Genomic DNA, 203,148 nt, shown 5'->3' with positions numbered 1-203,148 from the left:
CGCCGGTCCGGTCGGTTGGCCGGGGTCGGCCGAGGTGGTCAATATGCAGCCGCCCGACCACCTGATCAAGCAGGGCATCAACAACCTGCCGACGCTGGGCGACGGCCGCCAGTCGGGAACGTCGGACAGTCCGTCGATCCTGAACGCCTCGCCCGAGAGCGCGGCCGGCGGCAACCTGGCCTTGCTGCGCACGGGCGACGTGATTCGCGTGGACCTGAATCACGGCCGCTGCGATGTGAAGCTGTCGGATGAAGAGCTGGCGGCCCGCAAGCAGGAGACGCCGCCGGCGATTCCCGCCAGCCAGACGCCGTGGCAGGAGATTTATCGGGCCACGGTCGGCCAATTGCACCGTGGCGCCTGCATGGAACTGGCCTTGCCTTACCGTGGCGTGGCGCACGACATGCCGCGTCACAATCACTAAAGCCGGCGACGCAGCGTCGGTCGTCAGTCCAAAAACCGTCGGTCCCGCGCAGGCGGGAACCCAAGCTTGCACGCGTCGTCACGACGCCGGCAGTACTTGGTTCCCCGCCTTCGCGGGGGCGACGGCCCTGACGCCGAAGACCAGGGTCTTATTCCACCACCACCGCGCTGCTTCCTCCACCCGCAGGCCGCACCAGGACCTTGGTCGCAATCCGTTCTGTCATCTCCTGGACGTGCGAGATCACGCCCACCTTGCGCCCCATTGACTGCAGAGCGTCGAGCGCATCCATCGCCACCCCCAGCGTCTCGCTATCGAGGCTGCCGAATCCCTCGTCGATGAACAGCGACTCGACCCGCACCCGGTTCGACGACAGCGAGGCCAGGCCCAGCGCCAGCGCCAGCGACACCAGGAAGGACTCGCCGCCCGACAGCGAATTCACCGAGCGCACCTCGCCGCCCATGTCCTGGTCGCGCACCATCAGCGCCAGCGACGGCATGCCCTGGTAGCTGACCCGCTCCAGGCGGTAGCGCCGCGCGAGCTGCTTCAGGTGCGCGTTGGCATAGCCGAGCAGCACGTCCAGCGTGAACTGCTGGGCATAATTACGGAACTTCTTGCCGTCGCTGGAGCCAATCAGCTCCGACAGCTTGCCCCAGCGCTGCTCAAGGGCCTGCTGGCGCTCGATCTCGGCCAGGCTGGATTCGGCGTGGCGGCGCCGCTCGTCGTCCTGCATCGCGCGCAGGCGCAGCGCGGTCGCGGCTTCGATCGCAGCCTGGCGCTCGACGACCAGCGCGTCGAAGCTGGCTTTCACGGCCTCGACCGGCTGGCCATCCGGCGGGCTTGACGCCACATGCGCCGCGCGCTGGACGCGCCGCTCGTTCAGGATGGCGGTGGCGTTGCCGACCTGGGTCTCGATGGCGTTCAGGGCGCCGCGCTCCTGCGCCAGCCAGGCGGCGCCGACCTGCAGCAGGCGCGCCAGTTCGTCGGTGTTGCCGATTTCGTCCAGCTCATCGTCCAGCCCCCCGGCCTGGCGGCGGTAGTCTTCCAGCCAGTCGGCCAGCGCTGCGCTCGCGCTGGCGCCGGCCTGGTCGAGTTCGAGAATGCGTTCGGACAGCTGGGCCAGCGCGGTGCGGGCCCGGGTCTCGGCCTGGGCCGCCTCGTTGGCGGCCTGCTGGCGCGCCGCTACCTGCTCGCGCGCGCCACTCACGGCAACGCTCAGTTCGCGTTCGACCTCGGCTGCCGCGCGGCCCTGCCACAAGGTCGCGCGCGTTGCGCGTTTCGCGGCCAAGTCGCCGTCGATGCGCTCGAACTCGGCCGCCAGCCGGGCGCCCGTCGCGTCGATCTCGGCGATGCGCGCCTGGGCCGCTCCGGCCTCGACTTCCAGGGTCGCGATCGCGGCGGCGGTGCGGGCCTGGACCTCGGTCTGCTCGCGCCATTGGGCGGCTTGCGTCGCGCACGCCTGGCTCCAGCCGGCAGGGTCGCGACGCCATGCCGCCTGCCAGCCGTCGCCGTGGGCGGCGGCCATGGCGGGATCGAGTTCGGCCAGCAGGGCGTCCAGTTGCGCGCCCGTCGCCTGTTGGCCGGCGTCCAGGGCTTTCAATTCGTTCTGCAAGCGGGCGGCGGCTTCGCGCTCGGTATCCGCATTCTGGCGCAGCCTGGCCAGCACCAACTGGGCACCGTCGACTTCACGCTGGGCCGCGTCGCGCACATTGGCGGCAGCGCGCCATGCCTGTTCGCGCTGCGCCAGCGCATCGAGGGCATCGCGCAAGACGCCGCGTTGCGCGCCGAACCAGTCGCTGCGTTCCTGTTCGCCCGGCGCCTCGGCGGCCAGTGGGTCGGCACCCCAGGCCTCGGCCAGGCCGGCGATGCGCAGATCGATCGCCGTGCGGTCTTGCGAAAGCGCGGCCAACCGCTCCCGGGCGGCGGCGAGGGCGGCGCCCTGGGTCGCCTGCAGCGCGCCGTTCTCGCGCACCCGCAGGCGGCAGCCGTCGACTTCGGCCCGCAGGCCCGTCAACATCGCCTTCGGCGTCGCATCCTGGTGGGCGTATGGATGGTCGAGGGCGCCGCACACGGGGCAGGGATCGTCGTCCACCAGGTTGGCGCGCAGTTGCTCCACATTGGCGGCGCAGGCCAGTTCGGCGGCGCTCAGCGAGCGCTCGGCCTGCGCCATCGCCGCCTCCAGCACCGGCGCGGCGACGCGCGCCTCTTGCAGGGCGCGTTCGGCGCTGGCGGCGCCGGCCGCGGCGCGCTCGGATTCGCGCGCCACGCCGGCCAGCATCTCGCGCGCCGCCGCCAGGTCGAGCCAGGTGCGCTCGGCTGTCGCCAGCCGTTCGCGGCGACCCTCGAGTTGCTGGCGTTCGGCGCCGATCGCCTCGGCGTCGAACTGTTCTAGCGCCGTCATCGCCGTGCGCCGGTTCGCTTCCAGGGCGTCGAGGCGTTCGATGGTCCGGGCCAGCGCGCCCGTCGCCTGGGCCTCTCGCCCAAGCGCCTGGTCGGCCGCCGTGCGGGTCGCGATCAGCGCCGTTGCGCCGGCGGCGAGCGCGGCCTGCGCCTGGTCGGCCTGGCGCAGCAGGCGTTCCCATTGCTGCCAGCCGGTGGCCACGGCTTCGTGCCGGGACTGGGCCGCCAGCCATGTGGCGGCGGCGTCGCGCAGGCCGCGTACGCGCGCCAGCTCGTCGGACTTGGCCTGGTGCTGGACGCGTGCCTCGCGGGCCTGCTGGCGCACCGCTTCCAGCGCGCTTTTGGCCTGGGCATGGCCGGGAGCGAGCGTGTCGAGCGCCGCATCCAGCGCCTTGGCCTGGTCCAGTTGTGGGGTGGCGGCGCGCAGCTGCTCATCCACGGCGTCGAGGCGCGCGATGGCGGCATCGACTTCGCCGCTGCTGGTGCGGCGCAATTCGAGCGCCGCCGCCAGTTCGGCTTCCAGCTTGGCCACCGAGGACTGGGCCTGGCGCCGCTCGGTTTCCAGGCGCTGGACCTCGACCGCCAGCGGGCGGGCCGGTTGCACCGCTTCCAGCGTGGCCAGGCGCTGGCGGCGTTCCTGCGCTTCCAGGCGTTGTGCATTGGCGGCGGCCAGCGCTTCCTCGGCCTGGGTTTCGCTGCGCTGGAGCTTGTCGAGCTCGTGGTGCCAGCGCAGCTGCTGTTCCAGCAAAGCGTGGCGGCTGTCGAGCGCCTCGCGCGCCGCATCGGCTGCGGAGCGCTCGGTGTCGAGTTGAGCGCGTTCCTCGGGCGCGAGCGGCGCCGCGTTCTCGAGCTTCGCCTGCAGCACCTGGGTGCGCTGCTGTTCGAGCTTGTAGCGCTCGAAGGCGCGGCGCGAGATCTCGCTGTAGATCGTGGAGCCGGTCAGTGTTTCGAGCAGCTCGCCGCGTTCGTTTTCGTCGGACCTGAGGAAGGCCGAGAACTCGTTCTGCGCCAGCAGCACCGCGCGCGTGAACTGGTCGAACGAGAGCCCGACGCGCGCGATGATTTCGGCCGCGGCTTCGGTATTGGTGCCTCCCAGCGGGGCCAGTTCGGGCAGGCGGTGCAGGGTGATCCTGACCGGCTGCAGCGTGCCGCCAGGCTTGTTGCGCGAGCGGCGCACGGCCCAGCGCGCGCGGTAGCGGCCATCGTCGCTGCCGACGAAATCGACTTCGGCCCAGCCCTCGGCCGCGCCGCGGCGCAGCAGGGTACGGGGGTCCTGTGCCGTCACGGTATCGTCGCCGACGTCCGGCAAGCGGGTGCCGGAACGCTTCAGCAGGCGCGGCGTGTCGCCGTACAGCGCCAGGCACAGGGCGTCGAGCAGGGTGCTCTTGCCGGCCCCGGTCGGGCCGCTGATGGCGAACAGGCCGCTCGACGCCAGCGGTTCGGATTCGAAGTCGACCTCGAATTCGCCGGCCAGCGAAGCGAGGTTCTTGCCTTTGATATTCAGGATCTTCATCGGGCGGCGCCTTCCACCGCGTGGAACAGTTCGGCGAACGAATCGATCTGTTCGGGCGGCGCCTCGTCGCCATATTTCTGGCGCCACAGGCGGCGGAAGATGTCGTCCGGCTGCAGGTGCGCCAGCTGGTCCAGGCTCAGGGCTTCGGATTCGTCGGCTGCGACGGTTACCTTGCGGGTCGGCTCGATCTTGGCCAGCCGCACCGGTTTGCCGGCCAGGGCCGTTTCGACGCGGTTGCGCAGGCCCGGTTCGGGGCCATCGAGCAGCACCCGCACTTCGAGATAGGGCCAGGCCTGAGGCGGCAGGTCGGCGTCCAGTTCGAGCGCATCCAGCGCCGCCAGCACTTCTTCCAGCGGCGCCGGCGCGGCCGGCACGCGCAGCAGCTGCACCGGGCGCGGCACAAACAGGGGCGTGACGGCGCCCGCCTTGCCGTCGTCGAGCTCGATGCGCAGCACCTGGTGCCGGTAGCCCACTTCGGAGAACGACAGCGGCAGCGGGCTGCCGCAATAGCGCACGTGTTCGAGGCCGCCGACGCGCTGGGCCAGGTGCAGGTGGCCCAGGGCCGCGTAGGCGATGCCGGCGTCGAACATGCTCACCGGCAGGGCTTCGCTGCCGCCGATCACGATGCGGCGCTCGGAGTCTTCGGACGGCTGGCTCTTGGCCATGTGGCAGTGGCCCATGGCGATGATGGCCTGGCCCGCCGCCGCGCGTTCGCGCGCCAGCGCATGGGCCTGGCGGTAGAGCAGGGTGGTGCCGTGCAGGTAGGGGTCGCGCGCGCCGTCGCCGGCCTGCTGGTCGCCTTCGGTGGCGCGCAGGCGCGGCAGGTCGCCCGGACGCAGGAAGGGCACGGCCAGGCACCAGGCCGCGGTATTGCCGTCGCGGTCGTGCAGCGGCACCAGCAGGCGCTCGAGATCGATCTCGCCATCCGCGCGCCGCAGGACGTTGCCGACCACGATCGTGCCATGGGCTTCGAGCAGCGGCGTCGGCGCTTCCAGCCGGCCCGGCGAATCGTGATTGCCGGCGATGACCACCACCTGCAGGTGCGGCGCGCGGGTGCGCGCCTGCTGCAGGAAACGGTACAACTGGCGCTGGGCGCTCGAGGAGGGATTGGCGGTGTCGAAGATGTCGCCCGCGATCAGGAGCACGTCGATGCGCTCCTCGAGCAGCGTGTCGGCCAGCCAGTCGAGGAAGCACTGGTGTTCGTAGGTCCGGTCGTGATTGTGCAGGGTCTGGCCGAGGTGCCAGTCGGAGGTGTGCAGCAGCCGCATGAGAGACTCGAGAAAAGTGAAACGACAGATCGGCGCCTACTATAGCGCAGCCGGCCGCTCATCGGCAGCACAATGCTGTGGCGCTGGCGCGTGGTTGACGCCATGTTGGCGAAACGTACAGAATGGCCGCATGAGCGAACTGACCTTGTCGATCGGCGCCGCGCGCACCCTGCACCTGGCGGCCCAGGGCCTGGCGGCGGCGCGCCGGCGCCGCGCCGGCAAGGCCGACGTGCTGGCCGCGATCCGGCGCATGCGCATGCTGCAGATCGATACCATCAGCGTGGTGGCGCGCAGTCCCTACCTGGTGCTGTGGAGCCGGCTGGGCGACTACGATCCCGCCTGGCTCGACGAACTGCTGGCCGAAGGCCATCTGTTCGAATACTGGGCCCACGAGGCATGCTTCTTGCCGATCGACGATTACGGCCTGTACCGCCACCGCATGCTCGACCCGGAAGCGATGGGCTGGAAGTATTCGGCGCGCTGGATGCGTGAACGGGCCGACGAGGTGGCGCGGCTGGTCGAGCATATCCGCGCCAATGGGCCGGTGCGGGCCGCCGACTTCGCGCGCCAGGACGGCAAGTCGGGCGGCTGGTGGGAATGGAAGCCCGAGAAGCGCTCGCTCGAGATCCTGTTTACTTCGGGCGCCCTGATGATCGCGCGCCGCCACAACTTCCAGCGCGTCTACGACCTGGCCGAGCGCGTGCACCCGGGCTGGGATGACGGCCGCATGCCGGCGCTCGACGCGGTACAGCGCGAATTCGCGCTGCGCACCGTGCACGCGCTGGGACTGGCGCGCGCGGCCTGGATCCCCGACTACCACCGCACGCGCCGGCCGCACGTCGATCCGGCGCGGCTGGCGGACGAGGGCCTGTTGGTGCCGGCCCGGGTCGAAGGCTGGCGCGACCCGGTCTACCTCCACCCCGAGCACCTCGCGCTGGCGCGCCAGGCCGCCGAAGGGACGCTGGCCGCCAGCCTCAGCACCTTGCTGTCGCCGTTCGATCCGGTGGTATGGGACCGGCGCCGCGCGCTCGAGCTGTTCGATTTCGATTACCGGCTCGAATGCTATACGCCGGCCCCCAGGCGCCGCTATGGCTATTTCAGCCTGCCGATCCTGCGCCGCGGCGCCCTGGTCGGCCGCATCGACGCCAAGGCGCACCGCAAGCTGGGCAGGTTCGAGCTGCGCAGCGTGGCGCTGGAACCCGGCGTGCGCCCGGGTGCGAGCCTCGCGCGCGACGTCGCCGGCGCCGTGTCGAGGTGCGCCCGCTGGCATGGCTGCCCGCGCGTCAGCGTGCTGCACAGCGACCCGCCGGCGTTCGCTAGCATGTTAGAGGGACATTTTGTGGAGGAAATTCATCCCGCCTGACACCGCTCGCATCGTGAAAACGGGTTTGATCAATGTCAAACCCGCCCACCTCCTTCTCTCTACACTACGAAGTTCTTGCCGGCCGGCGCCGTCACACCACCAATCGCCGGCCACCCCTTATATAAAGCATCCCCGGCCGCCCAGGCGTGGACCATCCACGGGCGCCAGAGGAGCGACGAGAACATCTAGAGGAGACACCATGCTGACATCAACCTATATGCTGGTCGCCTTGTCCGTCGAGCAGGCACGCGCGCGGATCGAGGTGCAGGCCTTGCTCGAGCGCTGGCGGCCCGGCGCATGGTGGGGCGAGCCGCCCGCCATGCGCCAGTACGAACAGGCGTGCGACGCCCTGCGCCAGGTCAGCGAATCCTGCCACTGGCGCAAGCTCGACAAGTTCATGATGCCGGCGCTGCGCCGCTGCGGCGAGGACGCCGCCAGGCTGGTGTCCGAGCTGGACGGGTTGAGCCGGCAGGCGCTCGATGCGCGCCAGGCAGCCCAGGCGGCGGCCGTCGAGGGCGATCCCGGCTGCCTGGCGGCGCTCGAACGCTGCTGCCAGCTGCTGCTCCAGCGCCTCGACCGCGAAGAGCGCGAGCTGCTGCCGCTGGCGCGCAGCATGATCCCCGGTGAAACCTGGTTCGCCATCGCCAACCAGATGCTCGCGCACGACGCCCACCAGAACGAGAATCGGGGTCCGGGCCCGGGCGTGGCGCGGGGACTGCCGCCAGCAGAGCTTTCCTCAAGGCAAAACCTTGCATTGCCACTCGTAAACTAGCGCGTGCCGGCGGGCCGGACATGCGGATCGATACCGTGGTTCTTTGCTATGATGGGAGTTTTGGAAGTGCGATTTCACCATGTTCGAATTCCTATTCAAGCGGCAGGGCGGGAAATCGGCCGCGTCCGGCGACAAGCCGGCGGCCAAGCCTGCCCCGGCGAAGGCCTCCGCCGCAGCGGCAGGCGGCGCCAAGCCTGGTTCGGGCAAGTCGGGCAACGCGGCGTCCGGCGCAGCGCCTGGGCATGACGCCCGCGCGGCGCTTGCCGACGCCCGCGCACGCCAGGCCGAGCGCCTCAAGCGACTGGGCGCCGACGAAGCGGCCGCCGTCGACTTCATCCTCCAATCCGAATTCTCCGAGCTGCGCCTCGCCGCGGCCGAGCTGGTCCACGGGCGCGAACACCTCGAGCGTGTGCATACGGCGATGCGCAACGTCGACCGCCGTGTCGCCAAGCTGGTGCAGGGCAGGCTGGACGCGATCCGCCACCATGAATCCGAAGTCCGGCGCGGCCAGGAAGCGCTGGCGCTGGCCAGGACGCTGCTGAACGACACGCTGCTGACACCCAACCACGTCGCCGAGCTCGACCGCAAATGGTCGGTCATCCGCGCCCCGGAGCTGGCGCCAGAGTTCGATACCGTGCGCGCCGAACTCGGCCATCGCCTCGCATCGCAGGTGGCCTTGCAACGCGCCATGATCGACCGCCTGGCCGCGCTGCGCCAGCTCGAAGCGAGCGGCCTGGACGCGGCCGCGCTGGCCGCGCGCCTGGCCGCCTTGCAGCATGAGCAAGAAGCCGCCTTGGTCGATCCCGGCCACGCATCGTTGCCGCGCGCGCTGGTGGCGGAGTTCGCGACCGAGCATGCGCGCCTGACGGCCAGCCTGGCGACGATCGAGCAGGACCAGGCGGCGCTGTCGGCGCGCGAGGCGGCCCTGGCCGCCTGGGAAGCGCAGGCGCCGGCCGAACTCGGGCACGAGACGCTGCGCAAGGAATGGCAACGGCTGCCGGCCTTGCCGTCGAACGCCGCGGGCAGCGCCTTGCAGGCGCGCTTCGAGGCACTGCGCGCGACCCTGCCGCAAGAAGCGCCGAAATCCAAGTCGGCCCCGGCCGCGCCGGCCCGGGATGGGGCACAGGCCGGCGCCAGGCCGGCCGCGCGCGGCGCCGACCAGGCCTTCCTCGACAAGTTGGACGCCCTCGAAGGCGCCTTGCAGCAGGGCTCGCTCGGCACTGCCGCCGAGCTCGACAAGGCGCTGAAGGACGCCAAGGACAAGGGCGTGCGGCTCTCCGCGCCGCAGGCCGACCACCTGGCCCATCTGCGCGCCGAACTCAAGCGCCTGTCGGACTGGGCGCGCTGGGGCGGCAACGTCTCGCGCGAAGAACTCATCAAGACGGTGGAGTCGCTGCCGACCCAGGGCCTGGCGATGGCCGAGCTGGCCAAGAAGGTGGGCAGCATGCGCGAGCGCTGGAAAGCCCTGGACAGCCTGTCCGGCCCGGCGCCGCGCAGCCTGTGGGAGCGCTTCGACGCCGCCTGCAGCACGGCCTATGCGCCGGCCGCGGCCCATTTCCGCCAGCTGGCCGACGAACGCCACACCAACGCCGCGCGCGGCCAGGCCCTGGTCGAGGAAGCCCAGGCCGAAGTGGCGCGCCTGCAGTCCAACGAAGCCGACTGGAAGCATGTGTCGGGCACCGTGCAGCGCCTGCGCACTGCCTGGAGCCACCTGGGCGCGGTCGACCGCAAGGAAAAGAAGCGCCTCGACGCGCTGTTCTCGGACGCGCTGACCACCTTGCAGCGGCCGCTCGAACACCAGCGCAAGGTCGAGATCGCGGTGCGCGAACAGCTGATCGAAGAAGTGCATAAGCTCGATCCGCACGAGCGGCACGCGGTCGACCTGCTGCGCGAGCTGCAGGCGCGCTGGCAGGAACACGCGCGCGCGCTGCCGCTCGAGCGCAAGGCCGAGCAGGCGCTGTGGCAGCGCTTCCGCGGCGCCTGCGACGCGCTGTTCGCGGCGCGCAAGGAACACGCGCACGCGGCCGACAGCGAGCGCCGCGCCCACGAGACGGCCAAGGAAGCCGTGTGCGCACGTCTTGAAGCCGCCGCGCCGGACGCCACGCCCGCCAACGTCGGCAAGCTGCTGCGCGAGGCGGCCACCGAATGGCAGGCGATCGGCCCGGTGCCGCGTGCCCATGAGGCGCGCATCGACAAGCGCTATCACGCGGCGATCGCCAGGGTGCAGCACCACGCCGGCGCCGCGCGCCGCGCGCAGGATACCGCGCTGGCAGGGGCCGTGCGCGACAAGCTGCGCCTGGTGCAGGCGCTCGAGACGGCGCTGGCCAATCCGGACGCCCACACACGCGCCGCCGACTGGCGCGCGCGCTGGGACGCGCTGCTGCCGCTGGACGGGGGCTATGAGCCGATCCTGAAGGCGCGTTTCGACGCCGCGCTGGCTGTCCTCGAAGGGGCTGAAGGCGAGCGCGTCGCCTATGTCGGCCAGATGGAAGAGAACCGCGAGCGCTTGCTCAACGAGCTGCTGCGCCTGGAAATCGCGGCCGGCATCGACAGCGGCGCCGAGTTCGCGCGCGAGCGCCTGCGCCTGCAGGTCGAGGTGCTGCAAAGTTCCCTCAAGTCCGGGCAGAAGCCCGGGACGCACACGGCCGAACTGCGCGCGCTGCTGGCGCTGCCGGCCCTGCTCGACGTGCGCACCGAGACCCGCATCGAGCATCTGCTGCTGCGCCAGCCGAAGGAGCAGGCATGAACGAAGCGAGGGTGCAGACCGGGGATTTCGACCTCGGCGCCGAAGTGGCGCGCCTGCGCGCCGGTGACGCGCGCATCGGCGCGGTGGTGTCTTTCGTGGGCACCGTGCGCGACCTGAACGAGGGCGCCAAGGTGGCGGCGATGGAGCTCGAGCACTATCCGGGCATGACCGAGAAATCGCTGCAAGATATCGCGGTCCAGGCGTGCGCGCGCTGGCCCTTGTACGGCACGCTGGTCATCCACCGCGTGGGCCCCTTGCTGCCGCTGGACCAGATCGTGCTGGTGGCCTGCAGCGCCGCGCACCGGGGCGACGCCTTCGCGGCCTGCGAGTTCATCATGGACTACCTCAAGACCGACGCCCCGTTCTGGAAGAAAGAGCAGACGCCCGACGGCGCGCGTTGGGTCGATGCGCGCGTCACCGACGACGACGCGAAGGCGAAGTGGGCGGTCAAGTGACGCCGCTGAGCGTTGCCGCGGTCGGCCTGGGCGCCGCGCTCGGCGCCTGGCTGCGCTGGGGCTTCGGCCTGTGGCTCGGCAGCCTGCACGGCTTCGTGCAGGTCGGGACGCTGGCGGCCAACCTGCTTGGGGGCTTCCTGGTCGGCCTCGCGCTCGGCTTCTTCGCCGACCAGCCGCAGCTGGCGCCCGAGTGGCGCCTGTTCATCATCACCGGCTTTCTCGGCGGCTTGACGACCTTCTCCAGTTTCTCGGGTGAGGCGGTGACCTTGCTGCAGCGCGGAGAAGTCGGCTGGGCGCTGGCACATACGGCGCTGCACCTGGTCGGTTCGCTGCTCCTGTGCGCGGCAGGCTTCGCCACCTGGCGCGCCGTGCGTGGCTGAACCGGAGGCAGCCCGGTCGATCGCGGCCCAGCCGCTGTAAGTAGATGAGCTCGCCTCGCCACGATGCGGTCGTTGCGCATCTTGAAAACGGTCGTGCTGATCCCTATCTTGTTCTCCAACTAAGAACAACCTCTAGGGAGCACCACCATGCGGCAAGATAAATTGACGACCAAGCTCCAGGAAGCACTGGCGGATGCCCAGAGTCTGGCGGTCGGCAACGATAACCAGTACATCGAAACAGTCCACCTGCTCATCGCCCTGCTGAACCAGGACGACGGCAGCGCGCGCTCGCTGCTGCAGCGCGCCGGCGTCAATGTCGGCGGACTGACCAATGCCCTCAAGCTGGCGCTGGAGCGCCAGCCGAAGGTCACCGGCGCGGGAGGCAATGTCCAGGTCGGGCGCGACCTGATGGCGCTGCTCAACCTGTCCGATCGCGAGGCGCAGAAGCGTGGCGACCAGTTCCTCTCGTCCGAGATGGTGCTGCTGGCGCTGACCGAAGACAAGTCCGACGCCGGCCGCCTGGCGCGCGAGAACGGCCTGGCGCGCAAGTCGCTGGAATCGGCCATCTCCGCCGTGCGCGGCGGCGAGTCGGTCAATTCGCCCGAGGCCGAAGGCCAGCGCGAAGCCCTCAAGAAATACACGCTCGACCTGACCGAGCGCGCCCGGGCCGGCAAGCTCGACCCGGTGATCGGCCGTGACGACGAGATCCGGCGCGCGATCCAGGTGCTGCAGCGCCGCAGCAAGAACAATCCGGTGCTGATCGGCGAACCGGGCGTGGGCAAGACCGCCATCGTCGAGGGCCTGGCCCAGCGCATCGTCAATGGTGAAGTCCCGGATTCGCTCAAGGGCAAGCGCGTGCTGTCGCTCGACATGGCGGCGCTGCTGGCGGGCGCGAAATTCCGCGGCGAGTTCGAAGAGCGCCTGAAAAGCGTTTTGAAGGAACTGGCGCAGGACGAGGGCCAGACCATCGTCTTCATCGACGAGATCCACACCATGGTCGGCGCGGGCAAGGCCGAAGGCGCCATGGATGCCGGCAATATGCTCAAGCCGGCGCTGGCGCGCGGCGAGCTGCACTGCGTCGGCGCGACCACGCTCGACGAATACCGCAAGTACGTCGAGAAGGACGCCGCCCTCGAGCGCCGCTTCCAGAAGATCATCGTCGACGAGCCGAGCGTGGAGGCGACCATCGCCATCCTGCGCGGCCTGCAAGAGAAGTACGAGCTGCACCACCAGGTGGACATCACCGACCCGGCCATCATCGCCGCGGCCGAGCTGTCGCACCGGTATATCACCGACCGCTTCCTGCCCGACAAGGCGATCGACCTGATCGACGAGGCGGCGGCCAAGATCAAGATCGAGATCGATTCCAAGCCCGAGGTCATGGACCGTCTCGAGCGCCGCATGATCCAGCTGAAGATCGAGCGCGAAGCGGTGCGCCGCGAAACCGACGAAGCCTCGCAGCGCCGCCTGGAGCTGTTGGGCGAGGAGATCGCGCGCCTGGAGCGCGAGTACAACGACTACGAAGAAGTGCTGAAGGCCGAGAAGGCGGCGGTGCAGGGCACCACCCATATCAAGGAAGAGATCGAGCGCATCCGCTACCAGATGGAAGAAGCGCGGCGCCAGAGCAACTGGCAGCAGGCGTCCGAGCTGCAGTACGGCCGCTTGCCGGAACTCGAAGCCCAGCTGCGCCAGGCCGAGGAAGCCACGGCGCGCGCCGACGCCGAAGGCCAGCAACCCAAGCTGCTGCGCACGCAAGTGGGGGCCGAGGAGATCGCCGAAGTGGTGTCGCGCGCCACCGGCATCCCGGTGGCGCGCATGATGCAGGGCGAGCGCGACAAGCTGCTGCACATCGAGGACGAGCTGCACAAGCGCGTCGTGGGCCAGGACGAGGCGATCGAGGCGGTGTCCGACGCCATCCGCCGTTCGCGCGCCGGCCTGTCGGACCCGAACCGCCCGTACGGTTCCTTCATGTTCCTGGGCCCGACCGGCGTCGGCAAGACCGAGCTGTGCAAGGCGCTGGCGGCCTTCCTGTTCGATACCGAGGACGCCATGATCCGCATCGACATGAGCGAATTCATGGAAAAGCATTCGGTATCCCGCCTGATCGGGGCGCCACCGGGCTATGTCGGCTACGAAGAGGGTGGTCATCTCACCGAGGCCGTGCGCCGCAAGCCGTATAGCGTGATCTTGCTCGATGAGATCGAGAAGGCGCATCCGGACGTGTTCAACGTGCTGCTGCAGGCGCTCGACGATGGCCGCATGACCGATGGCCAGGGCCGAACCGTCGACTTCAAGAACACGGTGATCGTGATGACATCGAACCTGGGCTCGCACCGCATCCAGTCGATGGACACCGACGAGCCGGCGGTGGTCAAGCTGGCCGTGATGGCCGAGGTGCGCGGGCACTTCCGTCCCGAGTTCATCAACCGGATCGACGAGATCGTGGTGTTCCATGCGCTCGACGAGAAGAATATCGGCGCCATCGCCCGCATCCAGCTGCACAACCTGGAAGGGCGCCTGGCCAAGATGGAGATGACGCTCGATATCGACGACGCCTCGCTGCAAAAAATAGCCGAGGCCGGCTACGATCCGGTGTATGGCGCGCGGCCGCTCAAGCGCGCGATCCAGCAGCAGATCGAGAATCCGCTGTCGAAGGCGATCCTGGCGGGTCGCTTCGGACCGAAGGATGTGATTCCGGTACGGGTGCGTGGCGGCGAACTGGTATTCGGCGAGGAGACGGTCGACCTCGCCAAGTAATTACTGTAGGGATCGGCCAGGAGGGCGCGGCGCTTGCCGCGCCCTTTGTCGTTGTGCGCCCTGACCAGGGCTACCTGACAGGAGGACAGGCCCGTTTTTCACGATGCGAAATGATCATCGCGTGATGTGGGATATGCAGCAAAGTATTGGGCGACGCGGTTCTCATCGTAAGAAATTCCATTTCGCATGCCGGAATATACGTGGCAAGTTGTTGAATAATAGAGAGAAAATTTAAGTGATCTGTCTTATATAAGAGTGATTGTGCTGCGCACAAACTGGTCTATCATTGTTTCAACGGATTCGCATTTCTACCCATTGCTTCATCCACTTCCAGGAGAAACATCATGACCAGCCGTGAACAGCAAATCACCGACCTGCAGCAAGACTGGGATACCAACCCACGCTGGAAAGGCGTGGTCCGCAACTACACCGCGGCCGACGTCGTGCGCCTGCGAGGCTCGGTCGCCATCGAGCACACGCTGGCCAGGCGCGGCGCCGACAAGCTGTGGAAGCTGGTGCACGACGAGCCGTACGTGAACGCCCTCGGCGCCCTGACCGGCAACCAGGCCATGCAACAGGTCAAGGCCGGGCTGAAGGCGATCTACCTGTCGGGCTGGCAGGTGGCGGGCGACGCCAATGCCGCCGGCGAGATGTATCCCGACCAGTCGCTGTATCCGGCCAACTCGGTGCCGCTGGTCGTGCGCCGCATCAACAATACCTTCCAGCGCGCCGACCAGATTCAATGGTCCGAGGGCAAGGACGACATCGATTATTTCGCGCCGATCGTGGCCGACGCCGAAGCCGGTTTCGGCGGCGTGCTCAACGCCTACGAGCTGATGAAGTCGATGATCGAGGCGGGCGCGGCCGGCGTCCACTTCGAAGACCAGCTGGCATCGGTCAAGAAATGCGGCCACATGGGCGGCAAGGTGCTGGTGCCGACCCGCGAGGCCATCGAGAAGCTCAACGCCGCGCGGCTGGCCGCCGACGTGATGGGCACGTCGACCCTGGTCATTGCCCGCACCGACGCCGAGGCGGCCGACCTGCTGACCTCGGACGTCGACGCCAACGACAAGGAGTTCTGCACCGGCGAGCGCACGGTCGAAGGCTTCTTCCGCGTCAAGCCGGGCGTCGAACAGGCGATCTCGCGCGGCCTGGCATATGCGCCGTATGCCGACCTCGTGTGGTGCGAGACCGGCAAGCCCGACCTCGAATTCGCACGCCGTTTCGCCGAAGCCATCCACGCCGAATTCCCGGGCAAGATGCTGGCCTATAACTGCTCGCCCTCGTTCAACTGGAAAAAGAACCTGGACGACGCCACCATCGCCAAATTCCAGCAAGAGCTGGGCGCGATGGGCTATAAATTCCAGTTCATCACGCTGGCCGGCTTCCACGCGCTCAATTACGGCATGTTCAATCTGGCCCACGGCTATGCCCGCAGCGGCATGTCGGCCTTCGTCGAACTGCAAGAAGCCGAATTCGCCGCGGCAGAGAAGGGCTTCACCGCCGTCAAGCACCAGCGCGAAGTGGGCACCGGCTACTTCGACGCCGTGACCCAGGCCATCCAGCAGGGCCAGAGCTCGACCACCGCCCTGCACGGATCGACCGAGGACGAACAGTTCTTCGAAGAGAAAAAAGTCGCCTGAATCCGCCAGACCTTCCGCGCCGCTTCCCTGCAAGCCGCAGCCCCACAAGGGCTGCGGCTTTGTTTATGGCATGTCACATTCCCAGCCTTGGCCGGTTGTAGTGGATAATGGCGCCATATTCTGCCGCCGGCCTGTGGCGGCAACGACTCTTTTAGGAATTCCAGCTTATGTTGAGCTACCGCCACGCCTTCCACGCGGGTAACCACGCCGATGTCCTCAAACATTTTGTACAAGTGCAGCTGCACCTGTATATGAACCAGAAGGACGCCGCCTATACCTATATCGACACCCACTCGGGCGCCGGCGTGTATTCGCTCGACAGTTTCCAGTCGACCAAGACTGCCGAATTCGACACGGGCATCGGCCCGCTATGGCAGCTCAGCGATGTTCCAGGGCCACTGAAGGACTACCTCGACCTGGTCAAGGGCATGAACCCGAGCGGCAAGATGCGCTACTACCCCGGTTCGCCCTATGTGGCCGAACAGATGGCGCGCGAGCAGGACCGCCTGCGCCTGTTCGAACTGCATCCCGCCGACTGCAAGATCCTGGCCGACAATTTCCGCAAGCTCGAGGCGCACAAGGCCGAGCAGGGCGAGCGCTCGCGCGGACGCCGCGTGATCATCGAGCATGGCGACGGCTTCGGCAGCCTCAAGGCGCTGCTGCCGCCGCCGTCGCGCCGCGCGCTGGTGCTGATCGACCCGCCGTACGAAATCAAGGACGACTACAAGCGCGTGCGCGATGCGCTTGAAGAAGCCCTGGCGAAGTTCCCGAGCGGCATCTTCGCGATCTGGTATCCGGTGCTGCAGCGCATGGAGTCGCGCCAGTTCGCCGACCGCCTCAAGCGCCTGCCGGCCAAGGAGTGGCTCAATGTCACCCTGACGACCACTACCCCAACCCCGGACGGCACGGGCCTGCACAGCAGCGGCATGTTCATCCTGAACCCGCCATACACGCTCGAGCCGATCCTGCGCGAAGTCATGCCCTATCTGGTGCGCGTGCTGGGCAAGGACGCCGGCGCCCGCTTCACGATCGAGAAGGGCACGCAAGTGACCGGCGCCGCCGCCGGCCGCCTGGTGGGCGACACGCCGCGTGCGCCGGTAGGCAATGCGCGCCGCGCCAGCCCGTTGTCGGGCAAGGGCAGCCTGCGCCTGCCGGGCCAGAGCATGCCGCGTGCCGACGAAGCGCCGGCCCCGGCCCCAGCCCCGGCCGGCAAGCCTGCTCGCGCCGCCGGCCCGCGCAGCGCCGCGCCACGCGATGGCGCAGCGCGCGAGGCCAACCCACGTACCGCGCGCAGCACCGCGCCGCGCGACGCCAGTCCACGCAGCCCGTACAGTGCAACGCCGCGCGATGGCGCGGCGCGTGACGCCAATCCACGCAGCCCGCGCAGTGCAACGCCGCGCGATGGCGCACCCCGCGACGGCGCAGGACGCACCACGCGCAACAGTCCCGCGCGGCCGTCCGCGCCGAGCGCGCCGCGTAACGGTCGCAACCGTCAGGGTGGGCGTGGCAGCTGACCTTTGACGGATGTTCGATTCGATGTCGAAATGCTAAGATTAGCATTTTTGTAGTATAGTCGGCGTGGGCGGATCGCGCGTGCGGTCCGCCGGCGCGGCGCGCTGCCGTGACTGTTTCCAGGAGTATTTTTCGATGCATGCCGATGCAACGGCAGCGGTCTCCGTACCGTCCGATGATTTCTTTCTTGCGCGTCAGCCCATCCTCGGGCGTGACCAGCGTCTGGTGGCGTTCGAGCTGCTGTTTCGTGCCGCCGGCGAGGATGATGACGCCAAGCTGACCGACGGCGCCGCGGCCACCGCCGCCGTCATCTCGCACGCATCCCAGCTGGGCATGGAGCAGGTGGTGGGCGACCAGCTTGCCTTCGTGAACGTCGACGAAGTCGTGCTGATGAGCGACTTCGTGCGTTTCTTGCCGCCCCATAAGGTGATTCTCGAAATCCTCGAGACCGTGAAGCCGACGCCGGAGTTGCTGGCGCGGGTGGCCGAGCTCAAGGAGCTCGGCTTCAAGTTCGCGGTCGACGACGTGGTCGAGCATTCGAGCGAACTCGACAAGCTGGTCAAGCTGGTCGACATCATCAAGGTCGACATCAAGGGTGTCGCGCCGAACGAGCTGGCCAGGCTGGTCGACTCGCTGCGCGGCACCGGCAAGCGCCTGCTGGCCGAGAAAGTCGAGACCAACGACGAGTTCAAGCTGTGCATGGAGCTCGGCTTCGAATACTTCCAGGGCTATTATTTTGCGCGCCCCGTGATCTTGAGCGGACGCAAGATCACGCCCTCGGAGATCACGATCCTGCGCCTGCTGGAACTGGTCAACTCGAATGCCGACAGCCAGGCCATCGAGACCGCCGTCAAGCGCGACGCCCTGATCAGCCTCAACCTGCTGCGCCTGGTAAACAGCCGCGCCGTGCCGGGCCCGCGTATCGAATCGCTGTCGCAGGCGCTGGTCCAGCTCGGGCGGCGCCAGCTGGGACGCTGGTTGCAGATCCTGCTGTACACCGCGGCCGGCGCCCGGGTCGAGCTCACCTCGCCGCTGCTGCAGCTGGCCACCACGCGCGGCAAGCTGCTCGAACTGATGACGCTGCGCGTGCGGCCGGGCGATACCGCCGGCGCCGACCGCGCCTTCACGGTCGGGATCATGTCGCTGGCCGAAGCCCTGTTCTCGGTGCCGATGGCCGACATCCTGGCCCATGTCGACATCGCCCACGATGTACGCGAAGCGCTGCTCGAGCGCGAAGGCGACTTCGGCACCATGCTGCGCATCGCCGAGCTGCTCGAGGCGGCCGAAGGCGGCCGCAAGCTGGCCAGCGCGCTCAAGAAGATCGGCCTGACCGTGTCCGAGGTGCGCGAGATCGAACTGGCGGCCTTCGACTGGGTGCGCGAGCTGACCAACGACGCCCAGCAGCCGTTTCCCGATGCGTGAGCGTGTAGCGCCGCTCCTGGCGCTACAGTCACGGGATGGGTCTTGTCATCCTTGTCCTTGCCGCCGCCGCGGCTGTCGCTTCCGTCCATGATGCTGCCGAGCAGGAACGCGTACGCCAGGCGATGAAGCTCGATCTCCACGCTTGCCCCCGTCCTGCCTATCCGCGCGCCGCGCTTGTCCAGAGGGCCGGCGGCAAATCCACGCTCGATATCCGGATAGACACCGAAGGCCGGGCCGCCGACGCCCGCATCCTTGTTTCCAGCGGCAGGGCCGATCTCGATGCATCGGCGCTGGCCGGCATCCGCGAGTGCGCCTTCCATGCGCTGGCCACGCTGGGCAAGCCCCCTGGCCGATGGTTCGGGACGCAGTTCATCTGGCAGCCCGGCGAGGCGCCGGCGGCGCTCGATCCCGCGCGCGTCGCCAGCACCCGGCGGCTGGCGGAGGATGGCGACCCGGTCGCGCAGAACACGCTCGGCACCTGGTACGAGCAAGGGCGCTTCTTCGAGAAGGACATGGCGCAGGCCGCGGTCTGGTACCGGCGCGCGGCCGAGAATGGCCATGCCCAGGCCCAGAACAATCTGGGGGTGCTGTATTACCGTGGCAGCGGCGTGCCGGGCGACCGCCGCTAGGCGGTCCGCTGGTATGCGCGGGCCGCCGAGCAGGGCCATGGATGGGCTCAGGCCAACCTGGCCTGGGCCTACCAATATGGCACCGCCGGCGAGCGGAACATGGATAAGGCGCTGCATTGGCTGACCCGGTCGGCCGATGGCGGGCTGGCGCCGGCCCAGGTGCGGTTGGGCCTGCTGATGCTGCATCGCGCCGGATCCGGTCCGGAGCGCGCCGCGGCAGCGGCCTGGCTCGCCCGTGCGTCCGCGCTCGACTACCCCAAGGCGCATGACTATCTGGGCCGGACCTACGAACTCGGCCTGGGCAGCGAGCGGGACGATGCCCAGGCGGCCGCTCTTTATCGCAAGGCGCTCGGCCGCAGCGCCGGGCGGGCCGAAACGGCGCTGGGGGCGCTGATCGAGGCTGGGCGCGCCGAGGCGCGCCAGCCCGACGAGGCGCTCGAACTGTACCAGGAGGCCATGCGGGCGCGCGATGCGGCCGCCTTTTATCACTACGGTCACGCGTTGGAGCAACGCGGCAATGCCGAACTGGCGGTCGCGATGTTTCGGCACGGCGAGGGGCAGGGCGACTGCGAGGCGGCGCTGCGGATGTCTCGGATCAGGGGTGCGCAGGCCAGCAGGGCGCCCGACTTCGAGGCCAGGTCCCCGGTGCGGCGTCCGCCCCGGTTCCCGTTGGCCTCATGTCAGAGGCCGCTCGAGTCGGCGCCGATGTTCTGACCTCGCGGCCTACTGCCCCAGGAGCAGGAACACGGTCGGCTTCTTGTGGAAGTCGGGTCCCTTGTCGGCGGCCAGCGCCGCCTTCCATTTGGCCGCGGTCAGGGTGCGCACCGATTCGGTCGGCAGCGACAGGTCGGTCGCCACGCAGACCAGGGTCCCAGGCTGGCAGTTGGCCGCCAACGCTTCCAGCATGGCGCCGTTACGGTAGGGCGTCTCGATCAGCAACTGGGTCTGGCGCTCTGCGCGCGAACGCTTTTCCAGGTCCTGGATGCGCTTGCTGCGCTGGGTCGCATCAGTCGGCAGGTAGCCGTTGAAGGCAAAGCTTTGGCCGTTCAGGCCGCTCGCCATCACGGCCAGCAGCAGCGACGACGGTCCGACCAGCGGACGCACCGCGATGCCGTGCTGGTGCGCCAGGCGCACCAGGTCGGCGCCGGGATCGGCCACCGCCGGCACGCCGGCTTCCGACACCAGGCCGGCGTCGCGGCCCGCCAACAGCGGGGCCAGCAATTGCGCCAGTGCCGCCGGCGGCGTGTTCACGTTCAGTTCCGCGATCTCGATTTCCTGCAGCGGTTTCGCCAGCGGATGATCGATCGCGATCAGTTTCAGGAAGGCGCGGGCGGTCTTGGCGTTCTCCGCCACAAAATAATCGAGCGTGGCGGTCAGCGCCTGCACCTGGGTCGGGAGCAGGGCGTTCAGGGCGCCGGACGCGGCGTTGGTCGGGCCGAGGGTGTTCGGGATCAGGTACAGGGTGCCGGGCATGGTGGAGTCCATCGTGAATCAGGTGCCAAAAAATCGCACGCCGGCGCGGCGCAGCATGCCGCTCAAGGCGATCAGCGGCAGGCCGGTGAGGGCGGTCGGGTCGTTCGACTGGATGCGCTCGAGCAGGGCGATGCCCAGCCCTTCGTTCTTGGCGCTGCCGGCGCAGTCATACGGCTGTTCGATGCGCAGGTAGGCGTCGAGCTCGTGGTCGGGCAAGTCGCGAAAGGCCACCCGCACCTGCACGTTATCGACCTGCGCGGCCAGGCTTGGGTCGGCGACGCGGCCATCCCACAGGCACAGGGCGGTATGGAACACGACTTCACGGCCGCGCATCAGCTGCAGCTGGGCCAGGGCGCGCGCATGGTCGCCCGGCTTGCCGATCTGCAGCCCATCGAGCGTGGCCACCTGGTCGGAGCCGATCACCAGCGCGCCGGGACGCAGCCGCGCCACGGCTTGCGCCTTCGCGCGCGCCAGGCGCAGGGCGGTCGCTTGCGGCGTCTCGCCTTCCAGCGGCGTCTCGTCGATGTCGGGCGCCATCGTCTCGAAGGGCAGCCCGAGTCGCTGCAGCAGTTCGCGTCGATAGGCAGAACTTGAGGCAAGGATAAGGGCGGGAGTCGGGTTCATGGATGCTGTGAGAAGAATGCGACGGTTTTTTGACGCTGGCGCGAAAAGCCTGCTATTATCGCAGGTTTTCCGGGGTAAATTCCAAATGAGCGCTTTTGTCATCGACGCCTTCGAGTTTTGCAAGAACGACGGCCATCGTGAAGGCGCTACGCCCCTGGCCGCGATGCCGCGTCTCGCCGCCGAAAGCAGCGAAAAGAGTGGCGACATCAGCTGGTCGATCCAGGGTGGCAGGACCCGTCAGGGCTATCCGTCGCTGACCCTCGCGGTCGCCGGTCACGTCAAGCTGGTGTGCCAGCGTTGCCTGCAGCCTTTGGATTACGAGATCGATTCGTCGACCATGCTGGTGCTGGGCGAGAACGACGAAGACGCCGACGCGATCGAGGAGATCCTCGACGACGAAAGCATCGACGTGATCGTCGGCAGCCGCACCTGCGACATCCGCGACCTGCTCGAAGATGAAGCCCTGCTGGCCTTGCCGCAGTCGCCACGGCATGACATTTGTCCGGATTCGGGCTTGCTCGATCGCCTGAAAACCGATAAAGTGTCGCCTTTCGCCGCTCTCAAGAACTTGAAGGCGGGTCAGGAAGAAAAGTAATAGCAAGAACAATCAGCAGCACAGGATTCGCAGTACGGTGGCGGCAGCGTAGAAACAATGTCGTCCAAATTCTGCAAACAAACGTGTCAAACGCGTGCAATCGAGTATGGCATTCGCGGTAGTTGTAGCAGCGTTCAACATGTCGGCAGCCCTTCAAGGCTTGCCGCCGAGATACTCGACTTGCATCCTTTTTGCATATCGAATGTGTTAAAATTTTAGAACTTTGTACTAGGAGTTATCATGGCTGTTCAACAGAATAAGAAATCCCCATCGAAGCGCGGCATGCACCGTTCGCACGATTTCCTGACCGCCCCTAACCTGGCAGTCGAGCCGACCACCGGTGAAACCCACCTGCGTCACCACATCTCGCCTAACGGTTTCTACCGTGGTCGCAAGGTCCTGAAGACCAAGAACGACGAGTAATCGACGTTCTGGCTTTTAGCATCATGAAAGCGGCGCAACGTATGTTATCTGCGTGGCGCCGCTTTTTCTTTGGCACCTGCTCAGTAACCGGCTGCATCCCCGGAGCCCGTCTCAATGCTCCCGGCACCGTCATGTTGAACAGCCTGGATCCCGTGCGCGCTTGCGCCACGCCCCGATCCCCTCTGGCCGCCCGTCCTGTGTGAGCCGCGGCATCTCCAACAAATGACAATTAAAATATCCATTGACTGCATGGGCGGCGATCACGGCCCCTCAGTTACCATTCCGGCAGCCATCTCCTTCCTCAAAAAGCAAGCTGACGCCGAGCTCGTGCTCGTGGGCGTCGAAGATGTGCTGCGCGCAGAACTCAAGAAGCACCACGCGGACAACAACCCGCGCCTGACCGTCAGGCATGCCTCCGAAGTCGTCGCGATGGACGATCCGGTCGAAGTGGCCCTGCGTCGCAAGAAAGACTCGTCGATGCGCGTGGCGATCGAGCTCGTGAAGGACGGCAGCGCCCATGCCTGCGTCTCGGCCGGCAATACCGGCGCCCTGATGGCCGTCTCGCGCTACGTGCTCAAGACCATGGCCGGCGTCGACCGCCCGGCGATCTGCTCGATCATGCCGAACCAGAAGGGTGGTCCGACGTATATCCTCGACCTCGGGGCCAACGTCGACTGCGAGCCCGATCACCTGCACCAGTTCGCCATCATGGGTTCGGTGCTGTGCTCGGCGATCGAGGGCATTGCGCGTCCGAGCATCGGCCTGCTCAATGTCGGCACCGAGGAAATCAAGGGCAATGAGGCGGTAAAGGCGACCGGCGTGCTGCTGCGCGCCGATGCCGAGCGCGGCAAGCTGAATTTCTTCGGCAACGTCGAAGGCAATGACATCTTCAAGGGCACGGTCGACGTCGTCGTATGCGATGGTTTCGTCGGCAATGTGATGCTCAAGGCGATCGAAGGCCTGTCGCGCTTCATGAAGACCACCTTCAAGGAAAGCATCATGTCGATGCTCGGCGCGGTGTTCGCGCGCAAGGCGCTCAAGAAGCTCAATCCCGAACGCTACAACGGCGCCGGCCTGCTCGGGCTGAAGGGCCTGGTATTCAAGAGCCATGGCGGCGCCAACGCCTATGCCTTCGAGTGGGCGATCAAGCGCGCCTACGACGCGGCGCACAATAACGTGCAAGAGCACCTGTCGGCCCTGATCGCCGAACTGATGCCGAGCTCCCCGGTAACGGCGCCGGCAGTCGCGGCGCCGCCGGCGCCCGTGCTCGACGGCCAGCGCCAGGTGCAATAACCCAGCAGGATGGTGAAGCAATGACCTTGTATAGCAAAATCACCGGCACCGGCAGCTACCTGCCAGCCAACCGCGTCAGCAACGAACAGCTGGCGGCGCAACTCGCGGAGAAGGGCGTCGAGACCTCGCACGAGTGGATCGTCACCCGCAGCGGCATCGAGGCGCGCCACTACGCCGCGGCCGACGAACTGTCGTCCGACCTGGCCGTGCACGCCGCGCGGCGCGCGCTCGAGATGGCCGGCAAGGCCGCGGCCGACGTCGACCTGGTGATCGTCGCCAGCTCCACGCCCGACTTCCACGGCAGCTTCCCCAGCACGGCGTGTATCGTGCAACAGAAGCTGGGCATGGCCAATGGCAGCGCGGCCTTCGACGTGGCTGCCGTGTGCAGCGGCTTCGTGTATGCGATGTCGACCGCCGACGCCTTCATCCGCGCCGGCAACCACAAGCGCGTGCTGGTGATCGGCTCCGAAGTCTTCTCGCGCATCGTGGACTTCAGCGACCGCACCACCTGCGTGCTGTTCGGCGACGGCGCCGGCGCCGTGCTGCTCGAAGCCTCGAGCGAGCCGGGCATCCTCGGTTCCAGATTGCATGCCGACGGCAGCCACGCCGACATCCTGTCGATCCCCGGCAACCTGGCCAATGGCGCGGTCGCCGGCAGCGGCTTCCTGCACATGGATGGTCCGGCCGTGTTCAAGCTGGCCGTCTCCGTGCTCGAAAAAGTCGCCTACGAGGTGCTCGACCACGCGGGCGTGACGCCCGACCAGATCGACTGGCTGGTGCCGCACCAGGCGAATATCCGCATCATGAACGGCACCGCCAAGAAGCTCGGCCTGCCGCTCGAGAAGATGGTGGTCACCGTCAATGAACACGGCAATACGTCGGCCGCCTCGATTCCGCTGGCACTCGACCAGGCGGTGCGCGATGGCCGCATCAAGCCGGGCCAGAACGTGCTGATGGAAGGCGTGGGCGGCGGCTTTACGTGGGGCGCGGTGCTGGCGCGCATGTAAGCCCGGACTCGCCTCCAATAACAACAACACTACGGATAACAACGATGAGCAAATTCGCATTCCTGTTCACCGGACAAGGTGCCCAGGCAGTGGGCATGCTGAACGGCTATGCCGGCAACCCGGTGGTCGACCAGACCGTGCAAGAAGCGTCGGATGCCCTGGGCTTCGACCTCAAGCGCCTGATCGCCGACGGTCCGAAAGAAGACCTCGATCTCACCACCAACACCCAGCCGGTCATGCTGGCCGCCGCGGTCGCGGTCTACCGCGCCTGGATCGCCGCCGGAGGCCCGGTGCCGAATATCGTCGCGGGCCATAGCCTGGGCGAATATTCGGCCCTGGTCGCGGCCGGCGTGATCCCGTTCGCCGATGCCGTGCCGCTGGTGCGCTTTCGCGCGCAATCGATGCAGGACGCGGTGCCGGTCGGGCAGGGCGGCATGGCCGTCATCCTCGGCCTGCAGGCCGACGACGTGCGTGCTGTCTGCGCCGAAGCAGCGCAGGGCGAGATCGTCGAAGCCGTGAACTTCAACGAACCGACCCAGATCGTGATCGCCGGCCATACCGCCGCCGTCGAACGTGCCTGCGAGATCGCCAAGGCCAAGGGCGCCAAGCGCGCCATGAAGCTGGCGGTGTCGGCGCCGTTCCACTCGTCGCTGCTGAAACCGGCATCGGACCGCCTGCGTACGTATATGGCGGAGCTGAAGTTTTCTGCTCCGCACATCGATGTCATCAACAACGTCGACGTCGCCGTGCTGAACGATCCGGAGCAGATCAAGGATGCGCTGGTGCGCCAGGCGGCCGGCCCGGTACGTTGGGTCGAGACCATGCAGAAGATGGCTGCCGAGGGCGTGACCCAGGTTATTGAATGTGCACCGAGCAAGACGCTGATCGGCATGGCCAAGCGCATCGACGCGAACCTCGTCGGCGAAGCGCTGGTCGACCAGGCCGCCCTCGAGCGCGTCCTGGCATCGTTCAAGCCGGCGTGACGCCGACGAACACACAATAAAGGAACTCCATGAATCTACAGAACCAAGTCGCCCTCGTCACCGGCGCATCGCGCGGCATCGGCAAGGCCATCGCGCTGGAACTGGCGCGCCAGGGCGCCAAGGTCGTCGGCACCGCCACCAGCGAATCGGGCGCCCAGGCGATTTCCGACTACCTGGCCGAATTCGGCGGCAAGGGCGTCGTCCTGAACGTGCTCGACGCCGGCCGCTGCGCCGAAGTCGTGGACGAAGTGCAGAAAGGCTTCGGCAGCCTGTCGATCCTGGTCAACAATGCCGGCATCACCCAGGACAACCTGGCCATGCGCATGAAGGACGACGAGTTCGACAACGTGATCGCCACCAATCTGACCGCCGTCGGCCGCCTGTCGCGACTGGTATTGCGCGGCATGATGAAGGCCAAGGCTGGCCGCATCATCAGCATTACCTCGGTGGTCGGCGCGGCCGGCAACCCGGGGCAGATGAACTACGCCGCCGCCAAGGCCGGCGTGGCCGGCATGACCCGCGCCCTGGCGCGCGAAATCGGCAGCCGCAACATCACCGTCAACTGCGTGGCGCCGGGCTTCATCGATACCGACATGACCCGCGCACTGGGCGAAGGCCAGCACGAGGCCCTGTTGACCCAGATTCCGCTGGGCCGCCTCGGCCAGCCGGAAGACATCGCCCACGCGGTGGCCTTCCTGGCCGGTGCGCAGGCGGCCTACATCACGGGCACCGAACTGCACGTGAACGGCGGCATGTACATGAACTAAATTGAACGCGCCTGTTTTCCGCCTCTTGCCATAATGCGTTACAGGCGCAATCTCGACTTTTAGCAGCACTTTTCGGCGAATTAGCCGCAGTCGCCGAAAATAGTTTTTCGGGTCGCAAACCTGATAAAATGCGCGCACTTTCCGCAACACATACCTTAATGGAGCCAAAACATGTCGGATATCGAACAACGCGTTAAAAAAATCGTCGCTGAGCAACTGGGCGTTGCCGAAGCAGACATCAAAATCGATTCCTCGTTCGTTGACGACCTCGGTGCCGACTCGCTGGACACCGTTGAGCTGGTGATGGCACTGGAAGACGAGTTTGAAATGGAAATCCCTGACGAGCAGGCTGAGAAAATCACCACCGTCAAGCAAGCCATCGACTACGCGACCGCGCACGTCAAGGCCTAAGTAGCAAGCTTTACAGTTTTTGGGAGAATCGCTTGAGTCGTTCACGCAACCGCCGTGTCGTCGTCACCGGCCTGGGCTGCATCTCACCCATCGGCAACACCGTTGCCGAGACGTGGGACGCGGCATTGGCCGGCAAGTCGGGCATTGCCAACATCACCAAGTTTGATGCAGCGCCATTCACGACCCACTTCGCTGGTGAGGTCAAGAACTTCAACGTCGAAGACTACCTGCCGGGCAAGGAAGGCCGCCACATGGATAGCTTTATCCATTTCGGCATGGCAGCCGGCATCCAGGCCCTGCAGGATTCGGGCCTCGAAGTCACCGAAGAGAACGCGGACCGCATCGGCGTGGTGATCGGTTCGGGCATCGGCGGCCTGCCGATGATCGAAGCGACCAAAGAAGAATACGCGAACCGCGGCGCGCGCCGTATCTCGCCGTTCTTCGTGCCGGCCTCGATCATCAACATGATCTCGGGCGATCTCTCGATCAAGTTCGGCCTGCGTGGCCCGAACCTGGCCATCGTCACCGCCTGCACCACCGGCCTGCACAGCATCGGCGCGGCAGCGCGCCTGATCGAGTACGGCGACGCCGACGTGATGATCGCGGGCGGCGCCGAATCGACCGTGTCGCCGCTGGGCCTGGGCGGTTTCGCCTCGGCGCGTGCGCTGTCGACCCGCAATGACGATCCGGCCACCGCCTCGCGTCCATGGGACCGCGACCGCGACGGCTTCGTGCTGGGCGAGGGCGCCGGTGTCATGGTGCTCGAAGAATACGACCACGCTGTCGCGCGCGGCGCCAAGATCTATGCCGAAGTCATCGGCTTCGGCATGAGCGCGGACGCCAACCACATCACCTCGCCGGTCGAGGATGGCAGTGGCGCGGCGCGTTGCATGGTCAATGCGTTCAACAATGCCGGCATCAATGTCGACCAGGTGCAGTACGTGAATGCGCACGGCACCTCGACCCCGCTGGGCGACGTCGCCGAAGTGCGCGGCATCAAGCGCGTGTTCGGCGACCATGCCAAGAGCCTGGTCGTGAACTCGACCAAGTCGATGACCGGCCACCTGCTGGGCGGCGCCGGCGGCCTGGAATCGGTGTTCACCGTGCTGGCGATCCATCACCAGGTGTCGCCACCGACGATCAACATCTTCAACCAGGATCCGGAGTGCGACCTGGACTTCTGCGCCAACACGGCGCGCGAGATGCAGATCGACTACGCGGTGAAGAACTCCTTCGGCTTCGGCGGCACCAACGGTACGCTGATCTTCGCCAAGGTCTGAACCTGATTGCCCCATCCCGGTCCAACGGGATGGGCGCTTCCTGAAAACCTGCCCATCGGGCAGGTTCCCTCCTGTTGTACCCGTCGTTCCCCTCGACGTTCCCCTTAGTCGTACCCGTTGTCGTACCCGTAGCCGTACCGGTTGTTTTACCCATTGATGGGCTTGCTACATGTCGCTTGCGGTGTCCGCCACCATCGCGCCGTCGCGTCGCCTGCACTGGCTGCTTGCCGCCTTCTGCGCATCCCTATGCGCGGCCGCCCTGGCCGTGGGCCTGCTGCTGCCTGAGCGCTTTGCGTTCGGCGGCGCTGTCGCCTGCGCGCCGCTGCTCGCCGCGCTGTCGCTGCTGCAACTGTTTTTCCCTGCCTTGCGCGCCTGGCCGGGCCGTCTCCGGCGGCCGTTTCGCGCCGCTCACCCCGCCCATTCCCCTGCGCTTTTGCTGGCGATTGCAACGGTGCGCCGGATTGATATTTCTGGAGTTGGGCAACTACGCCTGACGGTACAACAGAAGTTGGGGAAGGGTGGGGCGGCAGCTGCGATTTCGGCGCCGGGCTCACCCATGACGCTGCTGTCCGGCGCCACGGTCTGGCCTTGCTGCATCTTGCTGCGCCTGCGTGCCGACGACGGTGCGACGTGGCCGCTGGTGCTGTTGCCCGATGCCGTGACCCCGGGGCAGTACCGTGCGCTGGCGGTGGCCGTGCGTGCCTTGACGAGCAGCTCAGCAACAATTCCGATACAAAACGGTTTGAACTTATTGCAGGGGGCCAACTCTTAAGAGAGGGCCGCCAATGGGGCATGGTCCGTGACGACAGAACGCGAGTGTGATCAGTTGTTGGTGGAGCGCGTCCAGGCCGGCGATCAGAGGGCTTTCGATTTACTCGTCTCCAAGTACCAGCGCCGCCTGCTGCGCCTGGTGTCGCGTCTGGTCCATGATCCGGCCGAAGCCGAAGACGTGGTGCAAGAGACCTTCATCAAGGCATACCGGGCCCTGCGGCATTTTCGCGGAGATTCCGCTTTTTATACATGGCTTTATCGAATAGGAATTAACACCGCCAAGAACTTTTTGGTGACCCAGGGAAGGCGCGCTCCAACCTCGACCGAGACGGATGCCGAACGCGCCGAAGGTTTTGATGATGCGGACAGCTTGCGTGACATTAATACACCAGAATCTATGCTCGCCAGCAAACAAATCGCCCACACAGTCAACGCGGCCATGGAGGCACTGCCGCTCGAATTGCGCACGGCGATCGTCCTGCGCGAGATCGAGGGACTCAGCTATGAAGAGATCTCCGAGGTGATGGCCTGTCCGATAGGTACGGTGCGCAGCCGGATTTTTCGTGCACGCGAAGTCATTGCCGAGAAATTACGTCCTTTACTCGATTTCCCGGTTGACAAACGTCGGTAGGTAGCGGGATCGTACGAGCACATATTGAACACACCGACGTCGACGGATATACCGATGGACACCAACAAGAAACTACGCGAGCAGATCTCGGCGCTGAAAGACGGCGCCCTGCCCGAGCCTGAGCTGGAGCTGGCCCTGGCCGCGCTGCAGGGCAGCGATGGCCGGCAAACCTGGGATCTGTACCACCTGATCGGCGACACCCTGCGCGACACGTCATCGCCTGCGCTGTCGCCCGCCTTTCGCACGCGCCTGATCGAGCGCCTGGCCGGCGAGGCGCCGCCCCTGCGCCGCACAGCCACGGCCGTCGAACCCACCGGCCTGGCGGCCGTGCTCGCCAAGAGCACTTCTTCCTGACCTCGGTCGGCGCCATCCTTATCCCACGCTTAAAATTTCCTCTTCCCGGGTCGCGACGCCGCCTTTACCGACGGCGCGCCGCTGGCACGACGCGACAAAGCGCGTAATTTGGCTTACCATTCAGTCAATCTTAGCCATAAAATAGCGAATCCATGACCAGTAAAACTGCCAGCCTGCTCCTGTCGGCACTGCTCGTGTCCGGTGCCACGGCCTTCATCCCGTCCGTCCACGCCGCCGCCCCCGTCGCGACCCCGAACGTCAGCGGCTTGCCCGACTTCACCGATGTCATCGACAAGGTGGGGCCCGCCGTCGTCAATATCCGCACCACCGAACGCGTGCGCAGCCGCGGCGGCGCGCCGGGCGAGGAAGAAATGCAGGAATTCCTGCGTCGCTTCTTCGGCGGCCAGATCCCGCGCGGTGGTGGCCGCCGTGCGCCGCAACAGGAAGAAGAACGCGAAGTGCAGCGCGGCGTCGGTTCCGGCTTCATCATCTCGGCCGACGGCTTCGTGCTGACCAATGCCCATGTGGTCGAAGGCGCCGACGAAGTCACGGTCACCCTGAGCGATCGCCGCGAATTCAAGGCCAAGGTGCTGGGCGCCGACCGCCGCTCCGATGTCGCCGTGCTCAAGCTCGATGCGACCAACCTGCCTTACCTGCGCACTGGCGACTCGAGCAAGATCCGGGTGGGCGAGTGGGTGCTGGCCATCGGCTCGCCGTTTGGCCTCGAAAACACCGTCACCGCCGGCATCATCTCGGCCAAGTCGCGCGATACCGGGGAATACTTGCCGCTGATCCAGAGCGACGTGGCGGTCAATCCCGGCAACTCGGGCGGACCGCTGATCAATCTGCGCGGCGAAGTCATCGGCATCAACTCGCAGATCGCGACGCTGTCGGGCGCCTATAACGGCATCTCGTTCGCGGTGCCGATCGACGAAGTCATTCGCGTGTCCGACCAGCTCAAATCCACCGGCAAGGTCACCCGTGGCCGCCTGGGCGTGCAGATCAGCGAAGTCACGCGCGACGTCGCCGAATCGCTGGGCCTGGGCAAGGCGCGCGGCGCCGAGGTCTCGATGGTGGAACCTGGCGGCCCAGCCGAGAAGGCCGGCATCAAGGTCGGCGACATCATCCTCGCCTTCAACAAGCAGCCGATCCAGTCCACCACCGACCTGCCGCGCCTGGTAGGCGCCTCCAAGGTCGGCAGCCGCGCCAGCGTGACCGTGTGGCGGCGCGGGGCCCAGGTCGAGGTGCCGGTGACCATCGTCGAGCTGCAAGAAGAGCGCCCGGCCCCGGGCCGCCAGCAGCCGAAGAAGCCGGCGCCGGGCGCAGCGCCTGACGCGCTGGGCCTGCACATGTCGAATATCGCGCCGGCCGACCGCAAGGAGCTGGGCGTCGACCACGGCCTGCTGGTCGAGCAGGCGCAGGGCCCGGCGGCAACCGCCGGCATCCAGCCGGGCGACGTGATCCTGCAGTGGAACAATACGCCGCTCACCAGCGTCGAACAGTTCAAGGCCTTGCTGGCCAAGCACGACAAGACCAAGGCGGTGGCCCTGCTGGTGCAGCGCGAGGATACCTCGCAATACATCACGCTCAAGCCGCGCCAGTGACGGGGCAGGGCGGGGCGCCGCGGCCCGTGCCGACGTTCACCCTGTATTCGCGCAGCTGGTGCCACCTGTGCGAGGACATGCTGGCGGCGCTGCGCGCGCTCGAGCCGCCGGGGCAGCCGTTCGAAGTGGCCGTGCTGGACGTCGACGCCGACCCGGCGCTCGTGGCGCGCTTCGACGAGCTGGTGCCGGTCCTGTATGGCGACCCGGCCCAGCCCGAGCTGTGCCATTACTTCCTGGACGAGGCGGCGGTGCGGGCCTACCTGGCCAGGCACACGTCCTGAGTCCCCTCTGGAAACCGGCCTTTCTGCCTCGAAATCCGGTAAAATGCCGGGTCGGAGCGGTGATGTCTACCCTTCCAAAGAATTCCAAGGCGCTCGCCTGGGGACCGGCACGGCCCCCGACGCAGCGCTTTTTCGTATTGCGCGGCCCCTTCGTCCTGCATCGCAGTGCGCCATATTTCGTCGTAATCGCCGCCTTCCGCGGTCTTTCTGGTTTTGAGCTTGTTAATGAACAACATACGTAACTTCTCCATCATCGCCCACATCGACCATGGCAAATCGACCCTGGCCGACCGCATCATCCAGCTGTGCGGCGGCCTGTCGGACCGCGAAATGGACGCCCAGGTGCTCGATTCGATGGACCTGGAACGCGAGCGTGGCATCACCATCAAGGCCCAGACCGCGGCGCTGTCGTACAAGGCGCGCGACGGCCAGGTCTACAACCTGAACCTGATCGACACCCCGGGCCACGTCGACTTCTCGTACGAAGTCAGCCGTTCGCTGTCGGCCTGCGAGGGCGCGCTGCTGGTGGTCGACGCCTCGCAGGGCGTGGAAGCGCAGACGGTTGCCAACTGCTACACCGCGCTCGACCTGGGCGTCGAAGTGGTGCCGATCCTGAACAAGATCGACTTGCCGCACGCCGATCCGGACAACGCCAAGAAGGAAATCGAGGACGTGATCGGCATCGACGCGTCCGACGCCACCGTGTGCTCGGCCAAGACCGGCCTGGGCGTGGAAGACGTGCTGGAAACCCTGATCGCCAAGGTGCCGCCGCCGAAGGGCGATCCGGACGCACCGCTGCAGGCCCTGATCGTCGACTCCTGGTATGACCCGTACGTCGGCGTCGTGATGCTGGTGCGCGTGGTCAACGGCACCCTGCGTCCGAAGGACAAGATCCGCCTGATGGCCACCGATTCCGTGAACCTGGTCGAGAACATCGGCGTGTTTACTCCGCGCTCGGTGTCGCTGCCGCAGCTGACCGCCGGCCAGGTGGGCTTCATCATCGCCGGCATCAAGGAACTGACCGCCGCCCGCGTGGGCGATACCGTGACCCTGGCCAGCCGCCCGGCGCCAGCGCCGCTGCCGGGCTTCAAGGAAGTGCAGCCGCAGGTGTTCGCCGGCCTGTTCCCGGTCGAGGCCAACCAGTACGACGCGCTGCGCGACTCGCTCGAAAAACTGAAGCTGAACGATGCCGCCCTGATGTACGAACCCGAGGTGTCGCAGGCGCTGGGCTTCGGCTTCCGCTGCGGCTTCCTGGGCCTGCTGCACATGGAAATCGTGCAGGAGCGCCTGGAGCGCGAATTCGACATGGACCTGATCACGACGGCGCCGACCGTGGTGTACGAAGTCGAGATGCGCGACGGCAGCATTGTCCGGGTCGATAATCCATCGAAGATGCCCGAGCCGTCCAAGATCAACGAAGTGCGCGAGCCGATCGTCGACGTCAACCTGTACATGCCGCAGGAATACGTGGGTGCGGTGATGACCCTGTGTAACGGCAAGCGCGGCATCCAGATGGACATGGCCTACCATGGCCGCCAGGTGAAGCTGCACTACGAAATCCCGATGGCCGAGATCGTGCTGGACTTCTTCGACCGCCTCAAGTCGACCTCGCGCGGCTATGCGTCGATGGACTACGAGTTCAAGGAGAACCGCGCGGCCGACGTGGTCAAGGTCGACATGCTGATCAATAGCGAGAAGGTCGATGCGCTGGCAATCATCGTCCACCGCGCCAACGCGCCCTACCGCGGGCGCCAGGTGGCGGCCAAGATGCGCGAACTGATCCCGCGCCAGATGTTCGACGTGGCGATCCAGGCCGCCATCGGCGCGACCATCATTTCGCGTGAAAACGTGAAGGCGCTGCGCAAGAACGTGCTGGCCAAGTGCTATGGCGGCGACATCTCGCGCAAGAAAAAGCTGCTGGAGAAGCAGAAGGCCGGCAAGAAGCGCATGAAGCAGGTCGGCTCGGTGGAAATCCCGCAGGAAGCCTTCCTTGCCATTCTCCAGGTGGAAGATAAATAATGAACCTGCAACCCATCCTGGGCAATTTTGCCCTGATCCTGTTCGTCGCAATGGTATTTACGGGCATCATCTGGTGCCTGGATACGTTCTACCTGGCCAAGCAGCGCCGCCGCGCTGCCGATGCCGCCTTGCGCGAGTACGATACGCGCAACGCCAAGCTGGTGGCGGATGGGATCAAGGTCGACCACAACGGCAACCGCGCGGCGATCGAGGCGGCGCACCTGCGCCAGCCGACCTGGATCGAGTATTCGGGCAGCTTCTTCCCGGTGATCGCGCTGGTGTTCATCCTGCGCTCTTTCTTGTGGGAACCGTTCAAGATTCCGTCGTCGTCGATGGTGCCGACCCTGCTGGTGGGCGACTTCATCCTGGTGAACAAGTACACCTATGGCATCCGCCTGCCGATCATTAACAAGAAGATCATCCAGATCAATGATCCGCAGCGCGGCGATGTCATGGTGTTCAAGTACCCCAAAGATATGAACCAGGATTACATCAAGCGCGTCATTGGCGTGCCGGGTGATAAAATCACGTACGAAGACAAGCGCCTGACGGTCAACGGCAAGCCCGTCGAGTATACGGCCCTGGACGACTACCTGGACGACCAGCATCCGGTCTACCACAAGCAGTACGCCGAGAAACTGCCGAGCCCGGGTGGCTTTACCCAGCACCGCATCCTGAACACGGCCGACAGGCGCAATATCGACCTGGGCAGCGTGGAAAACTTCCCGCTGCGTGAAAACTGCGAATACACCTACGACAAGTTCACCTGCGTGGTGCCTGAGGGGCAGTATTTCATGATGGGCGATAATCGCGACAATAGCGCGGATAGCCGTTACTGGGGGTTCGTGCCTGATCGCAATATCGTCGGCAAGGCCTTTGTGGTCTGGATGAACTTCAGCAATCCAAAACGTGTCGGCGGTATCCAATAACGAGGGGTGCGCATGGTTCGTCAGGAGCTGTACCAGAAAAACGAGGCCGGCATCTCCCTGTCCGGCCTGATCGGGGCGCTGGCCGTGATCGGCGTGGTCGGGATTTTCGCGATGCGCATGGTTCCGGCCTATATCGAGTACAACGCGATCAAGACGGCGATCGCCGTCGTCAAGGACGGTGGCGGCACCATCCGCGAGATGCAGCAGGCCTTCAACCGCCACACCAGCATCAACGACGTGGAAGCGGTGCGCGGCGATGACCTGGTCTTTACCCGCGAGGGCGAAGAGACGCAAATCAGCTTCGCCTACGAAAAACGCCTTCCGCTGATGGGCAATGTCAGCCTGCTGATCGATTTCGCCGGCACGACCGACCCCAGTGGCGTGGTGGCCCAGGCCGACGGCGCCCAGTAACGCTTTATGAGACACACCGTGGCCCCGCCACGCACATGACATCAACAATGAATCTTCAGTTATTGCAAACGCGCTTGGGGTATACGTTCCGGGAAAACGGCCTGCTTCAGCAAGCCCTGACCCACCGTAGCCATAGCAGCCTGCATAACGAGCGCCTGGAATTTCTGGGCGATTCGGTCCTGAACTGCGTCGTGGCCTCGGTGCTGTATGAACGTTTCAGCGCGCTCGACGAGGGCGACCTGTCGCGCCTGCGCGCCAACCTCGTCAAGCAGCAGGCGCTGTTCGAGATCGCCCAGAAGCTCGACCTGTCGCAATTCCTGCGACTCGGCGAAGGCGAACTGAAATCGGGCGGTTTCCGCCGCCCCTCGATCCTGGCCGACACGCTCGAAGCCTTGCTCGGCGCGATCTTCCTCGATGGCGGCTTCGACAGTGCGCGCGGCGTGATCCGCGCCTTTTATATCCCGCTGCTGGACACGGTCGACCCGAGTACCCTGGGCAAGGACGCCAAGACCCTGCTGCAGGAATTCCTGCAGGCCAAGCGCATCCCGCTGCCGACCTATAATGTGGTGGCCACCCATGGCGCCGCCCACAGCCAGGAATTCGAAGTCGAATGCCTGGTGCCGAAGCTCGGCGTGCAGGTCTTTGGCCGCGGCGGCAGCCGCCGCGCGGCGGAGCAGGCCGCCGCCAGCCTGGCGCTGGACGCGGCGCAGAAGGCGCTGACGAAGACGCCCGGCGCGCGCAAGCCGCGCCAGCGCGCGGCGCAATTGAAGCTGGCCGGCATCGGCACCAACCAGGGCGACGCCGCATCCGGCGCCGCCCAAGCAGAACAACCAGGAACAGAAAAAGCATGAACGCCACTCCCGACAATTCCCATTGCGGCAACTTCCGTTGTGGCTATATCGCCATCGTCGGCCGCCCGAACGTCGGCAAGTCGACCCTGATGAACGTCCTGATCGGCGCCAAGGTGTCGATCACTTCGCGCAAGGCCCAGACCACGCGCCACCGCATCACCGGCATCCAGACCCATGACGACGCGCAATATATCTACGTCGACACCCCGGGCTTCCAGACCCGCCATGCGAACGCGCTGAACAAGACGCTCAACAAGACCGTGTCGAACACCCTCACGTCGTCGGACGTGATCCTGTTCCTGGTCGAAGCCGGCACCTTCGGCCCGGCCGACCAGCAAGTGCTGGACATGCTGCCGAAGAATGTCCCGGTGGTGTTGGTCATCAATAAATCGGACCGCGTGAAGGACAAGGCGGTCTTGATGCCGTTCGCGCAGAAGCTGGCCGCGCTGTTCAACTTCACCGCCATCGTGCCGGTCTCGGCCAAGCTGCGCTTCCAGGTCGATGCGCTCGAAGCCGAGATCAAGCGCCACCTGCCCGAGAATCCGCCAGTCTTCGGACCGGACGACATTACCGACCGCAGCGAGAAATTCCTGGCCGCCGAGATCGTGCGCGAGAAAGTGTTCCGCCTGCTGGGCGACGAACTGCCGTACACCAGCACCGTCCTGATCGAGCAGTTCGAGCAGGAAGGCAATCTGCGCCGCATCTTCGCCGCGATCCTGGTCGAGCGCGACACCCACAAATCGATGATCATCGGTAACAAGGGCGCGCGCCTGAAAGAGATCTCCACGCAATCGCGCCTGGACATGGAAAAGCTGTTCGGTGGCCCGATTTACCTGGAAATCTGGGTCAAGGTCAAATCCGGCTGGGCCGACAACGAAGCGGGCCTGCGCGCTTACGGCTACGAGTAAGGGCACGGGACGCAAGCCGCGCGCATGTCCAGCCACGACCAGTTCATCGACGACGCGCCGGAGCAGGGCGCGCCAGCCACCGGCAAGCGTCCCCGCGCGCCGGCGCGTGACAGCCGCATCGTCGGCCAGCCCGGCTTCGTGCTGCACAGCTATCCGTACAAGGAAACCAGCCTCATCATCGACATGTTCACCCGCGACCACGGCCGGGTGGGTGTGGTGGCGAAGGGCGCCAAGCGGCCGTTTTCCAAGCTGCGCGGCGTGCTGCAAACCTTCCAGCCGCTATCGGTGTCGTGGAGCGGCAAGTCCGAGCTGCGCACCCTGATCGATGCCGAGTGGGTGGGCGGCATGCTGCCGCTGGAGCGCACGGCGCTGCTGTGCGGCTTCTACCTGAACGAGTTACTGGTAAAGCTGCTGGCGCGCGACGACCGCCATCCGGCCCTGTTCGACCACTACGTCTCGACCCTGAACCAGCTTGCCCACGGCGAACCTGCGCAAATCGTCTTGCGAAAATTCGAAAGAGCCTTACTTAAGGAAACGGGCGTCGCAGCCGATCTGAGCCGCTGCACGAGCAGCCGCGAGCGGGTCGAGCCGGGCCGCGACTATGTCGTCGATCCGGAGCGCGGCGCGCGCGTGGCCGGTCCGGGTGAGGTCTGGCCCGTTGTTTTGGGCAAGACGCTGCTGGATATGGAGCACGAAGACTATACTGATCCAGCGACCCAGGCGCAGAGCAAGCAATTGATGCGCTTCCTGCTGGCGCACCACCTGGGCGGCCAGCCGCTCAATACGCGCCAGATCTTGATCGACTTGATGCAACTGTAAAAAGAACACTATGAGCTTCCTGCAACCCGCCGGCCAGGTGATCGACCTGGGCGTGAACATCGACCATATCGCCACCGTGCGCAATGCGCGCGGCACGAGCTACCCGGACCCGCTGCGCGCCGCGCTGCTGGCCGAGCAGGCGGGCGCCGACCTGATCACGCTGCACCTGCGCGAAGACCGCCGCCACATCAAGGATGCCGACGTCCTGGCCCTGCGCCCGCTCTTGACGACGCGCATGAACCTCGAAGCGGCCGTCACCCGCGAGATGATCGACTTCGCCTGCCAGGTGAAGCCGCAGGACGTGTGCCTGGTGCCGGAGCGGCGCGAGGAAGTCACGACCGAGGGCGGCCTCGACGTGGTGCGCTACTACAACGAGGTCGAGGCGGCGGTGAAGCAGCTCAAGGATGAGGGTATCCGCGTCTCGCTGTTCATCGACGCCGATGCGCGCCAGATCGAGGCGGCGGCAAGCGTCGGCGCCACCGTGATCGAGCTCCACACGGGGCGCTATGCCGAGGCCGAAGGCAATGAGGTCGCGCACGAGCTCGAGCGCATCCGGCTGGGCGTGCACGAAGGCGCGAAGCGCGGCCTGCGGGTCAACGCCGGCCACGGCCTGCACTACACCAACGTCCAGCCGATCGCGGCGATTCCCGACCTGCACGAGCTGAACATCGGCCACGCGATCGTGGCGCACGCGCTGTTCGCGGGCTGGGAGAACGCGGTGCGCGAGATGAAGGCGATCATGGTCGCGGCGCGCCTGGGCGTTTCCTACGCGCCGAAAGCCGGGGCCTGAGATGATCTACGGCATCGGCACCGACATCGTCCAGATCTCGCGTGTCGAGGCGGCCCTCGCACGCAGCGGACCGCGCTTCGCCGAGAAGATCCTCGGCCCGCAAGAGCTGGAAAAATACCACGCCCGCAGCGCCAAGAACGCGGTGCGCGGCCTGCGCTTCCTGGCCACCCGGTTCTCGGCCAAGGAGGCGTTCTCGAAAGCCATCGGCATGGGGATGCGCATGCCCATGACCTGGCGCTCCGCCCAGATGCTCAATGACCCGAGCGGCAAGCCGGTCATCGTCTGCAGCGGCGCCCTTGGCGACTTCATGCGCGAGCACCGGCTCAGCGCCCAGGTGACGATCAGCGACGAGGCCGACTACGGCGTCGCCTTCGTGATCGTGACCCAGGCGCCGTTGGCAACATCATCACTGGCAGAGTAATGTCCGAAGCAAAACCCGCAGCAAGCGGTACTCCATCCGTCGAACTCACTGCCGAACTGGCGGCGCGGCTGGGCCGGGAGCGCCTGTCGGAAGCGCGCGAGGAAATGCGCGCCGAAGCCAACCGCGATCTCAGCCCGAAGGTGGACGCCGACGTCCGCGCGCAGGTGCTGGCCGTCGTCAACCGCCTGCCGGGCCTGCCCGGCGTGTACCGCTACTTCGATGCGGCCGACAACGTGCTCTATGTCGGCAAGGCGCGCAACCTCAAGAACCGCGTCTCGAGCTACTTCCAGAAGAACCTGTCGAGCCCGCGCATCGCGATGATGGTGTCGCAGATCGCGCGCCTGGAGACGACGGTCGTTTCCAGCGAGGCCGAAGCGCTGATCCTGGAAAACAACCTGATCAAGACGCTCAAGCCGCGCTACAACATCCTGTTTCGCGACGACAAGTCTTACCCTTACATCAAGATCACGGGCGGCGAGGCGCCGCGCATGGCGTATTACCGCGGCGCGCTGGACAAGAAGAACCAGTACTTCGGTCCTTTCCCCAGCGCCTGGGCGGCCAAGGAATCGATCCAGCTGCTGCAGCGCGTGTTCATGCTGCGCACCTGCGAGGACAGCGTCTACGCCAACCGCACGCGGCCCTGCCTGCTGCACCAGATCGGCCGCTGCAGCGCGCCGTGCGTCAACCTGATCGCACCCGACGAGTACCAGCACGACGTCGAGAACGCGGCGCGCTTCCTGCGCGGGCGCCAGAGCGAAGTCATGGCCGACCTCGAGCAAAAGATGCAGGACTACGCGATGGAGCTCAAGTTCGAGCAGGCCGCCTCGGTGCGCAACCAGATCCAGGCACTGTCGAAAGTGCTGCATGCGCAGAGCATGGAGACGACGGGCGACGCCGACGTCGACGTCATCGCCGTGGTGGTGCAGGGCGGACGCGCCTGCGTCAACCTGGCCATGGTGCGGGGCGGACGCCACCTTGGCGACCGCGCCTATTTCCCGAGCCATGTGGGGGAGTCGCTGGGCGAGTGCCCGATCGAGGTGGAGGTGCTGTGCGCCTTCCTGGCCCAGCACTATGCCGGCCAGTTCATCCCGGGCACCCTGATCCTGAACGTCGAATTCGACCAGCCCGAGCTGATCATGGCCTTGCAGGAGCAGTGCGGCCATCGCATCAGCCTGGTGCTGCAGCCGGGCGGCCAGCGCCGCCAGTGGCTCGAGATGGCGTGCAAGGGCGGCGAGATCGCGCTGGCGCGCCTGCTGTCCGAGCAGGGTTCGCAGCAGGCGCGCACGCGCGCGCTGGCCGACACGCTGCAGCTCGACAGCGAAGACCTGGAGGCCTTGCGCATCGAATGCTTCGACATCAGCCATACGGCGGGCGAGGCGACGCAGGCGTCGTGCGTGGTGTTCCACCATCACCAGATGCAGAACGGCGAGTACCGCCGCTTCAATATCAACGGCATCACGCCGGGCGACGATTACGCCGCCATGCGCCAGGTCTTGACGCGGCGCTACGAGAAAGTGGCGGGCGGCGAGGGCGTGATGCCCGACATCGTGCTGGTCGATGGCGGCAAGGGACAGGTCGAGATGGCGCGCCAGGTGTTTACCGAGCTGGGGCTGGATATCTCGATGATCGTCGGCGTGGCCAAGGGCGAAGGGCGGCGCGTGGGCCTGGAAACCCTGATCTTCGCCGACGGCCGGCCGGCCCAGGAGCTGGGCAAGGAATCGGCGGCGCTGATGCTGGTGGCCCTGATCCGCGACGAGGCGCACCGTTTCGCCATCACCGGGATGCGCGCCAAGCGCGCCAAGGCGCGCCAGGCGTCGCGCCTGGAAGAGATCGAAGGCATCGGCGCCAAGCGCCGCCAGCGCCTGCTGGCCCGCTTCGGCGGGCTGCGTGGGGTGATCGACGCCAGTGTGGAAGACTTGATGACGGTCGAGGGGATCTCGAGCGCGCTGGCGGAAGAGATCTACCGGCAGTTGCACTGAGGCTGGTTGGACGCGTGGAAGGGGCGCCCATCCCCGCTGACGTTCGATCTATGGTGGCGCGGACGCTCGCCGTCCCCGCGGTCAGCCTTCATGCGAACCACCCGCGCTGCATCATATTTCCACGCGGTCAACCCGAACCGCCCGCCGACCGTTGAGGCTTCAACGCCATCGCGCCGCATGCAGATGAGTCAACTGGCCCAAACCCCCATACCCATGTAGACTAACGGCCAAGCATTTTCCACGGTAATCAGCTCTCTCATGCCCTTCAATATACCGATTCTCCTGACCTGGTTACGCGTCGCGCTCATTCCCCTTGTCGTCGGATTGTTCTACCTGCCTACTGACTGGATGACGCTCCCGGAGCGCAATCTCGCGGCGACGGCCGTCTTCATCATCGCCGCCATCACCGACTGGTTCGACGGTTTCCTGGCCCGCCGCTGGAACGAAACCTCGGCCTTCGGCGCTTTCCTGGACCCGGTCGCCGACAAGCTGATGGTGGCTGGCGCGCTGCTGGTGCTGGTCCAGCTCGACCGCGTGGACGCCATCGTCGCCGGCATCATCATCGGCCGTGAGATCACCATCTCGGCGTTGCGCGAGTGGATGGCCCAGATCGGCGCCACGCGCTCGGTGGCGGTCAGCTCGCTCGGCAAGGTCAAGACCGCGGCCCAGATGACGGCAATCCCGATGCTGCTGTTCCATGACCGCCTGTTCGGCATCGATATCCACTTCTGGGGCGAGTACCTGTTGTGGGTGGCGGGCGTGCTGACGGTGTGGTCGATGTTCTATTATCTGCGCCGCGCCTGGCCCTTGATCAAAGAGAAAGGCGGGGCGTTTTAATTTGTTTCGTGGCATCCTTGACGTACAGAATAGAATCTCTATAATGCCTGCCTGTTGCGACAACAACGCAACAGAATGAAAGACGAAGCGGGAGTAGCTCAGTTGGTAGAGCGCAACCTTGCCAAGGTTGAGGTCGAGAGTTCGAGACTCTTCTCCCGCTCCAAAGATTGCAAAGCTGTAAAGCGATCTTGGAAAAACGTCAAAGTTCTGTCATAATCGTTGTTCTGTACGCGGGAGTAGCTCAGTTGGTAGAGCGCAACCTTGCCAAGGTTGAGGTCGAGAGTTCGAGACTCTTCTCCCGCTCCAGTCTTCGGACTGGGGCACAGCAAGCGGTAGTACATTGTAAGGCTCCATGCGGGAGTAGCTCAGTTGGTAGAGCGCAACCTTGCCAAGGTTGAGGTCGAGAGTTCGAGACTCTTCTCCCGCTCCAGGTTTTGCAAAAAAGTGGTAACACTCCTAAGCGGGAGTAGCTCAGTTGGTAGAGCGCAACCTTGCCAAGGTTGAGGTCGAGAGTTCGAGACTCTTCTCCCGCTCCAGAATTCAGGAAGATTTCTCTTCCCTTGTTGATGCGGGACATAACCGCTCTCGTCAATAAGCGCACTATATCCTCTGGCGAGGTAGCAAAGCGGTTATGCAGCGGCCTGCAAAGCCGTCTAGGTCGGTTCGACTCCGATCCTCGCCTCCAAATATTAAACGAAACGGGCCTCATTTGAGGCCCGTTTCGTTTCTTAGCATTCGATTTCATCAAATTATATTTGCCATCGGTTGCCCGGCAGTTTCATTCGTCACTAACGGCCTAGCAGGCCGCTGTAGATGATTTGAAGTTAGACATGGTAGTAAGACGCGTGGGCGGTCCTCCACTGGCGGTATCTACTCAACACGCAAATCGTGCTGCCCGCTACTATCGCGTTCTGCGCGCAGATGGGGAAGTTCGATCGGCGCCGAGTGAGGATCATCCGCGAGGCCGTGCGCCAGCTTGAGCTGCCTGAGCATTGGCTGCTTCTTGCTGTGATGCGCCTGCATCCGGCGCAGGATATCGTCCAGCGTCTTCAGCGCATCGAGCACATGCGGCTCCTTATTGAGCATCACACATTCGGCCCGATCGCTCGTCGCCGCGTCGGTGATCTCGGCGCGCGATGGTCGTCCCGTGCGCGCCAGCGTATCGAGCACCTGCGTGGCCCAGATCGCCGGAATATGCGCCGCTTCGCAGATCCACAAGATCTCTTCCTTGAGCTCGGCCAGCCGTTCGAAGCCGCATTCCACCGCCAGGTCGCCTCGCGCGATCATGACGCCGCACGACGGCCAGCGCATGGCCGTCAGCAGCATATCTGGCAGGTTTTCGAAACCGCGCCGGGTTTCGATCTTCAGCACGATCGCCGGCTGCCTGCCGCCCAGGCGCAGGAGTTCCTGCAGCAGCATGGCGACGTCGCGCGCCTCATTGGCGAACGACAGCTCGACGATGTCGGCATGCTCGGCAACGAATTCGAGGTCCTGCATGTCCTTTGCGGTCAGGGCGTCCAGCCTCAGCGCGCTGTCCGGCAGATTGATGCCCTTGTCTGCGCGCAGCTTCTCGCCGCCGGGGCGAGCGTGTGTGATGTCGACATGCACCCGGCTGTGTTCGACGCGCCGCATGACGCCGCCGATTTTTCCATCGTCGAACCAGATTGCCTGACCGGTGAGTACGTCGTCGAATACTTCAGGCAGGGTGCAGCCGATGGTGGCTGGGCTCCTTACCTTTCCGTCGGCCCCGACAATGGCGGGACAGCCCGGCGCGCCATCGCGGGTCAGGATCAGTTGATCCCCCATGTGGAGGCGGATCAGGCCAGCTTTCGCAGGCAACGCGCCGATGCGCGCCGCCTTGCCGGCTCCCTTGCTTCTGCCGGAACGGTGGTGCAGCAGGGTGTCCGACGTCAGGTAGGTGGTCTTGTCGGCTTCGGCCCAGCACCCGTTGTTGTCTGCTTCCACCACCTTCCAACTGCGGCTGGAGTCGCGTGCATCGCTGATGGTGATCTGGTCGCCCCTGTCGATGCGGGACAGCCATGCCGCGGGGACCGTCAGACTGGCGTCGGCAGGACAGGGCGCGGGCCGCCCTTCGGCCGCTAGCCAGACGCGCGCTGGCGCTGTGACGCGGCCATAGGCGTCGCGAGAGGGGCGCACGCGCAGCACGCACGGTCCATCTTCGATCGGCCCCGTGCGCAGTTTGGGGCCGCCGAGGTCCATCGCGATCCGGCATGAGCTACCCAGCGCGCGCTCGGCGCTGTGAAGGTGCGTAATGATGCGCAGCCAGGTGCCGGCATCGTCGTGGGCGCAGTTGATGCGGATACAGTCCGTTCCCTGCGCCAAAGGGTCGGCAATGACGTTCGGGTCGTCCGCCGCAGCGGCCGGCATGGTGGCCATGATTCTGACATCACGTCCATGCGGTGCGGGGCCCAGCATCCGTTCGGTATGTTGCACCAGCCGCAAGCGCCCTGCGGCAAAGCCAATATGCATGGCTGGCTCCGCTGTGGCCGCTGTTTCTCCTGTGGAGCGGCCAGCATCGCAAGCACCGCGTCGAGCGACGCCAGCACGTGTGCTTCGGCACCGCCAAGCGACGACAGGCCGGGGTCGGCGAGTCGCTGCTGCAGCGGACGCGAGTCACGCCGGCGCAGCGCCAGGTAATGCAGTAGATTGCGCGCGTTGTCACGATGCTGAAGATGGGTCTGATCAATCAAGTGCTGCGTGTATGCCGCCTGTGCGACGATTTCCTCGCGCAGTGCGAGCAGATCTCGGTGTAGCGCCTGGCGTTACGCACCGTCTGGTGCGCAGCCTAGGTGCGGTTGCCGCTCTATCATGCGTCCCTCGTAACACCATGTCTTCGTCCAAGAGACCGCGCGCCGCCCATGTCGCCGCACGCCGGCTGTTTATGTAAAGCTTTCGTCCGAGCCTTCAAGTGTCGAAAGCGGCCGGTTGTCCCAACAAGGCATGATTGTCGTCGATGCGAAGTGTGCTGCCCGACAGCACGCGCTGGATGATAATACTGTTGACCGCATTCGATTTCAGGAACTCGATCGCGCTGACCGTCCCGGTCGAATGCTGCATGAGCAGACCTTCCCTGATCACTTGCGCCAGGTGTTCCGTACCGCCGGCGACAGGTCCCTGAGGGACGCGGCGTTCAACATGCTGGATGGACATGATATTTCCTTGATTTACGTAAATGCTGGAGTTGTCAGTTACGGTTGCCGCGGTTGCCACCTCTTGCATGCCTCCGGGAAAGATCGTCACGCTTGCTGTGCGCGCTTACCGAAAGGCTGATACTCACGGTAAACCTAACCGTGTTTTATTTCGGTTTGATGACAATGTCACGTGAACACGGGAACGTTTCGTGCTCCCGTCTGCCATGTACCACCCCAGCGCGTTTGTGGAACGTAGGTACGGTTGAATCGGGCATTGACCAAAAGCATGCACAAGTTTGCAGCGGCTGCGGCAAAAAAAATCCGTCAGCCGTAAGGCAGACGGATAACGTAAGTTTCGGTTGAAACACAAGAGAGACACCCCGCATCCTAGCTGCGCGATATTTCGCCTGCATGACAAGCGCTCCTATCCTCCGGTGTTTTTCTCAGGCCATGAATTGTTCAGTCACCAGCTTGATCTTGTCGTCTTCGGCGCCATTGTCGCTCATCGCCACGTAGAAGCGTTCGCCAGCCGGCGCTACGCGTACCACTACATGGCCGTCGTGTCTGTGCAATTTGCGCGTCAGGCGACCGTTGGCCAGCAGGTTTTCGCGCATCACGGTGGTGGCGAATACTGCACGTGGCCCCGGGTACAGTCGCTCGCTGAACATGCGTTCCAGCTGCAGCATGTCGGGATGCGCGATGTGCCACGACGGGATTACCCAGGCCCGCGGCCTGAGGGCGCGTACGACCTCGGGGTTTAAGCCGTCGAACATGCCGTGGTGGTCCGCCGTGGCCACCGATACCGGCCCCGCCGAGCGCGCCGCCGGGCCCAGCACGTCTTGCCAAAGCAGGGCGCTATTGTGGGTGTAGCTGGTCAGATCGCCGGCCGTGAAATAGCGGAACTGTCCAAGGAAAAAGAAAACGACTACGTCATGCTGTCGGACATTTTCCCGACTGGCTACCATGCGACCGAACTGGCTGGCCTGAAGGCAGGCGAATCCGTCGTCATCTATGGCGCCGGTCCGGTCGGCCTGACGGCAACCATGTCCGCCTTCATCAAGGTAGCGAGCCAGGTATTCGTGCTCGATACCCACAAGGATCACCTTGCGCTGGCCGAGAAAATGGGCGCGATCGGGATCGACGACACCGAAGGCGACGGCGCCAAGCGGATTCTCGACCTGACCAATGGCAAGGGCGCCGATTGCGGCTGCGAATGCGTCGGTTACCAGTGCTGCGATAAGCATGGCGAGGAAGTGCCGAATCTCACGATGAACAACCTGGTCCAAGCGGTCAAGGCGACCGGCGGAATCGGCATGGTCGGCGTGTTCCTACCACAGGATCCGGGCGCGCAGGACGCACTGGCCAAGGAAGGCAAGCCGGCCTTCGACTTCGGGAATTTTTGGTTCAAGGGCCAGAAAATCGGTACCGGCCAGGCCAACGTCAAACACTACAACCGCTGCCTGTCCAAGTTGATCCACGCCGGCAAGGGCAAGCCATCGCAGATCATTTCACACGAACTGGCGCTCAACGAAGCGCCGACAGCCTATCAGCAGTTAAACAAGCGTGCCGACGGCTGGACCAAGGTCGTCCTTAAACCCGGCAAATAAGGCCGTCGCGGGCATTTCAGCGCCACGACGTCACCCCACCACGCCCGGCTTCCGAAGCTGGAACGGTGGTGCAGGTGCATGCCCGGGTCGCACAGGCCACAATCACGCTGGTGGCTGGGGTAGGCAGGCTACACCAGAACCTGGACCGCCCTGGTCTTGACCAAGCGCGGTGTTTGCAGCCCTGCGGCAAGCACCATGCAGATCAGCGCTCCCCCGAGCGGGGTCAAACCCATGGCCAGTACGAGTGGGTCGAACGGCGCGGCGCGGGCCGGATCTGCCGTGTACATGCCCAGCACCGAGCCAATGGCCAGCGTGCCCAGCGCCGACGCCGTTTTCTGGCTGAACGTCAGCAGGCCGAACGCCATGGTCGGCGCTAGCGCCGACGGCGCACCAGTGGCTGCCGCCAGGTTGGCAACGGCGGTCCAGAGCAGCATCGCCAGGCCACTCAGGCCAAAGCCGACCAGGAATCCGGTCCCGGATGCCCATGCAAAGCCATATGTGCCGAGCGTCATGAAGCCAGCCGCGCCGGCGATGGCGACCAGGGCGCACAGCCTGAACGCGTTCATCATCTGCCAGCGCGCCGCGCACCAGTAGGCGAACGGCTGGCTTGCGATGCCGCCGCAGGCAATGGCGACCAGAACTGCGCTGCGCGATACCGTAGTCTGCATCAGGTAGGCCGCGAAATAAGGTTCCAGTTTCATGAAGACGACGTTTGCAGCGCTGATGACGAAGCCCAGGCCAAGCAGCAGGCCGACCCTGCCGTAGCCACGCATCGACGTTACGCCGCGTGCCGCCGGGGCAAGCGCGACAGCCTGCGCGGCGCCGCTGTGCCTGTGCGCTACCCACAGGAATACCAGCGAGCTGGCGACCGCCAGCAGGCCCACAGCCGCCCCGAGGATGGCGAACCATTCGGGCCGGCGTCCGTCGGCCAGCAGCACTGCAGCGGCCGCCGCGATCGTCAAGGCGGCCAGGCCTGAGCAGATGAAGCGCAGCGAGGCCAGGCCGGCGCGCAACTGGTCGCCGCCGGACGCTAGGCCAAGGACGGCGTTCTGGGGTACGTCATAGAAAGCGTACGTCAGCCGAAACGCCAGTCCGATCACCAGCGCCAGGACCACGTGGCGGGCGCCGGAAAGCAGTTCGATGGCCAGGAACAGGCCGAAGGCGAAGCCGGCGCCGCAAGCGCCCAGCAACTGCACGCCGGCTGCGGCGCGCACCGAGCGCGTGCGGGTGCGCAGCACATGACCAACCCATACGTCCATCACCGCGCTGGCCAGCAGCGCCACAGCCAGAACGAAGCCCATGCGCGCCGGGCTCATACCGCACACTTCGGTGAGGTAGAACGCGAACAGCAGTTCGCTGCCGTGCCACATTAGGCTCTTGCCGAAGTGGCCGACGCCGTAGGCGACCCACAGCGGGTCTAGTCCTGGCGGCGCTTGCGCGATGATGGCGCTCCTTGCGGCTGGCACTGGGGGGGCGCGCGCTTCTCTGGAGGGGGCGGAGCAGCACTGCTTTCGCGCAGCACCAGCCGGGTCTCGAACGTGTGTTGAGGCAGCGGGTCGATGGCGCGCTGTTCGATGCGGTCGATCAGGGTATGGACTGCGGTGGCGGCCATTTCCAGCACCGGCGAATGGACGCTGGTCAGCGGCGGAATGCTATAGTCGTCGTACTGCATGTTGTCGAAGCCGACCACGCCGACATCGTGCGGCACTTGGCGGCCGATGTCGTGCAACCCTTTGAGCGCGCCCAGCGCCATCCGGTCGCTGGCGAATATCAGCGCATCCGGCCCGTCCTCGCCGGCGCACAGCTGTTGCGCGATCCGGTGTCCGCTGGCCAGCGACCAGTCGCCGGCGAGCAGCCAGCGCTCATCGACCGTCAGCCCGAGCCTGGCCATGGCGCTGCGGTATCCGTGCAGCCGCTCGCTGACATCCTCGTTTACGTGCCCGTCGCGTTCGCCCGAGATGAAGGCGATGCGGCGCCGTCCGGCGCGGTGCAGGTGCTCGACCACCTCTTCGGTGGCTGCCCCATTGGTCTGCGCCACATAGGGCAGCGCGGGGTCGCGCGTGCCGAACACGATCAGTGGAAAGCCCTCGTGCTGCAGCGCCAGCAGCACCGGATTGGCGGTCTGCTCGACTACTGCGACGATGCCGTCGATACGGCCGGCCAGGAATAGCTGGCGCACCTCGGCCAGTGCGCGCGCATCCTGGCCGCCCTGGTGGCGCTGCAGCAGGGCATAGTCGTTAGCGTCGGCTGCCCGGCTCAGCATCTGCAGCACATTGTTCCAGTAGGTGTCCTGGATCTGGAACGAGCGGTTGTCGTAAGAGGCGCGTTCGCCGAAGAAGATGCAGGCCAGCGTGCGGGTCCGGATCTGGCGCATCGAACGCGCCGCCATGCTGGGGACGAAATCAAGCGCGTTAATCACTTCGCGCACGTGGGCCAGTGTTTTTTCCGCGACCTTCTCTGGGTGGTTCAGCACCAGTGAGACGGTCTGAAAACTGACGCCGGCCAGTTCGGCCACGTCACGGATCGTCACGCGCTTGGTCCTATCGGTCATCGGCTCGGGTCCATCCTGGCATGGCGCTCTCTTGGACTTATGTCGTAAAACCGAGCAGCTTACCCGATGACTGTCCGATCCGGACAGTTTCTGAAAAAAATCATGCTGGTCATGTTCCTGTAAAAATCGGGCGCTACGCTACCCGACTATTGGAACGTTCTAATTCATGTAGATGCTGAAGCGGCAGCACGTCACGAAAACCGAATCCAAAGACATTGATGGAAAAATTAGAACGTTCTAATTCAAACGCAACCGCGGCCTGCTTGCTCTTTGCGCGGTCGAACCGCTATCAACCTGAGGATAAAAATGATGATGAAACCAAGTGCTCGTCGCTACGCCGGACTGTCGGTCATGGCGCTGGCGATCAGCAGCGTGCTCGCCTCGCTTGCAAACGCGGCGCAGGATGTGCAGGTAGTCGACGAGCCGGTCACGGTGAATGTCACCGGCATGCGCTCGACCAACCTGCGTAGCATTGGCGCCAAACAGGACTCTGATCTGGTGCTCGACACGGTTGCCGCCGACCAGGTCGGTAAACTTCCCGACTTCAACGTCGGCGATGCGCTCAAGCGCGTCACCGGCGTCAATGTGCTGCTGTACCAGGGCGAGCCGCGTTACGTCATCTTGCGCGGCCTGAACGGCAACTACAACACGGTGCAGATCGATGGTTTCGCGCTGGCCAGCGGCGACGTTGGCAGTCGCCAGCAGTTGATGGAAATGCTGCCGTCGAACTTCGCTAGCCGCATCGACGTCACCAAGAGTTTCATGCCCGAGTCCGATGGCGGCGCGATCGGCGGCGTGGTCAACTTGCTGACCGCAAGCGGCTTCAGCCTGCCCGACAACACCCTGACCGCCAGCGCAAGGCCGGCCGCAACTTCATGAGTGACGAGCACGGCGGCACCACCCCGACCGGCGAGGCGTCGGGCAAGTGGGCCAAGCGCTTTGGCGCCAATGACGAATTCGCCTTCCTGGCCAGCGCGAGCTACTGGACCCGGCGTATCAACGTGCCGCAGACCGAGAGCGGCGGCAGCATGAACTGGTACAACGCCAACGGCACGCGCAGTGCCACGCCGTATTCGGGCACAGGCTTCGCCGTGCCGACCCAACGTCTCTGGTATAACTACGACGACTTGCGCCAGCGGCGCGGCCTGACCGCGCGCCTGGACTGGCGTCCTTCGGACGACGTCAGCGGGCATGTGAGCGCCTTCTATTTCAAGCAGCGCGAGGATGCCGACCGCCATACGCAAAATGCCTCGGTGAACACCACCTCGACGGTCGCGAACCAGACAGCGAGCGGCGGCACCCTGAGTTCGGTCAACCAGCTGATCCAGCTCGGACGCCTGCGCTGGGAGCGCTCGCTGGGCGGCATCAACGGCGCAATCGACGTCCGGATCGACCGCGACTGGAAGACTGACCTGCGCGCCAGCAGCTCGCGCGCGCGCGTCGACAACCCGCAAATGTTCGACAACTACACCCAGTCGAACATGGCCTTCGGCTACGACTGGAGCGGGGCCGGGGCCCCAGTATTCACACCGGTGAGCCCGGCGAATGCCGCCAACCCCGCACTGTACGGCTTCACGACCCACCAGGAAACCGAGCAGAACTACCGGTCGAAGGTGCACGACCTGCAGTGGAACCTCAAGCGCAATATGGGCGAAGAGGCGCGTGGCGTCGGCCTGGCGTTCGGCCTGCGCGCGGTGCGCACCGACACCGGCTCAGCCTTCACCAGCATCAACCTCAACAACAAGCCGTTCACCCTGGCCGATGTGGCGGCGGGCGGCAGCCTGTGCGGCTTGAACTGCAACGGCAGCATGCTGCTGATCGACCCGACCCGTGTCGACGCCATGCTGCAGCAGCATGTGGCGGCGGGAGCGACCGTGGTGAACACCGCCGCGCAGTACGGCGCCACGTATGGCGTCGAGGAGCGCGTCGGCGCCGGCTACCTGCAGGCCAGGTACAAGCGCGACGACTGGATGATTGCCGGTGGGGTGCGGCTGGAGCATACGCGCGACCGCATGAGCGGATGGAGCCAGGCCAGCAATGCATGGTCGCCAGTGAGTAGCGAACACAGCTATCGCAAATGGCTGCCGTCGCTGCTGGGCGTCTATAACACGGGAGACAGCAGCAAGCTGCGGGTCGGCTTGTCGCAGACCCTGGGCCGACCGCGCTGGGACCAGCTGGCCACCACGGGCGGTATGCTGTCGTCCGGCGTCAATCCGACACTGACGATGGGTAACACCGCGCTCAAGCCGCGCCGCGCCAACAACCTCGACCTGGGACACGACTGGTACCTGGACGGTGGCAAGGGCATAGTGTCGGTGGCGTTGTTCCACAAGGAGATCCGCGACGAGATCTTCACCTGGGGCGAAAACCGCACGATGGACATCAATGGCGCCCCGACCGCGGTGCTGGTGAGCCAGCCGCGCAATGCGGCGGACAAGGTTTCGCTGTCGGGGCTGGAGTTCGGTTTGACCAAGGACCTCGACTTCATCGCGCCGGCACTGAAGGGCTTCGGCGTGAGCGCGAATGCGACTTTCACCAAGGCGCATTATCCGGTGACGCTGCAAAACGGCGCCCAGACTGCATCGCACACCTTGTCGGCAATGCCGCAGCAGCCGCGCCAGATGTGGAACCTGACCCTGTACTACGAGCTGGACCGGGTTCATGCGCGACTGGCGTGGAACCATGTGGGACGCCTGTGGGACGATCGCTATCCCAACTATACGGCAGCGAATTTCTACGCCAACCGTTACCAGCAGCCTACCAACAATGTCGACTTCCAGCTGGGCTATGACCTGTCGAAGAAGCTGACTGTGTCGCTCGACGTGATCAACGCCACCGGACAGGACATGCAATACAAGTACGGCTGGAACCAGGAATACCAGCAGTCGGCATGGAAGCTGGCGCCGTCAGTCATGCTGGGGCTCAACTACAAACTTTAACGCTGGCCCGGTCATTCGCGACGCTAACGAACGGATGACCGATCTGTATTCCTCTTCATTTCTTTTGTTAAACCTTTTCCTGCATAGCTCGATGAATATGATATCCCGACGCAACTTCCTTTCTGCCGGTGCGCTGGCGGCTGCCGTTCCCGGTTTCTCTGCGGCGGCAACGAGCGCCGCGACGCCACGCGAGGTAGGCCGCAAATTCAATGCCAACGGCACGGTCAAGCGCTTCGCCGGCAATACCTTTGTCGGGCACGTTGCCCAGCAAGGGGCCGATTACGAGATGTTCGATGGCCTGCTCGACATCTACCGTGAATTCCCCGCGCATGCGTTTGCATCCAAAATCGCATTGACGCCGCCCAACAGCTATCATGTGACCGTGTTTGGTGGCTTGAATGAGGAAGACAAGGGCAGGGCGCGCTGGCCGCGTGACGTGCCGGCCGATCTGTCGATCGACGCCGTCACGCAACTCTGGTTGCGCCGATTACAGGCGCGACCGCGTCTGGTCAACACGCGCTTCGAGTTTGCTTTCGGCAAACCGTCGCTGATGACCGACGGCGCCCCCCACATACCGCTGCTGCCGGCCAACGATGCCACGGCCCGGCGCCTGGCGGCGCTGCGCGATGCCCTGTCGGAATTCACCGGCATCCGTGATCGTAATCATGATCAGTACAAATATCACCTAACGTACGGATATATCCACCAGCTGCTTTCCGAGCACGAAGCGCAGGCGTTGAAATCGGCAACCGAGCACTGGATCAGGCAGCTGGCAGCGCGGATTGGCACTATCGCGATCCCAGCCGTGCATTTTTGCAGTCTCCGGGATATGTACGCTTTCCGTGAACTGCATGCACTGTGAGTCGTGTCCAGTTCAGAGAAGAGCGAACGGCTCAAGGCTCACGGCCTGGCGGACAGCTTTATCCCAGGCTCCACTTGTTGATGCGGGTCTTGTAGCGATAGCTCGGCACGTAGCGCATCTCGCAGTATTCGATCGGCTGGCGCCGGTCCGACAAGGTGATGCGCTCGCACGCCAGCAACGGACTGCCGGCATCCACGCCCAACAGTTCAACGTCGTACTCGGTAGCGGCGACGGCGCTCAGGCTTTCCAGGCATTCGGACGGATGCAGCGCCAGGTCCTCGACCAGCAGGCGGTACAGCGACCCCTTGGCTTCCAGTTGCTGGCGGCCGATCGTCTGTCCGGCCGGCAGATTCAGCCACGAATCCTGCAGGCCGACCCGGGCGCCGTTCAGCAAGCGCAGACGGCGCAGCCGCAGCAGCGGCGTTCCCGCTTCGATCTGCAGGAGGCTGGCGATGGCCATGTCGGCGGCCACTGGTTCCAGGCCGAGTATGCGTTGGCCGGGCACGCCGCCGCGCTTGAGCGCGTCGTCGGTGAAGCTGTCCAGAAAGCGCGACATCTGGCGCACGCTTTCCGGCGCGGCGAAGGTGCCGCGTCCGTGGTCGCTGTAGAGCACACCTTGCTCCTCGAGCAGGCGGATCGCCTTGCGCACCGTGTCGCGGCTGACGTCGAACGACGCCGCCAGTTCGCGCTCGGCCGGCAAGGGTGCGTTAGCCGCATAGCGCCCTTGCTCGATTTCCTGCTGCAAGGTCGCGGCCAGTTGGCGGTATAGCGGGCCATCGCCCGCGCGTCGCTTGTCGTCTGATGTGTTTGCCATTGTCGTGTCTCCGTCCAGCCCATCATCCTAGCACGGCGTGCTTGCGCCGCCCATATTTCAGCTAAAAAGGTCCGTACCAATTATGACGCTGTAATGACCTTCAGGGGCCGATCGCAATTTTTTATCTCAGATGTTGTATGGAATTCTAGTTGTAATACCCGGTGTGCCAAATAGGCAAATTTTTGTTGAGTAGTGGTACGTACCAGTGTATTCTCTCGCCAAAATAACGATGAGTAGTCCGGAGAGCGGTGCGCGGCCTGACGGCCGATTTGATCATCCAGAACAAGGAAAATATCGTGTACAAGCATCTAGGTTTATCGGCAGCGGTCTCGCTCGCGCTGCTGCAGTGGCATGGCGACGTGGTGGCGCAAGAGGCGAATGCACCGGTGCAGCCACAAGCCCCGTCCACCGTGGTGGAGGTAACCGGCAAGTTGCTGGGCAAGGGAGAGACGCGCGCCAACAGCGTGATCGACGTCGAGACCATCCAGGCGCAGCCGGCCGGCCTCGATCCGCTCAAGCTGCTGACGCGGGTGCCGGGCCTGCAGGTCAGTTCCAGCGATGCGCTCACCGGATCGTTCTCGATGCGCCTGGGCATGCGTGGCCTGAACAAGGAGCAGATCGGCATCTCGGTGGACGGCGTGCCGAATGGCTCGACGCTGTCGAACGGCGGCACCATGCCAACCCGCCTGCTCGACAGCGCCAACCTGGTGCGCATCGACGCCAGCCAGACCGCGGGCGACCTCGGCACGCCGTCGGACCAGGCGCTGGGCGGCTACATCAACTTCCAGACCCGTGACCCGAGCAAGGAAGCCGGCGCCGAAATCGAACTCACCGGCGGCAACTACGGCTACAAGCGCGGCTACGCACGCATCGAGACCGGCAAGTCGGCCTTCGGAACCAGCGCCTATGTCAGCCTGTCGCAATCGAGCGTGAATACCTGGCCGGGCGAGGAGTCCGGCGCCAACCATCGCCGCAATGCCAGCGTCCGCGTGCTGCACGACCTCGGCGCCGGCTCCAGCCTGCGCGCCACGGTCAGCTACAACGACTTCGCTGACAACGACTACGACGCCGTGGCCCTGCGCTCGGTGGTCGGCACCGGCTATAAGGCAGTGTTCGAGATCGATCCGGACAGCGATGGCTTGCTCGACCGCTGGACCGGCAACCCCGCCATCGACCAGAACAACCGCAGCACGCGCGGTATCAACAGCAAGGATATCCTGGCGCACATCGACTGGACCCAGCGCTTCGGCGGTAACGGTAAGCTCGTGCTCAAACCCTACATTCATACCCAGGAAGGCAACGGCTGGTTCTATGTGCCGTACCGCGCGCTGCCCGCCAACGGCAAGGTGTTCGGCGCTGTGGCGCCGGGCGGCCGTCCGACCGCCACGGTCCAGGAATGCTATGCCAACCAGTACCGGCGCGACGCCAATGGCGCCCTGGTCCCGGTCGCAGCGGGCACCTTGCCGGCCGGTGTGACGGCCGCGTCGCTACGCGCGGCCGGCTGCCCTGTGGCAGCCAACTACGCGATGAATTCACTGGATACCTGGGGCGAGCGCGAAGCGACTACCCGCCGCAGCGACAACAGCATCAACCGCCGCGGCGCGCTGGGCGAAGTGTCGTACACCATCGCGGACGGACACCGCCTGCGCGTAGGGGGCTGGTACGAGCATACCCGCCGCAAGAAGATCCGCAACTGGTTCGGCGCCAGCGATCCAACCGTCAGTTCCGCCTATGACGAGAACGACCTGTACTCGATCACGCAAGACCGGCACTACACCCAGAACACGGCAATGGCCTATGTGCAGGACAAGATGACCTTGCTGGACGGACGCCTCGAACTCGACGTCGGCGCCACCTACCAGCGCTTCCGCGCCTCGTACAACTCGGCGGTCGAATTCGCCGGCGAGCGCTCCCTGGAAGTGTCCTCGGGCGTGTTGCCGAAGCTGGCGGCCCTGTACCGGATCAGCGACGAGCTGGAAGTGTTTGCCAGTGGTTCGAAGAACTTCAGCGCAATCCCCGATTCGGTGTTCGAGGGGACGGCGGCGATCGACGCCAGGAAGGGCATCGAACCGGAGACTTCCGTGAACAAGGACATTGGCCTGCGTTGGCAGCGCGACGGTGCGGGCTTCGCCATTACCGCCTACGACATCGATTTCCGCGACCGTATCTCCACCCAGAACGGCAATCCGAACGGCGACATTTTCGAACGTGACGCCACCACCAGCTTCATCAACCAGGGCGGGATCACCTCGCGTGGCGTGGAGCTGAGCGGACGCCTGGCCGGTCCGCGTTACGAGCTGTACGCCAACTATGCCCATAACCGCGCCAAATATGCCGACGACACCCCGTTCGAAGGCATCCGCGCCGGCGACCCGGTACTGGGCGCCGCCAGGAACAGCGCCTTCGTGGAAGCGGTATTCAAGCCAAGCGCGAGCTGGCGCCTGGCGGTCAACGCCAAATACACCGGCGAAGCGGCCGGCACCTATGGCGAGGTGCGCAACACCCTGAACAACGGCGGACCGGCATTCTATCCGCGCGAGTACATGCCGGCCTACACGCTGGTGGGACTGTCGGCGCGCTATCGTCCGCAACTGGGGCTGGCCTGGCTGCGCGACGCCGAGCTGTCGGTCAACGTCGATAACCTGTTCGACAAGCGCTACCTGGGAGGCCTGGGCATGGAGCTGACCACTTCCAACCCCTTGACCTCGGGCCGCTACTTCCTGGGCAGTCCGCGCGCGTTGTTCATGTCCCTGCGCGGGCGCTTCTGAAGGGCGGCCGGAGATGGAACAGGACACGCGTTCGGCCTGGCTGACGGCACTGGCGCAGGGGCTGTTGCGGCTGATGCTGCTGGTCGCATGTCTGTACGGCCTGAACGCGCTGGCGCACCGCCTTGGCCAGCCGGCCGGCGGCGATGCAAGGCTGCGCGCGGTCCTGTTCATCAACGGCACCCTTGGCGACAAGTCGTTCTTCGATGCCGCAGCGCGTGGCCTGCGCCAGGCCGCGCAGACGCTGCCCCTGCATGCGCGCGTGGTGGAAGGCGGGGTCGACCCCACGCGCTGGCAGGCGGCGCTCGCCGACCTGGCCGACAGCGGCGACTATGACGTCATCGTGGCCGGCACCTTCACCATGGCGCCGGCGATCGACGACCTGGCGCGGCGCTATCCTGCGCTGCGCTTCATCGTGTTCGATGCCCAGGTCGATTATGCGCGCTGCGCCTGCCGCAACGTGTACTCGATGCGGTTCCGCCAGAACGAAGGCGCCTACCTGGCCGGCTACCTGGCGGCGCGCCTGGCGCAGGATGGCGCCCCAGGCCTGCCCGAAGCCCTCCCGGGCGGCGGACTGGGCGCCGTGGGCGGCATGCAGCTGCCGGTGATCGAGGATTTCCTGCTTGGCTTCCAGGCCGGCGCCCAGGCTGCCGTGCCGGGCATTGCCATGCAGGTCCAGTATGCGAACGCCTTTTCCGACCCGGCGGCCGGGAAGGAGATCGCGCGCCTGCAGTACGCGCGTGGCGCCAGCCTGGTGTTCCATGCGGCGGGCGCCAGCGGGCAGGGCGTCAACGAAGCAGCCGAGGAGGCGGGGCGCCATGCGATCGGCGTCGACCTGGATCAAGCCGCGCTGTACCGCGAGCGCCATCCGGCACGCGCCGCCGCCATCGTCACCTCGGTCATGAAGCAAGTCGACGTCGGCCTGGTGCGCGCGCTGCGCCTGGCGCTGGAGGGCGGGTTGCCGTACGGGCAGGCCGAATCGCTTGGTCTGCGCGAGGGCGGGGTGCGGCTGGCGCCGCGCTCGTACGTGATGGACCGGCTGGCGCCCGCGCTGGCGGCCGACCTGGCGCGCCAGCAGGCCGCGATCGTCGCCGGGCGCATCAAGGTGCCGAGCGCATTCGATACGAAAGGCGGTCCATGAACGCCCCTCCATTGCGGCTCGAGCTGCGCGGCATCGGCAAGCGCTATCCGAACGGCGTGCTGGCCAACGAAGGCATCGACCTGCGCTTGGGGCGCGGCGAGATCCACGCCCTGATCGGCGAGAACGGCGCCGGCAAGTCGACCTTGATCAAGATGCTCTACGGGCTGGAGCGGCCGAGTGCGGGCACGATCATGCTCGACGGCCGGCCAGCCGGCTTCGCCACGCCGCGCGATGCGATCGAGGCCGGCATCGGCCTGGTGCCTCAGCACGTGCAGCTGGTGCCGTCGTTCTCGGTGGCGCGCAACGTGGTGCTCGGTGCTGAGCCGAACCGCTGGGGATGGTTGCGCGGAAGCGCGACCGAGCGGGCGGTGGCCGATCTGGCGCGGCGCTTTGGACTGGACGTCGATCCCGCCGCACGGGCCGCCACCTTGACGCTGGGCGAGCAGCAGCGGGTCGGCATCCTCAAGGCGCTGTACCGCGGCGCCGATCTGTTGCTGCTGGACGAACCGGGCGCCGTGCTCGGCCCCGACGAGGCGGCTGCGATGTATCGTGCGCTGCGGGCGTTGGCCGGGGAGGGCGTGAGCGTGCTGCTGGTCACGCACAAGATCGCCGATGTGCTGGAGGTGGCGGACCGCTACACCGTGCTGCGCGGCGGCCGTGTCGTGGCCGGTGGGCGTTCCGTCGACGCCAGCGCGGCCGGGCTGGCCGAGCAGATCGTCGGCCGGGTGATGGCGCCGGCGTCGCGCGCATCCAGCAACACCCCGCCACCACAGCGCGGTGAAGTCCTGTTGCGCGCGCGTGATCTGGTGCGCCCGACCGGCGCCGCGGAGTGCCTCGACCACGTCAGCCTCGACGTCGCAGCCGGCGAGATCCTCGGCATCGCGGGCGTGGAGGGCAATGGCCAGGGCTTGCTGGCGCGTGCGCTCGCAGTCTTGCCTCCGCTTCAGGGCGAGGTGGCGATGGTGCCGGAAGACCGGCTGCACGACGGCGTCGCGCCGACCTTGAGCATCGCCGATAACGTCATCGCCTCGGTCTACCGCCGGCCTTCGCTGTCGTGCCACGGGTGGCTGCGGCGCGAACATGTGACGCAACTGGCGCGCGCCATGATCGCCGACTACGGCGTGGCGGCGCAGGGCCCGGCGCAACCGATCGGTGCCCTGTCGGGCGGCAATATGCAGAAACTGGTGCTGGCGCGCGTGTTGGCGGCCGGCCCGCGCGTGCTCATCGCCTGTCAGCCGACCCGCGGCGTCGACATCGGCGCCGCGCACGCGCTGCGCGACCGATTGCTGCACTTGCGCGATGCCGGCGCCGGGATCGTGCTGATCTCGGCCGACCTGGACGAGATCCTGGAACTATCGAGCCGGGTGGCGGTGCTGTACCGCGGCGCAATCGTCGGACACTTCACCGGGCCCCGACTGGAGGCGAAGCTGCTTGGCGCCTACATGGCCGGCGCCCGGCGTCAGCCGAATGCGGCGGCCTGCTTCGACTCGCCATTCGCCGCTACGGTGCAGGAGGTGGCATGACGGCGTTCGGCCAACGGTTACTGCATGTGGTGCTGCCGCCCGGCGCCCGGCGCACCGCGGCAGCCGTCGGCATCGCATTGGCGGCGGCCCTTGCCCTGATTGCCTGCGTGAGCGAGCAGCCGCTTCGCGCCTGGCTGATCCTGCTCACTGGTCCCTTGCCCGAACTGCGCCAGGGCGCGGACGGCGGGTGGCACTGGCACCGGCTGGTGCGGTTCGCCACCGTGCTGGAAGACACAGTCAACCTGACCCTGCTCGGGTTGGCGGTGCTGATACCGTTCCGCGCGCGCCAGTTCGCACTTGGCGCCGATGGCCAGCTATTTCTGGGCGCGCTGGCCGGCGTCGCTCTCGGCCTGGCCTGGCCGGGACCCGACTGGATGGCCTTGCCCCTTGGCGCCTGCGCCGCGATGGCGGCCGGCGGCCTGTGGGGCGGCGCCACCGGTGTATTGAAGTGGCGTTGCGGCGCCAACGAGATGGTGGTCAGCCTGATGCTGAACCTGATCGCCATCGAGTTCTACCGGCTAGCGGTCAGCCGCTGGCTGCGCGACCCCGGGGCCGGTTTCCCGGCCACGCCGTTTCTGCCGGACGGCGCCGCCTTCGATCCCTTGATCGCGCACACCGGCCTGAGCGTGATGCTGCTGGCCGCACCGCTGGCGGTGGCGGCGGTGGTGCTGCTGCTGAGGCGCACCACGCTGGGCTACGAGATCCGGGTGCTGGGCGCCGCGCCGGCCTTTGCGCGCCAGTCCGGCATGCCCGTCGGTCGCGCGATGGTGACCTCGATGGCGCTCGGTGGCGCTTTGGCCGGCATGGCGGGATTCCACGTCAGCCACGCGCTGCTCAAGCGGTTGCCGGTCGACCTGGCGCCGGGCCTGGGATTCGAGGGCTTGCTGGTGGCCCTGCTGGCGCGGCACGAGCCGCGCGCCATCCTGGGCGCCGCCTTCTTCTACGCGTGGCTGCGCGCCGGCGGCCAGGCCATGGAACGTGACGCCGATGTGGCGCGCGAGATCGTGCTAGTGCTGCAGGCGCTGGTAATTGTGCTGGTGATGGCTGAGCGCTGGCCGTGGCTGGCCGGTGTGAAACGCCTGCTGCGCAGGAGGGCCGCATGAGTGCAGACATCAATGATTGGATGGGCGTGGCCGCGATTGCATTGCTGGCGCTGCTACGCGCCGCGACCCCAATCCTGTACGCCGCGCTGGGTGGGCTGTTGTCGGAACTGGGCGGCAAGATCAACGTTGCGCTCGAGGGCCTGATGCTGGTGGCGGCGTTCACCGGAGTGATCGCCACCATCTTCGCGCCGCCCGGGCTCGCTCCGGCGCTGCTGCCCTGGTGGGGCGCCGGCGCCGCCGTGCTCGCGGCGCTGCTGCTGGCCGGGCTGCTGGCGGTTCTGCACCTGGAGTGCCGCGCCGACCTGATCGTGGCCGGTATCGCATTGAACCTGCTCGCAGCCGGGCTGACCGTGTTTCTGCTGGCCGAGCTAGCGGGCGACAAGGGCTCCACCGCAAGCTTCGCCACGCCGGCATTGCCGTCGGTCCGGCTAGGTCCGATTCAGGACTGGGCCCCGCTCGAACTCCTGCTTGGTGGGGAAGACGGGCGCGGTCATCACGTGCTGGTGCTGGGCGCGCCGCTGCTGGCATTGTGCATGTGGCTGTTCCTGGCGCATACCCAGCCTGGCGCCTGGCTGCGCGCGATCGGCGAGAATCCGGACGCCGCGCACGCGGCCGGGATCCCGGTGCGGCGCATGCATTACCTGGCGCTGCTCGGCAGCGGCGTGCTGGCGGGGCTGGGCGGGGTGTATTTGAGCATGGGCGTCCTGACTCTGTTCCAAGCCGACATGACGGCCGGGCGCGGCTTCCTGGCGCTGGCGGCCGTGTTCGTGGGCCGGCGCAGCCTGGGCGGCGTGTGCGGCGCCGCCTTGCTGTTCGGCGCTGCCGGCGTGCTGGCGACGCGTCTTGGGGCATTCGATGTGCCGCCGCAGCTGCTGGTCATGCTGCCGCCCGTCGTCACCATCGCCGCGCTGGCGCTGCCGGGCTGGCGGCGCCGGCGCCAACTGTGAATTTCATGACAAGGAAAGTAACCGTGCAACAGCAACAACTGGAAGACCGGATTTTCGCCTCGCTGGCGCTGGCGGGCATGGGCGACGCGCTCGGCGCGCCGACCGAACAGTGGACCATCGCCGAGATCTTCGCCGCCCACGGCGATCTTGTAACGCGCTTCGTCGCGCCGCCGGCCGATACCTTCGCCGGCGCCAACGGGGGCAAGTGTGCGGAGGTGACCGATGACGCCAGTCAGATGTATTACCTGGCGCGTGCGCTGGTAAATGCCGACGGCGCATTGAGCCGGGACGGGTGGGTTGCCTGCCTGCTCGACTGGGCTGCGCACAGTCCGAAGGCCGGCTTCATGGGGCCGAGCACGGCCGGCATCGTGCTGGCGCTGCGCGATGGCCGCGACACCGGGGCGGTCGGGGTGATCGGCGCCTCGCGCCGCAAGATGACGACTGTCGGCACGACCAACGGCGCCGCCATGCGTGTGGCGCCGGTCGGCCTGCTGCATCCGGGCGACCCGCGCGCCGCCTGCGAGCAGGCGTTGGTGACTTGCCTGCCGTCGCACGATACCGACGTTGCCATTTCGGCCGCTTGCGCGATCGCCGCCGCCGCCGCCGTGGCGGTCGATGGGGCCGCTCTGGAGGAAGTGATCGCGGCGGCGCTGTCCGGCGCGGAGCATGGGGAAGTGCTGGCCGCGCGCCATGCGCGCCTGGTCGCCGGGCCGAACTCATTGGCGCGTATTCGCATGGCGGTGGCCATCGCCACCGATGCGCGCGCACAGCAGGCCAGGGGCAGGGACACCGACCGGCGCTTTCTCGAGCGCCTTGAGCGCGAGGTTGGCAATTCGGTGCTGGCCGCCGAATCGGTGCCGAGCGCGCTGGCGATCCTGGCCTATGCCGGGGCCGATCCGCTGCGCACCATCTCGCTCGCCGCGTCGTGCGGCAACGACACCGATTCGATCGCCACAATGGCCGGGGCAATCGCCGGCGCCATGCATGGACGGCAGGCACTGCCGCAGGATATGCTGGCGCAGTTTTGCACGGTGAACGCCGAGTACGAGCTGGCAACGCTGGCTGCGCAGCTGGCGGCGCGGGCATGGCGCAACCGCCGGCCGGCCTGAAGGAGTATCTAGAGTAGAGGGGAGCAATGATGGTAATCGTGTTCGGATCGGTCAACCTGGACCTGAGCGTGGCGGTAGAGCAGGCGCCGCGCGCGGGCGAGACGACTCTCGGCGGCGCGCTCCTGATGGACGGTGGTGGCAAGGGCGCCAATCAGGCGCACGCCGCGCGGCGCTATGGCGCGGCCGTCGCGCTGGCCGGCGCGGTGGGTGAGGACGCCTTGGGCGATAGCGCATTGGTCAATCTGGAACGCGCCGGCGTGCGCCTGGACGCGCTGCGGCGCGTGCCGGGAATGGCCACCGGAGCCGCTCTTATCACGCTCGACGTCCGGGGCGAGAACCGCATCGTGGTGGCGCCCGGTGCCAACGCGGCCGCGCGCGCCGACGATGTGCATGACGCCGACCTGGCGCAGGCGCGGGTGCTCCTGCTGCAGCTCGAAGTTCCATACGAGCAGTCGCGCCAGCTGGCGCGCCGCGCGCGCGTCCACGGTTGCCGCGTGATACTCAACGCCGCGCCGGTCACTACAGGTTGGCGGCCGGACCTGGCCGATATCGACGTCGTCATCGTCAACCGCATCGAACTGCACCAGCTGGCCGACGCCCTCGAGGTAGGGCCGGGCGCGCCCGCGATGCGCGCACAGGCGCTGGCGCGCGCCAGCGCGTGCGAGGTGCTGCTGACCCTGGGCGCCCATGGCGCCATGCTGGCGGCGCCCGACGGGAGCGTGCGCAGCATGAACGGCCACCTGGTGCCAGTGCGCGACACCACCGGCGCCGGCGACACCTTCGCCGGCGTGTTCGCGGCCGCCTGTGCCGAGGGCCAGGACACGACCGCGGCGCTGCGTGCGGCGAATGCGGCGGCAGCCCTGTGCTGCGGGACACGCGGCGCCCAGGCGGCGCAGCCTGACCGAGCCGCCATCGACGCCTTCCTGCAATCGCGCGATAGCAAGAACAAGGAAATCTCATGAGCATGCACGTCATCATTGACTGCGACCCGGGAATCGACGACGCCCTGGCGCTGCTGTTGGCCGCCGGCCTTCAGCAGATCGAACTGCTGGCCGTGACCACCGTCGCCGGCAATCGGCCGGTGGAGGTCACCGCGGCCAATGCGCGCCGCGTGCTCGACCTGGCCGGCTGCGACGAGGTGCCGGTATACGCTGGCGCGGCGCGCCCGTTCGGGCAGCGCGAGGCGCGCTGCAACCTGGTGCACGGCGCGGACGGATTGGGCGGCGTCGAGTTGCCGCAGGCGGGAACAATCCACGCCGGTCCGGCCTCTGTGCATCTGGCGCGGCTGCTGGCGCAGGCGCCAGCCGGGACGATCGACCTGGTCGCGATCGGACCGCTGACCAACCTGGCGCTGTGCGAGATGCTGGCGCCGGGCATCCTGGCGCGGGCGCGCAGGGTGCTGGTGATGGGCGGCGCGCTGCGGGTGCCGGGCAACGTCACGCCGGCCGCCGAATTCAATTTCTACGCCGATCCGGTAGCGGCGCGCATGGTCTGCGAATCCGGCGCCGAGCTGTTGCTGTTTCCGCTCGACGTGACCAGCCAGGCGGTAATGCACGCCGACTGGATCGGCGCGTTCGGATGCGAGGGCAACGCCTGCGGCAGGGCGGCTGGCGCGATGCTGGCGGCCTACGCGCTGCAGGATTCGCTGCTGCACGACGCCTGCCCGGTCGCCTGGCTGGCGCAGCCGGATTTGTTCCGAACCGAGGAGTGCCATGTGCAGGTCGACTGGCGCGACGGCCCGAGTGCAGGCCATGTCCAGGCCTGGTTTGGTGAGCGCGACGATGCGCCAGGGCCGGTCAATGTGCGGGCGGTGACTGGCGTCGACAACGACGCGCTGCTGGCGCTGGTCGCACAGGCGATCGGGACGCTGGCATGAACCATGACGCTTCTGGCAGGGCACTGGCGCGGACACTAGCGCTGTCGTGGGTTGTGCTGTTGGGAGGATGCACGCACGTGCCGCCGAACGACACCGCGCCCACGCTGCGCCTGGTTGGCACTTACCAACTGGCGCCCGACCTACGTGTCGACGGCACGCTCGTCGGCGGCATCTCGGGCATGGACTACGATGCGGAGCGTGACGAGTGGTGGCTGGCCAGCGACGACCGCGGCCAGCATGCGCCGGCGCGCTTGTACCGCGCGCGCATGACATTCAAGGCCGCCGGCATCGAGCTTATGGCGCTGTCTGCGGCCGTGATCCTGCGCCAGCCTGACGGCGCGCGCTATCCGGCATGGGGCACGTCCGGCGTATCTGCCGACATCGAGGCGCTGCGTATCGACCCGCGCGATGGCGCCATCTGGCTTACGAGCGAAGGCGACCGCAAGGCCAAAGTGCCGTCGTTCGTGCGCCGGGTCGATGCTGATGGCCGCCACCTGGGGGAATTGCCTTACCCGGCTGCACTGCAGATCCGGCCCGACTGCGAATGCGGCGGGCGTAGCAACCTGTGTATGGAAGGCATGGCGTTCACGCCGGATGGCGCGGCGTTGTGGCTGGCTCTGGAGGCCCCGCCGATCCAGGACGGGCCGCCACCGGCGCCGGGGCAGGACGCGCTGACCCGCGTCAGCCTGGTCAAGCGCGATGGCTCCATGATGGCGCAATATGCGTACCCGCTGGACGCCGCGCCGGCGCCAGCGATTGTCGGTGGATTCGTCGACAACGGTGTTTCCGAGATTCTGGCGCTGGGTAGCGAGCGCCTGCTTGTGCTGGAGCGTGCCGGACGCCAGCGTGCAGGCAAGCATTTCGATTTCGACGTGCGGCTGTACGAGGTCGACCTGGCGCACGCGAGCCGGCTCGATCCCGCACTGCCACTCGGGCAGCAACTGGACGCGCTGAGGCCTGCGGCCAAGCGCCTGCTGTTCGACAGCGCGCGTCTGCCGCCGGGATGGAGCGACAACTACGAGGCCATGGCATGGGGACCACTGCTGGAGAGCGGCAACCCGGCGCTGGTGCTGGCTTCCGACAACAACTTCAATGGTGGGCCGACCCGCTTCCTGGTGTTCGACATCGGCTCGCCGAATGCTGGGAACCGCAAGGCCGGGGCAGTACGTGATTGACGCTGGCCGCCCCGTGCTCGACCAGCTGGCTGCCGACCTGTGGCGCCCGTACCGGATGCTGGCCTATGGCGACCCGAACGTCGACCTGCTGTTCGCCGTCGATGCGGCGCCAGCTTCTGGCCACAAGATGCTGGGGCGGCGTCTGGGCCGCTTCGCGGGCGGCACGGTGGCCAATGCTGGCTGCGCCGCCAGCGCCATGGGTTGCCGTACCCAGGCGTTTGGACGGATCGGCGACGATGCCGACGCGCCTTTCCTGATGCGGGCCTATGCGCGCCACGGGGTCGATACGAGCCGCGTGCGCGCGGTACCAGGCGCCGAGTCGGCCTGCGCGATGGTGATGATCGAGGCTGATGGCGAAAAGGCGCTGGTGTACGCGCCGCTGGCTGGCTCGTCGTTCGATACGCCCACCCTGGAGGCGGCGCTGTGGGAGAGCGCCTTATTGTATGCAATGCCATACGACTTTGCGGAATATGCGAAGCTGCATGCGCTGGCGCGCGCCGCCGGAACCCTGCTGGCGATCGACGTCGAAGCCGCGATGGCGCAGCGTAGCGGCGATATCGAACGCTTGTTAAACCTGGCCGATATCGTATTCATGAACGAGGTCACCTACCTGAGCGTTTTCGGCCAGGCGCCGGAGCCCGAGCATATGCGTCGATTGCTGGCGCTCGGGCCGCGCGTGCTGGTGGTGACCCGCGGCGCGGCGGGAGCATTGGCGGTCACCCGCTACGCGACGGCGCAGCAGAGCGCGTTTCCCGCCGCGCCGATCGACTGTACCGGCGCGGGCGATTGCTTCAACGGCGCTTTCGTCGCAGCACTGTTCGAAGGCCGGAGTCTGCGCGCCGCCTTGCGCTTCGCCTGCGCGGCGGCCAGCTTTGCGGTATCCAGGCTCGGGGCCCGTGAAGGCATCCCGTCGCGCGCTCAGGTCGATCTACTGCTGGGCGTGCGCGGTTAGCCGGCCCGCCCCGGAACATGGCCGTTCCCGGCCAGGACCGTGCGCGGAGCTTGGAGCGCGGTGGAAAGCGCCGTACATATCAGCGCACGTTGAGGGAATAAGTCCTATGGCCTGATTCGCCCCGGCTTTCATGGAATCCAGTTAGTGTGCGTCAGGTCCAGATAGTCGGGCCGGACCTCGGTAGGACGTAAGATGCATTCATTTGGAAATCATGTGCAGTCCGTATTGGACGATCACACCGCTGACAGTAGTGCCCGGCTCAGCGTTCATCTAGCTCATCTATTTTGGAGCCCGCCGTGTTTGAGTACCGTCATCATGGCGCTCGCATAGTGAACCACTATTTCCGAGTACGATCCACGAGAACGGTTTGAAAGATAATCTTGCAGAGGGTCAGGACGTCATTTGAGCGATCTCAAGCGTCGAAAAGTGCGGTTCTCAGCTAAGTCGTTGATTTTATTAGTACGAATACGGCCTGCAAAGCCGTCTAGGTCGGTTCGACTCCGATCCTCGCCTCCAAATATTAAACGAACGGGCCTCTTTCGAGGCCCGTTTCGTTTTGTCATTTCCGTTTTTGGGAAATTAAATTTACTGAGGGTCGGGCTGCAGGCGTGCTGTTTGTTAGCGGCTTGGCAGGCCGTTGCAGAAAACGCGGGCGCCGGCTCCGGCGCCCGGAAAAAACTACAGGCGTATCAGATCTGCGAGGCGCCGCCGTCAAGGAACAGCTCGATACCATTGATGTAGCCGGCGTCCTGGCTCGCCACGAACGCCACTGCGCGGGCGATCTCTTCTGGCTGTCCAATCCGGCCCACCATGCTGCGACTGCGCAGGAATGCCAGCGTCTCTTCGACATTGTCGGCAAACATGCCGCGCAGTGACTCGGTGTCCACCGGACCGGGACTCACGATATTGATGCGGACGCCAGAAGGCTTGATCTCCTGGATCCAGCTGCGTACCAGATTACGCAGCGCGGCTTTCGATGCGCCATAGACGCTCAGCCCCGGGCCTGGGTCCATCGATGCGGTGGAGCCGATGATCACCACCGAAGCCCCCTGCGGCATCAGCGGCAGTGCGCCCTGGATGGAGAACGTGACCCCTTTGACGTTGGTATCGAAGATGCGGTCGAAATGCGCCTCGGTCAGCTCGCCGAGCACCGCGAGTTCGCCGGTGCCGGCATTGGCCACCAGGACGTCGATGCGGCCGTGGGCTGCTTCAATGTCGCGGTACATCGTGGCCAGTTCATCGAGATTGCCGGTATCGGCCTTGATGGCGGTTACGCTACCGCCAATGGACGCGACCGCGTCGTCCAGTTGCTGCTGACGGCGACCCGTAATGACGACCGTGGCGCCCTGGGTGACCAGATGCTTCGCGATCACGAAACCGATGCCCGACGACCCGCCGGTAACGACGGCAATCTTGCCCTGAAATGACATGTGTTTTCTCCTGTACGAAAGCGTCGGCGACGCTTTATAGCGATCATTACATAAACTCGCGTGGCGGGCAAATTTTTATAGCGATCACTATATTCGATACATGAGGGCCACTCGGCGGCGTTCAGGCAGGCACGGTTGCGGCCGGATCGCCCATGCTGGCGAACTCGGTATTCAGGGCGCCTCCCGCGATCCTGGCGCAGTTGACCAGTTTCTCTTGCGAGTAGCCAAGGCAGGCATAGGAGGAAATGCCGCGCAGGGTCAGCAGCAGGTAGTCAAGGATGCGCTCGACCTCGGAAGCGGGTGCGTGGGCGGCCACATAGGCGCGCAAGAGACCGGTGCCGTATTCGGCCAGTGTCAAGGCGATGGCGGCAGCTTGTTCGTCGTCGGCGCGCATTGCCTCGGTCACCATGCAGCCGGGGCGCTGCGGATCGGCGGTGCAATGCCTTGCCGAGGCAACAAACAGGCCGGTGAGGACATCGGCGGGCGCGCCTGGTTCAGCGAGCAGTTGCTCGAACGGTAGGGAATTGTGCTGGACATAGTGCAGCAAGGTCCGCTCGAACAGTTCCAGCTTGCTGCCATAGGCGGCGTAAAGACTGGGCGGCACGATCCCCAGTGCCTGCGTCAGGTCGGCCACGCTCACGGCGTCATACCCGCGCGCATGAAATAGCACTTCCGCGATTTCGACACCGCGTTCCCGATCGAACGCCGGTCGGCGCTGACGTACTGCCTTCATTCTCTGTTCTCCTCGTCTCGCTCCATGATACCCGCCGCCCGCCGCCCGCGCAATATTTATAGCGACTGCTATATTTTGTTTGCCAGCCGAGCGCATGCACTATATAGTCATCGATACATAAAATTTCAGGCGAAGGATGCCATATGAGTGCGAGCAGCAAAATACTGAGCCCGGCCGGGCCCCTGCAACGACGCACTGGCTCGCTATGGGTGGTGCTGGCCGCCCAGCTGATGTTGACGATGGATTTCCTGATTGTCATCGTGGCGTTGCCGCGTATGCAGTACGACCTGGGCTTTTCCCCGGCCGCTCTGTCCTGGGTGCCGAACGGGTTCGCGCTGGCGTTCGGCGGTCTGTTGCTGCTGGGCGGCCGGCTGGGCGACATGATCGGCCAGGTGCGCGCCTTTCGCGTCGGCCTGGCCGTGTTCGTTGTGGCCTCGCTGTTCGGCGGCCTCGCGCAAACGCCCTCCATCCTGATTCTGGCCCGGGTGCTCCAGGGCGTTGGTGCGGCGCTCGCGGCGCCGAGCGTGCTGGCGCTGGTCATGCTCATGGCGCGCGACGAAGCCGAACGCGCGCGCGGCATGTCCCTGTTCATTGCCGTATCGTCGGTCGGGGCGTCGGCCGGCCTGATACTCGGCGGCGTGCTGACGGAGTTCCTGTCATGGCGCTGGTCGCTCTTGATCAACGTCCCGGTCGGCATCGTCGTCGTGCTGCTGATCAAACACCTGGTCGCCGAGACGGCCGTCAAGCCGGCGCGGCTCGATATCGGCGGCGCCCTCAGCGCCACCTTTGGCTCGGTCGCCGCGGTGTTCGGCTTCATCCACGCCGCCGAAGCGGGTTGGGCGACCTTACCCACCTTGTCGTCGTTCGTGGCGGCCGGCGTGCTGTTTGCCGTCTTCATCAAGATCGAGAGCCGGCACCCGGAGCCCTTGCTCAAGCTGGATCTGCTGCGTAACCGCCACCGGCTCGCCGGCCTGGCAGTGATGGCCCTGATCGTCGGGATGCATTTTTCGATGCTCTTCATGCTGGCGCAGTATCTGCAGCGCGTGCTTGGCCTTGGCCCGCTGATGGCAGGCCTTGCGTATGTGCCGCTCACGGCCACGGTGTTTGTGATCGCGCACTTCGTGCCGTCCCTGGTGGTGCGCTTCGGCACGCGCGCCCTGCTGGTGGCCGGCAGTCTCGTGGTCGGGGCGAGCCTGGCGCTGTTCGCCACCCTGGACGAAAACAGCCGCTATGCGCACGGCGTGCTGCTGCCGCTGCTGGTTCACGCGGCCGGCATCGCGCTAGTGTTTGCGCCCGGCACGATGGCCATCATGCATGCGGTGCCGGAACAGGATGCCGGCTCGGCCTCGGGCCTTTTGCAGATGGACCAGCAAATCGGCGGAGCGCTGGGCATCGCGATCGTCGCCGCCATCCAGGCCGTCGGCGCGCGGCCGGGGCAGGTCATTGCAGGCATGCCGCAAGCCTATCTGGGTGCTGCCGCCATCGCCGTCCTGGCGGCATGTGTGGCATTGGGGTGCGCAGGCCGCGGCGCTGCCGTCATCCGTGCCGAGCGTGCGCAGTAATGGCGGCCCTGGCGCCGCTGTCGATGAAGGCGGCAATTTCGGCATCGACCGCGCTGGCGCAGATGCTGTTCTGGCGAAAGCACCACGGGCCGCCATCTGCGGTGGGTACGCGCCTGACCGTCGTGCGCACGCCGCGTGCGATCAGGTTCATGCCGTATTGCTCCCCCTCGTCACGCAGGGGATCGTCCTGCGACGAGAGGATCAGGGCGGGCGGCAAGTTCTCGAGCCGGCTCGAATGCAGCGGCGAGGCGTAAGGATGGCAGCGCTCGCCGGGGTACGGCACATAACAGCGGTAGCCGGCGGCGCACAGCTCGGCCGCGCCGGCCAGTCGGCCGCTGAGGGCGTTCTCGCGCATCGAGCGGGTGCTCATTGCGCCGTCGAGCATCGGCATGAGCAGAATCTGGCCGGCCAGTGCAGGTCCCCTGCGATCGAGGCAGATCCGGGCCGACGCCGCCGCCAGATTGGCGCCGGCATCGATGCCGGCCACCATCAGCCGGCCGCCATTCCAGCCCAGCCTGCCCTTGTTCCTGCCTGCCCACTGCAAGACGGCGTAGGCGTCCTCCAGTGCAGCGGGAAACGGCCGTTCGGTCGCCAGGGTGTAGCGGGCCGAAAGGATCGCCTGCTGCGGATTGCGTGCGGCGAGCTGGCGCAGGAAGGCGTCGGCGTCGTCCAGGCTGCCGCCGATGAAACAGCCCCCATGAAAATATACGATCAGGCCAGGCCGGCGCGCACCGGCCCATGCGGCACGATACAGGCGCGCAGCCAGCGGCCCGCGTTCGCCCTGGACCGTGATTGGGCGCACATCAACCTGTGCCGGATCGGCTTTCGCATCCTCAATAACCGCATCTGGCGTCATCCATATCTCCTGTCACCTCAAAAGAATCGTTGCAGCAAGATGACGATCATAGGCAGGATGGCAAGCCGGATAAACCCGTCACGACTGGATGGAATATCCATGAATCTGTACGATGGTAGAACGCAATGAACAAACTGCACGCGATGAGCGTTTTCGTCCACGTGGTGCAGGCCAGCGGCTTCAAGCGCGCGGCCGACATCATGCAGATCCCGAAGGCGACGGTGTCGTCGCTGGTCCAGCAACTGGAGACCGATCTGGCAGTCAAGCTGCTGCACCGCACGACGCGCCATACCAGCGTCACGGCCGAGGGCGCAGCGTATTACGAGCAATGCGTGCGCATCCTGGCCGACGTCAGCGCGGTCGAGGAGTCGCTGTCGTTCAACCGCATGCGCTCGGGCGGGCGCTTGCAGGTCGATATCGCCAGCAGCCTGGCGCAGAGCGTGATCATCCCGGCGTTGCCGGAGTTCCTCGATCGCTACCCCGACATCTCCGTGGAACTGGCGTGCGGGGACCGCGAGGCCGACCTGATCGAGGAGGGCGTCGATTGTGCGATCCGCTTCGGCGAGTTGCCTGACTCCGGCCTGATCGCGCGCCGCATCGGCCTGCTCGGCTTTGTCACCGCGGCCACGCCGGCCTACTTATCGAAGCACGGCCGGCCCGTGCATCCGACCCAGCTTATTCATCACCGCTGCGTGGCGTATTTCTCGTCAAGCAAGGCACGCGCCTTCCCGTGGACCTTCGTTCGTGGCGGCGAACGGGTCGACCTGCCGCCGCCGGGGCCGGTGTCCGTCAATGATGCAGGCTCTTATCTGAGCGCCGGCCTTGCCGGCCTGGGCATTGTGCAGTTGCCGGCCTTCCTGATCAATGCTGCCGGCACCGGCCCCATGGAGCTATTGTTCGAAGACTGGCGCAGCGATCCCCTTCCGGTGCACGCGGTTTATCCGCACAACCCGCATATGACGGCCAAGGTCCGGGTGTTCGTCGACTGGATCGTCGAACTTTTTCGGCTGCATCCCGAGATGCAGACAGGCCGTATCGAGGGGCGGCTGTGGTGATGACGGCGCATTTGTCGCGTCCGATGATAAGAATAACGGGACGGTGGATCAAGATGTGAAAACTGGATTGATCATCCAGAAATCTAGACGATTTTCCGCGTGTTACGTCACTAGAATGGCCTCTCTTTTTTTGTTCGCAATCATCCTCACGGAGAGAGTCCATCGCAATGCATCCCGTTTCTTATCCACCGTACGTCCGTACGGCGGCACTGATCGTGCCGCTCGTCTCCAGCGCACTCCTTGCCGCTTGCTCGCCGTCCGCGTCGGCGCCGGCGCCGGCGCCGGCGCCCGTCGCCGAAGTCGGCGTGTTCAAAGTCACCCAGGAAGCGCTGCAGATGACGGTCGAACTGCCTGGTCGCACCACAGCGTTTCAGGTGGCCCAGGTCCGGCCCCAGGTCAGCGGCCTGATCGAAAAGCGCCTGTTCGTCGAGGGTGCCGACGTCAAGGAAGGCAGCGCCTTGTATCAGATCGATCCCGCCCTGTATCAGGCGAGCGTGAATTCGGCCAGGGCTGCGCTGGACAAGGCCCGGGCAAATCTGATGACCAGCGGCCCGACGCTGGCGCGTTATCAGGAACTGGTCGAGATCGAAGGCGTCAGTCGCCAGGATCTCGAGGTCGCACTTGCCGGCGACGCCCAGGCCAGGGCCGATGTGGCGGCGGCGACGGCGGCCCTGGCCGAGGCCGATATCAAGCTCCGATACACCCACGTCTATGCACCGATCAGCGGCCGCATCAGCCGTTCGATCGTGACGCCCGGCGCGCTGGTGACGGCCAACCAGGCCGAGCCGCTCACCACCGTGCAGCAACTCGATCCGATCTACGTGGACGTGACGCAGTCGAGTGAAGACCTGCTGCGCTTCAGGCGCGACGTGGCCAACGGCGGCTTGAAGCAGTCGGGGCAGGTCAAGGTCAGCCTGCGCCTGGCCGACGGCAGCATGTACGCCGAGGCGGGCACGCTGCAGTTTTCGGAGATGACGGTGGATCCGGGCACTGGCAATGTCACATTGCGCGCGTTGTTCCCGAATCCCCGCCACGACCTGCTGCCGGGGATGTTCGTACGCGCCATCGTCGATGCGGGCGTGGACGAGAGGGCCATCGCCGCACCGCAGCAGGGTGTCACCCGCAACCAGAAGGGCCAGCCCACTGCGTTGATCTTGACCAGGCAGGGCAAGGTGGAACAGCGCACGCTGGTCACCGGCGGCACGCTGGGGGACCGTTGGCTGATCAAGTCCGGCCTGGCCGCCGGTGATTTGCTGATCGTCGAGGGCCTGCAGAAAATCAAGCCGGGCGATTCCGCCAGGGCCGCCCAGCTTGCCAAGAGCGCCCACTAAGGAGCACATTCATGTCCCGTTTCTTTATCGATCGCCCGATCTTCGCTTGGGTGATCGCGATCGTCATCATGCTTGCGGGCGTGCTGGCGATCCTTGGCTTGCCGATCTCGCAGTATCCGAACATCGCGCCGCCATCGATCTCCATCGCCGGCTCCTACCCGGGCGCCTCGGCCAAGACGGTCGAAGACGCTGTCACCCAGATTATCGAACAAAAGATGAAGGGGATCGACGGTTTGCGTTACATGAGCTCGTCGAGCGACTCGACCGGCGGCCTGATTATCACGATGACGTTCCGCGCCGGCACTAACCCCGACATTGCCCAGGTACAGGTGCAGAACAAGCTGCAGCTGGCCACGCCGCTGTTGCCGGCCGCCGTGACGCAACAGGGCCTGGTGGTCACGAAGGCCACCAAGAATTTCATCATCGGCATCGGCTTTGTCTCCGAAGACGATTCGATGAACCAGGCTGACATCGGCGACTACATCACGTCCAGCGTGCTCGATCCGATCAGCCGCGTCGAAGGCGTCGGCGACGTGACCAATTTCGGTTCGCAGTACGCGATGCGGATCTGGCTCGAGCCGGCCAAGCTGCAAAGCTATCAGCTGACACCGGTCGATGTGATCGCAGCGCTGTCGGCGCAAAACGCCGAAGTGTCGGCTGGCGAGCTGGGCGGCGCGCCTTCGGTCGCGGGCCAGCAACTCAATGCCACCGTGTCGGCCCAGAGCCGCCTGCAGACGGCCGAGCAGTTTGGTGCGATCCTCCTGAAAACTGCCGCCGGCGGCGCCTCGGTGTACCTGCGTGACGTGGCGCGCATGGAGCTGGGGCGTGAGAACTATTCGATCGTGGCGCGCCTGAACGGCAAGCCGGCCTCCGGCATGGCGCTCAAGCTGTCCACCGGCGCCAACGCCCTGGCCACCGCCGATGCCGTCAAGGCGCTGATCGCCAGCATGGAGAAGGACTTCCCGAAAGGCCTCAAGGCCATCGTCGCGTTCGACACCACGCCGTTCGTCGAACTGTCGATCCACGAAGTCGTCAAGACCCTGATCGAGGCGGTGGTACTGGTGTTCCTGGTGATGTATCTGTTCCTGCAGAACCTGCGAGCCACCCTCATTCCCACGATGGCGGTGCCGGTGGTGCTGATGGGGACGTTCGCGATCCTGTCGGCGCTGGGCTATTCGATCAACACCCTGACCATGTTCGCCGTGGTGCTGGCCATTGGCCTGTTGGTCGACGACGCCATCGTGGTGGTGGAAAATGTCGAGCGCGTGATGACGCAAGAGGGGCTCTCGCCGCTCGAGGCGACGCGCAAATCGATGGACCAGATCAGCGGTGCGCTGGTGGGCATCGCGATGGTGCTGTCGGCGGTGTTCGTGCCGATGGCCTTCTTCAGCGGCTCGACGGGCGTCATCTACCGCCAGTTCTCGATCACGATCGTCTCGGCGATGGTGTTGTCGGTTCTGGTTGCGATGGTATTTACGCCGGCGCTGTGCGTCACGCTGCTCAAACCGGTCGCCAAGGGACATGCGGCGGCAAGCACCGGCTTTTTCGGCTGGTTCAATCACGGGTTCGATCGCAGCAACGTCAAGTACCAGGGCGTGGTTGCGTCGATGCTCCGTCGCAGCGGCCGTTCATTGATCGTGTATGGGGCGATCCTGTTGGTGATGACAATCGTCTTCCTGCGTCTGCCGGCCTCGTTCCTGCCCGAAGAAGACCAGGGCATCCTGTTCAGCCAGATCCAGTTGCCGGCAGGCGCCACCCAGGAGCGCACGATCAAGGTCGTCGAACAGGTCGAACAGCATTTCTTGCGCAATGAGAAAGATCTGGTTGCCTCGGTGTTCACGGTGGCCGGCTTCAGCTTCAGCGGCAACGGCCAGAACACGGGCCTTGCCTTTGTACGGCTCAAGGACTGGTCGGAGCGCCGGGGCGCCGACAAGCGTGTCGACGCGATCGTCGGCCGCGCAATGGGCGCCTTCGCTCAGATCAAGGATGCGATGGTGTTTGCCTTTGCGCCGCCGGCAGTGCTGGAGCTGGGTAATGCCTCGGGCTTCGATCTGCAGTTACAGGACACCGGTGGCGTGGGGCATGCGGCGCTGATGGCGGCGCGCGACCAGATGCTCGACCTGGCGTCGCGCAGCGAGGTACTGTTCGCGGTGCGGCCCAATGGCCAGGAGGACACGCCGCAATACAAGATCACGGTCGACCAGCAGAAAGCGGTTGCACTCGGGTTGCAGGTAGCCGATGTCAACCAGGTGCTCAGCGCCGCCTGGGGCAGCGCCTACGTCAACGACTTCATCGATCGGGGACGGGTCAAGAAGGTGTACGTGCAGGGCCAGGCCGCTTCGCGCATGGCGCCGGAAGACTTGAGCAAATGGTTCGTGCGCAATGCCGATGGCGGCATGGTGCCGTTTTCGGCCTTCACCACGGGAGAATGGATCTTCGCGTCGCCACGGCTGGAACGGTATAACGGTCTGCCGGCGGGCGAAATTCTGGGCCAGGCCGCGCCCGGCCGCAGCTCCGGCGAGGCGATGGTGGAAATCGAAAAGCTGGCGGCGCGACTTCCGCCGGGGATCGGCTACGAATGGACCGGCTTGTCGGTCGAGGAACGCGATTCCGGTTCGCAAACCGCGCAGTTGTACGCAATCTCGATCCTGGTCGTGTTCCTGTGCCTGGCCGCGCTGTACGAAAGCTGGTCGATTCCATTTTCGGTACTGCTGGTGGTGCCGCTTGGCGTGGTCGGCACCGTGGTGGCCACATTTGCGTTCGGCCTGTCGAACGATGTGTATTTCCAGGTCGGCCTGCTGACCGTGGTTGGCCTCTCCGCCAAGAATGCCATCCTGATCGTGGAATTTGCCAAGGACTTGCAGGAACAGGGTATGGAGCTCAAGGCGGCGACGTTGTACGCAGTCAAGATGCGCTTGCGCCCGATCCTGATGACGTCGATCGCCTTCGGCCTGGGGGTGCTGCCGCTGGCGATCAGCAGCGGCGCCGGTTCCGGCAGCCAGAATGCCATCGGTGTCGGTGTGCTGGGCGGAATGCTGTCGGCCACCTTCCTCGGCATCTTCTTCGTTCCCTTGTTCTTTGTACTGGTGCGCGGCTACTTCAGTCGACGCAAGGCCACCCCCGCACCATTGCCAATGGAGAATCATTAATCATGCATCAATCCTTATTGACCCTGGCCGCGCTAGCGCTGCTGGGTGGTTGCAATCTCGCGCCGCTGTACGAGCGCCCGGTCGCGCCTATAACACCAGCCTGGCCTGCGGGCGAGGCCTACAAGGGCGTGCCGGCAGGCCAGGCAGGGGCGCGGCCGGTCACCTTCATCGAGTGGCGCGACTACTTCGCCGACGCCCGCTTGCGTAGGGTGATCTCGCTGGCTCTTGCGAATAACCGTGACCTGCGCGTCTCGGTGGCGAATATCGAACGTGCGCGTGCCCGATACGCCATCAGCAGCGCACCGTTGCTGCCGACAGTGTCGGCGACAGTGAGCCAGGACGCGCTGCGCACGCCGCGCAGCTTGAGCGCGGTCGGCGAGAGCTACACCAGTCGCCAGTACAACGGCGCTTTGACGCTGGCCGTGTACGAGCTGGATTTTTTCGGCAAGGTGCGCAATGCATCCGAGGCCGCCCTGCAGACTTATCTGAGCACTGAGGAAGCGCGCCGCACACAACAAATCAGCCTGGTTGCCGAAGTCGCCAATGCCTGGGTGAACCTGACGGCCGACCGGCAGCGCCTGAAACTGGCGCAGGAGACGCTGGCCAGCCAGCAAACCACGTATGAGCTGAGCCGGCGCCGCTTCGCCGCTGGCGCCACGTCGGGCGTCGATATGTACGACGCCCAAACCAGTGTGGAGACGGCGCGCAACGACGTAGCCACGTATACCGCGCAAATCGCGCTCGACCAGAACGCGCTGACGCTCCTGGTGGGCGGCCCGGTGCCAGCCAATCTGCTGCCCGAGGGTGAACCGGTGGCGGTGGCTGCAATCCAGGCGCTGCCGACCGGCCTGCCGTCGGACTTGCTGCGCGACCGGCCCGATGTGCAACAGGCCGAGCGCGCGCTGCGCGCGGCCAACGCTAATATTGGCGTGGCGCGCGCTGCCTTCTTTCCCAGCATCGCGCTGACGGCATCGGGCGGCAGCGCCAGCCGTGACCTGTCCGGCCTGTTCAAGGCCGGGTCGGGAGCATGGCACTTCGCGCCCCAGGTCAACCTGCCCATTTTCGATGGAGGCGTCAACCGTGCGAACCTGGACATCGCCAGGGCCGAACGCGCGATCACACTGTCGCAGTACGAAAAAGCGGTCCAGGTAGCGTTTCGCGAAGTGGCCGATGCGCTGGCCATTCGCGGCACCATCGATGCTCGTCTGAGCTCGCAGCAGGCACTGGTCGAGGCGGCAGAAAGGAGCTTCAGGATCAACGACGCGCGCTACCGCAAAGGCGCCGATACCTACTTGAATGCCCTGGTATCGCAGCGCGCGCTGTATGCGGCGCAGCAGGGATTGATTTCGGAGCGCTTGAGCCAGACGAGCAACGCCGTCAGTCTGTACAAGGTGCTGGGCGGGGGCTGGCAACCGGAGAGTGGTCGGCCATAGGGGGATCGGGTGGAGTCCCCGGCCTGAGCCGGGGCGACGCCATGATGCAGGCGTGGTACGGCCGGACTACCAGGGCTGCCTGCCGTGACTGCCGAAGAATCCGGCAGTCGGCCCTTCCTGGTCGATCAGCGCCATACGGATCGCGGTCGCGGCGCCTTCTTCCGTCGTGAGAACGCCAGTGTTGCCGTTCAGGTCGGTCTGCACATTACCCGGCTCGACGGCATTGACCTTGACGCCGAACGGTTCGAGTTCCCTGGCAAAGGACACGGTCGCGGCATTGAGGGCGACCTTCGAGGCCGTGTAGGCCAGCAGGTTGACGCTCGAATAGATCGAGGTCGGGTCGGTGATCAGCGCCAGCGAGCCGACGCCGCTACCCATCATGACCACGCGCGCCTGCCGCGCTGCCTTGAGCAGGGGAGTGAAGGCTTGCGTGACCCGGATCGGGCCGAACAGATTGACTTCAAACGTCGCCTTGGCGTCCTCCATCCGCACTTCGCTCGGCGGCGTGGCCGGGGCGACGATGATGCCCGCGTTGTTGACCAGCACATCGAGTGCGCCGGTGTGATCGCCGACGATCCCGGCCGCGCGTTGCACGCTGGCGTCGTCAGCCACATCGATCTCGAGCAGGCGGACGTCCAGGCCTTCCGCCTGCAGGCAGCGTACCGCTTGTTCGCCCCGCACGCGGTCGCGCGCACCCATCCAGACCGACATGCCGGCCTGTGCCAATCCTCGGGCGATGGCCAGGCCGATACCCTTGTTGGCACCGGTGACCAGTGCCTGCCGCTTGTGGGTCATCGTACGCCTCTCAATTGGCCGCGCCAGCGGCAGGGGCGACATGGTGGCTAACATCGCCGAACAGATGGGGAACGACCTCGCGCGATGCGAACCGCCAGGCGCCGTCGTGCAGTTCGAACGTGTCGACATAGCGGCCGGTGCAGATCGGTTGCAGCGGCAGCCCCGGGGCTTCCTGGTGGACGGTGAAGTAGCTGACGGACCTGGCGCTGGTGCTGCTGTCGATCTCGATCAAGACATTCGATACCGAATGCCAGGTCCGTGGCGTGTTGTCGGCGTGGTACTGGAGGTTCGTGCGCAGGAAGTGCGCAATGCTGTCGCCGCCGCTGACATAGGCGTCGATGACCTTGAGCCGGGTGTGCGCCAGAAGCTCCGCGTTTGCATCGACATTGCCATCGTCGAGGTTGTGCGCATACTGTGCGAGTAGACGACGGATTGCGCTTTCGATGACGAGGCGGTCGATGCCGGTTGGGGTAGTGTGAATGGACATGCATATCCTTGGTTATGATCTATTATAGCGATCGCTATAATTCGATCACTATAGGCGATGACCAGGTGCGATGCAAGCGATATATAGCGTTCGCTATTATCGTGGGCGTGCCGGCGCCCTATGCCCGAGCGACAACGACGGCGCATGTCTCGCCGATCTTCGATGAATCTTGATTTGCCAGGCAGATGCCCGCTGGACGTGCATGGTCCAGTCAAGCGCCCCGGAGTAGCTGCGCGGCTTGCGCCAGGTCCTTGGAGGGAGGGAGGCCGAACAAGCGCGCATATTCCCGGCTGAACTGGGTCGGGCTTTCGTAACCGACGCCGAAGGCGATCGATGTCGCGCTGCCTTGCCCCGAGATCAATTGTGATCGTGCATGTAACAAGCGGATGCGCTTTTGGTATTGCAACGGGCTCAGGGCCGTCACGGCCTTGAAGTGGCGATGAAACGCCGACACGCTCAATGCCGCCATTTCCGCCAGCGTCTCTACTCTCATCGGCTGAGAAAAATTGCGACGTATCCAGTTAATTGCTATGGAAATACGTGAAAGCGCCGTGTCTGGAGAAGCGATGTCCCGCAACATCCAGCCGAGCGGTCCCTGAAGTACGCGGAACAGTATCTCCCTTTCATAAGCCGGAGCGAGCACCGGAATTTCCTCGGGCCGGTCAATCAAGCGCAGCATCCTGACCCAGGCGTCGAGCAGTTCCCGGTTAACCGGCGCGACCGAGAAACCTGAACATGGCTGCATGCCGCCTGTCTGCGGCGGCGCGTCGTGGATAAGGGCAGCGGCGATGGCCGGATCGAGCGTCAGGCTGACGGCGAGGTAGGGCTCGCCCGTCGCTGCAGGATGAACGGACCCGATGGCCGGGAGATCCACGGACATGACGAAGTAGGTTGCCGGGTCATAGTGGAGGGTGCGCTCGCCTACCGTCATCGTTTTTGATCCGGTGAGGATCAAGTTGACCATGGGGGCGTAGACAGCCGCAAGGGCGTGTTCGGGAATTTCTCCCTGAACCATGGCGACACGGGGTATGCCGGTTTCGGTACGGCGATTCTCGGCCCGGGCGGCGAGCACTCTCAGTTCCTGCAATTGCTGTTCCATAGTCCCACACTAACATCGGCCATTCTGGCCTGCAATGGAAAAGCAGAAATAGGCAAGCATCGGGCAGAAAATGACCGGCGCCCGGTAGTCGGCAGTCCTATCATCGACTCACCACAAACACTGGAGAAATTCATGAAGATTGTGATCGTAACGGGAAGCAGCCGCGGCCTCGGGGCCAGCACGGCACTCGAATGCGCCAGGCGCGGGATGGGTGTGATCGTCACCTATAACGGCAGTCCAGAAAAAGCGAGCGAGGTGGCTGAGGCCATTGCCGCGATTGGCGGGAAAGCCGCCGTTCTGCAGCTCGACGTCGGCGACAGCCAATCGTTTCCGGATTTCTGCAAGGCTGTCTCGACGCAGCTCGAGGCTGTCTGGCAAAGGGAAACATTCGACGCTCTGGTCAATAACGCCGGGTATGGGCTGTATGCCCCGATCGCCGATGTCACGGAGGAGCAGTTCGACGGATTGTTCAACGTCCATCTCAAAGGTCCTTTTTTCCTGACGCAGGCACTCCTTCCGCTCATGGAGGCCGGCGGCCACGTGATCAACGTCACCAGCGCGACGAGCCGCGTCGCCACTGCAGGCGTTGCGCCTTACGCCGCCTTCAAGGGCGGCCTGGAGGTTCTCACGCGTTACATGGCCAAGGAATTCGGCGCGCGCGGAATACGGGCGAACTCGGTCGCTCCGGGCGCCATCCGCACGGAGCTTGGCGGCGGCTTGAACAAGGAGTTCGAGGCGCTACTTGCAGATCAGACAGCACTCGGCCGGGTTGGCGAGCCGGAAGAGATTGGCGGTGTCATCGCCGGTTTGCTGTCAGACGAGAACCGCTGGATCAATGCTCAGAACATCGAAGTGGCTGGCGGGTACATTATCTGAACAAGGAGACGACATCATGCTCGACCACGTTTTTCTGTCCGTTAGCGATATCGCTCGCTCGGTCGCCTTCTACGAGAAGGTACTCGCTCCCCTCGGCATCGCGCACGTGATCGACTACGACGGCCGACAGGGCCCGGCCGGCCATCCCGATCTCAAGGGTTTCGGCGCGAATGGCCGCGTGTTCTTCTGGCTCCGCGCCGGCACGGTGGACGGGCGCGCCGCGCACATCGGCTTTGTCGCCGGTGGCAAGGATGCGGTCGATGCAGCCTTCGCGGCGGCAATCGCTGCGGCTGCCACCGAGATCCACCCGCCCGGCCCGCAACTGCACTACGACCCGCGCTATTACGCGGCCCAGGTTCGCGACCCCGACGGCTACAGTCTCGAATTCGTCTACAAGGAATGGCAGCATTGATATGAAAAAACTGATGATTTATGGTGCGACCGGCTACACCGGGCGCATGGCGGCGGAACATGCAGCGGCGGCGGGTACTCCGCTGATCGTGGCAGGACGCAATGAAGCGGCCCTTTCAACGCTCGCTGCAAGTCTCGGCGTGGAACACCGGGTATTCCCCCTGGAAGACATCGCTGCGGTCGATCGATCGTTCAGCGGTGTTGGTGTCCTGCTCAACTGCGCGGGACCGTTTTCGACGACTGCCGATGTTCTCATGAGAGCCAGTATTCGCAATGGCGTGCATTATCTCGACGTCGCGGCAGAACTCGACAGCTATCGCCTGGCGGAAAAGCTGGACGGGCAGGCCAGGGCCGCGGGCGTGATGCTCCTGCCGGGCAGCGGTGGCAGCGTTGCGATGCTCGGTTGTCTTGCCGGCCACGTCGTCGCAAGAATCAACGGCCCCTCCAGCATCAGGGTGGGCATGCACGTTTCGGGCGGCCTGTCGCGCGGCTCGGCCGTCAGCGCGATGGGCAGCGTGACCGCCGAAACCCTTGCACGCGTCGGCGGCGCGCTCGTTGCGCGAAGCGCCGGGGCGGTGACGAAACTCGACTTCGGCAAGGGACCAGTCGACTGCTTCCAGGTAACGCTTCCCGATCTCATCACGATCTGGCGCGCCACAGGAGTTCCTGACATCGAAGCGTTCGTCCACCTGACAGGCTCCGGATTTCCGCAGGGTGACCTGGCGGCGCTTCCGGATGGACCAGGTGAGCTGGAGCGGAAGGCAAACCGCTATCAGGCAGTTGTCGAGGCTAGCGATTCAGACGGAAATATCGTGCGGTCGATCCTCGATACGGTCAACGGCTACACCTTCACGGCCATTGCGGCCGCAGAGGCAGGTCGCCGCGTTCTGATGGGCGAGGATCGCCCTGGATTCCAGACGCCTGCGCTACTGTTCGGCAATGGTTTTGCCGAGACCATTGCGGATACGACCATCATCGACGTTCAAGGGTAGTCATGGACAAGATTGTCGATACATTCATCAAGACCGCCAACGCCTTCGACGTCGAAGGAACGTTGGCACTGTTCGGTTCGAAGGCCGTGATCGAGGACGCTTCGGTCGGGGAAGCCTTTGCAGGGACCGAAGGCGTCCGTCGTTATCTGCAGGAGTTTTTTGTCGGCTATGAAACCATGAGCAAGTTACTCTCGCTTGAACGGATGGGCGATTGCTCGGCCATCGCGCGTATGGATTTCACCGGTAACTTCGGACATGAGATCGGGTCTCTCTGCATCAGGATCGACAGAGCGGGCCTGATCGACCGCATCGAAGCGGATCTCGAATAGTAACCTCAGCGCATGACACCGCAGCCAGGTTAGACGGATGCAGCTTATGCCCACAGGCCTGCCCCTGGCCGTAGTGCCAGGGGTATTGGTCAGCGAAAGTGCGGGCCGCCGTAGAATTTCCTGATTTCCTCGACGATAAGCCCTGCACGTTCTTCGACCAGCCAGTGCCCGGCGCCAGGGGCGTCGATGCCAGTGGCCAGCGGCGCGGCGTCGCGTACGGCGGCCAGCAACACATCGAACAAGGCAGACTGTGTCACGATCCGGACCGGAATCGCCAGTTTGTCCTCCATCGCCTTCCTGTTCGCCAACTCATCGGCTGGCCATGCCCGATACCACTCCATGCCGTTGCGCCAGACGCCGGGGCGCGAGTAGACGCGCGCATACTCATCAAGCTCTTGCAGCGAGATCGCTCCAGGGTTGGGCGTCAAGGCGTCGAAAAAATACTGCAGGAACTGCCTCTCCCTGCCTTCGACCAGAATCTCCGCCAGCGGCTTTTGCTGGAAAAACGAGAAGTGGAAGGAAAGCGGCTTGAGCTTCTCGAAACTCAGTGATTTTCCCACGACGGGAAAATCCATGAAAAACAGTCCTTCGACGGCGTCCCTGTATCTGGCGGCAAACGCAAAGGCCAGGCTCGAGCCAAAGTCATGCGCGACCAGACGCAGCGCACGAACCCGCCCAAGATGCTCCAGCAGGCCACGCAGGTAACGCGCCAGCTCGAATTTTTAGAAACTGTGGATCTCGCCAGTCGTGTCGCCGAGGCCCGGCAAGTCGATCGCGATCACCGTGTGATCGGAGAGAAAGTGCGGCAGGATCGCCTTGAATTCGTACCAGCTTTGCGGGAAGCCGTGGAAGAAGAGCAGGGTACGAGGACCTTGTCCGCCAATGACATAGTGCATCTGCAGGCCGTCCACGGTATGAAAGCCGTGGCTGAACCGTCGATTGAATTCGTCGTCGTCGCGAGTCGCCGCGTCGTAAAGAGTAGATAAGGGGGGCTCGGATCCGGCATGCAGGGGCGCGCCGGGCGCAAGGGGTTGCACGGACTCGGAGACGAGAGAGGGTAAGTGTTTGGAAGCATCGGTCATGTGTCGATTCCTGTCGATATCAAGTCGTGGTATATGCCGGGTCGAGCCGCAGCAACTATTTGTAGCGATCACTAATTTTTTAACGCGATGTTTGTAGTAATCGCTAAAGCGTGTATTATAGCGTTCACTATAAATAACCAAGGAAAAAATATATGGATTTTCACCTTAAGCAGAAAATCGCGGTCGTCACTGGCGGCAGCAGCGGGATCGGATTCGCGATCGCCAAGCAATTGGCCGCCGAAGGCGCCGTCGTCGTCGTTACCGCCAGGCGTCAGGATGCCTTGGACAAGGCGGCGGCTGCGATTGGCGGCTCCGCGGTCGGATTCGCGGCCGACGTAGGACAGGCGGCCAGTCTAAAGGCGCTCTACGCGCAAGTGCGCGAGCGATTCGGTCGCATTGATGTCTTGATTGCGAACGCCGGAGGAGGTGTCCATGCCCCATTGGGACAGATCACCGAAGACCAGATGGATCAGCAGTTTTCCACGAACGTCAAAGGCGTCGTGTTGACGGTTCAAGAGGCGTTGCCACTTCTCGGGGCCGGTTCGAGCGTGGTGATCGTCGGTTCAAGCGCTTCGATGGACCCCGGTCCGACCATGAGCATTTATGGAGGGACAAAAGCGGCTATCCGCAACATGGTACGCAGCTGGGTCGCGGAATTGAAGGGCTCGGGTATTCGTATCAATCTGCTCAGCCCCGGCCCGACGAACACTGAATCGCTACGAACAGCATTTGGCGAGCATGCCGAGGAAGGCCTGGCCTTCCTGCGTGATAAAAGCCCGCTGGGACGGATTGGCGAGCCGGAAGAAATCGCTTCGGCCGTCGCATTCCTGGCCAGCGACGCCGCGAGCTATATCAACGGCGTCGAACTTTTTGCCGACGGTGGCGCGTCGCAAACCTGATTCGTTCTCGCTCAGGCGGCACGGTCGACGGGAGCTCGCGCAGCGGCTCCCGCTTGCCTGTGCAGCGTTATTCGGGTGGATCGGTCCATCAGCACGTACCTGAGCCCCGGCCGCAGCAATACTTTTTTATCCATTTATCTACCAATCGGTTGGTAGGTAATCAATAAGGAAAGACATGCCTCTTTATCCTCGTCTGACTCGTTTGGCCACCGCTGGCGCTCTTGTCCTTCCGCTGTTGTCGATGAGCGGTTGCGGCTCCGGTGATGTCCATGCCGCCGCACCGGTCGCCGACGTGACCGCCATCCTGGTGCACGGCGCCTGGGCGGATGGTTCCAGCTGGTCTCGTATCACGCCGCTGCTGCAAAGCAGGGGGATCAAGGTGATGGCCGTCCAGCTGAACCGCAATAGCTTGCGTGAAGACGCGCTCATCGTGCGGCGCGCCATCGAGGCCCAGACCGGCAAGGTGGTCCTGGTCGGCCACTCCTACGGTGGTTCGGTAATAACCGAGGCGGGCGGCGACGGCAAGGTCGGCGCACTGGTTTACGTCGCCGCGTTTGCGCCGGGCGATGGCGAGTCGATCAGCGACCTGATCAGCCCGTATCCGCCCGGGGCCTGGCAGGCCGGCCTGGTCGCCGACTCTGCCGGATACCTGCGGCTCGACCCCGGCACCTACGCCACCTACTTCGCCAGTGACCTGCCGAAGGCCGAAGCGGCCGTGCTGGCGTCGTCCCAGGGGCCGCTGCTTGGCAGCGTGCTGCAGGACAAGGTAACCAACGCGGCGTGGAAGACCAAGGCTTCGTACTGGGCCCTGAGCAGCAAGGACCAGATGATCCCGGCCGCCCTCCAGCAGGGTGAGGCGGTACGTATCAACGCCAGGGTCACCACGATCGATGGTGGGCATACCGAGCTGCTGTCCCATCCGAAGGAAGTGGCGGCAGTGATCCTGGATGCTGTGGATCGCTTGCAGTAATTGACCTGCGGCGAGTTGAATAGCCCCGGGTAGCGCTGCTTTAGTGATTGCTACAGATTGTCGTATAATCCCAGTTCCGATACGTCATCAGGATTGTCATGGTCAGAAAAAAAGAACTGGTAGAGGAGCTTGACGCTGCCGGTACAGCGAAGAGCAGGCCGTCACGTCGCGCATTCGATCGCGAGGCGGGAGTTGCCATCGCCAAGGAGCTGTTTCACGAGCACGGGTACGATGCCGTGGGTGTGGCCGAACTCACCCGGGCACTCGATATCAATCCACCCAGTCTGTATGCAGCATACGGAAGCAAGGCAGGATTGTTCGAGCGTTGTCTTGCCGTGTACGTCGATGAAGCAAGTTTGCCGAGCGCCGGGATATTGGTGCCTGGTCGGCCCTTGATTGAAGGGGTCAGCGAGCTCATCATGCGCGCAACCGACATCTACAGCAAATCCAAGACCAAACGTGGCTGCATGGTCACCGAAGGCATGCGGGCGGACGATCAGGAAGCCCGGATGTTGGCTAAAACGCATGGGGACGCGGCCGCTGCATTTATTGAGCGCTTCATTTCGCAGCACGACCCGAAGCATGCGAGGGTTTTGGCAGATTATGTTGTGATCACGCTAAGGGGGCTTTCGGCGACGGCGCGGATGGGGCTTTCTCGCCCACGCTTGCGGGCGGCTGCGACACTTGCCGCCAAGTCATTCGAGGCGCTTTTGTTATCAAAGGGGGTAGGTAAACATGAGCTTGATCGACCACATTGAATTCGCAGTTCGAGATGCAGAGGTCTCGCGGCTCTTCTACGAGCGGGCGCTCGCGCCGCTTGGATTTGAGCTGATAATAACCGTTGGACCAGAGCGCACCCGGACGGGGGGCAGCCGCCATGGCCTGGGTACGGACGGTTACCCCTGTCTCTGGTTGCATGACGGCGAATTGCACGGAAAAGGAACTCATGTTGCGTTCGCAGCAGAAGACCGTTCTCTCGTCGATGCCTTTTATCAAGCAGCATTGGCGGCAGGAGGACGCGACAATGGTGGGCCAGGCATCCGCAAGCATTATCATGCGAATTACTATGCTGCGTACGTGCTTGACCCCGATGGTGTTAATGTTGAAGTCGTGTGCCAGAAACCCAGCTGATCGGCGTAGAGGAAGTATGAACGAATAGAATGGCGGCTGAATGGAGCCGCCTTTGTAGAGACGAACAAGTTTGGATACTGTCGTTGCTGCGCCGAATAGATCAAGTAGCGCTCTGGCGTTTTGCATACAATTCTTGACATTGCTTTTAATACGGGTTTGCACAGGGTCAGAACTTCGATTGAGCGACCTCAAGCGGTGAAAAATGCGGTTCTCGGCTAAGTCTTTGATTTTGCTAGTGAGAATACGGCCTGCAAAGCCGTCTAGACGGGTTCGACTCCCGTCCTCGCCTCCAAATATTAAACGAACGGGCCTCATTTGAGGCCCGTTTTGTTTTAATTGTCCATATAAATTCAAAATAAAATTTTGCGGCTGTCGAGCCAAAGCCGATAGTTGTCGTCAGCGGCCTAGCGGGCCGCTGCAGATAGCTCAGCAGAGCATCGTAGCTAGGCTTTAGAGCGTTCAGGTGTACTTGAGTTTGTTCCGCCATGGGTTTACCCGATGAAACTTAAGAAGTACCTCAGTTCTGAATTTCACGGAAACAAGCGAAAACATCGTGTTGCCATACTACACGATTCGATGCCTCCCGCAGTAGCAAAGGGCCGTTGGGTACCAGAAGCCATGGCAATACTACTTGTGCTATGTATCTGGAGAAGTCATACGTTCGCATCAGCGGACAAGTCCAGCACATCCACAACGCCATCCAGCATGACTCACGTAAACCCGCGTCCATGGAAGCCGGGGCGATTCAGATAGGTTTAATGCCCATGCGGTCCCTCAATCGTTTGTGCATCGACCGCATCGTATTGTTTGTGCGTTCCGACGAACTTCACAAAAACGATCCCGTAGGGGTAGTTGATGGATGTAACCAGCCGGTACTTGTTGCAGGCGATGTTAAAGATAACGCGTCCGGTGCGCTCCGCTCGCCGAAGGCGCGCCATGCCGAACAGTTTCAGGTGGTCTAACCTGTCGTGGGGTGGTTCAGCATGGGGTGCTGTCTCATGGCCGCGCGAGCGCCTTGATGGCGCACCCGGACATTAATTGTAAACGGTTTATATCATTTATTTCCGGATCAAGGTGACTGGTGCGATTGTTCGCACCGTGCACGTTCTCAGGCCCGGGCCGGTCGAGCGTGCGCTGCATGCGTTGCGGCTGCAGATCGAGCCGTACTTGCATGGCCCGCACGCTCACCAACTCATTGCGCCGTGTTTGAGGGCCCGCGGGCGCAGCCTCCCTCAAGGAATTCCATGCCGTCGCGCCCGCCGGGGGGGCAACGCCGAGGCAGCTGTGAAACGCTGGCCGGGGACGGCGTCGCTGCTTGCCGCCCGCGACCTCAAGGCGTGCTCCGGTATGCAAGTGGGGGGTCATCCGGCTCATGCAGGAAACGCATAGCAGAGATGCCGAACTTCATGTTGCATGATGGCATGGCAATATGGAATTATCTAGAACATAACTTCTAAAAGCCTGAGTTTGGCGACTAAAGACAGGAGACTGACCCGTGCCCACAATAGCATTCCGCGCGTCCCATGCGGCTGAATGCCGTTCCTGATCGTCCGCTTCACCGTTTCTCGTTTCACCTGCCAGTCGCAGCCGAGACCACGCAGATGGTCTGCGACAACCTGCACGGCAAGCGGCCGGTGGCATTCGGCCACCTTATCCGGTCGGTGCAGGATATGACAAGAATGGAGATAGTATGAAGAAGTCAGTAGCTGGCATGGCCGCACTGCGCATCCACCCTCGCCCTGGCACCAGCCGGACCGCATGCGCCAGCTGCCGGCGGCCGCCCGGAGACCCAGGGCGTGGTGGCCCACATCCTGCCGGTGCGCTCTCATGTCTCGGGCGCCGGAACCGCGCTGGCCCCCGAATCGAATTCCGAGACTGCCTTCGACTCCTGCTACCAGGCCGGTCCAGTCCATCCCTACTTTAGCTAGATCCGGCGCGCAACCACTGACCGTGCCGGCGGCGGAACACTGAACGACAACAGCGAGACCGCGGGCCTGTTCGCCCGGGCGGTCCGGGCGTTCGCGCGGGGCCTTGTGCCCCGGCTTGCCGCCTGTACGCAAGCGCCATGGCCTGCAGCGACCGCGCCACGCGCCATCCGGTCTTCCGGATCTTCGGGCCGGCGCGCCGGTCTGGGCTGGCACAGCGGGGCCGACCTGACGCTTCCGGGCCGTTCGGTACGCATCCTGCGCCCGGTTGCATCCTAGTTCGCAAGGCAGGACCGGGTGTGGAGCGCACCCGGAATATCGTAGTTCCAATTAAGGATCAGACATGTCCAAGCAATCACAATGGTTTTTCATCGTTCACTGGCTCCGGCTTTACTTTGGCGCCAATCTTCTGTTCTCTGGCATCCGCTACGCGGTCACCGGCTTTGTTCCAGACATTCCAGGCATCGGCGGCGAGTGGGTCCAGGCCAACGCCAATATCTACCTGTACCAAATCATCAAGTATCTGGAAATCGTGACCGGCGCGATGCTGTGTTTGAACCGCTATCCATTATTGGCACTCATCCTCCAGTTCCCGGCCTCGATCAATATCTTCTGGCTCAATACGTTCATCGTTGGTACGCCTCGCCAGCTATTCTCGGGACCGCAGGAGCTGTTCATGAACGGCGTACTGCTGCTGGCCTACAGCGGCTGGATGGCCGCGGCGCTCAAGCCGAAGCTCGATCCACTCTGGTTGTGGCGAGGGGACCTGGCCTACCAGCCCGGCATCGGTGGTCGTCTCTGCAGCGGTGTCGATAACAGCAGCGTTAGCACCACGACAAATGGCAGTAGCCAACACCCCGGCCGGAAGGATGAAACGAGCAAGGGTCGATGGATCGCCATCGCGGCGTGCGCAGGCTTGACCGCAGCGGCATATATCGGTTCGACTGGACTGTTCTACGCCGACTTCAGGGAGATCCGCAACCGCGACCTGGTGGGGTATGGCGTGGCGTGGATTGGCATGCTCTACATGATGGTACGCCTCCGCAACGGGCGCGACTGAGCGTCCGGACGTGGACCAGGAACACACCAGCAAGCATATCAAGCCCCGCAATCGGGAGACCGACCAGCACGAGGCCGGGGCATCCGGACGGCGCGGCCACCGGCGTAGGCACAAGGCGGCGTCGGTACGCCCGCGCGGTCTTTCATGCATGAATTCCGACATCACGAATCTGATAACCTGGAGACAGCCACAATGATCAAATCGCGTGCTTACTTGGGCGCGGTGTCGCCCGCCTGCCAGGAATGGGAACGCTTTGGGCCCGATGTACTCGGCCTGCAGATCGCCGCACGCGGCGCCGATGGGTCCATCGCCTTCAGGCTGGACGATGCGGCCCAGCGCCTGGTGATCCGGCCGGGTGAGCGCGACGGCATCGACCATATCGGCTGGAGCGTGCAGGACGAAGCCGCGGCAACGTCCCTGGCCGAGCGTGTGCGCGCCCACGGCGTCGACGTCGAGCGCGCGGGCGGCGAGGAATGCGCAGCCAGGAAGGTCGATGGCTATTACTGGTTTCGCGATCCCTCCAATTTTCGCCACGAGCTGAGCTGGGGCCAGGCGTATACGACGGCGCCGTTCCAGCCAGGCCGTCCGGTGAGCGGTTTTCGCACCGGTGACCAGGGCCTGGGCCACGTGGTGCTGGCTGTGTCCGACCTCGATGAGAGCGACCGTTTCTTCCGGGAGGTGCTCGGTTTTCACCCCTCCGACACGGTGCGTGACGGCCCGATGGAAGCGCGCTTCTACCACGTCAACGGCCGTCACCACTCGCTCGCCGTTGGCCGCTTGCCGAGCCGCCAGTTGGCATTCCTGCACTTGATGATCGAAGTGGGTTCGCTGGCCGACGTCGGCGCCGCGCTCGATCTGTGCGAGCAGCGCGCGATTCCAATTACGACCACGCTCGGCCAGCACAGCAATGATCGAATGGTGTCTTTCTATATGTACACGCCGTCGGGCTTCCGTGTCGAGTACGGCTGGGGCGGGCTCGAGGTCGACCATGACCTGTGGGTGCCGCGCACCTATGACAAGCCGAGTCTCTGGGGCCACCGGCGCCAGCATCACGAGCTGACCGCCCTGATGATGTTCGACTCCCCGCCAGCGTTATGCCGGGCTGCCTCCAATGATCGTTAATATAGGAAATGCCGATGCATCCGGTAGATGAGTCCTTGCCAATCGACGCTTGGTCAACGAGGAAGTGCCGAGCAGAGCGGTCAGCCAGGCATCGGTACACCGCTCACCGCCGAGCAGCAAACGATACGCCAGCTGGCGCTGGATAATCAGCAACTTCGGCAGGATGTCACCATCTCAAAAAGGCCTCGACCTTCACTGGCCGCAAAATGGAAGGCGCTGTGCGCGTTAGTTCGTTTCTTTCCGGCGGCAAAGTTGCGCACTGGGTGATTGCGGTCAGCAATTGCGCTGGCGTACGCAAAGCGCCGTCATCCAGGAAGCGCTGCCAGCCCGGGTAGTTCACCAGGTGGCGACTGGCGACGCCGTTGAAACGCTTCAACCAGTTCTTGAAGCGGGCATGCAACAAATGCAGTGACGCATGCGCTCATTCGGCAGCTGCAAAGGAGGCCATCCCAGTCCAGCAGAGCTGCCGCGTCCCGGGCGTCAGCCGCTCCGGCTTTTACGAGACCCAGCGGCGCCCTGCCAAACCGAGTTTGTGCAAAACGAGCGTTCATCTGCTGGCCGCATTTCAATCCGGGTGCGCCTGATCTCGCGTACCTGAGCGATATCACCTGCGTCCGCGCCTGCGCCGGTTGGCTGTATCTGGCCACCGTGCCGGACCTGTATGCACGCAAAGTGGTGGGCCGGCCGCACCGGCACTGATCGCAAGCCATCACCGATCCGTGAACAACCTGCATGAAAATGGTGCGCGCCGTCCAGAGCGCTGCGTACACCGAGAGGAAGTTTCGGCAGGACCAGGCTTCATGCAACCGTTGGTCGAGGGCGATAAAAGGTAGCACGGGGACGATGCTGGCGCGCAGGTAGAATATTGCCTCTCTACCCACTACCGATTTCACCCATGGCCATGCTCGAGCGATCGCATCTGGAAATCCTGCTGGAAGTGCGGCGCCGCGGTTCCGTCACCGCCGCCGCCGAAAGCCTGCATCTGAGCCAGTCCGCGCTCAGCCACAGCATGCGCAAGCTGGAGCAGCAGGCCGGCACCGATATCTGGATTCGCGAAGGACGCTCGCTGCGGCTGACCCAGGCCGGCGAATACCTGCACACGGTGGCCAGGCGCCTGCTGCCGCAGCTGGAGCTGGCCGAGGCGCAGCTGGCCCATTTCGCCAAGGGCGAGCGCGGCACCTTGCGCATCGGTATGGAATGCCATCCCTGCTACCAGTGGCTGCTGCGGGTCGTCGCTCCCTACCTGGCGGCCTGGCCGCTGGTCGACGTGGATGTGAAGCAGAAATTCCAGTTCGGCGGCATCGAGGCGCTGCTGGGCTACGAGATCGACCTGGTGGTCACGCCCGACCCGGTGCTGCGCCCCGGCCTGCGCTTCGAGCCGGTGTTCGGCTACGAACAGGTGCTGGTGGTGCACGCGGCGCATCCCTGGGCCGGCCAGGTCGAGGTGAGGCCGGAACAGCTGGCCGAGGAAGTCCTGATCACCTATCCGGTGCCGCTCGACCGCCTGGACATCTACCGCTTGTTCCTGAGTCCGGCCAACTGCGCGCCGCGCAGCCACAAGACGATCGAAACCACCGACATCATGCTCCAGATGGTCGCCAGCGGCAGGGGCGTCACCGCGCTGCCGAAATGGCTGGTCACCGACTACGCCCCCCAGCTCGGGCTGCGCACCCTGCGGCTCGGCCCCGCCGGCATCCAGAAACACATTCATCTCGGCGCGCGCGAAGCCGACTGGGACACCGACTACCTGGCCGCCTTCTTCATGCTGGCGCGCCAGACCGGCAGCTAGGCGTCAGCGGCACGGGTCTCGGCCGCCAGTTCTTTCCGGATGATTTCCGCGCCCGCGTTCAGTGCATCGAGCTTGGCGCGCGCCACGCGGCGCGACAATGGCGCCATGCCGCAGTTGGTGCAAGGGCAGAGCTTGTCGGCATCGACGTACCGCAGCGCCTTTCTCAGTGTATCGGCCACTTGTTCCGGCGACTCGATCGTATTGCTTGCCACGTCGATCGCGCCGACCATCACTTTTTTGCCGCGAACAAGTTCGAGCAGTTCCATCGGCACGTGCGAGTTGTGGCATTCCAGCGAGACGATATCGATCGTCGATTGTTGCAGCTTGGGGAAGATCGCTTCGTATTGCCGCCATTCCGATCCCAGTGTCTTTTTCCAATCAGTATTCGCCTTGATGCCGTAGCCATAGCAAATGTGGACGGCGGTCTCGCACTTGAGCCCTTCGATGGCTCGCTCCAGCGTGGCGATGCCCCAGTCGTTCACTTCATCGAAGAACACATTGAATGCAGGCTCGTCGAACTGGATGATGTCGACACCGGCCGCTTCCAGTTCGCGCGCTTCCTGGTTCAGGATGGTCGCGAATTCCCAGGCCAGCTTTTCGCGGCTTTTATAGTGGCTGTCATACAGCGTGTCGATCATGGTCATGGGCCCGGGCAGGGCCCATTTGATCGGTCGCCGGGTTTGCTGGCGCAAGAACCTGGCATCGTCCACGAACACCGGTTTCTGGCGGCTCACGGCGCCGACGACGGTCGGCACACTGGCGTCGTAGCGGTCGCGAATGCGGACGATTTCACGCTTTTCGAAGTCGACACCGCTGAGGTGTTCGATGAAGGTCGTGACGAAATGCTGGCGGGTCTGCTCGCCATCGCTGACGATGTCGATGCCTGCCTGTTGCTGGTCGTCGAGTGCCAGGCGCAGCGCATCCTGTTTGCCCTCGACGAGTTCTTCGTCCTGCAATTTCCAGGGCGACCACAGCGTTTCGGGTTGTGCGAGCCAGGCAGGTTTCGGCAAGCTGCCGGCGGTCGAGGTGGGCAAGAGTTTTTTCATGGTGGATGGCCTTTGCGTTCTGCTTACTAATGGGCGTAATTGGCCGACCACTGCTCGAGGAGTGGCTGATAAGGCTTGATAAAGTGTTCTTCTGCAAACTTGCCCTGCTTGATAGCGAGCTGGCTGCGTTCTTCCCGGTCATACACGATCTGGGTCAGCGAAAAATCCTGGTGCTTCAACTTCGGTCGATAGCACTTTGCCGCTGCGGAGTTGGCGTTGTAGATTTCAGGCCGGTAGATCTTTTGAAACGCTTCCATCGTGCTGACGGTGCCGATCAGTTCGAGGTTCGTGTAATCACGCAGCAGGTCGCCGATAAAATAGAAGGCCAGCGGTGCGACGCTATTGGGCGGCATGAAATAGCGCACCTGCAGGCCCATCTTGCCGAAGTATTGATCGGTCAGGGAGGGTTCGTCCTGGTGGTACTCGACCCCCAGCACGGGGTGCTGATTTTCAGCGCGGTGATAGGTCTTGTTATTAGAGACGCTCAGGCAGATGACGGGCGGCTTGCCAAAATTCCCGCTATACGCCGCCGAACGCAGGAAGGCCTTGAACAATTTCCCGTGCAAATCGCCAAAATTGTCCGGGATGCCGAACTCCGGTCGGTCCTTGTTATGGTCGGGCAGCAGGACGCTGAAGTCGTAGTCGCGCACATAGGACGAGAAATTATTGCCTGCGAGGCCTTCGATGCGCTCGTCGGTCTCCCCGTCGACGATCGTCGTTTTCAGTATTTCAATCAGCGGGAAGGCCTCACCACTGGCGCCGGCACCCATATCGATCTCGACGGACACGATGTCGAGTTCGAGTGCATAGCGGTCGCCATGCGGGTTGTCCCAATGGGCAAGGACGTTGAACCGCGCGTCCATCATGCGCAAGGCCTTGCGCAAATTGTCCTGGCGGTGCGCGCCCCTCGCCAGGTTCGCGAAGTTGGTCGTGACGCGCGTGCTGTCGGACGGGCGATAATGCTCGTCGAACCGCACGGTCTTGATTGCGAATGCAAAATTCTTATTCATCGTAGCCTCGTGTTCCAGGGGCGGAGCGCTGCTCGTCCACACCCAATACCTGGATTATGCCCAAGGCGACAATTGAATAAAAATGATGTTATTTCATAAAACCATGAATTTCGTTCATGATGGGCCGCGGGACGTCTTGCCGCGACCGGCTTAACAACCTCGTGGCGCGCATCAAGGGCATGATCGAGTCGGCCCGCGCGAGCCAGGCCGGTGTCGATCGGGAAGCGCCCCGGCCGGTCGCCTACTGCGGCGGCTGGCCGTTGGAGGCCATCAGGCCGGCATCCACCGGCAGGTTGACGCCGGTGATCAGGCGCGCATCGTCGCTCGCCAGGAATGCCATCGCGGCCGCGACGCCTTCCGCATCCTCGGGCGCGCCGAGCGGCATGCGTTCGCGGAACTTGGCAACCAGTTCGGGATCGCTCACCATGTCCTCGGTCATCCCGGTCTCGGTGAAGCTTGGGTTAACCGCGTTTACCCTTACCCCATCCTTGGCCGCATCCATGGCCATCGCGCGCACCATATTGCTCACCGCGCCCTTCGAGGTGTTGTAGGCGAACAGGTTCCAGTCGCCGCCCAGCCCCGAGACGGACGACGTCATCACGATCGACCCACGCGCTTTCACGAGTTCGGGCATCGCCGCCTTGGCCATGTGGAAGTAGCCGGCCACATTGACCGCCATGACGCGCTCGAAGTCTTCTTCGCTCGTCTGCGTGATGTCTCCTTCGGTCGCGACGCCGGCATTGTTGACCAGGATATGCAGGGCGCCGAAGCGCTCGAGCGCGGCCTCGACGGCGCAGGCCGCGGTGGCCTTGTCGGCGGTATCGCCGACCTGCACGTGCACGCGGTCCGCGGGCAGGGCGGCAGCGGCTTGCCTGAGCTTGACCTCGTCGATGTCGAGCATCACGACCCTGGCCCCTTCGTCCAGGAAGCGGCGTGCGGCGGTCAGGCCGATGCCCGAAGCCGCGCCGGTCACGAGCACGGTCTTGTCCTTGAAACGGTTCATTCTTGCTCCTTTCGAGCAGGCCAGGCGGCGCATGCGCGCAGCGCCGACCCGGGCCCGTCTGGTTCACGAAAACGTCGCCGTGACGATAGCACAGCGGTAGGAGTGCGGATTTTCGGTTCGATCAAGCAACCAGGAGCGGGTGCGGTGAAGGGCGTGGCAGGCGGCGTCAGCGCAAGCCACACCCCAAAGGTTGTCATCGTCAATGCTAACGCGTATGGCCAACGTCTCGGTGCACCTGGCGCCTGCCGCGCCGGTGTCGGCGCAGTTCGATTTCCAGCCGGGTGATTGAAGCGCCACCCCGCAGAACGGGGAAGCGTCGCCGGTGCCGGCCAGTCACTGTCGTGCGGCCGGCCGCACCGGTGTCTGGTGTCAGCGCCGGCGCTCGCGCCGGACCTGGCGCTGCCGGCGCAGGGCGGCAAGGAAGGCATCGTTGATGGCGCCGATCGCGGCGGGCTTGCGCACGAACTGCAGGTCGAGTCCCTGCAGCCGCTGCGGGGCGACCACGTAGCCGCTGGTCAGCACCAGCGGCAAGTCGGGGTAGCGGACGGCCAGCCAGCGTGCCAGTTCGACGCCATCCATGGCGCCGGGCATCATCACGTCGGAGAACACGATGTCGAACCGCGCCAGGTCGACCGCGATGGCGGCATCGGCGCTGGTGACGTGGTGGATGTCGGCGCCGAGTGACTGCAGCAGGACGCCGGTCGCCTCGGCCACGTCGGCATCGTCCTCGACATACAGCACGCGCAAGCCGGCCAGGCCGTCGGCGCGCAGGGCGGAGGGGTCGAGCGCCGGTGCCGGCATCGGTTCGATGCTGCGCGGGAGCAGCAGTCCGATGGTGGTGCCGCGCGAATTGCGCCGGATGAAGGCCAGTCCGTCGCTCTGGATCGCGAAGCCATACACCTGCGACAGTCCGAGGCCGGTGCCTTTTCCCATCGGCTTGGTGGTGAAGAAGGGTTCGAAGGCCTGGCGCGCGGTGTCTTCGCTCATGCCATCGCCCTCATCGGTCACGCACAGGCACACGAAATCGCCGGCCAGGTGGGCGCCTTCCGGCAGCATCGGATCGGGCAAGGTCCAGTTGCGCGCCGAGAGCGCCAGCACGCCCCCGCCGGGCATGGCGTCGCGCGCGTTGCCGGCGACGTTCAACAGGGCCGCGTCGAGCTGGGAAGGATCGGCCAGCACACGCCACAGGTCGGACGCGATCTCGCGCCGCAGCGCAATCCCGGGCCCCAGCGAGCGCAGGATCATCTCGGACGTCGCGTCGAGGTGGGCGCGCATGTCGAGCACGACGCTGGCCAGCGGCTGGCGGCGGGCATAGGCCAGCAACTGCTGGGTCATCGACGATCCATGGCTGGTGGCGCGCCGGATGCCATCGAGCGCGCGTGTCACGCGCGCATCGCCGGCGCCGGCCAGCATGCGCAGCAGCGTTTCGCTGCCGGCCACCACCTGCAGGATGTTGTTGAAATCGTGGGCGATGCCTCCGGTGAGCTTGCCAAGCGATTCGAGGCGGCGCGCTTCGGCCAGCGCCTGCTCGACCCGGCGCCGCTCGAGCACCTCGCGTTCCAGCGATTGCGTGCGCTGCGCCAGCGCCGCTTCGAGTTCCTCGGCCTGGCCGGCCAGTTGCCGCAGCTGGTCGCGCACCGCGAACTGCAGGCGCCGCGTGCGCAGCGCCGACCGCACCGCCATCGACAGCGCCGGGCGGGCGGTCGGACGGATCAGCAGCGTGACATTGCCCAGGTCGTCGAGGCGCCCGAAGCGGCCGCCGTCGATCTCGCGGCTGTCCGGCCCCGCCAGCACCAGGATGGGCAGGTCGGACCACGCCGGCTGCGAGCGCAGCACCGCGCGCAGCTCCTGCAGGGTGCAGCGCGCCAGGCCTTCCTCGGTAATGGCGACGGCAAGCGCGTGCTCGTCCAGCGCGGCGTAGAAGCCGGCGGCGTCGGTGCAAATACGCGCGGCCACGCCTTCGTTCGCGACGATCGTGCGCAGGACCCCGGCGTCGCCCGACAGCGGGGCGAACACCACGACCGCCGGTGTGGCTTCAGACATCAATTGCCGCCACGCCGATATCGTCCCGGTTCTGGACGCGCGCGCCGATCCGGATGCCGTCGTCGGTCAGCTCCAGTTCGCGGATCCCGTGCGCGTGCGGACCCTGGCGCTTCTTGAGTACGCACACCGCCTTGCATACCACGTTGTCGCGCTCGTAATAGCGCAGCGAGATGATGTTGTCGGTGATGATGCTGACGGCGTCCGGCTCCTTGGACGTGTCGAGCCGCTGCGAGTGGGCGCCGACGGTGATCGAGGCCACGCTCATATTGCTCAGGTAAGAGAACAGTTCGTTCATCTGCGGCAGCAGCGATTTCTCGTCGCGGATCACGTCGAGGTAGGAATTGATGCTGTCGATGATCACCAGTTTCACGTGCTGGTCCTCGACCATGCGCCGCACGTTCCAGATGAATTCGCCGGGCGAGATGCGTGACGGATTAACCCGGCGCAAGAAGAAGCGGCGCCCGTCTCCCGTCTGCGCGAACGGCGCGTCGCCGCCGCTGTCGAGATCGCGCACCGGACCGTCGCCCATGTCGGCCACCAGCCGCGAGCGCAGCGTCGATTCGGATTCGTCGAAATTGAAGTAGGCGACCTCATAGCCTGCCTTCACCGCCGCCACCGCATACTGCAGCGCCAGCGTCGTCTTGCCCACGCCCGACGGTCCCAGCACCATCGTCGAGCTGCCGGCGACCAGCGGGCCACCGACCAGCTCGTCGAGAGATGCGACACCGCTCGGGATCTCGTGCCGTTGCGGCGGCCGGTGATGTTCCTGCGCGATCAGGCTGGGGAATACCAGAATCTCGCCGGGCAGGATCTTGTAGTCGTGCCAGCCGCTCTGGAAGTCGCCACCGCGCATCTTGACGACGTGCAGGCGGCGTCGGGCCGCGCCGAAGCTGCGTTCCAGGTATTCCAGCGAAATCACGCCGTGCACGGCGCTTTGCAGCTCGAACTCGCGGCCATCCGAGGTGACGTCGTCGAGCAGCAGCACGGTGGCGCCGACCCGGCCCAGGCGTTCGCGCAGGGCGATGATCTGGCGCCGGTAATGGGCGCTGTCGCGCGCCAGCAGCCGGATCTCGACCATGGAATCGATCACGACGCGCGCCGCTCCGGCCTGTTCGACGCGGTCGGCGATGCGGTTGACCAGGTCCACCAGCTCGCTGTCGATGGGAAGCAGGATACTCTGCGGCGCCGGCTCGGCCGGAACCGGGATCATCTCGACGATCTCCACCCCGTCCAGCGACCAGCCGTGGTTGGCCGCCGTGGCGCGCAGTTCGTCTTGCGCTTCGGACAGGCTCAGATACAGACATCCGTCGCCGGCCCCTTCGATCAGGTAGCGCAGGCCAAGCGTGGTCTTGCCGGTGCCCGGCCGGCCCTCGATCAGGTGAATGCGGTTGCGCAGCAGGCCGCCTTTCAGTACTGCGTCGAGTTCGGGGATTCCTGTGACTACGCGCTGCGGGCAATGGCTCATGTCAATGTCGTTAAGTGGAAAAAATAGCTGGCCCACAGGGCTGACTAGTCGCAAGTGATAAAAATATGATAACTATTTATGTCCAGGCAGCGGCGCGAGATTGAATCCGCGTCAAATTCATCATTGAAGGGCAACGGTGCTCGGCTGCCCGCAACGCGCACGGCGCTCCGCCCGGGCCTGCTCCAAATGGCGAACGAGGCAGTTCAGGCGGCGAGCGCCGCGCCGCGCCGGGCGCGCGTCGCCAGCCAGCACAGGATCGCGCCGCCGCACACCATGGCCGCGCCTTGCCAGAACGCCCACGACAGCGGTGTATGCAGCAGCAGGCTCGATAGCGCGGCCGACAGCACCGGCACGAAATAGGACGCACCGGCCAGGACGGTGACATTGCCATGCAAGATGCCGACATTCCATGCCCCATAGCCGAAGCCCATGGCCGCTGCGCCCAGGACCAGGTACACCGCGGCGGGCACGCTAAACGTCATCTGGCCGCCGCCTTGCAGGACGTATTTGATCCACAGGGTCAGTGCGACCAGGATGAAGAACAGGGTGACGCCGTTCTTGCCATTGGCGATGCGCGCGGTCAGGGCGCAATAGGCGGCCCAGATCAGCGCACCGGCCAGGGCCAGGCCGTAGCTCAGCGGATTGTCGTGCACATTGGCCAGCATGCCGGCCGCGTCGACGCCTTGCTCGCCGCCCAGTACCCGGCCGATGCCGGCGATGGACAGCACGAAGCCGGGCACGATCAGCCAGTTCGCGTGCTGGCGGTTGAACAGGATGGCGGCGACGATGGTGAAGGTCGGCCACAGATAGTTGACCATGCCGACCTCGATGGCTTGCCGGGCGCTGTTCGCATGACCGATCGACAGCGCCAGGCACAGTTCATAGCTCACGAACAGCAGGCTCCCCCAGACGAGATAACGGCGCGGAAAGGTGCGCAGCGGGGTCCATCCGCTCGACACCAGCAAGAAGACCGAGGCCAGGCTGTACATCAGGGCGGCGCCACCGGTTGGGCCGAGGAGCTCGCTGACGTTGCGAATCAGGCCGACAAGGGAACTCCACAGGAGGATGGCCGTCAGGCCGACGAGGGTGGCTTTGTGCGTGTTCTTCATCGTGATGCGTTGCATGCGCTGCGTGCGCCGCGGTGTGCCCGACAGTGCGCCGGCACGGGAGCCGTATCTGGCGTTCGCATGGCAATCCACCATTGTCGCATGGTCGCATGCGGTGCGGGACCGTGCTGCCGGTGAGTCCCTTCACCAGCCGTCATCGAGATTTCAGTCATTCACCGCACGGGCAGGCGCGGCCGCCTCCCGATGTGCCCGGCCAAGCCGTCCACGCGTGCATTCACGGCGCGCGCCTGAGAATGAATTCCGTGATCTCCGCCGGCACGCCCAACCGGATCGGAAACCCATTCCATAATCCGGTGCCGTTACTGACGTACAGCTGCATTGTCTTGATGCGGTAGGCGCCGGACACATACCCGCCATTCGCCCGTTTCACGACCTGGTCCACGCCCCGGATCATGCCGCCGTGGGTATGCCCCGACAGCTGGACGTCGATCCCGATGTCGGCATTGCCGGCCACGCCGATCGGCTGGTGACTGAGCAGGACGACGGGCGCCCCCGCCGGCGCATCGACCAGCGCGCGGCGCGTATCCGGCCCTTCCATGTCGAAGCGCGGCGCTACCCGGTCGGTGACCCCGGCCACCGTGAGCCGGGCGCCCGCATGTTCGATGACGGCGTGGCGATTGGCCAGCACGCGCATCCCGAGCCTCTCGAACACGCCCGTCCAGCGCGCGGCGCCGAAATAGTATTCGTGGTTGCCGAGACTGGCGATTACGCCGTGGCGCGCCGCCAGGTTGGCCAGCGGGCGCACGTCGCGCTCGCGCGCCTGCGGCGAACCGTCGATCAGGTCACCCGTGATCACGACCAGGTCGGGCCGCAAGGCATTGCTGCGTTCGACCACCTGGCGCACCCAGTCCTCGTGCATCAGGCGGCTGATGTGCAGGTCGGTCAGCTGCACCATCCGGAAGCCTTCCAGCCCGGCCGGCAGGTCGCGGATCGCCAGCTCGACCCGGCGCACCTCGGGCACCTGGGTGGCCTGGCCCACGCCGATGGCGGACAACAGCGCCGCGCAGGCGACAACGGCGTAGCGCAGGCGCAGTGTGAAGCGCATGTCGATGGTGCGTCCGCGGCGCAGCGCCCAGGCGGCCAGCAGCCCCAGGTCGGCGAGCAGTTGCAGCAGGAGCGCCAGCAGGAAGCCGCAGTACAGCCAGCCCAGCGCGATGATGAAGATGCGCGCAATCTCGGGCGAGAACATCGTGCCGAACACCCAGCGCTGGATCATGTGGTGCTGGCACACCAGCAGCAGGGCGAGCCCCAGGCCGATGCGCGTGCGGCGATGCAGGGGAAGGGGAACGATCAGGCGCAATACGAGGTAGATATAGGCGACGTAAACATAGGGGAAAAACACAGCGGGAGCACTCTTGTCTCTGGTTAAATTGCCGCGATGATAACGCAACCGGCATGGACGGGATGTACCGAACGACACGGAACGCTGTTTAGTAAACAACGCTAAACTTGGTCTGTTTTACGCGAGACTGTTGAGCGCAACCGGTATCCTTTGTATAAATTCGGTTCGCAGCCAAGCGCTGGTTCGCGCCATGCATGCGCCGTCGCGCGGGCTGCTACCCCATAGGATCTGCTCCCCACATGAAGAAGACGCACACCATCGCCGTTGCCGCCGCGGTGCTGCTGGCCGGCGCCGCCGGCGCCGCCACCCCGGGGTTCTCGACCTCGTTCGACACCGGCCAGCCCATCCCCGGCACGCTGGCCGGCGCGGGCGTGAAGGTCGCGCTGGGGAGCGGTCCTGAACGCCCTTACGCGGCCAAAAAAAACGCCGCCTATACGGGGTCGCAGGCGCTGCGCTACCGCGCCGACGGGGCAGGAGGCCGCCTGCAGTTGTGGGCGGTCGATATCGAGATCGAGGCCGACACGGTCCTGTCGTGGATGGTGTTGCCCGAGATCGTCGACGGCGATATCGACACGTCGACCAATGTCTCGCTCGACCTGGTGCTGGACGACGGCGGCCGCGTGTCCAGCCTGGACCTGCGCGACCACCACGGCGCGCGCCTGGGCGCGGCCGCCCAGGGCCGGTCGCAGACCCTGTACCCGCAGCAGTGGGCGCGCAAGGAAGTGCGGCTGGGCGAGTTGAAGGGACGGCGCATCAAGGCCATCGAGCTGGAACTGCGGCCGGACGCGAGGGACGGCGCCGGCGTCGGCGCCAGCGGCTGGATCGACGACATCGAGGTCGGGCAACAGGCGCGCAGCGCCGTCGCCCGGCTCTCGGACCACGTGCTGACGACGCGCGGCACCCAGGCCAACGGCACCTTTTCGCGCGGTAACAATATCCCGGCCACCGCGATGCCGCATGGCTTCAACTTCTGGACCCCGGCCACCGATGCCGGCACCCTGAACTGGCTATACCGCTGGAGCGAACAGAACGACGCGGACAACCGCCCGCGCCTGCAGGCGCTGTCGCTGAGCCACCAGAGCAGCCCCTGGATGGCCGACCGCCAGACCTTCCAGGTGATGCCTTCCAGCGCGCATGGCCGTCCCGACGCCGACCGCCAGCGCCGCGCGCTGCCTTTCTCGCACGACCGCGAGCTCGCGCGGCCGCACACCTACCGCGTGGATTTCGACAACGGCATCCGCGCCGAATTGGCGCCGACCGAACGCGCCGCCATCTTCCGTTTCCGCTTTCCTGAAAACGGCGACGCCAACCTGCTGTTCGATAACGTCGACGCGCGTGGGGGACTAACCCTGGATGCCGCCACCCAGACGCTGCGCGGCCATACCGATACCCGCAGCAGCCTGTCGAACGGCGCCACCCGCATGTTCGTGTTCGCGCGCTTCGACCAGCGCTGGCAGGATAACGGCATGATCGAGACCGGCCGGCCGACCGGCTATATCAAGTTCGCCGCCAGGCAGGGCGCGGAGCGGGGCGAGGTGCGCATGCGCATCGCCACCTCGCTGATCTCGATCGAGCAGGCGCAGCGCAACCTGGAACTGGAGATCGGCGACGCCGGATTCGACACCGTGCGCGAACGCGCGCAGGCGGCCTGGGATGCGGAGCTGGGCCGCGTCAAGGTCGACGGCGCCAGCCAGGACCAGCTGACCACGGTCTATTCGAACCTGTACCGCCTGTTCCTGTACCCGAACATCGCCCACGAAAACGTCGGCACCGCCGCCAAGCCGGACTGGCGCCACGCCGACCAGAATAGCTGGTCGAAGGAGAACGCCGGCGGCGACGCGCGAAACACCTCGGCGCCGGTCGTTCCCGGCAAGGTCTATGTCAACAACGGTTTCTGGGACACCTTCCGCACCGCCTGGCCGGCCTATGCCCTGTTTTCGCCGACGCGCGCCGGCGAGATGGTCGACGGCTTCCTGCAGCAGTACCGGGACGGCGGCTGGGTGGCGCGCTGGTCGTCGCCGGGCTACGCCGACCTGATGGTCGGCACCAGTTCCGACGTGGCGTTCACCGACGCCTGGCTCAAGGGCGTGCGCTTCGACGCGCACCTGGCGTATGAGGCCGCGCTGAAGAACGCGACCGCCGTGCCGCCGGTCTCGAACGTCGGCCGCAAGGGCCTGGCGCGCTCGATGTACCGCGGCCATGCCGACACCTCGGTCCACGAGGGCATGTCGTGGACGCTCGAAGGCGCACTCAACGATTTCGGCCTGGCGCAACTCGCCACCGCCCTGGCCGGCGCAGAAGGCGATAGCGCGCGCGGCCGGCGCTACCGCGAGGAAGCCGCGTATTTCCGCGCCCGCGCCGCCGACTACGTGCACGTCTACGACCCGGCGACCAGGTTCTTTCGCGGCCGCGACGCGAAGGGCCAGTGGCGCGTGCCGGCCAGTCAGTTCGATCCGCGCGTCTGGGGCGGCGACTATACCGAGGCCAACGCCTGGACTTTCGCCTTCACCGCCCCGCACGACGCCGAAGGGCTGGCGAGCCTGATGGGTGGTCGCGCCGGGCTGGCCGCCCGCCTGGACGAATTCTTCGCGACGCCCGAGACGGCCGAGGCGAAGTTCGCGGGCAGCTACCGCCAGGTGATCCACGAGATGACCGAGGCGCGCGACGTCCGCATGGGCATGTACGCCCACAGCAACCAGCCGGCCCACCACATCCCGTGGCTGTACGTGGCCGCGGGCCAGCCATGGAAGACCCAGCGGATCACGCGCGAGATCATGCGCCGCCTGTACCTGGGCAGCGAAATCGGCCAGGGCTATGCGGGTGACGAGGACAATGGCGAGATGTCGGCCTGGTACAACTTCGCGATGCTGGGACTGTATCCGTTGCGGGTGGGCGCTTTGGAATACGTGATCGGTTCGCCGGCCTTCGCGCGCACCGAGGTGCGTCTCGAGAATGGCCGCACGCTCACCGTGATCGCGCATGGCAACGGCCCGGAAAACGTCTACGTGCAGTCGCTCGAGGTCGACGGCAAGCCATGGAACAAGCCATGGATCCGCCACGCCGACATCGCCGCCGGCGCCACGCTCGCATTCACGATGGGCAGCAAGCCTTCGTCCTGGGGCAGCGCGGCAGCCGAGGCGCCGCCATCGATGACCGCCGCCGGCCAGCGTCCGGCGGGCCTGGTCGACCGCGGCAAGGACGCGACGGTCACTCTGGATGGCAAGCCTGCCGACGACGCGCTGGTCGACGACGACGCGACGACGACGGTGACGGTGGCGGCCAGCGCAGGCATCGGCTTTGGCTTCGCCAGGCCAGTGACGGTCAGCCACTACACGATCACCGGCGGCAAGGCGCCCCTGGGCCGCGTGACCTGGACGCTCGAAGGCCGCAACGGCAAGCACGCCTGGGTCGCGCTCGACACGCGCGAGGACGAGGTATTCAGCTGGGAACGCCAGCTGCGGCCATTCGGCGTCGCCAGGTCGGGCGCCTACCGCGAGTATCGCCTGCGCTTTGCCCAGGGCGCCCCATTCGAGCTGGCCGAGCTGGAGTTGCTGGAGGCCGGCCCGGTCACGACGACGTTTACTAAAAGCCGCTGAACATATGTTCATTGAACCAACGATCCGGAGACCGAACATGGGCATGATGTCGACGCCACGGGGGCTGCCATGCGCCAGGTGACGCTGCGCGATATCGCCGGCGAGACCGGGCTGTCGATCGGTACCGTCTCGCGCGCGCTGAAGAACCAGGGCGGCATGACCGAGGCAACGCGCAGTGTGGTGCGTGAAGCGGCCCTGCGCATGGGTTACGACTTTTCGTTGCTCAAGAAGGGCCGTATCCGCCGTATCGCCTTCCTGCTGCACAGCCAGCACAACACGCTCACCTCCAGCCCCTTCTTCACGCCGGTGCTGCACGGCGCCGAGGAAGCCTGCCGGCGGGTGGGTATCGCCCTGTCGCTGATCGTGGTCGGTCCGGCCGAGCCGGTGCTGGAACAGATCCGCGTGCACCAGCCCGATGCGATCCTGTGCGCCGGTTTCTTCGAGCCCGAGGTCTTGAGCGCGCTGCAGCAGACCGGCAAGCCGATGGTGCTGGTGGACATGCACCGGCGCGGCTTCACCTCGATCAACCCGGACAATATGAGCGGCGGCTACCTGGCCACGCAACACCTGCTGCGCTGCGGCCGCAAGCGCATCGCCATGCTGTCCGGCTCCCTGGCCCACTACAGCATCCAGCAGCGCAGCCGCGGCTTTCGCCAGGCGCTGTTCGACGCCAGGGTGCACGCCGACCCGAGCCTCGAAGTCGTCGTGCCCACCATGGGCGAGGGCGACGAGGGAGTGATCGAGGCCGTGCAGAGCCTCCTGGCCCTGCCGAAGCGGCCGGATGCGCTGTTCTGCTACAACGACAGCACCGCCCTGGTGGCCATGAAATTCTGCCTGGCCGAGGGCATGAAGATTCCCTACGACCTGGCCATCGTCGGCTTCGACGACATCGCGGCGTCCGCCGCCGCCATCCCGCCGCTCTCCACCATCCACGTGGACAAGGAAGCGCTGGGGCGGGCCGGGGTCAATGCATTACTCAACAAGCCGGACGACAATCCATCCCAGATAACCCTGCCAGTCGAGATGATCGTGCGCGAGAGCAGCTACGACGACTAACGCACCCATCCCACCACCCGATGACTTCTTTCCCGAACTTTCGCAGCCCGGACGTGCTGCTGGACCATGCGCGCCACACGATGCGCTTCTACCACCCGCGCGCGATCGACCCCGCCGGCGGCATGTACCACTACTTCAAGGACGACGGTGCGGTCTACGACCCGCATCACCGCCACCTGGTCAGCAGCACGCGCTTCGTGTTCACCTACGCCATGGCCTACCGCCACTTCCGGGACCCGGCCTACCTGGATGGCTTGACGCATGCCGTCAAATTCCTGCGCGAGGCGCACCGCGCACCGCACGGCGACGGGTACGCGTGGATGCTGGACGGCCGCGCAATCGAGGACGGCGCCCAGCATGCGTATGGCGAAGCCTTCGTGCTGCTGGCCTATGCCCACGCCGCGATGGCCGGCCTGGAACAAGCGCGCGCCTGGATCGGCGAAGCCTTCGACCTGATGGAAAAGCGCTTCTGGAGCCCTGTGGACGGCCTGTACGCCGACGAGGCCAGCCAGGACTGGGACACCTTGTCCACCTATCGCGGCCAGAACGCCAATATGCACGCCTGTGAAGCGCTGCTGGCGGCCCACGCCGCGAGCGGCGAGCGCCGCTACCTGGAACGCGCCTGGACGATCGCCTGGAACATCACCCAGCGCCAGGCGTCGCGCTGCGGCGGCCTGGTGTGGGAGCACTACGACACCGACTGGCAGCCCGACTGGACATTCAATATCGACGATCCGGAAAACCTGTTCCGCCCCTGGGGCTACCAGCCGGGCCACTTCACCGAATGGGCCAAGCTGCTGCTGCAACTCGAAGCGCGCGCCAGGGGCGTGCTGGAACAGGACCTCGACTGGCTGCTGCCGACCGCGGAAAGGCTGTTCAAGGTCGCGCTGGAGAAGGGATGGGATCCGGAATACGGTGGCGTGTGCTACTCGCTGGCCCCCGACCTGACCGTGTGCGACGCGCACAAGTATTTCTGGGTGCAGGCCGAGAGCGCCGCGGCGGCGGCCATGCTGGCCGCGCGCACCGGCAGCGCCGAATACTGGGCCTGGTACGACCGCCTGTGGCAATACAGCTGGACCCGTTTCGTCGACCACGACCATGGCGCCTGGTACCGGATCCTGGATCGCGAGAACCGCAAGCTCGGCGACGAGAAGAGCCCGGCCGGCAAGGTCGACTACCACACCATGGGCGCCGTCTACGACATCGTGGCCGTCCTGGGCGGTGGCGAACGTGCTTGACGCCCCGGTCATGCTGTGCGCCGGCGAGGCACTGACCGACATGATCGACCAGGGCGGCGAACAGTGGGTGAGCCGCGTGGGCGGTTCGACCTGGAACGTGGCGTGCGCGCTGGCGGCGCTGGGCGAAGCGGCGGCCTTCGCCGGCGCCATCGGCCCGGACCGCTTCGGCGACGCCCTGTGGCGCGCGAGCGAGGCGGCCGGCCTGGACACGCGCCTGCTGCAGCGGGTCGACCGGTCACCGCTGCTGGCCGTGGTGGAGCAGGGCGAGCCGCCGCGCTACTTCCTCATCGGCGACGATTCCGCCGACCCGCACTTCAAGCCGGCGCTGCTGCCTGCCGGCTGGCCGACGGCCTGCGCTGGGCCCACTTCGGCGGCATCAGCCTGGCGCGCGAACCCCTGGCGTCGACGTTGGTGGCGCTGGCGCGCACACTCGAGGCGCGCGGCGTGGCGATCAGCTACGACCCCAATTACCGCAATCTGATGGACGGGCGCTATGCGCCGACCCTGGCCGCGATGGCGTCGATCGCCGATGTGGTGAAGGTGTCCGACGACGACTTGCGCGGCCTGTTCCCGGGCCTCGCCCAGGACGAGGCGCTGGCGCGGCTGCGCGCCTTCAATCCGGCCGCGTTGTGCCCGCTGACGCGCGGGGGCCAGGGCGCCAGCCTGTTCCGCGGCGACGAATGCTGCGACGCGCTGGCGCCGAAAGTGGCGCTGGTGGACACGGTGGGCGCGGGCGACGCCAGCGCGGCCGGCTTCCTGGTCAGCCTCGCGCGCCACCCTGGCCGCAGCCAGCGGTCGCACCTGCACGCGGCGTTGGCCGCCGGTTCCGCGGCCTGTCTGCAGGCCGGCGCCACGCCGCCACCGCGTGCGGCGATGGAGCGGCTGTTCGAACTGCTCGAGGACGAAGCGGCAGGATGAGCCGTCCCGGCGCCGACGCTGCGGGGCCGGCTACGCGGCGGGGCAGGCGAAGCAGTATGCTTCGCCCCGCGCCGCGCCTCAGTGCACGTCGGTCTCGAGGCGCGCGCGCAGCGCTTCGAGTGCGCGCACGAAGTCGGCGGCAGGTACCGGGCGGCTATACAGGTAGCCCTGTATCTCGTCGCAACCGCGACTACGCAGGAAATCCAGCTCGTGCGTCGTCTCGACGCCTTCGGCGACGACCCGCAAGCCGAGTTCGTGGGCGAGCGAGACGATCGCCGCAACCATCGATGCGCTGGCGCTGTCGCGTGCGATGTCGCGCACGAACGACTGGTCGATCTTGAGAACGTCGACCGGAAAGCGCTTCAGGTAGGCCAGGCTGGAGTAACCTGTGCCGAAATCGTCGATGGCCAGCTTGACGCCCATCGCTTTCAGCTCGTGCATGGTGGAGATGGCAAGCTCCACATCGTGCATGACCAGGCTCTCGGTGAGTTCCAGTTCGAGACAGGATGGTGCGAGGCCGCTTTCACGCAGGACGTCGGCGACCAGGCGCACCAGCCCGGCATCGCGGAACTGTCGCGACGACAGGTTGACGGCTACCCGCAAGGCGCCGTGGCCGGCCGCGCGCCAGCGCGCCGCCTGGAAGCAGGCGGTGCGCAGCGCCCAGGCGCCGATCGGCACGATCAAGCCGGTTTCCTCGGCCAGGCCGATGAAGCGGTCGGGGCGCATCATGCCCTGTTGCGGATGGCGCCAGCGGATCAGCGTTTCCATTCCCGTGACCTGGCCCGAGGCCAGCGCGATCTGGGGCTGGTAATGCAGTTCGAACTGATCGTATTCGAGCGCCTCGCGCAGCGCCTCGCTCAGCGCCTGGCGCTCGGCCACCCGTTCGCCCATGCCGACCTTGTAGAAGTACATGGTATGGCGTCCCGCCTCTTTTGCATGGTACATCGCGATCTCGGCGCGGCGTATCAGGGTGCCGGCATTATGGCCATCGTCCGGGCAGGCGGCGATACCGGCGCTGCAGCCGACATGGATGCGCTGGCCGGCTTCTTCGAACGGCTGGGCCAGCACATCGAGCACCTGGCCGACGGTCGCCGCGGCCTGCGCCTCCGGTCCGTGCCGTTCGAGCAGGAGGACGAACTCGTCGCCGCCAGTACGCGCCACGGTATCGCCGCTTCTCACGATCTGCGCGATGCGGCTGGCGGCCTGCTTGAGCAGGCGGTCGCCGACGTCGTGGCCGAGACTGTCGTTGACATGCTTGAAATGGTCGAGATCGACCGCCACGACCCATGAGGACGGCGCCTGCGGCGCGGCGCTCTCGACCGCGCGTTCGATGCGTTCGGACAGCAATACCCGGTTCGGCAAGCCGGTCAGGGTATCGAAGTAGGCATGGTGTTCCAGCCTGGCTTCATGGATCTTGGCGTCCGTGACATCGTACTCGATCAGCACGAAGTGATCGGTGCCGCCGGCGACGTCATGGACCGGCGCCAGGTAGACGTCGCAAATGAGTTCGGCGCCGTCGCGGCGCTGCAGTCGGAGCAAGGCATTGCTGGCGCGCCGTTCGAGCAGGGCCTGGTGCAAGGCCTGCGCTCCGGGCTGCTCGGGCATGTCCAGCAGCAGCGCTTCGAGGTGCTGGCCGACGAAGTCGGCGGCACTGAACCCGCGCATGCGCTCGAAGGCGGGGTTGACGTATTCGATCGGGTGGCCCGGCCGCGTCGCATCGACCAGCAGGACGGCATTGGCGCTCGACTCGATGGCGCGGAAATACACCCGCATCGCTTCGTGGGTCCGCTTCAGGTCATCGGTGCGCTGGCCCACCAGTTGCTCGACCCGGCGTGCGCGGTTGACGGCTGCGTGTACATAGGCCGCCACCGCCATGCTCCAGGCGAGACCGACCAGCAACATGGACAGCGAGCCGAGGTGCATCGAAACAGGCACCAGTGTGCGTGCCCGGATTTCCCAGGCCTGGCCGCCGATGTCGATGCGTTTGGTACTGTCGAGTATGGTGGCGCCGGCCAGGGATTGCCACCAGGCCGGGTCATTCACCGGGTTACCGAAGCGCGCGACTTGCGCCATGCTGTCCTGACCATCCACCCGGCCCAGGATGACCAGTTCGATCTCCTTGTGCCTGAGCAGGTTCGCCTGCCCCAGCCGATCCTCGAGGAGCGCGGCAGCGTCGACGATGGCCTCGGTAATGCCCATGTCCGAGGGGCGCGTCGCGTCGCCGGCGCGCGGCCCCGCATGCCCGGGCACGCCCAATGCGAGGGCGACACCCGGCCGGTTGCCTGGCTCCATCAGCGGAATCAGGCCGCTTGCCGCATATTCCGAGGAGCCGAGCGCACGCGTGGCCAGCCTGCGATGGGGCGGATACGCCCAGATATCGTAGCCGTGCGCAACCCGGTCGCGCGGCACCGGGGCGATCTTGTCGAGCGCCAGATAGAGCGGCCGCTGCGCAGCCGTCACGAAACCGGTCGGCAGGCGTTCGCGAATCTCGAACTGCGGCCAGTCTTCTCGCGCCCGCGTCTCGTAGGCGCTGCGCTCGGCAGACGTGACGAAGCGGAAGAACACCAGCCCGCGGATATACGAATGCGCAGTCAGCAGCGGTTCGGTGAAGCGCCGGAATTGTTCCTCGGTGACCGTGGCGGTCGAACGGAACAGTACATTGATCGCGCGCGTGGCTTCGGCCGCATTGTCGAAGCCGGCATTGACGGCCGCCACCCGCGCCAGGGCCCGGCGCTCGAAGTCGAAGGCGATGCGCTCCTGTTCGGAATCCCTCAGCAGGGAGAACAAGAGGAACGTGATGACGAGGCCGGATAGCAATGTTGCCGACGTTGCCAGATGCAGACCACGGCTGCGAAAGGAGGAGGCGGGCGGTCGCTTGGGCATGAAGCCAAGTCTAGCAGAACTTCCCGGGGCTCCGGCGCCGCACACCGGCGCCGAAGCCCCTCCTGTCTCGCTTCTGTCGCGCTTACTGCCTCGTCAATGGAAGGCGTAGTTCACGCTGGCATAGAAGCGCCGCCCGCGTGGATCGGTATAGCTCGGATCGTAGCCCGACAAGAAATAATACGCCTGGTTCGAGTACGGCGGAGTTTCGTCGAACAGGTTCTGCACGCCAGCACGCAGTTTCAGGCGCGGCGTCACCACATACGCGCCCGAGATATCCCACAGCGAATACGACTTGACCTTGTTCTGCGCCACCACCGAGCCGTCGTCGATATTGATCGCCGTGTTCTGGTCCTCGTAGCCGCTCGACCAGGTATTTTGCAGGCTGCTCGAGAACGGTCCGCGCTCCCAGTCGAAACTCACCGTATGGCGCCAGCGCTGCACCACGCCGTCGGTCACGAACTTGTTCAGGTTGCTGACGAAGGCGTCGCCCGGCGCATTCTGGATCTCGGACGACAGCACATAGGTGCCGTTCAGGCGAGCGCCGAAGCGGCCGATGGGCGTGTCGACGCCGCGCACCGTCACTGCCAGGTCCAGGCCCTTGGCCACTTGCGCGCCCCGGTTTTCCTTGCGCAGCTCGATGTAGTCGATCAGGCCGTCCTCGTCGCGGTACACCAGGTCACCATACTTGGCCAGGTTGCCGAGGATGATGTCGTCGCCGATCTCGCTGATCAAGTCGGTGCGCTTGATGTTCCAGTAGTCGAGCGAGGCGCTCACCTTGCGTCCGGCGGCGAACACGGCGCCCAGCGAGAACTGGCGGCTGCGCTCGGGCTGCAGGTCGACGTTGCTGTAGCGGCGCGTATCCCAGTTGTCGGCGCAGTCCGCATAATTGTTGTCGACCGTGGCGCAGTAGACCGGGTCGGGCAGGGTCGCGGTGCTGCTGTAGACGGTCGGGCGGAACAGTTCCGTCATGGTCGGCGCGCGAAAACCCCGGCCCGCCGAGGCGCGCAGCAGCAGGGCGTCGGTCGGACGGTAGCTGAGGCCGATCTTCGGGCTGGCGGCGCCGCCGACTTTCTCGTAGTGGTCGTAGCGCGCCGACAGCTGCGCTTCCCACTGCTTCGCGAACGGTACCAGCAGCTCGCCGTACAGGCCCGCGACATCGCGCTTGTCGCTGGTGGCGCGGCCGCCCTCCGGCGCTGCGTCGTTGTTGATGTTGTCGCTCAGGAGCAGCGCCGACGGCGTGAAGTTGTTCTTCTCGCGCCGTACTTCACCGCCGATCGCCAGCGCCAGGTCGCCGCCGGCCAGCGGCGCCAGGGCACGCGAGAACTTGAAGTCCAGCGAATCGAGCGTGCCGCGCGCACGGCGCACGACGTCGTCGACCTGGATGCTGTCGAGCAGCGCCAGCCCTTCGGGGCTGGATGGGCCGAATGGATTGATGCGACCATCCAGGATGCCTTCCATCAGCTCGTTGTACAGCACATAGCCATTGGTGTCGCGGTCCTTGACCGTGTTGACGCTGTGGTTGTATGCGGTGTCGTAGTCCCAGCCGCCCACGGTGCCGCTCACGCCGACCACGAAACGCATGCCTTCGCTGGTCAGTTCGCTGGTGCGCTGGCCGGCTTCGGACAGGCGCATGCGCAGTTCCAGTTCGCCCGGGTAGTCGTCGTCCAGCTGTTCCAGCCCGGTGCCCGCCAGTTGCGGCACCAGGCGGTAGTCGATATAGCCGGTCACGCGCGCGGACGAGCCGGTATAGTACGACTTGGAGCGGCTGAGCGCGACCTCGGCATAGGCCTGGTGGCCGCCGCCGAGTTTGAGCACGCCGCGGCTCAGGAGGCTCGCTTTCTCGGTCTTCGGATACAGCTCGGTGTCGCCCATGTAGTTATAGGTGCAGGCATCGACGCCGCCGGTGCCGTCGGGCAGGTAGACGTTGGCCGGCGGCGCGCAGTCGGGCGCCGACAGGTTGATCAGGCGGTTCGTGATCGGGCGGCCGTTGATGGTGAAGCCGCGTTCCTGCAGGTGGTCGCGCTGGTTCGAGGTCAGGCGGATGTTCGCCGGGCCGGTATAGCCCGACAGCAGATGGCCCAGGCGTTCCTCGACCCGCAGGCCGGGGATGAAGCTGCGCTGGCTGGTGTTCAGGGCGTTGGTGCGCTGGAAGTCGGCCACCGCGAACACGTTGTAGCCGTCGCGTTCGAGGTCGCCCTTGCCGGCGCTGATGCTGGCGGTGCGCTTGCCGGCGCCGCCTTCGTCGGTCGTGCCGCCGTAGACATTCAGTTCCAGCCCCTGGAAGTCCTTGCGGGTGATGAAGTTGATGACGCCGCCGATCGCATCGGTGCCGTACAGGGCCGATGCGCCATCGAGCAGCACCTCGACCCGTTCCAGGGCGGCGGCCGGGATGTTGTTCAGGTCGACGCCACTGTCGTCGCCGGGCGAAGCGAAGTTGGCCATGCGCCGGCCATTGAGCAGGACCAGGGTCGACGAGGTGCCGATGCCGCGCAGGTTGGCGCTGTTGAAGCCGCGCTGGTCGCCGCCGACATTGATGCTGGCGCCGTCGGTCAGGCCGTTGACGTTGCTCGACACCCGGGCCAGCAGCTCCGAGGCAGTGGTCACGCCGGCCTTCTCGATCTCGGCGCGCGAGACGATCTGCACCGGCAGGGCGGTTTCCGACTGGACCCGGCGGATGGCGGAGCCGGTGACTTCGACCTTCGGCATGTCCGCAGGCGCTGCCACCGGCGCGGCGGCCGTGGTCAGCTCCTGGGTTTCCTGCGCCATCGCACTGGCCGCTACACCCGCCGTCATCCAGGCGCCTGCCAGCATGGCGCCGCGCACGGCCCGGGCCACCGCCCTCAACTTCGTATTCATCAATTGTCCTTGTGTAACTACAGAAATAATGGACGAGTGTAAACGCGCGCCGAGCCGGAACGACAACTATCGTTGCCGGAGCCGGGGGGTGTTGCGAATCTGCTACGCCTGCGCAATAGTCCGCCTGAATATTACTCAGGGCGAAATAATGAATTGCAGTGTGCAAGGATTCCCGGCGCTCGGATAATTCATGAGAATGGACCCACGACGAATATGGCCAGGGGCATGCATATGAGGACGACATCGGTCTACCACGAGGGTGAACGCGCCGTGCAGCGCAGCGCGGGCGAAACCGCGATCGCCGACCACAATGGGGTTATCGTGGCCGACACGATCCAGGGCGGCGCGCGGTCTTTCATCGGCAAGCAGTCGATGGTGGTGCTGGCCAGCGTCGATGCCGACGGCGCGCCGTGGTCGACGGTGCTGTTCGGCCAGAGCGGCTTTGCCCACGCCGACGAACCGGACGTGGTCGGCGTCGACGTGCCGGCCGCCTTGCGCGACCCCGACGAACCGTTCTGGCGCAACCTCGCCGTCAATCCGGCGATCGGCAGCCTGTTCATCGAACTGGGATCGCGCCGCCGCTACCGCATCAACGGCAGCCTGCGGCGCCTGGACGCGCGGGGCTTCGAGCTGGCGGTGCGCGAAGCCTTTCCGAACTGCCCCAGATACATCCAGCGCCGCCAGCTGCGCCGCATCGACGGCGTACCCGCGCCGGCCCTGCTCGATGAAGGCCGGGCGCTTGGCCTCGACGCGCGCGCCATCGTGCACAAGGCCGACACCGTCTTCGTGGCCAGCAACCACCTGGAGCGCGGCGCCGACGCCTCGCACCGCGGCTGCGCTCCCGGCTTCGTCCAGGTGGTGAGCGACACGCTGCTGCGCATTGCCGACTACCCCGGCAACAGCCTGTTCAACACCTTCGGCAACCTGGCGATCGATCCGCGGGTGGGCCTGTGCATTCCCGATTTCGCCGGCCAGCGCATCCTGCAGCTGGGCGGGCGCGCGCGCATCCTGCACGGCCAGGACGATCCCCGCCACCTGACCGGCGGCACCGGGCGCTTCTGGGAAATCGTGGTCGAGCGCTGGCTGCTGCGCAGCGCCGTGCAGCGCCTGGAGTGGGAATACCTCGATGCCTCGCCGTTCAACCTTCCCGTGCATGCGTGAATCATGCGCTACCCGAGCGAGGCGATCGACCCGCACGCCCCCGCCGCCAGGCAGTGTCACCCGGCGCCCAAACACAAGGCGTGACGCCTTGTGTATCCTGGGCCAGGGGTGCGCTGCGCGAACTGCGCCGGCCAGCTTTCCCCCGGCGGCAGCCATCGGCTGCCATTCATCCACCACCATGAGGTTTGCCATGACAACGTCCAACGAAGTACGCCCGCCGCTGCCGCCGTTCACCCGCGAATCCGCGATCGAGAAAGTCCGCCTGGCCGAAGACGGCTGGAACACGCGCGACGCAGCCAAGGTGTCGCTCGCCTACAGCCTGGATACCCGCTGGCGCAACCGCGCCGAATTCGCCAAGGGCCGCGACCAGGCGCGCGCCTTCCTCGAGCGCAAATGGAGCAAGGAGCTCGAGTATCGCCTGATCAAGGAGCTGTGGGCCTTCACCGACAACCGCATCGCCGTGCGCTATGCGTATGAAAGCCGCGATGATTCGGGCAACTGGTACCGGTCCTATGGCAACGAGAACTGGGAGTTCGGTCCGGACGGCCTGATGGTCGACCGCTACGCCAGTATCAACGACTTGCCGATCAGGGAAGAAGAACGCAAATTCCGCTGGCCGCTCGGTCGCCGCCCCGACGACCATCCTGGGCTGTCCGACCTGGGGCTCTGAGCATCGGGACGGCAGCGGCCCTTGCGGTGAAGTCGACGTCGGTGTTGCATTCGGCGAAACAATGAATTGCTGACGATATCGATTCCCTGAATTGCCTGTATTTACGATAATGATGGCAAGCGCCAAACCGGCCGGCGTGGCCGGAGGCGCGTCGCATGGTCTGAGTACAATGATGGGAAACCTGAGCTGGGACGATCCCGCCCCCTATACGCTGTCGTTCGCGCATTTCGACATCGAACCGCGTCTGCGTCGCCTGAGCCGGCACGGCGCGGTCGTCCCGATCGGCGCGCGCGCCTTCGACATCCTGCGGCTGCTGGCCGAAGCCCCCGGACAGGTGCTGGACCACCGCTACCTGATGGAGCGGGCCTGGGCCGGCCGCGTCGTCGGTGACGCCAACCTGCGGGTGCAGATCGCCGCCTTGCGCCGCGCCCTCGACGCCAGTGGCGTGGAACGCCTCATCCTGAACGTTCCCGGGCGCGGCTACCTCCTGACCGCGCCGGTGGTGCGGCGCTGACGGCGCCGGCGAGGCGCTTCCCCAGGCGCCTCCCTAGGCCGCTTCCCAAGCCAGCGCGCGCGGCATGTCGCGCAGGATCCAGCGCTCCACTTCGAACTCCCAGTGCTGCCGCCTGCCGCCGGCGCCTGATTCTTCGCGGTGGGCGTGGCCCGTGAGCTGCAGCACCTGGCCGTGATGGAAGTCGGGAATGCAGATGCCGGCGCGGCCCAGGTCCCAGGCGCGCCCAGGGCTGGCGCCGGGCTGATCGCCGCCGGCGTATGCGATGCGCAGCGTGCCTGGCCCGGCCAGCGTCACGAAGCCGGTGCCGGCGCCGTGATGCGATACCTCGACGGCCTGTGCGCGGCGCGCCAGGAACAGGCTGTCCGCGCGGCTCACGATGCGCTCGATCGCGCCGCGCACCAGGCTGCCGTGCGCGGTCTGCACCGGCAGGCGCGGTTCGCCGAGCTCACGCAGCGCGCGCCGCGCGCCATGCCGCAGCCAGTTGGCACCGGCTTCGCGCACTGCGATCTCGGCCCCGCGCCGGTCGAGGCGTTGCACGATGCCGTCGACCCGGCAGCGCTGGCGCGTCGCCAGGTCGACGAACAGCAGCCCGAGCTCGGCGCCGACTGCGATGTTTTCCCACGCAGGATCGGCCAGGTCGCGCTCCTTCAGCGGCATGTCGATCCGGATCGCGGCGCCGTCGCTGCTGCGCACGAAGCCCGGTTTGCCGAACAGGAGCGACGTCCACGCGGCGCCTTCGGCGTCGACGCTGCCCACGGCGACCATGAATTGCGCGGCAATGAAGGGCTCGGTGCCGACCAGGGCAGGAAGGCACCCAGCATCGGCCGCCGCGCCGCCATCCTTGCCGTCGTCCTCGCGCAGGGCCCGGAATTGGTCGTCGTTCATGTCGCTCTCCTGCTGTTCGAAGAAGGGTCAGTCGGCATCCCGGCCGGCCAGGGCGACTACCTCGTCGATGTCGGCCGGCCGATATCCGGCATCGTGCATCCGCCGCAGCGCGCCGGGTTCCGGCGCAGCCGGGCCCGCCAATAGCGCCGCGACGAAAGCCAGGCAGGCGCTCGCCCTGGCCTCATGGCTGGTGCCCGCCTCGTTGGCCGTCATCTCGGCGGTGTTCAGTCCCGCTGCACGGCCGCGCTCGCGCAGGGCCAGGATCCGCGGCGCGGTCCGGCCCGGCCCGGCGCGGCGGCGCGCCAGGAACAGCGCGATGCGGATCCGGGTGCGCGCATCGAGCCCCGGGCCGCCGCCGGCGGCGCCCGATTCTTGCGGATTCATGGCGGCTATGACCGAGGGATGATTGCTGAGACCATCATTCTGCGAAATAATGACCGCCATTGGAATCGGCGTGATACGCAAGTCACTATTTCGCAAGGAGAAACGAGTGGACCAGATCCATCTGATGAACGTGTTCGTGGCAGTCGGCGAGGAGGAAGGCTTCGCGGCGGCGGCCCGGCGCCTGGATCTGTCGCCGGCCGCCGTTACCCGTGCGATCGCCGGCCTCGAAGAGAGGCTGGGCGTCAAGCTGCTGCTGCGCACGACGCGCAACGTGCGCCTGACCGAAGCCGGGCGGCGCTACCTGGACGATACGCGCGCGATCCTGGCCAGCATCGATGAAGCCAACGAGGTGGCGGCAGGCGTCAACTCGGCGCCCAAGGGCAACCTGTCGGTGACGGCCTCGGTCCTGTTCGGGAAGACCTTCGTCATGCCCTGCATCGTGCAGTTCCTGAACGACTACCCCGAGGTCGAGGTGTCGGCGTTGTTCCTCGACCGGATCGTGAACCTGGTGGACGAGGGCATCGACGTCGCAGTGCGCATCGGCCACTTGCCCGACTCCAGCCTGAAGGCCCTGCGCGTGGGGCAGGTGCGGCGCGTGCTGTGCGCCTCACCCGAGTACCTCGCGCAGCGCCCGTTGCCCCAGCATCCGGCCGACCTGCTGCGCCACACGATCATCGCCGCCACGGGGATCTCGCCGCGGGTGGAGTGGAAGTTCGGCGCGGTCGACGATCCGACCATGGTGCGCCTGCGCCCGCGCCTGACCGTGACCAGCAACGACGCCGCCATCGAGGCCGCGTGCGCGGGCCTGGGCATCTGCCGGCTGCTGTCCTACCAGATCGCCGATGAATTGACCGCCGGGCGCCTCAAGATCATCCTGTCCGAATACGAGGAAGCGCCCTGGCCGGTGCACCTGGTGCACCGCGAGAGCAAGTTCGGCTCATCGAAGGTGCGCAACTTCATCGACCTGATGGCCGACCACCTGCGGGCAAACCCGCACCTGAACTGAGCGCCCGGCCCGTCGCCGCGGCGCGCGCGATGCTCGAGCATGGCGTCGACCTGTCGCTGTTCGCCGGTGGCGACGGTACCGCGCGTGACGTCCTCGACGCCGCCCGGGACCGGATCCCGATCCCGGGCATTGCAGCGGGCGCCAAGATGGTCTCGGCGGTGTTCGGCACCCTGCCAGGCGATGCCGGCACGCTGGCTGCGCGCATGCCGGCCGGCGACCTGTCGATGCTGGCCAATAACCATATAGAGGAGGGCTTGCCGGCGATCCGGGATGTGATGCGTTCGCATCCCGACCGGAGCGCCCCACGTGTCGAAAGGACGCGCTACAGCCTGCAGCAGATGAAGGAAGACACCGGCGTCGGCGTACAGGATGTGCAGAACCGGATGCGCGACTACGGCATCGATCCGTTGTGGACCGGCCATCACCCGTGGCTGCTGCCCGAGCCATTCACGCCCGAAGCGGGCGAGATGTATGGCAAGGAGGCGCTCGATACCTGGGGCGCGGTGATGGCGAAGATCCCGGACGAAGCTGTTCGACGCCGGAACTGGTCAGGACCGCGCCCCGCAACACGGCCGTCCACCGCCTGAAGGGCCATCTCGACGATCCGTCGCGCCGGGCCATGACCTGGCGCGCCTGGAAGCGCAAGCGGCAGGCACGCTAGCCGCCACCGCCGGCATGCAGCGCGCTGCATGCCGTGCGTGACCACGCCGCTCGGGTTCCATGTGCCGCGCTTCCCGACCGGCGTGGCCGAAGCGGGAGTCAGCCGGGACTGAGTAGCGCCGACACATACAGCAGAAGCTTGTCCTCGCTGCGCGCCAGGTCGAGCCCCGTCAGTTCGCCGATGCGGCGCAGGCGGTAGTCGAGCGTGTTGCGGTGGATGCCGAGGCAAGCCGCGGTGGCGGCCGAGTTCTCGTTCTGGGCGAACCAGGTATCGAGGGTGGCGCGCAGCATGGCGCGGCTCTTGTCGCCCGCCAGCCGCGCGATCGGCATGCGCAGCTGGTGTGCCTGCCAGCCGCTGTCCAGGCCAGAGAGCAGCACCGGCAGCGCCAGGTCGTAATAGCTGAACACCTGCTGGCGCGGCGTGCGCAGGCGACCGAGCCGACTGGCGCTGCGCGCGCTCTGGTAAGAGATGGCGGCGCCCTCCAGGCCGGGCAGGGCGATGCCCATCGCGAGCGTGAACGGCAGCTCGCATTCGTCGCGCACCAGCTGGGCCAGTGCTTCCAGGCGCCGCTGCGGCGTGCTTTCAAAGCCCTTGCGCGCCGGTTCCCAGGAATCGAGCAGCACCATCTCGGACGGGCCGACGGTGGCCGTCAGCGCATCCTCGCGCCGCGCCAGCAGGCGCATCTGCAGGCGCTGGATGTCGTGCAGGGCGTGCGCGGCGCCGCCCGGCTCGGGCTGCAGCTCGAGCAGGAACACCAGCTGCATGCGCTCGAGGTCCAGGCCCAGGCGGCGCGCCCAGCCTTCGAGCTCGGGCCGGTGCGCGGCCTCGTAGCGGATCAGGTTCAGCACGAAGGCCTCGCGGTAGCGCGAGTTGTTCTGCAACTCGACCGCCAGCGCCGCCTGCTCGAGGATCATCTCGGCCGTCAGGCGTACCAGCTCACCGAACTGGCGTACCTCGTCCGGCCTGCCGGAGAGGCCCACCGCGCCGCACACCTGGCCGCCGACGCACAGCGGCAGGTTGGTGCCCGGCTGGGCGCCGTGCAGCTTGTGCGCCGCCGCCGCGTCGATCTCGACCGCCAGCTTCTTGGCCAGCGCGAGCAGGGCGCCCGCGTGCAGCTCGCCGACCCGCTCGGCGTTGCCGCTGGCGAGGATCACGCCGTTCGCATCCATCACATTGACGTTGAACGGGATGATCCGCATGGTGCGGGTGACGATTTCCTGGGCGAGCCGGGTGTCGAGGATGTGCATGGGTGTGGGTGGCGGGTGGGCAGACCTTGTGATTATGCACAAAACCCGCCCTGGCGAGGTAGCCGATCCTCACTAAACAGCGCGCCTCTTGTGAACATGCACGAAAAAAGCCGCCAATCCGACCTGCCGCTTGTGCGTGTCGCCGACGCTGGAACTCCCTTGTTTGGCCGATAATCTGGGTAGATCACCTATTACGACTCGGAGACAGCATGAGCACCACCGCAAGCACATCCGGCATCCAGGGCGGCGCCGGCGGCTCGATCCTGTTGGACGGCGCCTACCGCAAGGCCACCTGGCGCCTGATTCCCTTCATCTTCGTCTGCTACCTGTTCAACTATCTGGACCGCGTCAACGTCGGCTTCGCCAAGCTCGAGATGCTCGATGCGCTCCAGCTCAGCGAAACCGTGTACGGCCTGGGCGCCGGCATCTTTTTCGTCGGCTACGTGACCTTCGGGGTGCCGAGCAACCTGATCCTGCACCGGCTCGGCGCGCGGCGCTGGATCGCGATCATGATGATGGCCTGGGGCGCGCTGTCGGCCTGCATGCTGTTCGTGGGTACCCCCACCGAATTCTATGTGCTGCGCTTCTTTACCGGCGTGGCCGAAGCCGGCTTCTTCCCCGGCATGGTCCTGTACTTCACCAAGTGGTTCCCGGCCTACAAGCGCGGCCAGGTGATGGCGCTGTTCATGTCGGCCATTCCTGTTTCGGGCCTGATCGGCGGCCCGCTGTCGGGCTGGATGCTGAGCCACTTCGCCCACGGCCAGGGCGGCATGGACGGCTGGCAGTGGCTGTTCCTGCTGCAAGGCCTGCCGACCGTGGTCCTGGGCCTGGCCGTGTTCTTCTACCTGAACGACGGTATCGGGCAGGCCGGCTGGCTGACGAGCGAAGAGAAGACGGCGATGCAGGACGCGCTCGACCAGGACGAGCAGCAGCGTTCGACGGGCGCGCACGCGGTGCATTCCTTCGGCGCTGTGCTGCGCGACTGGCATGTGTGGATGCTGGGCTTTATCTACTTCAGCATCCAGATGGGCGTGTATGCGATCAACTTCTGGCTGCCGTCGATCATCAAGTCGCTCGGCTTCGAGAACGCGACCACGGTCGGCTGGCTCAGCGCCATCCCCTACCTGTTCGCGGGCGTGTTCATGGTGCTGGTGGGCCGCTCGGCCGACCGCCGGCGCGAACGCCGCTGGCACCTGTCGGCGCCGCTCCTGATGGCGCTGGCCGGCCTGCTGCTGGCCGCGAATTTCTCGGACAACGCCGTGATCGTGCTGGTGGGCCTGAGCCTGGCGACGATGGGCGCGCTGACCGGCCTGCCGATGTTCTGGCCGCTGCCGGCTGCCTTCCTCGGCAGCGCGGCCGCCGCCGGCGGCCTGGCCCTGATCAATTCGATGGGCCAGGTGGCCGGCTTTGTCAGCCCCTTCCTGGTCGGATGGATCAAGGACGCCACCGGCAGCACCGACGTCGCGCTGTACATCCTGTCGACCGTGCTGTTCGTCGGCGCCATGCTGGTGCTGGTCGTGCCGGCGCGGCTGGTCAATCGTTGAGAAGGGAACACCATGAAAATCGTCATCGCGCCCGATTCGTTCAAGGAAAGCCTGTCGGCGCTGGAAGCCGCGAGCGCCATCGAGGCCGGCTTTCGCGAAGTCTTTCCTGACGCCTGCTACGTGAAAGTGCCGGTGGCCGATGGCGGCGAAGGCACCGTCGAGGCCATGATCGCGGCCACCAACGGTCGCCTCGTGCAACTGCAGGCGACCGGTCCGCTGGGCCGGCCGGTCGAGGCCTTCTATGGCCTGACCGGCGACGAGTCGACCGCCGTGATCGAGATGGCCGCCGCCAGCGGACTTGAACTGGTGGCCCCGGAAGAGCGCGATCCGCTGCTCGCCACCAGCCGCGGCACCGGAGACCTGATCCGCGCCGCGCTGGACGCCGGCGCGCGCCGCTTCATCCTGGGCGTGGGCGGCAGCGCCACCAACGATGGCGGGGCAGGCATGTTGCAGGCGCTGGGAGTCGGCCTGTTCGACGCCCACGGCGCGCAGCTGGCGCCCGGCGGCGGCGCGCTGGCGCGGCTGGCGCGGATCGATGTGTCCGGGCTCGACCCGCGCATCACGGATTGCGTGTTCGAGGTGGCCTGCGACGTCAGCAATCCGCTGGTCGGCCCCAGGGGCGCGTCCGCGATCTTCGGGCCGCAGAAGGGCGCGACGCCCGAGATGGTGCGGCAGCTCGACGCCAACCTGCGCCATTACGCGGACCTGATCGCGCGCGACCTGGCCCAGGATGTGGCCGAGGTTCAGGGCGCCGGCGCCGGCGGCGGCATCGCCGCGGCCATGCTGGTGTTCCTGAACGGGCGCCTGCGGCCCGGCAGCGAGATCGTGGCCGATGCGGTGGGCCTCGACGAGACGGTACGCGACGCCGACCTGGTGGTCACCGGCGAGGGCCGCATCGACAGCCAGACCGTCAACGGCAAGACGCCGATCGGCGTGGCGCGCGTGGCCCAGCGCCACGGCAAGCCGGTGATCGCCATTGGCGGCTGCCTGGCGCACGACGCCAGCGCGGTGCACGCGCACGGCATCGCGGCGACCTTCAGTACCGTCATGAAGGCAGGGACGGTGGCCGAGGTGCTGGCCGGCGCGCAAGTCAATCTGCAGTGCACCGCGCGCAATGTCGCGGCTGCGGTCAAGCTGGGCATGGCGCTTGGCCGTTAGCCGATCAAGGGCGTATCGACTTTCTTCAGGGTGCGCAGCACGAAGCTCGACTTGCTGTGGCGGATGCCGGGGATCTTGTACAGGCGTTCGCGCAGCAGGCGTTCGTAGTCGCGCGTATCCTTGACGGCGATGCGCAGGAAATAGTCGTAGTCGCCCGAGATGAGCGAAGCTTCGAGCACCTCGGGAATCGACTCGAGCGCGCGCCCGAATTCATACAGTGTCTCTTCGCTGTGGCTGTCCAGGGTGACCTGGACGATCAGCGTGTCGTGGTATCCCAGGCTCGGCAGGTCGACCTTGACCGTATAGCCCTGCAGCGCGCCGCAGTCGGTCATGCGCTTGATCCGGTTCCAGCACGAGGTGGTCGACAGGCCGACGGCGGCGCTGATCTCCTGCAGCGGCGTGCGCGAGTCACGCAGCAGGATGCCGAGAATCGCCAGATCGGTTGCATCGAAAGATTTTTTGTCAGAAGTCATTTTTGGTGAAAATCCTTCAGGTAATCGGCCTATTCTAGCGGAAAACATGAAGCACTTTCAGGTCTTTCCTCGCTAGACTTCAAGACATGAAACCACATCCCGAATTCCTCTCTTCGCCCGGCCAGGTCGCGCTCACCGGCGCCGGCTTGCTGCTCGACACCCTGGTCGCCTGCGGCGTCGACACCGTGTTCGGCTATCCCGGCGGCGCGGTGCTGCCCTTGTACGATGCGCTGGCCCAGGACGGGCGGCTGCGCCACGTGCTGGTACGCCACGAGCAGGCCGCCGTCCATGCCGCCCAAGGCTACGCGCGCTCCACTGGCCGGCTGGGTGTCGTGTTCGTGACCTCCGGGCCGGGCATCGCCAACACCACCTCGGGCCTCCTCGACGCCCTGAGCGATTCGATTCCCGTCCTGTGCATCAGCGGCCAGGTCGCGACCACGTCGATCGGCACCAATGCCTTCCAGGAGTGCGACGCGCTGGGCATTTCGCGCACGGTCACCAAGTGGAATACGCAGATCCGGGCCACGCGCGACATCGCGGCCATGGTCCGGCGCGCGGTGCTCGAGGCCACCGAGGGAAGGCCCGGCCCGGTGCTGGTCGACGTGCCCAAGGATATCCAGGCGCGCGCCGTGGACGCCGCCGACTTCAAACGCCAGGTCAAGCCGGCCCCCCGGCTGCGCGCCGCGAGCGACGATCTCGATGGCCTGGACGCCGCCGCGCTTCTCATCGGCCAGGCACGGCGCCCCGTGTTCTATGGCGGCGGCGGCTTGATCAACGCGGGCCTCGACGCCTGCGCCGCCTTCACGCGCCTGGTGCGCTGGAAGGATGCGCCGTGCACGCTGACCCTGATGGGACTCGGGGCCTTCCCGGCCTCGGACCGGCGCTGGCTCGGCATGCTGGGCATGCACGGCACGCTGGAGGCGAACCTGGCGATGCATGGCGCCGACCTGGTCGTGTGCGTCGGGGCGCGCTTCGACGACCGGGTGACGGGACGGCTGGCCGATTTCTGTCCGGACGCGAAGATCGTCCACGTCGACATCGACCCGAGCTCGATCGGGAAGGTAGTGCCGGCCGACGTCGGGCTGCGCGGCGATTGCGGCGTTGTGCTGCGCGGCCTGCTGGACCGGCTCGGCGGCCTGCGCGCCGATCCAGCCTTGCTGGGGGATTGGTGGCGCACGATCGAGACCTGGCGCGCCGCGCGCTGCCTGGACTTCGCCGCGCCGGATGCGACGATCGTGCCGCAACAGCTGATGTCCACGCTGGCCTCACGCCTGGCAGGGCGGAATGCCATCGTCTCCACCGATGTCGGCCAGCACCAGATGTGGGCCGCGCAATACCTGGGCTTCGAGGCCCCGCGGCGCTGGTTGACCTCCGGCGGCGCCGGCACCATGGGGTATGGGCTGCCGGCCGCGATCGGCGCCCAGGTCGCCCATCCCGATGCGCTGGTCGTGTGCGTGAGCGGCGACGCCTCGGTGCTGATGAATATCCAGGAGCTGTCGACCGCGGTGCAGCACCGCTGCCCGGTCAAGCTGGTCTTGTCGAACAACGGCTGCATGGGCATGGTGCGCCAGTGGCAGCAACTGCACCACGGTGCCCGCTATAGCCACAGCTATTCCGAAGCCTTGCCTGATTTCGTGGCGCTGGCGCGCGCCTTCGGGTGGGACGCGTGCAGGGTCGAGCACGGGGCCGAGCTGGCAGCGGGCATGGATGCCTGCCTGGCGTCGAACCGGCCTTTCCTGCTCGATGTCGTGGTGGAGCAGGCCGAGAACTGCTTCCCGATGATGCCGGCCGGACGAGGGCACCACGAGATCATGCTGGGAAACGATCGCTGGTATCGATGAGCCTGGTGTCCCGACATGGCTGTTCGTTGAATACATGCGGCGGGAATGGACCTGATACCGCGTCGCTAATCTTGCTCCATGTTAAGCAAGCCGCGGGCCGCTTGCCGTGTTCTCGTCCTTTTGGCGAAGGCACGCCGTCCCGGTCCATCCAATCGAACTAGGCCGCACGGCGCCTGCAGGGTCGCCCCGCCCTCGTTATACTGCGCGCATGAACAACCACCAACCAGCCGCCGACGGCGATTTCCTGACCCTTGTGGCGGCGCGCCGCAATTTCACGCTGCGGCGCCTGCACCCGCCCGGGCCCGACTGCGCAACGCTCGACCGTATCGTCGAAGCGGCCGCGCATGCGCCCGACCACGGCCTGCTGCGGCCATGGCGCTTCGTGCTGATCCCGCAGGCACGGCGTGGCGACCTGGGCGCCGTGTTCGCCGAGGCCCTGGCCGAGCGCGATCCCGGCTGCGGCGAGGAAGCGCTGGCCACGGCGCGCGACAAGGCCCTGCGCGCGCCCTGCCTGCTGGTGGCGGTGCTGAAGGACGATGGGGGGGCCAAGACAATCCCGGTGGCCGAAAAACTGGTGTCGCTCGGCTGCGCGCTCCAGAACCTGCTGCTCGCGGCCGGGGCCGAGGGTTTCGCGACCGGGCTGGCCAGCGGCGCCGCCATGGACGTGCCGGGCATGCGCCGCCTTCTAAGCCTGGAACCGCATGAGCGCGCGATCTGCTTCATCGGCCTGGGCACGGCGGCGATGGAAAAGCCGCCGCGCCCGAAGCCGGACGCGGCGGATTACCTGAGCAGCATCTAGTTGTCGACGGCGTCAGCCACCGCCGCAGCCGCCGCAGCCGCCGCAACAGCCGTCGGCGCGCGCCTGGCGCACCGGGAAGCCGGCGCGCGTGGCCGTGATGTCGATCTCGCGCGACGAGGTCAGGTCGGCGTCATACCGTACCCACACCTGGCTGGCGCCGGCATTGGCCTCGGCCGCCTTTACTCCAGGAAGCGCGCGCAGCCGGTACAGGATATGGTCGGCGCCGGGCCGGTCGAGCGCGGCGTCGAGTTGCAGATGATGTTCCATGGGTGCTCCTTCGGGGTGAATGCAGCCGCTCAGCCGCAGCTGCCGATGTAGTGGCATTCGGCGCAATGCGCGCAGCCGTCGATTTTCTGCATGGCGCGGGCGCCGCATTCCGGACACTTGGCGGCGGCGCCCGCGCGCGGTTCGGGCGCAACCGCCTCCACCTCGGCCGGCGCCGCATGTTCGCCATGGTTGGCCGCACGCGCGGCGAGCACCCGGTCGAGCTGTTCGACCGGCACCTGGTTGCCCTGGGCGTCCAGGAAACCACGCCGTATCAGCATCCGCTGCAGCATGAAGGCGATCGCCGCCACTTCCGAGTCGTGGTAGACCGGCACCTGGACGCCATCCTCGCGGGTCAGGTGGCCGCAGCGTACCGGTCCTTTTTCCCATACCACTTCGCGCATGTCGGCCAGGGCCTTGGCCACCGGGCTGCCGGCGCGCGCCGCCAGCGACAGCAGGCGCATGGTCGAGGTGATCCACTGGTGGCCGTCGCTGCGCTGGTTGGCCGGCATGAAGAATTCGAAGGGCCGCTCGATGGCTACCTGCCGGCCGTCCCGCACTCCCTCCACGCGCAGGAAGCTGATGGTGAGATAGACCGCCTTCTTGCCCTCCTGGGTGGTGTACTCGACCTTGCAGGTGAGCGACTCCAGCTCGCCCAGCGGCCGCGATTCGAAGCGCTTGCGCAGCGGGTCGGATTCGGACGGCGCCATGCCTTGCGTCGGCGCCGATTCGGGCGCCCGCGTGGCGACGCTCAGCACGCTGCCGGTGACGCCGTTCGGGCGGTAGGTGGCCAGCCCCTTCAGTCCGGCGCGCCAGGCCTCGGTGTACAGGTCCTTGAAGTCGGCGTAGGGGTAGTCTGCCGGCACGTTGACGGTCTTCGAGATCGCGGTGTCGATGTAGGGCTGCACCGATTCCATCATGCGCAGGTGGTCGAGCGCCGACATCTCGAGCGCGGTGACGAATTGCGGTGGCAGCGCCTCGCCCTGGTCCATCTGGTGGCCCAGGTGGCGGTACAGCCGCCAGGCGTGATCCGCCACCTCGTAGGTACGGAGGGTATCGTCCGGCATGCGTTTCCTGCGCTGGTAGGCCCAGGAGAACGCCGGCTCGATGCCGTTCGAGGCATTGTCGGCGAAAGCCAGCGAGATGGTGCCGGTCGGCGCGACCGATAGCAGATGAGAGTTGCGGATGCCGTGGCGCGCGATGTCCTCGCGCAGCGCTTCGGGCAGGCGGCCGACGAACTGGCCGGCCAGGTAGCGCTCGGCGTCGAACAGCGGAAACGGCCCCTTTTCGCGCGCCAGCGCGATCGAGGCCGCATAGGCCGCGTTGCGCAGTTCGCGCGCGATGCAGGCGGCCATGGCGCGGCCTTCCGGCGCGTCGTAGCGCAGGCCGAGCATCACCAGGGCGCTGCCCAGGCCCATGAAGCCCAGGCCGATGCGGCGCTTGTTGGCGCCTTCTTCGGCCTGCTGCGGCAGCGGCCACTGGTTGGCGTCGAGCGCCAGGTCGAGCATGCGCACGCCGATCGCCGCCACTTCGCGCATGGTGTCGAAATCGAAGGCGGCGCCGGGCGTGAAGGGCTGGCTCACGAAGCGGGTCAGGTTGAGCGAGCCCAGGTCGCAGCAGCCGTACGGCGGCAGCGGCTGCTCGCCGCAGGGATTGGTGGCCGCCAGCCGCTCGCACCAGTACAGGTTGTTTTCCTGGTTCATGCGGTCGATGAACAGCACGCCCGGCTCGGCGTGGTCGTAGGTCGATGCGATCACCTTGTCCCACAGCGCGCGTGCCGGCACGCGGCGATACACCCACAGGCCGTCGCCGCGCCGGGAGGCCCCGGCGTCGATCGTGTCCTGGGCGGGGGCGGCGCGGTGCACCAGCTCGACCTGTTCGTCGGCCAGCACCGCCTGCATGAAGGCGTCGGTGACGCCGACCGACAGGTTGAAATTGCTGAAGGCCCCGCCGTCCTTGGCGGCGATGAAGCGCTCGATGTCGGGATGGTCGATGCGCAGCACGCCCATCTGGGCGCCGCGGCGGGCGCCGGCCGATTCGACCGTGCGGCAGGACGCGTCGAACACCTCCATGTAGGACACCGGGCCGGAAGCGCGCGAATGGGTGCCCTTGACCGCACTGCCGGCCGGGCGGATCGGGCTGAAGTCGTAGCCGACGCCGCCGCCGCGGCGCATGGTCTCGGCAGCCTCCGCCACCGCCGTGTAGATGCCGGGCAGGCCGTCGTCCTCGCCGGTGATCGAGTCGCCCACCGGCTGCACGAAGCAGTTCATCAGGGTGGCCTTGATGCCGAGGCCGGCGGCGGAGTTGATGCGGCCGGCCGGCACGAAGCCGTGTTCCTGGGCCCACAGGAAACGTTGCTCCATTTCGGCGCGCAGGGCCTGGGGTTCCTGGCTTGCCAGCGCATGGGCCACGCGGACGCGCACTTCCTCGATCGTGGTTTCCAGGCCGCGCGCGTATTTCTCGCGCAGGACGTCGATCGATACCTCTTGTGGAGGCATGGCCGCGGTAAACAGGTGGTCTTTTGCGTTCATCGGTTCTCTTGGATCGCTCGATCCGGTTGGTGGGGTCGCTGTAGTCGACCACTATCCGCGCTTCGGGCAGGCGGCGCCTTGAACCGGTTCAAGAATCCTCGACCGTGGAGCCGGTGAGGCCGGCGGCGAAGGTACGGATATCCTGTGCGCTCAGTGCCGTCATCGTGCGCGTCTGGTCCGGATCGACGTCATGGTGGAAGCGCTTCTTGACGCCATGCTCGGCCAGTTGCCAGTGCAGGTCCGGCTCGATGCCGTGGCGCGCCAGCCAGCCAGCTACGCGCGCACAACAGCGGGCAGCCGTATTTCGCCAGCGTGAGGAGCGGCTTGACGTCGCCGCCGATGCCGGCGATGCACGACATCTCGGCCACGCCCGTGCGCTCGAGCAGCCCGGGCACGAGTACACGAGAGGGAAGGCTGATTCATCCATGCTGCTCTTTCAGCGGGGACGGCGCGTGGCGACTGACGCCAGCATCCTGCGCGGCGCCAGCCAGGCCGGGTCGAACACCGGACCGTCGATCGCGTCGAGGGTGCTCTCGACCATGAGTCCCGCTCGGTCGCCTTCCATCAGCAGGCGGCAGCTGAAGAACAGGGCGTCCCGGTCTTCCCTGCGCGCGGCCGGCTGCGCGAAATCATGCAGGCTTGCGCTGATGCTGAGATCCGGCGGGGCCATACGCAGGCGCTTGAAGCGCAGGGCGGCGCCCGCGTCGCCGGACAGGTGGCGCAGCAGCGCCAGGTTGAGCGCGGTGGCGAACAGGCGCGAACCGGGAGCGGCCGGCAGCAGCGACAGCAGGCGCCTGACTGGGGCGGGCAGGGGATGGGATTCAAGGGGGCGTGGCAGGACTTGTCGTGGGAGGGCAGGCGGCGCGCCGTTCGAGTCCGGGCCTGCCATGCCGGAAACTGTCGCAGGCCGCGGCCGGCATCAGGGGCGCCATGCGCGCGGCTGCTTCGTCCGGGGCGATGGCGTCATCAACGACGGTGCGCGCCAGCGCGACGATGGCGGACATACTGGTCGACTGTGGACTCAGGCGCACCATGTCCACGCCCATGGCGCGCGTCGTGTCGGCCTGGTCCACCAGGTTGTAGACCCAGCCTGGTGCCGAGCCCTGCACCGCTAGGTGCAGGCGCAGGCCGATGCACCCGCGCCGCGTATTCCATCAGGCCCGGATCGGCCAGGATGACCGCGTCGGTGCCGAAGCTTGCCGCGCGGTCGATGGCGGCGCGCCAGGAGGACCTTGCGAACGCGCCGGTGGGCCTCGTCGATGCCCTGGCGCATGGCGTCTTCGCCGAAATTCAGGCCGGCGAAGTTGCGGCATTGGTGGCGTGGCGAAAGCCGGGGTAGACGCAGTCGGCGCCGTTGTCGACCGCGGCCTTGAGGGCGTGCAGGCTGCCGGCGGGGCAGACCAGTTCCATGGATGGGCGGGTGGTAGTGGGTGAGCCGGCCGGTGTGGATGGCATGAACAATGCAGGGCCGTGGAGCGTGCGATGACGATAGCCACCGCAGGGCCCGGGCGCATTGAACTGGTTCAAGTACTAGGACAGCCGCATCACCTGGCCACGGCGATCGAACGCCAGGAAGCGCTCGATGGCGCCGCGATGCACGGCGTCGATCATCATCTTGAGCGCGCGGTCGACCGCAGCGGCAGCGGGCAGGGCGCCGTCCACGCCGGGCAGGGCGGCGACGAAGGCCAGGTCCCATGGCTGGCCGGTCTGCCGCGACTCTTGCGCCAGCGTCGCGAAGTCGGGCAGGTCGTCGACCGCCTTGTCGACGCACATCACGGGCGCCAGCGCGCCGCCCCGGCCGGCCTCGAAGCGCTTCTTCTGGCCTGGCGTATGGTTGAGCGGCAGTTCGCGCGCGGCGAAGACGAACAGCAGCCGTTGCGGTTCGCCCTGGGCGCGGGCCGCCGAGAGGAAGTCGTTGAAGTCGGTGATCTGCATGGTCAGGCCCATCCCTTCACTGCACCAGCGGCGAGGCCGCGCCCTCGAGCGTGACGCCCTGGACGTCGGCGCGACCGACCAGCAACTGCAGGTACTGGTGCACGCCGCGTTGCCAGGCGGCCGACGTCAGATATTCGGCAATCCGGTCGCGCACCGCCTCGAACGGGATCGGGCGGCCTTCGACCCGGCGCAGCACTTGCACGAGGTGCAGGCCGAAACGGGTCTCGACCGGGCGTTCGGCCAGTTGACCTTGCGCCAGGCGAAACACGACATCGTCGAATTCCGGCACGCACTGGCCGCGCGCCAGCTGGCCCAGGCTGCCACCGACGGCGCCCGACGGGCAATTCGAGTACTGGCGCGCCAGGGCCTCGAAGTGTTCCGGCGCCGTCCTGAGCGCCGCCAGCACCGAATCGGCCGTCTCGCGCAGCAGTTCGAGAGGGGCGTTGGGCGTCACCTGGAACAGGATGTGGCGCGCCTCGACCATTTCGCCGCTGGTGAATTGCCGTGGATTGGCGGCGTAGAAGCGGGCGCAGGCAGCAGCGTCGGCCTGCGGCACGTTCACTTCGCTTTCCAGCAGCGCTTCGATGCACGCGTCTTCATCCTCGCCCAGCATGCACAGGCCGAGGCGGTCGGCTTCCTGCAGCAGCAGGGTGCGCAGTACCACCTCGTGCACCGACTGCTTGAGCGGGTTCGCCGCCTGTTGGTGGTATGTCATCTCGCGTTCGATGACATGGTCGTCGATGTCGACGCCGTTGACCGAGAGTCCCATGGTGATGTTCTCCTGTCGATGCGCTTAACGTGGACGGACCAGCTGGAAGGCGCGGCCCAGGTAGGACAGGGCGCCGAAACCGCTCCACACGTGCACCAGGCGTGTGAACGGGAAGATCACGAACAGCGACATGCCCATGAACAGGTGCAGCTTGAACACCACCGGCGCCTCGACGATGTAGGCGGCGGCGCCGCCGCGGAAGGTCACGATGTGCTGGGCCCAGCGCATCAGGCTGACCATGGTCTCGCCATCGAGGTGGTCGAGCGAGGTGAAGATCGAGCCCAGGCCGAGCAGCAGCGTGGCCAGGATCCACAGCAGCACGACCTTGTCCTTGAAGGTGGTGACGCGGCGCAGGCGGTCGCTGGTAAAGCGGCGCACCAGCAGCATGGTGATGCCGACCAGGCAGATCAGCCCCATCACGCCGCCGGCGGCCATGGCGAAGATCTGCTTGGCGCCGTGGGCGATCCCCATGGTGTCCCATACCCAGACCGGGGTGAGCAGGCCGACGGCATGGCCGAACAGCAGGCCGATGACGCCGATGTGGAATAGGGCGGAACCCCAGCGCAGGCTGCCGCGGTGCAGCACCTGGGTCGATTCGGATTTCCAGCTGTATTGCTCGCGGTCGAAGCGAATCAGGCTGCCCAGCAGGAAGATCGACAGCGCGATATAGGGATAGATCCCGAATAGCAATTGGTTCAAGTAGTCCATGGTGGTTCTCCTCGGTCGTGTCAGGCGGCGGCGCGAACCGCGGCCTTGGGGTAGAAGTTGATGGGCTGGGCGCCGCCGGACGCGTGCTTGAGCAGCGGTTCTACGCCATCGACCCCAGGGCCGAACGTCTCGAGCGCCTCGTCCATGTCCTTGATGGGCGGCTCGCTCAATGCCTCGGCCTGCACCGGGCTCAGTTGCTCGAGCACGTCGAACACGCAGGCGTAGACGTTGCCGTTGGCGGCCAGCTTGTTGCCGATATGGGCCAGCACGTGCACGGCGTCGCCCAGCAGTGGGCCGGCCTTGTCCTCGCCCCCGAGCTGCGACAGGAATTCCAGGAACAGCGGCACGAAGTCGGGCAACTCGTCGCCTTCCATCTGCAGGCCATGCTTCTTGTACTCTTCCATCAGGTCGACCATGGCCTGGCCGCGGTCGCGCGACTCGCCGTGGATATGCTCGAACAGGTGCAGCGAGTGCGAGGGCGTGCGGTCGAACGTCTGCACGTAATACTGCTGCAGCGTGATCAGGTCTTCCTGCGCCAGGTGGTTCAGCAGAGGGCGCAGGGCGGCGTGCATGCCGGGCCGGGCATCGAGGACGGCTTCCATCTCGGACAGGGCGGCGACCAGCTCCGGTTCGGGGTAGAGCAGCAAGGCGGAAAGGATGCGGTAGTGTTTCATGATGTTCCCCTGTATCAGGCCTGCTCGGTTTCTTTTTTCTTGCGCGACCTGGGCATCGAGACGAAGTGGGTCGAGCCTTGTTTGCGCTTGCCGAACAGCGAGGCGTCGCTGACGCCGTCCGAACAACCGTTCCCGAATGAAAAGCCGCACGAACCCTTGTCGTTGAAGCTGTCCTCGGCCATCTCCTTGTGGCTGCTCGGGATCACGAACCGGTCTTCGTAGTTGGCGATCGCCATGATGTGGTACATGTCTTCGACCACTTCCTGCGACAGGCCGACCTGGCCCAGCACCTTCAGGTCGTTCTCGTCCACCGCGCCGTTGACTGTTTCTGCGCGCATATAGGCGCGCATGGCCAGCATGCGGTCCAGCGCATGGACGATCGGCGCTTCCTTGCCGGCGGTGAGCAGGTTGGCGAGGTAGCGCACCGGGATGCGCAGGCTGCGGGTATCGGGCAGGATGCCGTTCATGCCCATCTTGCCGCTTTCGGCCGCGGCCTGGATCGGCGACAGCGGCGGGATGTACCACACCATCGGCAGCGTGCGGTATTCGGGGTGCAGCGGGAAGGCGATCTTCCACTCGACCGCCATCTTGTACACCGGCGAGCGCCTGGCCGACTCCAGCCACGCGTCCGGGATGCCCTGGCGCCGTGCTTCGGCGATTACCTCGGGATCATGCGGATCGAGGAACAGGCCGAGCTGCGATTCGTACAGGTCCTGTTCGTCGGCCACCGAGGCGGCGGCCTCGATCTTGTCGGCGTCGTACAGCAGCACGCCGAGGTAGCGGATGCGGCCAACGCAGGTTTCGGAGCACACCGTCGGCTGGCCGGCCTCGATGCGGGGATAGCAGAAGGTGCACTTCTCGGCCTTGCCCGACGACCAGTTGTAGTAGATCTTCTTGTACGGGCAGCCCGAGATGCACATGCGCCAGCCGCGGCACTTGTCCTGGTCGATCAGCACGATGCCGTCGTCCTCGCGCTTGTAGACCGAGCCGGATGGGCAAGAGGCCACGCACGCCGGATTGAGGCAATGCTCGCACAGGCGCGGCAGGTACATCATGAAGGTGTTCTCGAAGGTCGAGTACATCTCTTTCTGCACATTGTCGAACAGCTTGTCCTTGCTGCGCTTGGCGAATTCGCCGCCCAGGTCATCTTCCCAGTTCGGGCCCCACTCGATCTTGTCCATCTTCTTGCCGGTCAGGACCGACACCGGCCTGGCGGTCGGCGGCGTTTCGCTCAGGGGCGCGTTCTGCAGGCGCTCGTAGTCGTAGGTGAACGGCTCGTAGTACTCGTCGATCGCCGGCAGGTTGGGATTGGCGAAGATATTGGCCAGGATTTTCAGGCGCGAGCCCTGGCGCGGCTCGATCTTGCCCGCGGTGTTGCGCTTCCAGCCGCCATTCCACTTGTCCTGGTTTTCCCATTCCTTCGGATAACCGATGCCGGGCTTGGTTTCGACATTGTTGAACCAGGCGTATTCGACGCCGTCGCGGCTGGTCCAGACGTTCTTGCAGGTCACCGAACAGGTGTGGCAACCGATGCATTTGTCCAGGTTCAGCACCATCCCGATTTGTGCTCTGATCTTCATGTTTGACTCCTGTTATTCTCAAGCGCCCTTGACGGCGACGGACGCCATCACTGGTTCTTGCGTCTCACTGGGTTTCGATGCGACGACGGCGTTCACGGCGCGCACCGCGCCGGCCGGCTGGTTGCCGCCACGGATACCCGGATCGCCATTCGGACGCGATTCGTCACGTGGGCCTTCCATCCATTCCACATCGCGCATCTTGCGCACCAGGACGAATTCGTCCCGGTTGGAACCGACCGTGCCGTAATAGTTGAAGCCATACGAGAGCTGGGCGTAGCCGCCGATCATATGGGTCGGCTTGGTCACGGCGCGGGTGACCGAGTTGTGGATGCCGCCGCGTTTCTTCGAGGTTTCGGCGCCCGGCACGTTCACGATCTTTTCCTGGGCGTGGTACATCATGGTCATGCCCTCGGGCACGCGCTGGCTCACCACGGCGCGCGCGGTCAGCGTGCCGTTGACGTTGAACACCTCGATCCAGTCGTTGTCCTCGATCCCGGCGTTCCTGGCGTCGATCTCCGACAGCCACACGTGGGGGCCGCCGCGCGACAGCGTCAGCATCCGCATATTGTCCGAATAGGTCGAGTGGATGCCCCATTTCTGGTGCGGCGTGATGAAGTTCAGCGCGATCTCCTTGTTGCCGTTCGGACGGGCGCCCAGCAGCGCGTCGGTGGTCTTGGTGTCGATCGCGGCCTTGTACACGCACAGGCCTTCGCCGAAGTCGCGCATCCAGGCGTGGTCCTGGTAGAACTGCTGGCGGCCGGTGAGGGTGCGCCACGGGATCAGTTCATGCACATTGGTATAGCAGGCGTTGTAGCTGACTTCTTCGCTTTCCAGGCCCGACCAGGTGGGCGAGGAAATGATCTTGCGCGGCTGCGCCTGGATGTCGCGGAAACGGATGCTGTCATGCTCGCGCGGGATCGCCAGGTGGGTATGATCGCGCCCGGTCATTTTCGAGAGCGCATCCCAGGCCTTGACCGCGACGTGGCCATTGGTCTCGGGCGCCAGCGACAGGATCATCTCGGCGGCGTCGATCGCGGTGTCCAGGCGCGGCTGGCCCTTCGAGACGCCGTCCGCCAGCACCGTGCGGTTGATGCCGCGCAGGACGTCGACCTCATGACCGGTCTTCCAGCCGATGCCCTTGCCGCCGTTGCCGACTTTCTCGAGCAAGGGGCCGACCGAGGTGAACTTTTTATAGACGTCGCTGTAATTGCGTTCGACCACGGTCATGCTCGGCATGGTCTTGCCCGGAATCGGTTCGCACTCGCCGGCGCGCCAGTCCTTCGGATCGAAGGGCTGGCCCAGTTCGCCCGGGGTGTCGTGCATCAACGGCGTGAGCACCAGGTCCTTGCGGGTGCCCAGGTGGTCGCCGCCGATCTCGGAGAACTTGGCGGCGATGCCTTTGTAGATTTCCCAGTCCGACTTCGATTCCCACAGCGGCTGCACGGCCTCCGACAGTGGATGGATGAAGGGGTGCATGTCCGAGGTGTTCAGGTCGTCCTTCTCGTACCAGGTGGCGGTCGGCAGCACGATGTCGCCGTACAGGCAGGTGGTCGACATGCGGAAGTCGAGCACCACCAGCAGGTCGAGTTTTCCTTCGGCGGCCGGACGCACCTTGACGTCGCGTGGCTTGACGCAATCGTCTTCGTCGCTCATCAGGGCGTTCTGGGTGCCGAGCAGGTACTTCAGGAAGTATTCGTGACCCTTGCCCGAGCTGCCCAGGATGTTGGAGCGCCACACGAACATATTGCGCGGGAAGTTCTTCGGATTGTCCGGATCGTCGCACGACAGGTTCAGCTTGCCGGCCTTGATCTGGTCGACGGCGTACTGGACCGGATCCTCGCCGGCGCGTTCGGCGGCCCGGACCACGTCGAGTGGATTGGTCTCGAGCTGCGGCGCCGACGGCAGCCAGCCCATGCGCTCGGCCTTGGCGTTGTAGTCGAGCAGGGACATCTCGGCACGTTCGCCGTCGGCGGTCGGGCACAGGATCTCGGACGTATTGAGCTTCTCGTGGCGCCACTGGCTGGTGTGCGCGTAAAAGAACGAGGTCGAATTCATCTGGCGCGACGGACGATTCCAGTCGAGCGCGAAAGCCAGCGGGGTCCAGCCGGTCTGCGGGCGCAGCTTTTCCTGGCCCACGTAGTGCGACCAGCCGCCGCCGCTCTGGCCGATGCAGCCGCACATCATCAGCATATTGATGATGCCGCGGTAGGTCATGTCCATGTGATACCAGTGGTTCAGGGCCGCGCCCACGATCACCATCGACTTGCCGCGGGTGCGGTCGGCATTGTCGGCGAACTCGCGCGCCACGGTGATCACATCAAGCGCCTTGACGCCGGTATGCTTGACCTGCCATGCCGGGGTATAGGGCAGGTCGTCGTCGTAGCTCTTCGGCGTGTTGGGGCAGATGCCGCGGTCGACGCCGTAGTTGGCCATCGACAGGTCGAATACCGTGGTGGCCAGGGCTTCGGTGCCCTCGGCCAGCGTGACCTTCCTGACCGGCACCTTGCGTTCCAGGAGATCCTCGGCGTCCTTGCCGCCGAAGTAGGGGAAGCCGACCGTGACGATGGCGTCGTGGCTACCCAGCAGCGACAGCTGCGGATCGATGGCGGCGCGCGAGCTGCCGTCCTTCTGCTCCAGGTTCCACTTGCCGGTCTCGCCCCAGCGGAAGCCGATCGAGCCGCTCGGGGCCACGATCCTGCCGCTGGCCGCGTCGAGCACCAGGGTTTTCCACTCGGGGTTATTGGTCTCATCCAGGTTGTTGGCCAGGTGCGAGGCGCGCAGGAAGTAGTCCGGCACCAAGAGGCCGTCCTTTTCCTTGAGCATGACCAGCATGGGGAAGTCGGTGTACTGCTTGGCGTACTCGTTGAAATAGCTTGACTTGCCGGTGGCGTGGTATTCCTTCATGATGACGTGGCCCATGGCCATCGCCAGCGCGGCGTCGGTGCCCTGTTTCGGCGCCAGCCAGATGTCGCCGAACTTGGCCATCTCGCCGAAGTCCGACGACACGGCCACGGTCTTGGTGCCCTTGTAGCGCACCTCGGTATAGAAGTGGGCGTCCGGGGTGCGGGTCATCGGCACGTTGGAGCCCCATACCATCAGGTAGGTCGAGTTGTACCAGTCGGCCGATTCCGGCACGTCGGTCTGTTCGCCCCAGACTTGCGGGCTGGCCGGCGGCAGGTCGCAGTACCAGTCGTAGAAGCTCATGGCCACGCCGCCGATCAGGCTCAGGTAGCGGGTGCCGGCGGCATAGCTCACCATCGACATGGCGGGGATCGGCGAGAAGCCGATGATGCGGTCCGGTCCGTATTCCTCGATCGTGTAGGCGTTGGCGGCGGCGATCATCTCGTTGACCTCATCCCACTTGGCGCGCACGAAGCCGCCCTGGCCGCGGATCGATTTATAGCTGCGCGCCCGTTCCGGGTCCTGGCTGACCCAGGCCCAGGCCTGGACCGGATCCATGGTCGTGCGCGCCTCGCGCCACAGTTGCATCAGGCGGCCGCGCACCATCGGGTGCTTGACGCGCTGGGCCGAGTACACGTACCACGAGTAGCTCGCGCCGCGCGGGCAGCCGCGCGGTTCGTGGTTGGGCAGGTCGGGACGGGTGCGCGGGTAGTCGGTCTGCTGGGTTTCCCAGGTGATCAGGCCGTTCTTGACGTAGACCTTCCAGCTGCACGAGCCGGTGCAGTTGACGCCGTGCGTCGAGCGCACGATCTTGTCGTGCTGCCAGCGCTGGCGATAGGCGTTTTCCCAGGTGCGGTCTTCCTCGACCACGCGGCCATGGCCGTTCGAGAAGGTTTGCTTCGGTTTGCCGAAAAAATTCAGGCGGTCCAGAAAGTGACTCATGATTTCTCCATTGGTGCGTACAGCCTGGAAGCAGTGTAGGAGCGCAGCTGTACGCTGGGTATTCGCAGGAAGTCGGTCGAGACGTCGAATCCGAACTAGACCGACTAGTCCTTAGTGACTAATGACGCGTTGCGGGTTGACCTAGCAAGGCATCTCGGCGCCTTTGCGCGCGTAGTACCACCAGGTGATCGCGATACAGGTCGCGTAGAAGCCGATGAAGCACCACAGCGCCGCGCCGGGGCTGCCGGTGAGGGCGATCGAGGTGCCGTAGCTCTTGGGGATGAAGAAGGCGCCGTAGGCCGCCACCGCCGAGGTAAAGCCCAGCACGGCGGCCGCTTCCTTGTTGGCGTTGACGATGGCCTGCTGCTGCACGGCTTCGGGCCTGCCCTTGGCGGCGCGCTGGTGCAGGGTCAGGAAGATTACCGGGATCATGCGGAAGGTCGAGGCGTTGCCGACGCCGGTGCAGGCGAACAGCACCATGAACATCCAGAAGAAGCCCCAGAAGTTGCCCACATTGCCCTGCAGCGGCAGGAACTGCAGCACGCCGATCACGGCCACGATCATGGCCACGAAAGTCCACAGGGTGACGGCCGCACCGCCCAGTTTGTCCGAGATCCAGCCGCCGGCCACGCGCGTCAGCGCGCCGACCAGCGGGCCGAGGAAGGCGTATTGCAGCGGGTTCACGTCGGGGAACAGGGTCGTGGTCAGCAGCGGGAAGGCGGCCGAATAACCGATGAAGGAGCCAAAGGTGCCGACATACAGCCAGCACATCAGCCAGTTGTGCTTGCGCTTGAAGATCACGGCCTGTTCGGCGAACGAGGCCTTGCTTGACGCCAGGTCGTTCATGCCGAACCAGGCCGCCAGCGCGGTGAGCGCGATGAAGGGCACCCAGATGAAACCGGCGTTCTGCAACCACATCTGCTTGACCACGCCGGCGCGGCTCCAGGTCTGCGGATCGCCGCCGAAGACGGCGGCGGTGATCACCAGCGGCACCACGAACTGCACCGCCGACACGCCCAGGTTGCCCAGGCCTGCGTTCATGCCGAGGGCGTAGCCTTTCTGCGCCTTGGGGAAGAAGAAGCTGATATTGGCCATCGACGAGGCGAAGTTGCCGCCACCGAAGCCGCACAGCAGGGCCAGCACCAGCATGGTCGGGTAGCCGGTGGCGGGATCCTGCACGGCGTAGCCGATGCCGATCGCCGGCAGCAGCAGCGAGGCGGTCGAAATCGCAGTCCATTTACGGCCGCCGAAGATCGGCACCATGAAGGAATAGAAGATGCGCAAGGTGGCGCCCGACAGTCCGGGCACGGCGGCCAGCCAGAACAGCTGGTTGGTGCTGTAGCTGAAGCCGATGTTGGGCAGGTTGACCACCACCACGCTCCACACCATCCAGACCGCGAAGGCCAGCATCAGCGCCGGAATCGAGATCCACAGGTTGCGGTTGGCCGTGGCCTTGCCCCGGCTTTGCCAGAATGCGGGAACCTCGGGCTCCCAGGTCGATATGAGGTAACGGCTCACGTTATTCTCCTGATGGTTGTAATGGGGGGTTGGGCTCAGGCCGCGCGCTGGAGCGGCGCGGCCGACGCCGCAGGCTGGTCCTGGCGGCCGGGCTTGAACGAGAAGTGCATCCACACCAGCGAAACGCAGACGGTCCCGTAGAGCAGCATGAAGGAACTGGAACGGATGCCGGTGAGGTCGACCACGGCGCCGAACATGATTGGCAGGACGAAGCCACCGAGGCCGCCGGCCAGGCCGACCACGCCCGAGACGGCGCCGATGTTGTCGGTGAAGTCGTCCGAGATGAACTTGAAGACCGATGCCTTGCCGATGGCCATGGCGACGCCGACCACGAACAGCAGGGAGGTGAACAGGGGCGGGCCGAGACCGATGTCCAGGCCCATCGATCCTTCGACGGTCTGGATGGTCATGCTGGTCTGCGGATAGGACAAGATGAAGAAACACACCCAGCACACCCACATCACCCACCAGGTGACCTTGTAGGCGCCGTATCTGTCCGAGATCCAGCCGCCCAGCGCGCGCAGCACGCCGCCCGGCAGCGAGAAGCAGGCAGCCAGCAGCGCGGCCAGCTTGAGGTCGAAGCCGTATTCGCCGACGTAGTACTTGGTCATCCACAGCGCCAGGGCGACATAGCCGCCGAAGACCACCGAGTAGTACTGGCAGTAGCGCCACACGCGCGGGTCTTTCAAGACGGTCATCTGCTGGGCGAAGCTCACAGCGCCCGGGGCCTTGTGGGCGGGGTCCGAATAAGAGCAGAACCAGAACAGCAGCGCGGTGCCCAGCATCAGCGCGGCATAGGCGTGGGGCAGCGCCTGCCAGCCCCAGGCCGCGATGATGGCGGGGGCCACGAACTTGGTCAGGGCCGAGCCGGAGTTGCCGGCGCCGAACACGCCCATGGCGAAGCCGCGCCGTTCCTGCTTGAACCAGCGCGCGACATAGGGCGTGCCGACCGAGAACGAGCCGCCGGCCAGGCCGACGAACAGGCCGCAGACGAGGAAGTGCCAGTACTGCGTGGCGTAGCCAATCATCCAGATCGGCAGCACCGCGGCCAGCATCAGCAGGAAGAAGACGATGCGCCCGCCATGGCGGTCGGTCCAGATCCCGAGCGGGACCCGGATCAGGGAGCCGGTGAGCACCGGCGTGGCGACCAGCAGGCCGAATTCGGTGTCGTTCAGGCCGAGCTGGGTCTTGATCGGGATGCCCAGCACGGCGAACATCATCCAGATGGCGAAGCAGATCGTGAAGGCGAGGGTGCTGCTCGCCAGGACCGCGAGCGGCCGCTTGTCGGTTCCCATGTTTTTCTCCTTGGTGGGGGACGGTTAGCACCAAGGTTAGGGATTGCGGGCGCGGGCGGCTATTCGCCGGACGTCGGTTGGCGGGATCGATAACGATCTATGCGACCTTCGCCGATAGGATGAGTCCGGACCGCGCAGTTAGGCTGAAAGAACTATCCAGCCCTGGAACGACGATGCCGGTGACGGCAATTGCGCGCGAAGTCCTCGCCCGCAAATGCAAAAAGCCCGCCAGATGGCGGGCTTGCAATTGCTTGCACCCTGCGGCGGCCTCGCCCACGCTATCTGCGTGGTGCGCGCCCCGGACGGGGTTTCATGTCAGATGGCGCAGATGTTTCCTGCTTTGTCGCCTTTGGGGCCAGTCGAGCGCACGAAGGACACGCGCTGGTTTTCGGCCAGGCTCTTGAAGCCTTCGGACTGGATATCCTGGAAATGGGCGAACAGGTCGGCGCCGCCCGCGTCGGGAGCGATGAAGCCGAAGCCCTTTGAATCATTGAACCATTTTACGGTGCCGGTCTGGGTAGTCATTTGCTAATTCCTTTTGCAATAAGTTGAGCGAAATTGCTCAGTTGCACATCAACCAAGAGAGGGAGCGACGGGAGGGAATCAAACAGGACTGCCAAACGGCAAGACGGGAAGAAAATCCAACAATAACAACGACTTGATGTAGTGCAGGAACGGACAATACACGACATGTCCCGAATGTCCTAGCGATTTGTGAATTACTTGCGCGCCGCGCCGTGGGCTAGTGCCGCAGTTCGCTGCCTCCGGATGAGGACTGGGGCAGCCAGCCGCCGGCCGGATCGCTGTGCTCGGCCACCCGGATCACCGACAGCGGATGGGCGAACTGGATGCGCTCGCGCTCGAAGCAGCGGTAGATCTCGAGCAGGATCGCGTGTTGGGCGTCCATGTGCACGATGTAGTCGCCGGTCTGGACGTGGTACACCACCTCGAAATCGAGCGACCATTCGCTGAAGCGGAAAAAATGCGCGCGCTCGAAGATGACGTCCTCGCGCGCACCGACGATATCGCGCACCAGTTCGGGAATGCGCGTGATGTGCGCGTCGCTGGTGCCATAGGCCGCGCGCAGGATGAAGGCGACGCGCCGCGTCTGCATCCGCTTGTGGTTGTGGATGCGGCTCTTGAGCAGGTCGCCGTTGGAGAATACGATCTGTTCGCCGCCCAGGCCGCGCAGCCGCGTGGTCTTGAGGCCGATGTACTCGACCGCTCCGAGGGCGTCGCCGACGATGATGAAGTCGCCGATCTCGAATGGCTTGTCGATCATGATCGACAGCGAAGCGAACAGGTCGCCCAGGATATTCTGGGTGGCCAGGGCCACCGCGATGCCGCCAATGCCCAGGCTGGCCACCAGGGTGGTGATGTTGAAGCCGAAGTTATCCAGCAGCATGAGGAAGGCGACCGTCCAGGTCACCAGGCGCAGCATGAAGAACATGATCATGCTCGAGGCCTTGCGCGCACCGTCGTCGTGGGTGGCCATGAACTGGGTCCGCCAGGCGCGCAGGGCGGTGTCGCCCCAGACCGCCAGTTGCAGGACGAGCGCGGCGACGGCCACGCGCGAGACGATCACGCGGTAATGGTCGGGCATGACCAGGAACATGCTGCCGAAGTAGACGCCGAAGCACAGCAGCAGGGTGACGTAGGTCCGGCCCAGCATCGTGGCCACGAAATCGTCGAGCCGCGTGTCGCTGCGCAGGGCGATCGTGCGCATCCTGCGTACGGCGAAGCAGCGGATGTAGTACATCAGCGCCGTGCTGCCGACCGCGATGGCGATCGCCGTGATCCAGTTGTTGAGGTGATTACCCGGCAGTAGTGCGTCCATCCAAGCTCCCGGCCGGGGGCGACCGGCAAAGGCATAGTGTGCGTTGCCGCGCCCTGGAAGCGCGCACGATAGAAGCCGGCCAGCAGCGCGATCGCGCCGCCGGCGCTGTCTCGGCCTGGGCGGCCTTCTCGTTTGTCCCGTTGCGCGGCCACGCCGGCCGCGGGCGCGGCCTGCTGTGCTTCATGCACGACCTGGGCCGATGGTGGCGGCCCGGCGCAGCCAGCGCGACAGCGAAGCCGCGGCGGCGTTGCGCCACGCGCAAACGCGCGAGACGGCCGAGCGGTACCGGCTGGCGCTGCGGTCGCCCAATGACGCCGTGTGGGACTGGAACCTGGCCGCCGGCCACGTGTTCTGGAACCAGGCGGTGGCAACCCTGTTCGGTCACGAGCAGGACGCGAGCAGCGCCAATTGGTGGCTCGACCACATCCACCCCCGCGACCGGCCGCGGATCGACAGCACGATCCACGCCGCGATCGACGGCCAGGGCCGCGCGCGCTGCAGGACCGGCCCGGCCTGCCGGTGCTGTTCACCAGCGGGCACGCGCGCGATGTGGAACTGGCGCCCGGCATGCTGGAGCGCTCCCGGATACTGGCCATGTCGTTCACCCTGGCCCAGCTGGCAAGCCAGGCAAGGATGACGATCGACGGCGGGTAGGCGCGGCTAGTCGCGCCGCTCCTGCCCCGACTGCAAGCCATGCTCCACCGCGAATACTGCAGCCTGCACCCGGCTCGACAAGGCAAGCTTCTTGAGGATGTTCTGCACGTGGATCTTGACCGTGCTCTCGGCCAGGTCGAGCGCGCGGGCGATCACCTTGTTGCTCTCCCCGCGCGCCAGGCAGGCCAGGATCTCGCGCTCGCGCGGGGTGAGTCTGTCCAGCTCCGACACCGGGGCCGGCGCCTTGGGCGCGCCCGCGCGCTGCACGTGGGCGAACAGCTTGCCGGCCAGTGCTTCTGCCAGCACCGATTCCCCGGCCGCGGCCCGCTCCACGGCGCGGGTCAGGTAGTCGGCGTCGATATTCTTGAGCAGGTAGCCGCGCGCGCCGGCCTGCAGGGCCGCCGCCAGGTCGTCGGCTTCCTCGGACACGGTCAGCATCAGCACTGCGGCGCCGGGCCGGTCCTGCAGCATCAGTTGCAGGGTCTCGATACCCGACATGCCGGGCATATTCAGGTCGAGCAGGACGACATCGGGCTTGAGTTGCAAGGCGCGCTTGACCCCGTCGACCCCGTCCGCCGCCTCGCCCACCACATTGAAGCGCGGATTGCGCTGCAACAGTGACCGCACGCCGCTGCGAAACAAGGTGTGGTCGTCCACCAGCAGCACGCTGATCGTTCCGCCCTCTACTGTCATTCATGGTCTCCTGTTCAATAGGTCAAGCAAGTGGTTCAGGCGAAGGGTTCAGGCCGCGCGGCGCTGCGCCTGTGCAAGCCGCAGCCGCACCAGCGTGCCGGCTCCCGGCGCCGATTCGATGTCGAGCGTCGCGCCGATGCGGCCGGCGCGCTCGCCCATGATGTGCAGGCCCACGTGGTCGCCGTCGGCCCCGGACCGGGCGCCGGTGTCGAAGCCCGCGCCATTATCCCTGATACCGACCAGGTAGTCGTCGCCGTCGTCGACCCGCACCTCCACCCGGCTGGCCCGCGCGTGCTTGCGCACGTTCGACAGCGCCTCTTGCACGATGAACAGGATCTGCAGCTGCGCCTCGCGCTCGATCGGCGGGCCGCCCTTGCCGTGCACCGAGAAAGCGGTCTCGACCCCGGACTGGGCCGAGAACTTGCGCGCCGTCTTGTGCAGGGCGGCGTTCAGGTCTTCCTCCGCCAGCCGGCTGCGGAAGTTGAGCAGCAGCTCGCGCACGTCCTCGTAGCTTTCCTGGACGCCGGCGCGAAGAAGCGGCACGATCTCGCATGCCTCGGCATGGCGCCCGGCGCCGAGCGAGGCTTCCAGCATCTGCACCTGCAGGTTGAGGAAGTTCAAGCCCTGGGCGATGCTGTCGTGCAGGCCGCGCGCGACCAGGTTGCGCTCTTCGGAGATCGCCATCTCTCGCTCGCGCGCGGCCAGGCGCATGTTCTCGATCGCCACGCCGACCAGCTTGGCCAGGGTTTCGAGCAGCGTGCGTTCGCGCTCGCTGAAATCGCGGGGTTCCCTGAAATGCAGGCTGAACAGGCCGACGTGCTGGTCTTGCGCATGGATCTGGAACACCGAGATTGTCTCGAAGCCCTCGCGGCCGCATGCCAGGGGGCCGATCTCGGGGATGTCCTCCAGCTTGTGAACCACCGAGATCTTCTTGGCCGCCGCTTGGCCGCACAGGCATTCGCCGACCTTCATGCAGCGCTCGGCCTCGGCCATCCCGCTCGAGAGCCCGTCGTGCACCACCATGTGCATGTTCTCGTTGCCTGGGTCGACGATGCGCACCGTGCTGCCGGCCGCCCCGAAATAGCCGGCGATGCGCGCCAGGAAGCCGCTACACATGGTTGCCAGAGTATGGCGCTGCTGCAGGAAGGCGGCGCAGTCGTAGAGCAGGGCCAGTTCGCGGTTCTTGTCTTCCAGGCTGGCGGTCTTGCGCCGCACTTCGTCTTCGAGGTGGCAGTACAGGTGCTGCAGGCGGTCGGCCATCTCGTTGAAGCCGCTCGACAGCTGGCCGAACTCGTCGCGGCTGTCCACGTCGAGGCGCACGCCGAAGTCGCTGCCGGCCATGCTGCGCATGCCTTCGCGCAGCCGCATCACGGGCGCGACGATCATCCCGAACATCAGGTAGACCAGCGCCACCGTGCCGCCGATCGCCAGTGCGACCAGCACCAGCTGCGAGGCGCGCAGCCAGAAGGTGCGCAGCTCGTTGTCGCGCTCGATCAAGTTGACCAGGCGATCGAGGTCGGCCACGTAGTCTTCGAGCTGATTGTCGAACAGGCGCAGCGCCTCGGCGCGCGCCGGGCCTTGCAGCTGCAGCACCTGGCGCGCGGCGGGGCGTACCTGGCCGCCCCAGCGCCGCGCCACGTCGAGGAAGGCGCCGTGGATGGCCGGCGTCGGCGGCAGGCCAAGTGGGCGTTGCGGGTCGCCGCGTTCGAGCAGCAGCAGGGTGGACTCGATGGTGGCGATCTGGCGCTCGACGTTGCGGTAGGCATCCAGGACCGGGGCGTCGGGCGTGCGCGGCACGGCCAGCGCCAGCCGGTAGTTGTGGCGACGCAGGCTGCCGGTCTCGTTGATCGCGGCCGCGGCGCCTTCGAGCTGCCACGACAGCCACAGGGTGGCGCCGATCGCGGCCAGGGCAAGCAGCAGGAAGCCGATCAGGGCGCCGACGATCTTGGTCGACAGGCGCTGGATGGGGGCGAGGGCGGAATAGGCTGGCATGCGGTTCAGGCGGCGCGGGGCCTCGGGACTGCGACCGGATCGAGGATGGGCAAGAACTCCTGCTTGCGCGCCGAGTACGCGAGCAGGGTGCCGGCTGCCAGGTCGAAGTACCAGCCGTGCATGGCAAGTGTACCAGCCTCGACCCGGCGGCGGATCCATGGATAGGTCAGCAGGTTGTCGAGCGAGTGCAGGATGCTGGCCAGTTCGGCCGCGCGGCATTGCTCGTCGCCGTGCTTGTGGTGCAGTTCGCGCAACACCTCTGCCCGCACCGGCTCGGCCAGCCGCATCCAGCGTGCGACGAAGCCGGTTTCCTGCGCTTCCTCGCTGACGCGCGCGCCCGACATCAGGGCGCGAATGCCGCCACAGCGCGCATGACCGAGCACGATGATGCGCGCGACTTCCAGGACGCACACGGCGAATTCAATGGCCGAACTCACGCCCGGCGGGGCGTCCGGCGCGCATGGGGGCACCAGGTTGGCGATATTGCGCACGACGAAGATGTCGCCGGGATCGCAGCCGGTCAGCAGCGCCGGATCAACCCGCGCGTCGCAGCAGCCGATGACCAGGGTGCGCGGGTGCTGGCCCTGGCGCAGGCTGTCGAGCGCTGTCGGCTCGCTCAGGTACTGCGCCTGGAAGCGGCTGAAGCCGCGGATGAATTTTTCGATGTCCTGCATGTCGGTCTCCGGTTGACCCGATTGTAGGCAGGGGCGACGACGAAGGCAGTTGGCATCAAGTCGTACGGTTTCTAGTTCAAATTGCCTATATCCACAGCTAGCTCGGCCGTTTTTGATCCACATCAAGTTTTTATTTATTTAACAAATTGTAGGATGCGCCTATGCGTCCAGCACCCTGGGCCGGACGCGCTCCCGGCGCGCCGGACTGTGTCAGGCGCGCCGGTTCCGATCCTGTTTTCATGGGCTTCGCCCCGAGTTTATCGTGAGCCGACTTCGCATCGCACCCCGCCAGTTCCTGGCAACCCTGCCCCTGTTCGCCGACCTCTCGCCCGAGCAGCTCGACCTGCTTGCCCAGGCCACCACCGAGCTGCACGTGCCGCGCGGCCGGGTGGTGGTCGAACGGGGCGAATCCTGCAGCGGCCTGCACGCCGTGATCTACGGCGACGTCAAGCTGAGCATCGTCTCGAGCGATGGCGACGAGAAGGTGGTCGAACTGATCGGCCCCGGCCAGAGCTTCGGCGAGGCGCCGCTGTTCATGGAGCGGCCCTACCTGACCCAGGCCGAGACGCTGGCCGACAGCATGCTGCTGCACATCTCGAAGCACGCGATCTACGCCCAGATCGAGCGCAATCCCGGCTTCGCGCGGCGCCTGCTGGCATCCATGAGCCGGCGCCTGCACGGCCTGATCTCGGACGTCGAGTCGTACACGCTGCACAGCGGCAGCCAGCGCATCGTCAGCTACCTGCTCAAGGACGATCCGGCGCAGGGCGCGCAGGTGACGCTGGCCGCGCGCAAGAAGATGATCGCGTCGCGCCTGTCGCTGTCGCCCGAGTATTTTTCGCGCGTGCTGCACGACCTGGCCCACCGCGGCATGGTCGGCATTGCCGGGCGCAGCATCACCATCCTCGATATCGAGCGCCTGCGCGCCTACGAAGGCTGACGCCGCGCCATCACCCATTTACGGAGGCGTTCTTATGTACATGCACCTGACCGAATTCACCGACAACGCCTTGCGCCTGCTGGTCTACCTGGGCGGCCACCGCGAGCGCATCTCGACCATCAACGAGATCGCCCAGCGCTACGGCATCTCGCGCCACCACCTGGCCAAGGTGTCCTGCGTGCTGTCCGCATCGGGCCTGATCGAAACCTCGCGCGGCCGCCTGGGCGGGATGCGCCTGGCCGGCGCGCCGCGCGACATCCGCCTGGGCGAGGTCGTGCGCTGCACCGAGCGTGCTCTTGCGAGGGGAGGTCGCGACGGCGATCCTGCGCTGAGCGGCACGCCCGACGAACGCCTGCGCCAGACGCTGGCGGTGGCCACCGCCGCCTACCTGGCCGAACTCAATCGCGTGACCCTGGCCGACCTGATCCCGGGCGCCGCCCAGGCGCAGGACGACGCGTCCGGCTGGCTGGCCACGAATGCCTGGCGCTGGCAGCATTCGGCGCTGGAGGAGGGGGCATGAGCAACGCCCTCATCGTCTATATCGACGTCTCGGCCCTGGCCGCGCCGGAGCCGATGGAACGCATCCTCGACGCGCTGGCCGGGCTGCCTGACGGCGGCCGCCTGCGGGTGCTGATCCACCGCGAGCCGTTTGCGCTGTACGAGATCCTGGATCGCCGCGGCTACGGCCACCGCACCACGCGCCGGCCCGATGCCCGCTACGAGCTGGTGATCGACGCCCTGGCATGCAGCGCGCCCTGAGCTACGCGGCGATACCCGCGATCTGGGTGCCGCTGTCGTTCATGCTGGCCGCGTCGTGCTTCGCGCTGATGGCGGCGCTGCTGCTGGTGTGGCATGGTGAGCTTGCGCTGGTCTCGCGCTGGACCCCGGTCACGCTCGGCATGACCCACCTGATCGCACTCGGCTTTCTCACCATGACGATCGTCGGCGCACTGTTCCAGCTGCTGCCGGCGACGGCCGGCGTGGCGGTGCCGCTGGCGCGGCCGGTGGCGGTCTTTTGCTGGTGCGCGCTGGGACTGGGCACGGCGCTGCTGGCCGCGTCGCTCGGCCTTGGCCTGGGCACGCTGGCGCTGCGCATCGCGGCGGGCCTGCTCGGCAGCGCCGGATTCGTGTTCCTGAGCGCGATCGGGGCCACGATCGCCCAGCGCGTGCCGCCGGGCGCCAAGGCGCTGGTGGAGGGCGTGCGCTACGCCGCGGCGGCGCTCGCGATCACCATCGCGATCGGTGCGGCGCTGGCGCTGTACCTGGGTGGAATCGGTGTACTCAATGCCCCGCTGCTGACCGACATCCACGCCACCTGGGGCCTCGTCGGCTGGGTGATCGTGTTGACGGCAACGGTTTCGTTCCAGGTGATTCCGATGTTCCAGGGGACCGCGACGTACCCGCGCCTGCTCGAAAGCTGGTTGCCGCCGCTGCTGTTCATCCTGTTGTTCGGCTGGAGCGCGGCCAGGCTGCTGGACGCCACCTGGTCGCGCCTGGCCTGCGAGATCGGTATCGCCGCGCTGCTGCTGCACTACGCGGTAACCACCGTGCGCTTCCTGGCGCGCCGCAAGTGCAAATCCGATACCGGCAGCCGCTACTGGATGCTGGCGATGGGGAGCCTGCTGCTGGCTGCGCTGCTGCACTTCATTGCGCTCGAACGCCTGTCCATCCCGGCCGATGCGCTGCCCTTGCTGACCGGGGTGCTGGTGATCGTCGGCTGCGCGATGTCGGCGGTGAACGGCATGCTGTACAAGATCGTGCCCTTCCTGGTCTGGTACCACCTGGCGCACGGACAGGACGCGCCGCTGCCGCGCGGGCGCGTCCCCAAGCTGTCGGCGGTGCTGGGCGAAGCGCAGGCGGCGCGCCAGTGGCGCTGGCACCTCGCCGGCCTGGTGCTCCTGGTGCCGGCCTGCCTGTTTCCGGCGATACTGGCGCGGCCCGCCGGCCTGTTCCTGGTGGTGGCGCTGCTGCTGCTGGCGCGCGACGTCTGGGGCGCCGCGCTGCTGTATGTACGCCTGCGACGCTCCTGATTTTCGAACGATCGTGCTGAACTGAAGGGGCGCACGCGATGGTGTCGCTTCGGCTAGAATGTTTGCCCACGAATGGAAGGCATCCTTCCACGCCGCGACACCCAAGCTATAGGAAGAACATGAGCACCGACAGCAATCTGAACGAAGCCCAGAATACCCAGTTGCGCATCGACGCGCTGGAATACCACCGCAGCCCGACCCGTGGCAAGATCGAGGTCGTCGCCACCAAGCCGCTGTCGAACCAGCGCGACCTGTCGCTGGCCTACTCGCCCGGCGTGGCCTACGCCTGCGAGGAAATCGCCGCGGACCCAAGCACCGCCTTCGACTACACCTCGCGCGGCAACCTGGTGGCCGTGATCTCGAACGGCACCGCGGTGCTGGGCCTCGGTAACATCGGTCCGCTGGCCTCGAAGCCGGTCATGGAAGGCAAGGGCTGCCTGTTCAAGAAGTTCGCCGGCGTCGACGTGTTCGACCTCGAGCTGGACGAACTCGACCCGGACAAGCTGGTCGACGCCATCGCCATGCTCGAGCCGACCGTGGGCGGCATCAACCTCGAAGACATCAAGGCGCCGGAATGCTTCTATATCGAGAAGAAGCTGCGCGAGCGCATGAACATCCCGGTCTTCCACGACGACCAGCACGGCACCGCCATCATCTCGACCGCCGCGCTGCTGAACGCGCTGAAGGTGGTCGGCAAGGACATCGGCCAGATCAAGCTGGTCGCCTCCGGCGCCGGCGCGGCGGCGATCGCCTGCCTGGACATGATGGTCCTGCTGGGCGTGAAGCAGTCGAACATCTACGTCACCGACTCGCGCGGTGTGATCTGGCAGGGCCGCGAAGCGAATATGGAAGCCAACAAGGCGCGCTATGCGCAGGCGACCGACGCCCGTACCCTGGCCGACATCGTGAGCGGCGCCGACGTGTTCCTGGGCTGCTCGACCGCCGGCGTGCTCACCGCCGACATGGTCAAGACCATGGCCGACAAGCCGGTGATCCTGGCCCTGGCCAATCCGGAACCGGAAATCCGCCCGGAAGTGGCGAAGGCAGCGCGTCCGGACGTCATCATCGCCACCGGCCGTTCGGACTATCCGAACCAGGTCAATAACGTGCTGTGCTTCCCCTACATCTTCCGTGGCGCGCTCGATTGCGGCGCGACCCGCATCACCGACGAGATGAAGCTCGCCTGCGTGACGGCGATCGCCGAACTGGCCGAAGCCGAGGCGAGCGACGTGGTGGCGCTGGCCTACGAAGGCCAGGACCTGAGCTTCGGACCTGAATACATCATCCCCAAACCGTTCGATCCACGCCTGCTGGCCGCGATCGCCCCACGCGTGGCCGAAGCGGCTGCCGCGTCCGGCGTGGCGACCCGTCCGATCGAAGACATGGACGCCTACCGCGACAAGCTCGGCCAGATGATCTACCACACCGGATTCTTCATGAAGCCGGTGTTCAACAAGGCGCGCGCCAACGTGCGCAAGGTGGCGTACGCCGAGGCGCTCGAGCCGCGCGTTCTGCGCGCGGTGCAGGCGGTGGTGGACGAGGGCATCGCGCATCCCGTCCTGATCGGCGAGCCGGGCGCCATCGCCAGCGGCATCAAGGCCGCCGGCCTGCGCCTGGAGGCCGGCAGCGACTACACCGTGGTCGCGGCCGAAGCCGACACGACGCTGCAAGGCACCCGTCTCCTGAAGTCGGGCCAGGTCGACGCCCTGATCTGCGGCATGAAAGGCAGCTACGACAGCCACCTGGAACACGTCAAGAACGAGATCGGCGTGGCGCCGGGCGCCGAAGTGCTGGCCGCGATGAACGCGCTGGTGCTCGACAAGCTGACCCTGTTCATCACCGACACCTACGTCAACGAGACCCCGAGCGCCCAGGAGCTGGCGGCGATCACCCGCCTGGCGGCCGAGGCGATGCAGCACTTCGGCCTGGAGCCGAAGGCGGCGCTGCTGTCGCACTCCTCGCAGGGTTCGTCCGAGCGTCCGTCGGCGCGCCGCATGCGTGAAGCGCGTGCGCTGCTAGCCGAGCAGGCGCCCGGGCTGGCGGTGATCGGCGAGATCCACGGCGACGCCGCGCTGTCGCAAGAGATTCGCGACATCTACAAGATCGACGCCGGCTACTCGGGCAGCGCCAACCTGCTGGTGATGCCGTCCCTGGACGCGGCCAACATCCTGTTCAACGTGCTCAAGGTTGCCAGCGGCAAGGGCGTGACGGTGGGCCCCATCCTGCTCGGCGCCGCCAAGTCGGTGCACATCCTCAGCCCGAGCGCCACCGTGCGCCGGATCGTCAACATGACCGCGCTGGCGGCCGCGCAGGTCGTCTAAATACTCCTCCTCCGGCCCGTGGCCGGATATCCGGCGGCCTCTTGCGGGCCGCTGTCTTTTTTCCCGGCCATGGCTTCCCTGATCGACATCGCATTCAATTTTGGCCTGGGCGCGTCGCTCGGGATTGCCGGCGGCATGCTGGGCATCGGCGGCGGCCTGATCGCCATTCCGGTACTGGGCCTCCTGTACGGGATGAACCAGCACCTGGCCCAGGGCACGGCGCTGGTGATGATCGCGCCGAACGTGGCGATCGGCTTCTGGCGTTATCACCAGAAGCATCCGGTCGACCTGCGTTCGGTCGGCGTGGCCGGCCTGTGCTCGATCGGGACCGCATGGCTGGCGGCGCGCTTCGCGGTGGCCATCGATGCGCTCTTGCTGCACTATGCCTTCGCCTGCTTCCTGGCCTGCCTGGCGCTGTACTTCGGCTGGCCGTCGCGGCGCAGGACCGGCGCCCCGCCGCCCGAGCGGCAGGTGCCGCGCCGCCTGATGCCGGCGATCGGCGTCGCCAGCGGCGCGGTCTCCGGCTTCTTCACGATCGGCGGCGGGATGGTGGTGGTGCCGGCCCTGATGAGCCTGTTCAAGATGCCGCAGACGCGGGCCCAGGGCATGGCGCTGGCGCTGGTGGTGCCTGGCGCCTTCGTGGCGCTGGCGACCTATGGCCACAGTGGCGCGGTCGACTGGGAGGTCGGCCTGCCGCTGGCGCTGGGCGGCGTGCTGACCGTGTCCTGGGGCGTGCACCTGGCGCATACCTTGCCGCAGCGCCTGCTGCGGATCGCGTTCTGCACGGTCTTGCTGGGCGCCGCCATGTCGATGCTCGTCGGCGGCGCCTGACGGGCATCGGCTAAGGCGCGAACTGCGCCGTCACGAAATCGATGAAGGCGCGCGCGCGCGCCGACTGCCGGCGCCCGCCCGGGTAGACCACATACAGGTCGGCCGCCGGCTGCACGTAGCGCGGCAGCACGATGCGCAGCCGTCCGCTCTCCACGTATTTTTTCAGGTCCCATTCCGAACGCACCAGGATGCCGTGCCCGTCGAGTGCCCAGCCGAGGGCGAGGTCGCCGTCGTTGCTCGACAGCGTGCCCCGGACCTTCACCGAGACGGGGCGGCCCTCGTGTTCGAGGCGCCACACCCCGTGCGCGTCCTCGTTCTGGCGGTGGACGATGCAGCGGTGCCGCGCCAGGTCGGACAGGCTCTCCGGCACCCCATGCTGCTCGAGGTAGCGCGGCGCGGCGCACAGGAAGCGCCGGTTCGACATGATGCGGCGCGCGACCAGGCGCTGGTCGGGCAGTTCGCCGAAGCGGATCGCCAGGTCGACGCCGTTCGCGACCAGGTCCACCGGGCTGTCGGTGACGTCGAGTTGCACCTCGACCTGCGGATAGCGTTGGGCAAAGTTCGAGACCAGCGGCGCGATCGCGGTGCGCCCGAAGCCCAGCGAGGCGTTCACCTTCAGCAGGCCGCGCGGCACCGAGCGGGTGCCAGACACCGCTTCTTCCATTTCGCGCAGCTCGGCCAGGATCCGCGTGGCATAGTGCAGGTAGGTCTCGCCTTCCGGCGTCAGGCTGCTGGTGCGGGTGGTGCGGTTCACCAGGCGCACGCCCAGCTGCTCTTCCAGCTGCGCCAGGCGCTTGGTGGCGGCGGGTGGGGTCAGGTCGAGTTCGCGCGCGGCCGCCGACAGGCTGCCGTGGCGGGCCAGCAGGACAAAGAATTCGAGCTGGGAAGCGAGGTCGTTTTTCACTGCAGGTTAAGAATCTAGTGAATTATTCTCAATCATAACCGCTGTCGAAGCGAATAATCTGGTGGCTCGTTCAATGCAAGAGGAGACACCCCATGAGAATCGTCGAGATCCGCGAAAAGACCGTCCCGATCAGCTCCCCGATCCGCAACGCCTACATCGACTTCAGCAAGATGACGCTGAGCGTGGTCGCCGTCGTCACCGACGTGATCCGCGACGGCAAACCCGTGATCGGCTACGGTTTCAATTCCAACGGCCGCTACGGCCAGGGCACGCTGATGCGCGAGCGCTTCATCCCGCGCATCCTCGAAGCCGATCCGGCCTCGCTGGTCGATGCCGGTGGCGACAATCTCGACCCGCACAAGGTGTGGCAGGCGATGTTCACCAACGAGAAGCCGGGCGGACACGGCGAGCGCTCGGTGGCCATCGGCACCATCGACATGGCGCTGTGGGATGCGACGGCGAAGATCGCCGGCAAGCCGCTGTTCCAGCTGCTGGCCGACCGGTACGGCAACGGACAGCCCGAGCGCAAGGTATTCGTGTATGCGGCCGGCGGCTATTACTATCCGGGCCAGGACCACGGCAAGCTGAAGGACGAGATGCGCAGCTACCTGGACCGCGGCTACACGGTGGTCAAGAAGAAGATCGGCGGCGCTTCGCTCGACGAAGACCTGCGCCGCATCGATTCGATCCTCAGCGTGCTCGGAGATGGCCAGAAGCTGGCGGTGGATGCCAACGGCCGCTTCGACCTGGACACCGCGATCCGCTATGCCAAGGCGCTGTCGCGGTACGACCTGTTCTGGTACGAAGAGGCGGGCGACCCGCTCGATTACGAGCTGCAGGCCACGCTGCGCAACTACTACGACAAGCCGATGGCGACTGGTGAAAACCTGTTCTCGATGCAGGACGCGCGCAACCTGATCCGCCATGGCGGCATGCGCCCGGACCGCGACTGGCTGCAGTTCGACTGCGCGCTGAGCTACGGGCTGGTGGAGTACCTGCGCACGCTGGAGATGCTGCGCCAGCATGGCTGGTCGCCCAGCCGCTGCATTCCGCACGGCGGGCACCAGATGTCGCTGAATATCGCGGCCGGACTGGGGCTGGGCGGCAACGAGTCGTATCCCGACCTGTTCCAGCCGTATGGCGGCTTCCCGGATGGGGTGAAGGTCGAGAATGGATTCATCAATATGTCGGACCTGCCGGGGATCGGGTTCGAAGGTAAGGCCGACCTGATTGCGCAGATGCGGCGCCTGACCGACTGATCGCTGCCGGCTGGGCGCGTGGGCGGGCGAGCCGCCCACGCCGTGCCGACGTCAGGATTTCAATCCCGATCCCGGTTTTGCCTGGGCCGCATGCAGGTCGGCCTTGACGGTATCCGGCGCTACATTGTTGACGACGTTGCCGATCAGTTTGCTGCTCGTGAGGCCGGCGACGATGCGGTCCCTGCCTTCCTTGAGCGCCTGGTAGCCTTCCTCGGCCACCTTCGCCGGGGACGCCTTTTCTCCCACGCCGAGCTTATTGGTCAGCATGTCGGCGCGCGGCCAGAAATTGGTGTCGACCTGGCCCGGCATCAGGAGCGTGATGGTGATGCCGTTCACGCCGCTGTCCTTGAGCTCGGACTTGACCGCTTCGGCGAACGACACCAGGAAGGCCTTCGTCGCGCCATACACCGCCTCGTAGGGCGTGGGCATGGTGCCCGAGATCGAAGCCGTGAACAGCAGCTTGCCGGCGCCTTGGGCGACCATGTCGGGCAGGAGGCGCTTGGTCAGGTGGACTTGTGAGATCGTGTTCAGCTGGATCATGGCGATCTCGCGCTGCAGGTCGGTGCCGCCGACGAAGTAGCCGCCCAGGCCGACGCCGGCGTTGAGCGCGGCCGCGGCCAGCGGGCGGCCGGTGGCGCGCACGGCCGCGTGCAGCGCCTCGACGCCGTCGAAGCCGGTGAGGTCGGCCACCACGGTGGTGACCTGGGCGCCGCGGCTTTTCAGCTCGGCGGCGGCGGCGTCCAGGCCGGCCTGCGTGGTGGCGGTGATGATGAGGTCATGGCCGTCGGCCGCGAACTGGTGGGCCAGTTCGTAGCCGATGCCGCTGGATGCGCCTGTGATCAGCGCCAGGGGGCGGTTGGATTGCTCTGCCATTTTCTGCTCCTTCGGTTGAACTTTCGGGGCAGCGTAGCATGTGGCGAAAATCGTCCTCGTCCGGCTGGCGACGCTCCTTCAGGCCTGCGCGTCGAGGTAGCGCGCGACCGCCTGCCCGACCTCGGTGGTATTGGCCGTGCCGCCCATGTCCGGCGTGCGCGGGCCCTCGACCAGGCACTTCTCGATCGCGGCCAGCATGGCGTCGTGCGCGGCGGTATGGGTCGCGTCGCCCTGGCCCAGGAACTCGAGCATCATCGCGCCCGACCAGATCATCGCGATCGGGTTGGCGATGTTCTTGCCGTAGATGTCGGGCGCCGAGCCGTGCACCGGCTCGAACAGCGAAGGGAAGCTTCGTTCCGGATTCAGGTTGGCCGACGGCGCGATGCCGATGGTGCCGGTGCAGGCAGGGCCCAGGTCGGACAGGATGTCGCCGAACAGGTTCGAGGCCACCACCACGTCGAAGCGTTCGGGCGACATTACGAACCGCGCGCAAAGGATGTCGATGTGATACTTGTCCCATTTGACGTCGCTGTAGTCTGCGCCGACGGCGGCCACGCGCTCGTCCCAGTAGGGCATCGAGATCGAGATGCCGTTCGACTTGGTGGCGGCGGTCAGGTGCTTTTTCGGACGGCGCCGCGCCAGCTCGAAGGCGTACTTGAGGATGCGGTCGGTGCCGTGGCGGGTAAACACCGATTCCTGCAGCACCAGTTCGCGCTCGGTGCCTTCGAACATCTTGCCGCCGACCGAAGAGTATTCGCCCTCGGTGTTTTCGCGCACCACGTAGAAGTCGATGTCGCCCGGTTTCTTGCCCGCCAGCGGGCAGGGCACGCCGGGCATCAGGCGCACCGGACGCAAGTTGACGTACTGGTCGAACTCGCGCCGGAATTTGAGGAGCGAACCCCACAGCGAAATATGGTCGGGCACCGTGTCGGGCCAGCCGACGGCGCCGAAATAGATGGCGTCGTAGCCGTCCAGCTGCTGGCGCCAGTCGTCCGGCATCATCTTGCCGTGTTGCGCGTAGTAGTCGCAGTCGGCCCAGGCGAAGGTGGTCAATTCGAGCCGGATGCCGAAACGGCGCGCGGTCACGGCCAGGGCGCGCAGACCTTCGGGCATGACTTCCTTGCCGATGCCGTCGCCGGCGATGACTGCGATCTTGTGGGTTTGCATATGGTGTTCTCCTGTGTCGCCTATAAAGTAGACTCAGGATAATCCGAAACGCCTTGTTTATAATATGGCTTTTCGTGACCTCAAGGAACACGCAGCGTGAATAATCTGCTGGAGCATGCCGACTTGCGGGTCTTTGTCACCGTGGTGCGCAAGGGGTCGTTCGCGGCGGCGGCCGAGGAGCTGGGCATGTCGGCGGCGTATATCAGCAAGCGCATCGGCGTGCTCGAAGACGCGCTCGGCGTGCGGCTGTTCCAGCGCACCACGCGCCGCATCGTCATCACCGACGATGGCGAACAGGCGTTCGGCCGCGCCCAGGCCATCCTGGACAGCCTGGACGATCTGGTCGACGAGGTGTCCGAACGGCGCCGCGAGCCCAGTGGCCGGGTGCGCATCTGCAGCAGCTTCGGCTTCGGGCGCAACGTGGTGGCGCCGGCGATTGCGAAACTGGTGCGCGCTTACCCTGCGCTGCAGATCCGGTTCGAGGTGTTCGACCGCCTGGTCGATCCGGTGGCCGAGGGCTTCGACCTGGATGTCCGGATCGGCGACGAGATCGCGCCGCAGCTGATTGCGCGGCAGTTGATGGCCAATCACCGCATCCTGTGCGCCGCGCCAGACTATATCGAGCAGCACGGCGCGCCGCGCGCGCTGCAGGAACTCTCGGGCCACCAGTGCCTGGTGATCAAGGAACGCGACCACCCCTTCGGCGTGTGGCGGCTGCGTTCGCGCAGCGGCGAGGAGACGGTGAAGGTATCGGGCGCGCTGTCGACCAACCATGGCGAGATCGCGCTGCGCTGGGCGCTCGGCGGCGCCGGCATCATCCTGCGCTCGCGCTGGCACGCCCAGCCCCATCTCGACGCCGGACGGCTGGTGCAGCTGCTGCCCGACTACACCCAGGAAGCCAATGTGTGGGCCGTGTATCCCCAGCGACTGGGCAATTCGGCCAAGGTGCGGGTGTGCGTCGAGTTCCTGGAGCGCGAGCTGGCGGACGCCGGGGCACCGGGGCGGGGCACTGCAGCCGCCTGATCCGCACCGGGCTGGGTAGGAACGCACTGTCATAGTGCGTCGCACAAAGGTGTTTCTCCTCTGGTACGGATGGATGCCAAGTGTATCGACATTGCAGCGCAACATGAGCGATAATAGCGGCCCGAAGCACTCCATACCCGTGAGATTCGGTCTTTTGCGCCCATCAGGCGCGCCTTGAACCTGTTACCAGACTATCGTAAGGAACATGAACTTCAGCTCGTCGCTCGTCGCTACCCCTTGCACGGCCACCCGGCGGATTCATTCCGCGTACGTGGCGATCGCTTCCATCGTGACCGATGCGGCGGTACGAGGATGAGCCAGTCTGCCATGTTCCCGGGTTCGGCCACGCCGAGCCCGCGCGCTGTCGTGGTTAAGCCACACTCGCTGCTCGACGATGTCTACGGGATCACCGTGGGCGTGCTGTTCGTGGCGGTCGGCATCGTGCTGCTGCAGGCGGCCCAGCTGCTCACCGGCGGTGTCGCGGGTATCGCGCTGCTGTCGTCGTATGTGAGCGGGGTATCGGTCGGCACGCTGTTCATGATGATCAACGTCCCGTTCTTCCTGTTCGGCTATCTGTTCATGGGCCCGCTGTTCACGCTGAAATCGCTGGCTGGCAGCGCGCTGATCATGGGCCTGCTGAAAATCATGCCCTACGTGCTGGTGATCGACCACATCCACCCGGCGGTCGCGGCCCTGGGCGGCGGCACCTTCTGCGGCATGGGCATCCTGGCCCTGGCGCGCCACGGCGCGGGCGTCGGCGGCACCGGTATCGTGACGTTGTGGCTGCAAAAAAAGTACTACATCAACGCCGGCCGCACCCAGGTGATGATCGACAGCGTGATCCTGCTGCTGGCCTTGGCCCTGGTCGCGCCACACCTGGTCGGCTGGTCCGCCGTGAGCGCAGTCGCCATGAGCAGCATGGTCATGGCCTGGCACCGCGCCGGCCGCTACTTCGGCAGCTAACCCCTAACAATGAGGGGCAGAGTAGAATTATTGACCAATAGCCCATTAGCATCCGGTCTTTTTCGCCTACAGCTGGGTCCGCAAAAGAAGTTGCGAAACAATGAGGGTCAATGTCGAATTATTCAGCAATTGATTTTTTAAAGTTGCTAAACAATTCGACACTGACCCTCATTTGTTTTGGGCTGCGTTAGCGCTATCGACAGCGTGGAGAATGCCGATTCTCAAATTCTCTCTAAAAAAACACTACTCAAAGCCTAACGCCCTGATTTTCGATGAGGTTGAGGTTAGATTTGTTGGGCAACTGCCGAAGTTGTCGAACAATTCGACACTGACCCTCTTTGTTAGGAAATAGATTGCAAAAGAATCAGGGTCAGCGTCGAATTATTAAGTAATTGATTTACTGAAGTTGTCAAACAATTCGACTCTGACCCTGATTATTGGGGAGGGAGGCGAGGCGCAGGGTGGCGCGCAGGCCGGGGTGGTTGTCGGTGAGGGTGAGGGTGCCGTTGTGGAGGCGGGCGACGGCGGAGACGACGCTCAGGCCCAGGCCGACACCCGGCGTGCCGCGGCTGGCGTCGACGCGGTAGAAGCGCTCGATGACGCGCGTGCGTTCGGACGCGGGGATGCCAGGGCCGTTGTCGGCGACGACGATGTCCACCGTGTCGGCGTCCATGCGGCGCGCGGTGATGGCGATCGTGCCGCGGATCGGGGCGTATTTCAGGGCGTTGTCGGCCAGATTGCCGAGCGCCTGGGCCAGCAGGACCGGATCGCCGAAGACGCGCAGGTCTTCGGGGGCGTCGAAGCCCAGGTCGATGTCCTTCAGTTCGGCGACCGGGCCGTAGAATTCCGTGACCTCGGCGCCCAGCGCGGCCAGGTCGACTTCGACGAAACCGCTGCGGCGGCTGCCGCTGTCGATTTCGCTTAGCCTCAGCAGTGCATTGAAGATGCCCATGACGCGGTCGACGTCGTCGATGGCGGCGTCGATTTCGGCGAAGGTTTCCTCGCTCGAAGGCCGCGCCACCGACAGTTCTTCCAGGCGCGCCCGCAATTCGGACAGTGGGGTGCGCAAATCGTGGGCGATCGCGTTCGACACGTCCTGCGCCCCCGTCACCAGGTGCTCGATCTGGTCCAGCATGCGGTTCACCGTGCGCGTCAGCTGCTGCAGCTCGTCGCCGTCGCGCGGCTCGACCAGGCGGTGCGACAGCTTGCCTTCGATGATGGAGGCCGTGGTCCGGCTGATGCTCTGCACCCGGCCCAGCAGCGCGCGCCGGATCAACACGCCGCCCAGCGCGGCGCCCACCAGCACCGCCAGCGCGCAGCCCAGCAGGCCATAGGCGAACAGGCGCTCGAGCTGCTGGAAGCGGTCCAGGTTGCTCGCGACCAGGAGCGAATAGCCGTCTTCCAGCGTCACCCGCACCAGTTCCACATTGCGCGGCTTGTCGTCGACCCGGATCGTCACCTGGCACAGGCCATCGCGCTCGGGCACCCCCTCGGGCCACTCCGGCAGGTTGCCGGCCAGCTTGGCGCCGTCGGGCGCCACGAACAGCATGATCTTGCGCACGCCGTCGTTCACGCCATGGACCTGGCTGTCGATCGCCGCCGCCAGCGCCGGCGGGCCCTGGCGCTCGAACAGGTTGCGCAGGTGGCGCGCGTCCGTCTTGAGCAGCTGGGTGCGCACCTCGCCGATGTTCTTGTGCCAGGCGAACCATAGCGGCGCGGCGAACATCGCCAGCACCAGCAGCGTGACGACGGCGTAGCCGATCGCGATGGTGCGGGCCGAAAAGCTGGGCAGGCGCAGGTTCAAGACATGGGCCTCACGGCTGGTCGGTCAGCATATAGCCGGCGTTGCGCACGGTGCGCAGCAGCGGCGTGGCAAAGCCGGCGTCGATCTTCTGGCGCAGCTTGCTGATGTGGACGTCGATCACGTTCGTCTGCGGGTCGAAGTGGTAGTCCCACACGTTTTCGAGCAGCATGGTGCGCGTCACCACCTGGTTCGCGTGGCGCAGCAGGTAAGTCAGCAGCTTGAATTCGCGCGGCTGCAGCGCCACCGGGCGGCCGGCGCGCATCACCCGGTGCGACAGCATGTCGACCGAGAGGTCGCCCAGGCTCATCACCGTCTCCACCGTCTGGCTCTGCGAACGGCGCAGCAGCGCGTCGAGCCGCGCCAGCAGCTCGCCGAAGGCGAACGGCTTGGTCAGGTAGTCGTCGCCGCCTGCGCGCAGGCCGCGGATGCGGTCATCCACGCCGTCCAGCGCCGAGAGGATGAGGATCGGCACCCGGTTACCCTGCTGGCGCAAGGCTTCGATGATGCCCAGGCCGTCGATCCCGCCCGGCAGCATGCGGTCCATGACGATCGCGTCGTACGGCTCGCTGACGGCGTGGTACATGCCGTCGCGGCCGTTGTCGGCATGGTCGACCGTATGCCCGGCCTCGGTCAGCCCCTTCTTGACGAAGCGGGCCACGCGTTCATTGTCTTCGACGAGTAGCAGTTTCACGGCGGTCTCAGTGGGAAGCCGGCATTGTATCCGGAGTTTCCTGGCCCGGCGCGTGGGGCACCGGCGGCTTCGAGCGGCCGGCGACGATCACGTAGAACAGCGGGACCATGAACGTCGCCAGGAAGGTCGCCGTCAGCATCCCGCCGATCACGCCGATGCCCAGCGCGTTCTGGGCGCCGGAGCCGGCGCCGCCGGCCAGCGCCAGCGGCGTCACGCCCAGGATGAAGGCCAGCGAGGTCATGATGATCGGCCGCAGCCGTACCTTCGACGCTTCGAGCGCCGCTTCGACCAGCCCCATGCCCTGCAGCTGCAGCTCGCGCGCGAACTCGACGATCAGGATCGCATTCTTGGCCGACAGGCCGATGGTGGTCAAGAGGCCGACCTGGAAGAACACGTCGTTCTCCATGCCGAAGGCGGTGGCGGCGCCCAGCGCGCCCAGCACGCCGATCGGCACCACCATGATCACCGAGATCGGGATCGCCCAGCTTTCGTACAGCGCGGCCAGGCACAGGAACACGACCAGGATCGACAGCGCATACAGCAGTGGCGCCTGGGCCCCGGCCTGCGATTCCTGCAGCGAGACGCCGCTCCATTCGAAGCCGATGCCCGGCGGGAGCTGGCCCGCCAGCCGGGTCATGACGGCCATCGCCTCGCCGGTGCTGTAGCCTGGCGCCGGCTGGCCCACGATCTCGGCCGAGGTCAGGCCGTTGTAGCGCTGCACCGAGGGCGCCCCCCAGGTCCAGCGCGCGCTCGAGAACGACGAGAACGGCACCATCTCGCCGTCGCGGTTACGCACATGCAGCAGGCGGATGTCGTCCGGATTCATCCGGTACTCGGCGTCGGCCTGCACATAGACGCGCTTGATCCGTTCATCCAGGTCGAGGAAGTTGTTGACGTAGCGCGCTCCCCAGGCGGTGGAAAAATTGGCGTCCACCTCGGTCAGGTCCACGCCCAGCGCGGCCGCTTTCTCGCGGTCGATGTCGATCTTGTACATCGGATTGTCGGACAGGCCCGTGAAGCGCACCCGCGCCAGCGCCGGCTCCTTCGCCGCCAGCGCCAGCAGCTGCTCGCGCGCCTCGGCCAGCGCGGCGCTCCCGAGGCCGCCGCGGTCCTGCAGCTGCAGGGTGAACCCGGTCGCCGAGCCGAGGCCGCGGATCGACGGCGGCTCGATCGGCGTCACCTGGGCGCCCTGGAAGTCGCGGTAGCGCGCCGCGATGCGGTCGCTCAGGGCCGACACATGCAGTCCGTCGGCGCCGCGCTCGTCCCACGGGCGCAGGCGCACGAACATGCGGCCCACGTTCTGGCCACGCTGGCCCTGGGCCGAGCCGTTGATGATCATGGTCGCGTCGACCATTGCCTTCTCGTCGTTCAGCAGGTACTGGCTGATCTCTTCCAGCACCTTGCCGGTGGTTTCCTGGGTGGTGCCGGCCGCAGCCTGCACCTGGACGATCATGTAACCCTGGTCTTCCTTGGGCAGGAAGCCGCCCGGCAGGCGCAGGAACAGCGCCAGCACCACGCCGATGGTGAGCAGGTAGACCACCATCCACACGGCGCGCCGTCCGAGGATGCGCGACACGCCCGCCAGGTAACGGTCGCGGTTGCGGTCGAAGGAACGGTTGAACCAGCCGAAAAAGCCTTTCTTTTCGTGGTGGCCGGGGTCGACCGGCTTGAGCATGGTGGCGCACAGGGCCGGCGTCAGGCTGAGTGCGATGAACACCGACAGCAGCATCGAGGCCACGACCGTGAGCGAGAACTCGCGGTAGATGGCGCCGACCGTGCCGCTCGAGAAGGCCACCGGCACGAACACGGCCGACAACACCAGCGCCACGCCGATCAGCGCGCTGCTGATCTGGCCCATGGCCTTGAGGGTGGCCTCAAGCGGCCCCAGGCCGTCCTCGTGCATCACGCGCTCGACGTTCTCCACCACCACGATGGCGTCGTCGACCAGCAGGCCGATCGACAACACCAGGCCGAACATCGACAGCGTATTGATCGTGAACCCGAGCACCGCCATGATGCCGAAGGTGCCGAGCAAGACCACCGGCACCGTGATCGAGGGGATCAGCGTGGCGCGGAAATTCTGCAGGAACAGGTACATGACCAGGAACACCAGCACGATGCCTTCGATCAGCGTATGCACCACGCCGCTGATCGACTGCTCGATGAAGGGCGTGACGTCGTTCGGATAGACCGTGCGCAGGCCGGGCGGGAAGAATTCGCCCAGCTCGGCCAGGCGCGCCCGTACCGCGACCGCGGTGTCGAGCGCGTTGGCGCCGGGCGCCATCTGGATGCCCAGGCCGGAGGCCGACTTGCCGTTGTAGCGCACGTCGACGAAGTAGTTCTCGGGGCCCAGCTCGACCCGGGCCACGTCGCCGATCCGGACATGCGCACCGTCCGGCTGGACCTTGAGCAGGACGCGCCGGAATTCTTCGGGCGTGCGCAGCAGCGTGGCCTGGGTGATGGTGGCGTTCAGCGCCTGGCCCGGCACCGCCGGGGTGGCGCCCAGCTGGCCGCCGGAGATCTGCACGTTCTGGGCGCGGATCGCGGCGGTGACGTCGTTCGGGGTCAGCGCATACCCGGTGAGCTTGAGCGGGTCGAGCCAGATCCGCATGGCGTACTGGGTGCCGAACACGTTCATGTCGCCCACGCCGGGAATGCGGCTGAGCGGGTCCTGGATGTTCGACGAGACGTAGTTGGCGATGTCGAACTTGCTCATGCTGTCATCGTCGGAGACGAAGGCGGCCACCATCAGGAAGTCGCTGGTCGACTTGGTCACGCGCAAGCCGTTTTGCTGGACCTCGGCCGGCAGGCGCGATACCGCGGCCTGCAGCTGGTTCTGCACCTGGACCTGGGCGATGTCCGGGTCGGTGCCGGCGGCAAACGTCAGGGTCGTCGTTGACTGGCCCGAATCGTCGCTCGAGGAGGCCATGTAGAGCAGGTTGTCGATCGCGGTCAGCTGCTGCTCGACCACCTGGATGACCGTGTTCTGCATGGTCTCGGCCGATGCGCCGGGGAAGGTGGCCCGGATCTGCACCGACGGCGGCTGCACCGGCGGATACTGCTCGACCGCCATCTGGAACAGCGAGATGCCGCCCCCCAGCATGATCAGCAGCGAGATGACGATCGCGAAGATCGGGCGGTGGATGAAGAATTTCGCCATCGCCGCTCAACCTCGCGCCGAAGCGGCTGGAGCGGCTGGAGCGGCTGAAGCGCCTGGCGCGGCCGGCGCCGCCGGTGCAGCGGCGCGCACCCTGACCGTCATGCCGGGCTTGAGTTTCTGGCTGCCGCCCACGATGACGCGTTCGCCTTCCTTCAGGCCGTCCTCGACCAGCCAGTGACCGTCGACCAGCGGTCCGGTCCGGACCGCGCGTACCTGGACCTTGTTGTCGGCCCCGACCAGCATCACGGTGGCGCCGCCCTGCGGGGTGCGCGCCACGCTGGGCGCCGGCACGCGCATGACGCCCTGGCGCACACCCTGGCTGACCGCGGCGCGCACGAACATGCCGGGCAAGAGCAGGTGATCCGGGTTCGGGAACCTGGCGCGCAGGGTGACCGAGCCGGTGGCCGGGTCGACCGTCACGCCACTGAATTCCAGCGTGCCCGCGCGCGCGTAGGTGCTGCCGTCTTCCAGCGTAAGCACGACCCTGGCCGCGTTGGCGCCATCCATGCTGACCTTGCCGGCGGCGATCTCGCGCCGCAGCTGCAGGCCTTCGACACTGGACTGCTGCAGGTCGACATACATCGGGTCGATCTGCTGGACCGTGGTCATCAGGGTGGCCGCGTTGCCCTGCACGTAGGCGCCTTGCGTCACCGCCGAGACACTGCTGCGGCCGGTGATCGGCGCGCTGACGCTGGTGTAGCCGAGGTTGATGCGGGCCGTCTCGACCGCCGCCTTCGCGGCGGCGACGTCGGCCGCCGCTTCCAGCTGGGCCGCTTCGGCGTTTTCGAACTCTTGCTTGCTGACCGCGTTTTCCTTCACCAGCACCTGGTTGCGCTTGAGCTGGGAGGTGTTGCTGGCCAGGGTGGCCCGGGCCCGCTGCAGCTCGGCCTCGGCGCTGGCCAGCGCGGCGCGGTAAGGCGCCGGATCGATCAGGTACAGCGGGTCACCCTTCTTGACGTCGGCCCCTTCCTTGAAGCGGCGCTCCTGCACGATGCCGTCGACCCGGGCCCGGACCTCGGCCAGCAGGTAGGGCGCGGTGCGCCCCGGCAGGGCGATGTTCAGCGCCACGTTGGACGTGTTCATCGTCAGTACACCGACCTCGGGAATGGTCGGTGCCGCGGGTTGCGGGTCTTTGGCGCAGGCGGACAGCAGCAGCGCCGCCAGCACGGCGGCGCCAAGGGCCGGCTGGCGCCGGCGCAAGGGGATGTTCGAGGGCATGTGGTCGGATCCGGTGTGCAAGGTTGAGAGCGTATTTTTCCCTACCTTCGACTATGCCCGTCGCCGCCTTAAACGGGGGTGTGCGAATTATTAATTTTAGTTAATATTTTCCTAGTAACGATCGGCAAACGGCAGGGATGGTCAACACATACGGATGAGCTGCCGGCCTGCCGGGAGTTCGACCCATGAAGGCGGCGTGACCGCCTTCATGGGATCAGAGGACCTCGAGCCCTGCCGACAGCGGCCCCCAGCTGCCGTCGTAGTGCCCGCCCAGGCGCGCCGGCGGGATGCGCGGGAGGGTCTGGCGGTCAACCGCCAGATCGTGCTCGAGCACGGCGGGGAATTGTGGTTCCAGGACCGTGTGGGCGGCGGCGCCTGTTTCCACGTCAACCTGCCGGCTTGACCGCACGCCCGCGGGGCGATCATTCACCCGGTTCGTCGACGCTCCATACGGCCAGCTCGTAGCCGTCCGGATCGGTGAAATGGAAGCGGCGTCCGCCGGGGAACGAGAAAGTGTCCTTGCTGATGGCGGCGCCGGCGGCGACGACCTTGCGCTGGGTCGCTTCGAGGTCGCTTGAATATAGGATGATCAGCGGGCCGCCGCTGCGCACCGGGCCGTCGGTCGTGAACCCGCCGGCCAGCCGGCCGTCGCGGAACTCGGTATAGCCCGGGCCGTAGTCAACGAAGTTCCAGCCGAACACATTGCCATAGAAAGCCTTGCTTCGCGCGATGTCGGCGACGTTGAATTCGATGTTGTCGATCTGGTGGTGGTGGCCCTGGGTACTCATGGACGTCTCCGAAAAGTGAGCGGCGGAAGACGTCATCTTACGCTACCACGCAGCTCCACTGTCGAGCAACCCTGCCGCGGCCTCCATGAGTGCCCCGGGGCTGAACGGCTTGACCATGTAATAGTCGGCGCCGGCGGCCAACCCGGCCGCCACGTCGCTCTGCTGCCCGTAGGCCGACAGCAGCATGATCTTCATGCCGGCCTTGGCAGGGCATCCCTCAGCTTGCGGCACAGTTCGAGCCCGCTGGTCCCTGCGCCCAGCCATACGTCCAGGATCAGGAGGTCCGGCACCGATTCGGCCAGCCGCGCCAGCGCCGCTTCGGCGCGCGCGGCCTGGTCGACCTGTCCCAGCGCGCGCAGCGCGAAGCGGATCAGGAGGCGCAGGTCGGGCTGGTCGTCGACCACGAGGATGGTGCGGGTCACGAGTCCGTTCCCGTCGGCGCAGGTGCGCCGTCGCACGGGAGCCAGAGGATCACACGGGTGCCGTCGCCGGGACGCGATTCGATCTCCACCTGGCCGCAGTGCACCGCGACGATCTCGCGCACGATGGTCATGCCCAGGCCATTGCCCGGTACGTCGGGCAGGGCGCCGGCGCGCCAGAAGGCGTCGAACACCTGGCGCTGCTGCTCCGGTGTCATGCCGACGCCCCGGTCGGTCACGGTCACCGCCACGCCGGGGCGGCCGTCGCGCGACCCGGCAGCGATGCCGATCCCGACCTCGCTGCCGGGCGCCGAATAGGCGAGCGCATTGGCCACGATATTGGCCAGCGCCTGCTGCGCGCGCAGCGGATCGGCCAGCACCGACGGCAGGGCGGGCGCCGGCCGCAGCGCGACACGGGAAGCTTGCGCGGCGTCCTCGATCGCGGCCTTTACCTTCTCCGTCACCTGCCCCAGGTCGAGCGGCTCCGGGTGCATCTGGGCCGATCCACCCGAGTCGATGCGCGCCAGGTCGAGCATCTGGTTGACCAGCGCGATCATGCGCGTGGCCTGGCGATGGATGATGTCGATGAGTTCGCGGCCCGTGGCGGCGTCGAATTCGCGCTTGAGCAGCAGTTCGGAAAAGCCCAGGATGCTGGCCATGGGGGTGCGCAGCTGATGGCTGGCGGTGCGAAAATAATCGTGGCGGCGCTGGTTGGCGTCGCGCACCCGCTCCCGCTCGGCGCGTTGCCAGGCGACGTCGCGCACCGTGGCTACCAGGTAGACACGGCCGTCAAGCGTCATTTCGGCGATCGAGAGCTCGGCCGCGAAGGTGCCGCCGTCCGGACGCCGGGCGTCCGTTTCGTGGCGCGCGATCGCGCGCGGCCGGATGCCGATCAGGGTGCTCGCGGGCAGGCCTGCCAGCACCCTGCACGGCGCACCGAACATGCGTTCGGCCGCAGGGTTGCAGGAAGCGATCGCGTCGTCCTGGTCGAACAGCAGCACCCCGTCCGGCAAATGTTCGAGCAGGGCCTGCACCACATGGGCGCTGCGCCGTTCGCGCTCGGCCATGGCTTTCAGTTCGAGGGCGGCCACTTCGTTGGCGACGATGCCGGCCAGGTCGCGCAGCAGGGTGCGCTCATCGGGACCGAACTCGCGCGGCACGCGGTCGATGATGCACAGTGTGCCGATCCGGGTGCCGTCGCCGACCTCGATCGGCGATCCGGCATAGAAGCGCACCCCGTTATCGCCCTGGACCAGCGGATTGTGCGCGAAGCGCTCGTCCTGGCAGGCGTCGCGCACCACCATCACGTCGTCCTGCAGGATGGCGTGGGCGCAGAACGAGGACGAGCGCGGGATTTCATCGAGCTGCAGGCCGACACGCGACTTGAACCACTGGCGTTCGGCGTCGATCAGGCTGACCAGGGCGGTCGGCACGTCGAACAGGCGCGCGGCCAGGCGCGTGATGCGGTCGAAACGCTCGTCGGGCGCGGAGTCCAGCAAATCCAGGTCGATCAGGACCTGCAGGCGGCGCGCCTCGTCGGCGGGTAGTGGGGCGGGGGTGTGGCGTGTCGCGTTCATGTTCATTGGCGCGCTCGGGGCGGCGGATGGCAAGGTCTGGAGATTCTGGCGGGCGCAGCCAGCCGCGGCACGACCGCCGCGCGCATGGCCGCCAGCAGAGCGGGCTTGGTGACGAAGGGCACGTCCTCAGGCAGGCCCAGGGACAGCACCGTCGGCTTGTCCATGCCGCTGACGACCACCGGCGGTATGCTGGCGGTAAGCGGAGTGTCGCGCAGCGAGCGGATCATGCCGAAGCCGTCCAGGCCCGGTATGTACAGGTCGTTCACCAGGATGTCGGGCCGCGCTTCGCCGATGGGCACCAGCGCCTCGATGCCATTGCTGGCCTTGCGTACCGCGAGGTCCAGGCCCCGGGTCTCGATCTCCAGCTCGTACAGGCGTCGCAGCATGGCGTTGTCGTCGACCAGGGCCAGGCGCGGGATCCGTACGCCGAGCATGCGGCATGCAAGGCGCGTAATGCGGCCGAAGCGTTCTTCGGGCGGAGTGTCGGGCAGCTGCATGCCTGGCCCGGACACGAGCGGCATCGGGCCGGGAGCAGGTAAAGGCGGTACTGGCGATGCTGTCCGGCTCGGGGCGCATTCATGTTTCCCCTGTTAAGTCTCCGCGACCTGGTCGCCGGCGCCAAGGAGTTGCTCGACCCTGGCGCGCAACTCGGGGAAGCGCACGGGTTTGGAGAACACCGGGATGTCGGCCGGCAGCCCCATCGAGGCAATCGTTGCCCGGTCCAGGCCACTGATCACGATGATCGCCATCTTGCCATAACGCGCATCAGCACGCAGTGTACGTACCATGCGGAAACCATCCATGCCCGGCATGTTCAGGTCGCTGATCAAGAGATCGGGCTTGGTTTCGCCGATCCGGATCAGCGCATCGAAACCGTCGCGCGCCTTGATCAGTTCGGCGTCCAGTCCCCACCCCGAGATTTCCAGCTCGTACAGCCGCAGCAGGGTGGCGTCGTCGTCGGCCATCACGATGCGGCGCGCGCTAGACGGCGCCTCGGGGGCGGTCGCCTGCCTGGCGGAGTGGCCGCCACTGACTGCCTCGTTGCGCTGGGCCACCAGCCGGTTCACCGAGGTGAGCAGGATGCGACGGTGGCCGCCGGCCGTCTTCCACGCCTGCAGCACACCGCCCTCGACCCATAACTGGACCGTGCGATGAGAGACGCCGAGCAGGCTCGCGGCTTCCTTGGTCGAACAAACTTCCAAGGAAGCGGAGTCTGGCTGCGCCGGCGATGAACTGCTGTGCGATTTCATGGATTCAGGTGTGCTCAGGTTAAGTGCCTGCGCCGGCCGGGCCAGAGAACGCAAACGGCGCATACCGCCGGTCAGGCGACCGCGCGGCCGGGGCATCATACAGGCTGCCGGTATGCGTAACAGATACGCACGGGCAAGTCATCAATCTATCAAATTCTCACAGTTTGCGAAAGTGAAACCGGACAAACTATTTCTTAATTGTAACTTGCGGTGGCAAGATCATGCAGCACTAATGAACTTTGACTGAAACAGTGGCACTGCGGTCGCTCCCGGGACCAGGGTGCCGGTCACATCGATTCGGCCTAAGCTGGGCGCCGACCTCCGGCTTGCTCGATTCCGTGCAGGGCAACCCTGCCGGCATGGCACCGCAAGCGCTGCCCAGTAGGTGGTATGGATCGGGGGCGGGTCGCTCACTGTCAAGTTGGTGAGCGTGGTCGTCTCTCTGGGAGCGGGCCCGAGGTGCCATTGGCGGCGCTTTCTTCGACCGGCTGCCGGATCCTGGTGCTGGAACACGAGGGCGAGCGCTTCGGCCTGGTGGTCGACCGGGTCGACGCCATCCTGTCGCTGCCGGACAGCCAGCGCCGTCCGTCGCCGCAACTGCTGCGCGTAAACGGGCCGAGCGATATGCGGCGCGATGCCGCCGAGGTGCTCGAAGTGCCGGGCGACGACGGGAGCGGCGACGTGCGCACCTTGCTGGACAAGGAGCGTTTCCTGGCGACGCTCAGGGAGCAACTCGATGGCGCGTGAATTGACGCAGGGGGGAATTGGCGCAAGGGGGGGCGGCAGTCCTCCCCTAATGTTACCTGCCAGGCCATGCCGTCAGACGAGCTTTTCCAGCACTGCCTCCAGCTGCCGGGCGTCATACGGCTTGGGCAGCAAGGCATCCGCGATATCCGAGGCGTGACTGGCCCCGCTCATGAACACGATCCTGGCGCGCGGCAACCGTCGCCGCACCGCCAGCGCCAGCGCCTCGCCGCCGAGGCCCGGCAGCTGCAGGTCGGTCAGCACGATGGCCGGCTCCCGTTCCAGCAGCGCCAGCGCGGCCTCGGCGCTGGCCGCTTCCAGCACCCCGTACCCCATCATCCGCAGCAGTTCCGCGGTGTTCTCGCGGATGTCGTCCTCGTCTTCCACCAGCAGCACGCGCGCCTTCGACGCGGCCGGTGCGGGCACGCCTGCGGGCGGCTGCAGGGCCGCGTTCTTTTGCTGCTGGTTGCCCAGCACGTGACGGACCTTGCGCGCCAGGTTGTCGCGCGTATAGGGCTTGCCGAGCAGCTCCACGCCCGGATCGAGGCGGCCGCCATGCACGATGGCGTTCTCGGTATAGCCCGAGGTGAACAGCACCGCGACGTTCGGCAGGCGCTCGCGCGCTTTCTTGGCCAGCTCGGGGCTGCGCAATGGGCCAGGCATGACGACGTCGGTGAACAGCAGGTCGATGTGGATGCCGCTGTCGATCACGGTCAGGGCCGAGGCGGCGTCGTTGGCGCGCAGCACACGGTAGCCGAGGTCGGTCAGCATGTCGACCACCGTCAGCCGCACCTGCTCGTCGTCCTCGACCACCAGTACGGTCTCGTGGCCGCCGGTGACCGTCTGCACCAGCTGCTCGCCGGCGTGGTCCTCGGCCTGCAATGAGCGCGGCAGGTAGATCTTGACGGTCGTGCCTTCGCCGATCTCGCTGTAGATCTTGACGTGGCCGCCCGACTGCTTGACCAGGCCGTACACCATCGACAGGCCCAGTCCGGTGCCCTTGCCCTCGGGTTTCGTCGAGAAGAACGGCTCGAAGGCCTGCTCGATGACATCCAGCGGCATGCCGCTGCCGGTGTCGCTGACAGCCAGCAGCACGTACTGGCCTGGCGCGACCTCGGGGTGCGCGGCGCAGTAGGAGGCGTCCAGCGCGGCGTTGGCGACCTCGATGGTCAGCTTGCCGGCGCCGTCCATGGCGTCGCGCGCATTGATCGCCAGGTTCAGGATCGCGTTCTCGAGCTGGGCCGGGTCGACCTCGGTGGTCCACAGCCCGCCCGAGATCACCGTCTCGACGTCGATCTCCTCGCCCAGCGTGCGCCGCATCATGTCTTCCATGCTGCCCAGCAGGCGGCCGATCTTGACCGCCTTCGGCTCGAGCGGCTGGCGCCGCGCAAACGACAGCAGGGAGCTGGCCAGCTTGGCGCCGCGCTCGACGCCGTTCATGGCGTTCTCGACGCGCTTCTTGATCTCTGGCAGGCCGTCGGCGCGGCGCGCGATCAGTTGCAGGTTGCCGCCGATGACCTGCAGCAGATTGTTGAAGTCGTGCGCCACGCCGCCGGTCAGCTTGCCGATGGTTTCCATTTTCTGCGCCTGCTGCAGCGCCGCCTCGGTGCGGCGCATCGTTTCCATCTGTTGCAGGTCGACGCTGATGTCGCGGCCTACCGCGTGGATGTATCGATCGTCGGGCGAGGCGGTCCAGGACAGGTTGCACCAACTGCCGTTCTTGCGCCGCCAGCGGTTCTCGAAGCGGAACACCTGGCCGCCAAGGCGCAGCGCCTCGATCTGGCGCGCCGTCGGGCCACAGTCGTCCGGATGCACCAATTCGAGCAGCGAGCGCCCCTGCACCTCGGACTCGGTCCAGCCGAGGATCGACGTGAAGGCGGGATTCACCGCGGACAGGACGCCATCGAGCTCGGCGACCAGCATGATGTCCTTCGACAGCCGCCACATGCGGTCGCGCTCGGCCGTGCGGCGCGCGACCCGCTCCTCCAGGGTGGCGTTGGCCGCCGCCAGCGCCGCGCCGGCGCGCTTTTGATCTTCGATATCGATGCTGCTGCCGATCCACAGGGCGTCATCGCCGTCCTCGCCCGGCGAGCGCCGCGCGCGCACCAGGTGCCAGCGGTATTCGCCGTCGTGGCGGCGGACGCGGATCTCGGCGTCCAGCGGCGCGCCGGTGGCCACGCTGGCGGCCCACAGCGCGCGATAGCGGGCGTCGTCGTCGGGATGCACCAGCGTGTCGGAACCGTGGCCCAGCAGGGCCGCGCGCTCGGCGCCGGCGTATTCATGGACGCGGTCGTTGATCCATTCGACGTTGCCGTCATCGCGCGCCGCCCACACGTGGTTGGGCATGGCCTGGGCGAAGGTCCGGAAGCGCGACTCGCTGGCGCGCAGCGCGCGCTCGGCCAGCACCCGCTCGGTGACGTCGTTGCCTTCCACGAAGGTGGCGAACACGGCGCCGTCGGCGTCCCTGAGCGGCTGCAGCACGAAGTCGATGAAGAAGTGCATGGGCTGCTCGCGCCCGGGATTACGCAGCGTCAGTTCGACGCCGACGGCGCGAAAAGTCGCGCCGTCGGCGAAGCAGCGGTCGAGCACTTCGACGATGCCGCGTTCGGCCAGTTCCGGCACCGCCTGCGCGACCGCCAGGCCGAGCAGGGGACGATTGCCGGTCAGCGTGCGGTAGGCGTCGTTGGCCAGGGCGTAGCGGTGCGCGCGGCCCTCCAGCAGGCAGATGAAACCGGGCGCCTGCTCGAACATGGAGGCCAGGCGTGCGCGTTCGGCGCGCACGTGGCGCTCGGCCTTGACCTTGCTTGAAGTCTCGACCACCACCGCCATCACGCCGGCGACCGCGCCGTCCTGGTCGCGGATCGGCGAATAATCGAGGTTCATCCAGACCTGCTCGGGCTGGCCGCTGCGGTGCAGGGTCAGTTCCTGGTCCTGGTAGCTGAGGGTGCCGCCAGCCAGGCCCACCTTCATCACGTTGTCGTTGAAGTCGGCCACCTCGGGCCAGCCTTCGCGCACCCTGGAGCCCAGCAGCATTGGATGGCGGCCGCCGGCGAACACCCGGTAGGCGTCGTTGTAGATCATGTAGCCATCCTCGCCCCACAGGGTGACGATCGGCGCCGGCGTCGCCATGATCAGGGCGACCGTGGTCTTGAGCACGGTCGGCCAGTCCCCGATGGGACCCAGGCGGGTCGTTTCCCAGGGATAGGCAAGGATCAGGCGCGACGTTTCGTCGGTGGCGGGCAGGAAGGGAAGGCTGGTCGGCATCGGGCGAATGCTAAGGGATGAACGGTGGTATTTTACACTTGCTGCAACATGCGCGATGCATGGGGCCCGGCACTGCTATTATTGAGTAACATTTCCTGGATTCTTTCGATGTGCGTAAATTATCGTCCTCCGACGCCTGAGCAGTTCAATGGCCGCATCGGCGCGTTCAGCATCCTGCCGCGCGACTGGCACTGGCCCGAGGAGACCTGGAAGGACTACGCGGCGCCGATCCTGCGCGCCGCGCCCGGCCTGCGTCCGGAGGCTTGCGTGGCCAGCTACGGCATGGTCCCGCGGCGCCACATCCCGCCCGGGGTGAAACCGTTCGACACCATGAATGCGCGCGCCGAATCGCTGGTCGAGCGCCGTTCGTTCGCCCCCGCCTGGCGCCGCCTGCAACTGTGCGCGGTGCCGATGCTGTGGTTCTACGAGCCGTGCTACGAGAGCGGACGCGCCGAGCGCACCGCCATCGGCATGGCCGACGAATCGCTGTTCTGGGCGGCCGGGCTGTGGCGCGAGTGGCAGGAGGCGGACGGCGCGGTGTCGAGCGCCTTCACCCAGATCACCATCAATGCCGACGACCATCCGCTGATGCGCCGCATGCACAAGCCTGTCGATGAGAAGCGCTCGCTGGTGCTGTTGGCGCAGGAAGAGGTAGGGGACTGGCTGGCTTGCCGCGAGATCGACGTGGCGCGCAGCTTCCTGCGACATTTTCCGGCCGAACGCATGAAGGCCTGGCCGGCGCCGCTGGCGCCGCGGCGTGCGGCGCCAGCGCCATCCTTGAACGGCGAGCTGTTCTAGCCAGCGGCGCTTTCACCCACGTACTGCCGGTGAAAGCGCGACCCCAGGCGCGTCAGTACCTCGTAGCCGATGGTGCCAGCCTGGCCGGCGACGTCGTCCACCGTCTGCTGCGCGCATAGCAGGTCGACCGACTGGCCGGGCGCGATGCGCGATTCGGGAATGCCCGTGACGTCGAGCGTGATGCTGTCCATCGACACCGTGCCGGCGAAGGGTACGGCCACGCCGTCAATGAACGCCCGGGAATGGCCGCTGAGGGCGCGCAGCCAGCCATCGGCATAGCCGATGGCGATGGTGGCGATGCGGCGTTCGCCCGGCGCGACATAGCGCGCCCCGTAGCCGACGATCTCGCCCGCCGCGACGGTGCGCAGCTGCACCACCCGCGCGGCCAGCGACACCGCCTGCGCCAGCGGATTGGCGTGGCCTGGCTGCGGGTTGATACCGTACAGGGCGCACCCCGGGCGCAGCAGGTCGAAGTGCCAGGCGCCGCCCAGGAATACGCCGGAAGAATTGGCCAGGCTGGCCGGCGTGCCCGGGAACAGCGCGCGCACTTCCTCGAACCGCCGGCGCTGGCGTTCATTGAGCGGGTGCGCCGGCTCGTCGGCGCAGGCCAGGTGGCTCATCACCAGCCGCAGGTCGATGCCCCGCAGCCAGTCCGGATCCTGGCGCAGCCGATCGAGATCGGCGCGGGCCAGGCCCATGCGCGACATGCCGGTGTCGACCTGGAGCGCCGCCGGCAACCTGCGGCCCAGGTCCTGCGCCAATGCGCGCCATTCAGCGACCTGGCCTGGATCGTTCAGCACCGGCACCAGGTCGTGCTGGAAGCAGTCGCGCGCCGTGCCCGGCATGGCGCCGTGCATCACGCGGATCGTGCAGTCCGGGGGCACGATCTGGCGCAGGCGGATGCCTTCGTCGAGGTGGGCCACGAAGAAGTCGCGGCAGCCTTCGCGCACCAGCGCGGCCGCGACCTGCGGCATGCCGAGCCCGTAGGCGTCGGCCTTCAGAACCGCCGCGCAGGCGGCGCCGCCGCCTGAGGCGCCGCGCGCGCGCAGCAGCCGGTAGTTGGCGCGCACCGCGTCCAGGTCGACCGTGAGGATGGCCCCGGCGCGGGCCTGGGCGGCGTCGTGCGCGTACATCCGCTCAGGCCTGCGCCAGCTTGCCGCCGGCGACCGCGCCGCCGCTGCCGGCGTAGCGGAACACGGCCAGGTCGTCGGCCCGGATCGACGGCGACTTGCCGCCCACCAGGTCGGCGATCACGCTGGCCGAGCCGGCCGCCATGGTCCAGCCCAGGGTGCCGTGGCCGGTGTTCAGGAACAGGTTGCGCAGCGGCGTGGCTCCCACCACCGGTGTGCTGTCCGGCGTCATCGGACGCAGGCCGGTCCAGAAGCTGGCCCTGGCGGTATCGCCAGCACCCGGGAACAGGTCGTTTACCACCAGCTCCAGGGTTGCGCGGCGGCGCGGATTCAGGCCGAGGTCGTAGCCGGAGAGCTCGGCCATGCCGCCCACGCGGATGCGGTCGTCGAAGCGGGTCACGGCGATCTTGTAGGTTTCGTCGAGGATGGTCGACACCGGCGCGCGCGCGGCGTCCAGGATCGGCACCGTGAGCGAATATCCCTTCATCGGATAGACCGGCAGCGGGAACCAGCGCTGCAGCAGCAGGCGCGAGTAGCTGCCCAGGGCCAGCACGAAACGATCGGCAGCGAATGCACCCTTGTCGGTCTGGACCGAGACGATCTCGCCGTTGGCCTCATCGAGGCAGCGGATCGCGGTGTCGAACTCGAAGCGCACGCCCAGGTCGCGCGCCATGGCGGTCAGGCGCGTGGTGAACAACTGGCAGTCGCCGGTTTCGTCGTTCGGCAGGCGCAGGCCGCCGACCAGCTTGTCGGCCACATTGGCCAGCGCCGGTTCGGCCGTGGCCAGCTGCGCGCCTTCGAGCAGTTCATAGGCCACGCCGGCGTCGCGCAGTACCTCGATGTCCTTGGCCGCGCCGTCGAACTGCTGGCGGGTGCGAAACAGCTGCACCGTGCCCTGCTGGCGACCCTCATAGGCGATGCCGGTGTCGCGCCGCAGCGCGCGCATGCAATCGCGGCTGTATTCGGCCAGGCGCACCATGCGTTCCTTGTTGACGGCGTAGCGGCCTGGGTCGCAGTTGCGGTACATCTCCCACATCCACTGCAGCTGGAACAACGAACCGTCGGGCCGGATCGCCAGCGGCGCATGGCGCTGGAACAGCCATTTGGCGGCTTTCAGAGGGATGCCGGGGGCGGCCCAGGGCGAAGCGTAGCCGGGCGAGATCTGGCCGGCGTTGGCGAAGCTGGTCTCGAGGGCCGGACCGGGCTGGCGGTCGATGACGGTAACCTCGTGGCCGGCCTGCGCCAGGTAATAAGCGGTGGTGACGCCGACCACGCCGCTGCCCAATACGATGACACGCATAGATTCCTCGAAAAGCTCGATGCAGAAAAGGTTGCCATCGTATCGCGGGTAGGTAGATAATTGTTCCTGTTAATGCGCCATTTTTTAGCAAATAATTCGGAATCGAACCATGCGCGTGCAAAAAGCATCGAACCGCATCCTGGACCGCATCGACCTGCACATCCTGTCCATCCTCCAGCAGGATGCGCGCATCGTGATGAAGGACCTGGCCGAGCAGGTCGGGCTGTCGCTTACCCCTTGTATCGAACGGGTCAAGCGCATGGAGCGCGACGGCGTGATCCAGGGCTACTATGCGCGCATCAATCCGCAGGCCCTGGGCATGCAGATCCTGGTGTTCGTCGAGATCAACCTGCACCAGAAATCCGACAAGGCCTTCGAGCGCTTCCGGCGCGCGATGCTGGCCATTCCCGAGGTACTGGAATGCCACCTGGTGTCGGGCGATTTCGACTACCTGATCAAGGCGCGCATCCCCGAGATGTCCGAGTACCGGCGCCTGTTGGGCGAGATCCTGCACGTGGCCGACGCCGGCCAGTCGAAGAGCTATGTGGTGATGGAAGAACTGAAGGAAACCCTGGCGCTGTCGATCCCGCGCTAGCATTCTTGCCAACTCCGCAAAAACCGCAATGCCGGGCCCTGCTCATCCTATAATGGGAGTTTCCTCTTTGGAACGCCCATGCGCGCCGATGCCGGTCCTGTCCTCTCGCTCCGACACCTGCTGATCCTGCTGACCGCGATCGGCCTGCTGCCGCTCGTGCTGCTGGGCGTGTGGACCATCCACGGCGCCGGCCGCTATCTGGAGCAGGAACAGGAAAAGCTGATGGTCGGCCATGCGCGGGCGCTGTCGAGCGCGGTGGATGCCGAACTCGACGCCACCGTGGCGGCCCTGAGCGGCATCGCCAAGAGTCCGCAACTGGCCCGCGGCGACCTGCGCGGCTTCCATGAGACGGCCAGCCGCCTGTCGCGGCCCGACTGGCTGGGCGTGATGCTGACCGACGCCCATGGCGAACCGCTGTTTCGTACCATGGCCCCGTACGGCGCGCCGCCGGCGCGCATCGCCGATGCGGCCAGCCTGCGCCAGGCGATGGCGCAGCGCCGCCCGGTCGCCGGCCGTGTCGCGCGCGGGCAGGGCGGGCGGCCGGCGGTGCCGGTGCGGGTCCCCGTGACCGGTCCCGGCGGCGAACCCTGGGTGCTGACCGCCGTGGTGCAGCCGGACCGCTTCCTGGACGTGATCGCGCGCCAGGACATCCCTCCCGACTCCGTGATCGCCGTGATGGATGGTGGCCGCGCGCTGGTGGCGCGCTCGCGCGACCAGGAGCGCACCGTGGTCGGCTCGCCCAGCGCCTCGCTGGCGGCGCTGATGCATAGCGGCGGTCCGGAAGGCGTGGGCTTCACCGCCACGCTCGAGGGTGACGAGGTGATCAGCGCCTACACGACCTCGCCGCGCTACGGCTGGGTGGTGGCGGTCGGCGCCCCCAGCGCCGGCTTCGGCGTGGCTTTCTTCGAGCGCTTCTCGGTCTATATGCTGGGCGCCTGGGTGGTGCTCAGCGCCTGCATCGCGCTGGCGTCATGGCTCTCCAGCCGCATCGTGCGCCGCATCGAGGACGTGCAGGCCGGCGCCGCCGCCCTGGGCAGCGCGCAGGCGGTGCAGGTGGCGCCGTCGCGGATCACCGAGATCCGCGAGATGGGCCAGGCCCTGGAAGTCGCGGCCAGCCAGCGCGCGGCGCGCGAGGACGAGCGTTCGCGGCTGCTCGCGTCGCTCGAGGAAGCGCTGGCCGGGGCGCGCCAGGCCGGCCAGGCCAAGGACGCCTTCCTCGCCATGCTGGGCCACGAGCTGCGCAATCCGCTCAGCCCGATCCTGACCTCGCTCGACCTGATGGACCTGCGCAACGAACCGGGCAGCCGGCGCGAGCGCGCCGTCATGCGGCGCCAGGTGAACCATCTGCGACGCCTGGTGGACGATTTGCTGGACGTCTCGCGCATCGCTTCCGGCAAGCTGGCGATCGAGACCCGGGCGCTCGACCTGGCCGAACTGGCGCGCCACGCGCTGGCGGCCCTGCCGGGCGAGCCGATCACGCTCGATGCGCCCGATGAAGTCTGGGTGGAAGGCGACGAGACCCGCCTGGCACAGGTGCTGGGCAATTTGCTGTCGAACGCGGCGCGCTTCGGCAGCAGCGACACCCGCGTCACGCTCGGCACGCGCGACGGCGAAGCGGTGCTCGGCGTGAGCGACAACGGCGCCGGCATGGCGCCGGAACTGCTGGCGCGCGTGTTCGAACCGTTCTACCAGGCGCCGCAGCCATTGGCGCGGCGGACCGGCGGACTGGGACTGGGCCTGGCGATCGTGCGCGAGATCGCGCGGCTGCATGGCGGGCGCGTCGCCGCCTACAGCGACGGACCGGGCGCCGGCAGCCGCTTCGAGGTGATCCTGCCGCTCGGCGTGCCGGCCGTGGCCGATGCCCCGGACCTGCAGGCCGCGCCCGCGCCAGGGCGCCGCATCCTGCTGGTCGACGACAACGAAGACGCGGCGACGGCCAGCGCCGTGCTGCTGCGGCACCTGGGCCACGCGGTGCACGTCGCCCACAGCGCGGCCGAGGCGCGTGCGCTGGCCCTGGCCTTGCCGCCCGACGTGGCGATCCTCGACATTGGCCTGCCCGATATGGATGGGTATGCCCTGGCCGCGGCCCTGCGCGCGGATGCGGGCGTGGCGGCCGACCGATCGGCGCTACGGCTGGTGGCGCTGACCGGCTACGGGCAGCAGGACGACATTGCACGCGCACTGGCGGCCGGCTTCGACGTGCACCTGACCAAGCCGGCCACGATCGAGGCGCTGCAGGGCGCCATGGCACCGGCCACGACTGCCTGAGTGTTCACGCAATGGCGGCGTCCATGTCTGGCTGGCGCGCGGCCGGCAGCGGCTCGCGGCGCGGCGTGTCGGGCGGCCCGCTCGTGGCCCGGGCCCCGGTCGTCAAGGGGCGGGTGGAGCTCGGCGCGGTGAAGACATAACCCCGCCCGGCGACATTGACGATCGCGCCGCCGGCCTCTCCCAGCAGCCGGCGCAGGGCGGCGATCTGCACACGCAGATTGGCGTCGATGACGACCGTGTTGGGCCAGACCGCCTCGATCAGGACGCGGTTGCTGAATACCTTGCCCGGATGGGCGGCCAGCACGGCCAGCAGGTCGAAGGCGCGCGCACCGATGGCTACCTGACCGCCCGCGCGCCGCAGCAGGCGCTGGTCGGGCAGCAGTTCGAAGTCGAGGAAGACGATCGCGATGGGGGCGGAGTAGCCGGATTCCATACTTAGCCTCTGGTCAAGTCGGGTTTCAGTATCATTTTCCGACATCGCGGAGCAGGACGCTAGAACATTTCTGCTGTCGCGCGCGCACCACGCTCGATGCGCCGACGCGCCGACGCGCCGACGCGCAAGCGTACGCCGGGCGCGGACCCGCCGGTCGATAATGCCGTCGTGTTCATCATGGAGGAAGCCATGCGTGGCAAGCACGACCTGCCGCTGCACGAGGTGCGGCGCTACCTGGAACCGGGACCGGTGGTGCTGGTCACTTCAGCGCACCGCGGCGAACGTGACGTGATGGTGATGGGCTGGCATACGGTGATGGAATTCAGTCCGTCCTTGATCGGCTGCGTGATCGCTTCGAGCAACCACAGTCATGGCCTGATCCGCGCCAGCGGCGAATGCGTGATCAACCTCCCGACCACGCGGCAGCTCGAGGCGGTGCTGGGCGTCGGTTCGACCACTGGCGCCGAAGTCGACAAGTTCGCGGCCTTCGGCCTGACGCCCGATGCGAGCGAGCAGGTCGCCGCGCCGTCGATCCGCGAATGCCACGCGCAGTTCGAGTGCAGGCTGCACGACGACAGCCTGGTGGAGCGCTACGATTTCTTCATCTGGGAAGTGGTGGCGGCGCGGGTTGCTGCCCGTCCGCGCCATCCCGCAACCCTGCATTACAAGGGCGATGGCACATTCATGGTGTCGGGCAAGGTCATCCGGCGCCAGCGCGCAGGCTTGAAATAGGGGGCGTCAAAGCCGGCCGCGCCCGGCCCATCCTACCGCGACCGCCACCCGGCGTGCCCATGCAATATGATCCGCGGCACCCGCCCGCCGGGCCGCCCGGCCGGCGGCCGCGGCGCCGTGGCCAGCGCCAGGTCGGTGCTGAGCCGGTGCAGCGACAGCAGGTCGAGCAGGGCCGCCACCAGCTGGCGGCCGAGCGTGACGTCGCCATCCTCGACCAGTGGCAGGGCGCGGTGCAGGGCGGCCAGGATCGTGGCGTTCTCGGCGCGGTGCTCGTGCAGGCGCTGGTAATCGAGGGTTTCCATGACGTTTTCCTCGTGCCGGAACCCGACCTCGACCGCGGTCACGACGGACGGGAAAGCGCGCGCGAAGCAATCGTCTGGCGTGCGGCTGCTGTCGGCCGTGGCGGCCAGTCGGGCGCACAGCTGGCGGCGGGCCTGGCGGATCGCGGCGCCGAGGGCGCCGGCGCTGCCGTTGGGGTAGTGGCGGAAAGTCATGGCGGAAGGTGGTGGCAGAAGGGTGTCAGTGCGCATTGAGGAGCGGGGCCGGTGCGTGGGTCGCGCACGTCGCGCGCGACGCCGCCGGGGATCCATTCGCATAGCGGGTGCGGCCGAAGGCGCCAGTGACCATCGGCCCGGCGCGGGAGTGGCGCGCCATGCCCATCAAGGCCCCGTCCAGGTGGGCGCCGTGCGCTGGCCGGCAGCATGACGGCACACAGGCAGCTTGCCTGGCAAGGGCCGCCGTCGACATGGACGAGTATGGTCTTGAGCATCTGCTGGCTCCGTTCGGTGGCGAGACTGGAACGTGGCGCACCGCGTTTCACACTATACGCGGCACAAGTGAGGATGTCAGGCGCACGCTTGATCGCGATCAAACAGGTGTGAAATATCGCGGGAGCCTGAACGGGAGAGGATGTGTTGACAAGCAAGAGGGAAGGAATTAGCGTTGACGTGCTTCTCAACACGATTTTGTGCCCACACACTGTCCATGTCGATGCTTCGTCCGCTTGCCACCCTCGTCTCCGCCTGCGCGCTTTTGTTTGCCGTCGCGGCCCCTGCCCAGGCGGCCCAGTTCAATGTGCTGCTGTTTACCAAGTCCACCGCCTGGCACCACGACGCGGTGCACGCCGGCGTGACGGCGGTGCAGGAACTGGGGAGGCTGCACGACTTTAACGTGTTCTGGACCGCCGACGCCGGCCGCGTGATGAGCGACGCCGAACTGGCCAAGTACCAGGCGGTAGTTTTCCTGCTTACCACCGGCGACGTGCTCGACGACGCCCAGCAGGCGGCGTTCGAGCGCTTCATCCGGCGCGGCGGCGGCTACGTCGGCGTGCACAGCGCGGCCGATACGGAGTACGAATGGCCTTGGTACACGAAGATGGTCGGACATATGTTCCACGTCCATCCTGCGGTGCAGACCGCGATCGTGAAGGTGGAAGCGACGAATTTCCCCGGCATGGAGCGCTTCGCGCCGCGCAACCTGTTCACCGACGAATGGTATGAATTCGGCCCGGCGCGCTCGAAGGAGCTGGTCTACCTGCTGAGCGTGGACGACACCAGCTACCGCCCGCAGACGACCTGGCCCGACCGCGCGGGCAAGGGCATGGGCGTCTTCCACCCGATCAGCTGGTACCAGCATTACGACGGCGGACGGGCTTTCTATACGGGGATGGGCCATATGGCCGCCACCTACCGCGATCCAGTCTTCCTGCACCACCTGTACGGCGGCATCTACTGGGCCGCGACCGGGCGCGGCGTCGCCGGGCGGCGCTAGCTTGCCAGCAACGCGAACAGGATCATCACCAGTCCCGCCAGCGAGACCAGCCACACCAGCGTGCGCAGCACCGGGATGCCGGCCGCATACAAGGGCACGTAGACGATGCGCGCCAGCAGGTAAAGCCAGCAGCCCCACACGGTCAGGGCGCCGTGGATGCCCGCGACGTGGGAGATCAGCACCGCTGCCGCGAACAGGGGCAGGGTCTCGAACAGGTTGGCCTGGGCCCGCTGCAGGCGTGCCGTCACCGGGCGTGGCGGCGGGGCCGCGCCGTCGCGCGCGCCGACATTGTATTGGGCGCCCGTTTCCTGGGTGCGCAGGGTCGAAGGCAGCAGGATCTGGACCAGGCCCAGCACCAGGGTCCAGGCCAGCAAGGTCAGCTCGGTCGTCATCGCACGTCCTTTCAGTGGTGGCGGGTGCAAGCAATCATACGTCACGGAATCTACAACACCGCTCTGCTTTAGGTCCTATCCGTCGCGGCGCGACCGTCAGCCTGCGTCCAGCAGGTCCTGGCGCGGCCGTCCCCACTGCGGCACCGGCGCCGGGCAGGGCCGGTCCGCCATCCCGGCATACGGCAGGGTCGAAAAATTGTCCATGCCGGGGGCGCCGAAGCGGATATCGGTCGCCTTGCCGTCGACCAGCGAAGGCACGCGCGCAAAGCGCAGCCAGCCATCGACATGGCAGTTGTCCTGCTGGAGGGCGCGCAGGCCCGCAAGGCTGCGGTCCTCCTGGTACTTCCATGACAGCGTACGGGCCTGATTTTTTGGTTCGCCGCCGAAGCGCGCCGGGCAGGCGGCGACGTCGCTCACGCCCGGCGCCAGGCTCAGCACGCCGACACGCACCGCATACCTGCCGGCGCCACGATTGTCGGTGACGGTCGCGAACGACCAGCACAGCGGATTGGCGGGGAAGGCCGACAGCGGCAGGTCGAGGATGCGGCTGCCTGGATCGACCTGGGCCAGTGCGGACCGGATCTGTTCCCGCGCCAGCTGGGCGGCGACGCCCTGGACTGCGATGAAGCCGAGGCAGGCCACGAGGGCTGTGACCAACCCAGCAGATGAGCCAGCAGATGAGCCGGCAGATGAGCCAGCGGATGAGTCAGCAGATGAGCCGCCAGATGAGCCGGCAGACGCGCCACGGCGCGCCATGAAGGCGACCACGGCCGCCAGCAGCAGCAGCCCGGCCAGTGAACCCCAGTGCAGGAAACCCATCCAGGTAAACACGACCGGCGCGGCCAGGATCAGGCCCGCGAACAGCCAGCGCAGCATCCGGTTCGGCGCCAGGAGCGCCAGCGCGACGCCGAGCGCGGTCCAGAACACCGGCTCGATGATGAACACCATGTCGCCATACAGCCAGCGCGAATCGAGCGGATGGAAGGGGTGGACGCCATAGGAATTGAGGAAGTCGAGCGACAGGTGCAGCACCATGGCGACCGCGGCTGTCGCCAGGACTGCGTTGCGCGCGCCGCGGTCGTCGCGCAGCAGGCGCCGCGCGCCAGGCCACATCAGCCACAGCAGGCCGAGCAGCAGCGCGATCTGGGGCAGGGCGTACAGCAGGGTATGCGTATGGCCGCGGTGGTGCAGCAGGTAGCCGAGCGGCGGCGCGAGCAGGGGCGTCAGCACCAGGTCCAGGTCGGGAAAATTGCTGGCCAGCGCGCCGGTGGCGAGCAGGACGCGGCGGCGCGTGCGCGCCGTGCGCGGATCGGGGTTGACCCGGAGGGCGCGATCGGCGAGTTCGCCCAGCGCGAGCCCGGCCAGGGTGTGGGTGAGATTGTCCATCCCACAAGTTTATCGCGAAAGCAAGCATTGAACTAAATCAAGGTTCTCTTAGTTACATAGTGTGGTGGACCATGACAAATTTGATGTAGGTCATATTTTTCGCATTTCCTCATCGTTAGAATGCAAGCAAATATATTTCTTTAAAGCAACAAGAGGAGTGCACAGTGCGCAACAACCAGCCAGTCACCGGCGTCGAATATGTCATGCAAGCGGGGCAATCGATCGTCTCGAAGACCGACACCAAGGGCCGCATCACCTATGTCAACCCGAGCTTCGTCGACGTCAGCGGCTTCAGCGAGCAGGAATTGCTGGGCAAGGCGCATAACCTGGTGCGCCACCCCGACATGCCGCCGGAAGCCTTCGCCGACCTGTGGGCGACCCTGCAGGCGGGCGACCCGTGGACCGGCCTGGTCAAGAACCGGCGCAAGAACGGCGACTTCTACTGGGTGGTGGCGAACGTGGTGCCGATCCAGGAAGGCGGCCGCGTGACCGGCTACATGTCGGTACGCACCGCGCCCACCCGCGTCCAGGTCGCGCATGCAAGCCGGCTGTATGGGCAGCTCCGCAACGGCAAGGCGCGCGGCCTGGGCGTCGTGCGGGGCCAGGTGGTGCGTACCGGCTGGCGCCGGCCACTGGGCGCGCTGCGCGCGCTGCCGCTGGGGCAGCGCCTGGGCTGGATGATGGGCGGCCAGGCCATGCTGCTGGCCGCGCTCGGCATGGCGGCCTCCGGCGCCGCGTGGCGACTGCTGGCCGGCGCCGGGGTGCTGGCATCGCTGGCCATGTGGTATGCGCTGAACCGCAGCATCGCGCGCCCCCTGCGCGATGCCGTCGCGGCCGTACACGCCCTGGCCGGCGGCGACCTGGCGCGGCCCGTACCCATGTCCGCTCGCGGTGGCGAGATCGGGCGCCTGCAGCTGGCGCTGCGCCAGCTGAACATCAATCTCACCGCGATGATGGGCGACGTGCGGGACAACGTCAGCTCGATCGAGCTGGCCACGCGCGCGATCGCCGCCGGCAACGCCGACCTGGCCAGCCGCACCGAGGCCCAGGCCGCCAGCCTGGAGCAGACCGCGAGCAGCCTGGGCAGTATCGCCAGCGCCGCCGGCCGCAATACCGACAGCGCGGTGCAGGCCGACGGCATGGTGCGGGCCGCGAGCATGGTGGCCGGGCAGGGCGGGGCGGCGGTCAGCCAGGTCGGCCAGACCATGGACAAGATCAGCGGCTCGGCCCACCGCATCGGCGACATCATCGGCCTGATCGACGGCATCGCCTTCCAGACCAACCTGCTGGCGCTGAACGCGGCGGTGGAAGCGGCCCGCGCCGGCGAGCAGGGCCGCGGCTTCGCGGTCGTGGCCGGCGAGGTGCGCAGCCTGGCCCAGCGCACGGCCGGGGCGGCCAAGGAAATCAAGGGCTTGATCGCCGTCTCCAGCGGCCACGTGGGCGAGGGGACGGACCTCGTCGGCCAGGCCGGCCAGACCATGCGCGAAGTGGTCGGCAAGGTGGCCGAGGCGGCCGCCATCATGAGCGCGATCTCCACTGCCAGCCGCGAGCAGGCCCAGGACATCCTGGGCGTGAATGCGGCCATGACCGAGCTCGATGCGATCACGCGCCAGAATGCCGCCCAGGTCGAGGAATCGGCGCTGTCGTCAAGCAGCGTGGCCGACGAGGCGGCAAGGCTGTCGCTGGCCCTGTCGGTATTCAAGTTCGATACTGCCGGATCTTCAAGCAAGGCGGACTTAAGCAGACTCGGCCATATTTGATGCAAATCAAGGTTTCGTTCGAAACGGATCAATAAACTGACAGCTAATCGTGCCACTTTGCATTTCCGCAAGGTGGCCAGCAGCTGGAGTACCATCGTCATGCTCGTCGAAGCGCAAGCGGCGTCCCTCGCGCCGGCCCCTACCCGATTGCCGTCCCCATCCGCCGTCGTGCTCCATCCGGTCGTCGAATTCGATGGCGACCTGCTGGCCAGGCTCGGCAAGTCCGGCCCCCGCTATACCTCCTACCCCACTGCCGACCGCTTCAGCGCCGACTTCGGCTACCGGGACTACCTGCACGCGGTGGCCAGTGTGCGCACGCGCGGCAAGCGGCCGTTGTCGCTGTACCTGCACATTCCGTTCTGCGAGAGCGTCTGCTACTACTGCGCCTGCAACAAGATCGTCACCAAGCGCCGCGACAAGGCGGCGACCTACCTGGCTTACCTGAAGCGCGAGGTCGAGATGCAGGGCCTGCTGTTCGCTGGAATGAACGAGGTCGAGCAGCTGCACTTTGGCGGTGGCACCCCTACTTACCTGTCCGACGAGCAGATGGGCGAACTGATGGCGCACCTGCGCCGCTGCTTCAGCTTCGCGCCGGACGAGCACGGCGAATATTCGATCGAGGTCGACCCGCGCACCGTGTCGGCCGAGCGCGTGCACAGCCTGCGGCGCCAGGGCTTCAACCGCATCAGCCTGGGCGTGCAGGACTTCGATCCGGACGTGCAGAAGGCGGTCAACCGGGTCCAGCCCGAGGCCGAGACGGTGGCCATCATCGACGCCGCGCGCGCCGCGCTCTTTCGTTCGGTGAGCATCGACCTGATCTACGGCTTGCCGAAGCAGACCCTGGCCACCATGGCGCAAACCATGGACAAGGTGATCGCGGCCAGCCCGGACCGCATCTCGGTCTATCACTATGCCCACATGCCGCACCTGTTCAAGCCGCAGCGGCGCATCCTGCAAGAAGACATGCCGGACAGCGACACCAAGCTCCAGATGCTCCAGCTGTGCATCGAGCGCCTCGGCGCGGCCGGCTATGTCTACATCGGCATGGACCATTTCGCCAAGCCGGAAGACGACCTGGCCGTGGCCCAGCGCCAGGGCCGCCTGCACCGCAACTTCCAGGGCTATTCGACCCACGCCGACGCCGACCTGGTGGCCTGCGGGGTGTCGAGCATCGGCGCGGTGGGCGCGACCTACAGCCAGAACGTCAAGACGCTCGACGAATACTACGAGCTGATCGACCAGAACGAGCTTCCGGTGCAGCGCGGCATCCGGCTGTCGATGGACGATGCGCTGCGCCGCGCGATCATCCAGAAGCTGATGTGCCAGTTCGAGTTGTCGATCCCGGCCATCGAGCAGGCTTTCCCGATCGTCTTCGAACAGCATTTCGCCGGCGAGCTGGCGGCGCTGCGCAAGATGCAGGACGATGGTCTGGTGCAGGTGGACAAAGAGTGGATCACCGTGACGATGAAAGGACGGCTGCTCATCCGCAATGTGTGCATGGCGTTCGACCGCTATCTCGCACGGCCTGGCGAGGGTCCGCGCCATTCGCGGACCGTCTAGGCGATCCATGAGCGGCATCAGCCTGTTTCCGGTGTTTCTCGTCGGTCTGGCGGGCAGCGTGCACTGCGCCGGCATGTGCGGCGGGATCGTGGGCGCGCTGTCGCTGCCACGCAGGCAGGCGCCGGCGCTGCATGCAGCTGCCTTCCCGCTGGCGGTGCGCAGCGTGACGGCGGCCGGCCCGGCGTCGCTCGGCCATGTGGGAGCCTATAACGCGGGCCGTATTGCCAGCTATATGGCGGCCGGCGCGCTGGCCGGCGGATTCGCCGGCGGCGCCGCATCGCTCGCACCGCTGCCGGCGCTGCAGGCGCTTCTTTATTGGGCCGCGAACCTGATGCTGGTGGCGCTCGGGCTGTTCCTGATGGACGCCTGGCGCGGCCTGGCCAGGGTCGAGCAGCTTGGCCAGGCGCTGTGGCGGCGCGTGTCGCCGCTGCTGCGGCGCGTGAACGCACCGGGTTCCGACGCGAGCGGCGCGCGCATGTTCGCACTCGGCGCCCTGTGGGGCTGGCTTCCGTGCGGGATGGTCTATAGCGTGCTGGTTACGGCAATGCTGAGCGGCTCGGCGCCGCGAGGCGCGGGCGTGATGCTGGCCTTCGGCCTGGGCACGCTGCCGATGCTGTTCGCGCTGGGCCTGGCGGGCGCGCGGCTGCGTGCGTTGATGGCGCGGCGCGCGCTGCGCCTCGGCTGCGGATTGACGATCCTGGCCTTCGGCATCCTCGGCCTGGCGCGCGCCGCCGGCGGCCTGCCGCCGGGCTGGATGCATGAGCTGTGCCTGAGCGTGGGGAGATCGGTATGAGTGCGGTACTTGAAGAAGCGGTGCGCTCCGCGGCCGATGGCGCCGCGCCGCGCCCGTTGCCCGCCGGGTGTTTCCACTGTGGCTTGCCGGTGCCGCAAGCCGGCAACTGGCACGCCACGATCGGCGGCATTGTCCAGCAGATGTGCTGCCCGGGCTGCGCGGCGGCGGCCCAGGCCATCGTCGACGGCGGCTTCGCCGACTACTATGCGAGCCGCACCGCCTACGCCACCCAGGCCGACCTCGACGCCGCGAACGCGCCCGAGCTCGACCTGGTCGATGGCGCCGGTCTCGATGGGGCGGCGAGCTTCACGGTCGAAGGGATCCGCTGCGCCGCCTGCGTGTGGCTGATCGAGCGCCGCCTGCAGCACGTGCCCGGCGTGCTGGACGTGAGCCTGAACGTGGCGACCGAGCGCCTGTTCGTGCGCTGGGATCCGTCCGGCTGCCGCCCGAGCGTCATCCTGCGCACCCTGCGCGCGATCGGCTACACGGCCTATCCCTATGACGCGCGGCGCCACGGCGAGCATCTCGAGCGCGCCCGCAAGAAGCTGTTCCGCCAGCTGTTCGTGGCCGGCCTGTCGATGATGCAGGTGATGATGTATGCGGTGCCGGTGTACATGGCCGAGGAGGGCACGATGGACGCCGCCATGACGGCGTTGCTGCATTGGGCGTCGTTCTTCCTGACCCTGCCGGCGCTGCTGTACTCGGCCCAGCCGTTCTTTGGCGGCGCCTGGCGCGACCTGCGGCGTCGCGTCCTGGGCATGGACGTGCCGGTCGCGCTGGGGATCGGCGCCGCCTTCGCCGGCAGCCTGCATGCGCTGGTGACGGGCAGCGGCGACGTGTATTTCGATTCGGTCACCATGTTTGTGTTCCTGCTGCTGGGCAGCCGCTACCTGGAACTGGGCGCACGCCGCAAGGCGGCCGGCGCGCTCGAGCGCCTGCAGCAGGGCCTGCCGCCATCGGCGCTGCGGCTGCGCGGCGCGCCTGGCCTGCGCAGGCGCGATGAAGACATCGAGCTGGTGAACGCCAGCAGCCTGCGCGTGGATGACCTGGTGCTGGTGCGCGCCGGCCAGGCGGCGCCGGCCGACGGCCTGATCGTCGAGGGAGACACCGAGGTCGACCTCGCGCTGCTCACCGGCGAAAGCCGCACCCAGCGCCGCGGCATCGGCGACCAGGTGCCGGGTGGGGCGGTGAACGTGGCCGGCGCCATCGTGCTGCGCGTGACCTCGACCGCCCACGACAGCCTTCTCTCCATGCTGGTGCGCCTGGTCGAGCGCGCGGGGCAGGGCAAGCCGGCGCTGGCGCTATGGGCCGACCGGGTCGCGGCCTGGTTCGTGCTCGGTCTGCTGTGCCTGACCGCGCTGACCTATGCCGCCTGGCTGCAGGTCGACCCGGGCCGCGCCTGGCAGGTAGCGATCGCGGTGCTGGTGGTGTCCTGCCCGTGCGCGCTGTCGCTGGCCACGCCGACCGCGCTGGCCGCCGCCACCGACCGCCTGCTGCGGCGCGGCGTACTGGCGGTGCAGCCCCACACGCTGGAAACCTTCGACCGCGCCACCCACGTGGTGTTCGACAAGACCGGCACCCTGACCCACGGAAGGCCCGTGCTGCGCCAGACCTTGTCGGTCGGCGCAATGCCGGGTGTCGACTGCCTGCGGATCGCCGCCGCGCTGGAGGCCGACAACCCGCATCCGCTGGCGCTGGCGATCCGCGAGGCGGCCGCCGCGTCCGCCAGTGATTCGGCGAAGGATTGCGCCGATGATTCCGCCGCTGCTTCGGGCACTGCCGCGCCGGACGGATCGGGGCGTGCCGTCCAGACCCGGTTCATCATCGGACAAGGTGTCGAAGGCTGGGTCGATGGCCGCTATTACCGCCTTGGCCGCGCGGCCTGGGTCGCCGGCGTGGCCGGCGGCGTGGCGCGCGCCGCGGTGCCGGTCGGGACCACCTCGGTCTGGCTCGGCAACAGCGAAGGCTGGCTGGCGCGCTTCGACCTGGCCGACGGCTTGCGGCCCGAGGCGGCCGACGTGGTGGACCGCATCCGCGCCAGCGGCAAGACCGTGATCCTGCTCAGCGGCGATGAGCAGCATGCGGCGCAGGCCGTGGCGGCCCGGCTCGGCATCACGACCGCCATCGGCGGCAAGCTGCCGCAAGAGAAGCTGGCCTGTGTGCGGCTCCTGCAGCAGGGCGGCGCGGTGGTGGCGATGGTCGGCGATGGCATCAACGACGCGGCGGTGCTGCGCGGGGCCGACGTCTCGTTCGCAATGGGCCGAGGGGCCGAGCTGGCGCAGTTGCACGCGGATGGGGTCCTGATGGGCGACAGCCTGGCGCCGCTGGCCGACACGCTCGACACCGCGCGCCGTACCCTGGCCGTGATCCGCCAGAACCTGGCCTGGGCGATGGTGTACAACGTGGCGACGATTCCGGCGGCGGCGGTCGGCCTGCTCAACCCATGGCTGGCGGGGATCGGCATGGCGCTGAGCTCCGCGGTGGTCGTGCTCAATGCGCTGCGCTTGCGAAGGGATTAGCGATGGAAGCCTTGTATTTGCTGGTGCCGCTCAGCGTGGTCGTGGTGGGGGTGGCCCTGTGGGTGTTCTTCGGGGCCGCCGACAGCGGGCAGTTCGATGACCTGGAAGGGCCGGCGTATCGCGTGCTGCAGGATGATGATCGGGGTGGGAATGGATGATGTAACCGGTAATGCGGCGATTTCCCGCATAGGCGTCGTCGGCGGATGGCGGAGCCGTCCACCCATGACGACGCAACGGTGAATCACAGCGCAACGGTGAATCACATGGTCGGACCGCGGCCGGTATGCGTTTCCTTTTCGATGCGGTCCTGGCACTCGATGCAGTTGCGCACCGTTGGGGTGGCCAGCAGGCGGGCGTCGGGGATCTCGCGCCCGCACGACTCGCAGACGCCGGCGCCGCCGGCGTCGAGCTTGCCGAGGGCGACGTCGATCTCGTGCAGGGTGTTCGCATCGTGCTCGGCCAGGTGGACTTCGTCGTGGCCGATCATCTCGGCGGTGTTGCGGTCGTCGCCCTGCGCCTCGTGCGCGAGGGGACCGATCGACGGCGCATCGTCCTCGTCGGCGGTAGTGCGCGAACGCACGGCGCCGAGCAGGTCTTCGCGCGCCTGGTTCAGGCGCTTGGCCATTTCTTCGTGAACGGATTGGGACAGCGGCGGCATAGCGATTCCTTATTGGTGAGTGAGGAAAAGCCCACCAAAGATGGCGGGCCGTCTATTTTGGACTTGATTCAGCTCAAAACGATGCCCGTGGAATCGTGGAAGAAAGCGTCGCAGCGTAGGCTGCACATACGTTCCCCATACTCTATCCATCAAGGAACATTTTGATTCACATCAAGGATTTTCAAGGTTCATGAACGCACACTCCTGACTGTCACTACATCGTGTCATTTCAGGAGAGCATCTTGGACAGCAGTCTAAACTATAACTATAAGATCGTGCGCCAGTTTGCCATCGCGACCGTGGTCTGGGGCGTGATCGGCATGGCGGCAGGGGTGTTCATCGCGGCCCAGCTGGCATGGCCAGCGCTGAACTTCGACATCCCCTGGCTCAGCTACGGACGCCTGCGTCCGCTGCACACCAACGCGGTCATCTTCGCCTTCGGCATCTGCGGCCTGTTCGCCACCTCGTACTACGTGGTCCAGCGCACCTGCCAGGTCCGGCTGTTCTCGGACAGGCTGGCCGCCTTCACCTTCTGGGGCTGGCAGGCGGTGCTGCTGTCGGCCGCGGTCTCGCTGCCGATGGGCTTCACGCGCGGCAAGGAGTACGCCGAACTCGAATGGCCGATCGCCATCCTGATCGCCATCGTCTGGGTCGCCTACGCCGTGGTGTTCTTCGGCACCATCGTCAAGCGCAAGGTCAAGCACATCTACGTCGCCAACTGGTTCTTCGGCGCCTTCATCCTCGCGGTCGCCATCCTGCACATCGTGAACGGCATGACATCGCCGGCCTCGCTGATGAAATCGTATTCGGTGTACTCGGGCGTGCAGGACGCCATGATCCAGTGGTGGTACGGCCATAACGCGGTCGGCTTCATCCTGACCGCCGGCTACCTGGGCATGGTCTATTACTTCATCCCGAAGCAGGCCGAGCGCCCCGTGTATTCGTACCGCCTGTCGATCGTGCACTTCTGGGCGCTGATCTTCACGTATATGTGGGCCGGCCCGCACCACCTGCACTACACCGCGCTGCCCGACTGGACCCAGTCGCTGGGCATGGTGTTCTCGATCATCCTGCTGGCGCCGTCGTGGGGCGGCATGATCAACGGGATCATGACCCTGTCGGGCGCCTGGCACAAGCTGCGCTCGGACCCGCTGCTCAAGTTCATGATCGTCTCGCTGTCGTTCTACGGCATGGCCACCTTCGAGGGCCCGATGATGTCGATCAAGACCATCAACGCGCTGTCGCACTACACCGACTGGACCGTCGCCCACGTCCACGCCGGCGCCCTGGGCTGGGTCGGCTTCATCACGATGGGTTCGATCTACTACATCATCCCGCGCGTCGCCGGCAAGAAGCAGATGTACAGCGTAGCGATGGTCGAGACCCATTTTTGGGTGGCGACCATCGGCGTCGTGCTCTACATCGCCTCGATGTGGATCGCCGGCGTGATGCAGGGCCTGATGTGGCGCGCGGTGAACGCCGACGGCACGCTGACCTATACCTTCGCAGAAAGCGTCAAGGCGACCTATCCCTACTACGTGATCCGCGTGACCGGCGGCGCCTTGTACCTGACCGGCATGGTGCTGATGGCCTGGAACACCTGGATGACGATGCGCGGCACGAAGAGCGTCGACGTCCCGATTCCGTTCGAGCCGAAGAATCCGCGCGGCGTGATTGACGCCGAGCACGTCGTCCCAGCCTAAAGAAATCAGGAGTGTGCAATGAAATTCACCCATGAGTGGATCGAGAAGAATGTCTGGCTGCTGATCGGCCTGGTCCTGCTGGTCATCTCCTTCGGCGGCCTGGTCGAGATCGTGCCGCTGTTCTTCCAGAAGTCGACCACCGAACCGGTCGCCGGCTTGAAACCGTATTCGCCGCTGCGCCTGGCCGGCCGCGACGTGTATATCCGCGAGGGCTGCTACGGCTGCCACTCGCAGATGATCCGTCCATTCCGCGCCGAGACCGAGCGCTACGGCCACTACTCGGTGGCCGGCGAGTCGGTCTACGAGCATCCCTTCCAGTGGGGCTCCAAGCGCACCGGCCCCGACCTCGCGCGAGTGGGCGGGCGCTACAGCGACGAATGGCACCGCACCCACCTCGACAATCCGCGCGACGTGGTGCCCGAGTCGAACATGCCGGCCTATCCGTGGCTGGCGAGCACCAGGCTGGTGCCGGGCGAGATCATGCCGAAGATGCGCGCGCTACAGCGCGTCGGCGTGCCTTATACGGACGACGAGATCGCACTCGCGCCCCAGGACCTGGTCGACAAGACCGAGCAGGACGCGTTGGTCGCCTACCTGCAGGGCCTGGGCACCCAGATCAAGACAAGGAACTAGGCGAGGAACGAATATGGCACTTCAACAAATTTTCGACGACGCCAGCAGCGTCATGACCGTGATCAGCTTCGCGACCTTCATGGGCATCGTGCTCTGGACCTACCTGCTGCACAAGGGCAGCGATTTCGACGCCGCGGCGCGGCTGCCGTTCATGGACGACGCCGGCAAGGGCGAGGAGTATTGACATGGCCGACTTCTTCAACGATTTCTGGCACTACTATGTCGCAGTGATCACGATCCTGTCGATCGCCGGCTGCGGCATCCTGCTGTGGTCGCAGTCCAAGTTCAAGGTCAGGCTCGATGCCGACGGCAAGCCGCAGCAGACCACCGGTCATGTGTGGGACGAAGACCTGACGGAGCTGAACACGCCGATGCCGCGCTGGTGGATCGTCATGTTCTGGCTGTCGATCCTGTTCGCTGTCGGCTATCTGGTGCTGTATCCGGGCCTGGGCGCCTGGCGCGGCACCCTGGGCTGGACCAAGGTCGGCGAGTACCAGGCCGAGCTGAAGCAGGCCAGGCTCGAGTATGGTCCGCTGTTCGAGCAGTACAGGAAGCTCGACGTAAAAGCGGTGGCGGCCGATCCGCAGGCCCATGCGATCGGCGAGCGGCTGTTCCTGACCTATTGCTCGCAGTGCCACGGTTCGGATGCGCGCGGCAGCAAGGGCTTTCCGAACCTGGCCGACGCCGACTGGCTGCACGGCGGCGAGCCGGATGCGATCAAGGCGACGATCATGAACGGGCGTACCGGCATGATGCCGCCGATGGGCGCGGCGCTGGGCTCGGACAAGGACGTCGAGAGCGTGGCCCACTACGTGCGCTCGCTGTCGGGCATGGCGGCCGATCCGATCAAGGTCGCCTTCGGCAAGCCGAAGTTCGCCACCTGCGTGGCTTGCCACGGCGCCGAAGGCCGCGGCAACATGATGCTGGGCGCGCCGAACCTGACCGACAAGACCTGGCTCTATGGCGGCAGCGCCGACACCGTGATGGAGACGATCCGCAAGGGCCGTACCAACACGATGCCGGCCTTCGGCGACTTCCTCGGCGAAGAAAAGGTTCACGTGCTCGCGGCCTATGTATGGAGCCTGTCGAATCCGACCGCGCCGGCGCCGGGCAATGCGATGAAAGTGACGGCGGCAAGATGACCGACCCCGCAGGAGCGCCGCGCGAGGCGGTCGTTCGCATGTACGCCGCGCGGGAGGATATCTTCCCGCGCGAGATCAAGGGCCGCTATGCGACGCTGCGCTGGGCCTGCGTCTGGCTGACGCAAATCCTGTTCTACGGCCTGCCATGGCTGAACATGAACGGCCGCCAGGCCGTCCTGTTCGACCTGGCCAGCCGCAAGTTCTACCTGTTCGGCATCGTGTTCTGGCCGCAGGACTTCATCTACCTGGCGGCGCTCCTGATCGTGTGCGCCTATGCCCTGTTCCTGGTGACGGCGGTGACGGGCCGCGTGTGGTGCGGCTTCGCCTGCCCGCAGACGGTCTATACCGAGATCTTCCTCTGGATCGAACGCAAGATCGAAGGTTCGCGCAGCAGCCAGATGCGGCTTGCGCGCCAGCCCTGGAACGGGGAGAAGATCACCAAACGCGGCGCCAAGCACCTGTCCTGGGGCGTGGTGGCGCTGTTCACCGGCTTCAGTTTCGTCGGCTACTTCACCCCGATCCGCTCGCTGGGTGGCGAGATCGCCGGCTTCGGGCTGGGGCCGTGGGAGACGTTCTGGATCCTGTTCTATTCGTTCGCCACTTATGGCAACGCCGGCTGGCTGCGCGAACAGGTCTGCAAGTATATGTGCCCATACGCGCGATTCCAGAGCGCGATGTTCGACCAGGACACCTTGGTCGTCACCTACGATGCCGCGCGCGGCGAACCGCGAAACGGACGCCGGAAGGGTGAGGCAAAAACGGGTCTCGACAAGAGCGGCGACTGCATCGATTGCAGCCTGTGCGTACAGGTATGCCCGACCGGGATCGACATCCGCAATGGCTTGCAATACGAGTGCATCGGCTGCGCGGCCTGCATCGACGCCTGCAATATCGTGATGGACAAGGTCGAACGGCCGCGTGGCCTGATCCGTTACGCGACCGAGAACGGACTCGCGCAAAAACTCGGCGCGCTCGACATCCGGCGCCGCATGCTGCGTCCGCGGGTGCTGGTCTACGGCGCGGTGCTCGCACTGCTGGTGGCCGCGATGGGCACCTCGCTGGCACTGCGCAATCCGCTCAAGCTCGACGTGATCCGCGATCGCGGGTCGATGGGGCGCGAGGTCGACGATGGCCGCATCGAGAACGTGTACCGGCTGCAGGTGATGAACACGAGCGAGGCGCCGCAGACGCTGCAGGTGAGCGTGAGCGGCATCCCTTCGGCCACGGTGGTCGACGACGCCACGATCGCGATCGACGGCGCCACCACGCGCGCGGTGCCGGTACGGGTGCGCATCGATCCGGGCGCGGGCAAGCCGGGCTCGAACAGGATCGAATTCACGGTGCGATCGAGCATGGACCGGGACCTGAGCGTGAGCGAAGGCGCGGCCTTCATTGTGCCGAAATGAGCATGCCGCTGCGAGAGTGCGGAAATGAACAAGGAGAAGAACATGCAAGCGACCAATCCCAACTTCCCGCCAGGCGGGCAGGCGCCGTGGTACAAGCACCGTTGGCCGTGGTTCCTGATGATCGGCCCGGTGACGGTGATGATCGCCACCGGCGTCTCGGCCTGGCTGGGCGCGCAGCAGCCCGATGCGATGGTGGTGGCCGACTACTACAAGCAGGGCAAGGCGATCAACCAGGACTTGCGGCGCGACCGCGCCGCCACCGAGCTGGCGCTGACGTTCGAAGCTGGCCACGATGCGCAGGCGGGGCGCCTGAACGGCCGCCTGGCCAGCGCCGGCAAGCCGGTCGTGGCGCCTTTCCACATTCGCCTCGCGCATCCGACCCTGCCCGAGCGCGACCTGGTGCTGGAAGCGCTGCCCGACGCCAACGGGCGCTTCTCGGCCAGATTGCCGAAGCTCGAGGCCACCCACTGGCAGGTGGTGGTGGAGGGCGCCGCGCGCGACTGGCGCCTGGCGCGCAGCTGGAGTCCGGCCAGGCAGGCGCTGCTGGTGATCGAAGCCGACGTCCGCTAGCTGTGTCGCCACCATCAGCGAACGAGGATGATGGTGGCGACGGCGCTCGCCACGACGATCGCCGCGAACACACCGATGGCGCCGAACACGGACCGGGCCCAGGGCCGGCGTACGTAGGCGTCGCCGACGACTGCCGCCAGATAGCGTTCCGGCGCGCGTCCGCCCCAGACGTGCCAGGCGACCAGCATGCAGATCGCGCTCGCCCAAGGCCGCGCCAGGTCGCCGGCCAGCACCCGGCTGGCGATGGGCAGGAAGCAGCTCACGACGAGCAATCCCGTGACCATGCAGAGCCATGTCCGCGCCTGGGCGGCCAGGTCTTCCTGGCCGAGTGCCTGCCGGTTGCGCATGTGGATGTAGGCGCTGAAGGCGGGCGAGAGCAGGATGCCCCACAGGGTGGCCGCACGCGGGTTCCACAACTGCGGTCGCCCGGCGTCGGCGGCGAACGCGCGGGGGGCGATGATTCTGCCGGCAGCGAGCGGTCCATGATGGTCGCTCGGTAGTTTTTATGCGGAAATAATGCGTGGATCCCGCGCCAGCGCGTTTGATCCGCGCCAGTTGGCCAGCCGATCCGTGTCATGCGGTATCCGCGTTTGCGGATGACTGCCCGAATCGCGCGATGACGCGCACGTACACCAGCTCCGCGACCAGCTCCACCAGTGTCTGCGTCACGATGATGGCCGGCAGCAGCGGCACTGCGCCCGGCACGGCCAGGGCCAGCGGCAGCACCACCAGCGAGTTGCGGGTCGCGCCGCTGAAGGCGACCGCGCGGCCGGCGGGCGCCTCGAGCTTGAACAGCCGCGCCACCAGCCAGCCGGCCAGCGGGGCCAGCAGCGCGAACGCGATGTAGACCGGCACCACGCCGAGCGCCGCTTCCTGCGCCCGGCCGAGCTGCGGCAGCACCGAGGCCACCACGATGAACAGCACCAGCGCAGTCGCCGGCACCGGCAGCAGGCCGAGCACCGCCGATGCACGCGCGCCGGCCTGGCTGCGGCCGGCCCAGACCTGCACCGCGCCGGCCAGCAGCAGCGGCACGGCGATCAGCCACACGAAAGCATCGATGAAGGGGCCCGGCTGCACCAGCCCGGCCGCGCCGTCGCCGAGCAGGATGCGCAGGTAGACCGGCAGCATCAGCATCTGCGCCGCCAGCAGCGCCGGCGTCGCGGCCAGCAACAGGCGCGCATCGGCGCGGCCCAGGTGCGAGAAGGTGACCACGTAGTCGATGCAGGGCGCCAGCAGCACCAGCAATATGCCCAGCCGGACCAGCGGCTCGTCCGGCGCAAAGGGCAGCAGGCCGGTGACGAGCAGGGGCATCACGGCGAAGTTGGTCACCAGGAGCGCGGCCAGGAAGCGGGTATGCGTGAACGCCCGTCCCAGTTCGGCCAGGGGCACCTGCAAGAAAGTTACGAACAGCATCAGGGCCAGCGCCGGGTTGACCGCCGCTTCCAGCGCGGCGGTTCCCGGCAGCGCGAGGGCCGCCGACGCGGCCAGCGCCACGGCGCCGAAATAGATGCCGACCTGCCCGTGTTCGAGGTGGTCCCTGAGGTTCTGCATGCGGAGTCGTCGCTTTTCGTTCGTGATGGATGGCGGGCATGCCACGCCGGCATTATACGAAAGCGTGGACTTGCCCCATGGCGGCGCTGAGGTAAGATGCCGTCCAGTGTGATTCATCGGGAGGGGAAGTGCGGTACCGGAACTTGCTGTTGTATTGGCTGGCGCTCGGGGTTGCCGGGATGCTGGCCTTTCGCGTGCCTTTCGTGGGCTTCGCGCTCGGCATCGGCGCGCTGCTGTATTTTGTGTATGCGATTCCCTACTGGTTGCTGTTCATGGTGTTCTTCCACCAGCGCGCGCACAGCCGCCTGGTGTTCGGCGTGGCGCGCCGCACGTTCGCGATCCGGCTCGGCGCAGCAGCTGCCGTGATGTGCTTCGGCAGCCTGCTGCTGGGGTGGAAGGTGCTGGCCTGCCTCGGCGCGGCCGTGCTGTACTACTGTGGAGAGGTCGAGCTCAAGGACCGGATGATTGCCGCCGCGCGCCGTCAGTGACGGCGCAAGGGCGATGACCTGGTCGCCCATGCTGCCGCGCGCAGCAGCATATCCCTTGCCGATTCACCCGGCCTCGCCCGAATCAGGGGCGCGATTTTTCATCTAAACGCCGTGGCGGATGACCGGCGCAGCGCCGATGCCTTGGCGCGGCGTCCGATGCACACTTCTGCGTGCGCAGTCAGCACTGGAGAACGACGCCGTCGTCCCTTGCACTCGCACGCTTGCAAGGTCTGGCCGTGCCAGGCCTTCGCTCGCCGGCGCCCGGATCGACGAGTGGCCATCCGCGTCGAGGGTGCCACGCACCGCGTTCACCTGCTCGAACAGCGACTGGCGATCGATGTGCGCTCCCGCATGGTCGAGCAGCGCCAGCAGGCGTGCCCGGGCGCTCGCGTACTCGTCCTGGCCGCGGGTACACGCCTTCAGCGTCGACCAGCTCGATGGTGCGCTGCACGACGGCGCGCGCCGTCTGCGCCGAGGGTGGTTTGCGACCGGGTGCAGGGCGCCGTACTTACGCCGCCCGACAACATCGGCGTTGTCGATCCGTTTACTTCCATGTTAGATTCCTCGGCGGCAATTGCGATCCATAAGATGCGCCCGCCAGAGACCATCAACCACGAGGAAGACACCCAAGATGCCATCGACCCGCCAGCGCAGCCTGCGCGCCACCATCGCCGCCCTGTTCATTCCCGCCATGCTCGCCGGCGTGTCGCTGCCTGCCGCCGCGTTCGCGACACCCGCGCCGGCCGCTGCAAGCCAGGCCGCCCCCGCCGCTCCCTACAAGGCCTTCGACGCCTGGAGCGACAAGTTTGCCGAAGACTGGGTGCGCCTGAGCCCACAGCTGGCCACGTCGACCCAGTACTTCAGCGGCGCCGAACAGGCAAAGCTGGACCGCGAACTGACCCCGCTGACCGCGGCGCACCGCAGGAAGTCGGTCGAGATGGCGCGCGAAGGCATCAAGCGCCTCGACGGCTTCAAGTCGCAACCGTTGAACCAGACCCAGAAGATCTCGGCCGCCGTGATGCGCTGGTCGCTGCAGAACGTGATCGCCAACGAGCCGTTCGAGGACCACGCCTTCGTGTTCTCGCAGTTCAGCGGTCCGCAAATCGGGCTGGTCAACTTCATGACCAATACCCATCCGCTGCGCAATGCCGCCGACGTCGACAGCTACCTTGCCCGCCTGGACCAGGTGGCGAGCCGCCTGGATGAAGCGCTGGTGCGCGCCAAGGGCGCCGCAGCCAAGCAGCTGATCCCGCCGCGCTTCATCCTCGAGCGCGCACAGTTCCAGGTCGACCACTTCCTGAAACCCGCTGCGGGCGAGAACGTGCTGGTGACCACGCTGGCCCAGCGCAGCGCCGACATGAAGGACCTGTCGCCCGAGGCGCGCAACGCCGCCATCGCGCGCGCGACCGGCATCGTCGAGCAGAAGATCCGTCCTTCCTACACCCGCGTGCAGGCCTTCATGGCCGAGATCCATCCGAAGACCGGCGACGTGGCCGGCATCTCGCGCCTGCCGAACGGCGCCGCCGCCTACAAACGCGCGATCGAGAACTTCACCAGCACCCAGCTGACGGCGGATGAAATCCACGCCATCGGCCTGCGCGAAGTGGCGCGCATCGAGGCCGAGATGGACAAGCACCTGCGCTCGCTCGGCCTGGCCGAAGGCGGCATCGAGGAGCGCATGCAGCAGCTCGACGCGCGCTTCCAGCCGAAAGGCGAGGGCGATCCGCGTCCCGCCATCATCGCCAGCTACAACGAGATGGTGCGCGACGCCGAGCGCAGGAGCGCCTCGCTGTTCAACCTCAAGCCGCGCGCGCCGGTCGACGTGCGCCGCGTCCCGCCGCTGACCGAGCCGTCGGCCGCCGCCCACTACACCTTGCCGGCGCCGGACGGCAGCCGTCCGGGCATCTTCTGGGTGCCGCTGCGCGGGCCGACCTTCAGCATGGTGCGCATGCGCAGCCTGGCCTACCACGAGGCGGTGCCGGGCCACCACTTCCAGCTCGCGATCCAGCAAGAGATGACCGACCTGCCGAAATTCCGCAGCCAGCGCATCTTCAGCGGCGGCAGCGCGCACTCGGAAGGCTGGGCCCTGTACACCGAACGCCTGGCGGTGGAGCAGGGCTGGTACGAAGGCGACGTGCCGGGCCTCCTGGGCGCCCTGGGCTCGGAACTGTTCCGCGCCCGCCGCCTGGTGGTCGACACCGGCCTGCACACCAAGGGCTGGACCCGCCAGCAGGCGATCGACTACGGCATCGGGGCGCAGGAGACCGAACGCTACGTCGTGTGGCCGGGCCAGGCCAATGCCTACATGATCGGCATGCTGCGCATCCTCGAGCTGCGCGAAAAGGCGCAGAAGGAACTGGGCGACAGGTATTCGCTGCCGGCTTTCCACGACATGGTGCTGGGCGCCGGCTCGGTGCCGCTCGATGTGCTGGGTGAACTGGTCGATAACTGGATCGCGCAGCAAAAGAAAGCATGATGTCCCATAGCGCGCGCTAGCTTATTGCGTACTGGACGCTCGAAAACGCCCCCGCCGAAAGCGGGGGCGTTTTCTTTTGGCGATGTACACGTTAAATATGGATGAGCGTTGAACTGTTGAGCTGCCCGGCGGTCCAACCCCTATCGTCGTCCATAGGAGTGAATCGTGAAGGCGCCCCGGTTCGCAAAGCTGGTT

Annotated in this window: 175 protein-coding genes, 6 tRNA genes and 8 pseudogenes; 114 read left to right on the top strand and 75 right to left on the bottom strand. The window is 66.3% G+C overall.

From position 1 onward, the window contains the following. A pseudogene (locus AC56KW_RS15510) lies at positions 1 to 421 on the top strand (dihydroxy-acid dehydratase); the annotation flags it as partial. A 148-nt stretch (positions 422 to 569) separates the two neighbouring features. Here AC56KW_RS15510 and AC56KW_RS15505 read toward each other — a convergent pair. Together AC56KW_RS15505 and AC56KW_RS15500 are read right to left on the bottom strand one after the other, a co-directional pair. Continuing rightward, complete coding sequence (locus AC56KW_RS15505) at positions 570 to 4,331, bottom strand: AAA family ATPase (RefSeq protein WP_497171568.1); 3,762 nt, start codon at positions 4,329 to 4,331, stop codon at positions 570 to 572. After that, positions 4,328 to 5,599 carry an exonuclease SbcCD subunit D C-terminal domain-containing protein gene (locus AC56KW_RS15500; protein WP_497171567.1) on the bottom strand — a complete coding sequence of 424 codons (1,272 nt, stop codon included), beginning with the start codon at positions 5,597 to 5,599 and terminating at the stop codon, positions 4,328 to 4,330. Before AC56KW_RS15500 ends, AC56KW_RS15505 begins: the two co-directional genes overlap by 4 nt. Before the next feature lie 130 nt (positions 5,600 to 5,729). On the opposite strand from AC56KW_RS15500, the gene AC56KW_RS15495 reads away from it, so the two are divergent. The 11 genes and pseudogenes from AC56KW_RS15495 to AC56KW_RS15445 all read left to right on the top strand — a co-directional run bounded on the left by AC56KW_RS15495 (position 5,730) and on the right by AC56KW_RS15445 (position 19,992). Then, positions 5,730 to 6,962: a winged helix-turn-helix domain-containing protein gene (locus AC56KW_RS15495; protein WP_497171566.1), complete on the top strand. Its 1,233-nt coding sequence runs from the start codon at positions 5,730 to 5,732 to the stop codon at positions 6,960 to 6,962. 199 nt (positions 6,963 to 7,161) lie between these two features. Beyond that, the gene (locus AC56KW_RS15490; protein WP_497171565.1) at positions 7,162 to 7,734 is read left to right on the top strand and encodes a hypothetical protein; all 573 of its coding nucleotides are present in this window, start codon (positions 7,162 to 7,164) and stop codon (positions 7,732 to 7,734) included. A 79-nt stretch (positions 7,735 to 7,813) separates the two neighbouring features. Next, on the top strand, positions 7,814 to 10,480 hold the full coding sequence (locus AC56KW_RS15485) for a DUF349 domain-containing protein (protein WP_497171564.1): 2,667 nt from the start codon (positions 7,814 to 7,816) through the stop codon (positions 10,478 to 10,480). Further along, positions 10,477 to 10,935 (top strand): molybdenum cofactor biosynthesis protein MoaE, encoded by a 459-nt coding sequence (locus AC56KW_RS15480; protein WP_497171563.1) that lies wholly within the window; start codon positions 10,477 to 10,479, stop codon positions 10,933 to 10,935. Before AC56KW_RS15485 ends, AC56KW_RS15480 begins: the two co-directional genes overlap by 4 nt. 5 nt (positions 10,936 to 10,940) lie before the next feature. Then, positions 10,941 to 11,315 (top strand): fluoride efflux transporter CrcB, encoded by a 375-nt coding sequence (gene crcB, locus AC56KW_RS15475; RefSeq protein ID WP_497171574.1) that lies wholly within the window; start codon positions 10,941 to 10,943, stop codon positions 11,313 to 11,315. Between the two features lie 147 nt (positions 11,316 to 11,462). Then, the gene (gene clpB / locus AC56KW_RS15470) at positions 11,463 to 14,072 is read left to right on the top strand and encodes an ATP-dependent chaperone ClpB (RefSeq protein WP_497171562.1); all 2,610 of its coding nucleotides are present in this window, start codon (positions 11,463 to 11,465) and stop codon (positions 14,070 to 14,072) included. A 344-nt stretch (positions 14,073 to 14,416) separates the two neighbouring features. Beyond that, positions 14,417 to 15,715 (top strand): isocitrate lyase, encoded by a 1,299-nt coding sequence (gene aceA, locus AC56KW_RS15465; RefSeq protein ID WP_497171561.1) that lies wholly within the window; start codon positions 14,417 to 14,419, stop codon positions 15,713 to 15,715. A gap of 167 nt (positions 15,716 to 15,882) precedes the next feature. Further along, a complete protein-coding gene (locus AC56KW_RS15460) occupies positions 15,883 to 17,229 on the top strand; it encodes a 23S rRNA (adenine(2030)-N(6))-methyltransferase RlmJ (RefSeq protein WP_497171560.1) in 1,347 nt (448 codons plus the stop codon). A gap of 133 nt (positions 17,230 to 17,362) precedes the next feature. Beyond that, positions 17,363 to 18,649, top strand: a complete 1,287-nt coding sequence (locus AC56KW_RS15455) for an EAL and HDOD domain-containing protein (protein ID WP_497171559.1) — start codon at positions 17,363 to 17,365, stop codon at positions 18,647 to 18,649. Between the two features lie 35 nt (positions 18,650 to 18,684). Then, positions 18,685 to 19,410, top strand: a pseudogene (locus AC56KW_RS15450) (TonB family protein); the annotation flags it as partial. A 45-nt stretch (positions 19,411 to 19,455) separates the two neighbouring features. Then, on the top strand, positions 19,456 to 19,992 hold the full coding sequence (locus AC56KW_RS15445; protein ID WP_497171573.1) for an SEL1-like repeat protein: 537 nt from the start codon (positions 19,456 to 19,458) through the stop codon (positions 19,990 to 19,992). Between the two features lie 9 nt (positions 19,993 to 20,001). Here the strand turns inward: AC56KW_RS15445 and AC56KW_RS15440 are convergent, their stop codons facing one another. After that, positions 20,002 to 20,751 (bottom strand): SAM-dependent methyltransferase, encoded by a 750-nt coding sequence (locus tag AC56KW_RS15440; protein WP_497171558.1) that lies wholly within the window; start codon positions 20,749 to 20,751, stop codon positions 20,002 to 20,004. Between the two features lie 18 nt (positions 20,752 to 20,769). Further along, a complete protein-coding gene (locus AC56KW_RS15435) occupies positions 20,770 to 21,375 on the bottom strand; it encodes a Maf-like protein (RefSeq protein ID WP_497171557.1) in 606 nt (201 codons plus the stop codon). On the opposite strand from AC56KW_RS15435, the gene AC56KW_RS15430 reads away from it, so the two are divergent. The 29 genes from AC56KW_RS15430 (at position 21,374) to AC56KW_RS15290 (ending at position 42,424) form a co-directional block, all read left to right on the top strand. Continuing rightward, a complete protein-coding gene (locus AC56KW_RS15430; RefSeq protein ID WP_497171556.1) occupies positions 21,374 to 21,970 on the top strand; it encodes a YceD family protein in 597 nt (198 codons plus the stop codon). The two genes, AC56KW_RS15435 and AC56KW_RS15430, sit on opposite strands and share 2 nt — an antisense overlap. A gap of 240 nt (positions 21,971 to 22,210) precedes the next feature. Further along, positions 22,211 to 22,393: a 50S ribosomal protein L32 gene (gene rpmF / locus AC56KW_RS15425; protein WP_005666806.1), complete on the top strand. Its 183-nt coding sequence runs from the start codon at positions 22,211 to 22,213 to the stop codon at positions 22,391 to 22,393. Between the two features lie 222 nt (positions 22,394 to 22,615). Further along, positions 22,616 to 23,686 (top strand): phosphate acyltransferase PlsX, encoded by a 1,071-nt coding sequence (plsX, locus tag AC56KW_RS15420; protein ID WP_497171555.1) that lies wholly within the window; start codon positions 22,616 to 22,618, stop codon positions 23,684 to 23,686. Between the two features lie 20 nt (positions 23,687 to 23,706). Beyond that, complete coding sequence (locus tag AC56KW_RS15415; protein WP_497171554.1) at positions 23,707 to 24,693, top strand: beta-ketoacyl-ACP synthase III; 987 nt, start codon at positions 23,707 to 23,709, stop codon at positions 24,691 to 24,693. A gap of 44 nt (positions 24,694 to 24,737) precedes the next feature. Beyond that, a complete protein-coding gene (gene fabD / locus AC56KW_RS15410; RefSeq protein ID WP_497171553.1) occupies positions 24,738 to 25,676 on the top strand; it encodes an ACP S-malonyltransferase in 939 nt (312 codons plus the stop codon). A 29-nt stretch (positions 25,677 to 25,705) separates the two neighbouring features. After that, positions 25,706 to 26,443, top strand: a complete 738-nt coding sequence (gene fabG, locus AC56KW_RS15405) for a 3-oxoacyl-ACP reductase FabG (RefSeq protein WP_497171552.1) — start codon at positions 25,706 to 25,708, stop codon at positions 26,441 to 26,443. A 171-nt stretch (positions 26,444 to 26,614) separates the two neighbouring features. Beyond that, positions 26,615 to 26,854 (top strand): acyl carrier protein, encoded by a 240-nt coding sequence (gene acpP / locus AC56KW_RS15400; RefSeq protein ID WP_005666812.1) that lies wholly within the window; start codon positions 26,615 to 26,617, stop codon positions 26,852 to 26,854. Between the two features lie 32 nt (positions 26,855 to 26,886). Next, a complete protein-coding gene (fabF, locus tag AC56KW_RS15395) occupies positions 26,887 to 28,134 on the top strand; it encodes a beta-ketoacyl-ACP synthase II (RefSeq protein ID WP_497171551.1) in 1,248 nt (415 codons plus the stop codon). A 169-nt stretch (positions 28,135 to 28,303) separates the two neighbouring features. Beyond that, positions 28,304 to 28,906: a YgfX family protein gene (locus tag AC56KW_RS15390; RefSeq protein WP_497171550.1), complete on the top strand. Its 603-nt coding sequence runs from the start codon at positions 28,304 to 28,306 to the stop codon at positions 28,904 to 28,906. A 27-nt stretch (positions 28,907 to 28,933) separates the two neighbouring features. After that, on the top strand, positions 28,934 to 29,536 hold the full coding sequence (rpoE, locus tag AC56KW_RS15385) for an RNA polymerase sigma factor RpoE (RefSeq protein WP_497171549.1): 603 nt from the start codon (positions 28,934 to 28,936) through the stop codon (positions 29,534 to 29,536). Positions 29,537 to 29,590: 54 nt separating this feature from the next. Further along, on the top strand, positions 29,591 to 29,890 hold the full coding sequence (locus tag AC56KW_RS15380; RefSeq protein WP_497171548.1) for a sigma-E factor negative regulatory protein: 300 nt from the start codon (positions 29,591 to 29,593) through the stop codon (positions 29,888 to 29,890). A 152-nt stretch (positions 29,891 to 30,042) separates the two neighbouring features. Then, positions 30,043 to 31,494 carry a DegQ family serine endoprotease gene (locus AC56KW_RS15375; RefSeq protein WP_497171547.1) on the top strand — a complete coding sequence of 484 codons (1,452 nt, stop codon included), beginning with the start codon at positions 30,043 to 30,045 and terminating at the stop codon, positions 31,492 to 31,494. 26 nt (positions 31,495 to 31,520) lie between these two features. Then, complete coding sequence (locus AC56KW_RS15370) at positions 31,521 to 31,775, top strand: glutaredoxin family protein (RefSeq protein ID WP_497171546.1); 255 nt, start codon at positions 31,521 to 31,523, stop codon at positions 31,773 to 31,775. A 62-nt stretch (positions 31,776 to 31,837) separates the two neighbouring features. Further along, the gene (locus AC56KW_RS15365) at positions 31,838 to 32,017 is read left to right on the top strand and encodes a hypothetical protein (protein WP_497171545.1); all 180 of its coding nucleotides are present in this window, start codon (positions 31,838 to 31,840) and stop codon (positions 32,015 to 32,017) included. Continuing rightward, the gene (gene lepA / locus AC56KW_RS15360; RefSeq protein WP_497171544.1) at positions 32,001 to 33,794 is read left to right on the top strand and encodes a translation elongation factor 4; all 1,794 of its coding nucleotides are present in this window, start codon (positions 32,001 to 32,003) and stop codon (positions 33,792 to 33,794) included. Before AC56KW_RS15365 ends, lepA begins: the two co-directional genes overlap by 17 nt. Beyond that, positions 33,794 to 34,723 (top strand): signal peptidase I, encoded by a 930-nt coding sequence (gene lepB, locus AC56KW_RS15355; RefSeq protein ID WP_497171543.1) that lies wholly within the window; start codon positions 33,794 to 33,796, stop codon positions 34,721 to 34,723. Before lepA ends, lepB begins: the two co-directional genes overlap by 1 nt. Positions 34,724 to 34,735: 12 nt before the next feature. Next, the gene (locus tag AC56KW_RS15350) at positions 34,736 to 35,134 is read left to right on the top strand and encodes a DUF4845 domain-containing protein (RefSeq protein ID WP_497171542.1); all 399 of its coding nucleotides are present in this window, start codon (positions 34,736 to 34,738) and stop codon (positions 35,132 to 35,134) included. A gap of 74 nt (positions 35,135 to 35,208) precedes the next feature. Next, complete coding sequence (rnc, locus tag AC56KW_RS15345) at positions 35,209 to 35,985, top strand: ribonuclease III (protein WP_497171541.1); 777 nt, start codon at positions 35,209 to 35,211, stop codon at positions 35,983 to 35,985. Next, positions 35,982 to 36,893 carry a GTPase Era gene (gene era / locus AC56KW_RS15340; protein ID WP_497171540.1) on the top strand — a complete coding sequence of 304 codons (912 nt, stop codon included), beginning with the start codon at positions 35,982 to 35,984 and terminating at the stop codon, positions 36,891 to 36,893. The genes rnc and era overlap by 4 nt, the downstream gene beginning before the upstream one ends. Positions 36,894 to 36,917: 24 nt before the next feature. Further along, on the top strand, positions 36,918 to 37,712 hold the full coding sequence (gene recO / locus AC56KW_RS15335) for a DNA repair protein RecO (RefSeq protein WP_497171539.1): 795 nt from the start codon (positions 36,918 to 36,920) through the stop codon (positions 37,710 to 37,712). Between the two features lie 10 nt (positions 37,713 to 37,722). Next, positions 37,723 to 38,502: a pyridoxine 5'-phosphate synthase gene (gene pdxJ, locus AC56KW_RS15330; protein ID WP_497171538.1), complete on the top strand. Its 780-nt coding sequence runs from the start codon at positions 37,723 to 37,725 to the stop codon at positions 38,500 to 38,502. Position 38,503: 1 nt separating this feature from the next. Next, entirely contained in the window at positions 38,504 to 38,923 is a 420-nt protein-coding gene (gene acpS, locus AC56KW_RS15325) for a holo-ACP synthase (RefSeq protein ID WP_497171537.1), read from the top strand. 104 nt (positions 38,924 to 39,027) lie between these two features. Next, positions 39,028 to 40,902: an excinuclease ABC subunit UvrC gene (gene uvrC / locus AC56KW_RS15320; RefSeq protein ID WP_497171572.1), complete on the top strand. Its 1,875-nt coding sequence runs from the start codon at positions 39,028 to 39,030 to the stop codon at positions 40,900 to 40,902. A gap of 258 nt (positions 40,903 to 41,160) precedes the next feature. Further along, complete coding sequence (gene pgsA, locus AC56KW_RS15315; RefSeq protein ID WP_497171536.1) at positions 41,161 to 41,739, top strand: CDP-diacylglycerol--glycerol-3-phosphate 3-phosphatidyltransferase; 579 nt, start codon at positions 41,161 to 41,163, stop codon at positions 41,737 to 41,739. A gap of 87 nt (positions 41,740 to 41,826) precedes the next feature. Beyond that, positions 41,827 to 41,902, top strand: a tRNA-Gly gene (locus AC56KW_RS15310). A gap of 67 nt (positions 41,903 to 41,969) precedes the next feature. Further along, positions 41,970 to 42,045 (top strand) — tRNA-Gly (locus tag AC56KW_RS15305). A 48-nt stretch (positions 42,046 to 42,093) separates the two neighbouring features. Continuing rightward, a tRNA-Gly gene (locus AC56KW_RS15300) sits at positions 42,094 to 42,169 on the top strand. Positions 42,170 to 42,199: 30 nt separating this feature from the next. Further along, positions 42,200 to 42,275: transfer RNA gene (locus AC56KW_RS15295), tRNA-Gly, on the top strand. A gap of 75 nt (positions 42,276 to 42,350) precedes the next feature. After that, positions 42,351 to 42,424: transfer RNA gene (locus AC56KW_RS15290), tRNA-Cys, on the top strand. A gap of 185 nt (positions 42,425 to 42,609) precedes the next feature. On the opposite strand, the pseudogene AC56KW_RS15285 reads toward AC56KW_RS15290, so the two are convergent. From AC56KW_RS15285 to AC56KW_RS15275, 3 genes and pseudogenes are all read right to left on the bottom strand, one after another. Then, a pseudogene (locus AC56KW_RS15285) lies at positions 42,610 to 44,247 on the bottom strand (pyruvate kinase); the annotation flags it as partial. A gap of 417 nt (positions 44,248 to 44,664) precedes the next feature. After that, a complete protein-coding gene (locus AC56KW_RS15280) occupies positions 44,665 to 44,910 on the bottom strand; it encodes a hypothetical protein (protein ID WP_497171535.1) in 246 nt (81 codons plus the stop codon). A gap of 424 nt (positions 44,911 to 45,334) precedes the next feature. Further along, a complete protein-coding gene (locus tag AC56KW_RS15275) occupies positions 45,335 to 45,664 on the bottom strand; it encodes a hypothetical protein (protein ID WP_497171534.1) in 330 nt (109 codons plus the stop codon). A gap of 132 nt (positions 45,665 to 45,796) precedes the next feature. Here AC56KW_RS15275 and AC56KW_RS15270 point away from each other — a divergent pair. Then, a pseudogene (locus tag AC56KW_RS15270) lies at positions 45,797 to 46,498 on the top strand (zinc-binding dehydrogenase); the annotation flags it as partial. A gap of 128 nt (positions 46,499 to 46,626) precedes the next feature. Here AC56KW_RS15270 and AC56KW_RS15265 read toward each other — a convergent pair. Both AC56KW_RS15265 and AC56KW_RS15260 read right to left on the bottom strand, forming a co-directional pair. Continuing rightward, positions 46,627 to 47,964, bottom strand: coding sequence for an MFS transporter (locus AC56KW_RS15265; RefSeq protein ID WP_497171533.1), 1,338 nt, complete (start codon positions 47,962 to 47,964; stop codon positions 46,627 to 46,629). Continuing rightward, complete coding sequence (locus AC56KW_RS15260) at positions 47,916 to 49,049, bottom strand: LacI family DNA-binding transcriptional regulator (RefSeq protein WP_497171532.1); 1,134 nt, start codon at positions 49,047 to 49,049, stop codon at positions 47,916 to 47,918. Before AC56KW_RS15260 ends, AC56KW_RS15265 begins: the two co-directional genes overlap by 49 nt. 306 nt (positions 49,050 to 49,355) lie before the next feature. On the opposite strand from AC56KW_RS15260, the gene AC56KW_RS15255 reads away from it, so the two are divergent. From AC56KW_RS15255 to AC56KW_RS15245, 3 genes are read left to right on the top strand one after another with little or no spacing between them, the layout of a single operon-like run. Next, positions 49,356 to 49,928 (top strand): TonB-dependent receptor plug domain-containing protein, encoded by a 573-nt coding sequence (locus tag AC56KW_RS15255; protein WP_497171531.1) that lies wholly within the window; start codon positions 49,356 to 49,358, stop codon positions 49,926 to 49,928. Then, a complete protein-coding gene (locus tag AC56KW_RS15250; RefSeq protein WP_497171530.1) occupies positions 49,925 to 51,988 on the top strand; it encodes a TonB-dependent receptor in 2,064 nt (687 codons plus the stop codon). The genes AC56KW_RS15255 and AC56KW_RS15250 overlap by 4 nt, the downstream gene beginning before the upstream one ends. A gap of 34 nt (positions 51,989 to 52,022) precedes the next feature. Then, complete coding sequence (locus tag AC56KW_RS15245; RefSeq protein ID WP_497171529.1) at positions 52,023 to 52,850, top strand: DUF1868 domain-containing protein; 828 nt, start codon at positions 52,023 to 52,025, stop codon at positions 52,848 to 52,850. A 58-nt stretch (positions 52,851 to 52,908) separates the two neighbouring features. Here the strand turns inward: AC56KW_RS15245 and AC56KW_RS15240 are convergent, their stop codons facing one another. Continuing rightward, the gene (locus tag AC56KW_RS15240) at positions 52,909 to 53,664 is read right to left on the bottom strand and encodes a GntR family transcriptional regulator (protein ID WP_497171528.1); all 756 of its coding nucleotides are present in this window, start codon (positions 53,662 to 53,664) and stop codon (positions 52,909 to 52,911) included. 296 nt (positions 53,665 to 53,960) lie between these two features. Between AC56KW_RS15240 and AC56KW_RS15235 the strand changes: the two genes are divergently transcribed. From AC56KW_RS15235 to AC56KW_RS15190, 10 genes are all read left to right on the top strand, one after another. Then, the gene (locus tag AC56KW_RS15235; protein ID WP_497171527.1) at positions 53,961 to 56,432 is read left to right on the top strand and encodes a TonB-dependent receptor; all 2,472 of its coding nucleotides are present in this window, start codon (positions 53,961 to 53,963) and stop codon (positions 56,430 to 56,432) included. Between the two features lie 13 nt (positions 56,433 to 56,445). Then, complete coding sequence (locus tag AC56KW_RS15230; protein ID WP_497171526.1) at positions 56,446 to 57,570, top strand: BMP family ABC transporter substrate-binding protein; 1,125 nt, start codon at positions 56,446 to 56,448, stop codon at positions 57,568 to 57,570. After that, positions 57,567 to 59,093: an ABC transporter ATP-binding protein gene (locus tag AC56KW_RS15225; protein WP_497171525.1), complete on the top strand. Its 1,527-nt coding sequence runs from the start codon at positions 57,567 to 57,569 to the stop codon at positions 59,091 to 59,093. Before AC56KW_RS15230 ends, AC56KW_RS15225 begins: the two co-directional genes overlap by 4 nt. Continuing rightward, positions 59,090 to 60,196, top strand: coding sequence for an ABC transporter permease (locus AC56KW_RS15220; RefSeq protein ID WP_497171524.1), 1,107 nt, complete (start codon positions 59,090 to 59,092; stop codon positions 60,194 to 60,196). The genes AC56KW_RS15225 and AC56KW_RS15220 overlap by 4 nt, the downstream gene beginning before the upstream one ends. After that, on the top strand, positions 60,193 to 61,143 hold the full coding sequence (locus AC56KW_RS15215) for an ABC transporter permease (protein WP_497171523.1): 951 nt from the start codon (positions 60,193 to 60,195) through the stop codon (positions 61,141 to 61,143). The genes AC56KW_RS15220 and AC56KW_RS15215 overlap by 4 nt, the downstream gene beginning before the upstream one ends. 23 nt (positions 61,144 to 61,166) lie before the next feature. After that, positions 61,167 to 62,252 carry an ADP-ribosylglycohydrolase family protein gene (locus AC56KW_RS15210; protein ID WP_497171522.1) on the top strand — a complete coding sequence of 362 codons (1,086 nt, stop codon included), beginning with the start codon at positions 61,167 to 61,169 and terminating at the stop codon, positions 62,250 to 62,252. Between the two features lie 26 nt (positions 62,253 to 62,278). Beyond that, positions 62,279 to 63,214, top strand: a complete 936-nt coding sequence (locus AC56KW_RS15205; RefSeq protein WP_497171521.1) for a PfkB family carbohydrate kinase — start codon at positions 62,279 to 62,281, stop codon at positions 63,212 to 63,214. Further along, the gene (locus tag AC56KW_RS15200; RefSeq protein WP_497171520.1) at positions 63,211 to 64,128 is read left to right on the top strand and encodes a nucleoside hydrolase; all 918 of its coding nucleotides are present in this window, start codon (positions 63,211 to 63,213) and stop codon (positions 64,126 to 64,128) included. The genes AC56KW_RS15205 and AC56KW_RS15200 overlap by 4 nt, the downstream gene beginning before the upstream one ends. Positions 64,129 to 64,205: 77 nt before the next feature. After that, positions 64,206 to 65,303 (top strand): esterase-like activity of phytase family protein, encoded by a 1,098-nt coding sequence (locus AC56KW_RS15195; protein ID WP_497171519.1) that lies wholly within the window; start codon positions 64,206 to 64,208, stop codon positions 65,301 to 65,303. Continuing rightward, positions 65,296 to 66,255 (top strand): carbohydrate kinase family protein, encoded by a 960-nt coding sequence (locus AC56KW_RS15190; RefSeq protein WP_497171518.1) that lies wholly within the window; start codon positions 65,296 to 65,298, stop codon positions 66,253 to 66,255. The genes AC56KW_RS15195 and AC56KW_RS15190 overlap by 8 nt, the downstream gene beginning before the upstream one ends. 689 nt (positions 66,256 to 66,944) lie before the next feature. On the opposite strand, the gene AC56KW_RS15185 is transcribed toward AC56KW_RS15190, so the two are convergent. Both AC56KW_RS15185 and AC56KW_RS15180 read right to left on the bottom strand, forming a co-directional pair. Next, positions 66,945 to 67,685, bottom strand: coding sequence for an SDR family NAD(P)-dependent oxidoreductase (locus AC56KW_RS15185; protein WP_497171517.1), 741 nt, complete (start codon positions 67,683 to 67,685; stop codon positions 66,945 to 66,947). A 121-nt stretch (positions 67,686 to 67,806) separates the two neighbouring features. Continuing rightward, on the bottom strand, positions 67,807 to 68,418 hold the full coding sequence (locus tag AC56KW_RS15180; protein ID WP_497171516.1) for a TetR/AcrR family transcriptional regulator: 612 nt from the start codon (positions 68,416 to 68,418) through the stop codon (positions 67,807 to 67,809). A 143-nt stretch (positions 68,419 to 68,561) separates the two neighbouring features. Here AC56KW_RS15180 and AC56KW_RS15175 point away from each other — a divergent pair, with 143 nt between their 5' ends. Next, positions 68,562 to 69,980 (top strand): MFS transporter, encoded by a 1,419-nt coding sequence (locus AC56KW_RS15175; protein WP_497171515.1) that lies wholly within the window; start codon positions 68,562 to 68,564, stop codon positions 69,978 to 69,980. On the opposite strand, the gene AC56KW_RS15170 is transcribed toward AC56KW_RS15175, so the two are convergent. Then, positions 69,955 to 70,836: an alpha/beta hydrolase gene (locus AC56KW_RS15170; protein ID WP_497171514.1), complete on the bottom strand. Its 882-nt coding sequence runs from the start codon at positions 70,834 to 70,836 to the stop codon at positions 69,955 to 69,957. The genes AC56KW_RS15175 and AC56KW_RS15170 overlap by 26 nt on opposite strands. A gap of 125 nt (positions 70,837 to 70,961) precedes the next feature. Between AC56KW_RS15170 and AC56KW_RS15165 the strand changes: the two genes are divergently transcribed. The 4 genes from AC56KW_RS15165 to AC56KW_RS15150 all read left to right on the top strand — a co-directional run bounded on the left by AC56KW_RS15165 (position 70,962) and on the right by AC56KW_RS15150 (position 77,804). After that, complete coding sequence (locus AC56KW_RS15165) at positions 70,962 to 71,891, top strand: LysR family transcriptional regulator (RefSeq protein ID WP_497171513.1); 930 nt, start codon at positions 70,962 to 70,964, stop codon at positions 71,889 to 71,891. A gap of 167 nt (positions 71,892 to 72,058) precedes the next feature. Continuing rightward, positions 72,059 to 73,222, top strand: a complete 1,164-nt coding sequence (locus tag AC56KW_RS15160; protein WP_497171512.1) for an efflux RND transporter periplasmic adaptor subunit — start codon at positions 72,059 to 72,061, stop codon at positions 73,220 to 73,222. Between the two features lie 11 nt (positions 73,223 to 73,233). Next, complete coding sequence (locus AC56KW_RS15155; protein WP_497171511.1) at positions 73,234 to 76,371, top strand: efflux RND transporter permease subunit; 3,138 nt, start codon at positions 73,234 to 73,236, stop codon at positions 76,369 to 76,371. A gap of 2 nt (positions 76,372 to 76,373) precedes the next feature. Further along, positions 76,374 to 77,804, top strand: a complete 1,431-nt coding sequence (locus AC56KW_RS15150) for an efflux transporter outer membrane subunit (RefSeq protein WP_497171510.1) — start codon at positions 76,374 to 76,376, stop codon at positions 77,802 to 77,804. A gap of 66 nt (positions 77,805 to 77,870) precedes the next feature. Here AC56KW_RS15150 and AC56KW_RS15145 read toward each other — a convergent pair whose 3' ends face one another. The 3 genes from AC56KW_RS15145 to AC56KW_RS15135 all read right to left on the bottom strand — a co-directional run bounded on the left by AC56KW_RS15145 (position 77,871) and on the right by AC56KW_RS15135 (position 80,185). Continuing rightward, positions 77,871 to 78,599 (bottom strand): SDR family NAD(P)-dependent oxidoreductase, encoded by a 729-nt coding sequence (locus tag AC56KW_RS15145; RefSeq protein WP_497171509.1) that lies wholly within the window; start codon positions 78,597 to 78,599, stop codon positions 77,871 to 77,873. A gap of 10 nt (positions 78,600 to 78,609) precedes the next feature. Then, positions 78,610 to 79,086: a nuclear transport factor 2 family protein gene (locus AC56KW_RS15140; protein WP_497171508.1), complete on the bottom strand. Its 477-nt coding sequence runs from the start codon at positions 79,084 to 79,086 to the stop codon at positions 78,610 to 78,612. A 211-nt stretch (positions 79,087 to 79,297) separates the two neighbouring features. Next, positions 79,298 to 80,185, bottom strand: a complete 888-nt coding sequence (locus AC56KW_RS15135) for an AraC family transcriptional regulator (protein ID WP_497171507.1) — start codon at positions 80,183 to 80,185, stop codon at positions 79,298 to 79,300. Positions 80,186 to 80,317: 132 nt separating this feature from the next. Here AC56KW_RS15135 and AC56KW_RS15130 point away from each other — a divergent pair, with 132 nt between their 5' ends. Genes AC56KW_RS15130 through AC56KW_RS15115 form a run of 4 tightly spaced genes read left to right on the top strand, consistent with a single transcriptional unit; the run spans position 80,318 to position 82,793 of the window. Next, on the top strand, positions 80,318 to 81,061 hold the full coding sequence (locus tag AC56KW_RS15130; protein ID WP_497171506.1) for an SDR family NAD(P)-dependent oxidoreductase: 744 nt from the start codon (positions 80,318 to 80,320) through the stop codon (positions 81,059 to 81,061). A 16-nt stretch (positions 81,062 to 81,077) separates the two neighbouring features. Beyond that, positions 81,078 to 81,473 (top strand): VOC family protein, encoded by a 396-nt coding sequence (locus tag AC56KW_RS15125; protein WP_497171505.1) that lies wholly within the window; start codon positions 81,078 to 81,080, stop codon positions 81,471 to 81,473. A gap of 1 nt (position 81,474) precedes the next feature. Next, positions 81,475 to 82,464 carry a saccharopine dehydrogenase family protein gene (locus tag AC56KW_RS15120; RefSeq protein ID WP_497171504.1) on the top strand — a complete coding sequence of 330 codons (990 nt, stop codon included), beginning with the start codon at positions 81,475 to 81,477 and terminating at the stop codon, positions 82,462 to 82,464. Between the two features lie 2 nt (positions 82,465 to 82,466). Further along, entirely contained in the window at positions 82,467 to 82,793 is a 327-nt protein-coding gene (locus tag AC56KW_RS15115) for a nuclear transport factor 2 family protein (protein WP_497171503.1), read from the top strand. A gap of 89 nt (positions 82,794 to 82,882) precedes the next feature. On the opposite strand, the pseudogene AC56KW_RS15110 reads toward AC56KW_RS15115, so the two are convergent. Continuing rightward, positions 82,883 to 83,875, bottom strand: a pseudogene (locus tag AC56KW_RS15110) (alpha/beta fold hydrolase). Between the two features lie 152 nt (positions 83,876 to 84,027). Between AC56KW_RS15110 and AC56KW_RS15105 the strand changes: the two are divergent. The 5 genes from AC56KW_RS15105 (at position 84,028) to AC56KW_RS15085 (ending at position 87,167) form a co-directional block, all read left to right on the top strand. Next, on the top strand, positions 84,028 to 84,774 hold the full coding sequence (locus tag AC56KW_RS15105) for an SDR family NAD(P)-dependent oxidoreductase (RefSeq protein ID WP_497171502.1): 747 nt from the start codon (positions 84,028 to 84,030) through the stop codon (positions 84,772 to 84,774). Between the two features lie 241 nt (positions 84,775 to 85,015). After that, positions 85,016 to 85,744, top strand: coding sequence for an alpha/beta hydrolase (locus AC56KW_RS15100; protein ID WP_497171501.1), 729 nt, complete (start codon positions 85,016 to 85,018; stop codon positions 85,742 to 85,744). 98 nt (positions 85,745 to 85,842) lie between these two features. Continuing rightward, positions 85,843 to 86,502, top strand: a complete 660-nt coding sequence (locus tag AC56KW_RS15095) for a TetR/AcrR family transcriptional regulator (RefSeq protein WP_497171500.1) — start codon at positions 85,843 to 85,845, stop codon at positions 86,500 to 86,502. Continuing rightward, a complete protein-coding gene (locus AC56KW_RS15090; protein WP_497171499.1) occupies positions 86,480 to 86,875 on the top strand; it encodes a VOC family protein in 396 nt (131 codons plus the stop codon). The genes AC56KW_RS15095 and AC56KW_RS15090 overlap by 23 nt, the downstream gene beginning before the upstream one ends. A 213-nt stretch (positions 86,876 to 87,088) precedes the next feature. Further along, positions 87,089 to 87,167: transfer RNA gene (locus AC56KW_RS15085), tRNA-Cys, on the top strand. Between the two features lie 463 nt (positions 87,168 to 87,630). Here AC56KW_RS15085 and AC56KW_RS15080 read toward each other — a convergent pair. Continuing rightward, complete coding sequence (locus AC56KW_RS15080; RefSeq protein ID WP_497171498.1) at positions 87,631 to 87,813, bottom strand: type II toxin-antitoxin system HigB family toxin; 183 nt, start codon at positions 87,811 to 87,813, stop codon at positions 87,631 to 87,633. Between the two features lie 1,330 nt (positions 87,814 to 89,143). Here AC56KW_RS15080 and AC56KW_RS15075 point away from each other — a divergent pair. Both AC56KW_RS15075 and AC56KW_RS15070 read left to right on the top strand, forming a co-directional pair. After that, positions 89,144 to 89,860, top strand: a complete 717-nt coding sequence (locus tag AC56KW_RS15075) for a hypothetical protein (protein ID WP_497171497.1) — start codon at positions 89,144 to 89,146, stop codon at positions 89,858 to 89,860. A 192-nt stretch (positions 89,861 to 90,052) separates the two neighbouring features. Beyond that, a complete protein-coding gene (locus AC56KW_RS15070; protein WP_497171496.1) occupies positions 90,053 to 90,982 on the top strand; it encodes a VOC family protein in 930 nt (309 codons plus the stop codon). 307 nt (positions 90,983 to 91,289) lie between these two features. Here AC56KW_RS15070 and AC56KW_RS15065 read toward each other — a convergent pair. Further along, positions 91,290 to 91,388 (bottom strand): annotated as a pseudogene (locus tag AC56KW_RS15065) (IS1595-like element ISPbo1 family transposase); the annotation flags it as partial. Between the two features lie 495 nt (positions 91,389 to 91,883). Between AC56KW_RS15065 and AC56KW_RS15060 the strand changes: the two are divergent. Continuing rightward, positions 91,884 to 92,771 carry a LysR family transcriptional regulator gene (locus tag AC56KW_RS15060; protein ID WP_497171495.1) on the top strand — a complete coding sequence of 296 codons (888 nt, stop codon included), beginning with the start codon at positions 91,884 to 91,886 and terminating at the stop codon, positions 92,769 to 92,771. Here AC56KW_RS15060 and AC56KW_RS15055 read toward each other — a convergent pair. The 7 genes from AC56KW_RS15055 to AC56KW_RS15025 form a co-directional block, all read right to left on the bottom strand. Further along, positions 92,768 to 93,817 (bottom strand): methionine synthase, encoded by a 1,050-nt coding sequence (locus AC56KW_RS15055; RefSeq protein WP_497171494.1) that lies wholly within the window; start codon positions 93,815 to 93,817, stop codon positions 92,768 to 92,770. The genes AC56KW_RS15060 and AC56KW_RS15055 overlap by 4 nt on opposite strands. Positions 93,818 to 93,843: 26 nt before the next feature. Beyond that, the gene (locus tag AC56KW_RS15050; RefSeq protein WP_497171493.1) at positions 93,844 to 94,827 is read right to left on the bottom strand and encodes a DUF1852 domain-containing protein; all 984 of its coding nucleotides are present in this window, start codon (positions 94,825 to 94,827) and stop codon (positions 93,844 to 93,846) included. 241 nt (positions 94,828 to 95,068) lie between these two features. Beyond that, positions 95,069 to 95,830, bottom strand: coding sequence for a meso-2,3-butanediol dehydrogenase (gene budC, locus AC56KW_RS15045; RefSeq protein WP_497171492.1), 762 nt, complete (start codon positions 95,828 to 95,830; stop codon positions 95,069 to 95,071). A 369-nt stretch (positions 95,831 to 96,199) separates the two neighbouring features. Further along, the gene (locus AC56KW_RS15040) at positions 96,200 to 97,873 is read right to left on the bottom strand and encodes a response regulator (RefSeq protein ID WP_497171491.1); all 1,674 of its coding nucleotides are present in this window, start codon (positions 97,871 to 97,873) and stop codon (positions 96,200 to 96,202) included. Beyond that, positions 97,866 to 99,338 (bottom strand): ATPase domain-containing protein, encoded by a 1,473-nt coding sequence (locus tag AC56KW_RS15035; RefSeq protein ID WP_497171490.1) that lies wholly within the window; start codon positions 99,336 to 99,338, stop codon positions 97,866 to 97,868. The genes AC56KW_RS15040 and AC56KW_RS15035 overlap by 8 nt, the downstream gene beginning before the upstream one ends. Positions 99,339 to 99,541: 203 nt before the next feature. Beyond that, complete coding sequence (gene yddG / locus AC56KW_RS15030) at positions 99,542 to 100,447, bottom strand: aromatic amino acid DMT transporter YddG (protein ID WP_497171489.1); 906 nt, start codon at positions 100,445 to 100,447, stop codon at positions 99,542 to 99,544. Between the two features lie 232 nt (positions 100,448 to 100,679). Beyond that, positions 100,680 to 101,807 (bottom strand): metallophosphoesterase, encoded by a 1,128-nt coding sequence (locus tag AC56KW_RS15025; protein WP_497171488.1) that lies wholly within the window; start codon positions 101,805 to 101,807, stop codon positions 100,680 to 100,682. A 239-nt stretch (positions 101,808 to 102,046) separates the two neighbouring features. Here AC56KW_RS15025 and AC56KW_RS15020 point away from each other — a divergent pair, with 239 nt between their 5' ends. The 4 genes and pseudogenes from AC56KW_RS15020 to AC56KW_RS15005 all read left to right on the top strand — a co-directional run bounded on the left by AC56KW_RS15020 (position 102,047) and on the right by AC56KW_RS15005 (position 108,615). After that, complete coding sequence (locus AC56KW_RS15020; RefSeq protein ID WP_497171487.1) at positions 102,047 to 105,403, top strand: GH92 family glycosyl hydrolase; 3,357 nt, start codon at positions 102,047 to 102,049, stop codon at positions 105,401 to 105,403. 69 nt (positions 105,404 to 105,472) lie between these two features. After that, complete coding sequence (locus AC56KW_RS15015; RefSeq protein ID WP_497171486.1) at positions 105,473 to 106,459, top strand: LacI family DNA-binding transcriptional regulator; 987 nt, start codon at positions 105,473 to 105,475, stop codon at positions 106,457 to 106,459. A gap of 20 nt (positions 106,460 to 106,479) precedes the next feature. Next, complete coding sequence (locus tag AC56KW_RS15010) at positions 106,480 to 107,697, top strand: AGE family epimerase/isomerase (RefSeq protein WP_497171485.1); 1,218 nt, start codon at positions 106,480 to 106,482, stop codon at positions 107,695 to 107,697. Positions 107,698 to 107,707: 10 nt separating this feature from the next. After that, positions 107,708 to 108,615, top strand: a pseudogene (locus AC56KW_RS15005) (PfkB family carbohydrate kinase). Between the two features lie 78 nt (positions 108,616 to 108,693). On the opposite strand, the gene AC56KW_RS15000 reads toward AC56KW_RS15005, so the two are convergent. Together AC56KW_RS15000 and AC56KW_RS14995 are read right to left on the bottom strand one after the other, a co-directional pair. Next, on the bottom strand, positions 108,694 to 111,432 hold the full coding sequence (locus tag AC56KW_RS15000) for a bifunctional diguanylate cyclase/phosphodiesterase (RefSeq protein ID WP_497171484.1): 2,739 nt from the start codon (positions 111,430 to 111,432) through the stop codon (positions 108,694 to 108,696). Positions 111,433 to 111,591: 159 nt separating this feature from the next. Continuing rightward, positions 111,592 to 114,354 carry a TonB-dependent receptor gene (locus AC56KW_RS14995; protein WP_497171483.1) on the bottom strand — a complete coding sequence of 921 codons (2,763 nt, stop codon included), beginning with the start codon at positions 114,352 to 114,354 and terminating at the stop codon, positions 111,592 to 111,594. Positions 114,355 to 114,585: 231 nt separating this feature from the next. On the opposite strand from AC56KW_RS14995, the gene AC56KW_RS14990 reads away from it, so the two are divergent. From AC56KW_RS14990 to AC56KW_RS14980, 3 genes are all read left to right on the top strand, one after another. Further along, complete coding sequence (locus AC56KW_RS14990; RefSeq protein WP_497171482.1) at positions 114,586 to 115,515, top strand: pyridoxamine 5'-phosphate oxidase family protein; 930 nt, start codon at positions 114,586 to 114,588, stop codon at positions 115,513 to 115,515. 190 nt (positions 115,516 to 115,705) lie between these two features. Beyond that, a complete protein-coding gene (locus AC56KW_RS14985) occupies positions 115,706 to 116,185 on the top strand; it encodes a nuclear transport factor 2 family protein (protein ID WP_497171481.1) in 480 nt (159 codons plus the stop codon). A 169-nt stretch (positions 116,186 to 116,354) separates the two neighbouring features. Then, the gene (locus AC56KW_RS14980) at positions 116,355 to 116,699 is read left to right on the top strand and encodes a winged helix-turn-helix domain-containing protein (protein ID WP_497171480.1); all 345 of its coding nucleotides are present in this window, start codon (positions 116,355 to 116,357) and stop codon (positions 116,697 to 116,699) included. 33 nt (positions 116,700 to 116,732) lie between these two features. On the opposite strand, the gene AC56KW_RS14975 is transcribed toward AC56KW_RS14980, so the two are convergent. Both AC56KW_RS14975 and AC56KW_RS14970 read right to left on the bottom strand, forming a co-directional pair. Next, on the bottom strand, positions 116,733 to 117,584 hold the full coding sequence (locus tag AC56KW_RS14975) for a pyridoxamine 5'-phosphate oxidase family protein (protein WP_497171479.1): 852 nt from the start codon (positions 117,582 to 117,584) through the stop codon (positions 116,733 to 116,735). A gap of 27 nt (positions 117,585 to 117,611) precedes the next feature. After that, entirely contained in the window at positions 117,612 to 117,968 is a 357-nt protein-coding gene (locus AC56KW_RS14970; RefSeq protein ID WP_497171478.1) for a hypothetical protein, read from the bottom strand. 106 nt (positions 117,969 to 118,074) lie between these two features. Between AC56KW_RS14970 and AC56KW_RS14965 the strand changes: the two genes are divergently transcribed. Together AC56KW_RS14965 and AC56KW_RS14960 are read left to right on the top strand one after the other, a co-directional pair. Continuing rightward, complete coding sequence (locus tag AC56KW_RS14965; protein ID WP_497171477.1) at positions 118,075 to 118,974, top strand: LysR family transcriptional regulator; 900 nt, start codon at positions 118,075 to 118,077, stop codon at positions 118,972 to 118,974. Then, a complete protein-coding gene (locus tag AC56KW_RS14960) occupies positions 118,866 to 119,561 on the top strand; it encodes an NAD(+)/NADH kinase (RefSeq protein WP_497171571.1) in 696 nt (231 codons plus the stop codon). The genes AC56KW_RS14965 and AC56KW_RS14960 overlap by 109 nt, the downstream gene beginning before the upstream one ends. Before the next feature lie 172 nt (positions 119,562 to 119,733). Here the strand turns inward: AC56KW_RS14960 and AC56KW_RS14955 are convergent, their stop codons facing one another. Beyond that, the gene (locus AC56KW_RS14955) at positions 119,734 to 120,882 is read right to left on the bottom strand and encodes a sugar diacid recognition domain-containing protein (RefSeq protein ID WP_497171476.1); all 1,149 of its coding nucleotides are present in this window, start codon (positions 120,880 to 120,882) and stop codon (positions 119,734 to 119,736) included. 209 nt (positions 120,883 to 121,091) lie between these two features. On the opposite strand from AC56KW_RS14955, the gene AC56KW_RS14950 reads away from it, so the two are divergent. Together AC56KW_RS14950 and AC56KW_RS14945 are read left to right on the top strand one after the other, a co-directional pair. Beyond that, positions 121,092 to 122,426, top strand: a complete 1,335-nt coding sequence (locus AC56KW_RS14950; protein ID WP_497171475.1) for an MFS transporter — start codon at positions 121,092 to 121,094, stop codon at positions 122,424 to 122,426. 12 nt (positions 122,427 to 122,438) lie between these two features. Next, positions 122,439 to 123,584, top strand: a complete 1,146-nt coding sequence (locus AC56KW_RS14945; protein ID WP_497171474.1) for a glycerate kinase — start codon at positions 122,439 to 122,441, stop codon at positions 123,582 to 123,584. On the opposite strand, the gene AC56KW_RS14940 is transcribed toward AC56KW_RS14945, so the two are convergent. Then, positions 123,581 to 124,057, bottom strand: a complete 477-nt coding sequence (locus AC56KW_RS14940; RefSeq protein ID WP_497171473.1) for an Lrp/AsnC family transcriptional regulator — start codon at positions 124,055 to 124,057, stop codon at positions 123,581 to 123,583. The two genes, AC56KW_RS14945 and AC56KW_RS14940, sit on opposite strands and share 4 nt — an antisense overlap. A gap of 86 nt (positions 124,058 to 124,143) precedes the next feature. Here AC56KW_RS14940 and ilvB point away from each other — a divergent pair, with 86 nt between their 5' ends. Both ilvB and AC56KW_RS14930 read left to right on the top strand, forming a co-directional pair. After that, entirely contained in the window at positions 124,144 to 125,898 is a 1,755-nt protein-coding gene (gene ilvB, locus AC56KW_RS14935) for a biosynthetic-type acetolactate synthase large subunit (RefSeq protein WP_497171472.1), read from the top strand. Between the two features lie 208 nt (positions 125,899 to 126,106). After that, positions 126,107 to 126,697 (top strand): nitroreductase family protein, encoded by a 591-nt coding sequence (locus AC56KW_RS14930; protein ID WP_497171471.1) that lies wholly within the window; start codon positions 126,107 to 126,109, stop codon positions 126,695 to 126,697. A gap of 12 nt (positions 126,698 to 126,709) precedes the next feature. Here the strand turns inward: AC56KW_RS14930 and AC56KW_RS14925 are convergent, their stop codons facing one another. The 16 genes and pseudogenes from AC56KW_RS14925 to AC56KW_RS14850 form a co-directional block, all read right to left on the bottom strand. Next, complete coding sequence (locus tag AC56KW_RS14925; protein WP_497171470.1) at positions 126,710 to 126,964, bottom strand: hypothetical protein; 255 nt, start codon at positions 126,962 to 126,964, stop codon at positions 126,710 to 126,712. Between the two features lie 29 nt (positions 126,965 to 126,993). Further along, positions 126,994 to 129,492 (bottom strand): adenosylcobalamin-dependent ribonucleoside-diphosphate reductase, encoded by a 2,499-nt coding sequence (locus AC56KW_RS14920; protein WP_497171469.1) that lies wholly within the window; start codon positions 129,490 to 129,492, stop codon positions 126,994 to 126,996. 88 nt (positions 129,493 to 129,580) lie between these two features. Further along, positions 129,581 to 129,919, bottom strand: a complete 339-nt coding sequence (locus tag AC56KW_RS14915) for a hypothetical protein (protein WP_497171468.1) — start codon at positions 129,917 to 129,919, stop codon at positions 129,581 to 129,583. A gap of 9 nt (positions 129,920 to 129,928) precedes the next feature. Further along, entirely contained in the window at positions 129,929 to 130,381 is a 453-nt protein-coding gene (ubiT, locus tag AC56KW_RS14910) for a ubiquinone anaerobic biosynthesis accessory factor UbiT (protein WP_497171467.1), read from the bottom strand. Next, the gene (locus AC56KW_RS14905) at positions 130,314 to 130,601 is read right to left on the bottom strand and encodes a hypothetical protein (protein WP_497171575.1); all 288 of its coding nucleotides are present in this window, start codon (positions 130,599 to 130,601) and stop codon (positions 130,314 to 130,316) included. The genes ubiT and AC56KW_RS14905 overlap by 68 nt, the downstream gene beginning before the upstream one ends. Continuing rightward, positions 130,587 to 130,902: pseudogene (locus tag AC56KW_RS14900) on the bottom strand (peptidase U32 family protein); the annotation flags it as partial. The gene AC56KW_RS14905 and the pseudogene AC56KW_RS14900, both read right to left, overlap by 15 nt. A 120-nt stretch (positions 130,903 to 131,022) precedes the next feature. Further along, a complete protein-coding gene (locus AC56KW_RS14895) occupies positions 131,023 to 131,439 on the bottom strand; it encodes a hypothetical protein (protein WP_497171466.1) in 417 nt (138 codons plus the stop codon). 4 nt (positions 131,440 to 131,443) lie between these two features. Further along, positions 131,444 to 132,196 carry a peptidylprolyl isomerase gene (locus AC56KW_RS14890; RefSeq protein ID WP_497171465.1) on the bottom strand — a complete coding sequence of 251 codons (753 nt, stop codon included), beginning with the start codon at positions 132,194 to 132,196 and terminating at the stop codon, positions 131,444 to 131,446. 24 nt (positions 132,197 to 132,220) lie between these two features. After that, positions 132,221 to 132,904, bottom strand: coding sequence for a respiratory nitrate reductase subunit gamma (gene narI, locus AC56KW_RS14885; protein ID WP_497171464.1), 684 nt, complete (start codon positions 132,902 to 132,904; stop codon positions 132,221 to 132,223). Between the two features lie 20 nt (positions 132,905 to 132,924). Beyond that, positions 132,925 to 133,578 (bottom strand): nitrate reductase molybdenum cofactor assembly chaperone, encoded by a 654-nt coding sequence (gene narJ / locus AC56KW_RS14880; RefSeq protein WP_497171463.1) that lies wholly within the window; start codon positions 133,576 to 133,578, stop codon positions 132,925 to 132,927. A gap of 14 nt (positions 133,579 to 133,592) precedes the next feature. Beyond that, positions 133,593 to 135,158 (bottom strand): nitrate reductase subunit beta, encoded by a 1,566-nt coding sequence (narH, locus tag AC56KW_RS14875; protein WP_497171462.1) that lies wholly within the window; start codon positions 135,156 to 135,158, stop codon positions 133,593 to 133,595. Between the two features lie 18 nt (positions 135,159 to 135,176). Next, positions 135,177 to 139,001 carry a nitrate reductase subunit alpha gene (locus tag AC56KW_RS14870; RefSeq protein WP_497171461.1) on the bottom strand — a complete coding sequence of 1,275 codons (3,825 nt, stop codon included), beginning with the start codon at positions 138,999 to 139,001 and terminating at the stop codon, positions 135,177 to 135,179. 141 nt (positions 139,002 to 139,142) lie between these two features. Continuing rightward, positions 139,143 to 140,519, bottom strand: coding sequence for a NarK family nitrate/nitrite MFS transporter (locus AC56KW_RS14865; protein ID WP_497171460.1), 1,377 nt, complete (start codon positions 140,517 to 140,519; stop codon positions 139,143 to 139,145). 35 nt (positions 140,520 to 140,554) lie between these two features. Continuing rightward, the gene (locus AC56KW_RS14860; RefSeq protein WP_497171459.1) at positions 140,555 to 141,814 is read right to left on the bottom strand and encodes an MFS transporter; all 1,260 of its coding nucleotides are present in this window, start codon (positions 141,812 to 141,814) and stop codon (positions 140,555 to 140,557) included. A 315-nt stretch (positions 141,815 to 142,129) separates the two neighbouring features. Continuing rightward, positions 142,130 to 142,339: a cold-shock protein gene (locus AC56KW_RS14855; protein WP_497171458.1), complete on the bottom strand. Its 210-nt coding sequence runs from the start codon at positions 142,337 to 142,339 to the stop codon at positions 142,130 to 142,132. 217 nt (positions 142,340 to 142,556) lie between these two features. After that, the gene (locus tag AC56KW_RS14850) at positions 142,557 to 143,651 is read right to left on the bottom strand and encodes a mechanosensitive ion channel family protein (RefSeq protein WP_497171457.1); all 1,095 of its coding nucleotides are present in this window, start codon (positions 143,649 to 143,651) and stop codon (positions 142,557 to 142,559) included. A 175-nt stretch (positions 143,652 to 143,826) separates the two neighbouring features. Between AC56KW_RS14850 and AC56KW_RS14845 the strand changes: the two genes are divergently transcribed. Then, positions 143,827 to 144,288 (top strand): PAS domain-containing protein, encoded by a 462-nt coding sequence (locus tag AC56KW_RS14845; protein ID WP_497171456.1) that lies wholly within the window; start codon positions 143,827 to 143,829, stop codon positions 144,286 to 144,288. 23 nt (positions 144,289 to 144,311) lie between these two features. Here the strand turns inward: AC56KW_RS14845 and AC56KW_RS14840 are convergent, their stop codons facing one another. The 3 genes from AC56KW_RS14840 to AC56KW_RS14830 are packed head-to-tail and all read right to left on the bottom strand — an operon-like array spanning position 144,312 to position 147,664. Continuing rightward, positions 144,312 to 144,998 carry a response regulator gene (locus AC56KW_RS14840; protein WP_497171455.1) on the bottom strand — a complete coding sequence of 229 codons (687 nt, stop codon included), beginning with the start codon at positions 144,996 to 144,998 and terminating at the stop codon, positions 144,312 to 144,314. A gap of 48 nt (positions 144,999 to 145,046) precedes the next feature. Then, entirely contained in the window at positions 145,047 to 146,990 is a 1,944-nt protein-coding gene (locus AC56KW_RS14835; protein WP_497171454.1) for a type IV pili methyl-accepting chemotaxis transducer N-terminal domain-containing protein, read from the bottom strand. A gap of 5 nt (positions 146,991 to 146,995) precedes the next feature. Then, positions 146,996 to 147,664, bottom strand: a complete 669-nt coding sequence (locus AC56KW_RS14830; RefSeq protein ID WP_497171453.1) for a carbonic anhydrase — start codon at positions 147,662 to 147,664, stop codon at positions 146,996 to 146,998. A gap of 259 nt (positions 147,665 to 147,923) precedes the next feature. On the opposite strand from AC56KW_RS14830, the gene AC56KW_RS14825 reads away from it, so the two are divergent. The 6 genes from AC56KW_RS14825 (at position 147,924) to AC56KW_RS14800 (ending at position 153,786) form a co-directional block, all read left to right on the top strand. Then, positions 147,924 to 148,604, top strand: coding sequence for a Crp/Fnr family transcriptional regulator (locus AC56KW_RS14825; RefSeq protein ID WP_497171570.1), 681 nt, complete (start codon positions 147,924 to 147,926; stop codon positions 148,602 to 148,604). Positions 148,605 to 148,638: 34 nt separating this feature from the next. Continuing rightward, positions 148,639 to 149,124, top strand: coding sequence for an RrF2 family transcriptional regulator (locus AC56KW_RS14820; RefSeq protein WP_497171452.1), 486 nt, complete (start codon positions 148,639 to 148,641; stop codon positions 149,122 to 149,124). After that, positions 149,121 to 149,363 (top strand): DUF2249 domain-containing protein, encoded by a 243-nt coding sequence (locus AC56KW_RS14815; RefSeq protein WP_497171451.1) that lies wholly within the window; start codon positions 149,121 to 149,123, stop codon positions 149,361 to 149,363. The genes AC56KW_RS14820 and AC56KW_RS14815 overlap by 4 nt, the downstream gene beginning before the upstream one ends. Continuing rightward, positions 149,348 to 150,634, top strand: coding sequence for a permease (locus tag AC56KW_RS14810; RefSeq protein WP_497171450.1), 1,287 nt, complete (start codon positions 149,348 to 149,350; stop codon positions 150,632 to 150,634). Before AC56KW_RS14815 ends, AC56KW_RS14810 begins: the two co-directional genes overlap by 16 nt. 119 nt (positions 150,635 to 150,753) lie before the next feature. Then, entirely contained in the window at positions 150,754 to 152,955 is a 2,202-nt protein-coding gene (locus AC56KW_RS14805) for an NADP-dependent malic enzyme (RefSeq protein WP_497171449.1), read from the top strand. Between the two features lie 69 nt (positions 152,956 to 153,024). Next, positions 153,025 to 153,786: a sulfite exporter TauE/SafE family protein gene (locus AC56KW_RS14800; protein ID WP_497171448.1), complete on the top strand. Its 762-nt coding sequence runs from the start codon at positions 153,025 to 153,027 to the stop codon at positions 153,784 to 153,786. A gap of 10 nt (positions 153,787 to 153,796) precedes the next feature. Here AC56KW_RS14800 and AC56KW_RS14795 read toward each other — a convergent pair whose 3' ends face one another. Then, a complete protein-coding gene (locus AC56KW_RS14795) occupies positions 153,797 to 154,690 on the bottom strand; it encodes a LysR family transcriptional regulator (RefSeq protein WP_497171447.1) in 894 nt (297 codons plus the stop codon). Positions 154,691 to 154,782: 92 nt separating this feature from the next. Between AC56KW_RS14795 and AC56KW_RS14790 the strand changes: the two genes are divergently transcribed. Next, positions 154,783 to 155,949: a mandelate racemase/muconate lactonizing enzyme family protein gene (locus tag AC56KW_RS14790; RefSeq protein ID WP_497171446.1), complete on the top strand. Its 1,167-nt coding sequence runs from the start codon at positions 154,783 to 154,785 to the stop codon at positions 155,947 to 155,949. A gap of 51 nt (positions 155,950 to 156,000) precedes the next feature. Here AC56KW_RS14790 and AC56KW_RS14785 read toward each other — a convergent pair whose 3' ends face one another. Further along, positions 156,001 to 156,822, bottom strand: a complete 822-nt coding sequence (locus tag AC56KW_RS14785; protein ID WP_497171445.1) for an SDR family NAD(P)-dependent oxidoreductase — start codon at positions 156,820 to 156,822, stop codon at positions 156,001 to 156,003. A 78-nt stretch (positions 156,823 to 156,900) separates the two neighbouring features. Further along, a complete protein-coding gene (locus tag AC56KW_RS14780) occupies positions 156,901 to 157,989 on the bottom strand; it encodes a tartrate dehydrogenase (protein WP_497171444.1) in 1,089 nt (362 codons plus the stop codon). A 96-nt stretch (positions 157,990 to 158,085) separates the two neighbouring features. Between AC56KW_RS14780 and AC56KW_RS14775 the strand changes: the two genes are divergently transcribed. Then, positions 158,086 to 159,012, top strand: coding sequence for a LysR substrate-binding domain-containing protein (locus tag AC56KW_RS14775; RefSeq protein ID WP_497171443.1), 927 nt, complete (start codon positions 158,086 to 158,088; stop codon positions 159,010 to 159,012). Positions 159,013 to 159,324: 312 nt separating this feature from the next. After that, on the top strand, positions 159,325 to 159,975 hold the full coding sequence (locus AC56KW_RS14770) for a YitT family protein (protein WP_497171442.1): 651 nt from the start codon (positions 159,325 to 159,327) through the stop codon (positions 159,973 to 159,975). Between the two features lie 409 nt (positions 159,976 to 160,384). On the opposite strand, the gene AC56KW_RS14765 is transcribed toward AC56KW_RS14770, so the two are convergent. From AC56KW_RS14765 to AC56KW_RS14715, 11 genes are all read right to left on the bottom strand, one after another. Continuing rightward, the gene (locus AC56KW_RS14765; RefSeq protein ID WP_497171441.1) at positions 160,385 to 161,779 is read right to left on the bottom strand and encodes a sensor histidine kinase; all 1,395 of its coding nucleotides are present in this window, start codon (positions 161,777 to 161,779) and stop codon (positions 160,385 to 160,387) included. 10 nt (positions 161,780 to 161,789) lie between these two features. Further along, the gene (locus tag AC56KW_RS14760) at positions 161,790 to 162,470 is read right to left on the bottom strand and encodes a response regulator transcription factor (RefSeq protein WP_497171440.1); all 681 of its coding nucleotides are present in this window, start codon (positions 162,468 to 162,470) and stop codon (positions 161,790 to 161,792) included. Positions 162,471 to 162,477: 7 nt separating this feature from the next. Then, positions 162,478 to 165,630 (bottom strand): efflux RND transporter permease subunit, encoded by a 3,153-nt coding sequence (locus tag AC56KW_RS14755; RefSeq protein ID WP_497171439.1) that lies wholly within the window; start codon positions 165,628 to 165,630, stop codon positions 162,478 to 162,480. A gap of 6 nt (positions 165,631 to 165,636) precedes the next feature. Beyond that, a complete protein-coding gene (locus tag AC56KW_RS14750; protein ID WP_497171438.1) occupies positions 165,637 to 166,848 on the bottom strand; it encodes an efflux RND transporter periplasmic adaptor subunit in 1,212 nt (403 codons plus the stop codon). A gap of 214 nt (positions 166,849 to 167,062) precedes the next feature. Then, complete coding sequence (locus AC56KW_RS14745) at positions 167,063 to 167,233, bottom strand: hypothetical protein (RefSeq protein ID WP_497171437.1); 171 nt, start codon at positions 167,231 to 167,233, stop codon at positions 167,063 to 167,065. Positions 167,234 to 167,270: 37 nt separating this feature from the next. Next, a complete protein-coding gene (locus AC56KW_RS14740; RefSeq protein ID WP_497171436.1) occupies positions 167,271 to 167,636 on the bottom strand; it encodes a VOC family protein in 366 nt (121 codons plus the stop codon). A 42-nt stretch (positions 167,637 to 167,678) separates the two neighbouring features. Further along, positions 167,679 to 167,831: a hypothetical protein gene (locus tag AC56KW_RS14735; RefSeq protein WP_497171435.1), complete on the bottom strand. Its 153-nt coding sequence runs from the start codon at positions 167,829 to 167,831 to the stop codon at positions 167,679 to 167,681. Beyond that, positions 167,828 to 168,058 (bottom strand): response regulator, encoded by a 231-nt coding sequence (locus tag AC56KW_RS14730; RefSeq protein WP_497171434.1) that lies wholly within the window; start codon positions 168,056 to 168,058, stop codon positions 167,828 to 167,830. Before AC56KW_RS14730 ends, AC56KW_RS14735 begins: the two co-directional genes overlap by 4 nt. Beyond that, complete coding sequence (locus tag AC56KW_RS14725; RefSeq protein ID WP_497171433.1) at positions 168,055 to 169,632, bottom strand: sensor histidine kinase; 1,578 nt, start codon at positions 169,630 to 169,632, stop codon at positions 168,055 to 168,057. Before AC56KW_RS14725 ends, AC56KW_RS14730 begins: the two co-directional genes overlap by 4 nt. A gap of 2 nt (positions 169,633 to 169,634) precedes the next feature. Next, complete coding sequence (locus AC56KW_RS14720; RefSeq protein ID WP_497171432.1) at positions 169,635 to 170,129, bottom strand: response regulator; 495 nt, start codon at positions 170,127 to 170,129, stop codon at positions 169,635 to 169,637. Between the two features lie 93 nt (positions 170,130 to 170,222). Further along, positions 170,223 to 170,834 carry a response regulator gene (locus tag AC56KW_RS14715; RefSeq protein WP_497171431.1) on the bottom strand — a complete coding sequence of 204 codons (612 nt, stop codon included), beginning with the start codon at positions 170,832 to 170,834 and terminating at the stop codon, positions 170,223 to 170,225. 513 nt (positions 170,835 to 171,347) lie between these two features. On the opposite strand from AC56KW_RS14715, the gene AC56KW_RS14710 reads away from it, so the two are divergent. Beyond that, the gene (locus AC56KW_RS14710; RefSeq protein WP_497171430.1) at positions 171,348 to 171,629 is read left to right on the top strand and encodes a chemotaxis protein CheW; all 282 of its coding nucleotides are present in this window, start codon (positions 171,348 to 171,350) and stop codon (positions 171,627 to 171,629) included. A gap of 72 nt (positions 171,630 to 171,701) precedes the next feature. On the opposite strand, the gene AC56KW_RS14705 is transcribed toward AC56KW_RS14710, so the two are convergent. Continuing rightward, entirely contained in the window at positions 171,702 to 174,890 is a 3,189-nt protein-coding gene (locus AC56KW_RS14705; RefSeq protein ID WP_497171429.1) for a hybrid sensor histidine kinase/response regulator, read from the bottom strand. 108 nt (positions 174,891 to 174,998) lie between these two features. Here AC56KW_RS14705 and AC56KW_RS14700 point away from each other — a divergent pair, with 108 nt between their 5' ends. After that, on the top strand, positions 174,999 to 175,688 hold the full coding sequence (locus AC56KW_RS14700) for an SOS response-associated peptidase family protein (RefSeq protein WP_497171428.1): 690 nt from the start codon (positions 174,999 to 175,001) through the stop codon (positions 175,686 to 175,688). On the opposite strand, the gene alr is transcribed toward AC56KW_RS14700, so the two are convergent. Next, positions 175,685 to 176,821, bottom strand: coding sequence for an alanine racemase (gene alr / locus AC56KW_RS14695; protein ID WP_497171427.1), 1,137 nt, complete (start codon positions 176,819 to 176,821; stop codon positions 175,685 to 175,687). The two genes, AC56KW_RS14700 and alr, sit on opposite strands and share 4 nt — an antisense overlap. Positions 176,822 to 176,825: 4 nt before the next feature. Beyond that, entirely contained in the window at positions 176,826 to 178,118 is a 1,293-nt protein-coding gene (locus AC56KW_RS14690) for a D-amino acid dehydrogenase (protein ID WP_497171426.1), read from the bottom strand. Positions 178,119 to 178,227: 109 nt separating this feature from the next. Between AC56KW_RS14690 and AC56KW_RS14685 the strand changes: the two genes are divergently transcribed. Both AC56KW_RS14685 and AC56KW_RS14680 read left to right on the top strand, forming a co-directional pair. Then, the gene (locus AC56KW_RS14685) at positions 178,228 to 178,713 is read left to right on the top strand and encodes an Lrp/AsnC ligand binding domain-containing protein (RefSeq protein WP_497171425.1); all 486 of its coding nucleotides are present in this window, start codon (positions 178,228 to 178,230) and stop codon (positions 178,711 to 178,713) included. 78 nt (positions 178,714 to 178,791) lie between these two features. Then, positions 178,792 to 180,981: a hybrid sensor histidine kinase/response regulator gene (locus AC56KW_RS14680; RefSeq protein ID WP_497171424.1), complete on the top strand. Its 2,190-nt coding sequence runs from the start codon at positions 178,792 to 178,794 to the stop codon at positions 180,979 to 180,981. A gap of 4 nt (positions 180,982 to 180,985) precedes the next feature. Here AC56KW_RS14680 and AC56KW_RS14675 read toward each other — a convergent pair whose 3' ends face one another. Next, positions 180,986 to 181,414, bottom strand: a complete 429-nt coding sequence (locus tag AC56KW_RS14675) for a winged helix-turn-helix domain-containing protein (protein WP_497171423.1) — start codon at positions 181,412 to 181,414, stop codon at positions 180,986 to 180,988. A 189-nt stretch (positions 181,415 to 181,603) separates the two neighbouring features. Between AC56KW_RS14675 and AC56KW_RS14670 the strand changes: the two genes are divergently transcribed. Beyond that, entirely contained in the window at positions 181,604 to 182,146 is a 543-nt protein-coding gene (locus tag AC56KW_RS14670; protein ID WP_497171569.1) for a flavin reductase family protein, read from the top strand. Positions 182,147 to 182,178: 32 nt separating this feature from the next. Here AC56KW_RS14670 and AC56KW_RS14665 read toward each other — a convergent pair whose 3' ends face one another. Beyond that, positions 182,179 to 182,640 (bottom strand): hypothetical protein, encoded by a 462-nt coding sequence (locus AC56KW_RS14665; protein ID WP_497171422.1) that lies wholly within the window; start codon positions 182,638 to 182,640, stop codon positions 182,179 to 182,181. Between the two features lie 490 nt (positions 182,641 to 183,130). Between AC56KW_RS14665 and AC56KW_RS14660 the strand changes: the two genes are divergently transcribed. Beyond that, complete coding sequence (locus AC56KW_RS14660; protein ID WP_497171421.1) at positions 183,131 to 183,916, top strand: ThuA domain-containing protein; 786 nt, start codon at positions 183,131 to 183,133, stop codon at positions 183,914 to 183,916. On the opposite strand, the gene AC56KW_RS14655 is transcribed toward AC56KW_RS14660, so the two are convergent. Both AC56KW_RS14655 and AC56KW_RS14650 read right to left on the bottom strand, forming a co-directional pair. Then, complete coding sequence (locus AC56KW_RS14655; RefSeq protein WP_497171420.1) at positions 183,913 to 184,308, bottom strand: MAPEG family protein; 396 nt, start codon at positions 184,306 to 184,308, stop codon at positions 183,913 to 183,915. The genes AC56KW_RS14660 and AC56KW_RS14655 overlap by 4 nt on opposite strands. Positions 184,309 to 184,404: 96 nt before the next feature. After that, positions 184,405 to 185,694 (bottom strand): metal-dependent hydrolase, encoded by a 1,290-nt coding sequence (locus tag AC56KW_RS14650; protein ID WP_497171419.1) that lies wholly within the window; start codon positions 185,692 to 185,694, stop codon positions 184,405 to 184,407. Positions 185,695 to 185,858: 164 nt separating this feature from the next. Between AC56KW_RS14650 and AC56KW_RS14645 the strand changes: the two genes are divergently transcribed. From AC56KW_RS14645 to ccoS, 5 genes are all read left to right on the top strand, one after another. Beyond that, positions 185,859 to 187,454, top strand: coding sequence for a methyl-accepting chemotaxis protein (locus AC56KW_RS14645; protein WP_497171418.1), 1,596 nt, complete (start codon positions 185,859 to 185,861; stop codon positions 187,452 to 187,454). Positions 187,455 to 187,553: 99 nt separating this feature from the next. Further along, complete coding sequence (gene hemN / locus AC56KW_RS14640) at positions 187,554 to 189,014, top strand: oxygen-independent coproporphyrinogen III oxidase (protein ID WP_497171417.1); 1,461 nt, start codon at positions 187,554 to 187,556, stop codon at positions 189,012 to 189,014. Between the two features lie 7 nt (positions 189,015 to 189,021). Next, entirely contained in the window at positions 189,022 to 189,807 is a 786-nt protein-coding gene (locus AC56KW_RS14635) for a sulfite exporter TauE/SafE family protein (protein ID WP_497171416.1), read from the top strand. Then, positions 189,804 to 192,326, top strand: a complete 2,523-nt coding sequence (locus AC56KW_RS14630) for a heavy metal translocating P-type ATPase (protein WP_497171415.1) — start codon at positions 189,804 to 189,806, stop codon at positions 192,324 to 192,326. The genes AC56KW_RS14635 and AC56KW_RS14630 overlap by 4 nt, the downstream gene beginning before the upstream one ends. A 2-nt stretch (positions 192,327 to 192,328) precedes the next feature. Beyond that, on the top strand, positions 192,329 to 192,484 hold the full coding sequence (gene ccoS / locus AC56KW_RS14625) for a cbb3-type cytochrome oxidase assembly protein CcoS (protein ID WP_497171414.1): 156 nt from the start codon (positions 192,329 to 192,331) through the stop codon (positions 192,482 to 192,484). 101 nt (positions 192,485 to 192,585) lie between these two features. Here the strand turns inward: ccoS and AC56KW_RS14620 are convergent, their stop codons facing one another. Further along, the gene (locus tag AC56KW_RS14620; protein ID WP_497171413.1) at positions 192,586 to 192,984 is read right to left on the bottom strand and encodes a TraR/DksA family transcriptional regulator; all 399 of its coding nucleotides are present in this window, start codon (positions 192,982 to 192,984) and stop codon (positions 192,586 to 192,588) included. 242 nt (positions 192,985 to 193,226) lie between these two features. Between AC56KW_RS14620 and ccoN the strand changes: the two genes are divergently transcribed. From ccoN to AC56KW_RS14590, 6 genes are read left to right on the top strand one after another with little or no spacing between them, the layout of a single operon-like run. Beyond that, positions 193,227 to 194,687 carry a cytochrome-c oxidase, cbb3-type subunit I gene (gene ccoN / locus AC56KW_RS14615; RefSeq protein WP_497171412.1) on the top strand — a complete coding sequence of 487 codons (1,461 nt, stop codon included), beginning with the start codon at positions 193,227 to 193,229 and terminating at the stop codon, positions 194,685 to 194,687. Positions 194,688 to 194,705: 18 nt separating this feature from the next. Next, positions 194,706 to 195,320, top strand: coding sequence for a cytochrome-c oxidase, cbb3-type subunit II (ccoO, locus tag AC56KW_RS14610; RefSeq protein WP_497171411.1), 615 nt, complete (start codon positions 194,706 to 194,708; stop codon positions 195,318 to 195,320). A gap of 13 nt (positions 195,321 to 195,333) precedes the next feature. Then, on the top strand, positions 195,334 to 195,504 hold the full coding sequence (locus AC56KW_RS14605) for a cbb3-type cytochrome oxidase subunit 3 (RefSeq protein ID WP_497171410.1): 171 nt from the start codon (positions 195,334 to 195,336) through the stop codon (positions 195,502 to 195,504). A gap of 1 nt (position 195,505) precedes the next feature. Beyond that, on the top strand, positions 195,506 to 196,462 hold the full coding sequence (gene ccoP, locus AC56KW_RS14600; RefSeq protein WP_497171409.1) for a cytochrome-c oxidase, cbb3-type subunit III: 957 nt from the start codon (positions 195,506 to 195,508) through the stop codon (positions 196,460 to 196,462). After that, complete coding sequence (ccoG, locus tag AC56KW_RS14595) at positions 196,459 to 197,868, top strand: cytochrome c oxidase accessory protein CcoG (protein ID WP_497171408.1); 1,410 nt, start codon at positions 196,459 to 196,461, stop codon at positions 197,866 to 197,868. Before ccoP ends, ccoG begins: the two co-directional genes overlap by 4 nt. A 42-nt stretch (positions 197,869 to 197,910) precedes the next feature. Then, positions 197,911 to 198,438, top strand: a complete 528-nt coding sequence (locus tag AC56KW_RS14590; RefSeq protein WP_497171407.1) for a FixH family protein — start codon at positions 197,911 to 197,913, stop codon at positions 198,436 to 198,438. Positions 198,439 to 198,452: 14 nt separating this feature from the next. Here the strand turns inward: AC56KW_RS14590 and AC56KW_RS14585 are convergent, their stop codons facing one another. Next, positions 198,453 to 198,854, bottom strand: a complete 402-nt coding sequence (locus AC56KW_RS14585; protein WP_497171406.1) for a hypothetical protein — start codon at positions 198,852 to 198,854, stop codon at positions 198,453 to 198,455. A gap of 157 nt (positions 198,855 to 199,011) precedes the next feature. Further along, a complete protein-coding gene (locus AC56KW_RS14580; RefSeq protein WP_497171405.1) occupies positions 199,012 to 199,989 on the bottom strand; it encodes an arsenic resistance protein in 978 nt (325 codons plus the stop codon). A gap of 128 nt (positions 199,990 to 200,117) precedes the next feature. Between AC56KW_RS14580 and AC56KW_RS14575 the strand changes: the two genes are divergently transcribed. After that, positions 200,118 to 200,477, top strand: coding sequence for a hypothetical protein (locus AC56KW_RS14575; protein ID WP_497171404.1), 360 nt, complete (start codon positions 200,118 to 200,120; stop codon positions 200,475 to 200,477). Positions 200,478 to 201,108: 631 nt separating this feature from the next. Next, the gene (locus tag AC56KW_RS14570; protein WP_497171403.1) at positions 201,109 to 202,953 is read left to right on the top strand and encodes a DUF885 domain-containing protein; all 1,845 of its coding nucleotides are present in this window, start codon (positions 201,109 to 201,111) and stop codon (positions 202,951 to 202,953) included. The last annotated feature ends 195 nt before the right edge of the window (positions 202,954 to 203,148 follow it).

The organism is Telluria sp. RT2P19 (assembly GCF_059685725.1).
The sequence above is the reverse complement of the archived record's forward strand: the minus strand, read 5'-3'. Positions and strand labels throughout refer to the sequence as shown.

What these genes read in the sequence shown, in the direction of transcription:
- AC56KW_RS15225 (WP_497171525.1), top strand. Translation starts at nt 57,567, where the DNA reads ATGAACGCCCCTCCATTGCGGCTCGAGCTGCGCGGCATCGGCAAGCGC.
- AC56KW_RS14890 (WP_497171465.1), bottom strand. Translation starts at nt 132,196, where the DNA reads ATGGGACTCTCGGTCAACGGCGTCGACATCGACGACCATGTCATCGAA.
- AC56KW_RS14800 (WP_497171448.1), top strand. Translation starts at nt 153,025, where the DNA reads ATGGCTTCCCTGATCGACATCGCATTCAATTTTGGCCTGGGCGCGTCG.
- AC56KW_RS15215 (WP_497171523.1), top strand. Translation starts at nt 60,193, where the DNA reads ATGAGTGCAGACATCAATGATTGGATGGGCGTGGCCGCGATTGCATTG.
- AC56KW_RS14580 (WP_497171405.1), bottom strand. Translation starts at nt 199,989, where the DNA reads ATGCAGAACCTCAGGGACCACCTCGAACACGGGCAGGTCGGCATCTAT.
- AC56KW_RS15505 (WP_497171568.1), bottom strand. Translation starts at nt 4,331, where the DNA reads ATGAAGATCCTGAATATCAAAGGCAAGAACCTCGCTTCGCTGGCCGGC.
- AC56KW_RS14670 (WP_497171569.1), top strand. Translation starts at nt 181,604, where the DNA reads ATGCGTGGCAAGCACGACCTGCCGCTGCACGAGGTGCGGCGCTACCTG.
- AC56KW_RS15445 (WP_497171573.1), top strand. Translation starts at nt 19,456, where the DNA reads ATGCTGCATCGCGCCGGATCCGGTCCGGAGCGCGCCGCGGCAGCGGCC.
- aceA (WP_497171561.1), top strand. Translation starts at nt 14,417, where the DNA reads ATGACCAGCCGTGAACAGCAAATCACCGACCTGCAGCAAGACTGGGAT.
- alr (WP_497171427.1), bottom strand. Translation starts at nt 176,821, where the DNA reads ATGTACGCGCACGACGCCGCCCAGGCCCGCGCCGGGGCCATCCTCACG.
- AC56KW_RS15140 (WP_497171508.1), bottom strand. Translation starts at nt 79,086, where the DNA reads ATGTCCATTCACACTACCCCAACCGGCATCGACCGCCTCGTCATCGAA.
- AC56KW_RS15455 (WP_497171559.1), top strand. Translation starts at nt 17,363, where the DNA reads ATGCATGCCGATGCAACGGCAGCGGTCTCCGTACCGTCCGATGATTTC.
- AC56KW_RS15155 (WP_497171511.1), top strand. Translation starts at nt 73,234, where the DNA reads ATGTCCCGTTTCTTTATCGATCGCCCGATCTTCGCTTGGGTGATCGCG.
- AC56KW_RS14660 (WP_497171421.1), top strand. Translation starts at nt 183,131, where the DNA reads ATGTCGATGCTTCGTCCGCTTGCCACCCTCGTCTCCGCCTGCGCGCTT.
- AC56KW_RS15165 (WP_497171513.1), top strand. Translation starts at nt 70,962, where the DNA reads ATGAACAAACTGCACGCGATGAGCGTTTTCGTCCACGTGGTGCAGGCC.
- AC56KW_RS15090 (WP_497171499.1), top strand. Translation starts at nt 86,480, where the DNA reads ATGAGCTTGATCGACCACATTGAATTCGCAGTTCGAGATGCAGAGGTC.
- AC56KW_RS14735 (WP_497171435.1), bottom strand. Translation starts at nt 167,831, where the DNA reads ATGAAGATCATGCTGCTGTCGGCCTACGGGCAGCAGAGCGACGTGGCG.
- AC56KW_RS14680 (WP_497171424.1), top strand. Translation starts at nt 178,792, where the DNA reads ATGCGCGCCGATGCCGGTCCTGTCCTCTCGCTCCGACACCTGCTGATC.
- AC56KW_RS15080 (WP_497171498.1), bottom strand. Translation starts at nt 87,813, where the DNA reads ATGGCGCGCCTTCGGCGAGCGGAGCGCACCGGACGCGTTATCTTTAAC.
- AC56KW_RS15200 (WP_497171520.1), top strand. Translation starts at nt 63,211, where the DNA reads ATGAGCATGCACGTCATCATTGACTGCGACCCGGGAATCGACGACGCC.
- AC56KW_RS14830 (WP_497171453.1), bottom strand. Translation starts at nt 147,664, where the DNA reads ATGCAGGACATCGAAAAATTCATCCGCGGCTTCAGCCGCTTCCAGGCG.
- AC56KW_RS15020 (WP_497171487.1), top strand. Translation starts at nt 102,047, where the DNA reads ATGAAGAAGACGCACACCATCGCCGTTGCCGCCGCGGTGCTGCTGGCC.
- ccoS (WP_497171414.1), top strand. Translation starts at nt 192,329, where the DNA reads ATGGAAGCCTTGTATTTGCTGGTGCCGCTCAGCGTGGTCGTGGTGGGG.
- AC56KW_RS14700 (WP_497171428.1), top strand. Translation starts at nt 174,999, where the DNA reads ATGTGCGTAAATTATCGTCCTCCGACGCCTGAGCAGTTCAATGGCCGC.
- clpB (WP_497171562.1), top strand. Translation starts at nt 11,463, where the DNA reads ATGCGGCAAGATAAATTGACGACCAAGCTCCAGGAAGCACTGGCGGAT.
- AC56KW_RS15460 (WP_497171560.1), top strand. Translation starts at nt 15,883, where the DNA reads ATGTTGAGCTACCGCCACGCCTTCCACGCGGGTAACCACGCCGATGTC.
- AC56KW_RS15050 (WP_497171493.1), bottom strand. Translation starts at nt 94,827, where the DNA reads ATGAATAAGAATTTTGCATTCGCAATCAAGACCGTGCGGTTCGACGAG.
- AC56KW_RS14750 (WP_497171438.1), bottom strand. Translation starts at nt 166,848, where the DNA reads ATGCCCTCGAACATCCCCTTGCGCCGGCGCCAGCCGGCCCTTGGCGCC.
- hemN (WP_497171417.1), top strand. Translation starts at nt 187,554, where the DNA reads ATGCTCGTCGAAGCGCAAGCGGCGTCCCTCGCGCCGGCCCCTACCCGA.
- AC56KW_RS14790 (WP_497171446.1), top strand. Translation starts at nt 154,783, where the DNA reads ATGAGAATCGTCGAGATCCGCGAAAAGACCGTCCCGATCAGCTCCCCG.
- ccoG (WP_497171408.1), top strand. Translation starts at nt 196,459, where the DNA reads ATGACCGACCCCGCAGGAGCGCCGCGCGAGGCGGTCGTTCGCATGTAC.
- AC56KW_RS15010 (WP_497171485.1), top strand. Translation starts at nt 106,480, where the DNA reads ATGACTTCTTTCCCGAACTTTCGCAGCCCGGACGTGCTGCTGGACCAT.
- AC56KW_RS15185 (WP_497171517.1), bottom strand. Translation starts at nt 67,685, where the DNA reads ATGTCATTTCAGGGCAAGATTGCCGTCGTTACCGGCGGGTCGTCGGGC.
- AC56KW_RS15280 (WP_497171535.1), bottom strand. Translation starts at nt 44,910, where the DNA reads ATGTCCATCCAGCATGTTGAACGCCGCGTCCCTCAGGGACCTGTCGCC.
- AC56KW_RS14675 (WP_497171423.1), bottom strand. Translation starts at nt 181,414, where the DNA reads ATGGAATCCGGCTACTCCGCCCCCATCGCGATCGTCTTCCTCGACTTC.
- ubiT (WP_497171467.1), bottom strand. Translation starts at nt 130,381, where the DNA reads ATGGCAGGCCCGGACTCGAACGGCGCGCCGCCTGCCCTCCCACGACAA.
- AC56KW_RS14770 (WP_497171442.1), top strand. Translation starts at nt 159,325, where the DNA reads ATGAGCCAGTCTGCCATGTTCCCGGGTTCGGCCACGCCGAGCCCGCGC.
- AC56KW_RS14705 (WP_497171429.1), bottom strand. Translation starts at nt 174,890, where the DNA reads ATGCCGACCAGCCTTCCCTTCCTGCCCGCCACCGACGAAACGTCGCGC.
- AC56KW_RS14835 (WP_497171454.1), bottom strand. Translation starts at nt 146,990, where the DNA reads ATGCCAGCCTATTCCGCCCTCGCCCCCATCCAGCGCCTGTCGACCAAG.
- AC56KW_RS15115 (WP_497171503.1), top strand. Translation starts at nt 82,467, where the DNA reads ATGGACAAGATTGTCGATACATTCATCAAGACCGCCAACGCCTTCGAC.
- AC56KW_RS15095 (WP_497171500.1), top strand. Translation starts at nt 85,843, where the DNA reads ATGGTCAGAAAAAAAGAACTGGTAGAGGAGCTTGACGCTGCCGGTACA.
- AC56KW_RS14755 (WP_497171439.1), bottom strand. Translation starts at nt 165,630, where the DNA reads ATGGCGAAATTCTTCATCCACCGCCCGATCTTCGCGATCGTCATCTCG.
- AC56KW_RS14630 (WP_497171415.1), top strand. Translation starts at nt 189,804, where the DNA reads ATGAGTGCGGTACTTGAAGAAGCGGTGCGCTCCGCGGCCGATGGCGCC.
- ccoP (WP_497171409.1), top strand. Translation starts at nt 195,506, where the DNA reads ATGGCCGACTTCTTCAACGATTTCTGGCACTACTATGTCGCAGTGATC.
- AC56KW_RS14980 (WP_497171480.1), top strand. Translation starts at nt 116,355, where the DNA reads ATGATGGGAAACCTGAGCTGGGACGATCCCGCCCCCTATACGCTGTCG.
- AC56KW_RS14605 (WP_497171410.1), top strand. Translation starts at nt 195,334, where the DNA reads ATGGCACTTCAACAAATTTTCGACGACGCCAGCAGCGTCATGACCGTG.
- narI (WP_497171464.1), bottom strand. Translation starts at nt 132,904, where the DNA reads ATGGACTACTTGAACCAATTGCTATTCGGGATCTATCCCTATATCGCG.
- AC56KW_RS14925 (WP_497171470.1), bottom strand. Translation starts at nt 126,964, where the DNA reads ATGGAACATCATCTGCAACTCGACGCCGCGCTCGACCGGCCCGGCGCC.
- AC56KW_RS15245 (WP_497171529.1), top strand. Translation starts at nt 52,023, where the DNA reads ATGACCGATCTGTATTCCTCTTCATTTCTTTTGTTAAACCTTTTCCTG.
- AC56KW_RS15230 (WP_497171526.1), top strand. Translation starts at nt 56,446, where the DNA reads ATGGAACAGGACACGCGTTCGGCCTGGCTGACGGCACTGGCGCAGGGG.
- rpmF (WP_005666806.1), top strand. Translation starts at nt 22,211, where the DNA reads ATGGCTGTTCAACAGAATAAGAAATCCCCATCGAAGCGCGGCATGCAC.
- AC56KW_RS14650 (WP_497171419.1), bottom strand. Translation starts at nt 185,694, where the DNA reads ATGGACAATCTCACCCACACCCTGGCCGGGCTCGCGCTGGGCGAACTC.
- AC56KW_RS14860 (WP_497171459.1), bottom strand. Translation starts at nt 141,814, where the DNA reads ATGGGAACCGACAAGCGGCCGCTCGCGGTCCTGGCGAGCAGCACCCTC.
- AC56KW_RS15260 (WP_497171532.1), bottom strand. Translation starts at nt 49,049, where the DNA reads ATGACCGATAGGACCAAGCGCGTGACGATCCGTGACGTGGCCGAACTG.
- AC56KW_RS14690 (WP_497171426.1), bottom strand. Translation starts at nt 178,118, where the DNA reads ATGCGTGTCATCGTATTGGGCAGCGGCGTGGTCGGCGTCACCACCGCT.
- AC56KW_RS15435 (WP_497171557.1), bottom strand. Translation starts at nt 21,375, where the DNA reads ATGAACCCGACTCCCGCCCTTATCCTTGCCTCAAGTTCTGCCTATCGA.
- AC56KW_RS15105 (WP_497171502.1), top strand. Translation starts at nt 84,028, where the DNA reads ATGGATTTTCACCTTAAGCAGAAAATCGCGGTCGTCACTGGCGGCAGC.
- AC56KW_RS14990 (WP_497171482.1), top strand. Translation starts at nt 114,586, where the DNA reads ATGAGGACGACATCGGTCTACCACGAGGGTGAACGCGCCGTGCAGCGC.
- budC (WP_497171492.1), bottom strand. Translation starts at nt 95,830, where the DNA reads ATGAACCGTTTCAAGGACAAGACCGTGCTCGTGACCGGCGCGGCTTCG.
- AC56KW_RS15415 (WP_497171554.1), top strand. Translation starts at nt 23,707, where the DNA reads ATGACCTTGTATAGCAAAATCACCGGCACCGGCAGCTACCTGCCAGCC.
- fabD (WP_497171553.1), top strand. Translation starts at nt 24,738, where the DNA reads ATGAGCAAATTCGCATTCCTGTTCACCGGACAAGGTGCCCAGGCAGTG.
- AC56KW_RS15485 (WP_497171564.1), top strand. Translation starts at nt 7,814, where the DNA reads ATGTTCGAATTCCTATTCAAGCGGCAGGGCGGGAAATCGGCCGCGTCC.
- AC56KW_RS14850 (WP_497171457.1), bottom strand. Translation starts at nt 143,651, where the DNA reads ATGGACGCACTACTGCCGGGTAATCACCTCAACAACTGGATCACGGCG.
- AC56KW_RS14940 (WP_497171473.1), bottom strand. Translation starts at nt 124,057, where the DNA reads ATGACTTCTGACAAAAAATCTTTCGATGCAACCGATCTGGCGATTCTC.
- AC56KW_RS15040 (WP_497171491.1), bottom strand. Translation starts at nt 97,873, where the DNA reads ATGTCTGAAGCCACACCGGCGGTCGTGGTGTTCGCCCCGCTGTCGGGC.
- lepA (WP_497171544.1), top strand. Translation starts at nt 32,001, where the DNA reads ATGAACAACATACGTAACTTCTCCATCATCGCCCACATCGACCATGGC.
- ilvB (WP_497171472.1), top strand. Translation starts at nt 124,144, where the DNA reads ATGAAACCACATCCCGAATTCCTCTCTTCGCCCGGCCAGGTCGCGCTC.
- AC56KW_RS15500 (WP_497171567.1), bottom strand. Translation starts at nt 5,599, where the DNA reads ATGCGGCTGCTGCACACCTCCGACTGGCACCTCGGCCAGACCCTGCAC.
- fabG (WP_497171552.1), top strand. Translation starts at nt 25,706, where the DNA reads ATGAATCTACAGAACCAAGTCGCCCTCGTCACCGGCGCATCGCGCGGC.
- AC56KW_RS14685 (WP_497171425.1), top strand. Translation starts at nt 178,228, where the DNA reads ATGCGCGTGCAAAAAGCATCGAACCGCATCCTGGACCGCATCGACCTG.
- AC56KW_RS14840 (WP_497171455.1), bottom strand. Translation starts at nt 144,998, where the DNA reads ATGACAGTAGAGGGCGGAACGATCAGCGTGCTGCTGGTGGACGACCAC.
- AC56KW_RS14970 (WP_497171478.1), bottom strand. Translation starts at nt 117,968, where the DNA reads ATGAATCCGCAAGAATCGGGCGCCGCCGGCGGCGGCCCGGGGCTCGAT.
- AC56KW_RS15390 (WP_497171550.1), top strand. Translation starts at nt 28,304, where the DNA reads ATGTCGCTTGCGGTGTCCGCCACCATCGCGCCGTCGCGTCGCCTGCAC.
- acpS (WP_497171537.1), top strand. Translation starts at nt 38,504, where the DNA reads ATGATCTACGGCATCGGCACCGACATCGTCCAGATCTCGCGTGTCGAG.
- AC56KW_RS15490 (WP_497171565.1), top strand. Translation starts at nt 7,162, where the DNA reads ATGCTGACATCAACCTATATGCTGGTCGCCTTGTCCGTCGAGCAGGCA.
- AC56KW_RS14950 (WP_497171475.1), top strand. Translation starts at nt 121,092, where the DNA reads ATGAGCACCACCGCAAGCACATCCGGCATCCAGGGCGGCGCCGGCGGC.
- AC56KW_RS14920 (WP_497171469.1), bottom strand. Translation starts at nt 129,492, where the DNA reads ATGAACGCAAAAGACCACCTGTTTACCGCGGCCATGCCTCCACAAGAG.
- AC56KW_RS14870 (WP_497171461.1), bottom strand. Translation starts at nt 139,001, where the DNA reads ATGAGTCACTTTCTGGACCGCCTGAATTTTTTCGGCAAACCGAAGCAA.
- AC56KW_RS15055 (WP_497171494.1), bottom strand. Translation starts at nt 93,817, where the DNA reads ATGAAAAAACTCTTGCCCACCTCGACCGCCGGCAGCTTGCCGAAACCT.
- AC56KW_RS14620 (WP_497171413.1), bottom strand. Translation starts at nt 192,984, where the DNA reads ATGCCGCCGCTGTCCCAATCCGTTCACGAAGAAATGGCCAAGCGCCTG.
- AC56KW_RS14655 (WP_497171420.1), bottom strand. Translation starts at nt 184,308, where the DNA reads ATGACGACCGAGCTGACCTTGCTGGCCTGGACCCTGGTGCTGGGCCTG.
- narH (WP_497171462.1), bottom strand. Translation starts at nt 135,158, where the DNA reads ATGAAGATCAGAGCACAAATCGGGATGGTGCTGAACCTGGACAAATGC.
- AC56KW_RS14915 (WP_497171468.1), bottom strand. Translation starts at nt 129,919, where the DNA reads ATGGATGAATCAGCCTTCCCTCTCGTGTACTCGTGCCCGGGCTGCTCG.
- AC56KW_RS15480 (WP_497171563.1), top strand. Translation starts at nt 10,477, where the DNA reads ATGAACGAAGCGAGGGTGCAGACCGGGGATTTCGACCTCGGCGCCGAA.
- AC56KW_RS15495 (WP_497171566.1), top strand. Translation starts at nt 5,730, where the DNA reads ATGAGCGAACTGACCTTGTCGATCGGCGCCGCGCGCACCCTGCACCTG.
- yddG (WP_497171489.1), bottom strand. Translation starts at nt 100,447, where the DNA reads ATGAAGAACACGCACAAAGCCACCCTCGTCGGCCTGACGGCCATCCTC.
- AC56KW_RS15130 (WP_497171506.1), top strand. Translation starts at nt 80,318, where the DNA reads ATGAAGATTGTGATCGTAACGGGAAGCAGCCGCGGCCTCGGGGCCAGC.
- AC56KW_RS15125 (WP_497171505.1), top strand. Translation starts at nt 81,078, where the DNA reads ATGCTCGACCACGTTTTTCTGTCCGTTAGCGATATCGCTCGCTCGGTC.
- AC56KW_RS15205 (WP_497171521.1), top strand. Translation starts at nt 62,279, where the DNA reads ATGATGGTAATCGTGTTCGGATCGGTCAACCTGGACCTGAGCGTGGCG.
- ccoO (WP_497171411.1), top strand. Translation starts at nt 194,706, where the DNA reads ATGAAATTCACCCATGAGTGGATCGAGAAGAATGTCTGGCTGCTGATC.
- AC56KW_RS14975 (WP_497171479.1), bottom strand. Translation starts at nt 117,584, where the DNA reads ATGAACGACGACCAATTCCGGGCCCTGCGCGAGGACGACGGCAAGGAT.
- AC56KW_RS14780 (WP_497171444.1), bottom strand. Translation starts at nt 157,989, where the DNA reads ATGCAAACCCACAAGATCGCAGTCATCGCCGGCGACGGCATCGGCAAG.
- AC56KW_RS15250 (WP_497171530.1), top strand. Translation starts at nt 49,925, where the DNA reads ATGAGTGACGAGCACGGCGGCACCACCCCGACCGGCGAGGCGTCGGGC.
- AC56KW_RS14895 (WP_497171466.1), bottom strand. Translation starts at nt 131,439, where the DNA reads ATGGGCCTGACCATGCAGATCACCGACTTCAACGACTTCCTCTCGGCG.
- AC56KW_RS14985 (WP_497171481.1), top strand. Translation starts at nt 115,706, where the DNA reads ATGACAACGTCCAACGAAGTACGCCCGCCGCTGCCGCCGTTCACCCGC.
- AC56KW_RS15120 (WP_497171504.1), top strand. Translation starts at nt 81,475, where the DNA reads ATGAAAAAACTGATGATTTATGGTGCGACCGGCTACACCGGGCGCATG.
- AC56KW_RS14570 (WP_497171403.1), top strand. Translation starts at nt 201,109, where the DNA reads ATGCCATCGACCCGCCAGCGCAGCCTGCGCGCCACCATCGCCGCCCTG.
- AC56KW_RS15275 (WP_497171534.1), bottom strand. Translation starts at nt 45,664, where the DNA reads ATGTTCGACGGCTTAAACCCCGAGGTCGTACGCGCCCTCAGGCCGCGG.
- AC56KW_RS15060 (WP_497171495.1), top strand. Translation starts at nt 91,884, where the DNA reads ATGCTCGAGCGATCGCATCTGGAAATCCTGCTGGAAGTGCGGCGCCGC.
- AC56KW_RS14725 (WP_497171433.1), bottom strand. Translation starts at nt 169,632, where the DNA reads ATGAACGCGACACGCCACACCCCCGCCCCACTACCCGCCGACGAGGCG.
- AC56KW_RS14740 (WP_497171436.1), bottom strand. Translation starts at nt 167,636, where the DNA reads ATGAGTACCCAGGGCCACCACCACCAGATCGACAACATCGAATTCAAC.
- era (WP_497171540.1), top strand. Translation starts at nt 35,982, where the DNA reads ATGAACGCCACTCCCGACAATTCCCATTGCGGCAACTTCCGTTGTGGC.
- AC56KW_RS15220 (WP_497171524.1), top strand. Translation starts at nt 59,090, where the DNA reads ATGACGGCGTTCGGCCAACGGTTACTGCATGTGGTGCTGCCGCCCGGC.
- pdxJ (WP_497171538.1), top strand. Translation starts at nt 37,723, where the DNA reads ATGAGCTTCCTGCAACCCGCCGGCCAGGTGATCGACCTGGGCGTGAAC.
- AC56KW_RS14590 (WP_497171407.1), top strand. Translation starts at nt 197,911, where the DNA reads ATGCAAGCGACCAATCCCAACTTCCCGCCAGGCGGGCAGGCGCCGTGG.
- narJ (WP_497171463.1), bottom strand. Translation starts at nt 133,578, where the DNA reads ATGAAACACTACCGCATCCTTTCCGCCTTGCTGCTCTACCCCGAACCG.
- AC56KW_RS14635 (WP_497171416.1), top strand. Translation starts at nt 189,022, where the DNA reads ATGAGCGGCATCAGCCTGTTTCCGGTGTTTCTCGTCGGTCTGGCGGGC.
- AC56KW_RS15430 (WP_497171556.1), top strand. Translation starts at nt 21,374, where the DNA reads ATGGATGCTGTGAGAAGAATGCGACGGTTTTTTGACGCTGGCGCGAAA.
- AC56KW_RS14995 (WP_497171483.1), bottom strand. Translation starts at nt 114,354, where the DNA reads ATGAATACGAAGTTGAGGGCGGTGGCCCGGGCCGTGCGCGGCGCCATG.
- AC56KW_RS15380 (WP_497171548.1), top strand. Translation starts at nt 29,591, where the DNA reads ATGGACACCAACAAGAAACTACGCGAGCAGATCTCGGCGCTGAAAGAC.
- AC56KW_RS14810 (WP_497171450.1), top strand. Translation starts at nt 149,348, where the DNA reads ATGCAGCGCGCCCTGAGCTACGCGGCGATACCCGCGATCTGGGTGCCG.
- AC56KW_RS15375 (WP_497171547.1), top strand. Translation starts at nt 30,043, where the DNA reads ATGACCAGTAAAACTGCCAGCCTGCTCCTGTCGGCACTGCTCGTGTCC.
- AC56KW_RS14785 (WP_497171445.1), bottom strand. Translation starts at nt 156,822, where the DNA reads ATGGCAGAGCAATCCAACCGCCCCCTGGCGCTGATCACAGGCGCATCC.
- AC56KW_RS15175 (WP_497171515.1), top strand. Translation starts at nt 68,562, where the DNA reads ATGAGTGCGAGCAGCAAAATACTGAGCCCGGCCGGGCCCCTGCAACGA.
- AC56KW_RS15350 (WP_497171542.1), top strand. Translation starts at nt 34,736, where the DNA reads ATGGTTCGTCAGGAGCTGTACCAGAAAAACGAGGCCGGCATCTCCCTG.
- AC56KW_RS15170 (WP_497171514.1), bottom strand. Translation starts at nt 70,836, where the DNA reads ATGACGCCAGATGCGGTTATTGAGGATGCGAAAGCCGATCCGGCACAG.
- AC56KW_RS14945 (WP_497171474.1), top strand. Translation starts at nt 122,439, where the DNA reads ATGAAAATCGTCATCGCGCCCGATTCGTTCAAGGAAAGCCTGTCGGCG.
- uvrC (WP_497171572.1), top strand. Translation starts at nt 39,028, where the DNA reads ATGCGCGCCGAAGCCAACCGCGATCTCAGCCCGAAGGTGGACGCCGAC.
- AC56KW_RS15070 (WP_497171496.1), top strand. Translation starts at nt 90,053, where the DNA reads ATGATCAAATCGCGTGCTTACTTGGGCGCGGTGTCGCCCGCCTGCCAG.
- lepB (WP_497171543.1), top strand. Translation starts at nt 33,794, where the DNA reads ATGAACCTGCAACCCATCCTGGGCAATTTTGCCCTGATCCTGTTCGTC.
- AC56KW_RS15100 (WP_497171501.1), top strand. Translation starts at nt 85,016, where the DNA reads ATGAGCGGTTGCGGCTCCGGTGATGTCCATGCCGCCGCACCGGTCGCC.
- AC56KW_RS14720 (WP_497171432.1), bottom strand. Translation starts at nt 170,129, where the DNA reads ATGCAGCTGCCCGACACTCCGCCCGAAGAACGCTTCGGCCGCATTACG.
- AC56KW_RS14805 (WP_497171449.1), top strand. Translation starts at nt 150,754, where the DNA reads ATGAGCACCGACAGCAATCTGAACGAAGCCCAGAATACCCAGTTGCGC.
- AC56KW_RS15440 (WP_497171558.1), bottom strand. Translation starts at nt 20,751, where the DNA reads ATGCCCGGCACCCTGTACCTGATCCCGAACACCCTCGGCCCGACCAAC.
- acpP (WP_005666812.1), top strand. Translation starts at nt 26,615, where the DNA reads ATGTCGGATATCGAACAACGCGTTAAAAAAATCGTCGCTGAGCAACTG.
- AC56KW_RS14955 (WP_497171476.1), bottom strand. Translation starts at nt 120,882, where the DNA reads ATGCACATCCTCGACACCCGGCTCGCCCAGGAAATCGTCACCCGCACC.
- AC56KW_RS15365 (WP_497171545.1), top strand. Translation starts at nt 31,838, where the DNA reads ATGTCTACCCTTCCAAAGAATTCCAAGGCGCTCGCCTGGGGACCGGCA.
- pgsA (WP_497171536.1), top strand. Translation starts at nt 41,161, where the DNA reads ATGCCCTTCAATATACCGATTCTCCTGACCTGGTTACGCGTCGCGCTC.
- AC56KW_RS14820 (WP_497171452.1), top strand. Translation starts at nt 148,639, where the DNA reads ATGTACATGCACCTGACCGAATTCACCGACAACGCCTTGCGCCTGCTG.
- plsX (WP_497171555.1), top strand. Translation starts at nt 22,616, where the DNA reads ATGACAATTAAAATATCCATTGACTGCATGGGCGGCGATCACGGCCCC.
- AC56KW_RS15240 (WP_497171528.1), bottom strand. Translation starts at nt 53,664, where the DNA reads ATGGCAAACACATCAGACGACAAGCGACGCGCGGGCGATGGCCCGCTA.
- AC56KW_RS15135 (WP_497171507.1), bottom strand. Translation starts at nt 80,185, where the DNA reads ATGGAACAGCAATTGCAGGAACTGAGAGTGCTCGCCGCCCGGGCCGAG.
- AC56KW_RS15180 (WP_497171516.1), bottom strand. Translation starts at nt 68,418, where the DNA reads ATGAAGGCAGTACGTCAGCGCCGACCGGCGTTCGATCGGGAACGCGGT.
- AC56KW_RS14815 (WP_497171451.1), top strand. Translation starts at nt 149,121, where the DNA reads ATGAGCAACGCCCTCATCGTCTATATCGACGTCTCGGCCCTGGCCGCG.
- recO (WP_497171539.1), top strand. Translation starts at nt 36,918, where the DNA reads ATGTCCAGCCACGACCAGTTCATCGACGACGCGCCGGAGCAGGGCGCG.
- AC56KW_RS15015 (WP_497171486.1), top strand. Translation starts at nt 105,473, where the DNA reads ATGCGCCAGGTGACGCTGCGCGATATCGCCGGCGAGACCGGGCTGTCG.
- AC56KW_RS14930 (WP_497171471.1), top strand. Translation starts at nt 126,107, where the DNA reads ATGAACAACCACCAACCAGCCGCCGACGGCGATTTCCTGACCCTTGTG.
- AC56KW_RS14665 (WP_497171422.1), bottom strand. Translation starts at nt 182,640, where the DNA reads ATGACTTTCCGCCACTACCCCAACGGCAGCGCCGGCGCCCTCGGCGCC.
- AC56KW_RS15150 (WP_497171510.1), top strand. Translation starts at nt 76,374, where the DNA reads ATGCATCAATCCTTATTGACCCTGGCCGCGCTAGCGCTGCTGGGTGGT.
- AC56KW_RS15160 (WP_497171512.1), top strand. Translation starts at nt 72,059, where the DNA reads ATGCATCCCGTTTCTTATCCACCGTACGTCCGTACGGCGGCACTGATC.
- AC56KW_RS15075 (WP_497171497.1), top strand. Translation starts at nt 89,144, where the DNA reads ATGTCCAAGCAATCACAATGGTTTTTCATCGTTCACTGGCTCCGGCTT.
- AC56KW_RS15145 (WP_497171509.1), bottom strand. Translation starts at nt 78,599, where the DNA reads ATGACCCACAAGCGGCAGGCACTGGTCACCGGTGCCAACAAGGGTATC.
- AC56KW_RS15255 (WP_497171531.1), top strand. Translation starts at nt 49,356, where the DNA reads ATGATGATGAAACCAAGTGCTCGTCGCTACGCCGGACTGTCGGTCATG.
- AC56KW_RS14855 (WP_497171458.1), bottom strand. Translation starts at nt 142,339, where the DNA reads ATGACTACCCAGACCGGCACCGTAAAATGGTTCAATGATTCAAAGGGC.
- AC56KW_RS15035 (WP_497171490.1), bottom strand. Translation starts at nt 99,338, where the DNA reads ATGAGCCATTGCCCGCAGCGCGTAGTCACAGGAATCCCCGAACTCGAC.